Source organism: Lactivibrio alcoholicus, assembly GCF_055390895.1.
Genome location: NZ_AP042471.1, coordinates 3274580 through 3505265, shown reverse-complemented (window position 1 = coordinate 3505265; position 230686 = coordinate 3274580). Strand labels below are relative to the sequence as shown.

Genomic DNA, 230686 nt, shown 5'->3' with positions numbered 1-230686 from the left:
GACCCTTGAGGAAGGCGCACGGCGAATACGGTATGCGATTCTGGGAATTGTCCGAGAGGAAATAAGCGCTTGGGGCATTGCATTCGGTCATAATGCTGATGATCGGATCGAAACGATGTTGTTGAATCTCTTTCGGGGTACTGGACTTTTCGGATTGGCCGGAATTCCGGAAAGGCGCGGAAGAATTGTGCGGCCGCTTCTCGCGTTTTCACGCGAAAAGTTGCGAAGGATCCTTGAAGAACGTGCCGTTCCATGGCGCGAGGATGAGACGAACAACGATGTGACTTTTTCCCGAAACAGAATTCGGCGTGAGCTTCTGCCGTGGATCGAAAATCGCCTGAACCCAAGGGTCAGGGATCGCCTTTTCGATCTGGCCGAAGAGACGTCAGTCCTTCGTTCGAGAGAAGAGGAACGCGCCGGAGAACTTTTGAGGAATATAGAATGTCTCTCGCCGTTATTTCCGTTCCTTATGAGGAAAAGCGCCTTTTCTGCACTTGCGCCGCATGACAAGCCGTTGCTGTTGAGAGCGATTGGCAGGAAGCTGCGCCTTCGCGCTCTTTCGCGCTCTCGTGTCGGCATCCTTTGCAGATTGTGCGAAAGTGGCGGAAGGTGGACTTTTCAATGGCAGGGCGGATGGGAGGTCTGCTGCGGCGGAGATATGGTGGCGTGGATTCCGGTACCTGTTCCGGGCCCCTTTCCGGTCGAATCCGGTTGGATTCCCTTGCCGGGAGATGTCTTTTCCTGGGGAGGATGGACGTTTGGATTCGCGGGCGGAAATCCGGTGCAGTGGTCCAATACCACGTTTTCCGTGATGCCCGCTGCCGCTATGGTCAGATCCGGGAACAAAGACGCCCAGTGCGTTCCCTGGTTTTGTAGGGAGTATTGGCCGGTTCTGCGGATTGGGGTAAAGTTCTTCGTCCCCTTTTGGCGGGATCCCATGGAGTTGTCCGCCGGAGAAGGACTTTCTGTTGCGATTCGATATAATTCCTGCAGAGAGGTCAGAGTGAACGACGATGATACTTTCTGAGATACTTTTCGATTCGGAGAGGATTCAGCATCGCGTTGGGGAACTCGGGAAGGAGATAAGCCGAGATTATTCGGGCAAGGATCTGGTTGTCGTCGGGATCCTGAAGGGTGCCGTCATTTTCCTGTCGGACCTCGTACGGCGTATTGACGGGACGGTCGGGGTCGCTCTCGATTTCATGGCGGTTTCGTCGTATGGCGACTCGACGAATACGAGCGGCATTGTGCGGATTCTGAAGGACCTCGACAGCAGCATCCGAGGGAAACATGTCCTGATTGTGGAGGACATTGTTGACACGGGACTGACTCTATCATATCTTGTCAAGATGATGCACGAGAGAGAACCGGAAAGCGTTCATGTGTGCGCGCTTCTGGATAAGAAAGAACGGAGAAAAATAGAAGTCGCAGTCCGATACACAGGGTTTGTCATTCCAGATTATTTCGTTGTGGGCTATGGATTGGACTATTCTGGGCGATGGCGGAACGTTCCGTCAATCCATGTTGTAGTGCCTGAAAGGGGAGAGAATGCGTAATTGGGGCGTCTGATGAAGAATCTTGGCCTCTATTTGATATTGATTGTTCTCGTGGTCAGCCTCGTCAACGTTTTTCTGGCTCCTCCGCAGGGCACGCAACAATCTATGGAGGTTTCGTACAGCGCATTTCTTCAGGGTGTCGCCGACGGAACGGTGACATCCGTCGTTATCAGGGAAAATTCGATCAAGGGGCGGTATCGTGACGGTCGGGAGTTCATCTCCTACGTGGCGGAGCCGGCGAAACTTGCGAAGGAGATTTCCGAAAAGGGAGTAACGGTTGAGATCGAGCCTCCCCAGAAAACTCCCTGGTGGGCAAATATGTTGTCATCGCTCTTTCCGACGCTTCTTCTCATAGGTGTCTGGGTCTTTTTCCTGTACAACATGCAGGGAGGCGGCGGCAAAGTGATGAATTTCGCCAAGAGCAAGGCGAAATTGTTTCTTGACAATCGCCCGAAGGTGACGTTCAAGGATGTCGCGGGCTGTGAGGAGTCGAAGCAGGAGCTTCGCGAGGTTGTCGAGTACCTCAAAGATCCCGCAAGGTTTACCGCTCTGGGCGCGAAGGTTCCTCGCGGAGTTCTGCTTCTCGGACCTCCGGGGACCGGAAAAACCCTTCTCGCTCGTGCTTCGGCCGGTGAGGCCGATGTCCCCTTTTTCAGCGTCAGCGGTTCGGATTTCGTCGAGATGTTTGTCGGTGTCGGTGCGGCACGGGTTCGTGATCTTTTCGATCAGGCCAGAAAATATCAGCCGTGCATCGTGTTCATTGATGAAATGGATGCCGTCGGGCGACAGAGAGGCGCCGGTCTCGGCGGAGGCCACGACGAGCGGGAGCAGACGCTGAACCAGCTTCTTGTCGAACTCGATGGTTTCGACGAACAGACAGGAATAATCCTGATCGCCGCGACAAACCGTCCGGATATTCTCGACCCTGCGTTGCTGAGGCCTGGACGTTTCGACCGGCATATCGTCGTCGACAGACCCGACGTCAAGGGACGTGAAGCGATCCTCAAGGTTCATTCCGAAGAGAAAAAACTTGCGCCAGATGTCGATCTCAGTGTCATTGCCAGGAGAACGCCCGGGTTCGTAGGGGCGGATCTGGCGAACCTCGTGAATGAGGCCGCGATACTTGCGGCTCGCGTGGGGAGAAAAGATATCGGAATGAGCGAGTTTGAAGAGGGGATCGACAGAGTCATCGCCGGGCCGGAGCGTCGAAGCCGCGTCGTCAGCGAAAGGGAAAAGCGGATTATTGCGTATCACGAAACCGGGCATGCGCTTGTTGCGAAATTCATTCCCTCAAGCGATCCTGTTCACAAGATTTCGATCATACCGAGAGGTCATATGGCGCTTGGCTTTACGTTGCAGCTGCCTACGGAGGACCGGTTCCTGATGTCGCGCTCGGAGATGATTGACAGGATATGCGGCCTTTTGGGTGGACGTGTCGCCGAGGAAATCAAATTCGGAGACGTGACGACCGGAGCTGGAAACGATCTTGAACGGGCGACGCAAATTGCCCGGCAAATGGTCACTGAATTCGGAATGAGCGAGAAGCTCGGACTCGTCAAGCTGGGACACAAGCACCAGGAGGTCTTCCTCGGACGAGACATCGGCGAGGAAAGAAACTACAGTGACGAGATCGCGTATGAGATCGACAAGGAAATCAAGAAAATAATGGACGAATGTTACTACAAGGTCAGAAACATTCTTGTCGATAACATATCCAAAATGGACTTGGTTGCCGAAGCTTTGCTCGAAAGGGAAATTATAGAGGGGAAGGAGCTTGACGATCTCCTGCAACTGAACGGAGGACGGAGGACTGAGTCCGACGCCGGGGATTCCATTGAAAAACGCCGGACGGAAGAAACGAAGGAAGCTTCTTTGACCTGAGGTATGGGCATGTCCAATGTCTTTTTGTATGGAATGATCGATGCCGGGAGTGGGCTCTTGTGCGCACTCCCGGTCTTCTGTCTTGAAAAACCCGTTTCGCCTGACGCATACTGGGGTGAAAAGAAATGAACCACATCCGTTCGCCGTACTGGGATGCACGTTTTGAACTGAATTCTCCGTGGCCTCCTTCCGGGGATCAGCCACAGGCGATTGAATCGCTGACGTCTGGAATTTTGCGCGGAGATGCGTACCAGACTCTTCTCGGAGTCACCGGAAGCGGAAAAACATTTACCGTCGCGAATGTCGTCGCACGGATTCAGCGGCCAACACTGGTGCTCGCGCACAACAAGACGCTTGCGGCTCAGCTTTACAGTGAATTCAGATCGTTCTTTCCGAACAACGCGGTCCGCTACTTTGTAAGTTATTACGATTATTACCAACCTGAAGCGTATATTCCTTCAACGGACACATTCATCGAAAAAGACGCCTCGATCAACGAGAGAATCGAAAAGCTTCGTCTCGAAGCGACGAAATCCCTTATAGAGCGGCGAGATGTTATCGTCGTTGCCAGTGTCTCGTGCATCTATGGTTTGGGGAAGCGAGCCAACTACGAAGACGCGATTCTGCCATTTTCAGTCGGCGAGGAGTGGGATATACGGTCCTTTCTCGAACGCCTGGTAGATAACTACTACGACAGAAACGACATGGCGCTCGAACCCGGAGCGTTCCGTGTTCGGGGCGATATTGTCGAAGTCTTTCCGTCGACGGGAGAGAGCGCGATCAGAGTGCTTTTCGATGAAGACCGCATCGAACGGATCGATGAAATCGATCCCCTTACGGGACGCTCTCAACGGGCATTGCCGTATGCTTCCATTTTCCCTGCGCAACACTACGTCACAAACAGAAATGCCGTTGAAACTGCGCTTCCCCTGATCGAGGAAGAGATGAAACGACAGGAATCGCTGTTTCTCTCGGAAGGAAAGTTTCTTGAAGCCCAGAGGATTTCCATGCGCACCAGGTACGATATGGAAATGCTTTCTGAGGTCGGCTATTGTTCGGGAATCGAAAATTATTCGAGATATCTCGACGGACGGAGCGCGGGAGAACCACCCGGGACACTTGTCGACTTCTTTCCGGAAGATTTCCTGTTGATTGTCGACGAATCCCATATCACATTGCCGCAGGTTCACGGCATGTTCAACGGAGACAGGGCGAGAAAGCAGGTTCTCGTCGATAACGGATTCCGGCTTCCTTCGTGTCTTGACAACCGCCCGCTGAACTGGCAGGAATTCAGGAGTCGCATGAAGCAGGTCCTTTTCGTCTCGGCGACTCCGGGGGACTGGGAACGAGAGGTGTCGGCGCAAATCGTCGAACAGATCATACGGCCCACGGGAGTACTTGATCCCGAAGTGTGTGTCGTGCCGGCCAAAGGACAGATCGACGATCTCGTCGAGCGTCTCCGTGTCATCGAGGAAAAGGGAGAGCGCGCTCTCGTGACGACCCTGACGAAACGCTCGGCGGAGGATGTTGCGGAATACCTCCAGGAACTCCGGATAAAGGTTCGGTACATACATTCCGAGTTCAATGCGTTCGAGCGTGCGGAACTGATCCGGGATCTTCGCGCCGGAACTGTCTCGGTCCTCGTCGGCGTCAACCTCCTGCGGGAGGGGATGGATATGCCCGAAGTGTCGCTGGTCGCGATACTCGATGCCGACAGGGAGGGCTTTCTCAGATCGCATCGTTCGCTCATACAGATGATGGGAAGAGCGGCTCGCAACACGCAGGGAATCGTCGTCTTGTATGCGGATGAAGAAACGGAAAGCATCCGATCCGCAACTGAAGAAACGCTTCGGAGACGGCGAAAACAGCAGGAGTACAACGAAGTTCACGGAATTACGCCGGAAACGGTCCGTAAGGATATCGTTTCGCTTCTTCCCGAGGAATACCATGAAAGGAACCGCGTCGCCCAGAAGGGTGCCGGAGAGAACGAAACAACGATCGGAGAGTTGGAAAGACTGATGTGGCAAGCCGTGGAAAAGCTCGATTTCGAACGGGCTGCCGAATTGCGGGATGCCATACTCTCTCGAAAAGGAGGAACAGAACGGAGTGACGGACTGGATTCGAATTCGAGGAGCCCGGGAACACAATCTCAAAAACGTCGACATCGATATTCCAAGAAATAAGCTCGTTGTCATTACGGGCCCTTCCGGTTCGGGGAAATCGTCGCTGGCGTTCGATACATTGTATGCCGAGGGACAACGCCGTTATGTCGAATCCCTGTCGTCGTACGCGCGACAATTTCTGGGTATTCAGGGAAAGCCCGACGTCGACGATATATCCGGTTTGTCGCCGGCGATCTCCATCGAACAGAAGGGTGCCTCCCACAACCCGCGATCGACGGTCGGGACCGTTACGGAAATATACGATTACCTTCGCCTGGTTTTCGGCCGTATCGGAATACCGTACTGTCCGGAATGCGGGAAACCTGTAATCAGATATTCTCTCGATGAGATAATTAAAGGTATTTTTGATGAATTCGAGGGAAAGAAGATCGAAATCCTCGCACCGCTCGTACGGGGAAAGAAGGGGGAGTTTCGAAACCTTCTGACCCAGACGCGCGAGAAGGGATTTCTTCGTGTCCGGGTCGACGGCAATGTTCTTTGGCTCGAGGAGGATATCCCGCTTGAGAAGAACAAACGGCATACGATCGAGGTGATTGTCGACCGCGTCCTGGCGGTTCGCGACAGAAGAGGACGAATCGCGGAGGCGATCGAGAACGCAATCTCGCTCAGCGGTGGAATCGTCATGATTCTCGGGGAGGACGGAACTGTAAAAACCGTATCCTCGAACTTCGTGTGTCCCGATTGCGGTATCGCGATGCCGGATATCGAGCCACGCCTTTTTTCCTTTAACGCTCCGGATGGCGCGTGCAAAGATTGTAGCGGACTCGGGAGCCACGAATTCTTCTCCGAAGAGCTCTCGATCGATTCGGACCGTTCGATTCCGGACGGGGCGATCTTGCCGTGGAAAAAGAAGCACTACATGCTTTCAAAACTCCAGCATTTCGTCGAGAAATATTCGTGGGATCTATCACTTCCCTTTTCGAAGCTGCCGGAAGATGTCCGGCGTTTTGTGGTTCACGGGTCGGATGAGCGCGTGCCGATGCTTTTCAAGGACGGAAGCGAATCGAAGGTTTACATGGGAAGATACGAAGGGCTGCTGCCGTGGCTCGAAAATCGCTGGAGGGATACGGAGTCCGAAAATGTCAAGGAAGAACTCGAGGGATACCGTGTCGAGGACGCATGCGCCTCGTGCGGAGGATTGCGGCTCTGTCCGGAAGCTCTCAACGTGAAGGTCCACGGGTGCAGTATCGGCGAGCTGGTTCTCATGTCGATCAACGACCTTCTCGTTCTTTTGCGCGATATCGACTGGACCACTCACGAAACCGCGATTGTCGGACAGGCGATTCAGGAAATCCGGAAAAGGCTTTCGTTTATCTGCGATGTCGGTGTCGGGTATCTTTCCCTTCACCGGCGCGCCGATACACTAAGCGGGGGAGAAAGCCAGCGTATTCGTCTGGCGACTCAGATAGGATCCAAACTCAGCGGTGTCATGTATGTGCTCGACGAACCCACCATAGGTCTCCACTCGCGCGATACGTCGCGACTCGTCCGGACGCTTCTTGCCATCAGAGATCTCGGGAACAGCGTCATCGTGGTCGAACATGATCGGGAGACCATGGTGGCCGCCGATTCGATCGTGGAAATGGGGCCGGCCGCCGGAGAACTCGGAGGCCGGGTCATATCCAGCGGATCGTTCGAAGATGTCTCCCGTACGGAGTTCCTCACGGGGCCATATTTGCGCGGTGAACAGACCGGCATCGTGCGACGGAAAAGGACCAGGACTCCATCCGGATGGCTGACCGTGCAGGGAGCTGCGCACAATAATCTGAAAAATATAGATGTCCGGATTCCTCACGGGGTGTTTACCTGTATCAGCGGCGTTTCAGGATCGGGGAAGAGCAGTTTCGTCTACGACGTGCTGTACAAGGGACTCCGGAGAATTCTCGACAGGGATTATCGGGAGCGTGCCGGAACACATCGGGCGATATGCGGCGGGGAACACTTCCGGAATGTCGTTCTCGTCGATCAGAGCCCGATCGGGAGGACGCCGAGGTCGAATCCTGCGACGTATACTGGCGTTTTTTCTCTTATCAGGGATCTCTTTGCCGAACTTCCTGAAGCGAAGGTCCGTGGATACAAACCCGGACGTTTCAGCTTCAATGTCCGCGGAGGACGGTGCGAGGCATGCGGCGGCGCCGGATCAGTGAAGGTCTCGATGCTGTTCCTTCCGGATGTTTACGTTCCGTGTGAGGTGTGCGGAGCAAGCCGCTACAACAGAGAAACGCTCGATGTAACGTACAAGGGACATTCGATAGCCGACGTACTGGCGATGACCGTGGATGACGCAGTCGCCTTTTTTGGGGATCTTCCGGCGATTTCCATGAAACTTTCGGTGATACAGGATGCGGGGTTGGGGTATATACACCTTGGCCAGTCTGCCCTGACACTGAGCGGAGGAGAGGCGCAGCGCGTCAAGCTCGCGAAGGAACTTGGGAAACGCTTTTCCGGGCCGACACTGTACCTTATGGACGAGCCGACGACGGGACTCTACTACACCGATATCAGAAAACTTCTGGAAATCATCAACAGGATCGTCGATAACGGGAATACGGTTGTGATGATCGAACATAATCTCGATGTGCTCTTATCAGCGGATTATCTCATCGACTTGGGGCCCGAGGGAGGAAACGGCGGAGGACGGCTCGTCGACGAGGGATCTCCGGACCGGCTTATCGCGTCCGGTAAAGGGTATACCGCGTCGTATCTTCGGCAGTATGGAAAGGATCGGATGAAGTGAGACGGAACGATGGGGAAATCAGACGAAACGAAGGCGACAGCGCCCCCGATCTCTGCTGGGGAAGACAACCGATCAGAGATCTTCTCGAAAAGACTCCTGAATACGGATTGCGGGTTCTTCTTTCTTCCCGGCTTTCGCCGGCACAAACCTCAGAGTTCCGTATCCTTGCGTCGGCAGCCGGAATCCCTGTCGATACGGTTGATCCTGCGTTCCTCGAACGGGAATGCGGAACGACGGCGACGCAAGGAATTGCGGCTCGCATTTCGCCGATTCCCTGTCGTTCGCTGGAATGGCTGCTAAAGGCCGAGAACGGGAAAGAAGCCTCGTTGTTGGTCCTTCTGGACCATATTCAGGATCCTCATAACCTTGGTGCCGTTGTGAGAACCGCTGAAGCTGCCGGAGCGAGCGCGGTTCTTTTTCCCAGAAGACGATCCGCGCTGCCTGGGGGTATCGCCGTAAAGACCAGTGCGGGGGCGATCCTGAGGGTTCCGATGGTTTCCGTGCAGAATGTGGCTGCATGCATCGGCGAGCTGCAACAGGAAGGGTATTGGGTAAGCGTTCTCGATATGGATGGGGAGCGCGCTCTCTGGGATACGAAACTATCCGGCCGTTGCGTTCTTGTGATCGGGGCGGAGGGAGAAGGTGTTTCCCGGCTTGTATCGCAGCGGGCTGACGAACGACTGCGTATTCCGATATCCGGGGAAACCGGATCGTTGAATGCCGGGGTTGCCGGAGCCCTCGGGATGTTTCACTGGGTACGCGAATGGACGGGAAGGACACGAACGGGAGATGAGTGATATGGGCATAGTCCGGAGAATTGGAATTCTCGGTATTGGAGCCTTGGGAGGGGCGGTGGCGCAGGGACTTCTTCAGAAGGGGATCAGCGTGTCTGTCTTTGATACGGACGAGACGAAGAAGAAGCATTTCGCTTCTCTTGGGGCAGAGATCGGTAAAAACGCCGAAGAGCTGTGTTCGGGATGCGATATCCTTTGTATCGCGATCAAACCGAACATCTTTTTCCAGGTGCTTTCGCCGCTCAGGAATGTCCTCGCCGGGAAGCTCTGTATTTCCCTCGCCGGAGGTGTTTCTCTTGAGGCGCTTGTGAACGCATTGCCGGAAATCCGATGGGGAAGGGCCATGACCAATATATGTGCCGCAGTCAATAGGGCCTTTACCGGATATGTCCTTCCCGATAATGCGACCGGAGAAGAGACCGATTTTCTTGAAACCGCTTTCGGGACGCTTGGCGAGGCCATCTCGTTGCCGGAGCATCTTTTCAACGCGATCACGGCGATCTCGGGTTCCGGCCCAGCATTCTTCTTCTCGTTTCTTGAATCGTTTCTCCTTGGCGGAGTGCGGCTTGGACTCCCTTCAGCCCTTGCGCTGAAAGCCGCGTCATGGACGGCGGCTGGTTCCGCCGAACTCCTGCTGCGAAGCGGCAAACACCCTGCAGTCCTGCGTGACGAAGTGTCAACTCCGGGTGGAACGACGATCGAAGGGATAACCGCCTTACTTGAAGGAGGTGTTCCCGCTTCAATCGTTCGGTGTCTGACGAAGACCGCCGAAAAAAGCGGAGCCATGTCAGGGAAGGGTGCGGGAAAGTCCGTCGACTGAACACGTGAAAAAAGAATTCGGATCAGCGTTGACAAGAAGTGCGCGGGCCTGTAGAATCTCTTTTCGTTGGGTGGTTAGTTCAGAGGAAGAACGCTTCCTTGACGCGGAAGAGGTCAGAGGTTCGAGTCCTCTACCACCCACCATAGTAAACCCGAGGGCGCCGTAAGGCGCCTTTTTTGTTTTGCGGGGGTGAGTACAGTGATACTCGGAATAGGCGCCGATTTGTGCAGTATAACGCGAATGACGCGCGCTCTGCAGTCCGCCCATTTTCGGGATTCGATCTTTCACGAAGAAGAGATCTCCTATGCGGCAAAGCAGGCGCTTCCGGCGCGACATTTCGCGTCTTCTTTCGCGGCGCGGGAAGCCCTTGCGAAAGCGACGGGAATAACGACGTTCGTAATCGTCATGAAAGGTGCCTGGGTTGTCAGGACTGAAAATGGACCGTGTTTTCGCTATAATTCAAACGTATCTTCCCTCCTGCGGGAGAAGGGAATTCGAAAAGCGTGGCTTACGATGAGCCATGAAGGCGATTTTGCGATGGCATGTGTCGTCGTCGAGGGAGATTACAGCGACCGATGAAATATTTCGATCCCGCTCGTGTCAGAGAAGCCGATGCAATCGCGTTCCAACGGTACGGTATGCCGGGTGTGCTGCTTATGGAGAATGCCGGCAGGTCGGTGGCGGATGAAATCGTGTCCGCTTTTCCGCAATGTCGGAGTGTCTGTGTCCTCTGCGGTCCCGGAAACAATGGGGGTGACGGCTTTGTGGTCGCTCGCCATCTCGCCGTGCGGCGGATGGATGTTCGTGTTCTTGTCGCCTGTCCCGTGGAAAAGTACCGGGGCGACTCACGATATCACGGAAACATTCTCTCCGGAATGGGGATCCCTCTGGAAGAAAGCGAACACCTCGGAGACGGCGATGTCGAAACTCTGATATCGCATTCGGATGTTTGCGTCGATTCACTTCTCGGCACGGGGGCCATGGGAGAACCGCGCGGAGAGATCTCGCGTCTTATCACTTTCTCCCTGAACGCCCGACGCGTTGTGTCGGTCGATATCCCTAGCGGGATCGATCCGACGACGGGAAACGTCTTTACTCCATGTGTCCGGGCTGACCTCACAGTGACGTTGCTTGCCGCGAAAAGCGGTCTGGCCGTGCTTCCGGCGCGGAAGGCAGCCGGACGTATCGTTGTCGGCACAATTGGAATCGGTGAAAAACATATTCTGGATACTGAACCGACTATTCTTGACGTGGGAGAAGAAATTTTCAGAAGTCGTTTTCCGGAAACAGGTTTCTCGTGCCACAAATACAAAAAAGGCGTTTTACTCGTTGTAGCCGGCTCCGAAGAATATTCGGGAGCTCCTATCCTCTGCGTGCATGGAGCGTTGCGTTCTGGCGTAGGAGTTGTACACCTCATTTCGACCGAAGGTGCCGTCTCGGCGTGTATATCGCGCTTTCCCGAGGCGATCTGCAGGAGCGTACCGCCGGATGTGGATGAATTCCGGCTCCTCGAAGAGCATGTGGCAAGCAGTACCGCTCTTGTTTGCGGCCCCGGGATCGGCAGAAAGGATAGCGGGAGGGCGTGGACCGAAGCCTCGTGGAGGCAGAGGGGGCTCCCCGTGGTGTTTGACGGGGACGCGCTCTTCTGGCTTTCATCGGGAGGGATGGTTTCCGAGAGGCGTCCGGATGTCCTTCTGACGCCCCACGAGGGAGAGGCGGCGCGTCTCCTGAATACCACCGCGGACAAAATCCGCAGCGATAGAATCGGTGCGGCGAGGAAGATTTCGAAGCTCTACGGACCAGTGTTGCTGAAGGGGTGGACGACAGTTGTGGACGACGGGAAACGAGCCGCGGTAATTTGCGGAGGCTCTCCGGCTCTCTCCGTTGCGGGATCCGGTGATGTTCTTTCAGGGTGTGCGGGGAGCATGCTCGCGTTCGGAATGGCACCATACGAAGCCGGGTGCGCCTCGGCGTGGATTCACGGAAAGAGCGGCGCGAAATGGGAGGAGCGTTTCGGCACGATCGGGATGCTTGCTGGAGAAATTGCAGAGGAATTTCCGGGAGTTATCGCAGGAATAAGAGGAAAAAACGACAATGCGTCGTCGTCGAATCGACTGGGATGAAGAGATACGGAAAACCGAACAGATCCGTCGAAAAGGCTTGAAGAACACTGCTCTCGGCTGCATTATGTCGTTTCTGCTGCTCGTCGGAGTCAGAAGAATGCATCCGAAGTTGCTTCAGGCAGGCGGAATGCTTTCCTTTCTCCTTGTTGCTGTCGCGACGGTGTTGCTCATCGTCATTCTGTTTCGTCGTTCCGGAAGGAAGAGGGATTCGTAAGATGGAAAAGTACTTTCTTAGTATCGTCTCGGATTCTTCGGAGATGACATTATCCTTCGGAAGTTTTTTTTCAGGATATATCGAAAGGGATCTGTGCATCCTCCTGCGGGGCGATCTCGGTTCGGGAAAGACGGTCTTCACGCGGGGACTGGCGCAAGGGTTAGGGTTCTATGCGGTCCGCAGTCCGTCATTCACACTCGTTCACGAATATCCGACGAAACCGCGCCTGATTCATGTAGATCTGTACCGTATTGAAGAGGGACTGGAAAACGATTTGGTGCTCGATGAATTCATCGATAACGGCGACGTTCTTGTCGTCGAATGGCCGGAACGGGCAGACGGCCTTCCTGGAAAGAACAAATGGTTTTTCGATTTTTTTCAGCGGGAACGGCGGAACGAACGGCTGATCCGCTGGGGCATCGAGGGGCGCCGGGCGGAAGAAGTTATACATGCGATTGTCACGGAACTGGAGGATCGACGGTGGGCCTATACCTTGGAATAGACTGCAGCATGAGATGGACCAACATGGGGTTATCGGATGAAAGCGGCGTTCTGGTTGAAATGAATGTGAATGCTGGGAAGAGACAGGCCTCGTTGTTGCCCGGAATGCTTTCTTCCCTGATGAGTTTTGGGAACGTGAGTATATCCGATATCACTGTCCTTGGAGTGACTGTCGGCCCCGGCTTCTTTACCGGAATCAGGATCGGGATGGCGTTTGCCGTCGCGCTTGCGTTTGCATCGGAAAAACAAATCGTTGCGATCGATTCGCTTGAGGTGATGGTGCAGTCGGCGGGGAAAACGGGCGAGATTGTCGCTCCTGTTTTGAAGGCGTCGCGGGGAAATCTTTTTGGAGCGGCGTACAGGATCGAATGCGGGGGAGCGATGCCCTTGTGCGACATTCGCTGTTGTTCTCCGCAGGAATTCTGCCGCGGCCTTGAGAAGATGGGAGCGGCGTACAGGATTCTGGCTCAGGATAAGGAATCGTATGACGGGTTGTTCACCGGGTCGAGTTCCGATATCTGTTATTCATTCGGTCGTCCGGGAGGTGGGGCTGTTTCGGAGCTCTGCCGCAAGAAAAAAAATGAGGCGGTGTGTCCTTCTGAGATTCGTGCAAAGTATCACAGGGCGCCCGATGTCGGGAAGGGATAGTGAGAGGCGGAAGCTTTTTCCCGATTTTTTGTCATAAATTTCCCTAAAATACATCATATCTCATGCGAAAAATAGAGTGACGACCCTTGAACGCGGAATGCTAAGAAGTTATTCTTACACCGAGGCTAATTCGTATTATTCAGGAACTCGGCAATCGGGAAATGGAGGAATACAAAATGTCCGCGAGCCGTTTCGAGGTAATTGTGAACACGAGTTGGTGTAAAGGATGTGAGCTGTGCATCGGGATATGTCCGAAGAAGGTTCTTGTCCTGAACGACCGAATGAAGGCGGATCCGGTCCACATCGACAAATGCATCGGGTGTCACCAGTGCGAGAATACGTGTCCGGATATGGCCATCACGGTGAGGGAGGCTGGGGAAAATGCCTGAGGTTGCCTTCTGGCAGGGGAACGAGGCGCTTGCGTACGGTGCTTTGGCGGCGGGATGCCGGTTTTTTGGAGGCTACCCGATAACGCCTTCTTCGGAAATCGCGGAGATTATGGCGGAGGAACTGCCCAAGCTGAACGGACGATTCATTCAGATGGAAGATGAAATCGCCGGGATCGCCTCGGTCATCGGTGCCTCGATCACCGGCATGAAATCCCTTACGGCGACATCGGGGCCCGGTTTCTCGCTGAAACAGGAAAATCTTGGCCTCGCATATATCGCGGAGGTTCCGATGGTTCTTGTTGATGTCATGCGAGGGGGGCCTTCGACAGGAACACCGACCAAAGGAGGACAACAGGATGTCATGCAGGCCCGCTGGGGAACCCATGGCGATCATGCGAGTATTTGTTACGCTCCGTCCTCCGCGCAGGAATGCTACGAAATCGCGATCCATGCCTTCAACAACGCTGAAAGATTCAGGCAACCTGTTCTCATACTCAGCGACGAAGTCATTGCGCATATGAGAGAAAAAGTTCTCGTTCCGGAAAAGGAAAGTATCGAGATCGTCAACAGAAAGCGTCCCGTGGATGTGCCGGAGAAGTTCGTTCCGTATCGGCCGGACCCGAAAGACGATCTGCCCTGTATGGCGTCCTTCGGTGACGGATATACTTGGCACGTTACGGGGCTGACGCATAACGACTGGGGGTTCCCGACCAACAATCCCGAGGAGATCGAAAAGAACATAAACAGGCTCATGCGCAAGGTCGACCGTTTCCGGGATGAGATTGTCCGATACGAAACGGAGTACACAGATGATGCGGATGTCGTGGTTCTTGCGTACGGAAGTGTTGCCCGGTCCGCGAGGAGAGCGGTCCGGGATGCCCGGAGGCGTGATATAAAAGCTGGATTCTTCCGGCCGATTACGTTGTGGCCGTTTCCCGACAAGGAGCTCGAAAAGCTCGCAAGACGCGTGCGTACGATAATCGTTCCGGAGATGAACTGCGGACAAATGGTTCTGGAAGTCGAACGTGCTACGAAGGGGAAGGCAAAGATTGTTCAGCAATCCCTCGTGAACGGAGAGCTTTTCAAGCCCAAAGATATCCTGAAAGTTATCGAGGAGGTGGCGTAATTATGCCGAGTCCAGAAGTGATGTCCTGGCTTCGCACCCGTTTCTTCCCGCACATCTGGTGCCCCGGGTGTGGTCACGGTATCATTATGCACTCTTTGTTACGGGCGCTCGTTTCTCTCGAGAAAAAAAGGAGTGAGACCGTTATCGCTTCGGGGATCGGCTGTTCGAGCCGTATGGCGGGATATATCGACGCGTGCACGATGCACACCACGCATGGAAGATCCCTTGCCTTCGCCACCGGCATCAAGCTTTCGAATCCGTCATTGACCGTTGTCGATGTGATGGGCGACGGCGACTGCTCGGCGATCGGAGGAAACCACTTCATTCATGCGTGTCGCCGGAACATCGATATAACGGCGATCGTCATGAACAACAATATATATGGAATGACTGGCGGGCAGGCCTCCCCGACGACACCGAGGGGATCGCTTGCGACGACTGCGCCGTATGGCGCCATCGAACCGAATTTCGACATCTGCAGACTGGCCGAGGGGGCCGGCGCTTCCTATGTGGCAAGAGCGACGATAGCGAATCCCAAACAGGCGGAAACGTTTATCAAGAAGGGTATTCAAAAGAAGGGGTTTTCCGTTATCGAGATCGTCAGCAGCTGTCATACGCAGTATGGTCGTCGAAATAAGAGAAGGACTCCTATCGAAAACATCAACTTCTTCAAGGAAAATTCCGTGGCGTTTGAGAAATCGAAAACGATGACTCGGGAAGAGCTTGAGGGAAAAATCATCATTGGAGAGTTTGTAAATAAGGATGTACCTGAGTACACGGATCAGTATCTGGCGTTGATTTCCAGAGTCCAGGGAAGAGGAGAAAGCCGATGAGATACGAAATTCGCTTTGCCGGATCCGGCGGACAGGGAGTGATTCTTGCTGCCCTCATCGCAGGAGAGGCGGCTGCTCTTTTCGAAGACGGGCTGTATGTCGTGCAGTCGCAGTCGTATGGACCGGAAGCCCGTGGAGGAAAATCGAAGGCCGAGGTCGTCATCTCGACCGAACCTGTTGATTACCCGAAGGCGGTCTCGCCGAATCTTCAGGTTATCCTGACCCAGCAGGCCTGTGAGGAATTCTCGCTTGAAACATTGCCCGGCGGGAGGATAATATTCGACGATTTCTTTGTTACGAGTTTCCCGCAGGTTGATGCGTACCTCTACCATCTTCCGATAGTGCGGACTGCGAGAGAAAAGATCGGAAGAGAGCTTGTGACGAATATGGTGGCTCTTGGAACCGTTGCGAGAGTCCTAGAGCTGGAGAAGATCGTCAGTCCCGATTCGATCAGGAAGGCGATTTGCGCGCGCGTCCCGAAGGGAACGGAAGAGTTGAATGCGCGTGCATTTGATGAGGGGTATCTTCTCTTCAAATCGAGCCTGCATCTGTAGGTGGTCCGGAAAAGAATGCAAAGCCGCCGACGAAGTCGGCGGCTTTTTTTGAGAGGTTGTCGACAGTGAAAACAGAAAACCGGGTTGTTGCAATCGAATCGGTCAGCAGCGACGGAAGGGGACTGACCCATCTAAAAAACGGGAAAGTCCTCTTCGTTGAAGGCGCGCTTCCCGATGAAGAAGTCGAAGTGGCCGTTACGCGCGAGACTCGCGACTACGCCGTTGCTCAAGTCGTCCGTTATCTCTCGCAGGAAAGGCGGCGTTGTGTTCCGGCGTGCAGGTGGTACGAAACCTGCGGTGGATGCAATCTCCAGCACGCGACGTATGAACTGCAACTTCAGCTGAAAACGCGTATCGTCAAAGATGCGTTCCAAAGAATCGCTGGAATGGAGCCGATTCATGGGACTGACGAATGTATTGCGAGCCCGAGGGCCTGGAAATACAGAAACAAGGCGTCATTCCCCGTCCGAAAAACCACGAAAGGTGTGAAAACAGGTTTTTTTCGGGAAAAGACGCACGACATTGTCCCTCTTGATGCGTGTTCCGTTATTGACGGCGGACTCGAGTCCCTCTTTCGCAATATCTCCGGGACGCTCCCGCGTTTCCCGATTGCACCGTACGATGAAAAAAGGCATTCCGGATTGTTGAGGCACATTGTATTGCGTTCGGGAACGTTTACCGGGGATATCGTTCTCGGGCTTGTTTGCAGGCAGATGCCTGACGCCGCTGCCATTGATGCTTTGCGTGCTTTCCTCGGCTCCGAAGAGGTTATCCCGCGTGGCGTGTGTATCAATATAAATCCTGATCGTTCGAACGTCATACTTGGAGCCGAAATACGGAAGATATCAGGTGAAATTTCCATCCGGGAGCGCCTCGGCCATTTTCTTTATCGGTACGGTATTGCGGATTTCTTTCAGGTCAACAGTTTTCAGGCGAAGCGACTGTACGAGTATGCTGCGGCGGAAGCCGGCGATGGCGCGAATCTCCTGGAACTTTATTCCGGAATAGGATCTTTGACGATGTATCTTGCACGACACTTCCGGAAGGTTGTGGCTGTCGAGGAATGGCCTTCGGCCGCTGCTGCGATTCTGCAGACATGTGAGATCAACGGAATCCGAAATGTTACGGCGGTGACGGGGTGCGCGGAAGATACGGTCGGCGGCATGACGGATTCCTTCGAAACTGTCCTGGTCGATCCGCCGCGAACCGGGTGCGATCGTGTGGTGCTGGAAGAGCTCGGAAAGAAGCTGAGACCTGCGAAAATCGTTTACGTTTCGTGCAATCCGGCGACCCTTTCCCGGGATATTCGTATTCTGAGCGAAAATGGATACGGATTTCTCAAGGCACGACCGTTCGATATGTTTCCACAAACGACGCATGTCGAATGCGTTGCGACATTGATTCGAAAGAACTCCTCCGCATAGAGGAAGTCGCGCTTTTTATGATCCTTTGAGCAGGAATATGCCTCTATGTCTGCAAAATAGGCGATACTCGATCGGATGACCTTGCAAAGCCTGCGGCGCAAGGCTATAATACCCTCCGTAGCGAGCGGACATAGCTCAGTTGGTAGAGCATCAGCTTCCCAAGCTGAGGGTCAATTCTTTAATGTCTCGTCCGCTACGTAAGGCCTTGCAAACACTGAATTCAAGGGGACTCTGCTTCGGCGGGGTTCCCTTTTTTGATACCCTGCCATGGTGAATTGTATTGTTTGCTCGCACAATTCCTCGTTTTTCGGACTCTCCGAAATGTCAAGGTTCACGAATTTGCGAATGCTGACTATTTGTGAGCTTTTGTCTTTTCTCCGAAGTATGCTACAAACCCTTGCATTGACTGAAAAAGGTCTGAACGTATCCAAAAAAGATACACTATTCAGCTAGACTTCTCTGATGTTTTGTAGTATAACCCCTTACGATATGCCATGTAAACAGAAAGGAGGTGAAGCTGACATGACGTTGAAGGAAAAGATCGAAGCGCATTCAGGGACGGTGTATCGTTTTTCCAAGGAGACGCGGATACACGAAACGGCGTTGTACGGACTTCTTGGGCGAAAGCGAGCCGTGAGCAAGGGGGTTCTCGGAACGCTCAAGAATACCCTCGGGGATGAAGTTGAAGGGTTCTTCGATGAAGACGGCGTGCTTATCAGGAAGTAGCGGGTACAAAAAATCCGCTCCCCGGCAGCGGGAAGCGGCGGAAAGGAGAGCTTTTATTGGAACGAGCAATTATGGAAAAGGATAGCAAATTTGCCGGAAGTGAGCAAGACGTCGACGCACAGATCAAGACGTTCGGCTACTACTGGCCTGAAGTTTGTGGGGAGTATGAGCGACATATCGAAAACGGGATGAGCCCAGTCGCGGCGTGTGACGAGATAGAGCACAATATAAACTCTGATGAGGAAAAATTTCGAACCCATGCAAGACGCTCAGAGACTCCGAGAACGACAGTTGAGGCTATCCGCTTGATGTTCAAGGACAGACTGAGCGAAAAACAAATCGTTAAGGAAGCCAAGCTCGACGATGAATTCAGAAGACGCATTGAAATACCGCCTTCCGAAAAGAGAAGGATACTGCTGGACGCTTGCCGCAAGATCAGGATAATGCAGGTGGTGGAACAACATAAAGATCGTCCTCGCAGTCGTTCCGCATATCGCCGTGAGCCAAGCCGTGTTTCCAGTCGCTCGCGTTGTACTTCACGCACGGCTGTAGCGTCGGCTTCTTCACCGGGTGGCGACGACTCCGGAGGCAGTGAACCTCCTCAATCCGATCCAGACTTACCTTCCTTCCGCTTCGTCCGAAGCGGGATTCTCCGTTCGTATCTGAAAACTGACCGGTTCCTTTCCTCGTGGCGTCCTGGACGTCCCGGGCTCATGGCGCATGTCCGGAGGTGGGCGGCATGACATCCAAAAGGGCGACGCAACGGGCTTCTATCCTTGCCGCACTAAGGGCCGGTCGGGTGCTCGACGTTCCGACGATTCAACGGGAATTCGGATGCTTCCGCCTTGCCGCCCGAATCGCAGAACTGCGCCGGGAAGGGCACATCGTCTTGACGCTCCGAAGCGAGACGGCCGACGGATTTGCTCGGTACCTGCTGATCGGGGGCGACGCGGCATGAACTCCCTACGGATCACTGACCACGGCGTGAGGCTTAACGACAAGTTGGAGATGGGACAGAACGCGGCGGCGGAACGGATAGGGGCGAAGGCGATCATCCCCCCGATCGAGGGGATGGATGCGAACTACTATACGACCCTTCTCGGAGAGAAGGCGGAACCCGGGTGGCTGATCCCGGCGGACGAATTTTGCTCGCAGCCGGCGCCGCTCCGGTGGCTGATCCGGAAATGGGTGCAGAGGGACGCGTTGATTATGGTCCATGGTCCGTCGGGTTCCGGAAAAACATACGTCGTCCTGGACTGGTGCCTTCGGATTGCGGGCGGTCTCGATTCGTGGTGCGGCCAGAAGGTCCGGAACGGAACGGTCGTGTATCTCGCGGGGGAGGGACACTTCGGCCTTCGGGCGCGAATCGCCGCGTGGAAACAGCATCACGGCGTGAAGAATCTCGACATGTTCCTCAGTTCGTCGGGGTGCGATCTGAACACGTCGGCAGGGTATCAGCGCGTCGTCGACCATGTCCGGAGCCTGGAGGTGAAGCCTTCCCTGATCGTCGTCGACACGCTGCACCGGTTCCTGTTGGGCGACGAGAATTCCGCCCAGGACGCGAAGACCATGCTCGATGCATGCGCCGCGCTCATGGAGGAATTCGGGTGCTCCGTCCTGCTGATCCACCACACCGGACTCAGCGACGAGCACCGGGCGCGCGGGTCTTCGGCATGGCGAGGGGCGCTCGACATCGAAATCAATATCATGCCCGGCCGGAAGGGGGAGCCTTTCCAAGTATGCCAAAGAAAAATGAAGGACGACGAAGAGCAGGATCCCATCAACCTCCGGCTGCTTCCCGTCCCGATCGACGGATGGCTCGACGAGGACGGCAATCAGGTATCGAGCTGCGTCGTGGTCCAGAGCGACGAAGCGCCGGAGAAACACGAGAAGGTGGACGCGAAGCTCGCGGAGTTCCGGAAGCTCTTCGAACGCGCGTGGTTCGCGTCCGAATGCAAGACGTTCCGGATGCAGGACGAGACGTTCGAACGGCCGTACGTTTCCAGAATCGCCATGAAGAAGTTCCTGGTGGAGAACGAGGGAACATCGGAGACGGCGGCCGACCAGATGATGAAGGGCACGCTTCCGAACCGGTTTATCGGAAAACTCCAGAACGATTGCGTCATTGAATGCGTCAAGGTGAATTCGGCCGTCGGATGGGTGGTCATTGATAACACGTTTGCAAGCGTATTGTTGACCCGGAGTTAACAAATGAGTGTACATAGTGGGATATTTCACAAAGGGTGTTTGTACACTCTCTTGTACACTCGTTTTTGATGAGTGTACAAACCGGGTGTACACGCTTGTACACTCAAGGAATTCAGTATTTGCAAGGGTTTGTGGTTGAGTGTACAAATGGAGTGTACACACCTGGGGGCAAGGTCAGCCGCGAGTGTACACGCTGTACAGGGGTCTATAAGACCCCTGTACGTGTACACTCCGAGATGCGGCGGAAAACCTGTAAGCATTCCGAGGTTGAGTCGGGAGGGGAAAGATGGACGAACCTTTTTTTACGGAGCTTCAAAAGGCCGGCAGACGTATCAGGGGGATTCAGGGGTTCGGGGAATATACCAAGCGACGCATATTCATCCATCGCTGAAATCCCTTCGTGGAGGCCCAACAAGGCCATGTATTTTTTGGTTTGGTATATCCAGGTGTCCGACGTAAACAATGTGGCTCTACGGGGCTCTATCGACGCCTAGCGCCTCAGTGTCGTTGAGGCGAGGGGGAGAATATGGAGGTGTACCATGCGAATTGAACCCGGCGACTGTTGCGAACGGGTGATCCTCATGTGGCGCGATGCGATACGCGAATGCATGGACAGACTTGTCGAGATCGAGGACATGGGCGTCGGCGGTCGGGGCAGCTCCGGCGATGTCCGTGTTCAAGGCGGCGTCCGTCTCCCCGTGGAGGAACGCCATTTGTTCGCAAAGGACCGACTGACGTACGCGAAAGAAGTGATCCTGATAGCCGGCGCCTTGCGTGACGCTCCCGGAGAGAAGGCGAGGAAGTATGTCACCGCGCTTCTGGACGGATGCACAGGCGCGGCATTGCGCAAGAGAGTACGCCTTCCGGAGCGCGAGCACAGGGGAATGCAGGCGTGGCTCCTGAAGGTCGTTCGTCGTGCGATGGCGTGAGAATTTCCCCTGTGCGCGTCATGGGTGACCGCGGCGGGGGTTCCTTCTCGCGGAAGGTGGTACCTACCGTGGGGAAGGGGAGGGCGTCCTTCCCCACGCCGCTGTGGAGCCGCAAGGAGTGTGAAGAAATCGGACCATGCGGATGACTGTCGCATCCACACCGGACGGATACACGGTTGTCGGCGTCGACGATGGATTCAAGGGAGGCGGACTCCGTGTCGGTCGTCTGAAAGTGGTCGTTCCTGTCCATGTCCTTGACGCCGGTGAGCATCTGGCGTATAAGAATCATAAAAGGAGTTCTCTCTTCCATGACAGCCGAGGCGGATTCATCTGAATTCGCCGGAGTTTGGGGAAGAGGGAACTCCTTGTTTTCTACGTTCACATCATAGTCGTTCCCCTCCGAGTCCTTGACGCCTTCGAGAAACGAATCTAGAATAATCTATAAAGTATCTGGGCGTATGGCCGTTTAAAGGTTGATCTTCCAAACCCTTGCGGTGTAGACGCTCGGATACTTTTTATATTATCCTCTCGGGATGGAGTTGCTTCCGAATCCTTGACACTTTCGAGGAACGAATCTAGAATGATCTCAAAAGTATCCGGGCGTATGGCCGTTTAACGGTTGCTCTTCTGAACCCTTGCGGCGTAGACGCTTGGGTACTTTTTCGTTTCGGCCCGAAGCCGCGTCCCCGTGTTTCCGAAATGGTCACGGGACAAAACCGCCGGCTGGGTACGCATTCTCCGCTTTCCGGCCGTTCCCGTTTTGCAATATCCCTTCTGGCGATCATATCGACCATCTTCCGCGCGGCGTTTTCCTGAAAGTTCCGGAACCTCCGACGGAATGTCGGCTCCACAAGGTTGCAACATCCCATGTCACGGGTATCAACGCGCGATACCCCGTGTTTCAATGTACTCAGTCTTATGGTAAAATAACATGTGAAGAAACGCATTCATAATCGGCATGTCCCCGCCTATTCCTCCACAAAACCGATATCTTTCAAGAAAATAGCAGCGAAAAATATTCAATCCGTATGTCATGACTGCGTGTAATCGCAATCAAGACGGACTGCATTACAAGACTGTCTGCGACGACAAGACGAAATGTCGTTAATGCGTATGGATTCGGGGAAAGCCTTGCGTGTACTGAGCTGACGTAGTTTTCGGAAGAGATGTCGGATTCGAGGGAGTACGAGATGAAGATGAAAAATACCTGACTCTACGGGAAGGGGGAAAGCGACCTGGGGCTCACGACGAAACAGCGGCGGTTCGTGGAAGCGTACGATGGCAACGCGACCAGGGCGGCGATCGCGGCGGGGTACAGCGAACGATGGGCGGCGTCGAACATCGACAAGATACTGAAGAACACTGAAATTCGGGCGGCGATCAACGACAGGGAACAGGCCCGCATCGACGGATTCATTGCGACCCGCGAGGAACGACAGCGGTTCTGGACTCGGATCATGCGGGACGAGAACGCCGATATGAAGGACCGGCTCCGGGCTTCGGAAGTTCTCGGACGCTCCGAAGGCGACTTCATCGAGCGGGTCGAAGTGAAGGGGGATCTGGACATCGGAATCCTGTTCGACCCGGAGAAGCGGCGGCAGGTGCTTGAACGGCTCGAAACCGTTACGAGCTGAAGGATTGTGCAGGGGAGAGGCGATCGGGCAAACTGATCGCCTCTCTTTCTTTTCGGCTTTCCCCTCGCGGCCTCTCATTGGTCAGGGGGAGGTTGTACAAAACCGCTCGGATTTGTACGAGAAGAAAAAAGAATAATGAGCAACACAAATAAGTTGACAAGACGAATGGAGAAGTGTACGCTATCATCATCCCACAGAAAGGGGCGGTGCAAATGGCGCACACGGCGGTTCTCTACATCAGGGTCAGCACTCTGGATCAGGCGGAGCACGGCGTCTCTCTGGACGCACAGGAGCAGCGCCTTACCGCCTATGCCGTCGCGTGCGGGCTTTCCGTCGTCGCCGTCCTTCGGGAAGAGGCGATCTCCGGAACCGTCCCCATGGCCGAACGCCCCGAGGGAAGGAAGCTCGTCGATCTCGTGACTGCTGGAAGGGTTTCAAATGTCGTCGCGCTGAAGCTCGACCGGCTCTTCCGGTCGGCCGTCGATGCGCTTCAGACAACCGCCGAATGGGACAAGCGCGGCGCGTCCCTTCACCTCGTCGACATGGGCGGGCAGTCCCTCAATACGGGCTCCGCGATGGGCCGGATGATGCTCACGATGATGGCGGGCTTCGCGCAGTTCGAGCGGGATCTGACGGCGGAGCGGACAAAGGCGGCGCTCGCTCACAAGAAGAGCACCAACGCGGCGTATTCTCCCACGCCCTTCGGGAAGATCCGCGAGGGAGAAACGCTCCGTGACGACGACGCGGAGCAGGCGATTCTCGTGAGAATCCGGACGATGCGGGACGACGGCTTTTCCCTTCGCGGGATAGCGTCCCGGCTGAACGTCGAAGGCGTGGCGAGCAAACAGGGGCGTACCTGGCACGCTTCGACGGTGGGGTACATCCTGAAACATGCGGCGTAAGGAGGTGAGGCGGTGACGGCGGAAAAACTTTATACGATGGAAGAGGCGGCGGCGGAGTTGAAAATATCTCCCCAGACTCTGGGGAAATGGTTGCGGGCGGGGAAAGTTCGCGGGGTGAAGCTGGGTCGGATCTGGCGTATCCCGGAAAGCGCTCTGGATGAGATCGCGAAGAGCGGGACGCAGAAGGAAGAATAGAAACGGGGGAGCCTCAATCCTTGGCGGGAACCGGCTCCCCCATACTTCCCCCCTCGTGGGGAGAAAGGAAGTGGAATCATGATAGCACAGGGAAAGCGGAACGACGGAGAGGTGCGGAGAATCACGGGAGAAAGAAAGCTGAACGGCGGGGCGTCGTATATCGTCGCCGCCGGCGTGAACTTCGTCGACGTGGTCTTCTCCGGCATGAACGACTACTGTGTGAACCGCGTCCGGAACGAGCTTGCGGAGCTGATCCACATATATTTCGAGGAAACGCAGGCAAGCCCCCGGGGAATCCGGATGTTCCGGAAGGAGCAAGCGGAAGAGCGGGATACGCTCATGCCGACGGTCGAGCGGCGGGAAGGCGCGGTGATCCTGAAGTTCTCGGACCGTTCGGCGCTATGGCTCGATCGCGGCAACGTGTATGTCTCCTTCCCGCTGGACGGAAAGGGCCGGCCGTACAAGGGCTTCATGTACAAGGCGGAGAGGTTCCGTGACGGCCACAACGAGGAAACCCTTCGGGCGGCTCTGGAACGGTGGGGGAAGATGGCTTCATAGATCCGAGCACGCAGGGAGCCGGGGGAAGATGCCCGGCTCCCTTTTTCGTGTCCCTGGGCGGACAATGGCCCCTCGTACGTGACCGTGGCGGGGCGTCGTTTTCTCCGGCGGTATGGATCGTCGTCCCGTGGAAACGTCATGCCGCGGCGTCGAGCTGTGAAGGGCAGGGCCGCGAGGGAAAGGGAATGTCGGCTTCCTTCTCGCGGATCATCGTATCTTCCCCATGCGAATCTTCTTCTCGGGGAAGAGGACGCTTGCGGGAGACGCCTTGTCATGTCCTTGCCGGATGTCGCTCTCGGTGACGTTCAGGTATTGCCGCGTCATGTCGAGCGTCGTGTGTCCCATTTCCCGGGAGAGCGTCATAACGTCGCCGCCGTTCCGGAGAAAGCCGATTGCGTGCTGATGGCGAAGGTCGTACGAAGAGAAGCGCGGCAACCCGGCTTTCTGGGCGTACCTTCGGAGCTGGACGGTCCATGCGTGCGTGTTCCATCCGTTCCCTTCGCAGGTGCAGAAGACCGGCGTCGTATCTCCCCATTCCTCGGGACGAATCCCCACGAGACGGGAAAGCAGCTCGCCGGTTCTGTCGGAGAAGAAGACAATCCTGCTGGTTCGCGTCTTGGATGTCGCGGCGCGAATCCGTATCCTTCTCGCGGGAACGTCCACATCGGAGGGACGGAGCAGAAGCGCTTCGGAAGGGCGTATCCCGCAGTCCATGCACAGGGCGAAGAGCGTTGAGTCACGGAGCCGCGAGAAGGAATCCGTTCCGATGGCGTCGAAGATCTTCCTGATGTGATCCTCGGGGTGGTCCACGATGCGCGGTTCCTGCCGGCGATACTTCAATCCTTCGGCGGGGCTCCGGTCGAACGCTCCTTCATCGACGCAGAACCGGAAGAACGGACTCAAAACCTTCAGCCTGACGTTATGTGTAGCAGGGGAAATGTCGTTCTGCGACAGGTACGCGAGCAGGCAATCGCGACAGTAAGAACTCCATGCCGTGGGGTATCGCCTGAAGAACGTGGTGATGATCTCGACATATCCGGCGATGGTGCGAGGGGCGGCTCCCTGTGCTTTCCGTAGGGCAACAAAGCGATCTTCGGCTTCTTCCCATGTCTCGGGTGCGCGGCGCTGAATGTTCCGTACTCTTGCGGACATACTCCTGCATCCTCCCTTGAATGTTGGGATGCGACATTCGGAGAGGTCCGAAAAGTTGTGTATCAGCCATACTTGAAAAAAGCGTTCCGTACGTAAGTTTCGGACTATTGTGTCATAGCGTTTCGGTCCTTGCGCAAACGTGTTTCGCGAAGCTATAATACCCTCCGTAGCGAGCGGACATAGCTCAGTTGGTAGAGCATCAGCTTCCCAAGCTGAGGGTCGCGGGTTCGAACCCCGTTGTCCGCTCCATTTTTTTCCCCTTCAAAAATGGACTTCATTTCCCGAATTATCCTCGACTTTATGCCAAGTTTGACACAAAATTCTCAGGGTATTAGAATTATTGGGGTTTTGTGACGGGATAGTGCGGTTTACTCTATAATGGTACGTACATTGGAAGGGGGGTGTAGTGTGTATGGCGTTGAACCTCGCGGAAGAGATAAAAGCTGTGGAGATGAGTTCCAAGAAACGAATCGTTGACGCGAAGGCTGAGGCTGTGAAGCTTGTAAACGCGGCGACGAACGATGCCGAGCAAAAGATCAAGGGTGCAAAGCAGAGCGCGTTCAAGGGATACAAGGAATCCGTCTCCAGAGTCGAAGCTGAAGCGGAGGAACGGGCGCGGAAAATTGTGGAGGCAGGAAAGGAACGCATTGCTGCGTTTTCGGGCAGCCACAAGGGGCGAATCACTCAGACGGCTACCTGGATTGCAGAAGAGGTGATTGCTCGATATGGCCGTAGCTGAACTCAAGAAACTCGATCTGTACGTGCACAAGTCGGTTTGTGACGATGTCCTCGGAGTACTGCAGAAAGTCGGCTGTTGCGAAATTATCAGCCGTACGGATGATGCGTCTCGCGAGGCTCCTGTAATGAATGAGCGATTGCAGCAAATCGACGGACAAATCTCCGACATCCGTTTTCTTCTTCGCTTTCTCGAACCTCACTATAAAGACCCCGTTTCTTCTCTTGATAGATCGCTCGGTGAAAGACCAATCTTCTCCATGGAAGAACTCGAAAAACTGTCGGCCGGAACGAATGTCGGTGACATCGCCGCAAGGATGCATTCGCTTGAGTCGCGTCTGATGGCCGTGAGGTCCGAAGTCTCGCAAAATATAGGCCAACTGGACCTTCTGAAAAAATTCCTGGACTTTCCTTACCCGATGGAATTTCTTTCCTGCGGGACAGAACGTGTTCGCGGAATATCCGGGACCTTGCCCGTCGCGTCGCTCCAGGGCTGGAAAAACGCTGTCGAATCTCGATTGGGAAAAGATACGGAGATTTTTGTAGCCCGAGTTGATGAAAAGGATCCGGATGTCTGGGTGACCCTGTTGTATGCGAAAGAACGGGAACCCGAGGCCTTCGAGATCTCTTCGAAGTATTCTCTTTCAAGAGTCGAAATTCCCCGCAATATGACGCAGAACGCTTCGGACGAAATCGCCGTGCTAAAAAAGCGACAGGACGCACTCGCCGCAGAGGATGCTTTTATAGTTCGCAAAGTCGGCGAAGAAGCGGAGAAGATGGTACCTGCGATACGAAGTCTGAGCGATTACTATTCTTCGCTCAGAAAACGTTTCGAGGCTCTTGATGACAGTATTGTCACGGAACAGACGATTGCCCTTCAAGCGTGGGTTCCGGTAAAGGCCGTCGACTTCCTCAAAAGAGAGCTCCTTCCATTCCGCGACAGCATTGAGATGGTTCTTGCCGATCCGGGGGAGGGCGATCTTCCTCCCACTCTTCTTCAGAACGCCAAAGCGGCGCTTCCATATGAAACGCTGACGAAACTCTATGGTGTGCCTCTGTACGGTGAGCTGGATCCTACTCCACTCTTGGCGCCGTTTTTCTTCATATACTTCGGTATGTGTCTTGGCGACGCGGGATATGCGCTTGTCATGATCGCGGGACTCTTGTACTTTCTTCGCAAGTACAAGAGAATGCCATCGTCTGTCAAGCAATTCATGCACTTGATTCTCGGAGCGGCCGTTTCGACGCTTATTTATGGTGCGTTGACCGGAAGCTGGTTCGGCGACCTCGTGGACTCGGTCGGTTTTCTGAGTTTCCTGAAGCCGATCAAGAATTTGTTTTTTGTCATAGATCCCATGCAAAAGCCGATGACTATCCTTGGAATAGCTCTCACCTTCGGGGTCGTCCACTTGGGCTTCGGGCTTTTCATTGCGTTCTACGATTGCCTCCGGAAGAAGGATTACATGGCGGCCTTTTGTGATAAGGGTGCGTGGATTACGATGCTATCAGGTCTTCTCTTTCTCCTTGGAGGGGCCGCCGGAGCACTTCCTTCCGTGTTTTCTCCGATAGGGAAATGGATGGCGATCATTGGAGCCGTGACGGTATTCTTGTATCAGGGACGCGGAAAAACGGGAATCATGTCGAAATTTTTCTCAGGCGTTCTGGCCGTTTACGGTTCCACGTCATATCTGGGCGACGTATTGAGTTATAGTCGCCTGCTTGCATTGGGACTCGCATCTGCCGCAGTTGGTGTCATTATCAACATGCTCGGCAAATTATCGTCCGGGATTCCGTATGTCGGATGGTTTGTTGCGATTCTCGTTGTTCTTGTCGGGCATACGTTTGGTTTGGCCGTCAATGTTCTTGGAGCGTTCGTCCATTCGTTACGACTTCAATATGTCGAGTTCTTCAGCAAGTTCTACTCCGGCGGCGGGAAGTTCTTTTCCCCCTTGACCTACTCATCTCAATATGTCGATGTAACGGAGACTTCTGCTAATAGTTGATGTGCCCCGGCTCTCTTGGGCGGAAGTATAAATCTTGATCAAATTTGAGGGGAGTGTACTTAAGTATGGAGCAGTATCTTGGAATTATGCTGTCGGTATTGGGAGCAGCCCTTGCTGCCGGATGGGCAGGCGCCGGTTCTGCCATAGGAGTCGGTATCGCCGGCGAGTCCGGAGCGGGAGTGATGACTGAAGATCCAGGCAAGTTCGGTCTGGTACTTCTGTTGCAGGCTCTTCCCGGTACACAAGGCATTTATGGACTTATGACAGCGTTTCTTGTTCTTCTTAAGGTGGGTCTCCTCGGAGGAAGTCCTCTTGCCGTTGGAATCTGGCAGGGACTTGGAATTTGCTTCGCATGTCTTCCCGTTGCCATTGCCGAATATTTCTCCGCTATAGCACAGGGAAAAACGTCGGCCGCATGCATCCAGATGATCGCCAAGAGACCTGAAGAAACCGGAAAAGCAGTCATTCTTCCCGCAATGGTGGAAACATACGCGGTGCTTGCGCTTCTTACGAGCATCATCCTTCTCAACTCCATAAAGCTCTAGAACCTTTGAGGTGATGAGCGATGTCATTGGCTGAAATAAAGGCCAAAATCGAGTCCGAAGCGCAGCAAGAATCACGACGGATACTCGATGCGGCGCGTGATGAAACCGTCAGGGTCGGGAAGAAGACGGATGATGAGATCGCGGTAATCGAGTCTCAGTACAGGGAGCGTTTGAAAAAGGAAGAACCCGAGATATTCAGACGTCGCGAAATCGTTGCTAATCTTGACGTGCAGAAGATGGAGCTTGGCGTCAAACAGGAGCTTATTGACGACACGTTGAAGGAAGCGCTTCGGGTTCTGCAGAATTTGCCTGAGGGAAAGTATCTGAATTTCGTAAAAGCGCTTTTGAGGAATTCCTCACCCAAAGGCGATGAGGAGCTTCTTGTCGGAGCAAATGAGAAGTTCATCACAGAACAGTGGCTTTCCACATACAATGAAGAACATAAGACTCGATTGACGCTTGCCAAGAACCGGATTCCCATTTCTGGTGGGTTTGTTTTGAGACAAGGAGATATAGACACGAATTGTTCCTGGGATATGTTGCTTCGTTGGGTTCGTGACGATATCGAAGCGAATATCGTGTCCCGGCTCTTTTCGGCCTAGAGTGCGGAGGTGGATCGATGGCTCCGGCGGAGCGTTATGGATATACAGTAGCCCGCTTGAGGGCAATGGGAAACCGCCTTCTCGACGAGAGTTCCTACCAGAGAATCCTGGATTCGGAAGATCTGGATGCAGCAATGAAAGTCTTGGGGGAAACTGCGTACGCGGCTTGGATTGCTGACTTGAAATCAAATCGGGAATTCGATAAGGCGATTGAATCCGAACTGTTGTATGTCTATTCGGAACTCCAGAAATTCGTACCTGACAAGCGGCTTGTAGAAATCTGCAGAATTCCTTATGACTTTCATAACATAAAAGTACTGGTGAAGAGTCATATTCTTCAAAAAGAGGGACACGAAAGGCGATTCGATCTTCTGACGAAGCTTGGGAATATTCCGACTGACGATCTCGTTATGGCGGTCGAAAGCGAGGATTACAGGCTGTTGCCGTACGGACTTCATGTCGTTCTGCCCAAGAGCGTCGCGCTTTGGGAACAGGCGAAGAATATCCTCGAAGTGGAAAAGGAACTCGACGACCAGCAATATCTCATGATCCGTAAAATGGGCTCGGATTGTGCCATCCCTTCGATTCTTGCATGGACACGAGCGAAGATCGACGCGGAAAACGTCAGAAATGCGGTCCGTTTGCGCCGCATCGGTGTCGATGCCTCGTCTGCGGAGTCATTTTTCCACGATGGGGGATATATATCGAAGGAGAGCCTTGTGGCTCTGCTATCTGAACCGCTCGAAGGATGGACCAAGCTTGTCGGATTTACGGATTGCGGAATTCTCATCGGAGAGCTGAAAGAACTCGGTGACATGAATCATGTTCTTGTGGAGATGGAACGCGTTCTTGACGACTACATCACCAAAGTTCTTTCAAAAGCGAAATATGGAGCATTTTCTGAGGACAATATCATTCAATACCTTTGGGCAAAGGAAATGGAAGCCAAGAATGTGCGTATTTTGCTCGTGTCTGTTGCGAACGGCACAAATCGGGAAATGGTAAGGGGGTTGCTGCGACGTGTCCAGTAAAGAAGAAAGCAGAGCGATGGCAGCAATCGGAGATTATGAAACCGTTCTCCCTTTCCAGGCAGTCGGAGTCACTCCGTTCATCCTGAAGGACATGACCACCGACGAATTTCGCGATATTCTGCTCAAGTGTGTCAGGAATGAATATGCGGTGGTTTTTCTTCAGGAAGAATTCTACGTTGCGAACCAGCAGTTAGTACAGGAAATCAACGAAACGAGTGCCGTCAGTATCGTAACGATTCCCGGTATCCGTGGCGGTGCTGGGGCAGGTTTGAGATCCATACGGAGCAGCGTTGAACGTGCTGTCGGTATGGACATATTCGCCGTGAAATGAACGACAGAAGAATTCTGGTGGAGGCGATACGGAGTGGCCACTGACAAGAAGATACAGGGGACTATAGAAAAGATCTCGGGTCCGCTCGTCGTGGCGAAGGGTATGACCGGAGCGAGCATGTACGACGTCGTACGCATCGGAGCGTTGGGACTCGTCGGAGAGATCATTGAGCTCAAGGGCGATACAGCTTCGATTCAGGCGTACGAAGAAACATCCGGTTTGATGCCTGGAGAGCCGGTAGTGGACACGGGAGAAGCGCTCAGCGTTGAGCTCGGACCCGGAATGATCGAGCAGTTCTACGACGGAGTTCAACGCCCTCTCGAACTGATTGAAGAGGCTGCGAAGAGCCCGTACATTTCAAGAGGAATTTTCGTTCCCGCCATCGACCGAAGCAAGAAATGGGTTTTCGAACCGAGAGTATCGAAGGGAGATACGGTCGTTGCTGGCGATATTCTGGGTGTCGTTCAGGAAACGGTTCTCGTTGAACACAGAATCCTCGTTCCTGTGGGAATTCAAGGAACGATCGAGAGCATTTCCAAGGGAGAGTTCACCGTCGAGGAAGTCATTGCAACTATCAGGGACGGGAAATCCGTTCATCCAGTCGTTATGTTGCAAAAATGGCCGGTTCGGAAGGGACGACCGGTCGCAAAGAGACTTCCTCCCGTGACTCCGATGACGACGGGGCAAAGAGTCGTCGATGCCTTCTTCCCCATAGCGATGGGTGGAACCGCCTGTGTACCGGGCCCCTTCGGCTCCGGGAAGACCGTTATTCAGCACCAGCTCGCCAAATGGGCGGAAGCCGAAATAGTCGTCTATGTCGGCTGCGGAGAACGTGGAAACGAAATGACCGACGTTCTTCTCGAGTTCCCGGAACTTGAAGATCCGCGTTCGGGACAGCCGCTGATGAAGCGGACGATCCTCATCGCGAATACGTCAAACATGCCCGTTGCGGCGCGAGAAGCGAGTATTTACACGGCAATCACAATGGCGGAGTATTACAGGGATATGGGCTATTCTGTCGCGTTGATGGCGGACTCGACGAGCCGCTGGGCAGAGGCGCTCAGAGAGATGTCGGGACGTCTCGAGGAAATGCCCGGAGAAGAAGGTTATCCCGCATATCTCGGAACGCGACTCGCCTCTTTCTACGAGCGTGCGGGGCGGGCGATCGTTCTCGGTTCCGAGGGGCGTGAGGGATCAGTTACGGCTATCGGAGCGGTTTCACCCCCCGGGGGTGACCTTTCCGAACCGGTCAGCCAAAACACCTTGCGCGTGACGAAAGTGTTTTGGGGTCTTGATGCGAATCTCGCGTATCAGCGCCATTTCCCCGCGATCAACTGGCTGCTCAGCTATTCCCTTTATACGGAAAAGCTTGACGAGTACTGGGATGCAAAGTTCGATGACGAATGGAGTTCTCTTCGGGTTGAAGCGATGACCCTCCTTGAGGAAGAGGACAAGCTCAAGGAAATCGTCCGTCTGGTTGGAATTGATGCCCTTTCAAAAGATGAGCGCATGATTCTTGAAACCGCGAAATCCTTGAGGGAAGATTTTCTGCATCAAAATGCATTCCATGAAGTTGACACGTTCGCTTCAATGGAAAAGCAGTTCAAGATGCTCAGCACCATTGTGAAGTTCCACCACCTTGCGATGGATGCGTTGAAGAAGGGAGCGCCCATGCAGTCCGTATTCAACCTGCCGGTGCGCGAGACAATCGCGAGAATGCGATATATCGAGGAAAAACAGATCTCTCAGCTTGATGCGATAGAGGGAGAAATCAAGGAAGAAATCGCACGCCTCATCCCGATCGGAGGGGATACCGATGCTGCCTAGGGAATATTCGACGATATCCGAACTCTCGGGTCCTCTCTTGGTTGTTCAGAAGACGAAGGAAGTCCGGTACGACGAACTTGTTGAGATTGAGCTCGCAAATGGCGACCACAGGCGCGGCAGAGTTTTGGAAATTACGTCGGATAAGGCGCTTGTTCAGGTTTTCGAAGGAACGGACGGGATCGATATCAAGTCCACGAAACTCCGTTTCTTGGGCAAAGTGCTGACGCTCCCCGTAAGTCGCGAAATGCTTGGCAGGGTTTTCAATGGACGCGGTGAACCAATAGATGACGGAGCCCCGATACTTGCGGATACGAAACTCGATATCAACGGAATGCCGATGAATCCCTTTTCCCGTGATTTCCCTTCTGAGTTCATACAGACCGGTATATCGACGATCGACGGCATGAATCCGATGGTCCGGGGACAAAAACTTCCGATATTTTCAGGAAGCGGCTTGCCTCATAACCGTATGGCCGCGCAGATTGCAAGGCAAGCCTCGGTCATTAGCGGCCACGAAGACTTTGCGGTTGTCTTTGCAGCTATGGGAATCACATTCGAAGAGGCGTCCTTCTTTATGGAAGACTTCAGAAAAACGGGCGCTATCAAAAGAACCGTTATGTTTGTCAATCTTGCCGATGACCCGGCTATTGAGAGAATAACAACGCCGCGTCTTGCGTTGACGGCTGCGGAATATCTGGCCTTTGAACAGGATATGCACGTTGTCGTTATCCTGACAGACTTGACAAACTACTGTGAAGCTCTCCGCGAAATCTCGGCTGCGCGTAAAGAAGTTCCGGGCCGAAGAGGCTATCCGGGGTACCTCTACACAGACTTGGCTACAATGTACGAACGGGCGGGACGGCTCAAGGGAAAGAAGGGTTCGATCACCCAGATCCCGATTCTGACGATGCCGGAAGATGACAAAACACATCCTATTCCGGATCTTACAGGGTACATTACCGAGGGGCAGATCATTTTGAGTCGGACCCTTCATCGTAAAGGTATTTATCCGCCTGTGGATGTCATGCCTTCCTTGTCGCGTTTGAAGGATAAGGGAATCGGAAAAGAGAAGACCAGAGAAGATCATGCCGACTTGATGAACCAGCTCTTTGCGGCGTACGCGAGAGGAAAGGAAGCCAAGGAACTCGCGGTTATCCTCGGCGAAGGCGCCTTGACGGAAGAGGACAAGGCCTTTGCGAAGTTTTCGGATGCATTCGAAGACAAGTATGTTCGGCAGGGTGAATACGAGAACAGAACAATTGAGGAAACACTCGAACTTGGCTGGAACCTGTTGACGATGATTCCTGTTAAGGAATTGAAACGAATCCGGGATGCGTACATCGAGAAGTACCTTAAGCCGAGGCTGAAAACGGAGGAGAAAGCCGAAGCAATTGAGAAGTCTGCGTAGGTGAGACATCATGTCTAGAGTCAACGTCAATCCTAACCGGATGGAGCTCTCCAGACTGAAAAAACGTCTGGTCGTTGCTAAACGTGGACATAAACTCCTCAAGGATAAACAGGATGCGCTCATTAAGGCTTTCCTGGAAAGGGCACGACGGGCCAAACGGATTCGCGAAGAACTTGAGGCAGAGCTGGCGGAATGCTTCAGGAGTTTTTTGCTCGCAAGAGCTCAGACACTTCCAGCAATGCTTGAGCAGGCGCTTATGATTTCAGGTTCGAGGTGTAGCTTGGGAGTACGTCATGCAAACGTTATGAGCGTCGTTGTTCCGGAATATATTGTCCAACAGGAAGGAACGGCTCTCAATTACGGTCTGGCCTCTTCTCCTGGAAGCCTTGATCTGGCTTTGGAGCGTTTTGCGAAGCTCATTCCGGCGTTGATTGATCTTGCAGCAAAGGAAAAAGCTATTGCGCTTATGGCGACCGAAATCGAGAAAACACGTCGCAGAGTTAATGCGCTTGAGCACGTCATGATTCCGGCGTTTATTGAGACGATTCGCTATATTACGATGAAACTCGATGAACAGGAACGTTCGACCTTAAGTCGACTCATGAAGATCAAGGAGATTGTGAGATCGCATTAGCAGAGGCGCAAGGAAAATGAAGAGGCCGATAAAAAATCGGCCTCTTCATTTTCCTTGGAATCTATTGTCTACAATGGACGACGATAAAGAAATGGACCGGCCGATTCAAATCCAATCTTTCTGTAATCAAAAATTTGTTCGGTTGAACCGACTAGAAGAAATCCGCCAGGTCTGAGAGCATTTACAAATTTTTTATATAAGTTAGATTTGGTCTCAGATGAAAAATAAATAACAACATTTCTACATAATATCAAATCGAAATCGCTGTCAAAGGTATCTTCTATCAAATTTATGCGCTGAAAATTTACCTTAGATTTAACTTCGTCAATAACAGAAAAATTTTCATGATCAATAGTCGTAAAATATTTTTTAATATACGAATCTGGGACATTGATTAATTGTCTTTTTAGATAATTACCCTTTTGGGCTATAGTAGTTGCTCCCTGATCGATATCAGTCGCAAGAATAAGCGTGGTTGACGACAATTTGGCCTCAAGAGAAAGGATTGCCAATGAATATGGTTCCTCACCTGTTGCTGACCCTGCGCTCCAGAATTTTATTTTTTTCGACATTCTTTCCTTTATTATTTTGGGTAAGATTGTATCTCTTAATTCCCACCATTTATTAGGGTTTCTAAAAAATTCAGAAACATTTATAGTTAAATAATCTAAAAATTCTCTTAGTTTGTTATCATTATTCTTTATAGTAGTAAAATAAATATTGTAATCAGTTACATTCCATCTTTGCATGAGCATATGCACTCGTCTATGTATTTGGTTTTTATAAGAATTTAAATCAAGCCCTGTTAAATCTCTTATTCTGGTTTTAAAAATTTCATATTGTGGGGAGTCGTAATTTGACTTTTCTGTGTCCATTGCCTCTTCACCCTTTCATCAGCTATTGTCGTATTATGCAAAAATGTGAACCCCACATCAAAATCTTTCAAGGCAGGAAACACAAAAGCATGATAGAATTATACACCTGAGGGAGTATTGCTTGTGGCCGCACTTTCGGGTGAGGAAAGTCCGGGCTCCGAAGGGCAGGATGCTGGGTAACCCCCAGTTGACGCGAGTCAAAGGAAAGTGCCACAGAAATATACCGCCTGTAAAATAGGTAAGGGTGAAAAGGTGAGGTAAAAGCTCACCGGGTTCGGGGTAACTCGAATGCCAGGCAAACCCCGTCCGGAGCAAGATCGAATAGGGAAGGATGAAGCTGCCCGCTGACTTCCGGGTACGATCGCTTGAGGGGACTCGCGAGGGTCCTCCCAGATAAATGGTCACACTAGACAGAACCCGGCTTACGAAATGCTCCCTCAGGAATCTTTTCTCCGTTTCCCGAATACGAAACGTCGAGAAGGTCCACAGGTGCATCTGGAAAACTCAGATAATCCTGTGGACCTATTTTTTTCGTAGTATTCATGGTATGGTGTTTCTAGGTGTAGAAATATGGGGCAAAGTGGGAGGCACACCCATGTTTTTGGGAACTTTCGAACATCGCATTGATGGGAAAGGGCGTTTGGTGCTTCCGGTTAGATTTCGCCAGAGTTTGGACTCAATCGTTTATCTGACGATTGGGATTGAAACATGTATTTCTATATATGCTAAAGATCAGTGGGATATTGTTCTTAAGAAGTTAGAATTACTTCCATTTGCAAAAGGTACAACTCGTGGCCTTATGCGCATTTTGCTGTCAAGTGCACATGAGATTCAGATTGATACTGCAGGAAGAATACTCCTCCCTCCCCTATTACGCTCTCATGCAAAACTTGAAACTGATGTCGTCCTTGTAGGTGTGAGTGATCATATTGAAATTTGGGATAAGTCTATGTGGGGAAAATACAGAGAAAGTATCCTTGAAGTTTTGCCATCAATAGCTGAAGGTGTGGATGGTTTTTAAATGAATGAACATGCGCCAGTTCTTATAGAAGAAATAGTCGAGATATTGAGATTTTTTAGTTTTACCGATTGCATTGTTGATGCAACATTAGGTCACGGTGGATATTCTCAAAAAATATTAGAAAGTTTTTGTCATGCAAATGTTATTGGACTAGATCAAGATCAAGATGCAATTGAAGTGGCAAATGAAAGATTAAGTATCTATAAAAATAGGTTTATGTCAATCCATATAAATTTTAAAAAAATTAGGGATATTAGTAGCGTGCTAAATTACAAAAGTATAAGTGCTGTTATATTTGATTTGGGTGTTTCTACTTTGCAAATTACAAAATCTTCTAGAGGGTTTTCCTTTCAAAATGAAGGACCATTAGATATGCGGATGGATCAAAAAGGCAATAATATAACTGCATATGATATTATCAATACTTGGGACAGAGATAAGTTAACGAATTTGTTTTATAAATATGGAGAGGATAGGTTCTCTAGAAAAATTGCATTAGAAATTGAAAGATATAGGAATAAAAATGGAATAATATATACAACTACTGAGCTTGTAAATATAATAAGAAATGTTGTGCCTAAATCTTTACAAAGAAAAATTAAAATTCATCCTGCTCGAAAAATATTCCAAGCATTGAGAGTTTATATAAATGATGAACTCAATGTGTTAGAAGATGGGTTAGAAGGTGCATTGGAGATTTGTAATAAAAATGCTGCTATAGTTGTTGTCAGTTATCAGTCTATGGAAGATAAAATAGTAAAGTTAAAATTTAATGATTTTGAAAATCGCAATTTGGGATATGTTTTATCGAAAAAAATAATAACACCAAGTAGCGAAGAGCTAAGTAATAATTATAAATCTAGAAGCGCCAAAATGAGAATATTTATTAAAACGGAAGAAGCAAACGCTAAAAGGGAGAGGCTAAAATGGAAATCTTATTTAGATCAGAAAAAAAATCTCTCTATTTTGGCCTAATGTTGACTGTCTTGGTTATTATATCATTCTTGGCTTTGTCTGCGCTAAGAATATATACTTTAAGGTTGGATTATAAATTACATAAAATGAATCTTCAGATTCAAAATATAGAAATGGAAGAAAAAGAAAATGCACAGTATTTATCTTATCTAGTTTCTCCGAATAGAATATTAAAAATATCAAAAGAAATTATTGGAATGAATAGCGTAGAGCTATATAAAGTAATACATATAGCAGAGACAAATATGAAATATGTTAATAATTATAATACAAATAAAGAAAATCATGTGAATATATTTTTAACAAAGGCTTACGCAAAATAAAATTATGTTTAAAAATAAAATACTAAATTGGATTTTTATAGTGTTTATGTTTGTCTTAGTTTCGTATAGACTTGTTGAGTTGCATTGTTTTCCTGATAGCAGGGTGATAGCGCAATCTAAGAGGCAATATTGGTTACAAGTGCCATTTTCAGCAAGTCGCGGGAATATTGTAGATAGAAATTCTATAATATTAGCATTGTCTATTCCTACATATAGTTGTTTTGCTGACCCTTCTTTATGGAATGACGAGGATACTATTAAATTAAAAAAATATCTTTCCAGTGAAGGTGAAAAAAAATTAAAAAATAAGAAAAATAAATTTTTATGGCTTTTTAGAAAATTAGATGAAAATAAAGCTGAAGAAATAAAGGCTCAAAATATTTCTGGTTTGCATTGGTGTATTGAAAATGCAAGATTATATCCTAATAACTTTTTACTCAACCAAGTTATTGGGTTTTGTGACAACGAAGGCTTCGGTTTGTCTGGAATTGAATTTATAATGAATGATATTTTATATATTCCTAGTGGATTAAGATTTTACGGCAAGAGTTTCTCTGGCAATAATTTAGAATTTTCTAAAATTAAGAATAAGTCTGAATTAAATAGTGTAAAGTTATCCCTAGATTCAAAAATGCAATATTATGTAGAAAATATTCTTGAACAAGAAGCTATAAGTAATAACGCAAAATGGGGGGCTGTTGTTTGTATAGAAGTAAAAACTGGAGCTATAAGATCGATGGCAAGTTGGCCTTACTATAATTTAAATAATAGATATGAAATTACTAATACTAAATTTTTTATTAATAATGCAATTGGTAGAACATATGAACCAGGTTCGACTTTGAAGCCTATTATATGTGGTATTGCATTAGATAAGGGGATTATAAGAAAAGACACCTCTTTTTTCTGTCCGCAAAAAATGAAAATTGCTGACGGATATATATCAGATCATTCTGCTAATGGAATTCTGGACTTGAAGGGAGTAATAGTAAAGTCTTCGAACGTTGGCATGGCTCAGATTGGGAAGAGCATAAAGCCTTCTGAAATGTATAATAGCCTCTGTGAATGGGGATTCGGAAAGGCTCTTAGCCTTGAGCTCAATGGAGTGGAAGAGGGATTGATTGCTTCTCCTGAGTTGTGGCGCGGCGTAATTCCGGCGAACATTGCCATAGGACAAGGCCTTGCTGTAACACCATTGCAACTTGTGACAGCAATTTCTGCGATTGCGAATGAAGGAGTGTTGTTGCAACCATATCTTGTATATGAGGCCATGGATACGTCAGGGCGGGTTGTCTATCGAGGAGAGAAACGGATTCTCAGAAATGTGCTTTCTAGACAGAATGCTTTGTGGATTTCGAATGCAATGAGAGAAGTGGTAACAAGTGGAACTGGGAAAAGTGCCAATTCGCAACTCGTGGAAGTGGCTGGAAAAACCGGAACAGCTGAAGTAGCTGGACATGGATCATATCTCGAAGGGAAATGGGTCAGTTCATTTGTTGGTTTTTGGCCATGGAAATCTCCAATGTATGCAATGATTGTCATTATAGGAGAACCCTCTAAAGGAAAATACTATGGTGCTGAAGTTGCAGCTCCAGTATTTCGAAGAATTGTGGAAGAAACTTGGGAATTTACTTACGGAAAGGACAAAATATTATGATTTTGTTCTCTGTTTTTTTGAATAAACTAAAAGAAAAAGCTCCTGAACAAATTGTTAGGATCGCGAATGTAAAAGACGATTTTTTTATTTCTGACATATTTACTAATAGTAAATATGTCAGAAATAAATCAGTCTTTGTTTGTATAGAAGGAGAAAATTATGATGGTCATCAATTTATCAGTGAAAGTATAGATAAGGGATGTGTTTTATTAATTTCTAAAAAAGAATTTAGCGATATTCCAAATTTACTCGTTAAAGATCCTAGATCTTTATTAGGTATAGCATCGAGCATTATTTACGAGAATCCCTGTGACAAATTGTTAATGTATGCAGTTACGGGAACAAATGGAAAGAGTACTACGTCCTTTTTTCTAAAATATATTTTAGATAATATTGGAATAAAAACTGGATTGCTTGGAACGATATTGTATGATGATGGTAGATATAAATTTGAAGCTGACAGAACTACGCCAGAAGCGTCAGATATACAGCGTTATTTGTACATTATGAATAAAAATCGTTGTAGAGCATGTGTTATGGAAGTTTCATCCCACGGGTTATGTATGAATAGAATAGAAGGTTCTTCATATGATGCTGGAATATTTACAAATCTTAGTGAAGAACATTTAGATTATCACATTACCATGGAATCTTATTTTAATGCTAAGAAAAAATTATTTGATAAGTATATGAAAAAAGAATGGAAAATTGCAACCAATATAGATAATAACTACGGTAGCAAAATGTATGAAATATTTAATAGTAATGCTATTCCATACGGATTAAATAGAAAAAATGTTAATTGTAATTTTTTTGCAAAAAATGTTATTTTAGAAAATACTGGATCCTTTTTTGATTTAGAAATTAATGGTTTATTTAAAAAATTTTTTTTACCACTACCCGGCAAGTTTAACATTTATAATATTTTAGCTGCCATTTCTATAGTAACCACGCAATGTAATGATATAGATAAAATAATTGATATTGTAAAAAATATTCCAAATGTTCCTGGGAGATTTGAGAATTTTTATACTAACTCCGGAATTCATATTATAATAGATTTTGCTCACACTCCTTTTGCTCTTTTAAATTTATTATCCAATATAAAATATTTTGCAAGCAAAAGAATAATATCTGTATTTGGTCATGGAGGCGGGAGGTTTGCTGAAAATAGGAAATATTTAGGTGAGATTTCGTCAAATTATGCTGACAAGATAATATTAACTAATGATAATCCTAGAAAAGAAGATCCCCTGTCTATTGCATATCAAATATATCTTGGTGCAATTAAAAATAATAAGAAATGTGATATTTCTATTGTATTAAATAGAGAGAAGGCTATAGAGCTCGCTTTAAAATTTGCAAAGCAAGGGGATATTATTGTTATATCAGGAAAAGGGCATGAAAGAAAAATGCAACTTGCGAACGCCACAATTGATTATAACGATTTAGATGTAGTAAAATTGTTTTGTAAAAAAAACGGAGTGTTTTTAAAATGAACAGGCGTTGGAATGTTTCTGATTTTGCAAAATTTTTAAATGTTACTTTTAATGGTTTTGATATTCCAATGCCATCTAAACTTGTAACTGATAGCCGAGATGTTTTAAATGGTGATGGTTTTGTTGCAATTCAGGGGGAGAATTCTGATGGGCACGAGTATATTTCTGATGCTATATCAAGAGGAGCTAAATTCATACTTGCTTCGAAAAAAGAATATATTGATACAGATAAAGTATGTTATATTTTGATAGACGACTTGCGTGAGAATTTATATAAGGCAGCAAAAAAATATTTAGAAAATAATAGCATAATAGAAATAGCTGTTACTGGTAGTATGGGCAAAACAACTACTAGAGAATTTATTTATGAATCGTTAGCAAAATTTTATAATATTCATAAACCATATAGAAGTTATAATACTAAGCTAGGCTGCGCATTGACAATATTAACAATGAAGCCAGATACAGACGTTATTATATTAGAAATGGGTGCAAATCACGTTAATGATATATTTGATATATCTAGTTATTTTATGCCAGATATATCAATAATAACTAATATTGAGTCTTGCCATATTGAAAATTTTAAAAAAATAGAAAATATTATTAGTACAAAATTTGAAATAATATCAAGAAAAACTAAAATTTTAGTTTACAATAAAGATAATATTAACACAAAAACTAAAGCAAAAGAAATTAATATAACTAAATATGATATTGGAAAAAATTCTAAATTTTATAAAATAAAAAATACTGAAATAATAAGTAAAAACTTAAATTTAATTATTAATTTTGATATCAAAAATAAGCTTTATGAAAATGAATATCATGTAGAGGTATGGGGAGATCAAAATGTGTATCCTATAACGTTTGCATCTCTAATTTCTGATTTATTTAAATTAAATAATAAATTTGTTAATAATAATTTAAATAAGATAAAATCCTTGGAAGGAAGAGGGGAAATATTAAAAACTAATAGTTTTTTTGTTATAGATGATTCATATAATGCAAATCCACAATCTATGATCTCCTCGATAAAAACTTTAAATTATTTAAATATTAGTGAATGTTTATTAATTTTAGGAGAAATGAAAGAGCTCGGAGGTGAATATATTGAAAATCATAAACAAATAATAGATTATATTTCAAATAGATATATTTTATTTTTAATAGGTGAAGCTTGGAAAAAAATAAAAATTAATAGAGAAAACCTTTTTATTTTTGACAATGTTTTTGATAGTATGTATTTATTAAATTTTTATATTAAAAAAGTAAAAGTAATATTAGTAAAAGGATCTCATAGCAATAATTTAAAATTTATAATAGATAAAATAAAAGAAGATTATAAGCTATGATACAAAACCTATTGCTATTATTAATTATTGTCGTTATAACTATTTTTTTTATTGATTTATGGATTAAAAAAATTAAGAAAAATAAGTGTATTTTACAACAAAAAAAATATGGTCCAAATATTAACATAGATATTAAAAAGAATACCCCTTCTATTGGCGGGTTTGTTTTTTTAGTAGTTTTTTTGATAATGTATTTTTTTTTGTTTGAAATAAAGATAAAAAAAAATATTTATTTACTTTATTTAATTTTTTCTGTAACTATGATTGGATTGTTTGATGACTATTTGAAATATAAGAATAATTCAAGCGAAGGTTTATCTTCTTTTTCAAAATTTTTTCTACAAATTTTAATTATTGTACCATGGATTATTTATGGAATTAGTTTAAACTATATTTCACTTTTTAATAACATAAAATTTCTATATATAAATGAAATAATAATTTCTTCAATTATTTCTATAGGCATAATAAACGCCGTGAATATTACGGATGGTCTAGATGGTTTAGCTGGTGGTCTATATTTTATTTCTATTAGTTATATTGTATTAAAAAATGATTTACCGATAGATTTATTATTTTGCTCCTTAATAAATATAGGTATTATTTTGGGATTCCTTTGGTATAACTGCAATCCAGCCGAAATTTTTATGGGTGATGCAGGGTCTCATTTTTTAGGAGCTTCTCTGGTGACTATAACTTTTATGAATGGCGATGGCTTTTACGTTATATTTATAGGTTTTTTTTATATCATTGAACTAGCTACGGTTATTATTCAGTTGTTTTTTATATATATCTTTAAAAGAAAAATTTTTTTAATGAGTCCAATTCATCATCATTTTCAATTATTAGGATGGAAAGAAAATAAAATAGTTTATCGATTTATTATAATACATATATTGGGAATGATTTTATCTGACAGTTTAGTGAGATGGTATACTCTATGAGTAAAATTAAAAAGGTGGCAATTATTGGAGCAGGAATAAGCGGATTAGGGCTTTTAAAATTATCAAAAAGGCTTGGTTATGATGTATTTATTAGTGAAAGCAAGAAAGAAATTGATAAAAAAATATTAGATGAAATTAAAAATTATGGCGCAAGCTATGAAATAGGCGAAAATACTGATAAAATTTTTCAGGCAGATGCTTTGCTTCTAAGTTCAGGTGTTTCTCCACAAAGTAATATTATAAGTAGAATTTTGAGAAGTGGTATAGAAATAATAGGTGAATTAGATTTTATATATCCATTTTTAAATAGTAAAATTATAGCAGTGACTGGCAGTAATGGCAAAAGCACTACTGTTAAGCTTATTTCGCATATTTTAAATAAAAACGGTTGCAGTTGTTCAGTTGCAGGAAATATAGGAATATCTTTGGCAGATTTTGTTGGATCGACATTTCAATATTTAGCAGTAGAATTAAGTAGTTTTCAGCTCTATTGGTCAAATGAATTTAAGTCTGACTTATCAGTGATTACTAATATTGAACCTGACCACATTGATTGGCATGGTACTTTAGAAAACTATATAAATTCTAAGTTAAAGATATTAATTAAAAAAGATAATGGTTTATTTTCAATCATGAGAAATGTGGATTTTGAGAAGTATTGTAAAAAAATAGATAATATTATTAAACTTTCTTGGGATAAAAAAAATAAATTTCAAACTATATATATGTCTGAAAAAGAAGCGTTTTTAAATTTTTCTTCTGAATTTAAATTATTTAACTATGAAGACGTGCCTTTATTAGGTAAACATAATATGGAAAATGTAGCTATGGCTATAGTTGCAGCCATGACAATGGCTCCAAAAATAAATAATTTTAACATTAAAGATTTTGTTCCTTTGAGTCATAGATGCGAACTGGTTGATATTATCAATGGTGTTAAGTATGTAGATGATTCCAAGGGGACGAATGTTGCTGCAACAAAGACAGCTCTGGAAGCTATTCAAGGAAGGAAGATTGTAATCCTTGGAGGGAGAGGAAAAGGTGAAGACTATACGTCTTTGGCTTTTTCGGTGATTTCTAATGCCGACTGGGCAATTTTACTGGGGGAGGAGTCTGAGAAAATTGCTTTGGCACTTCGAAGACAAGGATTTGAAAAAATATATAACGCAAATAATATGGAAGATGCAGTTGCCTTTTCATATAAGGTAGCTCGTAAAGAAATGGTAGTACTTCTTTCGCCATCGTGTACAAGTTGGGATATGTATCGTAATTATAAAGAAAGAGGGGAACACTTTAAGAAAATTGTTGGAGATTTGCCGAAATTATACAATTAGCTTATGAATAATAAAAGCGGAAGATCCATTTGGAATTCAATTATATGGCTTGTACCGCTTATTTTGTCATGTATTGGAATTATTATGATAATATCTATTACGTCGCAGTGGTCCATTGACAATACAGGTGCGCCATTTTCCAGAGGCATAAAGCAAATACAGTCAATATTTATTGGTTTTTTTATGATGTTGGTTTTTTTAGTAATTCCATTAAAATATATTGAAAAATATAGTGGTTTTTTTTGGTTGTTTGCAATTTTACTTACGATTTTAACTTTATTTCCAGGAATTGGAGTAAAAGTTGGTGGTGCCAGAAGATGGATTGATATTTATTTTTTTCGTTTTCAACCAATTGAATTTTTAATTTTAGCAGTTATTGTTGAATTAACTAAAGTTTTATCTAAAACTTCTAAAAATAATTTTCAATCGTTTATAGATATTACACTTTTTATTTTAGTTGTTTCATCTATTCCATTGATACTTCAGCCGAATATGAGCGGAGTAGTTTTGGTTTTTTTTATTTGCATGTTAATACATATAGAAATTAAAGGCTGGGCTGCTCCAATTGCTTTTTCTATGATTATTTTACCTATATTTGTTATTTTAATTTCTCAAGAAGCATATCGTTTAAGAAGATATCTTGCTTTTATTGATCCTTGGAAAGATCCGCTATCTATTGGATTCCAAATTATACAAGGATTGGTTGCTTTTTCAAATGGGGGAATATTTGGAGTTGGAATAGGAAATGGATTACAAAAAATGAATTTTCTCCCTGCAGCACATACTGATTATATATTAGCTACAATTGGAGAAGAGTTTGGTTTAATTGGAACATTGTTAGTCGTGTTTCTATTCTTTATTTGGACTTTTAGAATATATTTTTTATATAAAAAAACTTTTAGTGTTTTCAGTAATTCACTGATGTGGGGAATTTGTATTTCTATTTTACTGTCTTTTTTTATTAATATAGGAGGAGTTACAAGAATAATACCACTTACTGGCGTTCCATTACCATTTATGAGCTATGGAGGAAGCGCAATGGTTTTTGCTTGGATAAAGGTAGGATTGCTTATGAGAATTAATAAAGAGGCGGCACGATTAGAAGATGATACATAAAATTTGTCTTGTCGCGGGTGGTACGGGCGGTCACATAGTCCCGGCGATTGCTTTTGGTCAATGGTTAAAGACGAAGCATCCATTGATAGATATAGATTTTATATCCGGGTCTAGAAAGATTGAAAAGGAAATATATTATGCGCATAAAATTTCTGCAACCATATGTCCCATTTCCGGGTCTCCTTATGGAGTTAAGAATTTTTTTGTAAAAATATTAAGATGGAAAGAAATTTTGTTTTCTGTCTTTTATGCTTTATATTATATTAACAAAAAAAATCCCGATGTTATACTGCTTTTTGGTGGTTATGTTTCTTTGCCTTTTTTATTAGCAGGTAAATTTAAAAAGAAAAAAATATTTATGCATGAACAGAACGTCAAGAGAGGGAAGGTATCAAGATTAGCTTCACGTTTGGGAGTTGAAATTCTTGATAGCTGGAATGCAAATGGTTCGTCTCAATGTATTTGTGTGGGGATGCCTCTTCGAAAACTTGAGCATGTACAGCGATCAGTTGCTCTTGAAAAATTGGGTCTCTCTAAAATATCTCCGGGATCTTGTGTATTAGGCGTGTTGGGTGGTTCACTCGGAAGTCCTGAATTGGTAGAATACATAAGTCATATTTCCCAAGATCCTTTCTTCAAGAGTTGGGAGTTTGTAGTCCTTGGAGAGAAAAGTGGATATATTTGTCAGAATGTACATATTGTAGAGTCCTCTTGGAATCCTTCTTTGTTGTATTCGATTTTGGATCTCGCACTGACAAGGGCTGGTGGTTCAACACTGGCAGAGCTTGTTTCTTATCGAATACCTGCGCTTATTCTTCCTTTAAAAAAGTCAAGCGAAGGGCATCAAGTGGAGAATGCAAAATATTTCTCAGAATTAGGCTTGGGGATGGTTTCTGAAGATGATATTGTTGAAGTAAAGGACTCCCTTAAGTTAATTTTTAAAAAAAATAAAAATAAAGAGATTGATTTTGAAAAATGCGTTGATCATACTCTTTCTTGTAAAAAAATATATGATTTAGTAATCAAATAAATTTTTTCGAAGGGAGAGTCTATTTTCTTGGAAAGACTCCATGAAAATTTTAATAATATTAAGTCGATTCATTTATTAGGTGTTGGTGGAGCTGGGATGAGTGGACTTGCAATATTATTAAAAGAACTTGGATTTTTGGTGAGTGGTTGTGATGTTAGTTATACTTCTTATGTAGAAAAAGTGACAAGGGAAGGGGTTTTTTTCGAATTAGGTCATAGGCGAAGTCATATTCATAAATTTAAACCTGACCTTTTAATTTATAGTAGTGCTATACCACTTGAAAATGAAGAGCTTGAAGAAGCAAAAAAAAGTAATATAACAATAGCTAAGCGAGGAGAAGTGCTAAGCTGGATTTTTGATATGAAAATGGGTGTGGGAATAGCTGGTACTCATGGAAAAACAACTACCTCATCCATGATAGGCATGTTGTTTGAGAATGCAGGATTGGATCCGACTTTAGCGATAGGTGGAGAATTATGTGATATCGGAGTTAATGCAAAGTTGGGTTATGGCAAAACCATGGTAGCCGAGCTAGATGAAAGCGATGGATCTTTTGAAAAATTTCATCCTTACATTTCTGTTATTACAAATGCTGATTGGGATCATGTAAACCAGTATCCAAATTTTAGCTGCGTTCTAGATGCATTTTTAAGGTACATCAATAACATTAAAATTGGCGGCAGTGTTATTCTTTGTGGCGAAGATAAGGGATTATGCATGTTACTAGATAAAAATATCAATAATTGCCATGCCGTTACATATGGCTGGGGTGATGCTTGGGATTGGGGAGCAGAGAATGTAGTGCATCTGCAAGGCGGTGGAGTAAGATTTTCGATTGTTCATAACGGAAAATCCGAAGGGGAGATTGAGTTATCCGTATCCGGCGACCATAATATATTGAATGCTCTGGCATCTCGAATTGTTGCATATAAAATGGGAATTCCTTTTGATATTATAAGGAATACTCTTAAAGAATTTAAAGGTGCTAAGCGACGTCTTCAATTGACCGGTAGATTTAAAGATATTTTAGTGTATGATGATTATGGACATCATCCTCGCGAAATATCGGCGACGCTTCGAGCCTTACGGCAAATGTTCCCCACGAGAAAGGTAGTGACTGTCTTTCAGCCACATAGATATACACGTACGGCAGCTCTATATAGAGATTTTGCTGATTCATTATCTTTTTCTGATAGAGTTTTGTTGTTACCAATTTATCCGGCAGATGAAGAACCTCTTGATGGAGTTTCTTCTTCGCTTATTGTTCAAATGCGTCCAGAATGGTCAAAAAAATGGTTTCTTTGTGGATCCAGTGAAATTGCAGTTGAAATTCTTCAAAATATTGTAGATAAAGATGATATTATATTAACAATAGGTGCTGGTGATGTCGTATCGATAGGTGAAAAATATTTAGAGCTAATGAGTTGCTTTGTTAATTAGTTATGAATGTAAATAACTTGCTTCGAAGTATGGAAAAATACATATCGGCCGATATATATAGAAATTTTAATTTAAAGAATAAAAATACGATTGGTATCGATTGTATTGCACAGTTATTTGTGATACCTCACAGTGTTGAGGATATTATAAAATTACGCAACATCCAGAAAGATAATTTTTTTAAAATTTTTGTTTTAGGCGCTGGAAGTAACGTTCTTTTCTCAAATGACTTTTTACCGGCTTGTGTCATGTCCACCGAAAAACTTGTCAAATCGAACTGGAGTTCGAAAAACCGAGAAGCTTCGATTATGATTGAAGCAGGGTATCCATTGCGGGATTTTGTCCGAGGAATGATAAAAAATAATATCTCTGGCGGAGAGTTTATGGCTGGTATTCCAGGTACTGTTGGTGGAGCTCTAGCAGGAAATGCTGGAGCGCAAGGGCTGGGGATTTGTGATATTGTTTCTTGGGTGGAAGTACTTGAATTATCTGGCGAAAGGATTTTGCTTAAGAAAGATGACATCAATTATGCGTATAGATACTCAAATTTAAGTTTAAATAATAGGATTATATTATCGTGTTCGTTTAATTTGTGTTTTTTGAACAAAACTGAGGAAGTAAAAAATAAGTATGTTTACTTTTTAAAACAAAGAAATAATCAACCTAATCTTTTAATAAAAAGTGCTGGATGTATATTTAAAAATCCGCCAAATGATAGTGCTGGACGTCTTCTTGATTTATATAAATGTAAGGGCCTAAGATTTGGTGGTGCAGTAATTTCTGATCAACACGCAAATTTCATAATAAATGATGGGAATGCGACTTTTTCTGACATTCTGAGTCTTATTGAGATATGTAGAAAAAGAGTTTTTGAAGAGTCTGGGGTATTTCTTGAACTAGAGGTGAAAATTATAGGTGGATAGTAGAAAAAAAATATTTTCTGGAAAAATATATTTTATGATTTCCTTTTTCTTTGGTATCATAATTTCTACAGAGTCTAATTATTTATTTTTTTCTTTAAATTTAAATAGGTTAAATTTTATTAATAAATCAGGTGAAAAATTTTTTTGGGAATATTTAAATCCTTTAGCAATTAGGTATTCACCGTTCTTTTTTTTATATTGGAATAATTTAAAAATAAAATTTGAAGAAACTATTCCTACTTGCATACAACTAGAACGCTTAAATTTCTTTAAGTTTATTATTAGCGAAAAACAAAGAAATGTACTAATTACTGTAAAATGGAATAATAATATTTTTTTTGTTAGCGATGATGATGCAATATGGTTTATTGATCACCCCCTAAATAAAGAAATGAATTTTTTTGATAATTTATATGGAGTTTATTGGCATATTTCTGATACGTTTCCTTCGCCAATTCAAGGAGATTCGACAAGGAAAGATAAAGTTTATTCCTCAAATTTGCCAATAACTTTATTCAAGTATTGGAAGAAATGCTTTTCTCTGCATGAATGGTATAAATTTGCTGAAGATTTGCTACTTGAGAGAAGAGCTGGAAAATATATATTTGTTATTGCTTTGGGAGGAGAACTAAAAGGAACGAAACTTATCCTTGACGGAAATGCCGAAGGTATGAATGAGAGAATGGTCGCAGTTGATGACGTCCTTCAGAGTGTGCGAGGGGCGGGGAAAAAAAGTATAATAGACGCGACGTACCAGGATAAAATAGTAGTGAAATCAGTCTCCGATGATTTATAGGTATGCTTGAAGGGAGCGGGGATCTAGTGAATACTGAACCCGAAATGCTAGTGGGTCTTGATCTTGGGACGAGTAAGATTGCAGTTGTCGTTGCCGAGAGAGATCCCCGTTTTCAGGATGCCCAGATTATTGGAATTGGATATTCGCAGTCACAAGGAATTCGAAAAGGCCTTATTGTTAATCTGGAGCAGGCGGTTCGGTCTGTTCGTCTTGCAGTAAAAGACGCAGAGAATATGGTTGGTTTTGAAATCACCGACGCTACGGTGGCTTTTAGTGGCATTGACGCTGCCAGTGTGATGTCCCGTGGCATGGTTTCTTTAGGACGTACTCCGAGACAAGTTGAGATTTCGGATGTTGAAAGAGTTATTGAAGCTGCTCAGAGTGAACTCTCTATTCCCCAAAACAGGGTTACATTGCATACAATTCCTGTAAAATACTCGATTGATGGAAATACCGGGATTGATGATCCCCTTGGCATGACAGGGATTCGACTGGAAATTGAGTTGCAGTCTGTAATCGTTCCGACTACCGTAGTTCAGAATATAATAAATTGCGTCGAAACTGCAGGAGTTTCTGTGAGCGGCTTGGTTATAAAACCACTTGCAAGTTCTTTAGGTGCCCTTACCGAAGAGGAGACACGTGCCGGTGTGATTTCTTTGTGTATTGGAGGAGGTACGACCGGGGTTGCTCTTTTTGCCGACGGTCGCCCTGTAAAATTGGCTATGATACCAATTGGTGGAGATCATATAACGAATGATCTGGCATACGTCATGAAGATTCCTATCAGTAAGGCCGAAGAGATAAAGAAACATATTTCTCTCGATGACGAGGATTCGAACGATGACGATTTGGATATGGAGGTCCGCGGGCGGGTTAAAAGCTTCAGTCTATCTGAAGCGCGTGAAGTTATTGCGTGCCGCTTCGAAGAGCTGCTGACGGAACACGTAACGCACCATATGAGTGAATTCAATGTACATCTTTTCCCGGCGGGAATTGTGCTTTCTGGTGGAGTTGCAAAGACTCAGGGGATTGATCAGCTTGTTTCGGATCTTCTTAGTCTTCCGGTACGTATAGCCGAACCTTTGGATATCTATCAAATGCCGCCTGGGCGGAATGATTCTGAGTATACATCTGCGGCGGGTATTGTTCGATATATAATGTCGAGAGAACGGAATCCATATCGTTTTATCGAGACCCCGGTTAGTCAGCTCAAAGGAGGAAATGTCGGTGCTTTCCGCCAATCGGTCAGGAATACCAAAACGCCGTCTGCTGTTAAGGCTTTCGTTTTCAGAAATCTTTTTGAAAAGATCGTTCAGGCCGCAAAGGAATTGTTTTAGTTTGTAATGTTTTAATTCAAACAGGGAGGACCTTGAATGGAACAGGTATTTCAGATGAGCGACTCATCTAAGCCACGGCGCGAAGAAATAAAAGTGATCGGTATTGGGGGCGGAGGTGGTAATGCTCTCAATCACATCATACGGAGTGGTGTTGACGGAGTCCATTTCATTGCTGCGAATACTGATATTGCGGCGTTAGGTCTCTCTGAAGCGAAAACGAGAATCATTCTTGGAAAAGAAGGCACGCGTGGCCACGGGGCAGGGGCAGACCCCGAGGTGGGTGCAAGTGCCGCGAAGGAATCTTTAGATGAAATTAAGAGCGCTGTGACTGGTGCGGACATGGTTTTCCTTACCGCAGGTATGGGAGGCGGGACGGGAACGGGGGCTACTCCAATAATTGCTGAGGTTTCGAAGTCGATTGGAGCTCTAGTCGTCGCTGTTGTCACAACGCCATTCTTCTTCGAACAGAACCAACGGAATGAACAAGCGAGAAAAGGAATCGCGGTGCTTAAGGAAAAAGTCGATGCCCTTCTCGTTGTTGAGAACGATAAACTTCTTGCTATTGCCGATAAGAATCTTTCATTGATTGATTCGTTCAAGCTTGCTGATGAAGTCCTTCGCCAGGCGGTTCAGGGAGTGACAGATCTCATTCTCAAGCCTGGGCTCATAAATGTTGACTTTGCCGACGTGAAAACGGTAATGATGAAGGCAGGGTCGGCTATTATGGGTATCGGTGAAGGGCAGGGAGAGAAGCGTGCGCAGGAAGCAGCGGAAGCTGCCTTGCGGAGCCCGTTGATGTCAACACCGATGAAAGGTGCGAAGGGTATTTTATTTAACGTCACCGGCGGCGAAGATGTCAAGATACTTGAGATCCAGCAAGCTGCTGAGATCATCCGTAACGTATCGGATGACGACGCTTTGGTAATCTGGGGTCATACGATAGATGCGGCTCTGCAGGACAAAATTCGTATTACAGTCATTGCAACAGGGTTCACGACTGAGAAGGAGAAAAAAAATGCGGGGCTCAGGACGAACCACAGAGGGCGATCCGGAGGGGTTATTCTTGAAGAAGCCGATATACTTACGCCTCAGGACGAAGATCTTTTTACCGTAAGTGGTGTGCCAAAAACGCCGTATGACGTCCCGTCGATTATCCGGAGAAGCCAGAAGGCAGCGAAGTAATCTGTGGTGACGGAGAAGGACGGGGTTATTTATTCAACCCCGTCTTTTTGTTTCTGGCTTCGTCTATAGGAGGCGATTCTTGATGGCGTTGCGCGAGAGCAAACGGCACAGAGATAAACGGCCGTTTATTCCTTTTGGAGATATGATGCTCCCAGTTATCGGGTTCGTAGCGGTAGGACTTCTGGTTGCGGGGATCAAGCTTTTTTTTCTCTCCGGACCAAAACCGCAAAATTATGAATCTGTTGCGATTGCCGAACAAAAGCTCCATACAACAAATGTGCTTTTCCCTACGATGCGGGATGGATCTTTGTCTACAGACAAGCAACCCGTTTTTTCGACAGTCACGCCGCCGATACCGTCGCTTTCCCCCGCCCAGAAAGAGAATACCGCTCTCCCTCTTTCTGCTCTTGCTGTGCCGTATTCCAAATCTGGGAAACAAGAATCTGACAAAGTGCGGATGGATGAAGACGCTTCGATAAAAACGAATACCGTTCAGAGAAAGAGAAATTCAAAGAGTTCTGCGGCACAGACACGGAAAATCGGTGATGTGCCGATAGTTGCGAATAACGCGAAAGAAAAGAAAAATGTCGCACCGGTATCACCATCGAGAACGAAGAACGAAGAAAAACAATCCGCAAAAAGTCAGGTTACGGCACAATGGGGGGTGCAGGTCGGCTCTTTTACCGAAAAGGACGTTGCCCAATCCGTACAGGCAAAGGTCCGCAAAAAAGGTCGGAATACTATTGTTACCTCAGCTGTAGTCCATGAAAAAAAACATTACCGCGTGATTGTAGTTTGCGGAAGTGAGAGGAAAAGTGCGGAAAAACAAGCCCAAGTTCTTATGAGAGAAGGATATCCCATTCTTGTTGTTCCAATAAAATAGCTTTATATTTGATGGGTTTCCTCAGCCCCAAGCAAAAATTGGAGGCGCGATCGTACCGATGCTTATCGATACGTTAGGACGATCTATTGAATATTTGAGAATATCAGTGACTGACCGCTGTAATTACCGATGTCAATACTGTATGTCTGAAAGTGGAATTTCTTTGTTGCCGCATGATAAAATAATAACTTATGAAGAAATAACAAAATTAGCGAGTATTTTTTTAGAGCTTGGAATTAAAAAAATACGCTTTACTGGCGGAGAGCCACTTGTCAGAAAAGGATTTATCGATTTTTTGTCTTTTTTTATATCTAAATTCCCCGGATTGATTGTAAGCATAACAACTAACGGTAGTTTTTTATATAAATATTACTATGCAATTATAAAAAGTGGCTTGAATTCAATTAATATAAGTCTTGATACTTTGTCTTCGTATAAATTCAATGAAATAACGAGAGGAGGAAATTTAAGCGAGGTCCTCTCAGGAATTGATTGTATATGCGGAAGCATTCCTGAAATTAAAATAAATTCTGTTTTGCTAAAAAACACATATAAAAAAAGTTCATACGATCTTATTGAATATGCTAAAGATAAAAATTTACTATTGCGTTTTATTGAGTTCATGCCTGCGAATCGAGGGGTTTGGGACGAAGGAAATTATGTTTCAGCCGAGGAATTCTTGCGGTTGCTGAATAAGTGGGGTGCTTGGATCCCTCAGAAAATGAAACGGTCTGTGTGCCCAGGTCCTGCGAGATATTATCGCAATGAAAGGACCGGTCAGACAATCGGTGTAATATCCGCTGTAAGCGATCATTTTTGCGCTTCCTGTAACAGATTGCGACTTTCATCCACCGGACTTCTCTTTCCATGTCTTTTCAGTTCTCTTGCTTTTGATGTGCTCACTCCATTGAGAAAAGAGGATTATCCGACTGTTTCGGAACGAATTTTTCAAGCTGTTTTTCATAAGCCGGATAAAAAGGGATTCTACGGGGATAGAGGAGTTGCTGTGTCGAGGATTGGAGGATAGATTCCGGTGATTGGAAAGCACATCGATTCTGAGGGACACCCGATCATGGTCGATGTCGGAGGTAAGGCCGAGACATCTCGTATGGCAAAAGCCGAAGGATGGGTGATTCTTCCGAGGTCGATATTGAAAGCCATCATTAGCGGCGATACCCCAAAGGGAGATATCCTGAAAGTTGCAGAGGTTGCCGGAATTATGGCAACGAAGAGAACTTCGGAGTTAATACCCTTATCTCACCCGATCCGGTTGGACTCCGTCAATGTACGATGTTCTCTTTGTCCGGAAAAATGTGCAGTGTATATCGAATGTGTCGTTCGGGCAAGGGAAGTTACTGGGGTGGAGATGGAAGCTCTTCAGGGCGTTGCTGAGGCAGCTTTGTGTGTTTACGATATGTGTAAGGGGATCAGTAAAGGAATGACGATCGAGGGGGTTCGCCTTCTTACGAAGTCGGGCGGAGAAAGTGGATCGTATGACTATAAGGATGACGCCGAATAAATTGAGGGTTCTTGCCATTTATCGTGGTGGAAGAATTCCGGCGTTTGCTGTTGATTTTTCAAAAATGTTTAAAGATGCATTTTCTCATTGCATCGTCTGTCTGTTTCCTCCGACTCCAAAATCACTTTTGCCTGAGGACAGGACTTCTATCATTCTCGAACGTTTTTCGACTGATATTGATGTTGAAAATTCTGAAATAGCATTTGTGGGATCACGGGTGCGTTTTTCGGATTTGAAGAAATTCCAAAGCGATGATGTTCCAGGATATGAAGCATCTGTGCGTGTCCCCGGGGTTCTTGGGATTTCCGCCAGATGCAGCATCGAACGAAGAGTTCCGTGCGGTGTCCTTACAGTCAGTGATAAAGGTAGTTGCGGAGAACGAATGGATTTGTCGGGCCCTGCTCTTATTACAAAGTGTACTGAAGAAGGCTTTTGTGTTGTCCGTTACGATGTCGTTCCCGATGATGCCGATGTGATACGGGAAACTCTTTGCCAATGGGTGAGAGAGGGGATCCTTCTTATACTCTCGACCGGCGGGACAGGACTTTCATCCCGTGATGTAACACCGGACACCATACGAGCTTTTTCGGATTTTGAAATTCCCGGGATCGGGGAGATGATACGCCTTCAATCGATGCGTTTCACGCCGATGGCAATGCTTTCCAGATGCGGTGGTTTTGTTTCCGGAAAAAGCATCCTTCTTTCATTCCCGGGAAGTGAGTGCGGAGCCGTCCAATCGTTCGATGCCGTCCGACCGGCATTAAGGCATGCAGTTGAGATTCGAAACGGGTGGGCCGGAGAGTGCACATCCATACATCATCACGATCATGGAGAGAAGCGGCATGGAAGGTAAGGTCGGTCGGTGTATCATCATTACCGGACTTTCGGGAGCAGGCAAATCGACGGCCCTGAATATTCTCGAGGATCAGGGATATTATGCGATTGACAATATTCCACCTGCCTTGCTTCCGCAATTGCTTGAGCTTCTGAAAAACCATCGCGCAGCGGTTCGCTCGGGAGTTGCCGCGGTTGTTGACACGCGAGGCGAGGAATTGCTTCAGGATCTCCTGCAGGCAGTCTCTGTCCTGCGAGCGCAAGGAAGAGACATCCTGATTCTTTTCCTCGACGCTTCTGATGAAGTTCTCATACGTCGTTTCAACATCACGCGAAGGCTCCATCCAATGGCATTGGACGTATCTGTCGGAGAAGGAATCGCACGAGAGCGATCCCAGCTTGAACCGGTACGTGAAGCGGCGGATGTTGTTCTTGATACCACAGGATTCTCTATCGTTCAGTTTCGGCAGAGTGTTCTCGGTGAAGTCTGTGAGTATCCGGGAACATCGATGGTCGTCATCACTTCTTTCGGCTTCAAATACGGGGTTCCGCAGGATTGCGAACTTCTTTTCGACGTACGCTTCCTGCCGAACCCTCACTACATTCCGAATCTGAGAGAAAAGAACGGAATGGATCCGTGTGTTCAGGAATACCTCTTCTCCTTTGCCGAATCAAGGGATTTCCTGGCCAGAGTGGAGGAGTTTCTCCGTTTCTATATTCCAAGATATCTGCTTACGGCAAAACCCCGCCTCCATATCTGTATCGGCTGCACTGGGGGACATCATAGATCTGTCGCAATTGCCCAACGAATCAATGACTTTGTCACGTTGCTTTCGCCTGTCGTGACGATACGCCATCGTGATCTGGGAGATGACGGAGGGCGGCAAGGTTGAGCTGGCAGATTGCATACCTTCTCGGAATAGCAACAGCCACGCTGATTTTCTTCTTTCTGAAGGGGAAGGAACGTGTGAGCAAACTTGAGCGTGGAAAAAATAACGATAGCCGCAAGGCGATATCGAACGCGATCGAGTATAGGCTGTCAATGGGCCCCTTTATCGTCGCTCTCGGAGGTGGAACGGGACTTTCCACGTTGCTGCGCGGATTAAAGGCGTTCACCAGGAACATAACAGCGATTGTAACGGTAACGGATGAGGGGGGGAGTTCCGGACGTCTGAAGCACGAATGGGGAGTGTTGCCCCCGGGAGATGTCCGGAACTGTATTGTCGCTCTTGCCGAGAATGATAACTCGTTGAAGAACCTGCTTGATTTCCGTTTTGACAGAGGAGAACTCCGAGGGCATAGTCTTGGAAATCTCATGTTGCTGGCTGTTACGGAACTCCATGGCGATTTCAGATCCGGTGTCGAAGAGATGAACCATCTGCTTGCGATCAGAGGAAAGGTTCTTCCCGTGACGACCGAAGTCGTCTCTTTGCTTGGCGAAGATAGTGATGGAAACGTCTTCAAGGGAGAACTCGAAATTTCTGCAAATGGGAATAAGCTTTGCAATATCCACCTTGACCCTCCCGATGTGAGACCGCTTCCCGATGTACTACGAGCCATATCGGATGCGGATCTCATTGTTCTCGGCCCGGGGAGTCTCTTTACAAGCGTCATCCCGAATCTTCTCGTTCCTCATGTCGCAAGAAAGATTCTGGAATCGAACGCTCCGATCGTGTATGTTGCCAATCTGATGACGCAACCGAATGAGACCGAAAATATGTCGCTTCTCGAGCATGTCCGCTGGGTCGCGCGGGCGCTCGGCGCATGGCCCGGCTTTGTCGTCGTCAATGACGGACCGATAGACGATTCGTTGCTTGCGAGATACAGTCTGGATGCGGCCGATCCGCTCTTTCTCTCTCCAGAAGAGGAAGCCCTTATTCGAAGTCAGGGATGTGAGATCATCAGGGGAAATTTCGTTCGCATTCTGGATGGATCTCTTATCCGTCACGACGGGCAGGCTCTCTCGGAAACTCTCATGCGGATTCAAAGAAATTCCAGGGAATGACAATGCAGAAATTTGTCCATTCCTTATGGGACGAATGGGTCGGCCTCTCAGTCGATTCCAAAGATGAGGCATGTGCGGAAGCTTCGGGAATCCTGTCTTTTCTTGAAAAACTACCGACAGGCGAAAGAATTACGAAGAGATTTTTTGTCGTTCGCAGACTTCACAGGCTATGGATGGCTATCAAAGAGGAAGATGAGCATTTCGGACGCTTTCTCGTCATTCCACCGACCCGCAAAGGGAAGGTACGAATCTGTATCCCGAAGGAGGATGACGGAGACCTCTCAACTATCTTTTCCCGCCGGCATCCAAGGACGGCTGAGAAGTGGCTCAAGGGAGTCTTCGGAGCCTGTGGAGCAGTCTATGTCCCGCGTGTCGGGTACTACGTACTCTTTCGATTCAATCAGAACGAGGAGTCCGCTCTCGTCGCGGATCTTCTAAAGGGGTGGAATATTTCTTTCGGAGAAAGAACGCGGGGGAGATCCCGGGAAATACTCTTGAGGAACCAGCAGGATATTGTCTCTTTCCTTTCGCGGATCAATCTCGTGAACGCATCCTTGCATATGGAGAATATGGCGATATTCAGATCCATGCGTGACAAAGCGAACAAGCTGGTGAATTGTGATGCGTCAAATATCAGAAAATCTCTTGAGACAGCTCAGATCCAGCTGCGATATGCGTCTTTCCTGAAAAAAACGGGCATTATCGAGACATTGCCGGAGCAGCTTCGAGAGGTTATCGAACTCCGTATTTCGAATCCCAGCGCGAGTCTCTCCGAACTGGGGACACTCATGAACCCTAAAGTGAGCAAAAGTACGGTGCTATACAGGTGGAAGAAGTTGCGGGAAAAGTATCCCGCCGATATTCTTCCGGATTATGACGGCGCCACCATGTCGAAGGAGGTTTGAACTGCATGCGGTTGAAGATCATAGACCCTGCTTGTTTTTCAGGCAGAAAAGTATTGCTTCGCGTCGACTTCAATGTTCCTATGACCGGAGATCATGTCGGAGACGACACCAGAATCGCCGCTCACGTTCCGACAATACGGGCGTTGAGCGCAACGGGAGCGAAAGTGGCTCTTGTGTCGCATTTCGGCCGTCCCAAGGGGAGTCAGTCTGCGGAATTTTCTCTCCGGAGAGTTCTGCCGGCGGTCGAAAAGACACTGAACGGAAAGATTCCTTTCGTTGATGACTGTATAGGTGATATCGTGGCGGCAACTCTGGATGCCCTGTCTCCAGGCGGAGTCGCTCTTCTCGAAAACGTTCGTTTTCACAAGGAAGAGCAGCAGAATGATGCGGGGTTTGCCGCCACTCTGGCTGCCCCCTTCGATTGTTTTGTGATGGACGCATTCAGCGCAGCTCATCGTGCAGACGCGTCTACGAACGGAATCACAAAATATCTTCCGTCGTATGCAGGGTTCCTTCTTGAAAGAGAAGTTTCGATGCTCTCGAAAGTGAACGATTTCCCTGTTGCGCCGTTTGTGTTGGTTCTCGGGGGTGCCAAGGTTTCCGACAAGATCGGGGTCGTTGAGCATTTGTTGCGAAAGGTCGCGACAATCTGCATCGGTGGAGGGATGGCCTTCACATTTCTCGCCGCCCGTGGATATGGGACAGGGAGATCTCTTCTCGAAGAAGACAAGGTATCATTCGCGCGTGAGATGATGGAGCGGGCGAAATCAAATGGAGTCGAAATTCTCCTCCCTGAAGATATCCTTCTTGCACAGAGCTTCGATTCCGACACATACAGAGTCGCCGGAGCCGCAGAAATCAAAGAGAATGAAATGGGACTCGATATTGGCCCGGCGACGGTTCATCTTTTCGAAAAGCGGGTACGCTCGGCGAAAACCGTCCTCTGGAACGGCCCCATGGGAGTTTTTGAGAGAGCCGCATACGCAGGTGGAACCCGGGGTGTAGGGGAAGCGCTGAAAGAATGCACCATATCGGGAGGAACGACAGTCATCGGCGGTGGAGATACTGCAGCCGCCGCGAAGACGCTCGGGTTCGCCTCGGATGTGTCACATGTTTCCACGGGTGGAGGAGCCAGTCTCGAATTTTTCGAAGGAAAACTTCTTCCCGGCATAGAACCTCTTCTTCTGGATAAATGAGAAGAGATGCACACAAAAAAAGAATGAGAGGAGAGCGTCGATGAAGCGGGAGACCTTTATTTTCGGAAACTGGAAGATGAATATGACGGAGGGGGATACACGCAATTTCCTTGATCGCTTCCTTGCGGCCTATTCGATATTGATGGCAAAGACGCCGTCAACGTGCCGTACCGCGATTTTTCCTCCGTATACGTCCATCGGTGAATGCAGACGATCGTGTCTGCGTTATTACGAGGAGCATGCTGAATCATCGAACAGTCGCATTGAATACGGGGCGCAGAACTGTCATTTTGAACATAACGGTGCCTTCACTGGAGAAATATCGCTGCCAATGTTGCTGGAACTCGAATGCTCATGGGTGCTGGTAGGACACAGCGAGCGCAGGCACGTCTTTCTCGAGACAGACGAGGGAATATCGCGAAAAGTCGTTGCATGTCTCGACGCAGGGATTCGGCCGGTACTCTGTTTTGGCGAGACGTTGAGCGAAAGGGAATCGGGAAAGACGAGAGATGTTGTTCGACGACAGATTGAGTCGGTGATTTCCTCGATTGCAAAGCATGACTGGAGACGGAATCTGGTGCTTGCATATGAACCTGTGTGGGCGATCGGAACCGGACGTGCGGCGACTGCAGATGACGCACAGGAGATATGTGCCTATGCGGCGGAATTGTTACGAATGAGTCGTCTTTTTGAAGAAACCAGGATTCCCATTTTGTACGGCGGGAGCGTTTCTGCCGGAAACGCTCGGGACTTGCTATGCCGCAACGATATTGCAGGATTGCTTGTTGGCGGTGCGTCGCTCAAGCCGGAGTCATTTCTGGATATTCTGAAGGTCGCTGTAAGTTCTTGAAGCGATGTCTCTGATCGGCAAAAACGCAACATAAGAAACATTATATGACATAACCGAACCGATTCCTAAAAAGCGGAGCCAAAAAGAGAAAATGGGCTCCGCTTTTTTTAGAATCACGATAGCTGCTGGTACTCATATTTTCAGTCCTGATATGTATATTTCAGAATCTCTGAATCGCCCCATATCGAGTCGAGCTTGTAGAAGCTTCGTCCCTTCACACTGAATATATGAACAACAACTTCGCCGGCGTCAATCAGACACCATTGTGTGCTGTCGCGTCCTTCGACAGCACAGGAAAATCCATGTTTTTCGAGGGATTCAACGGCCGCATCCCGGAGTGTTCCCATGTGGACATCCGAATTGGCACTGACGAGGACAAAACAGTCAGCTATCGTGGCATTTCCCTTCAGATCCATAGCAACGATATTCAGCCCCCTTTTTGCGGCCAGAGACTCGTAGAGGAATGAAAACGACTGAAGTTTCTCCTTCATATTTTTCGTAACACCACCCTTTCGGTTCAAACAATATGGAATGCACCTTATTGTGCAATCCGGGTCAGCCTTGAGAGAATCCTTTCCAGATCATGCCCCACGATGATCGTAACTGCGTTTGCAGCTTTTTCCGGCGTAATAAGTCGTTTGTCGATGCCGCAGATACGACCGAGTGCCTTTGCCGTTTCCGTGATCGCTGAAGACGCCTTCACGGGATACATGATGCTTGACGTGTGGTAGTCGAAGTGTTTCGCGTTTCCGGTGTACCGCACATCGATGCCAAGCTTTTCGAGCGCTTGCGAGAAACGCTTCCCGACTCCTTTGGAACCGTCTCCGTTGAGTACGGATACAGAACTTTTAATGCTGTGCACGAGTTCTTTCAGCATCGAGTACTCCTCGGGGACATCAATATCGCCGGAGTCGACGGAAAGATCGTTTCTGGTGCCAACGTCGTCCGAAATCGTTCCCGAAAGCATCATCGATGCGTGCGCGAGATCACCTATCCAATAGCTGAGATTTCCGATATACGCAGCTTTTCCGGGCATTGTGAAAAAAAGAATGCGGTCGGATGTGAGATCTTTGAGATAAGACGCCAGCTGGATGGCCTGTGCGACGGGCATATTGGTGTCAACAATTGAGACCAGCTGTTTCGCAACTTCAGGAAGACGTGGCAACATAGACGGCTGCTGGATCTTCTTGAGGACTGCCTTTACGAAATCCTGTTGCCTCTTTACCCGACCTATATCCCCAAGCGCATCGTTGCGAAAACGGACGAATTCGAGTGCCGTCTTGCCGTTCAAATGCTGAGGGCCTTTCGGAATATCGATCCTGAGTTTTTGCGCGTTATCGACGTAGAAAAGTTTCTTTTCAACGACAAGATCGACTCCGCCGATCAGATCGACGATTTGCGGAAAGCTGTCATAGTTGACCAGTACATGGTAGTTTATTGGGATTCCCAGGTAATTGACGATTGTTTGTCGCAAAAGGGCGAGCTTGCCGAATGCGAATGCGTGGTTGATCTTCTGCCATCCGTGCCCGGGAATATCCACTCGCGTGTCTCGCGGGAGGGACATGAAACGAACGATCTTCTTGTCGATATCGATTGCGGCGATTCCAATGGAATCCGCTCGATGCCCTCCCTCAACGTCATCGACGCCGACAGCGAGAATGTAGATGATCCCCGACGCCTCGTCATACGAGATGTTCTGCTTGATCGTTTCCGGTACAGGTTCGACGAAGAACCAGAGTCGGAGGATGACTCCGACTCCACCCGCGAAGAGTGCAAGAAGAATCGCGGCGAAGAACGTTTTCCACTTCATTTCCCGTCTTGCTCCCTGCCGCGTGAAACCGACGGAATCCTGCCGTACAATCCCATCTTCGAGATATAGCGTACAACGGATTCATGCGTCAGGTATCTGATATTCTTCCCCTGCTCCACCCGCCTTCGTATATCAGTGCTCGATATAGACAGGAGGGGGATCTCAAGCGGGATAATGGCGTTACGGATTGCAGACGGCAAACAATCGATTCCCGAAGAGACATAACCGGGTCGACTTACCGCCACGATACGGCACAGCTCGGGAAGGACCGCGTATTCTTTCCAGCTTTCTAAGTCGAGGACTGCGTCGAGACCCGTGATGAAAAAGTAATCCTCGTCCTCCACCGCATGCTTCCGCAATTCGCGGAGCGTGTCGACTGTATGGCTGGAACCTTCTCTGTCGATTTCAACTCGCGAGACTGAGAAGTTCTGATTTTCCAGAACGGCGAGAAGTGTCATCGTGAAACGATGCTCCGGAGAAGTCACATGAGCTCCTCTCTTGTGGGGGGGGATCCCGGTCGGTATGAATACGACCTCATTCAGCCGGAGGGCTGAAAGACTCTCCTCTGCCGCGAGGAGATGACCAAAATGTATCGGATCAAATGTGCCCCCCATAATACCCAGACGTCGTCTTCCGGACACAGAGCAACAACTCCTTCGAGATGTCCTATTCGACCTTATCCGGTTCGAAATCGAATTCCATTCCCCCGATAACGATAGTATCTCCGGCCTGGGCTCCGGCTTCAAGAAGAAGCTCCTCGACGCGATACCGTTTCAGGAGTTTCGCGAATCGGGGAAGGGCATCTTCCTGCTCGAAGTCATACCTTCGTATGGAACGTTCCATGCTCGGTTGGAGAACGAGAAAAGAGCCGTCGGGCTGAGGGACGATCTGAACCTGGTCGTATCTGTCGCGGCGCATCGTTCTTGGCGACGAATCCTGAACCGGGGCGAGTCTCGTCTCGCCAGCCGGACGCGGCGCCGTTCTGCACACGGCGACAATTTCATCGATAAATGCCTGTATTCCCTCTCCTGAAAGGGCGCTGATCGCCAGAAACCGAATCCCCTTTTCCGAAAAAGAAGCGGAGAGAGAGCCCAGATTTTCCCGCGCTTTCGGTAAGTCGAGTTTGTTGCCGACAACTACATACGGACGGCTCAGAAGATCAGGATTGTACATCCCGCATTCTTCACGGATAGCTCTCCAGTGTTCGAGGATGAGATCGGGATCGCCCAGACTCATGTCGAGAACGTGAACGAGCGCGCGCGTCCTTTCGACATGGCGAAGGAAATAATGCCCCAAGCCCTTGTTTTCATGCGCTCCCTCAATGAGACCCGGCACGTCCGCAATGACTATCTTCTCGTCATCGACCGCCAAGATGCCGAGATTCGGGGAAAGCGTCGTGAACGGGTATCCGGCGATTTTGGGGTGAGCATTGGATATGGCTGCGAGAAGACTCGATTTCCCGGCGTTCGGCATACCGATAAGGCCGACGTCGGCTATGAGTTTGAGCTCGAGCAGGATGTAACGTTCCTCTCCGTCGAGTCCCTTTTCGGCAAAGCGGGGAGCCCGGCGAACCGATGAGGAAAAGTGGATATTGCCTCTTCCGCCCTTTCCTCCACGGGCAACGACGAACCGCTCGTCCGGTTCCACAAGGTCGGCGAAAATCTCTTTTGTGTCCGCGTCCCGAACTATCGTTCCGCATGGGACATCGATCACGAGATCTTCACCGTTCCTGCCGTGCATACATTTCCCCTTGCCCGCTTCAGCGCTTCCGGCTTGAAATTTTTTCTCGTACTCGAAGTCTGCGAGCGTATGAATGCCCGAAACCGCACGCAAAACGACGCTCCCGCCGCAACCGCCATCGCCGCCGTCAGGACCTCCCTTTGGGATGTATTTCTCCCTCCGGAAGCTCAGGCATCCGTTTCCTCCTCGTCCTCCACGGACGAGGACGCGAACAAGATCAATAAACTTCATGGGATAAAAAAGAGGGCCTTGCAGATCGAAGGCCCTTCAGAAGTGTCATTCTGTCGCTTTCGACTTCTATTCCGAGATGAGAACGGAAACGAACTTTCTCTCTCCGCTCGCGTGATACCGGACAACTCCATCCTTCAGGGCGAAGAGCGTATCATCCTTGCCGCGGCCGACGTTCGCTCCCGGATGGATCTTGGTTCCGCGCTGCCGTACGAGGATATTCCCCGCCCGCGCCTCTTCCCCCGCATACATCTTGATGCCGAGTCTCTGTGCCGCGCTGTCACGGCCGTTTGTGCTGCTCCCCTGCCCCTTCTTGTGGGCGAAAAACTGCAGATCGAATTTTCCAAGGAGATTCATGACCGCACCTCCACTATGCGTACGTTTTTCGGATATTGTGACTCGAACTCCCGCAACATGTCCACGGCGGCTTCGATGAGCAAAAAAGCGTCTCTGCAGACGGCTGCAGGAAGAAAAACCTTCATGGACGCTGAAGATTCGTCGATCTCGAACAACTCGGGTCTCTCAAGAACCCGTACGACCGCGATCGCGAGCATCCGGAACACTGTCGAAACGCCGGCGCATACAATATCGTTTCCCTTGTCGGCGAACTCTGAATGTCCGTCCGCTGATATCGCTTCGACGACGCCGTTTTTGTAGAAGACCCGGATCTCCGTCATCCGTCAGGAAAGAGAGATCCCCTGTATCTTTATGTCGGTGAAGTTCTGGCGGTGTCCCTGCTTTTTCCTGACATTCTTCTTGCTCTTGAACTTGAAGACGATGATCTTGTCTCCGCGTCCGTGCTGGACGATCTCCGCAGTAACGGCTGCGCCGCGGACATACGGCGTCCCCGTCGATACCGTCGTGTCGTCCGACACCAGAAGAACCCTGTCCAGAGAAACCGCGCTGCCCGGTTCCCCGCAGATGCTCTCGACCCGCACGATATCGCCTGGCTGCACCCGATACTGCTTTCCTCCCGTTTCAACTATCGCGTACATTACTTGTCCTCCCTTCGCCGGAGAAGGCGCCTTTTAGGCTTTCTGGCCTGCTCCATGCGACATACCCGATTATATATCGGGAAACTGCATAATCCGAAATATTTTAGCCATTCTCCGCGTATTCGTCAATTCATGAGATGTTCTCCCCGGAGAATTCGTCGTGCGTGATCCTGAGCTTCCTTCAAATCCGGATCTCCCGACAGCATTCTCGCGATTTCCCTGACACGTTCATCTCCCCTGACTTCGCGAATCAGGCTTTCGGCGCCTTCCCGTTCGACGAGAAAGTGCTGGTCCGCCAAGGAAGCCAGCGTCGCTTCGTGTGTTACGAGGAGAATTCTGCACGATCTGGAGAGTTCACGAAGCCGTAGACCCGTGAGGAGCGCCGCCTGACCGCCGAGTCCCGCTTCGACCTCGTCGAATACGAGTGTTTCCGGGAGGAGCTCTTCGGGCATCGCGACCTGCAACGCGAGGAGGAGACGGCTCAGTTCTCCTCCCGAAGCGACCCGCTGGACCGGGAGAAATCGCTCTCCGTCCGGGGAGAAGAGAAAGGACACAATATCGGCCCCGGTGCTTCGAATACGCTCCTGCGGTTCGATGTCGATCCGAAAAAGCGTTCCGGACATCGCGAGTTCCCGGAGTGTCTCCGTTACCTTCCGCTGCAACCCTGAAGCAATCAATCGACGCGCGTCCCTGAGCGCGAGGGCTGTCCTGCTTGCCTCTTTCTTCAGTTTCAGGATCTCGTTCTGAAGACTCTCCACTTCGGCATGCGATGAGGAAAGCCAGGATAGTTCCGATTGAGCGCGTCGAGAATATTCGATGAGTTCGCCGGATGACGAGAGTCCGGCCTGCCTGAGGGTTTTTCTGTAGAGTCCGAGACGTTTTTCGTGGTCTTCGAGTGCCGTCTCCGCTACGTCAAGTTCCCGCGGGCCGAAGAGATTTTCGAGAGCATGAAGAGATTGGCGGATCCGCGAGACGCCTTCGTCGGCGGCAATCGCGAGCTCGTGAGCGAGATTTTCCGGAAGGACGGACTGAAGGGCCGAAAGCGTTTGTTCCAGTTCGTCGAGAATTCCCGGCTCACTCTTCCCTCCCGTCAGGCGAAGGAAGTGCTCGGATACACGCCGCATCGCATGGACACGTTCCTGCAATTCCAGCCGCAAAGTCTCCCACTCCCGGTCGCATTCCGGAGTGAGACTCAATGAACGAAGCGCCGGAAGAATCTTGTCCGCAGACGAGTAGGTGTTTTCTATTTCCTTGCGTTTTTTCTGGATATCTCGGAGCAATCGCTCTTTGGAAATTGCGTCGGTCCAGTAGGAAAGGAGCGCTCCTTTGAGTTTTGCGAGAGCTTCTCCGCCGGATGCGTCGAGAATAGCCATCTGGTCGTCGGGGTCCAGAAGACGCATTTGAGCGAACTGGCTCTGGATGCGGATATGGGGTTCCATAAGTCGTTCGAGAGAGGAAAGGGTGACGGGGCGATCCTGGACGTACGTCCGGTTTTTCCCCGACGCGCTTATGATCCTCCTGACGAGGATCGGTTCTTTCTCGTGAAATTGCGGAGCCATTCGCGCAGAGTCAAACGAATAAAAAACTTCCGCTTGTTCCGTTCCGGCTCGAAGAATGCTCGCGGATGAACGGACGCCGGTCAGGAGCTCGAGAGCCCTGACGATGCTGCTCTTTCCCGCGCCGCTTTCCCCCGTGACGGCGATGAACCTCCCCTCGAGAGCGATGCGCGCGTCTGTGATCCCGCCGATGTTGGAAAATATCAGTTCGCCGGTCATCGACCCTATTCCTTTTCGTACAGAATCGTGCCGGTCCCCCATCGAAATTTCTCCTGCACGAGGGCGAAGAACCGTCGATGAGGAAGCACGATCATGCGAACGTGCTTCTCTTTCGAAAGGGAGATTTCAATTCTGTCTCCGGGCAGCAATTCGTAGCCGAGCTGACCGTCCTGCGTGAGCATGACGTCTCTCGGACTTCCCTTCGGTATGAGGGAAATGAGATCCTTTTCTCCCGCTATGACGGGACGGGAATACAACGTGTGAGCGCATATCGGTGCGACGACCATGCACGGAACATGGGGCGGGACGATCGGGCCTCCGGCGGAGAGTGCGTAAGCGGTCGATCCGGTCGGGGTGGCGACGATGATTCCGTCGGCGGCGATATGCGATACGAATTCGGAACCGAACCTGATCTCTATCGTCACGAGTCGGGCGAAAGCGCCTTTTGAAACGACGAGGTCGTTCAGAGCGAACATCGTGTGGAGACACAGGTCTTCCCTCCAGACAGTTCCCTCGAGCACGTGGTGGGGTTCTATCTCGAAAAGTCCCGAAACGATCCGTTCGAGGTCCGCCTCGAATTCCTCGGGCTTCCCCGACGCCAGGAATCCCATATTTCCAAGGTTGATTCCGTAGAGGGGAACCCCATGGTCGAGGACATATCTGCCTGCCCGGAGGAAGGTTCCGTCTCCGCCGATGACAATTCCCGCCTCGACATTGGTTCTCCAGATGTCGTCGGATACGCCTTCGACGCCGAGAACGGATGCCTCGTGCGGCGGAAGAAGGAACTGAATGCCCTTGTTTTTTCCCCACGCCATGATATGTCGCGCCTTCTGTATGGCCTGCGGTTTCTGTGTGTTAACGAGAATTCCCAGAGTCTGCACGGGTGTGCGCCTCCTCGTCGACGGAGGATGAAAGAATACGGTGCGCTTCTTCCACAATGGAGCCGAAAGCGGGTTCCCCGGAGGATGGAACCTCCGATCTGACGATGTGGAACAGGAACTCGATATTGCCGCTCGGACCACGGATCGGAGAAAACGTGCATCCCGCGAGCGTCATGGATGTTCGTTCGCGGAGGAAATCCGAGAGAAGATCAAGCACGCGCCGTTGAACGGTCGGATCGCGGACGACGCCTCCCTTTCCGATGGATTCGCGGCCGGCTTCGAATTGCGGTTTGACGAGCGCGATGACCGTTCCATTGTCGGAGAGAAGACATTCGACGACGGGCAAAATGATTCTGAGCGATATGAACGAAACATCGATCGTCACGAAATCAAGAGGCCCTTCGAACGACTCCCTTGTGATTGAGCGTGCATTCGTTCGTTCCATCACAACGACTCTCGGGTCGTTCCTGAGGGACCACGCCAGCTGGCCATATCCGACATCTATGGCGTATACCCTGCGCGCTCCGCGCGCGAGCAGCACTTCGGTAAACCCCCCGGTCGATGCCCCGATATCGGCGCACAGACATCCATCGGGATCTGCGGAGAAGGCATCCAGCGCCTTCAGGAGTTTGTGAGCTCCTCTGCTGACCCAGGTCTTTTGGGGAAGCGAAATCGAAATCATGGCTTCAGGGGCCACGGCTTCACCGGCCTTCGATACGACGGTGCCTTCCACGCGGACGCGTCCCTCGAGGATGAACGCCTGTGCCTGAACGCGCGAGGCAACGAGTCCTCTAGAGACAAGCAATCGGTCGAGGCGTTCTTTTTTTCTGGAGAGAATACGAGGCCACCACACTTTCAGCGGTCATACCGCAGAATACACGCTGTTTCTCGACGTTCCCGTGCGGAATAAAGGCGTCGGGAACGCCCAGCCTGATGACCACGGCCTGTGATCCGATATCCGACGCAAGGCACGAGATAGCCTCTCCCGCTCCCGATATGGTAAAGCCGTCTTCGAGGATGACGATTCTTTCGTGTCTCAGGAGAAACGGTGCGAGAACGGAGATATCCAGAGGCTTGATCTGCCTGAGGTCGACGACCGTCGGAGCCGGGAATCCCTTTGCGATGGCCAGCGCACGGGCGTCGAGAAGAGTGCGGATGGTCGATCCGAATCCGATGAGACACCACTCATCCCCGGCGTAAAGGACTTCCGGCCGGATCTGTTCCGCGTTTGCCGGAGGGCAGATCCTGCACAGGGAAACCGGCGCCGTTCCGCGCGGATAACGGATCATCGTCGGACCGTTTTTCTTCAGGGCATGCCGGAACATGACTTCGAGATCTTCGGTATCTCTCGGCGCCAGAATAGACATATTCGGAATCGGACGTCCCCATGAGATATCGAGAACTCCCTGATGCGTTTCGCCGTCTTCTCCGACGAGTCCGGCGCGATCGACGGCGCAGACGACCGGGAGGTTCTGCATTGCGACGTCGTGGACGAGCTGATCCATGGCACGCTGAAGGAAAGTCGAGTAAATGAAAACAACCGGACGAAGTCCTCCCGCCGCCATCCCGGCCGCCATGGTGAGCATGTGCTCCTCGGCGATCCCGACATCGTAGAAACGATCGGGAAAGCGTTTTTCAAAACCGTCGAGAGATGATCCTTCCTTCATCGCGGCGGTCAGACAGACGATACTCCTGTCTTTCTCGGCGAGCCGCACGAGGGTATCGCCCGCGGCGGCGCTCCAGGAGATCGACGGGGACCGGACATCCGTATTTTGCTTCGGCTCCGGCGACGACGGGGAAAGCCCGTGAAACCGCGTAGGTTGTTCCTCGGCCTTTGCGTACCCCTTGCCTTTCTTCGTGAGGATATGAAGGAGGACGGGCTTGTCGTATCTTTTTGCCATCTCGAGAACCGTCTCGATCTCGAGGATATTGTGTCCGTCGAAGGGTCCCCAGTAGTTGATATCGAGTTCGTCGAAGATGTTCTCAGGTTTGACGATGCTTTTGATCTGGTCCTTCATCCGCGAGACGACATGCTCCAGTGCCTCGCCCCTCGGCATGGAGTGAAACGAATCCTTGATGGTCTTCTTGAGCCACGTATAGGTTGTGCTCGAACTCAAACGCGCGAGCTGCGTCGCGAACCCTCCGATGCGGGGACTGATGGACATCGTGTTGTCGTTGAGAACAAAGATGACCTTAGTGCGCGCTTCCTTGGTATAGTTCAGCGCCTCGAACGCCATCCCGTTCATGAGGGAAGCGTCGCCGATGACAGCGACGACATGATGATCCTGTTCCAGAATGTCTCGGGCTTTCGCGAATCCGAGCGCGGCTGAAAGCGAGGTACTGCTGTGTCCCGCCTCGAAGTGATCGAATTCGCTCTCGCCGCGTTTCGGAAAGCCGCTCAGTCCTCCCCACGTCCGAAGCGTCGGGAAAAGGTCCCGTCGCCCCGTGAGGATCTTGTATGCGTACATCTGGTGCCCGACGTCGAAGATGATTCTGTCTTTCGCGGGGTCGAACTTGCGAAGGAGCGAAATCGTCAGTTCCACGGTTCCGAGAGAGGATGCGAGATGTCCTCCGTTTTTCGTGACGACGGAGATGATGAGCTTCCTGACATCCTCCGCAAGCCTGTCGAGCGATTCTTTCGAGAGGTTTGCGAGATCCTTGTACGAATCGTATTTTCCGAGGAGATCCACCATCTCTCGCCCTCCTTCCGGACGTTTCCCGGATCTCAATGATGTCTGTGAACCAAATATTCTGCGAGGCCCCGGAGGAACCACGCTTCACGTCCGTAGCACGACAATGAAGAAATCGCCGTTTCGCTTTCGGCGACGGCCATTTTCTTTGCGCCGTCAAGACCGTAGGCGGCGACGAACGTCTTCTTTCCCTGGTCGGCATCCTTGCCGGGAGTCTTTCCAAGCTCTTCGGCGCTGGACGTTACGTCAAGTATATCGTCAACGATCTGAAACGCAATGCCGAGGTGCATACCATACTCCCCTATCGCCTTTCGGATCGTTGCGTCTCCATGTGCGAGAATGGCGCCGGTCAGAACCGATGCGCGAATCAGAACCGCCGTTTTTCGTATCGAGATTTCGCGGACGAATCCATCCTCTTCCGTCCAGCTCATCGTGTCAGTGTCGAGCACCTGACCGCCACATATTCCGGAGGGTCCCACCGCGTCTGCGAAGGCACTCAGTGCGTCGATGACGTCTTCTGGTTCGTTTCCGAGGCGGAGGAGCGTTTCGAGAGGATGCGAAAAACCCCATACGAGGAGCGCATCCCCGGCAAGGATCGCGAGGGATTCTCCGAAAAGGACGTGGTTCGTCGGTTTCCCTCTGCGGAGAGTATCGTTGTCCATTGCAGGAAGGTCATCGTGGATCAGCGATGCGGTATGGATCATCTCGAGTGCGAGCGCCATCGGAATGACCCTTTCCGGTTTGACCGAGAGCATTTCCGCGGCTGCGATGCAGAGCGCCGGCCGAAGACGCTTCCCTCCGGCAAGAAGCGAGTAGGTTACGGAGTCCCAGAGGCGTTGGGGAATCGCGGATGGACGTTCGGCGCACAGCGTCTCAAGTTTCTCGTCAACGAGGATTCGAAGCCGGTTCAGATTCTCCGGAACCATCGTCATGAGATCGGTCATCATTGTTTTTCGCCCGATTCACGTGCGTTCGGGGCAAACGGAACAAGATCCCCGCCAGAGGTCAACAGGCTGACTTTCTGGTGCGCCTCTTCAAGGTACCGCTCGCATTCGCGAGCCATCCCCATTCCCTGTTCGAACAGGGAGACTGCGTCATCCAGCGATAGCGTTTCCCGTTCGAGACGTTCGACGACCTCCTCAAGCCGGGACATGTTATCCGAAAAGGACATTCGGCTTCCTCCTTCAGGAATTCCTGCAATTCAGGGCTTACCCGATACGGCGGATTATGATAAAATCCGCTCGTTTGGACATTATACGAAAAAGGGAGGGAAAATGCTCATGGCACGAGTATGCGAATGCTGCGGTCGCGGCCCGGCTACGGGAAACGCGGTCAGTCATTCGAATCGCCATACACGGAGACGATGGCTTGTCAATCTTCGCAGTGTGAAGGTCGATGTCGGAGGCGGAGAGGCCCGTCGGATGCGTATCTGCTCCCGATGCCTTCGTTCCTCAAGTGTAAAGCGGGCGGTGTAATCGCCCGCTTTTTTCTTCTTTTCCGGTTCATTCTCCTGTGGAATCCCGCAGGATTTCCACGGCACGCTCCTCGTCGACCAGAATTTCCCTGGGCTTCGATCCTTCCGGCGGTCCCACAATACCTAACTGTTCAAGTGTATCTATAATTCGTGCGGCTCTGGTGAACCCGATCCGGAGCTGTCGCTGCAGGCGGCTTGCGGAAGCGATTCCGGTTTCGATCACGATCCTGGTCGCTTCCTCGAGAAGCGGATCATCGGTGAAATTCGCTTCATTGCCGCTCCCGTTCCCGTTTTCCTGATCCTCGATATCGACATACTCCGGCTCTCCAAAGACCTCGATCAGGGCGTTTATCAGCGCGAGAGTCTTGTCCTCGTCTATGAAAGGTGACTGCAGCCGGATGGGACGCGGATGTCTCGTGCTCGTGAAGAGCATATCGCCCTTTCCCAGAAGGCGTTCCGCTCCCGATGTATCAATGATGGTTCGGGAGTCCGTCTGAGAGGGAAGGGAAAACGCCACGCGGGCCGGGATATTCGCTTTGATGAGTCCGGTAATGACATTGACGGACGGACGCTGCGTCGCAAGAACAAGGTGTATTCCGGTGGCGCGCGCCATTTGCGCAAGTCTGCACGCGTAGTCCTCGACTTCCTTCGGCGACGTGAACATGAGATCCGCAAGTTCATCCACGACGATGACGATGGACGGAAGCCGATCCTTTGGAAGGACGCGTTCATTGTACGAGTCGAGATTACGGACTCGCGCGGACGCGAACATCTCGTACCGCGACTCCATTTCCCTTACCGCCCATGCAAGCGCCTGGACCGCCTTTTTCGCGGAGACGACCGGCTTTGTCAGCATATGCGGCAGATGTTCGTAGATGCTGAACTCCACTCGCTTCGGATCGACGAGCAGAAAACGAAGTTCGGAAGGGGGTCTGCACGCGCATAGTCCGTTGATGCACGCGTTGACGAAAACGCTCTTTCCGGAGCCCGTCGTTCCGGCCACGAGAAGGTGAGGCAACTCTTCGAGACCGATTACGAGCGGCCGGGAGTCGATCCGGACTCCCATGGGAAGCGGGAGTCGGAATTCCGTGTTCTGAAAGGAAGCGGACTCGAGAATCGTTCGGAGGGAAATTCCCTGCCGTTTGGGATTCGGGATCTCGATTCCGACAAACGGTTTCCCGGGTATGGGAGCCTCGACGCGAAGCGCGGGAACGGCGAGCGTCAGTGCGAGGTCATTTGCGAGACCCGATATTCTGCTGACCTTGATCCCGGGAGCGAGCTGCAACTGAAACTGTATGACCGTCGGACCGACGATCGTCTCCGCGAGCTCGGCCTCGACTCCGAAATCGGCGAGCGTCGAAATGATCCCGTTTCCCTGGGTTACGATGCTTTCAGATTGTTCGGGCGTGACGGGAGAAACCGACGGCCCGAAGAGATCGAGTGACGGCGGAAATCCCGCGGGCGTCGTTCCCGTCTGCGGAGTGTCCGGCACATCGAATTCGGGTTCGGGGTTCTCGTCACTCGATGCGTCTCTTTCTTCCGGCGCCCGAATCCCAGAAATATCGTCGGCAGGCGTCGTGGACTGATACGGTGTTTCTTCGGAGATGTCCGGGACATTCATCGTCGAGGGGGCATCCGGACACCTATTGATGGTTCCGGCAGAAGCGTTCAAAGGGGCGGACGCTTCTTTCCGAAGCGGATTCGGGACCATATTTGCGATCCTGAGAAAGAGACTTCGGACTCCCGCGAGGACCACCCTGGGATCAAGGAGACCGTACAGCATGGAGGAAATTGATATTGCCACGAAGCCGATCAGGATGCTTCCAAAGGCGCCGCAGTTCTTCAGGAAAAACGACGAAAGGAATGAACCGAGTTCTCCCGGGCGAAAGACAGGATGCGTCCAATGGACTCCCGACGCGTGAAGGAGACCGAGGAGAAAAGCGCTCGCGACAAAGAGCAGCAGAGTTGCCATTGTCTGAAGAAAAAAACGTCGGATCGGGCGTTTGAAGAACACCGAAGCGAGAACAAAGAACACGAAAAGAGAAGGAATGACTATCGAACCGCTGAATCTGGAGACGAGCGCCGTCGTGATATTCTTTCCCCAGATTCCCGTCCACGGAGTCAGAAGGGACGCAAGAACGTACACGCTTCCCGAAAGGAGAAGGAATACAATCGCTTCGATGACGAGGGACACAGTGTTTTTTTCCTGTTTCTGGTCGTTGTTTCGCTTTCTGGAAGAAGATGAGGGAACGTCGGTATTCCGGGTCATCGAATTATTCTCCTCCGACAACGATATCAGGTATAAGCAATGCGGGTTGACCGTCGGAAATAGGAACGTCCTGCCCATTCTTTCCGCAATACCCCGGGAAAAGTTCCATGCGGTCTCCGACTGCGGCGATTGACTTGAGAACATCGGGACCGTTTCCGACCAGCAGCGCCCCCCGGACCGGGTTGCGAACCTTTCCGGCCTGCACCTGGAATCCCTCCGTAACCTGGAATACAAAATCGCCCGTCGTGGGATCGACCTCTCCCCCTCCGAGCCGGGTAACATACAGTCCGTTTCCCATGCCGTCCAGGATCGATTCTTCCCTCTCTGGACCGGGGAGGAGAGAGGTGGCGCTCATTCTCGGTATCGGAACGTGGCGAAACGACGCCCGCCTTCCGTTTCCCGTGAGCGGAAGACTCATTTTGGCGGAGGTTTCCCTGTCCGTCAGGTAGCCGTTCAACACCCCCCGGTCTACGAGAACGGTTCTCCGGGACGGAGTCCCTTCATCGTCGCAGCCGTACCCGCCGTAGGCGCACGGCGATGTCGGATCGTCGACGATCGTGACGAAAGGCGATGCGACCGTGTCTCCGAGACGATCCCGAAAGACGGAAAAGTCCTTCATGACGATGTCCGCTTCGAGTCCGTGGCCGCAGGCTTCGTGTATCATCGTTCCTCCGGTCTTTCCGGAAAGCAGGACCGGGAATCTCCCTGCGGGGCATTTCGGCGCGGAAAGAAAGTTCACCGCTCGTTCGACAAGGCTCTTCGCTCTTTCGAAGAGATCGTTGTCCCGAAGGAATGATTCACACCCCGCAACGCCCGCGATGAGGTCGGATGCAGTCTGCATTCCGTCGCAGTCCGACACTGTAATGTGAAGGGAGAGGGATGTCCGGATCGCCGTTTCGTTCCTGACGCAATTCTCTCCCGGGAAGATCAGTTTTTCCTTCACACCCGTATCGAAACGCAGCGTTACCTGTCTGACAGTCGAGGAAGATGACCGGATCATCGAATCGAGCTCGCGGATAATGCCCGGAAGAAGAACCTGCGAACGGGCGTCTCCGCAGAAAAGAGCTTCGCGATCCCCGCTTTCTGCCCGTGCGGCTTTGGCGGAAGTGTCTCCGAAGATATCGTCCATGCAGGCGAGTGCGTTTGAAAATGTGGCTCCCGACCGGAAAGAAAGGAGCGTCCCCGATGGCGAGACGGCTCTCGATGCGACGCCGCTCGAAAACGAAGAGACGCTTTCCGTTATCTTCGAATCCTCGAGAAGCCACGAATGGCACGCAGTCCGCTCCGCGTAGAGATCATTCAGGAGCCAGGACGTTCGCGGTTTTCGGGAAACGATGTCATCAAGAAGAAGTTCGGCATAGTGCGATATCGTCATGACGCCTTCCCCTTCCGGATTTCATTCTCCCGGTTCCATGAGACGACCGGAAAACCTTCCTCCCGGAGCGAAGAGAGGAGGATTTCGATGCGGGCGATATTCCCGGGGAGGCAATAGATGGACACGACGCCTTGGGAAGGGTCTTCGGTCGTGACGTATCCGATGCCGTCGCAGTCGGCCACAATCCAACTCAGCAGCGTGATCGCCGCAGGGGTTTCGAGATGTACGGTAACAGGCGCAAAATCATCCATTGTCTTTTCTCCGTCAGCGTCGAATGACACGTATGTTGCGAAGATGTTCCGAATACTTCTTCGCAAATACGTGCAATCCGTCTTTTTTCAGAACATAGTACAAAAAGTCGTTTTCCTCCGGTTGCAGAGCCGCTTTCCATGAGCCTTCCGACGGAATGCAGATCGGTTCGGGCGGTAATCCCGTAATGCGGTACGTATTCAACGGGGAATCAATCTCGAGATCTTTATGCAAAACCCTGGTGATCGTCCTCCCCCTGCGTTTCCACGCATACACGACGGTTGCGTCGATCTGGAGGGGCATTCCGATCCCGAGACGGTTACGAATGACGCCGGCGATTCTCGGACGTTCGGATTCGCGTGACGTTTCGCGTTCCACAAGCGATGCAATGATCGCCGCTTCGAGGATGTCCCGTGACGTAAGCCCACTCAGCCTGTCGAACAGACGGTTTTGCCAAAGCACCGACGACGTTTTCACGAGGGCGGCAAAGGATTGTTCCGGGACATCATACGTTTCGGGGAGCAGGAATGCAATTCGTTGATCAGCGGAAGCCGGCAACAGCGACAAGAGCTGCGCCGGGAAAAACGAGTCGTCGGCGAGAACTTTTCTCAATATCTGAGGAGAAGCGGATACCGTATCGCCGAGGGAAAAAAGGTCGCTTCCGGGAACGATCGTGAGAGTGATCCGCTCGGGGACCGCACTCCTGAGCTGACGTGCGACCTCCCACGGAGTCCCTTTCCGCACGGAATACGTTCCGGGTCTGAAGGAACGGTCAAGAGCGAATCTGTGGAGCCATCGGGCGAGTTCCGGCGCGGAAGGAACGATGTCCGCCGACCGGAATACATCTGCGATCTCCCGGCCGTTCTTTCCCGGAGCGATGAATACCCGGACCGGAGAGCCCGAACCGAGCGGGAAGAGACGATCCCATTCTTCCGTCGAAATGCCGCAGAACGTGTAAACGAGCGCAAGCGCGCAAATGATGAAGAACAGATCGCAGAGAATCCAGAACCATTTCATGGATGTCGTGTCCCCTTATCCTCCTGAATGAACGGGAGCCGCCTTCCGCATTCAGCGCAGGTTCCGTCTGATCTCAACGCGACGATGGAGACATCGTACCCCTTCCGCGCCACGAGCAGGGCGTCACAGTCGGGACATCGCGAATCCGTCCTGTGGTCGATGTTTCCGGCATACACATATCTGAGGACTTTTTTCGCCCGGCGAACCATTTCTTCGAGAAGAAGTTCGGTTGTAGGAGCTTTCGTCCAGAGGTGACGTGGAAAGTAGCGGGTCACGTGCAGGGGAATGTCCGGAGAGACCGAGGCGAGCCACGCGATCTCGCGGTCGAATATCGCAATATCGTCGCTTATGTTGGGAACGACAAGCGTCGTGATTTCCGTATGAATCCCTGCTGCGTGAAGGAGCTCGACGTTTCTGACAACGGTTTCAAGGTCGCCTCCGAGAAAACGGTAAATGTCGGGATCGAACGATTTGACGTCGATGTTGGCGGCCGAAAGAAACGGGATCATTTTTCGAAGGGGAGATTCGCGAATCATTCCGTTGCTGACGAGAACGACGGCGATCCCGGCGTTCCTGAGCGCAGCGGAGCACTCTTCAACAAATTCGTACCAGACGAGCGGTTCGTTGTACGTGAAAGCGACCGCACGCGCGTCATGCAGGACCGCAAGATGGACGACGTCCCGAACGGTCATCTCCCGCAGGACGATCGTCGGTTCCCATGAAGCGATCTCCCAATTCTGGCAGAAGGGGCATGCCATCGAACATCCCACGGTGCCGAACGAAAGAACACGGGTTCCGGGACGCCAGTGATATAACGGCTTCTTTTCCACGGGATCCATCGATACGGAGGAAACGCGTCCGTAGTTTTCCGCGAACAGCGTTCCACCGATATTCCGTCGGACCCCGCATCGTCCCGTCTTCCCATCCGGAACGCGGCACGCGTGCGGACACAGGTCGCAGCATGTCACATCGCCTTCGTTATGCCACCAGTCGGCGTTTTTCTTCATGGGGCGGTCTCCGTCGCTCACGCTTCCTGCCGTTCCGCGAAGCGCTCGACGGTGAATCTGGAAACCGAAGCCTCTTCGGGGGCACGAATGCCCGCTTTCGCAGCGGCGATGCGAATCTGCTCCCCGACGGTATCGATTCCCTCCAGGTCGGGAAGCAGGACTCCCCTCCTGGAGCCGTGCTCGAGAATGACTCCGAATTTTCTCGGGTTGAGGTCTTCGAGATTCGTGACATCTTCCGGTTCCGAAAGGACATCGACTGAAAATCCGAGCCTCGGGAGCTCTTCGATGTCGACGGGTGGAAAACGCGGATCACGGAGAGCCGCCGATATGGCATTGGAAATAACCTCCGCGACGAGGGAATTCTGTTGCGGAAGAATCGTTCCGATACACCCCCGGAGATTGCCGTCGCATGTCTTCAAACTGACGAAACACGCCTTCGCCGTCGTATAGGAAGGATCGAGGATTGGGGGCGTGGGGGGAATCCGTTTCTTCGAGAGCATCTCTCCGACTGCGTAACGGGCGAGCGCCGGAAGATAGACTGACCGCTCCGGAATCGTGTACGCCACGCAATAACCGACTCCGTACGGGCCTTCATACGAAAGGACGGAAGTCCGTTCCCCTCCCGAGAGTCCCAGAAACGCGGCGACGGATCTGTACCCGCATTCTCCGGCTCTTTCGATCAGGGATTCAGGCAGGGAAAGGAGCTCCGTCCCGCTTCCCTCCTCTATTGCGTGCACGACGACATCGTCGAAGGAATGCGCGATCGGATCATATCCGGCCGGCGCCTCCGGACTCAAACGATGGGAAAGGTCGGAACTCGCGAGGAGCCCCCACCGTCCTCTTCCCTCGAAAGACCGCAGAAGTTCGCCGACACGGTATGCCACTTCCGGTTCCAGCCCGATGGGATTGGCGACGATCAGAGAGACTCTGTTCTCCCATGATTTCGGAAAAAAAGAAAGCGGAACCATGCAACCGTGGTCGAGTCTCGCCTCGCGCGAGTGAAGCACTCTGACGGGAACGGTTTGCGACAGGCTCCGGGCGAGCGCTTCACCCGCTGGGATGTCTCCGTGGAAGCCGAATCTCCGCTCGGGGGCTCCGAATTGTGAAAAATTCCCGCTGTAGCGGTCCGCGAGCGTGAAAGCGAGACCTTCGGAACAGGGGGCGTGCGGAGAAAGCAGAAAAACGACATCCGGAACAAGCGGAGAGAGAATCGATGAGAGCCGGTTCATCGCAGAAATTGTGGCGTGCGCATCGGATTCCCTTCCCTGCCCTACCTCCGGTACGATGATCGGAGGGTGAGGTGCGACGCATTTCCAGACCCACATGGATATCATCCCACCTTTCAGCTGTTACAGGAGCATCATCGCGTCTCCGAAGGAGAAGAAGCGATATCGCATGGAGACGGCTTCCCTGTAGGCATGCATGACGCTTTCATATCCGCCGAAAGCGCAGACGAGCATCAGAAGCGTACTCTTCGGCAGATGAAAATTCGTGATCAGGCCGTCGATGACGCGAAACCGGTATCCTGGGAAGATGAAGAGGGACGTATCTCGCCTTCCGGCGGCGAGGCTGCCGTCGTCGCGTGCAAAGCTCTCGAGTGTGCGTGCGACCGTCGTCCCCGCCGCGATGACTCGTCCGCCGCGTTTCTTGCAGGCGAGAACCTCGGCGACAGCGGCATCCGGAAGAGAACACCATTCGGAATGCATATGGTGATGACGAATATCGGATACTGAAACGGGACGAAAGGTTCCGAGTCCGACGTGGAGAGTGATCCATGCCGTTCGGACTCCCAATGCGCGCAACGAGTCGAGAAGGGACTCCGTGAAATGGAGGCTTGCCGTCGGAGCCGCGCAGGAGCCGAAGTTCTTTGCGAAAACGGTCTGATATGCATCCCGCGAAGCGGAAGATCTTGTGATGTATGGAGGCAGCGGAATATCTCCGATACGATCAAGAAGAGGAAGGACGTCCGTCCGTTCGGGAAAACCGAGAATGCGGATTCCTTCGTCCATTTCGTCGAGAACCGTCAGCGAAGTTCCATCCTGGAGAATGACATGCATCCCTGGATGCATGCGCCGTGCCGGTCGGACGAGAGCTTCCCACTGCAGGAACGCGGGATCCTGCGGCCGAAGCAACAGGATTTCGATGGAAGCCGTACCGGGACTTTTCGTCCCGTGAAGACGGGCCGGCAGAACCCGAGTATCGTTCAGGACGAGAAGATCGGAGGGACGGATGATCTCCGTAAGCTGTCTGAAAAAACAGTGCCGAACCCCTCCCGTATTCCGGCGCATGACAAGCAGACGTGACGAATCCCTGGGATTCGCAGGATTTTGTGCGATGAGTTCCTCGGGGAGCTCGTAATCGTACGACTCCGTTTGAAGCAGGTCGACGGCAGAACGGATGTCTATCTTCGAGTCAACTCCGTTCCCGGAAAATAGTGCTGAAGTATCTTTGTATACGTCCATCCGCTTTCCGCAAGAGACTTCGCTCCCCATTGCGACATCCCGACTCCATGTCCCCATCCTCTTCCGGTGAAGAGAAAGGATTGGCCGCCGGAGGCATTCGCTGGGACGATGGTGGCAATACCCTGTGGTGCGCCATTTTTCGAACGGTTGATTGCCTCGATGAGATATCCCTTGCGGGTTTCAGGACGCTTCAGCATGTCGATCAGTTCTTCCGCAGAAAATACCCCCTTTTCCGTCAGCGCGGTCAGTGCCTCTTCTTCACGAAACGACATTGGGGTCGAGGAGACGGGGATTATCCGTGATTTCTCCTGTGCGGGAGTGGGAGAAATTGCCCTGTTCGTGCTTCCGGCCGTCATCGCTCCTGATTTCCGCGGAACGGAAGAGTCTCCTTCCGGAGTGATCGAGAAGGCAGTGCTCCGGAGAACCGAGGGGCCCGCCGCCATGCGAAAGTCATGCGCCCTGACGGTGACGCGTCCGTTCGATCCCGAAACGAGAAGAGTCACGGCGCGGCCGGCTGCGTCGGAACTTTGAACCGTAACATTCGTCACACGTCCGACGGATTTGTTCATGCGGGAAAGGATGCTTTCGACAGTCGCTGCCGGGAGCCGCGTTTTCCATGATGAATTCGGAGAATCGTATGCGATTGGTTCCTTTGCGCCTGAAAGATAGGGATACGATCCCCCCCAGACATCCCGGATATCGGCCGTGTTCCCGCCGCTGTCAGAATGGAACGGGGTGAAGGCGACCGCACCGGCATAACTGAGAATCAGCCCCGCAGTGCTTCGTATCGCCGCATCACATCGAGGGTCTTCCGCATTGACGCCTCGGTAGACCTGCGATTCGATCGAGTCCGATACATCGTACTCCCTTCCGCCCGACCCCGAAACCCTACGGAGTGCATATGTCCGCGATACGATAGCCTGTGCCTTGAGCGCTTCCGTCGGCCAGGCCGGGTTGGCCTCCATTTTCAGAACGCCGCGAAGGTATGTTTCGCTGTCCACGACGTTGATGACCGAAAGTCCAGCTCTCGCCGGGACGACGCGGATGGCGCCGCGGTATCGGGCCTTTCCGAAGGCAAGTGGGGCGGAGGATGACAGTGTCAGAGGGAGGGTGCGCATCTTTCCGTCGACAAGAACGGAACGGGAAGAGACCGGCGTGCAGTGAACTGAATGCGGATGTGTCGTTCTCTTTCCTGACGCATCCTGAAGCGAAACGGAGCGGGCGGAAGAAATGACGGCGGACGAGACTCCGTTTGCGAGGAGAACGCGGATTGTCGACGCTTCGGATGGCGGTGCGAGAAAAGTGAGAACGACGCAAAAGGATGCGAAGAGTATCGAAAGGTATTTTCTGTACGTCATGGATAACCTCCGGATTCTGTTATTTGAACCATCGGGATACGAGATTCAGAACGATCGTGATGATGATACTCAACAGAACCATGCTCGTCATCGGGGCGAAGACGGTGACATTCTTTCTGGAAAAGACGAAATCGCCGGGAAGACGGCCGAACGGGAACGAGATCTTTCCGAAAAGGAAAATGACTCCGCCCATGAACATAAGAATCAAACCAAGAACGAAAAGACTTTTTCCCAGCGACTGCATGTCATTTCTCCCCACATGATTCTTCGTCCGCTGCGGAAAAGAGTTTCAATTCTTCCGTCCTCCATCCTGGATACGGAACTTTCAGATACTCGTATGCGGATTTTGTGGCGCGCCGTCCCCTCGGGGTTCTTTCGAGAAAACCCTGCTGGATGAGGTACGGTTCGTAGATATCTTCGATCGTCTGCGCCTCTTCGTTGATGGCGGCAGCTATTGTCGAGAGACCGACCGGACCGCCGTCGAAAAGCTCGACGATGACTTTCAGAATACGGCGGTCTCCGTCGTCGAGTCCGACGATATCGAGCCCAAGCATGTCCAGAGCGATGTTCGCTATCTGCCGGTCGACAGGGGAGACGTTTTTGACTTCGGCGACATCGCGAACTCTCCGGAGAAGTCGAAGTGCGACCCGCGGCGTTCCGCGAGATCTGTCGGAGATAGCCTTTGCCGCTTCTTCCGAGAGAGAGACTCCGAGAACGCGTGCGCCTCGCATGACGATGGACGACAATTCGTCTCCCGAGTACGGTGAGAGCTGTTCGACGATTCCGAATCGGGCGCGAAGAGGCGACGTGAGCAGACCGAGACGCGTCGTCGCTCCCACGAGCGTGAATCGCGGCAGGGAAAGACAGATAGAATTTGCGAGAGCGCCTTTTCCCATCACGATGTGAAGCGAATAATCCTCCATCGCCGGGTACAGAATTTCTTCCACGGCTGTCGGAAGGCGGTGGATCTCGTCGATGAAAAGCACGTCGTTGGTCTCGAGATTTGAAAGAAGTGCGGCGAGATCGCCGGAACGCTCGATCGCCGGTCCCGACGTAATCCTCAATTGTCCTTCCATCTCGCGGGCTATAATTCCGGCAAGAGTGGTCTTCCCCAGCCCCGGAGGTCCGAAAAAGAGAGTGTGATCCAGTGATTCGTTTCGCAACCTTGCGGCGGAGATATAAATCCGGAGTTTTTCCTTGAGCCGTTCCTGTCCGATGAATTCGTCGAGCGCTCCCGGGCGGAGACAGCCATCGATCTCTCTTTCGGCAACGGAATCGATTTCCCGATCGAAGAGGCGTTCTTTCGATCCCGTCATGCCCTGCGATCTCCCGTCTTCTTCCGCAGCTCACGGAGCGCCGCGCGCAGAAGGCTTTCCTCGTCGGGCTCCTCGCTTGTGGCTGGTTGCTGAGTGATCCGGGCGAGAACGGCCGCGATATCTCCCTGTGAGAATCCGAGAGACCCAAGCGCCTCGCGGACTTTTCCGAGAACGATACCGGATTTCTGCTGCGGCAGCTCCCCGATCTGGAACGACCAGCCGTTCTTCTCGAGTCTGTCTCGGAGTTCAAAGCACAGACGCTCCGCAGTCCGTTTCCCGACCCCAGGGACCTGCATGAATATCTGCTCCCGGGAGAAGGAGACGGCAGTGAGGATATCCTGCACCGGCAGAATACGGAGAATCGCTATTGCCATCTTTCCTCCGATGCCTTTCGTTGAAAGGAGTTCCTGAAACATGCGGCGTTCCGTTTCGTCTCCGAAACCGAAAAGAGAAGCTCCCGCTTCATTCTGAACGAGGAGACACGGGATCGCCTGTTCCGTGCCGATGACGCTGTTTCGGATCGCGGAAAGGGAACAGGATACTTCGAATCCTATTCCTCCGACGTCGAGGACGACGGTTGTCTCGGTTACTGCTGAGACGATCCCCCTCAAAAAACGGATCACGGAACTCCCCCTTCCGACGCGAAGAGCGACGCAGTTTTCTGGAGCAGAAGTCCGGTCAACGCCGCCGCAAGAGCATCCGCCGCATCGTCCGGCGTTGGAACGACATCAAGTGCCAGAAGGCGCTGCACCATCTTCTGAACCTGTGATTTCCCGGCATTACCGTAACCGCAGACGACGGATTTGATCTGTGACGGTTGCGGCTCGAAAACCGGAATATCATTCCGGGCGGCAAGGAGAAGGACGACTCCCCTTGCCTGCCAGACGTATTCCGCTGTTGTGATATTCTTCCCGAAAAAGAGACGTTCAACGCAGAAGAAATCGGGAGAGTGCAGGAAAATTCGTTCTTCCAGTCTTTCGTAAAGCATCCGGAGCCGCCGTGGAATGTCGATTCGGGGTGGCGTTTCGATGCAACCGAAATCCAATGCCTTCAAAACGCCGCCCTTCCGCTCCACGACTCCGAATCCGAGACGCCCAAGCCCTGGGTCGATTCCGAAACTACGGGAAAGACTCAACGTCAGTTTTCTAGTTCCGCCATCAATTCATCGGAGATATCGAAGTTGGCGTAGACGTTCTGGACGTCATCGTGTTCCTCGAGTATTTCCATGAGATGCAGCATTTTCTGCGCCTTTTCCTTGTTCGGAATTTCTATCGTCGTCTTCGGGATCATCGTCGATTCCGCGCGCTCGATCGAATATCCCGATTTTTCCAAGGCTTCGCGGATCTCGATGACGTTTGCGGGATCGGTCGTTACCTCGAAGCCCGAGTCCGTTTTTTCGATATCCTCCGCACCCGCATCGATTGCCGACATCATGAGGGTTTCTTCATCCAGATTCTCTCCGACGACCTCGATAATGCCCTTTCTTTCGAACATCCATGCGACGCTGCCCGCTTCCCCAAGGGCTCCGCCGTTCCTGGTCAGGAGTGCCCGGATCTCCGATGCCGTGCGATTTTTGTTGTCCGTCAATATCTCCATCAGGATGGCGACACCGTTGGGACCGTAGGCTTCATAGGTATACTCTTCGTATGCAGCGCCTTCGATTTCGCCGGTTCCCCGCTTGATTCCGCGCGTGATGTTGTCGTTGGGGACGCTCGCCTGCTTTGCACGATCAATCGCCGCTTTGAGGCGGACATTCATCGCCGGATCGCCGCCGCCTTCCTTTGCCGCGATGATGACTGCTTTCACGAGTTTCTGGAAGAGATTTCCTCTCTTTGCGTCCTGCGCTGCCTTTCTGTGTTTGATGTTTGCCCACTTGGAATGTCCGGACATTTATTGTTCACCTCTTATTCGGGATCAATCGCGCATACCGCAGGTATGCGCCGCGTCGGTGTTCGGAAAAAAAACGCACATCTCTTCAGGAGACTACGGTGTTTTCGATCCGGAGGATCATCGTGTACCGAATCGAATCCGCCGCTCAGACCAAAAACGGCATTCCTGGCGTTCGCTCTTCTGAGTTCCGATTGTATCCAGGAGACGATCCGTTTCACGAGAAGTTCCGGATCGCGGCCGAACGGCTTCATGATTCGTTCCTCCCTCTTTTCTCACAGCAGAAACATTCTAGCACACCGACGGGATTTCGCCCGATCTGCGTCCATTCTCACCGATTGAGCGGGCAAAGGAACATTTCTGAGTATAATGATCGTACGATACTGCTATAGGTGAGGTGGAAGACTTGGAAAAACTTCTGCGTTTCGGCGTCGCGGTTCCCGAACAGATGCTGGCGTCATTCGACGAAAGAATCGAGCGATCCGGGTTCCCGAATCGCTCGGATGCGCTGCGGCATCTCATACGACAGTATATCAGCGAGGACCAGTGGGAAGAAGGAACAGGGAAGGTCTACGGTTCAGTGACACTCCTCTTCGATCATCACAGACACGATACTTCGGAAGATCTGAACGATCTGCAACACGAATTTCTCGATGTCATTCTCTGTACGACGCACGTTCACATTGACGAGGCGCATTGCCTCGAACTTGTGGCTATCAGAGGAGATCCCGGACGAATCAGAGCGTTTCTGAACAGGTTATCTGCGCTGAAGGGCGTTTTCTCGATAAAACCGGTAATAACGACGGTGCTATGAACAGGGGAGGGAGAATATCATCCCCCTCCCCTATCGGTCACATCAATGACAGCAGGAACATCCGGACGAACAGTTTCCGCTGCACCCCTTTTTACCCATGGGCTCGCCTTCGAGCAGGATGAGCGTCTTTCCGCGGCATTGCGGACATCTCGGCGAGGAATCCTTCGGCATCTGGAGGAACTCGCAGTTGCATTCGGCGCATCTGAATTTTCTCGAACCCTGTTCCAATATATCGCTCCTTCCGCGCGGTTTATGATCCGAGAGTCGCGACCATAACCGCCTTGATTGTATGCATTCGATTTTCCGCTTCGTCGAAGACCTTCGACATCGGTGATTCAAAGACATCCTCCGTTACTTCCTGTCCCTTGACGGCCGGAAGGCAATGAAGGAAGATCGTTTCCGGCTTCCCTGTCGCTTTCATCAGTGTTTCGTTGATCTGGTAGGGATGAAGAAGAGCTTCGCGTTCGGCTTTCTTCGCCTCTTCTCCCATCGAAACCCACACGTCCGTGTACAAAGCGTCGGCGCCTTTTACGGCGTCCTCCGGAGAAACGTGGACCGAAACGCTCCCGCCGCTCCTTGCAGCTTCATCCCTGCATTCCGCGAGAAGTCCCGCATCGGGACGCAGACTGTCCGGCGTTCCGACGGAATAGTGCATTCCGAGTTTTGAACACCCGATCATCAGAGCATTCGACATATTGTTTCTCCCGTCTCCGACGTATGCGAGACGAAGCTCTTTCAGATTTTTTCCGAAATTTTCCCTGAGTGTCATGAAGTCGGCGAGAACCTGTGTCGGATGGTCGATATCCGTCAGACCATTCCATACGGGAACGCCCGAATAGCGGGCGAGCCCCTCGACTACGGACTGCAGGAATCCGCGATACTGAATTCCGTTAAACATGCGTCCGAGTACGCGTGCGGTATCCTTCAAATCTTCCTTGGCTCCGAGGTGGATATCGTTCTTGCCGAGAAACTCCGGATGACCGCCTTCGTCGATACAGGCAACAGTGAAGGCGCACCGCGTTCTCGTCGATGCCTTCTCGAAGATGAGCGCGATATTCTTTCCCCTGAGGCTCGTCCCGGGAATTCCCGCGCGTTTCTTGGCTTTGAGGTCATCGGCGAGATCAAGGAGATACAGGATCTCGTCCTTCGTAAAATCTTTCAGCGTCAGAAAACTCCGTCCCTTGAGGTTGACAGGCATCAACGCATCTCTCCTCTCATGGATTGTCGGCTTCGGGGGATCGTCTCCGCTCTTCGGAGAACGAGGAAAACACGGCCGGAATATACGTCGGAATGTCCGAAAAGGAACACTCCCCTATTCTCTTCCCCAGAGAAAAGACTACCACGCCGCCCGGGGAACCGGCAATCCCGATATCGGCGTGGGCCGCCTCTCTGGGACCGTTGACCTCGCACCCCATGACAGCGACGTTCGTTCCGTCGGGCAGAAGTCGGAAGTAGCGCTCGATTTCGGGAAGGACGGAACGAACGTCGAGACGCTTGCGACCACATGTCGGACATGAGATGAGATTGACGCCGCGTTTCCTCAGTTCAAGCGATCGCAAAATGTGATATCCCGCCCGGACTTCCATCTCGGGAGCCTCCGACAGGCTGACGCGGATCGTGTTGCCGATCCCCTGCGCGAGAAGGAGCCCGATCCCGATAGAACTCTTCACGACCCCACCCATTCCGGGACCGGCTTCGGTGATGCCGATATGCACCGGATAGTCAGGGTAGCGTTGCGCGAGAAGCGAGACGCAGGAGACGGTTTCGCGGACCGAAGACGATTTCGCCGAAACGATGATGTCGTGAAAGCCGAGGGCGACGAGAGACTCCATCTGTTCCCCCACAGCTATCGCGAGAGCGGCCGCACGGTCGCCGGCGGCATTGCGGAGCTGTCGCTCGTTGACGGAGCCGCTGTTCGCTCCAACGCGGATGACGACACGGTGCGCGCGTGCGGCGGCGACGAGATCTCCCAGAGATCGCGACGAGAGATTCCCGGGATTGATGCGTATTGACGGACATCCGATCTCCATTGCCGCAATCGCAAGAAGCGGATCGAAATGAATATCCGCCATGAGCGGGATCGGGGATGCGTCGACAAACCGGGCAAAGGCGTCTCTGAAACGCAGTTCGGGAAACGCGACACGAAGAAGCTCGCACCCTTCTTCGGCAAGGGATCTGCACTGGGAAAGGGATTCTTCTTCGTCCGACAGAGGTATCTTCAGCATACTCTCCACACGGACGGGAGCGTTTCCGCCGATGGCGAGTCCCGCTATGCGAATCTGATTCACGATATCCGACATCCTTTCATCGGGCTATTTCGAAAAAAACAGCTTTGATATATCGTTCCATGTGATCAGGAGAATCAGTCCTATGAGAACGACGAATCCGACGTAGTGAATAAAACCTTCAGTCTTTTCGGGAACGCGCTTCCCCGTCATCATTTCTCCCATGATGAAGACGAGTCTGCCTCCATCGAGTGCCGGGAACGGGAAGAGGTTGAGCAGTCCAAGATTCAGACTGATCAGGGCAAGAAAGGAGACAAACGTCCACCAGCCGCGGCGGGCGGCGTCTCCTGCCATCGTTGCGATGCCTACGGGGCCGGTCACGTCGACATCAATCTTCCGCGTGATCCAGCCGACAATATTCCGGATCATTTCGACACTCATCGAAACGGTATATCCGAATGCCGAAACGAACGCCTCATGAGGCGCGTAGCGCTTCATCGACGGGCGTATTCCGAAGACTGGAACTCCGGATTCCTCATCCCTGGGGATACCGACGGTGATCGTTCGCGTTTCGCCCGAGCGTACGAATCCAAACGTCACGGGCCCCGATACGGCCTGGTTTCTTATGGTTTCGGACATTTCCCTCCAGGAGGTCACGGCAATCCCGTTTATGTTTCGAATCTCGTCTCCCACCAGCATGCCTCCTTTTTCTGCCGGGAAGCCGGGCATGATTTCACCGATTCGCGTGCTCTGCATGTCGAGAGTTCCGTGCCCTGCAAGGAAAAGGGCCGTCAGGAACACGGCCAGCAGCATATTGGCGAGAGGACCGTTGAAGAGGATGAGAAAACGTTTCCACGCGGATTTTTCCATGAATGCCCCCCCCGCCGGAACGGTTTCCTCCCCTTCTTCTTCGAGTCCGGCAAGCCGTACGAATCCTCCGAGCGGCGCCGCGCGAAGAGACCACTTCGTTCCCTTTCGTATCCTCGAAACGAGAACGGGGCCAAAGCCGAATGAAAACTCATGTACGTGAACACCGACCGCACGAGCAGTCAAAAAATGCCCCATTTCATGAACGACAACGCAAATGGCGATGACGATAGCGAAAGAGAGGATGCTGATCACAGAAGAATTCCTCCTTCAGTCATTTCCTGTCAGACGGTTGCTGCGGTACAAAGGCGCCGGCACTGTCTTCGTCCGTAATCGACAAGAGCGATGGCGTCTTCCGGAGAAGAGGGTGACGGGCCGTCGTACATTTCAAGCGTTTGTTCGACAACGCGGGGGATGTCAAGAAACGTCAATTCGTGACGAAGAAAGGCTTCGACGGCGACTTCATCCGCGCCGACAAGCAACGCGGGGTACGCTCCTCCCCTCCTGCCGGCCTCTTTTGCGATTCCAATCGCCGGAAAGCGAACGATGTCAGGTTCTTCGAACGGGATCGTCTTCTCGTGGAGCGTGTTGACCTTCAGTGACGGAAAACGCAGGGGAAGCCGATTCGGGAAGGACATGGCGACGAGGGACGGGAGCCGCATATCAGGAATCGAAGCGGCGATCTTCATTGTTCCGTCGATGAATTCGACGATACCGTGTGCGAAGGATCCCGGTGAAAGGATCGCTTCGACGCGTCCGATCGGCATGGAAAAGAGCAACGATGCCTCGATGATTTCAATTCCTTTGTTCATCAGAGTGGCGCTGTCGATGGATATTTTTGCCCCCATGAGCCACACGGGGTGCCTGAGCGCCTCTTCGGGAGTGACGGTACGCATCCGTTCCATGGAAAAAGAACGGAACGGCCCTCCCGATGCGGTGAGGATCAGACGATTGACGGTGTGAATGTCCTCATTGCGGAGGCATTGCCAGATTGCGTTGTGCTCGCTGTCGAGCGGACGGATCTGGTTGGGTCGCGATACTTTCGGCATGACCCAGGGGGCCGCTACGAGAATGCTCTCCTTGTTCGCCAGGGAAATATCCTTCCCCGAATCGAGCGCCCCGATCAATGCCGGAATCGCGGCGGTCCCCGACGACGCGAAGACGATCTGATCCGCATCCGGCAGACAGGAGAGAGCGAGAAGTCCTTCGCTTCCTTCAAGGCACGGAAAACGATTTCCTGCGAGTGAGCGGAATTCTTGGGCGGCGACGGGATCTGCCAGGTATGCGACTGACGGCGAAAATTCATGTGCCAGGCGAAAGAGGGACTCCACATTCGATCCGGCGGCGAGGCCGACGATCGTAAAAAATTCAGGATACGCCCGGCAGACGTCGAGCACGGAAGATCCGACGCTGCCCGTTGCACCGATGACGACGATGCGTACGGGGCGGTTCATCGGAAGACCACCGCGAAAAGGAAGTACGTCAGGACTCCGTTGATGAGAATGCTGTCGAAACGGTCGAGGAATCCCCCGTGTCCCGGAATCAGGGTTCCGCTGTCCTTTGCGCCGAACTCCCGTTTGATCATCGACTCTGCGAGGTCGCCGAGCTGCCCGACGATTCCGCAGACGAGTCCGACGTACAGAATGGGAAGAGGCGGCAACCCAATTTCATAGGCGAAGAATCCGGCGCTCAGAAGACTCCCCGTAACTCCACCGACGAACCCCTCCCACGTCTTTTTGGGGCTGACTTTGTCGCACAACGGAGTCCGTCCCCAACGACTCCCCATGAGGTATGCGAAAACATCGCAGCTCCAGGTGCAGACGAAAAGCGCGAATACGAGGTATCGTCCGGACGGAAGGTCGCGGAGCATGAAGATGCACATCCAGGGGACGACGATAAAGATAAGCCCGGTAAGAAGTCCTCCGACATTCGAAACCGAAGCGCTCGAACCGGAGAACTGACGGCGAAGTATTTCGATAAGGAACACGGCGAACGTCCCAAGTGAGAGGGTCAGATAGAGCGAAAAGGATCGCGCGCCGTGATATGCGGAAAGCATGACGACACACGCCATGATGTAGCCGATCCCCTTCGAGAGCTTCTGTTGTCTTCCGAGCAGCTTGTAGAACTCTACGAGCGACAGAAAAGAGAGCAGGAAGCACAACACCGCCCAATATACGCCTCCCGCGTGCGCTGAGGAAAGCGTTGCGAGAACAATAGCGGCTCCGCTCGCTCCGCGAACGAGAAGTTCACGATACTGCGCTTTGAACGTTTCCATAGCGTCGTTCCCTTTTTGTGTAAGCGGACAATGCCTTGTCGAGTTCGGATTCATCGAAATCCGGCCACAATTTCTCGGTGAAATACAGTTCGCTGTAACTTCCCTGCCAGAGCCAGAAATTGCTCAGGCGCATTTCTCCACTTGTCCGAACGATAAGGTCCGGATCCGGAACATCGGGGAGGTAGAGATATCGGCGGAAGTTCTCCTCGTCGATTTCTTCCGCTGTTCCTGAACGGCGTATTTTCCGGATCGCATCAAGGATTTCCTGCCTTCCGCCGTAGTTCAGACATGCGATCAGCGTCAGTCTCGGATCTTCCACCGCAGTCTCTCTTTGCGCGTATTCGAGAAGTTCGCGAAGATCCTGTGGAAAATCTTCTATTCTCCCTGCGACGAGCAACCGGACGTTCTCCTGAACGAGTTCGCGGACTTTTCGCCGTGCGTAGGCGCGAAAAAGCGCCATGAGTCCGAGCACTTCGGTTCGCGGGCGTTGCCAGTTCTCGGTCGAAAATGCGTAGATCGAAAGAAAGCGAATTCCCCTTTCCGCCGCTGCGCGGACGACGCGCACGAGAGTCGACGCCCCGGCTCTGTGCCCGAGAATGCGGGGAAGCATTCTCTGCCTGGCCCACCGGCCGTTTCCATCCATGATGATGGCAAGGTGAAGCGGAATGGACGCGGTATTCTGTGTCATTTCGATGCTCCTTCTGTCGAAGCCGCATGTGAACCGGAGATTTCGTCCCATCTCTTCCGAAGCTCCTGTACATCCTGCCACGTAAGATGTTTGGGGCTTCCGGCCTTTCTCGAATCATTCCGGAGGAGATAGCTCGGATGAAACATCGGAAAAAAGTCTATCCCTCTCCATTTCAGCCATTTTCCCCGAAGCGACGTTATCCCCTCGGTCGTTTTCGTGAGCCATTTCAACGGGGTATTCCCCAGGCAGACGATGATTTTCGGGTTGATCAAGGCAATCTGGGATTCAAGGTACTTATTGCAGAACATCATTTCCTGGACAGTGGGAACCCGGTTCTGCGGAGGACGGCACTTCACGACGTTCGTGATATAGGCATCCTTTCTCTGTATCCCCCCGGAAGACAGAATCTGTGTCAAAAGTTGTCCCGCACGTCCGACAAAGGGGCGTCCCTGAATATCTTCGTCGGCTCCCGGAGCTTCGCCGATGAAGAGAACGGGGCTTTCTCTGTAGCCCTCTCCCGGAACGACCTTCGTTCGTCCGTCGGAAAGGGGGCAGTCTGCACATGCCTGCAGCCTCGATTGAAGAAGGTTCCAGGCTGCGTCAGTCCTGAGCGATATGTCTTCGTCTTTCGGGACGAATGGGAAAAGCGCTGCATCCATCCGGATCCACTCCCTGAATGTGGACGTCGACCGATGAAACGTCCATGCCTGCGAAGTATCGGACTGCGAAAATGACCCGCCGCCGCAGAGAACGGCCGGCCGCGAGGAGGTTGAAGCGACCGAGAAAGAAGTCCATGTGAATTTCGATGTGTATCGAATCCCCTGTCGGAAGGATTCTGATCTCGCGTATCTCCTTTGCCTGGACGCTTCGCCGGGAAACGTGATCGACGATATCGGCAACCGCCGTCGGAGCGATACTGAGCGCGCCGTAAAAACTGAAGGGTGGGCACACGATAGTCCGCTCCCCTTCTTCTTTCCCGGGATGTTTGAGAAAATCGCGAATATGGCCCACGAGTTTTCCAGCGAAGTTTCGGCGTACCTGAGCGCGTATGACGGGAATGATGTGCTGGCCCTTTTCGTGCCGCTGCCACAATGCGCTCCGGATTTCTTCCTTTGTGGCAACTTCCGTGATGTCGATGGTTTTTTCCGGAGACGGAAGACCGAGAGCTGTGATGATTTTTTCCGCCATGGAAAGAGACGTCGCGATGATCATAACCTTGCAGGGGCACTCCTTGGAGAGGACGTCAATAACCGATTCCCTATGGTCGTCATACTGGAAAAGAGCACGACGAATAGCCCGGACGAGGTTTTTCTCGGCCTTTGCGCTCCTTCCGGCCAGAATCCGTCCGTCAGCGATCAGGAGTCCATCATCAATGATGAAGTCGACATCGTTCCATCGCGCGACAAGCTGCGCCCTGAGACTCTTTCCCGTTCCCGCCGGTCCGACGAAGGTAACGACGCGAACCGTGGACAACTTCACGTTCACGTGCGGGTGATTGTTCTTCCGTGAGACATCACGCCTGACTGCTGCCGGATGTATCAGAAGAAGCTGAGACTTTTGTTCCACGGGGATCTGCGGGGACGACGTCGACTCGACCTCCGAGAGATCGCAATTTTTTTTCAATGTTTTCATACCCTCTCCAGAGATGTCCCAACTGGTACACTTCGGTCGTATCCTGGGCCGCGAGTCCGGCAAGTATCAATGCGGCTCCCGCACGGAGGTCGGTCGCACAGACGTCGGCTCCGCACAACCCCGGAACTCCCGTAACAACCGCCGAAGTCCCCTGAATCTCGATCTTTGCACCCATCTTGTTCAACTCGCTTGCATGCAAAAAGCGGGACTGGAAGATACTCTCGTGAATGACGCTCGTTCCCTCGGCCAGACACAGAGTGGCCATGATCTGAGGCTGAATATCCGTCGGGAACCCCGGGTATGGGAGAGTCTTCAGGGAGACTGCCTTCAAGCGTGCATTGGGATGAACTCGCGCGCTGTCTTCCGTCAGTTCGACGGACATCCCCGCTTCTTCGAGTTTCGCGACGAGAGAATCGATATGGCCGGGAATGATTCTCTGGACGGTAACATCGCCGCCTGTGATCACTCCTGCGAGAAGATACGTGCATATTTCAATGCGATCGGGAATGATGCTCGTATCAGCATCGTGAAGCGATGGGACCCCCTGGATCCGGATGATTCCCGTTCCCTCTTCGGCGATCTTTGCACCCATCGACGTAAGTGCTTCGACGAGGTTATGAATCTCGGGTTCTCGGGCAGTGTTTTCGAGTACGGTCTCCCCTTTTGCGAAAATTGCAGCCATTATGAGATTCTCCGTTGCGCCGACAGAGGGGAAATCGAGGTAGATTCGCGTCCCGACAAGACCGTCCGTATGAGCGTGAACGGCACCGTGTACGAGTTCTATACTGGCCCCCATTCTGGTGAGCCCTTTGAGATGAAGATCGATAGGCCTGCTTCCGATCGAACACCCTCCGGGAAGGGGCATGACGGCGCGCCCGCAGCGGGCGAGGAGGGGGCCGAGTACGAGCGATGAGGCGCGCATTTTTCTTACGAGATCAGCGGGCGTTTCCCATGAAAGCGTTTCGGGGACGGAAATCTGCATAAGGTTGTTCGTATAGGTGACCGTGACGCCAAGGTGACGCAAGAGATCGGCCATCGTCAGGATATCCTGGAGAACCGGGACGCGTTGTATCCGGAGAGTGTTGCCTTTTAAAAGAAGGGACGCAGCCATAACCGGCAGAGCGGCATTTTTCGACCCTTGCGCCTCGATGATGCCGTTGAGGGGGGTTCCCCCATGGATTCTCATCTTATGGTCCAAACGATATCACTCCCGCAGGGATAATAAAAGAACACCTGAAGCGATCGATAGAAACAAGTATTCTACAATTATATAACAGCAAACGACATCAGGAACGATCATTGAAATATTTCGAAATACCCTCGGAGATTCTCCATGCCGCGCGTCCGTCGCCGAACGGGTTTGACAGAATGGAATGCGGAACGTTCCTCTCGCCGTGAAGAGCCGAAAGGATGCGTTCGGCGTTCTCGACGATGACATCGGCGGACGTTCCGACAAGGACGGCGGTTCCCTCCGTCATTGCTTCGGGGCGTTCGGAGACGTCCCGAAGGACGAGGACAGGTTTGCCGAGCGCGGCGGCTTCCTCCTGAATGCCGCCGCTGTCACTGAGAAGGAAGGCGCAATGGCGCATGGCGGACACGAAACTGGCGTAATCGAGCGGTTCGGAATACACGATACGGGGATGTTCTCCCAGCTCGTGCCGGATCTTGTCCCGGACCGAAGGGTTTTTGTGCAGTGGAATCAATACGAACAGATCGGTATGCAGCTCAAGGAGTCTCCTTACCGCGGTACATATTTCAACGAGAGGTTCCCCCCATGATTCACGCCGGTGTGCGGTAAAGACAATGAACCGGGTGTCTCCGGGGAAGGAAACATCGCTGCGACATACCGAGTCCCCGTATGTGTCGATCGTCCAGGACAGTGCATCGATAACCGTATTTCCCGTCACGGTTATGTTGTCTTCGGGAATTCCTTCCCGGATCAGATTATCGCGGGCGTTTCCGGTCGGAGCGAAGAGAAGACGGGAGATTTTATCTGTCAGAATCCGGTTCGCTTCCTCCGGGAACGGAAGGTCGAGGCGACCGCTCCGAAGTCCTGCTTCGACGTGGCCAATGGGGATGTGTCTGTAAAATGCCGCAAGGGATGCTGCTAGCGTCGTCGTTGTATCACCATGGACAAGGACCATGGAGGGCTCCACGTGGTCGAATACCTTCCCGCTCCCCTCGAGAACTCGGGCCGTAACGTAATCGAGAGACTGTTTCTCCCGCATGATCCGAAGATTGTATTCCGGTTCAATCCGAAAGTGTGCGAGCGCCTGATCCAGCATATCCGAATGCTGTCCGGTAGCCAGCGTGTATATGGAAAACTCCGGAGTGTTTCGCAACGACAGAATGACAGGAGCCATCTTGATGGCCTCGGGACGCGTTCCGACGACACAGACAATAGTCTGCGGCGTTTTCTTCGCAGCGGGTGGAATCACAGGATCTCTCCTTTCAGCAGCAACACACCTGCGGCGATGGAGATCGCCTGAAAGCAGGAAAGAATACAGACCGTCACAGTGGCAGAGGCGCCGGCGTCAAGAATCCGATGGTGGATATGCCCCCTGTCGGGAAGGAACGGCGAGCCGGACACGAGAAGACGGCGAACAATCGCGAAAATCGTGTCGAAAACAGGAATTCCACCGACGAAGCCAAGAAACAGAATGAGAGCAAGAGGATTCATGCTGGAGAAGGCAGTTTCGGAAATGAAGATCACGTGCGACGCGAAAAGAAACCCGATGAATGTCGCCCCCCCATCCCCGAGGAATGTCCGTGCTTGGGGAAAATTCCACGGCAGGACTCCAGCACAAAGCGCGAACAACATGAAAAATTCTGCCGAGCCGTTCAGGAGAAAAAAACAAATGCATGCGACCATGCACAGGGAAAGGCACAACCCATTGGCCCCGTCGATAAGATTGTAGGCGCTCGTCGTGCCTGCCACCCAGACGAGGCATATGATCTTCAACGGGAGCGGAATCCTCATCGTTGTGGATACGATCGTTGCAGCGAGAAGGTGAACGCAGAAACGCAGGAACGGGTTCACCGATACCATATCATCCCAGTACCCTGCAAAAAAGACGAGCGTCCCACCTGCAACTGTATACCGGAGTGCCGGGTATTCGGATACCGCATACAGGGCCCACAGGAGATACCCCAACCAAAGAACGATCCCCGCGCCACGCGGCATGACGGTTGTATGCATTTTTCTTCCGCCAGGCAAATCGACGATGCCGTAGCGTTGTGATAATTGTATAGAAAGAGGAGTGACGAAGAGTCCCCATAGGAAAAGACACATACCGCCGATAATCCGCATGCTCACGTTTTCTGTTCCTACTTCGTTCCGAAAAGTCTGTCTCCGGCGTCACCGAGGCCCGGGATGATGTAGCCGTGGTCGTTGAGGTGCCTGTCAAGGGCAGCGGCATAAATATCGACATCGGGATGCTCGCTGTGGACTTTCGTGATTCCTTCGGGAGCGGCTATTATCGAGACGAGCGAGATGCGTTTTCCTCTCTTTGATTTGACGAGTGAGAGCGCAGCCGCCGCAGATCCGCCCGTTGCGAGCATCGGATCGAGAATGAAGATATCCCTTTCTGCGATATCGCCCGGGAGTTTGCAGTAGTATTCCACCGGCTGAAGAGTGGAAGGATCCCTATAGAGACCGATATGCCCCACAACGGCATTTGGGACGAGTCGCAGGATCCCCTCCACCATGCCGAGTCCTGCACGGAGAATTGGAACAATGGCGAGTTTTTTCCCTTCGAGCGTAAACGCCCTTGTCTTTTCGAGAGGCGTTTCGACTTCGATTTCCGTAAGCGGAAGATCGCGGGTTACTTCGTAAACCATAAGCCCTGCAATCTCCTGCACAAGTTCCCGGAATTCCTTTACTGAGGTGTCCCTGTTGCGGATAATGCTCACTTTATGCTGGACGAGCGGATGGTCGCAAATCGTCACTTTCCCGCAGACGTCTTCCGGAAGTTCCGATCTGTTCTCTCTCCGGCGAATCTTTTGAATCCTTCTTTCATGGCGATCTCCCTCGAAGTCAGTCTCGATCCATGTTTTTACGATCCGGAGCGCCGTTTCGGACGGCGTTATCCTGGCGCCAAGCGTCAGGACGTTTGTATTGTTGTGTCTTCTGCTCAGCGAGGCGGTCCTTTCTTCATAGCACGGTGTTGCGTAAATTCCCGAAACCTTGTTCGCGGCGATTGCCATTCCGATTCCCGTTCCGCAGATGCATATGCCTCTCTGTGCGTTCCCGCTCGCAACGGCGTCTGCAACGAGGAATGCAGCGTCGGGATAATCGTAGGATTCTGCCGATTCGGCGCCGAAGCCCAGCGTTAGGTGGCCGAGTTCGCGGAGATATTTCATGACAGAATCTTTCAGTTCGTAGCCTGCGTGATCGGATCCAATCGCTATGTTCATTGTCGTCACAACCCCCTTATCATTCCATACAATACTATAACACGAGAGAGGCCATCCCTTAAGGGATGGCCTCTCTCGTGTCCGTTTTCAAAAGTCTGTCAGCTGAGGAGTGTGAGCATGACGCCGGCTGCGACGGCGGTGCCGATGACGCCGGCGACGTTGGGTCCCATGGCGTGCATGAGGAGGTAGTTTCCGGGGTTCTCCTGCTGGCAGACGCGCTGGACGACGCGGGCGGCCATCGGGACGGCGGAGACTCCCGCCGAGCCGATCATCGGGTTGATCTTTCCCTTGCTCATCACTTTCATGACCTGCCCGAACAGGACGCCTCCGGCAGTGCTGAAGACGAACGCGACGAGTCCCAGGAGCACGATCTTCAGCGTCGCGGGCGTCAGGAAGTCCTTCGCGCTCATCGTCGCCCCGACCGAGAGTCCCAGGAAGATCGTCGTCGCGTTGAGGATTTCGTTCTGCGCCGCCTGGTTCAGCCGCTCCGTGCAGCCGCATACCCGAAGCAGGTTGCCGAACATGAGCGTCCCGATCAGCGGCACCGCCGCCGGAAGGAGCAGCCCCGATCCGATCGTCGCGACGATCGGGAAGAGGATCCGCTCCATCTTGCTGACCGGCCTGAGCTGTTCCATCCGGATCGCCCGGTCCGCCTTGCTCGTGAAGAGCCTGATGACCGGCGGCTGGATCAGCGGCACGAGCGACATGTAGCTGTACGCCGCGACCGCGACCGCTCCGAGGAGCTGCGGCGCGAGTTTCATCGTCAGATAGATGCTCGTCGGGCCGTCCGCCCCTCCGATGATTCCGATCGACGCCGCTTCCTGGATCGTGAAGCCCAGCGCGACCGCTCCGATCATCGCGATGAAGACGCCGAACTGCGCCGCCGCCCCCAGGAGGAACGTCACCGGGTTCGCCAGCAGCGGCCCGAAGTCGGTGAGCGCTCCGATTCCCATGAAGATGATGACCGGGTAGATTTCGTGCTCCGTCCCGTAGAAGATGTACCGCAGGAAGCCCCCTTCGTCCATGATTCCCGACAGCGGCATGTTGACGAGGAGACAGCCGAACGAGATCGGGACGAGCAGCAGCGGCTCGAATCCCTTTCCGATCGCGAGGTAGAGCATGACGAGGGAGACGACGATCATGACGCTGTTTCCGACCGTCAGTCCGGCGAAGCCCGATGAGCTGAAGATCGCCCCCATCGATGCGATGTAGGTTTCCATCGCCCCTGCGCCTCTTTCCCGGATCAGCCCAGGACGACGAGGACGTCGCCCGTGTTGACCGATTCCCCTTCCCGCGTCCGGATTTCCCGGACCGTTCCGCCGGCGGGGGCGCTGATTTCGTTTTCCATTTTCATCGCCTCGAGGATGAGAAGGACGTCGCCGCCCGATACCTGCGCTCCGACCGCGACTCCGATCCTGAGGATCTTGCCGGGCATCGGCGCGCTGACGACGGTTCCCCCCGCGGGGGCGGGAGCCGGAGTCGCAACCGGCGCAGGAGCGGCGGCAGGAGCGGGCGCCGCCTGCGCGACCGGGATCTGGACCGGGGCCGCGACGGCGACGGGCGCTGCGGGCGCCCCGGTCGCGACGGGTGCGGAAGAGGCCATGTCCTCGACGAGGACGTCGTAGGCGGTTCCGTTGACGGTGACTCTGTATCTGTTCATGTATCGCGTTCCTCCTTCGTTTTGTCGGTGTTCGGCGTTGGGGTGCGTTCCGGCCTTATGCCGGAGCGTTCCATGTTCCTTCGAGTTCTCCGGTGTTTTCGAGCAGAGCGGCCGTCTCCCACGAGTTCCGGCGCGTCTCTCCCGCGACGCGGGCTCTTCCGCCCGCTACGGGAACGATGCTCCGGACACAGAACTCCGCCCCTCCGCGCGCCGCGAGGATCGCTCCCGTTATGGCCGCGACGGTTTCCTGCATTCCGCATACGTCCCGATGCGCCGATGCGGTCTGTACCGGAAGGGCGCCAGGGGATGCGACGGGGAGGGGCGCTTTCTTCGCGGGCGTTCCGCCGTCGGTGCCCCCACGCTCTCCGACTTTCGCCATGTATTTGATTCCGTAGATGATGAGCGCGAGGCCCCCGAGGACGAGGAAGCACGCGCTGAACGCGATGAGTCCGACGACGATCGCTCCACCGAGTCCGGTGAAGTGGCTGTGTACCGGGGTCATTGTCCCTTCCCCCTACTGCGGCATGACGCCGTGTTTCCTCTTCGGTCGACGAACGCTCTTGCCCCGCGCCAGCGTGAGCGCTCCCGCGATTTCTTCCCGCGTCTCTTCCGGCAGTATCACCCGGTCCACGAAGCCCCGCTCCGCCGCGACGTACGGGTTCGCGAACGCCGTCCGGTATTCCTCTATCTTCTGCGTCCTCATGGCCGTCGGGTCCGCCGAGTCGTCGATTTCCTTCCGGAAGACGATGTTCGCCGCGCCTTCCGCTCCCATGACCGCGATTTCCGCCTGCGGCCACGCGAGGACGACGTCCGCTCCGAGCGCCTTGCTGCACATCCCGAGGTACGCCCCTCCGTACGCCTTGCGCAATACGACCGTGACCATCGGGACGGTCGCTTCGCTGTACGCGTAGAGCATTTTCGCTCCGTGACGGATGATGCCCCCCCATTCCTGCGCGATTCCCGGAAGGTAGCCCGGAACGTCGACGAAGGTGACTATCGGGATGTTGAAGGCGTCGCAGTGACGGATGAACCGGCTCGCCTTGTCCGACGCGTCGATGTCCAGACACCCCGCCATCGTTTTCGCCTGGTTCGCTATGATTCCGATGACTTCCCCGCCGATCCGCCCGTAGCCCGTGACGATGTTTTTCGCCCACAGCGGCTGGACTTCCATGAAGTCCCCTCCGTCGACGACTTTCACGATGACGTCGAGAACGTTGTAGCTTTTGTTCGGGTTGGTCGGCACGATGTCCCGCAGCGCCGACTCTTTCCGCTCCACGGGGTCTTCCGCCACACCCTGCGGCGCTCGGTCGAGGTTGTTCGACGGAAGGTACGACAGCAGTTTCCTGACCTGCGCGAAGCATTCGTCTTCGCTCGTCGCGATGAAGTGCGCGTTGCCCGATTTCGCGTTGTGCGTCTTCGCCCCACCGAGCTCTTCGCTGCTGACGTCTTCCCCCGTGACCGCCTTGATGACCGCCGGGCCCGTGATGTGCATGATTCCCGTCTTTTCAACCATGAAGATGTAGTCGGTGAGCGCAGGGCTGTAGACCGCTCCCCCAGCCGTCGGTCCCACGATGACCGAGATCTGCGGCACGACTCCGCTCGAGACGGTGTTCCGGTAGAAGATCTCTCCGTACCCGTTCAGACTGTCGACCGCTTCCTGGATCCGCGCTCCGCCGCTGTCGTTGATCCCGATGACCGGGCTCCCCGTTTCCAGCGCCAGGTCCATCACCTTGCAGATCTTTTTCGCGTGCATCTCACCAAGCGATCCGCCGAGCACCGTGAAGTCCTGACTGTAGACGAAGACTTTCCTCCCGTCTATCGTCCCCCAGCCCGTCACGACTCCGTCTCCCGCGTATTTCTTGTCACCAAGACCGAATGTCTCGCACCGGTGCGTCACGTATTCGTCGATCTCCACGAAGCTCCCCGCGTCGAGCAACCCACCTATTCGCTCCCGCGCCGTCTTCTTCCCCTTCTCACGCTGCTTCCCTACCGCCCTCTCTCCTCCTCCGCTCCTCGCTCCCTCACGCCTCCTCAGTACCTCCTCGCATAACTCCTCTATCTTCCTCTCCGTCATCGCTCGTTTCCCCTCCCCAGCGTTGGGAAATATGTTCGAAAAACGTTTTCAGATACCTCGTACGGATCGATTTCCCTGTTTTCCAGAGATCGCAGGAGTGCGTCCGTCCGCGTTTGCGCCCACGACTTTTCGATAAATCCGGAGACCTTTTTCAGAAGAATGCTTTCAACGTCGTAGACGATTTTTTCGCGCCGCTTCTTCTTCCCAGTATCACTTTCCTTCAGAAACGTTGCATGATTTGCGAATGCTTCCGACAACTCGACCATCCCCACGCCGGTTTCTGCGATCGTTGAAACGATCGGCGGCACCCAGTCCCGAGATCGCGCAAGGTCGAGCGCCATCCGTATTTCCGCGACAACTTTTCCCGCTCCGGACAGATCGGATTTGTTGACGGCAAAAACGTCCGCGATTTCCATTATTCCGGCCTTCATCGCCTGTATGTCGTCCCCCATTCCCGGAACGAGTACAAGGCAGACAGTATCGGCGATACGGATAATATCGATCTCGGACTGCCCGACACCGACGGTCTCGATGAGAATGACATCGCACCCCGACGCGTCGAGAATCATCGCGGCGTCTTTCGTTCCTGTACTCACTCCGCCGAGCGCTCCGCGAGATCCCATACTCCGTATGAAGACCTTCGGATCTTCCGCATGTTGTTGCATCCGGATGCGGTCGGCAAGAATGGCTCCCCCCGAAAAGGGGCTGGAGGGATCCACGGCAATGACGCCAACACGTTTTCCGTTTTTCGAATACGCCGAAATGAGCTTGTCGACGAGAGTGCTTTTCCCGGAACCGGGGCTTCCCGTAACACCGATGACGTGAGCTCGCCCCGTATTGTGGTACAGACGGCGCATCAGCGATTCGGCCTCGTTTCCTCCATTTTCGGCCAACGTTATCGCTCGGGCGACGGATCGTCGGTCACCTGTCAGGACGCGTTCAGAAAGACTTCTCACGAAGGGATACACTCCCCCTGTTCTTCTTCGCGTTTTTTCGCGACTGCACTCAGAAGCCAAGAGACGCAATCTCCCGTCGGCGTCCCGGGACCGAATACGGCGGAAACCCCGAGACTCTGCAGTTTCGGGACATCAGAATCGGGGATGACTCCTCCCCCGAAAACGAGGACATCGTCCGCTTTTTTCTGGCGAAGCAGCTCGATGATGCGCGCAAAGTAGAATTCATGCGCGCCGGAAAGAATGCTGACTCCGATGGCATCCGCATCTTCCTGTATGGCCGTCTCGACGATCTGTTCGGGAGTCTGCCGGAGTCCCGTATAGATGACTTCCATTCCGGCATCGCGAAATGCGCGCGCGATGACTTTTGCGCCCCGGTCATGTCCATCGAGTCCCGGCTTGGCGACGATTACCCGGATCTTTCTCTCTTTCATGGGCGTTGTTCTCTCCTTTTTACAGGATAATATTCTCTTTGTATTCCCCAAAGACTTCTCTGAGTACTCCGCAGATCTCACCCTCTGTAGCGTAGCTGCGAACAGCCTCGATAATGTACGGCATGAGGTTCTCCGTTTCGTCGGACGCAGCCTTCCGTATCTTCGCGAGATTTTCGTTCACGAGGATGTTATCCCTGTGTTCCTTCATTTCCCGAAGTTTCCTGATTTGTCTTTCTCCGACGGACGCATCGACGCGAAGAAGCTGAAGGTCCTTCTTCTCCTCTTCCATTTGGAACTGATTGACTCCGACAACGGTAATCCTGTTTTTCTCTACCGCGAGCTGGTATTCGTACGAAGCGTCCTGAACCTGTTTCTGGACGTATCCCTTTTCGATCGCGGCGAGCATGCCGCCCATCTCGTCGATCGTCCGGATGTATTCGGATGCCTGACGCTCGATTTCATTCGTGAGGGTCTCGATGACGTAACTTCCACCGAACGGGTCGATAGTATCTGTTACGCCGGATTCGTACGCAATGATCTGCTGAGTCTTCAGTGCGATGCCGACACTCTTCTCCGTAGGAAGCGCGAGAGCTTCGTCCATGCTGTTCGTGTGGAGAGATTGAGTTCCTCCGAGTACTGCCGCGAGCGCCTGAAGCGTAACGCGAATAATGTTGTTCTCCGGCTGCTGGGCCGTAAGAGTGCACCCCGCGGTCTGGGTGTGGAATCGCAACATCTGGGCTCGTTCGTCCGTAACACCGAACCGCTCTTTCATAATTTTCGCCCACAGGCGGCGTGCAGCACGGAATTTGGCGACTTCCTCAAGGAAGTTATTGTGCGAATTGAAGAAAAAGGAAAGACGACGTCCGAAGACATTCGGATCGAGTCCGGCCTTACGGGCGGCTTCAACATACGCGATTCCATCGGAAAGAGTAAAGGCAACCTCCTGAACGGCCGTACTGCCGGCTTCCCGAATGTGGTATCCGGAAATGGAAATCGTATTCCACTTTGGCACATGGCGGCTGCAAAATGCGAATATGTCGGTTATGAGACGCATGGAGGGCTTCGGAGGGAAGATATACGTTCCGCGTGCGATGTATTCTTTCAGAATATCGTTCTGTATCGTTCCGGAAAGTTTGTTCGCCGCAATTCCCTGTTTTTCGCCGACGCAGATGTACATCGCGAGGAGAACGCTCGCAGGAGCGTTGATCGTCATCGATGTCGATACCTTGTCGAGGGGGATATCGCCGAACAGAATCTCCATATCCGCAAGGCTGTCGATCGCGACACCGACCTTGCCGCACTCGCCCTGCGCCATCGCATGATCGGAATCGTACCCTATCTGCGTCGGAAGGTCGAAAGCGACGGAAAGGCCGCTCGAACCCTGCGAGAGAAGATACCTGTACCTCCTGTTCGACTCTTCGGCCGTCGAGAAACCGGCGTACATCCGCATCGTCCAGTGTTTCCCGCGATACATTGTCGGCTGGACCCCCCGGGTGAACGGATAGTCTCCGGGAAATCCGAGATTGCGGCAATAGTCGAACTCTCCGATATCGTCCGGGGTATACAGACGATTCATTGGAATGCCGCTCAGAGTCGTGAATGCATCTTTCATCTCATGATTGTTTTCAAGAGTGGACTCCACGGATTTTTCGTAAGCGGTCTTTTTCTCACGAAACTCCTCTCTGCTCTTCTCTTCCATAAAAACTTCCTCCCTTTCTTACCGCGCTGGAATTCTGTTTCCCCATAACGGGAGCCAATCACGCTGGTGATAGATACCGAGATCGAGAAAGACAGACAACATCGAACGCCCGGGGTAGCCTGACGTTGTCATATCCGAGGGAATCGGAATTTTCAAAGCCACTGTCCTCGGTGCGTTCGAGGAACGCGGGAGCGGAGCCTCCGGAAGGTGATACACGACCCCGCCGCCCGTAAGCGTTGCGAGACGAACCATAGATGGATCCGGGATCGACGCGGCATAGATGAAAACTGAAATCGAGTTCATGAGACAGAATCCGGTTAGCCGTTCGCGATCTTCCGGACGGAATGGAATCGTGCTGTCGACGAGAATGGATTCATATCGTTCCCTCTCGGGGTTCCATGCTTTTTCGAGGTATCCGCAAATGCCTTCGCCGCTCCGGACCTTGGTCCCGGCAGAATGTGACGCTCCGGCAGAACGAGTGTCATTGGAGAAGAAAAATGGGAGAGATGCCGGAACTGACGAAGGTAGATCCGAGACTTTCGCCGGAAGTCCCTTGTCTCCCCAGACTACCTGCGCGATCGGAGAGTTTCCCGACATGGCGCGAAACATGGGAAACGTTGTTGTAGCCTTGAGGGAAAGGGCAGGAGAGTCTCCATCCCGCGTAAGGATGGGATCCCAGAGGGAGAGAAAACCGGAGAAAGGAGACATTCCTCCATATTCCATCCGCCAGGACCGGAACATTCGAACATCGAAACAAACGATCGCGTCGTCAATTTCGCAGAGCGACCAACCATCGCTGAAGTCGGAAGCGATGTCTGTTCTGATCATGGCTTTTTCCGAAGGAGAAAACGCGATTTTTGCCATAATCCCGTCGTCGGATATCGCGAACAATTCTCCCCAGGAAGACCAGCAGAGATCACGTACCTTCGGAAAAGGGAGAGAGCAGAAAGGACGGAACCCACGGGATGCGTCGAGAAGTGTGATAACTCCGTTGTTCCGATCTCCTGTTGCAAGCCAGGATCCGAAGAGAGAAAGAGCAACGGGTTCGAATGGTTTCGACAGGTTGTCCGGTTTCCAGGACGACAGGATTTTCATGGTTTCCAGGTCGATTTCTTCTATTCGGCGGTTTTCTACGTTTGCGACGAGCGCTCGCCCGGAATCGAGTGGAACTCCGTCGGAAAGGGTTCCCACGAGCTTCCCGCGGGTTGTCGTTTTCCCCGATCCATCCGATAACAACACATCGACAATCGTCCCGTTCCCGCACAGGATTCGAATGGAATCCTTTTGCATGGGGAGTGACGCTACCGGATGGGGTGCCGGGATACGCGTACGAAGGTCGCCACTTCCGTTGAAAACGAGGACGGTATCTCCCAGGGTGTCGCATACAACGATTTTCTCTCCCAAACACCCGACTTTGCCGAGGCCGACGGCTCCCGGCCTGTCAAGCAAGCCGAATGAAAGGAACGAAGCCGTTGGTCTCTCGGATACCTGCGGAGGAAGCGACTGTGTCGAAAAGGCAAAAAACCGACGGAGAAAATCCCGTTCTTTTTGAATTTGGGAGAAAAAGCGTCTGGATGATTCATCTCCCGGCCGGACTTCGAGATAATACCCGAGAGCCTTTTCCGATTCTTGATATCGGCCTGTCCGGCGAAAGAGCATCGACTTGAGAAGATAGTAATCGACGAGATATGTATTTGCCTGGAGAGCCCTGTCAAGTTCTGCGGACGACAATCCGTACTTTCTGCTTACGAAGAAATCGTATGCCCTGAAGAAAAGTCGTTCCGATTCGATTCTTCTGCTCTGCGGCAATGTCGAGCCGTCGGAAACGTCCTGAGAAAGCGTACCGGAAGCATCTGAGGGGAGCGACAGGAATACGAGGGACGCGAGGATTAAAACAATCGTCGGAGTTCGGACCGTTTTCTTCATAGTCAGGGGCGGGTGAAGACGATTCCGGCAATGGAAGAAAACCCGAGAACGATCGAACCGCCGAAAAGGAATCCGAGCAGAATACGAAGATACAAGACCCACAAAGCGCCTCCGGGCCATTCTCCGGACTGGACACGAACTACAATGCGAGCGACGCAGAGAGCCGCCAGAAACATTCCGAGAGCGAAAAGCGCCTGTACGTTAATCGCGGGCATACGTCCTCTTCCCTTCCCTAAAAGGCGAGAATTGATAAATCGATTCTACATATATAACTTGACTTGTGCAATCGCCGTCTGTCACATAAAACTTTGAGAGGATGCCTATTTTTATAGATAAATATGATAATAAATCGTTCGCATAAAAGCCCCATCAGTCGTCGGGGCTTATGCGAGGCATCTATTTATTACGCTATCCGCTTCTCCGGCGACGTGAATCTGTTTCAGAACAGCAATAGCCACTTCGAGCGCTCTTTTCCCGTCGGTTATTCCGACAAGAGGCTGTTTGCCTTCACGGGCACACGAAACGAAGTGCTGGAGTTCGAGCTTCAGGGGCTCGCTTTTGGGAAATACGGGATGTTCGATGACCTCGACGAGACTGTTGTTTTGCCGGACACATCGATTGATAGCGACATCCTGTGTTTCGTAATTGACCGATACGTACCGTTCGGGCTCCATGATCTCAAGCTGGCGGAGCCTTCTCTCGGAAACCCTGCTTACGAGGACGTGAGCCATCACTCCGTTGGCGAACGAGATTTGGGCGGATGCGATATCCTCATGGTTGGAGCGTACGCATCGGCCGGTCGCGGAGATCGACGTTATGTCCGAGTGAACGAGCGAAAGAATGATATCGATATCATGGATCATCAGATCGAGAACGACTCCGACGTCGCTGATTCTCGAGGAAAAGGGACCGAGCCTCCTCGACTGAAGAAAGAGCGGTTCCCTGACGATCTTCGAGATGTAGTGGACAGCGCTGTTGAAGCGTTCGATATGTCCCACCTGAAGCACCAGCCCCGAGTCCGCAGCCATTTTCAGAAGATCTTCCGCCTCGCTCACAGACGTGGTCACGGGTTTCTCGATCAGGACGTGAATTCCGTTCTCAAGGACTTTTTTCGCGATATCGTAGTGGAGACTGGTTGGAACGACAACGCTCACCGCATCGGGATTGGCTCTTCGGATAAAGTCGTCGACATCCGTATACGCCATGACTCCCAGCGTTTCTCCGACAGCGTTTGCCCGTGTTTCATCCTGATCAACGACACCGACGAGTTGCGCACCAAGGATTTCAGTATAGACCCGTGCATGATGCTGTCCGAGATGCCCGACTCCAATGACGCCGACTCTTTGAATTTCCATACGGGATCACTCTCCCGGAGCGATATTTGATTCCACAAACCATTATCACGTTTTATGAGAATTCTGTGGTGGATGATTCAATCCGGGCCAAAAGAAACATGCGTTCCTTTGTGTCTCCGGCTCTGTAGGAATAATACTCTTCTTTCTCACAACATGTACAGCATTCATGTATGAGAATATTCCTCTCCTGCACTCCGCCTTCGATGAGCTGGAAACGGACGGCGTTACCGAGGTCGAAGGTGACGGAAGAGGTTCCTTGCGTAAATGTTTCGGGCGGCAGCCTCGTCATCGCATGTCGGGTCCGGATATCGTCCGTATTTCTGGAATAGCAGCACGGACCGATCCTTGGTCCGATCCAGGCTCTTGCTTCGCTGACGGACGCAGGTCCGTGTCTGAGCGAAACATGACGTATACCTTCGCCGACGATATTGTGCGTTGTTCCGACAAACCCGGAATGGAGAAGAAGAATCCACGGCGAGGGGTGTACGGACCAGAGAACGACCGGAACGCAGTCCGCAAAGCGAAGTGATCCTTCCGCATTTTCGTCGCAAAGGAAGACCCCATCGCCTTCGGGACGCGACGGGAAAAAAAACGCCTGATGTTCGCGGAGAATCGTCGTTCCATGAACCTGATTGGGTGCGATCATAGGCCTGTCTTCCTTGAAAAGATCCGATACGGCCTTCCGCATCCCTCCGACGCTTCCGGTGTTTCGTCTCATCGCTTCCCCGCGGATAAAAAAGGAGAACCGGATGGGGGAGTTTTTCTCAAGGGAGAAAAACGGCTGATCGCCGTTCATGCATTTTCGTACGATCATTCGCCGAAGACACCTTCGGACCAGCGACGGATATGGGGACGGATAAAGCCGATGAAGTACAGGCTGCCGCAGCAGAGAATGTATTCCGATCCTTTCAGGAGCTCATGGAAAGCGGCAACGGGATCGTCCCATGCCGAAGGGGGAACGTTCCAGTGGAACGAACGCGCTGTGGACAGAAGCATTTCTGCAGGAGCGGCGCGCTCCATTCCCGGAACGGTCGTACATACGAGATTCTGGGTGATATCGCTCAGGAGACGGAAATTTTCACGATAGTCCTTGTCTCTCATGGCGGCGAAGAGGACGGTAATGTTTTCTCCCGGCAGGAGAGTCCGGATCGATTCGACAAGGCGCTTCATTCCGCCGGTATTATGCGCGCCATCGAGCAGAACGACGGGGCTCGTTCCGAATCTTTCGAGGCGTCCCGGCCATCGGGCCTTGCGGAATCCCGAAAGGATCGTCGAAGTGGAGAGCCGGGGAAAACGCGGGGAAAGTTCGATACACGCAGCGGCGGACAACGCCCCGTTCTGAATCTGATATGTTCCGAGAAGAGGAGTGATGATTCTCGCTTCGAAAGATGTTCGTTTCGATTTCAGAACGAAAGACGTTTCGTCGAGTGAGATTGCCGGAGAGGAAATGGAAACGAGATCGCTCAGGAGATATCCGGGGGTTCCGTTTCCGGAGGCGAATGAGCGAAAACGAGAAACCAGCGAGTCCGGATCGCCCGAGAATATGCAGGGAGCGCCCGGGCGCATGACCGAGAATTTCTCGTCCGAGATCTTTTCGAGGGTATCACCGAGGTATTCCATATGATCCATGGAAATCGACGTCACGACGGTGACAAGCACGTTCTTCAAGCAGTTCGTGGCGTCAAGCCTTCCTCCAAGTCCGGCTTCCATGACGGCGATATCAACGTTCCGCTCGGCTGTGAGCAAAAAGGCGGCGGTCGTGACGATCTCAAAAAAGGACGGAGGATCGCTTTTCAGGATCGCGTCGCGCATAAGCGCCGTTTCGATGCGAGTGACGGCATTTTCCCAAGCTGACAGTCCGACGGGGGTACCGTCAATGAGGAGTCGTTCGGAAGGATTTTCGAGATGAGGACTGGTGTACATCGCAACGCTATACCCCGATTCACGGAATATGGCGGAGATAAATTCGGAAACGGAGCCTTTTCCGTTAGTGCCGACGATATGGACCGCGGGGAACGCCTCCTCGGGGTTTCCGAGAAGGTCCAGCAACCTGCGGATTCTCTCGAGTCCCGGGCGAATGCCCGGGCTCGAGAGACGAGTCATTTTTTCTTCAAGTTCAATATATGTTTTCATGATCCGCGCGTCATTCGAGGCTTTCGATATTCTCGCGAATGCGTCGGCGTTTCGCCTCGGACTCCGAAAGTCTGGTCCGCTCCTGGTCGACGACTTCACGGGGCGCCCTACTGACGAACTTTTCGTTATTCAACTTCGATGTCGACGTCGCGATGTCTTTCTCCACGGACTCGAGTTCCGTGCGAAGCCGGGAAATCTCGTTCGGAATGTCGAGAAGATCGCCGACGTAGAGAAACGCCTGTCCTCCCGCGAAGGAAGATGCAAGGCATCCCGTCGGTTTCGCACTCGAAAGGGAAACCTCTTCGGCCTTGACGAGCAGTTCGACGAGATCCCTGTTGGCCGTGACGAGAGAGGCTATCTCCTGCTGAGACGTTTGCAGAAAGACTCTGTGGACCTTCTGCTGCGGAGCGATTCGGGCTTCCGCACGCAAATTCCGGAGGACGCGGACGATTTCCTGGAAAACAGTCATAGACTCTTTGACGTCGTTTTGTTCCGGCGTGTCGACCGGGTCGATCGACCACACGTTTTCTTCAATGAGCGACGTCGTAAAGCCGAAATTGCGCCAGAGTTCCTCCGTCACGAAGGGAATGAACGGATGCAGCGAAAGGAGGACGTGACGGAAAACGTATTCGACGACCGCCATTGATGCCTGTCGGCGAGCTCCTCCTTCCTCGCCCCTGAGCGCCGGTTTTGCGAGTTCGAGATACCAGTCGCAGACTTCTCCCCAGACAAAGTCATACAAACTCCTCGCGGATTCGCCGATGAAATATCCGCCAAGCAGTTTCTCCGTTTCGATGGCGACTTCCGAGGTTCTCTTCAGAATCCAGCAGTCGTGCATACGAAGCGAGGCGATGTGCTCTTTCCAGGAGCGTTCCGTATCGTCGAGGTTCGCGAGCGCGAAACGGCTTGCGTTCCAGAGCTTGTTCATGAAGAGCCGGTATGTCTCGATCTTTGCGGGCGAGAGGAGGATATCCCGTCCCTGCACCGTGAGCGAGGCAAGTGTGAGACGGAGAGCGTCAGCGCCGTAGCGGTCGATCATGTCGAGAGGATCGATGACGTTCCCCTTCGACTTGCTCATCTTCTGTCCGACCTCGTCTCTGATGAGAGCGTGTATGTAGACGTCGCGGAAGGGTTCCCTCCCCATGAATTCGAGGCCCATCATGATCATGCGGGCGACCCAGAAGAAGATGATGTCGAATCCGGTAACCATGAGCGATGTCGGATAAAACGCGGAAAGCTCTTTCGTCGTGTCGGGCCATCCGAGCGTCGAGAACGGCCACAGTGCGCTGCTGAACCAGGTATCGAGAACGTCTTCGTCCTGATGGATATTTGTGCCGCCGCACTTCTCGCAACAGGTGGGATCCATTTCCGAAACCGTGATATGGCCGCACTCCCCGCATGTCCATGCCGGAATCCTGTGTCCCCACCACAATTGGCGGGAGATGCACCAGTCACGGATATTCTCCATCCATTGATAGTACGTTTTTTCCCATTGCTCCGGAACGAACCGGATCTCTCCCCGTCTGACGGCATCGATGCCGGCTTCGGCGAGCGGTTTCGTCCGGACGAACCATTGCTCCGAAAGGTACGGTTCGACTACTGTCCGGCATCGGTAACAGTGCCCGACGGAATGCTCGATCTCCTCCTCGCGAACCAGCGAGCCGCTCTGCCCGAGAAGCTGAGCCGCCTTCTTCCTGGCTTCCGCGACGGGCATGTTTTCCAGCTCCGGGGCATTCGCGTTCATGATTCCCTCTCCGTCGATGACCTGGATCTGCGGGAGACCGTGCCGCTGTCCGACGAGGAAATCGTTCGAATCATGCGCGGGGGTTATTTTGACGCATCCGGTTCCGAATTCCGGATCGACCATATTGTCTTCTATGATCGGTATGACGCGACCTCCAAGCGGGACGCGAACTTGTTTTCCGACAAGATGCCGGTTCTTCTCGTCACGTGGATGCACCGCAATGGCGACATCACCGTAGATCGTCTCGGGACGCGTCGTCGCAATGACGACACTTCCTTCTTCTCCGACGAACGGATATCGTACGTGGTAGAATCTTCCATTCTCGTTCTCGTGCTCGACTTCAATGTCAGAAAGTGCCGTGTGGCAGCGCGAACACCAGTTGATGATGTACTTGCCCTTGTAGATAAGTCCCTTTTTGTACAGGCGGACGAAAACGGTTCTGACGGCGCGGGACAGTCCGTCGTCGAGCGTGAAGCGCTCTCTGTCCCAGTCGCAGGAATTCCCGAGCTTCTTCTGCTGCGAGGAGATCGTCTCTCCATACTGCTGCTTCCATTTCCAGACCCTCTCGACGAAAGCCTCCCGCCCCATTTCGTGGCGCGATGTCCCCTCCTTCGCGAGTTGCCGCTCGACGACATTCTGCGTGGCGATCCCGGCATGGTCCGTTCCGGGAAGCCAGAGAACGTTGTATCCCCGCATCCTCTTGAAACGGCACATGATATCCTGGAACGTGTTGTTGAACGCATGCCCCATGTGGAGAGAACCGGTTACATTCGGAGGCGGTATGACGATGGAAAAGGAAGGTTTCGCCGAATCGGCATCAGCGTGAAACAATCCGCTTGAAAGCCATTTCTGATACCAGGCGTCTTCGATCGGTTTTGGATCATATGTCTTTTCCATATCTCGATTTCTTGCCGGCATGAACAATGTCCTCCTCCAAACGCGAAAAATCAGGCGCTTCGCCCGTAATTTTCTATCAGAATCCTGAGTTCCCCGACTCCGATATCATCTTCCGAAGATGTCACGACGCAATTCTGTTCGGCGAGAGAAAAGAGTCTGAGGTATTTCGCGAGAGTTCCTTTCCGCGCGCTTCGCGATATCTTGTCGGCCTTCGTAAAAACCACCATTTCGGAGATCTGCATCCCAGAGAGCCATTCCGTAAGTTCGATGTCCCGATCGAGAAACCCGTGGCGGAAATCGACGAGGTGCAGAACCAGAGGCACCCTGATACGCGACACGAAATAGGTGCGCACGAGATGCGCCCATTTCGATCGTTCCGATTTCCCCGCGACCGCGTATCCGTATCCGGGGAGATCGACGAGAGAAAAAGGTACCGTCGCGTCGATCGTGAAAAAATTGATACTGCGTGTCTTGCCGGGTGTCGCGCCGACATACGCGACTTTCCTTCCGACGAGTCGGTTGATCAGACTCGACTTGCCGACGTTCGACCGACCGGCGAACACGATCTCCGGAACGGAATGAGGCGGGATTTTCTCGGGTGCGAAAACCGTCTCGATGGAACGAAGTGTCCATTGTGCGTTCTCCATATTACTCCTCGAGAGCCAGATGGAAAACGTCGACCACGGTCGTGACGTAGCGAACATCCATGCTTTTTTTCCCCCAGTCCGGAATCTCCTCGAAATCCGGCCTGTTCGACTCCGGAAGAATGACCGTCGAAATGCCCTGTCTTCGTGCCGCCAGGATCTTCTCGCGTATACCGCCGACAGGGAGCACTCTTCCCTGAAGCGAAATCTCTCCGGTCATGGCGATATGAGGGAGGACGTTGCGTCCCGACATGGCGGAGAGGATCGCTACTGCCATCGTCACGCCCGCGGAAGGCCCGTCCTTTGGGATCGCTCCTTCAGGAACGTGAATGTGAATGTCTACCGATTTCCAGTCTATCTCTGCAAGACCGAGAAGGTCGGCTTTCGACCGGAGAAAGCCGATTGCGGCCTGTGCGGACTCCTGCATGATGGAACCGAGGTTTCCCGTGAGCGTGACGTCGCCCTTCCCCTTCATTTTTACGGCCTCGATGACGAGAACGTCACCGCCGGCCTCCGTCCATGCGAGTCCGACGACCGTCCCCTGCTGCCGGTCCTTCGGGATGGAAACATCGTATCGTCTCGGGGCTCCGAGATATTCACCCAGATCCGCGACTCCGACCTGAACGGGAGTCTCCGTCATTACGCCTATATCATCGTCCTGGACGATCCGTCGGACGATCTTCCTGCAGACGGTCGAGAGCTTTCTGTCGAGCTCCCGGACCCCGGCCTCCCTGGTATAGTCCCTGATGATTCCCTGAACGGCCCTTGGGGAGATGCGGACGGATTTCGCGTCCAGACCATGCTCTCTCTGGATTCGAGGAATGAGGTGCTTTCGGGCGATTTTCATCTTTTCCTCTTCCTCGTAGCCGGGGATCCTGATGACTTCCATACGGTCGAGCAACGGTTTCGGAATCGTGTGCGCAACGTTCGCCGTCGTTATGAACATGACGCCGCTGAGATCGAACGGAACCTCCAGAAAGTGGTCCGTGAACTGGTTGTTCTGCGCGGGATCGAGCACCTCAAGAAGAGCCGCTGCGGGATCTCCCCTGAAGTCGATGCCGAGCTTGTCGATTTCATCCATGAGGAGGACGGGGTTCTGTGTCCCAGCCTGGCGGATCTTCTGGATAACTCTCCCCGGCATGGCGCCGACATATGTCCTCCTGTGCCCGCGGATTTCGGCTTCGTCTCTCATGCCGCCGAGAGACATGTTCACGAAACGACGTCCGAGGGCGCGCGCGATGGAACGTCCGAGCGATGTCTTTCCGACCCCCGGAGGTCCGACGAAGCACAGAACCTGTCCGCGTGCGGAATCGCCGGCGAGTCGTCGTACGGAGAGAAACTCGAGGATACGGTCCTTGACCTTCTCGAGACCGTAATGGTCTTCATCGAGAATCTTCTGTGCTCGCGGAATATCGAGATCGTCTTCGGAATGCTTCGCCCACGGAAGAGAGATGAGCCAGTCGATGTACGTCCGGGCAACCGTCGCTTCGGCGGACATGAGAGGCATTTTCGACATTCGTTCGAGTTCGTGATGGGCCTTGGATGAAACCTCCTCGGGCATACCGGCGGCGCCGATCTTTTCCCGGAGTTCGTCTATTTCGGAGCTGCCCTCCCCCTGTCCGAGTTCGTCCTGTATGATCTTGAGCTGTTCCCGAAGGTAGTACTCCTTGTGTCCGCGTTCGAGTTCCTGCCTGACCTTGTCCTGGATGTCGTGCTCAAGTTGCAGGATGTCGATCTCTTCGAGGAGGATCTTGAGCAGCATGCCGAGAATTTTCTCGGTGTCGGCGGTCTCGAGAAGGCGCTGCTTTCGGGAAACCTTGATCGAGAGATGCGATGCCACGAGGTCCGCGAGTTGCTTCGGGTCGTCGACGTTCAGCACGGAAATGAGAACCTCGTTCGGGATTCTCGGATGCAACGTGACGTATTTCTCGAATTGTTCGAGGACGCTCCGCTTCAACGGTTCGAGCGAAGCCGAAATCCCTTCGGGCGAGGAGAGCGGGACGATATCGGCCTCAAGCGTCTCCTTTCCGCGGTGATACGCCTCCACTCTGCCTCGACTGACTCCCTCGATCAGAACTTTCGTCGTTCCGTCGGGGATACGCACCATCTGCAGAAGGGAACAGATGGTCCCGACGGCGTACAGATCATCTTCTCCCGGGTCGTCGACCTGCATGTCCTTTTGCGCGACGACGAAGATCGTTCTATCCTGAAGCATCGCCATCTCGATGGCTTTCAGCGACCTCGGGCGTCCGACGAAGAGAGGTGCGATAACCCCCGGAAAAACGACGACATCGCGAACGGGAAGAACGAAGCAACGCTGGTTTTCCTTGTTCCGATTCTCACCGTCCATAAGATCAGGCGACCTCCTCGTCGTTCTTCCCGTATATCAACGGGTGTTGCAGTCCGTTGACGACATCCGCGTTGATCACAATCCGCGATACTTCGTCGCTTCTGGACGGCATTTCATACATGAGATCAAGCATTGTCTTTTCGAGAATGGTCCGAAGTCCGCGGGCGCCCGTTCTCTTTTTGAACGCGAGCGATGCCACGGCTCCGATCGCGTCGTCGGTGAGCTCCATTCTGATTCCCTCGAGGGAAAAGATCTTCTGGTACTGACGGACGAGAGAGTTTTTCGGTTCGACGAGGATCCGCATGAGCGCCGATTCGTCGAGATCCTCGAGTGTGACAAGCACAGGCAGTCGTCCGACAAGTTCCGGGATGAAACCGTACTTCATGAGATCCTCAGGCTGGGTGAGACGAAGGACTTCGTGTCTTTGCCGGTCCGTCTTTTTCAGGAGATCGCCTCCGAAACCGATCGCCTTTCGATCCACCCGCCGCGAAACGACGTCTTCAAGGCCGTCGAACGCGCCGCCGCAGATAAACAGGATGTTCTTCGTATCGATCTGGACAAATTCCTGATGTGGATGTTTTCTCCCTCCCTTGGGAGGGACGTTGGACAGCGTTCCCTCGAGTATTTTCAGAAGCGCCTGCTGGACACCTTCACCGGATACGTCGCGCGTAATCGAGGGGGACTCGGATTTTCGGGAAATCTTGTCGATCTCATCAATGTAGACAATTCCCTGCTCAGCCGCCCTGACGTCGTAATCGGCAGCCTGGAGCAGACGAACGAGGATATTTTCGACGTCTTCACCAACGTATCCGGCTTCCGTGAGCGTCGTCGCGTCGGCGATCGCAAAGGGAACGTTCAATCTGCGGGCAAGACTCTGCGCGATCAGCGTCTTTCCGGAGCCCGTCGGACCGATGAGCAGGACGTTACTCTTCTGGAGTTCGACGTCAGACTCTCTTGCAGTGGAAATTCTTCTGTAATGGTTATAAACGGCCACGGAGACCGTTTTTTTCGCTTCTTCCTGTCCTATGACGTACTGGTCCAGGAAGGCCCGGATCTCCCTCGGCTTCGGAGCGTCTTTCGGAAGCTTGAACGCTTCCGGTCTGTGCTCCGGGGCATCGGGCGACTCCTCATTCAGGATAAGGGTACACAGGTGGACGCATTCATCGCAGATATATACCCCCGGGCCCGCGATGATTTTGCGGACCTCGTCCTGTCCCTTGCCGCAGAACGAGCATCGGAGCGTCGTTCCCTTCTGCTTTCCTTTTCCTTTATCATCGAATGTGATCACTGGTTTACCTCCGATCGAACGCATGATTCGCTTATGCCGATACAAAAAAAGGGAGCTCCGCTTCGGGGCTCCCTTCCTCCCAGGAGTGTCTCAAGAGAGGAATCAATCTCTGTTCCGGATCACCCTGTCGATGATTCCGTACTCGACCGCTTCCTCTGCCGACATGAAAAAGTCCCGATCCGTATCGGCCTTTATTTTCTTCTTTTGCTGGCCTGTATGCGTGACAAGTATATCATTGAGCCGATCTCTCAGGTTCAGAATTTCCTTCGTGTGGATCTCCATATCGACCGCCTGCCCCCTCATTCCGCCGAGAGGCTGGTGAATCATGACGCGGGAGTTCGGCAGCGCGACGCGCTTCCCCTTGGCTCCCCCCGCAAGCAAAACGGCCGCCATACTGGCAGCCTGTCCGATGCAGATCGTCGAAACGGGACATTTGACGTACTGCATCGTGTCATAGATAGCCATTCCCGCCGTCACGACGCCTCCGGGACTGTTGATGTACAGGTTGACATCCTTGTCCGGGTCCTCGCTTTCCAGAAAGAGAAGCTGGGCTACGACGGAATTCGAGACCTGTTCGTCAATCTCGTCCCCGAGAAAAACGATCCTGTCTTTCAGCAGTCTACTGTAGATATCGTAGGATCGTTCTCCCCTTCCTGTCTGTTCAATCACAAACGGGATATACATGGAAAGCGCCTTTCGTCAGTCGGATGTCGTCCCGGAAGGATCCCGGTCGGTTGCCTCTTCGGCGGAGGGAACGCTCTCCGAAACCGTGACGTTTTTCATGACAGCTTCAACGGTTTTCCGGTAACGGATTTTCGAAAGCAGATCGGAAAGCCTTTCCCTGTCCTTGAAAAGGGTTCTTTTGATCTGTTCCGCCGGAACGCGGTACATAACGGCAAGATTCGAAATCTCGCCTTCCATTTCCTCTTTTTCGACCTTTATGCCGAATCGTTTCGCCATTTCGTCGAGAACAAGCGTTCGTCTGACGATCTTTTCGGCCTGAGACCTGATATTGGAGTCGTATTCGTCTTTTGAAAGAGAGGACTCCTCAAGGAATTCCGACACGCTCCTGTTGTACTTCTTTTTCAGGGTTTCCTCGTCCTGTTCCTTCATCGAAAGCACCTGTTTTTCGACGAGAGAGGGCGGAACGTCAAAGATCGATCTTTCGGAGAGCGTCTCTACCGCTTCAGCTTCGACTTTCGCCTGTGCGTCCGCTTCGATTTTTCGGGCAAGCCGTTCTCGAATCGCGTTCCTGAAGGAATCCTCGTCCTGAATATCCTCGCCGAGAGCCGCCTTGAAAAAGTCGGCCGACATCTCCGGGAGCTGCTTTTCCTTGATCGCCCTGACGGTCATCTCGTAGCGGACTTTCTTCCCGGCGAGATCCTTGTCGGAATAATCGTCCTCGATGTGGACATCCGCGATGGCGGTCACCCCCGGGCGGACGCCGACGAGTGCCTCGCGTATTTCGCGACGGAGATTCTCCGCCTCGAGATCGACCGATGCGGGGGCCGATTCATGTCGTTTTTCCTCGACATCTTCTTTGGAGAAAACCGTCGTCACGTAATCGATTTCGACGACGTCGCGTTCCGTACCGTTACGTCCGTCGACCGCGACAAGATTCGTATTCTGCCGCCGGATGTCATCTATGGTCTGTCGGAGCATGTCATCCGTGACCGGAGGGATCGTCTTCACGACGGAGATCTCGGAGAGTTCCGGAGTCTGGATTTCCGGGGTGACTTCGAAATTCAAGGCTACCTGAAGGGGTTTTCCTTCTTCCATCGTCTCGACTGACACCTTCGGAGAGTCGATGATATCGAGTTCGTAATCGGAGACGACCTGATCGATCGTGTTCGGAAGCATCGAATCAAGCGCTTCGGAATAAATCGCCTGTCGACCGAAGCGCATCTCGATGATCCTTCTCGGGATCATCCCTTTTCGGAAACCCGGTACCGTCACGCTCTGTGCGATCTTCCGGACGGCTTTCTCAATGTTTTGCGCAAACTCGCCCGCTTCGTATTCTACACGAATCGAGATTTTATTTTTTTCCTGGGAAATTATTTCGGATCGCACTTATGCCAGCCCCTTTCAAAGGTCGATGAAGCATCGCGTAGTATATCACGTTCATACAATCGTAAAATCTAAAAAGCGCAGCGACATTCGGGAGAATGCCGCTGCGCTTCAAAAAAACCGCCCAAGTGGCGGATTGACTACATCTTTTCTACGTTAGACGCCTGATCTCCCTTGGATCCCTGAACGACGTCAAAGGAAACCCTCTGCCCTTCGTCCAGCGTCTTAAACCCTTCACCCTTGATGGCGCTGAAATGAACAAAAACATCCTTGCCATCGTCGCAGGTGATGAACCCATACCCCTTTGTTGCGTTGAACCACTTGACAGTTCCCTGAGAAGCCAAAAATTTTTCCTCCTAATGTGACGATTGCATGTCAGGCCCGACTGCGTAGAGAAGGATATCACGACTGATTTGGAAAGTCAAGCGTTTTCTAAAGCCTGGAGGTGTTTTCTCATGCATTCTAGAGAAAGATACCGTCGGTATTCTCCCGACTTTCTCGGATTGATCTCGCCGGATGCGACATCGATCGCCCTCTGCAGGGTTTCGGCGGTCATCGGGTGATGCCTGATATACGCCTCGGTTCGTTTGAGACGAAAAGGAACCGGAGACATACTGCCCGCAGCGATACGGATGTCGTACCCTCCATCAGGCAAATGTGACGAGAGAAACGCAAGCGACATTCTGGAGAGAGTGAGCGTTGCCCTCGAGCCGCGCTTGTGGAATTCCTGGACTGCACCCTCTGGGGGAAGCGGAAAGGAAATTGCCGTGATCAGTTCGTCCTTCCCAAGTTTCGTCGATCGGTATGATTCGTAAAAATCTTCAAGTTCGAAGATTTTTTCTTGCGACTCGTTTCTTGCATGCACCTTCGCACCCAGGACAAGAAGCGGAACGGGGAGGTCGGCGGCAGCGGATGCATTCGCGAGGTTTCCGCCTATGGTCGCCCTGTTCCGTACGGCAGGCGCTCCTATGGAACGCGCCGCATCGCAGAGAATCTTCACGGTGCGGTTCAGTGCAGGATCTTCCGCGATTCGAGTCACCGGAACGCAAGCGGAAATCAGGACATCGTTTTTTTCAAAATGAATCTTCTTGAGCGACGCGATGGCGGACAGGTCGAGAACTTGAGGACAGGCTACCTTCTCGTTTTTCATGTCGGGAAAGATATCGGTTCCTCCTGCGAACACGAGGGGGCGTTCGTCACGCGACGCGAGAACGGAAAGCGCCTCTTCGAGGGTGTCCGGCAGGAAACACCAGGAACGTTCGCTCCGATCAAGGGAATACGAGGGATCGACCGGGACGAGATGTCTCCGGCAATGTGCCCCGTATCCCTCCCGCGAAGCTTTTTCGACCGCGCGGAATATCTGTTCATACCCCGTACAGCGGCAGAGATTCCCGGAAAGCGCGTCGCGTATCGCATCCCTCGACGGGTGTTCCCCCTTCAGCAAAAGCGCACGTGCGGCGAGAATCATTCCCGGCGTGCAGAAACCGCACTGAACGGCGCCTTCCTCGACGAATGCGCGTTGCAGGGCATCCGGTCCGTCCACTCCTATTCCTTCGATCGAAAGAACACTCTTTCCCCTGAGATGCATCGCCGGCACCATGCACGAATTGACAAGAACGTCTTCGAGAAGGACCGCGCACGCGCCGCACTCCCCTTCTCCGCACCCTTCCTTCGTTCCGGTCAGTCCGAGATCGTCGCGCAGGATATCGAGAAGCCGACGCAGCGGATGCGTATCGATCGTTCGAACGACTCCGTTGATCCGGCACGTAAATCTCATCGGCCACTCCCCGCCCTTTCCCTCAGCAATCCGAAGAGTTTTTCGCCGGTCAACGGGATCTCTACAGGGCGAACCTCCGTTGCGCATTCGACGGCGGACATCAGCGCGGGGGCGCCCGCATCCATGGGGAGCTCGCCGAGTCCCTTCGCCCCGCAGGGGCCGTCGGGACAGGGATTTTTCATGAATTCGACCGCAAAACGGGGGGCATCCTTCGATGTGGGGATAAGGTACGCGTTCAGATGTCCCGTGGCATATTTTCCATGATCGCACGGAAGTTCCTCGAGATACGCCCACCCGAGGGACTGCAGCGTTCCTCCCTCGACTTGTCCTTCGGCGAGAATCGGATGGACCGGCTCTCCGATATCGACGACGCACGTCGTTTCGAGAGGCGTTATTTCGCACGTGCTTTCGTCGACCTCGATCTCGCATACCGTTGTGATCCATGCGTATGCCTTGTACGCCTCTCCCCGGAATTCCGCGTCGTCCCAGGACGCGGCGTGTTCCGGACGGAACGATGACGTCCCGTACAGGTCATCGTGGTTTCTCAGATACTCCGACGCGAGTTCTCCGATCGGAATAGAGAGGGTTCCAGATGTATCGCGGAAGGTGCCGTCTGAAAAGCGTATCGGCGCCTTCCGGCTTCCGGGCCGCGACACGGCGAAATCCGCCAGTTTTTTCACGAGATCCAGACAGGCGTCGACGACCATTCTTCCCACGTACATCGTCGTTCTCGAAGCCACTGTCGGACCGCTGTTCGGGACGCGAGACGTGTCGGGAAGAGGATGACGGATCATCGAGACGGGAATTCCGAGAGCTTCCGAGGCCAGCATCGGAAGAATCGTCGAGGCGCCTTGCCCCATTTCCACGCTGCTGACGAGAATATCCACCGTCGCGTCCTCGTTCCATCGGACTCGTGCCGTGCCGGCGATCTTCTGTTCTCCAGTTCCCGTGAACCCGCTTCCGTGAAGTCCGAGCGCGAGACCGATTCCTTTCCGCTTCGTTGCTTCACGGGAACGTGCGTATTCCGCTCGTTTCTTCCGGTATTCCGTTATTTCGGCAGCCCTTTCGAGAATGTCCCGGACGGGCAGTCCCTGTTTCAGCCTCTGTCCGAAGGGGAAGGAGTCCCCTTCGTTCATCACGTTTCGGAGGCGGAGATCGAGCGGATCGATTCCGAGGGACTGCGCTATCGCGTCCATCTGTCGTTCGATCGCGAACATGCTCTGTGGAACCCCGAAGCCGCGAAACGCTCCGTTCGGAGGCGTATTCGTCGCAATCGCTCGGGCGCGGATGCGAACGTTCGGAATCCTGTAGCCTCCCGTCGCGTGGAGGGCGGCCCGCTGAAGAACGACGATGCTCATCGTGGTGTACGCTCCGCCGTCAAGGAGAATATCGATATCCGCTGCCGCCAGGGATCCATCCGGATGTACGCCGGTTCTGTGACGGATGATGGACGGATGACGCTTCGTGGAACAGAGGATGTCCTCTTTTCTGTCGTGGACGATACGGACCGGATGCCCCGATTTGAGCGCGAGGAGTGACGCGTGGAGCGCGAGTACCGAGGGGTAGTCTTCCTTTCCTCCGAATCCTCCTCCGGTCACGGCCTGTCTGACGATTACCCTGTCCGCCGGGAGAAGCAGTCCGCGGCAGAGAGCGTTGTGTACGTAGTACGGGCACTGCATGGAGCCTGTGACGTCGATGCCTCCGTCAGGGTCTGGAGTCGCGACGATCCCCTGCGTCTCGAGGTAGATGTGTTCCTGATATCCCGTTTTGTATGTTCCCTCGACGATTCTTTCCGAAGAGGCGAATCCGGCCTCGATATCGCCGCTTCCGATTCGGTATTCCATGATGATATTGTCGGGAGGGAAGATGATTTCGTTTCCGGAAGCGGCGTCCTCCACGGAGAAGAGCGCCGGGAGCTCTTCGATTTCGGCCGAAAGATGCCGGATGGCCTCCGCCAGCGTCGATGCGTCAGGCGCGGCAACGATGGCAAGTGGTTGAGTCGCAAAGCGGATTTCATCGTCCGCAAGGATAGGAAGATCGTCCCGGACCATCGAAACGAAATTCGGCCCCGGAAGATCTTTTGCCGTCAGACAGACGACCGATGACCAGTCGAACGATTCGCGTCTGTGAATCGCAAGGAGCTTTCCGCGCGGGACAGGAGAACGAAACGTTCCTCCGATCCACGCATCGGGGGTCGGAATATCTCCGACGTACCGCGCCCGTCCCGTTACCTTGGACCATGCGTCATGTCGCGTAACGTCGGAGCCGACCGTACGGAATCCTTTAGTCTCGCTCATCGGCGTCGCCGGACCTCCCCTGCGCAATGCTGGATGATGCGTGTCTGCTTCATTTCAGATTTCGCAGAAACGCTCCGCGAACTTCCTCCACGGATTCACATCCGTGTTCGTTCAGCCACGCTTCCGCTTCCGCGGCGATCTTTCCATAGATCCCAGGACCGCCGAGAATGGCCGCAGTACAGACCTGCACCAGCGAAGCTCCGGCCATGAAGAAGCGGATTGCGTCTTTCCCGGACGAAACCCCGCCTACGCCGATAACCGGTTTGTTCTGCGCCTGTGCTATTTCGGCGACGATGCGCAGCGCAATAGGATGAATCGCCGGGCCGGAAAGCCATCCGAATGAATTCTTCGATCCGAGAGGGGGACGCGCCGTTTCGATGTCGAAGTCGAGTGCAGGGCCGACGGAGTTGATTGCGACGAAAGCGTCGACGTACGCCGACGCTTTGGAGGCGAGTTCCCCGATATCAGGAGTCGAAGGGGAAATCTTCATCCAGATCGGGACGCTGACACTTTCGCGCAGGGCTCTCGCCACGTCGAGGAGTGGTTCGATGGATTTTCCGATGTAATGCGTCGAGAATTCTATCGCGTCGGGGAACACTTCTTTCTCGAGCATCTTTCCGAGCTTCGAGACGTCTTCCGGCGAATATCCGATCGACACGATCAACGGAACGCCGGTTTTCCTGACTTCCCGGTACGCGTCGAGGAAAGAATCCGCAGTCTGTTCGGACCACGTTTCGCAGTTCAGAAGACCGGAGGCGCACTTGCGGATCGTCGGACGGGGATCTTGCGCCGGGACGACCGAGACTGTTTTCGTGACGATTCCGCCCGCTCCTCCGCGAACCGCGGCGAGCATTCTCTCGGCGGTCGCCACGTTGGGGCCTGCGGCGGACAGGACAGGATTCCTGAAAAACACGTTGGTGATACGGGTCTGAAGAGACGCCAACATACATGCCCCTTTCCCTATCGGTGCAGGAAATGCGAATATCTCTCGTGAAGAGCGGCTGCGACCCGGGTTCCTTCGCGCCGCGCCGCGTTTTCGTCAAAATGAGGAAAACGGCCGTCTTTCCATAGAACGCGGCCGTCGACAACCGTCATGAACGCCCGTCCCTGCTTCGCCCCGAAGACGAGGTGAGCGACGATGTTTTCCGGACGCACGGGAGTCAGAGGAACATAGTCCGGAACCGCGATGTCGGCGGCTGCTCCGGCTTCAAAACCGGAACATGCGGGAAAAAAACGGGAAAGCGCTTCCCGCCGGTGCTTGAAAAACATGTCTCCGGTCCGTTCCGCCGGTTCCCCACCGCCCTTGCCGAGAAGAATGTAGGATCGCAGACTCTGGACCATGTCGCCCGCCATGCCGTCTGTTCCGAGGAGATATCTGGAAACAGCATCCCTGTCCATTTTTCCGATTCCGTTGTTGGCGTTCGATTCGGGATTGGTCACGACGAGCGGATTCACGGAATGAAGGATTTCGAGATCCCGTGCAGAAAGATGAACGGCATGCGCAAGGATCGAAGACGGTTCGAGAAGTCCGTGTGCGGAAAGCCTTTCGACGGCGCCCGAGTAGCCGAGCGATCGGCAGACATCCACGTCGTCCGGAGCTTCGGCGCAGTGGACGTGCACCGGAACTCCATCGGGCCTGTTTCGCGCGACCTCCCGCAGCGTCCCTTCGGAGAGCGTCAGGGACGCGTGGAGTCCGAAGAGACCTCGGATCATCCCATCCTCCATGTAATTTCTGCAGAAGGTCGAATTTTCCTCGATATGGCGGTATGCTTCGGCGGTTCCGAAGCGGTCGGACGTCTCGAAGCAGAGAGAACCTCGGATTCCGGTTTCGGAAAACGCGCGGGCGACGGTCTCGAGGCTTCCGGCGACGTATCCCATCGACGCATGATGGTCGAATACCGTCGTGGTCCCGTTTTTGATCGACTCCGCGAGCCCGAGAAGGGCCGAAAAAAAGACGCTTTCTTCGACGAGAACCCGATCGAGCTTCCACCAGAAGTTCTCGAGAATCTGGGAGAACGTGTCGGTCCTCCCGCACGGTTTCAGTCCGACCGCGAAATACGAATAGAGATGATGGTGAAAATTGACAAACCCAGGAAGAATCAAACGGCCTTCCACGTCGATGAACCGTTCCGTCGTTCGCTTCGCCTCGATCGAAGGGAGGATCCGAAGGATTTTTCCCTTATCGATAACGATGGCGCCGTCGGGAAGAAACACCCGTTCCCCGTCAGAAACGACCCCGCCTCCGATCGCGAATGCCGATATCGTGTCACGTGTCATCGTGCCACCACGTCAGGAAACGCCACGTCGCCCGATCTCCCGGAGGACCTTCTCGGGCGTCATCGGAAGATCGAACATGCGAATTCCGATCGCATCGAATATCGCATTGGCGATAGCGGGGGCCGGTCCGTTGATGCCGATTTCTGCAATCGATTTCGCGCCAAAGGGCCCCGTTGGCTCGAAGGAATCGAGAACGATCGTCTTCATCGGCGGAACGTCGGCTGCGGTGTAGATTTTGTAGTCCCAGAAGGACGGATTCGTGACGCGTCCGCTGGAGTCGAACAGCAGCTCCTCGCAGAGTGCGAAACTGATGCCGTTGACCGTCGCGCCTTCGATCTGTCCCTCGACCATTCGCGGATTCAGGGCGACGCCGCAATCGGCGACCGACACGAACGAGAGGACGCGAACCGTTCCCGTACGGATATCAACTTCGACCTCGGCAAACTGGGCGATGAACGGAGCGGGCGATTCGTCGGCCACAAAGGATGCCGTCGCCTGAATCTGCGCCTGATTCGTCGTATACGTCGCCCGGCACGCGATATCTTCGAAGGAGACGGAACGGTCTGTCCGGATATCGACAACGCTCATGGCGCGAAGGGAAAGGGACGTCGCGTCGCACTCCAGCATGGGTGCCGCGATCGAAAGGATTTGTTCACGGATCTTCTCCGAGCAGAGCTGCACCGCTTTTCCCGAGATGTACGTCGTCGAGGATGCGTACGCGCCGGTATCGAACGGAGTGAGGTCGGTATCGGACGAAAGGACGATGACCTTCTCCATGGGGAGCGTAAGCGTTTCGGCGGCAATCTGGGCCAGAATCGTATCGGAGCCCGTACCTATGTCGGTTGCGCCGACCATGAGATTGACCGACCCGTCGTCGTTCATCTTCATCCACGCCGAGCCCATATCCACGAGAGGGATTCCGGATCCCTGCATCGCAACGGCAAAACCGACTCCCCTCACGAAATCCCCGTTGCGGAGACGTTTGCCACGCTTTTCTTTCCAGCCGATTTCGCGCGCTCCGGTATCGATGCATTCAGATAGGCGGCACGATTTGATAATCTGGCTGACTCCCTCGGTACCTTCGCCGATAGCCTTGAACACTTCGGACGTTTCTCCTTCGCGAATGTGCTGCGCCTTTACGAAATCGGTCACATCGACGCCGAGTCGGCGCGCGAGAATATCGATCTGCTGATTCAGCGCGAAATACCCCTGGGTGGCTCCGTATCCGCGATAGGCTCCTCCTGTCGGGAGATTTGTGTAGACGGTCCGCCCCGTAAAGGAGACGTTGGGGATTTTGTTCAGAAGCGGAAGGACTTTCGAACCGCCGTTCGAGAGAACCGTCAATCCGTGCGCTCCGTAGGCTCCCGCGTTCATGAGGTCGTCCATCTCGAGCGCGGTTATGGTTCCGTCGTTCTTCAGGCCGGTCTTGATCCGGACCCGGAACGGATGTCGCGTTCGCGAATTCATGAACACCTCTTTCCTCGAAAACTCGGCAATGACGTTTCTCCTCGTCCGAAGCGCGAAGAGCGCGACGACGGGTTCGAGTATGACCTCCTGTTTCGATCCGAATCCTCCTCCGACGCGGGGTTTGACGACGCGGATGCGTCCGACCGGAATTCCTGTCAGTTTGCTGACGATCCGTCGCGCATGGAATGGGACCTGGGTCGTCGATATGATGACGAGGCGCCCCGATTCGTCGAAAGAAGCGCTTGCAGCGTGAGGCTCCATGGCGCAGTGTTGCACGTATTGCGTGTGGTACGTGCATTCGTCGACGAAATCGGCCTCGGAGAATCCATTTTCGCAGTCGCCGAAGGAAAAAAGGACTTCTCCGACGAGATTCTCGTCCGGGCGGTACGGGACGGGAAGAGGCGCATAGGATCCGTCGTCGGCATGGAGTTTTGGAGATTCGGGCTCCCCGGCCTGTTCCGGATCGAAAAGGGGGCTCCGCTGTGAATATTCGATTTTAAGTTTTTTGACGGCATTTTCGGCGATTTCCCTGCTTTCTGCAGCGACTGCGGCGACCCTGTCGCCCACGCACAGAACGCGTTTCGGGAAGAGCCTTGTGTCATAGGGAGACGGTTCCGGATACCCCTGTCCCGCCGTCGTATGCAGCCGGTCGGGTGCGTTCCTGTACGAAAGAATGTCGATGACGCCGGGCATTGCGGTGGCGTCTTCCGTGTCGATTGACACGATGTCTGCGTGCGGATACGGAGAATATGCGAATGCGACGAAAAGAGGGTGCCTGAGTTCGAAATCCATCGTGAATCGGCACACGCCACAGGCGAGGGAGAGAGAATCGATCTTCGGGACGGAAGAACCGATCACATGCGCGGATCGTGAATCATTCATGGCGCTCGAGCCTCCCCGCAGCCAGTTTGACGGCTTCCACTATCTTCACGTATCCCGTACACCGGCACTGATTTCCGTCCAGGGCGGTCCGAATCTCGTCGTCGGATGGGTTGGGATTTCCCTCCAGCAACGCGAACGTTGCGAGAATCATTCCCGGAGTACAGAAGCCGCATTGAATCGCGCCGCAATCCACGAATGCCTGCTGGATCGGATGCGGCTTGTCTGGCGTTCCCAGCCCCGAAACGGTCAGTATGCTTTTCCCCGTTGCCGTGGCGGCATACACAAGGCAGGAGTTCACGAGTTTCCCCTCGAGAAGGACTGCGCACGCGCCGCAGCTGCCTTCCCTGCATCCACAGTGGACATCGGTATGTCCGTATCGCCGGAGGACGTCGAGAAGCGTTTCCCCGGGATCGAACGAGAACGTGTGTGTCGCGCCGTTAACGAGAAATCTTCCCTCCATAAGATTATCCCCTCTTCCCCGAAGCAAGCGAAATCAATTCCGAAAGACATCGTTCGAGGCGAACGGACGCGATGTCGCAAAGGAATCCGGAACTCCCGGCGGGCTTGTCCGCGAACGACAGCGGAAGCGACGTGCAAATCTTCCGGACATCGACTTCTTCCGGGGAATGTCCGTCGATGCCACGTTCAACGGTTTCAAGGCGAACGAAAAGGGATTTCACGCCCGTGACGACGATGCGAACTCCGGAAAATACGCCGTTGTCGAGGGCGGCAAGCGCCGTTACCGTGAAAGAAGGGTAATCGGATGCAACCCGTTTTTCCGGATGGAAAGAGGAAAACTCCTGTCGAAGGGGAATGCGCATCGAATGAATGAGAGAACCTTTGAGAAGAAGAGGCTTGTTTTCCCGGAACTCGGAGAGCGGGAACCCCCCGCGACTTCCGCCTTCAAGGAAAATCATGGCGTCGGACGCAACCGCCGGTCCCAGAATGCTCGACCATGGCGGCAGCAACGCGAGGCTTCCGCCGACGGTGATGCGATTCCGCAATGGCGTCGAGGCCGATTGGGAGAGAGCTTTCGTGAGCACGTTATCGGGGAAGGAATTCCGAAGGGCGCGAATGACATCGGAATAGGTCGCCATTGCGCCGATATCGATCCATTCCTTCTCGATCCTGACGAAGTCGAGCCCGAGTTGCGAGATGTCCAGCAACCCACCTCTTGTCGTGCGACCGCTTCGAAGGATATGGGTTCCGCCGCCGTGGACACGCAGCGATTCGTCCTGCAGAAGGGTAAGAGCTTCATCCAGGCTTCGGGGGTGGAACCATATCAGGTCAGTCATTTGCCGATCCTCCCGATGGAAAGAAAATTCAGGAACCCAAGGAATCGCACTTCCTCGGCACCCAGGTTCCGAAGAACTCGAATCGTGGATCGATGAACACGCTCACATCTCCACGATTCCGATGGCGATCTGTGACCCCGAACAGATCGTGATCCATTTGAGTGATCGTTTCGGGTCATTCTATCATGACTGAAATTGAAAGAGGACAAATACGACCGAATGTCAGGAGTGAAGAGAGAGAAATTCCCGAACCTCCATCGACGCCAGCCTTTCAATTTTCCTGAGTGTCTCTGTCGCTTTCGACAATCGTTTCTCCCCCGCGGCAATCGCGATCGGGTCTGAGAATCTCCGGTAGAGATCCTGTCTGCGCCATTCGAGCGAAACGATTCTCTCTCCAAAAACCATCTTGTCCGCAAGCGACAGAATCTCCTCCTCAATCGAATCGTCCGACGGGTCCTGGTGATGTTCGACAAGCGAAGCGAGCTTCGAAAATCCCCAATAGCGAAGGAAGGACGCACCCATACCGGCATGATGCGCGACCCCCTTTCGCATATCGTGAAGGCGGGCGGCACGATCGAGAAGACGAAGATCGACAGGAATTTCACGTTCGACGATTCGTCCAAAAACGCGTACAACATGCGCAACGATATGGCAGTGCCTCCGGACCGCAACCGGAGTTGCGGCCATGTCCCAAATTGCCCTGCATTCGCTTTTCGATGGAAACGCCGCTCTGGAGGTTTCGAGAATTCTGCATCGATCCAGTTCAACCGACGTGTCCGTATCGAAGATAATCCCCGCATCGGGAACCGGAACTGGACGGACAAACTCTGGATGTACTTCGAGAAAACCGCGAAGGCCGTTTTCCCCGCCCCATGAAAAAACAGGTTCGAGTACTTCCCTTCCGATGAGAGGAGGATGGCCGGAACGACCACAGAAGACGGGGACATGGATGAACGAGTCGCACGAAGGAAGAGACCGGAGATGAGAAATCGTTTGTTTCCGGAGAAGCGGTACGTCGACGGGCAGGACGAAAACCGGAGAGGGGTTCTGGAGAATTTCGGCAATTCCGGTACGGACGGACGAAAACATTCCCGAATGAAAATGTGGATTCTCGAGAATCCGGACATTCATCCTTTCCGCATACGTTCGAATCTCGGGACGCGCTCCGATGACAACAAAAACAGGATCCACGCCCGATTCGGAAAGGGCGCGTACAGCCCGTTCCAGAAGCGATTCATCTCCTATCGGAAGAAGTGCCTTGCATTCTTTCATCCGTGAAGAATACCCCGCGGCGAGGACAATGCCCGCGATTCTCCCTCGTCCCATGATACGACGAAACACCTACCTTCGCGTTCTTTCACTATATCACTGCATATGGATAAAACTCGAAGGAAAAGAGGAAGTCACCGTGGTGCGAGAGGGGGGACTTGAACCCCCAAGCCCGAAGGCACCGGATCCTAAGTCCGGAGCGTCTGCCATTTCGCCACTCTCGCCGGAAAACCGGAGGAAAAGGAAGAAAAAATGGTGGACCGTGAGGGACTCGAACCCACAACCCCCTGATTAAGAGTCAGATGCTCTACCGGTTGAGCTAACGGTCCTTATGGAGAGAAATCACTATGCCCTATGACGAAATAAAAATACAATGACGCGGTCGAAAGAATGGTGGACCGTGAGGGACTCGAACCCACAACCCCCTGATTAAGAGTCAGATGCTCTACCGGTTGAGCTAACGGTCCTCATTTTCTATAAATGGCGCGCCCGGCAGGAGTCGAACCCGCGACCTACGGATCCGAAGTCCGTCGTTCTATCCAGCTGAACTACGGGCGCATATTAACTGGGGTGAGCGAGGGGACTTGAACCCCCAACATCTGGAGCCACAGTCCAGTACTCTAACCAATTGAGCTACGCTCACCATATCCTTGGCGCGCCCGGCAGGACTCGAACCCGCGACCCACGGCTTAGAAGGCCGTTGCTCTATCCACCTGAGCTACAGGCGCAAACAAAAACTGGAGCGGGAAACGGGATTCGAACCCGCGACCTACGGCTTGGAAGGCCATCGCTCTAGCCAACTGAGCTATTCCCGCTCGTAATGACACTCATGAAGCCCGTAGCTGCAATTTGGTCGGGGCGAAAGGATTTGAACCTTCGACCCCCTGCTCCCAAAGCAGGTGCGCTAACCAGACTGCGCTACGCCCCGATAAAAACAAAAAATAATGGTGGAGCTGAGGGGATTCGAACCCCTGACCTCTTCCGTGCGAGGGAAGCGCGCTCCCAGCTGCGCTACAGCCCCATCAAATCAACGGCGATATTGTAATGACGACGACACCGCTTGTCAAGCCACGGACAGGTGTCTTACAATGCGAACAATATCAAGGGGGGACATTTCATGAAGTTCGGTCCCGAAATCGTACATCTCTGGAAAATATCTCTCTGTCGCCGTTTTTGCAACCGGCAGATCGCAAGGATCGAGGCCGGATCCGAGTGGCTTGCCCTGCATTTTTCGGGAGAGGAATGGTTCTTTGTCTGTTGGTCTTCGCAAGGATCAGGCTGTTGCTCCGCCGACGATCAGACTTTGAAATCCCTCCTTCGTGAAGGCCATACCTCTTCTCTCAAAGAATCGTGCAGGGCACATCTTTCCGGCGCCCGCCTGCGTGAAGTGGAACAAGTCGGCAAGGACAGAATCCTTCGCCTCCGCTTCGAAAAGACGCTCGGCGCGGGCTTCATTCGCCCTGTTTCGTTATATTTCGAGTCCCTGGATCGATTTGCGAACCTTGTTCTGTGCGACGAGAAAAACGCTGTGATCGATGCCGCGAAGATTATTCCGGCGGGAACGCGAGATCGCACCATTTCTCCTCCGTTCTCCTACGTACCGCCTCCGTCCGTGTCGGGAGACGAATGCCTCGGAGAAAACGCGTCCGTTGACGATGTCGAACACATTGTCGGGTTCAGCAGAAGCGTACGCCGGGCCGTGCAACGGGAATGGGATTCCCATCCTCCTTCTTTCTGGAGCGACTCCTTTCGTAAAGGATATGTGGATGGCGATTCGTTTCTGAGACTACAGGTCCTCGACGGAAACTTAATCGCGTTCCCTGTTGTCTTCCGGGAGGCCGAAGAACTTCAGGAAAGAGATGCCCTCCGCGCTTCGGTAAGTTTTCTTTGCGATCCGGTTGTGCGCAGTGTCGCGAGAAGAGTCACCAAAAGCATTTGTTCGCTGATCGAGAGGGAAAAACACAGAAAACAACGTCTCCTCGACGGAATGCTTCGTCGGGAGATGCTTCTTTTGAAGGCTCCGGAGTATCGAATGGCCGGAGACGCGATTCTCGCAAACATATCGTCTCTTCGTAAGGGGATGGAACAGGCGATGCTCCCATACTGGAATGAAGATGGGAGCACGAGAGAAATTATGGTTTCTCTCGATCCAATGAAATCACCCCAAGACAACGCGTCTTTATATTATTCCCGGTATGCGAAGGCGAAAGGGAATCCGAACAACGTCAAGCAATCGATCGAGGATATCCGGGAGAGCATGGCCGAATTGGATGAACAACTCTCCTTGCTTGAGACAGTCGATTCGTCGTCGTTGCTTGAACTGGCACTTGAGGATCTTCGAAAATGGCTCTCACCGAAGCACAGTCCCCGTAGAGGAAGAAAAGGGAAAAAGTCGAACGAACACGCAGTGAAGCGAATGGAATATGGAAATGCGCGCATTTCCATCGGATTGTCCGCAATCGGCAACAGGATGGTGACACTGGCCGAATCGCTCCCTTCCGATCTCTGGCTTCACGCGCGCGATGTCGCGGGGTCGCATGTCATCGTTCGAGCCGCTTCGGTGACGGTCGGAGATGACGTCGTCAGATTCGCCGCGAGTCTTGCCGCATATTACAGCAGAGCACGATCTTCAGGGGCCGTTCAGGTGATCGTTGCGGAAAAACGTTTCGTCCGCCCGATTCCGGGTACGATCGCGCACGTCCGTTATAGAAATGAAAGGAATGTAACGGTCAGTCCGCTGTATTGGAAAGAAGTCCTCGAAGAGCGGAGATGAAATCGGAAGGAATGGGACTCCTGAAGGACAGTGCTTTCCCGGATACCGGGTGTATGAAGGAAAGCGTCCAGGAGTGCAGAAGAAGTCGTCCGGGATTTTCCTTTCGTAATCCGCCGTAAAGCGCGTCTCCGAGAACGGGATGTTCGATTTCTTTCATGTGGACGCGAATCTGGTGTGTTCGCCCGGAATGAATCGAAACGCACAGGAACGAGACATTTTTCCTCGTCCACAGAACGTGGAATTCCGTTTTTGCCTTCTTGCCGTCTCTGGTGACGGCCATCCGGATTCTGTTCGCCGGATCCCTGCCAATGGGGAGATCGATAGTTCCTTCGCGAGAACTGAATGCTCCACGGACGACGGCCAGATATCTTTTTCCGACGCTTCTTTCTTTGAACTGAGTCTGCAATTCCGTTAACGCGGTCTGTGTCCTCGCGACGACGAGAAGCCCGGATGTCGCTTCGTCGAGCCTGTGTACGATGCCGGGGCGCAATACGTTGCCGATGTTTCCGATATCCGGATATCGATAAAGAAGACCATGGACGAGTGTCCCGGTCCAGTTTCCGGGAGCGGGATGGACTACGATCCCGGCGGGTTTATTGACGACAATGATGTATTGGTCCTCGAAGATGACGTCAAACGGAACATTTTCCGGAACGATATCCGATGAACGCGGGGGCGGAATCCTCACCGTAACTTTTTCTCCCGCGTGAATTCCTGTCGAGGTTTTCCGCTTATCGACTCCGTCTACCTGGACGTTCCCGGCGCGAATAAGTCCCTGAACGAAGTTCCTTGAAAATCCGAGCGAACGCGCGAGGAAGACGTCGAGACGTTCTTCCCGCGATGATTCCGGCACAATCAGTTCTTCCGGAGAACGTTCGTCGTCGTGAGGAAAAAAGAGGAGTGAAGACAAGGGGCCTCCACTCCTCTTCCCGGTATCACACGAAGATCCTCCGCATGAAGTTATTCCGTCAGAACCGTAGAACAACGCGGGCATAATCCCTTCTCGTTCACCGTCTCGCTGTATTTCCAGCACCTGGGACATTTTTCTCCCGAGGCTTTCCCGACGAGGAGGCGAAGGCCTGTTTCTTCGTCGACGACAGCAGGAGAATCCGGCGCGAAGGAGTCCACCCATCGGAATTCCGACGTTATGAGGAAAAGAGCCCAATCGTCGCTGGAGAAACGGTTGGCGGTTTCGGCAAACGCTCCCCTTTCCGCGACGACGGTTGCCTCGAGAGAATGCCCGATCTTCCCATCCGAACGGGCTTTCTCGAGAGCCTTGCTGATCGCGCTCCGAATGACGAGAAGCTGCTCCCACGGCATCGACAAGGAAGCGTTGTCCCATTCCGGATCGGCAACGGGCCAGTCGGTGAGAAACACGCTCTCGCAGAGTCTGGGGTCGACCGTCCGCATCGACTGCCAGATCTCCTCCATGGTGAAGCTGAGAACTGGAGATAGCATAGTCGTCAGTGTTTTGAGAACGTTCCACATAACGGTCTGGCAACTTCTCCTCGTGAGGGAATCAGCCTTTTCCGCATAGAGTCTGTCCTTGCTCGCGTCAAGGTAGAAAGAGCTCAGCTCATTGACGCAGAACTGATGGATCAGGAAAGTCGGAACGTGGAATTCCGCGTTGTCATAGGCCATTCCGACCTTCGTTATGATTTGGGAGAGGCGTGAAAGCAACCAACGGTCCATTTCTGGCATGTCCTTGTATGCGATCGAATTTTCCCACGGATCGAAGTGATGAAGATTTCCCAGAAGAAACCTTGCCGTGTTCCTGATTCGTCGATATGACTCGGCGAGATTCGAGAGAATCGTCTCCGAGATGCGAATATCCCCCCTGTAATCCGTCGAAGCGACCCAAAGCCGCAATATATCGGCGCCGTAACGGTCGATGACCTCTTGAGGCCGGACGACATTTCCGACGGACTTGGACATTTTTCTTCCTTCGCCGTCGACGATGAAGCCATGTGTCAGAACGCTCTTGAAAGGCGGCTTGTTCCGCGTCGCGATGGATGTCAGCAGGGATGTCTGAAACCAGCCTCTATGCTGGTCGCTGCCCTCGAGATAGAGTTCAGCAGGCCAGTGGAGTTCCTTCCTTGTCTCGAGAACGGCCAGATGGCTGACTCCGGAATCGAACCAGACGTCCATGATGTCGGTATTTTTCTGAAGGTGCCGATCGCCGCATTCCGGACAGAATGCCAGGTCCCCGAGCAGGAATTCGGGGGACTCCCTCCACCAGACGGAACTCCCTTCACGCCGGACGTGTTCCATCACCCGACGGATCCTATCCGGCGTCAGAATGGAAGTTCCGCAATGCGTACACGTGAACGAAGGGATCGGCACTCCCCAGACGCGCTGACGACTGATGCACCAATCGGATCGGTCACGAACCATGTTGTAGATTCTGTCTTTTCCCCACTCCGGGACCCAAGCGACATCGTTGTCGATTGCGGAAAGCGCCTCCTCACGGAAATCGGACACTTTGACGAACCATTGTTTCGTCGATCTGAAAATAACTGGTTTTTTGCATCTCCAGCAGTGGGGATACGAGTGGTTTATCGTAGCTATCCCGAGGAGTCTGCCGTTGCCACGCAGTGTTTCAAGAACTTTTTTCGCTCCGTCGTCCAACGAGAGGCCGCCGACGAGCGGAGTTTCGGGGACGAAATAACCGGAATCGTCGACAGGGTTGTATACTTCTATTCCATAACGAATTCCTGTTTCGTAGTCTTCGACGCCGTGTCCTGGAGCCGTATGGACGCATCCTGTCCCCGTGTTGAGTTCGACATATTCGGCGAGAACGACGGGTGTTCTGCGTTCCCCGTAAAACGGATGGGTCGCGAAAAGACCTTCGAGTTCCCTCCCCTTCACCGTGATGATGTCTTCAGAGAAGACGAGGCCGGTCGAGCGGCTCAGAGATTCCTTGAGGCTCTTCGCGAAGAGATACGTTTTCTTCCCTGCCTTCGCGAAGAGATAGTCGTACTCGGGACCGACTGCGACGGCCATACTTGCCGGAAGAGTCCAAGGAGTTGTCGTCCAGACGATGACGTTAACGTCTTCAGTTCCGAGTTGCGGGAAACGTTTTCCGGCTTCGGGAAGGGAGTAGGCGACGAACACGGAAGGAGATTTTTCGTCCCAATATTCAATTTCGGCGGCAGCGAGAGCGGTCTGGCAATCGATGCACCAAAAGACGGGTTTCTCTCCCCGGTACACCAACCCTTTCTCGACCATGTCGGCAAACGCTCCGAGTTGGGCTGCCTCGTATTCCGGAAACAGGGTCATATATGGATTGTCCCAATCTCCGAAAACTCCGAGCCGAATGAATTCCCCACGTTGAATATCACGATATTTCAATGCGTACTCGGTACACTGTTTCCGGAGTTCCACGGGATCAATCGAATCCTTCGAGACGCCTTCCGACTTGAGGACGTGCAATTCAATGGGAAGACCGTGCGTATCCCAACCGGGGACGTACGGCGAATAATACCCTCTCAGTGTCTTGTATTTCGGAAAGAGATCTTTCAGCACCTTGTTGAAGGCGGTTCCGATATGGATATTTCCGTTTGCGTAGGGAGGACCATCGTGAAGGATATACGGGGCATTCCCCTCACGTTGGGAAACCATCTTCTCGTAAATTCGGTTCTCTTTCCAGAACGCCAAGAACTCCGGTTCTCTTTTTGCGAGGTTGGCCTTCATCGGGAACGTCGTCTCGGGAAGATTCAATGTTTTTTTGAAATCGTCCGCCATGTTTCCCCACCTCTCTTTAATAGGAAAAATGCCGTCCCGCTCAGCAGGACGGCCCGTTTTCCGATAATATCCCCGGTTCGGACTTATAGGAACCCATAAAAGACTCCATCCTCAGCAACAAAAGCTGACGCAAAACATCCGAAGAGGGAGACCGATTCGAAAATCCACTCGTACGATAAAACAGAACGTGAACCTAATCGTCCAGCGGACAATGATTCGTTCCACAAAGGCTGTCGGATGGTTTCGCACACAGAGCCCCGAACATCTATCCGCTTTCCCCGGGCAGATTCTTCGCGGAAAATTGGCGAGCCTGGCCAGATTCGAACTGGCGACCTACGGCTTAGGAGGCCGTCGCTCTATCCTCTGAGCTACAGGCCCGCGAAAAGACGATGGATACGTTACACGGCTTTCTTGTGGCTGTCAAGGGATCGCGATATTGCTACACTCGAAAGTGGATATTCAAGGAGAAGGGAATCATTTTTGAGAATGCAATCAGTACGAATTCCTGACGAACGCAAAAAGGTATGTGGTTTCGGAGATCAGAGGTTTATCCACTTCCCCTCGGACGGAGAATGTGTGCTTGGGCGTCGTACGACCAGATCCGTCCCGGGGAATCGGACTCGTGTTTACAGGAAAGGGACAGAAGAAAATTTTCTGCGGTCGAGAAGCCAGGATGCATTTCGTTCAAATTCGATACTGTATCGACGTCTTCGGAAATTCGTTTTTTCAACTCCGCCGGGGTTGCAAAGCGAACAGACTCCCTGAGAAAAACGAGAGGCAGTATACACATATTTTTCTCATAAAAGTCCGATTCGCCATCGAGGATATGAGCCTCGATTCTGCGCTCGGCGACATCGCCGAATGTGGGATTTTCGCCGATGCTCAGCGCGCAACGCATGATCTTCCGCTCTCCGCGAATGACGGCTAATGCTGCATAGACGCCCTCCGGTGGAAGTATTTTCCAAATGGGGACAGCTATATTCGCTGTCGGAAAACCGAGTGCCCTTCCTCTCCCATTACCATGGACGACTCTTCCGGAAAGAAAGTAATGATGACCGAGCCACTCTCTGGCTTCTTCGAGATAGCCGCATTGAATAAGTCGCCTTATTGCGGAGCTGCTGATGACCCGATTCCCGATCTTTATGCGGGGAAGCGAACGAAAGATAAGTCTCGCACGGTCACAGGCTGCCCGAATTGCGTTCGTATCCCCTGTTCGCCCTGCACCGAAACGAAAATTATCTCCCACAACGATACCCGAAAGAGATGGAATCGAAAAAAGAAGTTCCAGAAAAGGAATGTGTCCAACCGTTGCTAATGAGAGGTCAAATAAAATACGAATAACCTTCGGTATCCCAAGATACGATTCCAAAACGTGCTTTTCTTCTTCCGAGAAAATAAGACGGGATGCGGCTGGAAATAAAACCTGTCCTGGATGCGGGGAAAACGTAACCACGCCCCACGTGTCGCTTTTCACAGAAGAGAGCGAGGAAGCCGCCTTAAAGAGACTCTGATGTCCCAGATGAAATCCGTCGAAAGCTCCAAGTGCGACGATCATGTGTTTCCCCTTGCGGAAATCAGGATATTCCTTTGTGGTATCGCGAAGAGAGTCGAACCGAAAAGGCGTGTTTTGCAGAACGCGACATGGTTTTCGTGCACAACGAGTATTCCGCTGTGTGAAGGAATGGCGCCGTATCGTAGAGGGGTAATGCGAGACAGCGCGATCCCCTTCCCGTGAAGAAGGGCTTCCGACTGTTCGGCAGACATGCCGTACCACGTATAGTGGTCGAGCACGACATCGACAGGGAGAAGACGCGCTCGGACATCGTTTTCCGAGAAGGAGAGAAAGTCATCCTGGCCGACGGCGCTCTCGACTCGCAGGGAACCGGTTGACATCCGGCGCAGTCTGTGGACATGACCTCCGCACCCCAAAGCGTTGCCCATATCCCTGACAATGCTTCGGACGTATGTCCCACGGCTGCAGACAATCGTAAAGTCGACGCAAGCATCGTCGTCGAGCTGCGTTCGGCGTGACAAATTCCTCACGAAAACGGGACGGGGTTTGGTTTTCGGGATTTCACCCGAACGGGCGAGTTTATGCGCGGCAATTCCGTTGATCTTCACTGCCGAAATGTCGGGAGGGGTCTGCAGCCTCCAGCCCAAAAAAGACAAACATAACGTATCGATCCGGGATTCGGAAAGAACTGAAGCATCGCCTGAAGATATTTCTTTCCCGCTTGCGTCATCCGTATCGGTGGATGTCCCAAAAAGGGCCGAAACAAAATACGTTTTCGGAAGGTTCATAACCATGTCGGCCCATAACGTCGCTTTGCCGATCAGAAGGATCAGAAGTCCTTCCGCAGAGGAATCGAGTGTTCCCGCGTGTCCTACCTTTGTCCGTTTTCCGAGAACATGTCTGAGATGCTGCACGCAGGATGTGCTTCTCGCATCCCGAGCCTTATCGAGAAGCAGAAAGCCGTCCATTGTCTCCGATTACGGAAAAAAGAAGCCTTTCGGCGGATTCAAGCGTTCCCGGCAGCGTACATCCGGCAGCCTGTGGGTGACCGCCGCCGCCGAAGCGATGCGCTATATCCGCTGCCGAGACGCTTCCTTCAGAACGAATGCTGGCCCGTACCCCGGAGTCTTCTTCGATGAGAAGTATGGCCAGACCGATGCCCCGAAGAAGAAGAAGCTGATTCACGAGATTCTCGGTTTCCGAACGGTCGGCCCCCGATTCGCGAAAATCGCTGCCGACAAGCCATGTCACTGCTGTGGATTCTCTGACGAAAATTCTCGAGAGAGCGATCCCCCAGAGACGAAGGCCGGAAAGAGTCCTGTTGGCACTGAGCGCGCGATGGACATCCGATGGAATGATCCCCTTTTCGAGTATCCGCGATACGGCAACATGCGTCCTTGGCGTGGTGCATGAAAAGGAAAACGATCCGCTGTCCGTCGCGATCCCCGCATATAACGCGAGCGCGGCGTCGCGTGTGATATCGAACCCGCTTTCGGAGCTGAGGAGAAACCAGAGAACTTCCGCTGTGGAAGATGCTGAAGGATCCACGTGGTACACATCGCCGAAACATGGGTTATCGTAGTGATGATCGATATTCAGGAGAAACGGAGCGTTGAGAAGATCATCGACGCTCCTGTCTGCGGTACTCGTATCAAGTGAAACGACAACATCGGTCGAGGAAGGGGAAAACTCTCCGAGAGAATCGATCCGGCGGTACGCGTCGGAATGCGGGATGAAAGAGTAAACGTCAGGAAAGGCATCGCGTCCTCCCCAGACGCATTCTTTCCCCATATTCCGTCCGATGCTGAAGAGTGCGGCAGCGGAACCGATGGTATCACCATCCGGTTTCACGTGAGAAAGAAGTATCCACCGCTTTCCCAGATGAAGGTGGGAAACGGCGTCCCCATTAGTCTTTATCGCCATCAAGATCTTCCCCGTCCTCGTCCGATTCGTCCCCGTTCAAGTCGAGCTCTTCGTCATCTTCGTCGTCGTTTTCGACGTTTTCTGAACCGGAATGAGGAGAAATCACCGTATCAAGAAGGCTATCGATATGGCGTCCGTAGTCCTCCGAAGTATCGGGGAAAAATGAAAGTTCCGGAATCAACCGCAAAGGGAGGCTGTGGGCGAGAAAGCTCCGCAGAAGTCCGGCGATTTCACGCAAAGCCTTATGGACGTCATCCCGGGATTTCGGATCGATGGTCGTGAAGTACACTTTCGCATAGCGTAAATCCCGGGAACAATCGACACCGGTTATAATCGCATTCTTCGCGAAATCGTTACGGACTTTCGTCTCAAGGAACGACGAGAGATCTCTCTGTATCTGCTTATTGATCCTCTGTATGCGAAAAGTGGTCATATCGCTCCACCTCTTGGTTATATTCCAGAATGTCGAACTCACCGGCATTCTGCATCGACTCCACAAAACCGCGGACCGCATCCAGACGTTCGACGGCCATGTACGACGAAGGGGCGACTGAAGAAAAGCCGAGAAAAGCACGATTCAAGATGCCGTCAGGGCCGAGATCGATGGCGGAAACATCCCATCGGGCGCGAACACGATCAAGTATCGACTTTACGACACTTCGTCGGTCTTTGACGCTCCTGCTCCAGGAAATCTCAACAGATAACAGAAGAATCCCTACGAAAACGTCGGGAAAGAAGACCGATCTCCGGTCCATCAGCTGTCGAGATGGCGTTTCTCTTCCACGACCTCGAAAACTTCGATGATGTCCTTCTCCTGGATATCCTGAAAACTGCCCAGATTGATACCACACTCGTACCCTGCAGCAACTTCCCGTGCCTCATCTTTGAAACGACGAAGATTTGCCAGTGTTCCGTTCCAGATGACAACGCCACCCCGGATCAACCTTACAGAAGCGTTTCTTCGAACGATTCCCTCGGTAACGTAACATCCGGCAATCTTTCCGGCCTTTGGAACTTTGAAGATCTCCCGTATCTCAGCCTGCCCGAGAATGTGTTCCCGCTTGATCGGCGTCAGGAGCCCCTCGAGCGCGGCCTTCACGTCATCGATGACGTCATAGATGATGTCGTAAAGACGAATCTGTACTCCTTCGTCGTCCGCGATCTTTTTCGCGTTCGCGTCGGGCCGGACATTGAACCCGATGATGATCGCCTTGGAGGCAGACGCCAGCATAACATCGGATTCGGCTATACGGCCAACGCCCTTATGAAGAATAGTTATTCCGACCTCTTCGTTGCCGATCTTTTCGAGTGCGTCGCACAGCGCCTCGGCGGATCCCTGAACGTCACACTTGACGAGAAGATTCAGATGCGGTTTCTCGTCGCTGGAAAGCTGCGAATAGAGCTCTTCGAGGGTGATCTTTCGCGCGGATGAAACTGCCCCGTCTCTGCGGATCTGTTCCTTTTGGGAGAGAATGTCCCGTGCCTCCCGTTCCGATTCCACCTGACGGAAGATTTCACCGGGCTGAGGGACTCCGGTCAGACCCAGGATCTCTACCGGAGTACTCGGTCCTGCATTGCAGATCGCCTTCCCCTTTGAATCGATCATCGCACGGATCTTTCCCCAGCATGTGTCGAAAATAACAACATCGCCGCGACAGAGCGTTCCCTGTTGAACGATGACTGTTGCAACGGGCCCCTTCCCCTTGTCGAGCTCCGCTTCAATGACGACGCCTTCCGCCGTTACTGTCGGATCAGCCTTCAATTCTTCCATTTCGGCGACAAGGAGAATCATCTCGAGAAGATGAGGAACTCCCTGTCCGGACTTCGCAGAGACTTCAACCGTCACCGTCTGTCCGCCCCACTCCTCCGGCATCAGACCGAGGTCTGAAAGTTGTTGCTTCACGCGGTCCGGCTTTGCGTCCGGTTTGTCTATCTTGTTCACCGCGACGATGATGGGAACTCCGGCAGCCTTCGCGTGGTTGATCGCTTCGCGGGTCTGCGGCATGACGCCGTCGTCCGCGGCGACAACGAGAATGGCGATATCGGTCGCGCGCGCGCCGCGAGCTCTCATAGCGGTAAATGCCTCATGCCCCGGAGTGTCGAGGAAAACGATGTCCCGCCCTTCGTGGACGACTGTCGATGCACCGATATGCTGCGTAATTCCTCCGGCCTCCTGGGCCGTGATATTCGTATTTCTGATGCAGTCCAGCAGCGTCGTTTTTCCATGATCGACGTGCCCCATGACGGTGACGATCGGCGGACGTGGGACCAGATGTTCGCCGCGGTAAACGGTCCTCTTTATCGGAACGCAAACGGGTTCTTCGTCACCCTCGCCATCTGCGGATTCTTCGGAGACGACGATTTCAACGTCATGAGCCTTTTTGAAGACGTCAACTATCGACTGATCGAGTTTCGCGTCGGCCGATACGAGTATGCCCGAATCGAGAAGCGTTTTGACGCCTTCTTCCGGGGTCATTCCCATCAACTCGCACAGATCCCGGACAGTCGCTTTCCCTGGGAGCCTGACGATCGGTTTCTCCTCTCCAGAATCACGAACGCTTTCCAGCAAGGGGGAAGGTATCCGCGTACCAAGCGAATCTTCGATGATCTGGGCCACATCGGTATCGATGGAACTCATATGCGTCTTGACGTCGACTCCCAATTCTACCAGTATTGTCATTAACTCCTTGTTCGTTTTTCCAAGCATCTTCGCCAGTTCATAGACTCGTATCTTGCTCAAATTGAATTCCCCCTTCCGGCAGGAGACGCATCAGGCTCCGTGCGAATCCTCCGTGCATAGGAACAGCGACGACATGCGTGTTCCGAGTTCCGATCGATGTTGACAGAGCGATGCGGTCGATTCCATTCAGCACTCGGAAAACACTCTCTCTGTATTCGGATGAATCAGAGACCAGGGCGCCGGCTTCCATCGCACAGTCTTCTGGAAACAGGACAAGAGCCCGCTTTCCCGAAAGCAGATATGATTTTACACCATCTTTTCCAATCACAAGAACATGTGCCCGTCGAGCAAGGCCCAAAAGGGACAGAACGGCCGAATTCATCTCTCCCTTCCCTCCAGAAAGGATAACAGGTCTGCGTAGAAAGACTCCGGAACATGGACGCGCAACGCCTTGGAAAGCGCATTTGCCTTCTTCGCTTCCAGAATGCAAATCCGGTCCATACATACATACGCTCCGCGTCCGGGGGCCTTCCCCGACGTATCAACCAGGATGTCCCCGTTAGCGGCGCTGCGAACGATCCGAAGCATTTCCCGTTTAGTCTTTTCTTTCCTGCATCCAACGCACGTCCTCGGACGGCGTCTCTTCATGTCTTCCATAAATCACCCGAACTGGCGCAACCGGAATCAGAGGATATCCTGGAAAAGGTCGTGCAATGTCGGCATTCTCTCAGCCTCCAGCGCATTGATGTCGATCTTCCACCCCGTAAGGCGAGCGGCGAGACGGACGTTCTGCCCGGCCTTGCCGATGGCGAGAGAGAGCTGATCCGGCCTTGCATAAACGGTTACGGCCCTTTCGAGATCCAGATTCGGTTCTATCTTGACGATCTTCGCCGGAGAGAGAGCATTTCGAATGAACTGGAGCGGGTCGTTGTTCCATACGATGATGTCGATTTTCTCTCCGTACAATTCCTTGCTGATGGATTTTATCCGGGCGCCGTTATTTCCCACACAGGCTCCTACGGGGTCGACATTCGGGTCGAGGGAGAATACTGCCACCTTTGCCCGAGCCCCGGCTTCACGGACGATTCCCTTGAGTTCGATGATTCCGTCGAGCAGTTCGGGAACTTCAAGTTCGAGCAGTTTTCTGAGCAATCCGGGGTGCGTGCGGGAAACGACAATTCTGGGACCTCTCGTTGTCTGGCGGACATCGAGGAGATAGAACTTCATGCGATCCCCCGGATTGTATGTCTCTCCGACAATGCGTTCCTCGCGCGGAAGAATCGCCTCCGTGCGTTCGTTGAGGCGGATGAGGACCTGATCGTGTTCCGACTTGAAAACGAGTCCGTTGACGAGATCACCGACTCTGTCCGCGAATTCCTCGAAGATGATCTGTCGTTCCGCATCCTTCAATCGCTGGATGATGACCTGACGAGCGGTTTGTGCCGCGATACGCCCGAAGTTTTCCGGGTTCTCCTCTATTCTGATAATGTCACCAGTATCCACATCGAGGAAGCCAAGCTTTCGGGCGTCGGGAAGCGCGATTTGCGTATCAGGGGTGTCCACGACGTCAACGATCTGCTTGATCTCGCATAGCGAAACACTTCCGCTTTCGAGATCGATGTGCACCTCGACATCCTGATTGCCACCCTGGTACTTTCTGTATGCCGATACGAGCGCCGCTTCCAGACTCGAAGCCACGATCTCCGGCGAGAGCCCCCTCTCCGCCGTAATCTGCTTCAATGCGCGCACGAAATCGCGTCCGAGCTGCATCTACTCACTCCTCCTCATAACATGCCCTTTCTCTTCGGGCGTGTTTTTGTACACGATATGTCCGCTCGCGATCAGACTGAAGGGAATCCGAAGTGTCTCACGTGATTCGCTTTCAGCTATCGAGACGAAATCCCCTTCTACCGAAAGGATTGTTCCGGTATGCTGCCTTTTGCCTCCAAAGGGTTCCGAAAGGCGGATTTTCACGGTTTTCCCATGGAAACGGATATAGTCGTCCAGAGAAAAAAGTGGACGCTCAATGCCTGGAGAACTGACTTCAAGAGAGAATTTCTCGAGGAAATCCGGTGCTGCCGCATTCAGCCTGTCGATAATCGCTCGAGATACGATCTCGCAGTCTTTGACGGAAATTCCGCCGACACTGTCTATAAAAACACGAAGGACCGAATTTTTCCGTTCCGTGACGAAACGAGCGAGAACACACTCGTATCCACATTTTTCGACGATTTCTCTTACCATTGCGAGAATATCGCTTTTCTCAGGAATCAACGTTTTCTGCCCCTCTTTCACACGTCCATAAAAAACGAAGAGTGGGACATCCCCACTCTTCGACATAGCGCTTCCCGACGTGCTTCAAGTAGGATAACATAAAAGCGTGTATCGGGCAACTAGAACGTAAAATCGGAGATGAACTCGCTCCACCAATCTTCGAGCGATGTCTCGAAGTCCCATATGTCGGGAGAAAGGATCATCGTGTCGGCCAGAGATTCTTCCTCAAGCAACGGAAGATCGAGTATCCCGTTCCAGTAGAGAACGGAATCCATTTTGTTTGAGGAAAAAACCTTCGCTTCCACGATCCTGCACCTCCTCGAGGTCTATTCGACCCAATAATTCGGAGCTTCCTTTGTTACGACAACGTCGTGGGGGTGATTCTCCTTGACGGACGCTGCGGAAATTCGTACGAACTTCGCTTTAGTCTGGAGCAGAGACACGTTCGCCGCGCCGACATATCCCATCCCCGCCCGCAATCCGCCGGTCAGTTGAAACATGACGCCGCCGAGAGGGCCTTTATACGCGGCCAGTCCTTCGATACCCTCCGGGACCAACTTTTCGGAGGTTGCTCCTTCCTGAAAGTAACGATCTTTGCTGCATCCTTCTTTCATCGCTCCGAGCGAGCCCATTCCCCTATAGCTCTTGTAGGAGCGTCCCCGATAAATGACGACTTCTCCGGGGCTTTCCTCCGTACCTGCAAATAGTGAACCGATCATGACGCAATCCGCACCCGCGGCGATCGCCTTGACGATGTCGCCCGAGTATCGGATTCCGCCGTCCGCGATGATAGTTTTCCCCTTTTCATGCGCGACGCGCGCCGCATTCATGATCGCGGAAAGCTGGGGCACGCCGATTCCTGCGATGATTCTCGTCGTACAGATCGAACCGGGTCCCACTCCAACCTTGACGGCATCCGCGCCTGCGTTGATCATGGCTTCCGTCGCTTCAGCCGTGGCAACGTTCCCGGCGATGATCCTCATATCGGGAAAATCGGCACGGACGCGGCGCACGGTTTCAAGGACTCGCGACGAATGACCGTGAGCCGTATCGACGACGATAACATCAACTCCGGCTTTCACGAGTGCGGCTGCTCGTTCGAGCGCGTCGACTCCGGATCCGATGGCGGCGCCGACGCGGAGGCGGCCGTGGGAATCCTTGGACGCCAAGGGAAATTCCACGACTTTTTGAATATCCTTGATCGTGATGAGTCCCTTGAGAGTCCCTTCGGAATCGACGATCGGAAGCTTTTCGACCTTGTGCAGCATGAGGATTTTCTTGGCGTCTTCCAGCGTTGTTCCTTCGGAAGCGGTAATGAGATTTTCCGCCGTCATGACGTTCCGGATCTTCTGGCCGTAGTTCGTGACGAATCGGAGGTCACGATTCGTAATGATGCCGACGAGCTTCTTTGTTTCGTCGACAATCGGTACTCCCGATATGTGATAGTGAGCCATCAGATCGACCGCGCTCTGCACGGGGTCGTCGGGGTGAAGAAAAAACGGATCGACGATGACGCCGGATTCTGATCTCTTGACTTTGTCGATCTCTCCGGCCTGTTGCGAAATCTGCATGTTCCTGTGGATAATGCCGATCCCGCCCTCGCGCGCGATCGCGATGGCGAGACGGGCTTCGGTAACGGTATCCATCGCTGCGCTACAGATCGGAACCGACATGGAAATATCCGGCGTCAGTCTCGATGCGATCGACACCTTGGCCGGAATAACGTCACTCCATGCAGGCTCGAGGAGAACGTCGTCAAATGTGAATCCTTCGTACGAAACGAATCTGTCAATCATCAACTATCTTCCTTCCCGGAATATATCCTTGCGTCCTCCCGGATCCGTATGGACGTATCGATACTCTTCCACCAGCGTATAAAAAGAGTGGCGAACATTCTACGATACTTTCAGGATATCATCAAGATCATTCCGAGAGGATGCCGGCAAAGCCCGGCATCCTCTCTACTGTCGCCACAGCGGAACATTCCATGCATTTCCCGGTCCCGACGGCTCCGATTCCTTCGCCGGACTTTATCTTGATGTTGACGTTCCGAACGTCAGCATCTTCCGAAAGACACAGGGACAGATTCCCGCGAATCGAATCGAGGTATGGGGCAAGGCGCGGATATTGTGCGGAAAGGACGATATCCACCCATTTGATGATCCATCCCCGATTCCGAATACGAACGACGGCGTCTCTCAGAATCAGCATACTGTCGGCTCCTTTGAATGCCGGATCCGAAGCGGGATACAACAATCCGATGTCGGGCTCACCCGCGGCCCCGAGCAGCGCGTCGGCGACTGTATGCGCGACGATGTCCGCGTCTGAATGTCCATCGAGACCGAGCGGAGAAGGAATGGTTACTCCTCCGAGGATCAGCTTTCTTCCGGGTTTCAGGGGATGGACGTCAAACCCGGTTCCCGTCCTGTATCCGTTTTTCTCGACAAGTTTTCGCGCCAGAACGAGATCCTCGGGAAACGTAATTTTGATATTTCCCCGTTCGCCCGGAACGAGAGAAACGGGATTGCGCCGCGATGTCCAGGCTTCCGCTTCGTCCTTACCGGAAAAACCGTATGATTCTATGGCTTCGGCAAGTCTCTTTCTTCCGAATCCCTGAGGAGTCTGCGCCGCATAAAGACACTCCCTGTCGATTGATTGCAGGGAACTGTCTTCATATCGCTTGAGCGCGTCCGTGACACGGCAAACAGGAATCGCCCCGTTCGTTTCGGAGGCTTTCTCCGCGATTGAGACGAAGAGGTCTTTCGAAGCAAACGGCCGCGCGGCGTCATGAATGAGGACGATATCGGAAGAGCAGGCTGAAATGCCGTTAAGGACCGATTCCGCCCTTTCTTTGCCCCCCGGAACGATATTCAGGGACATGCTGTTTTCGATATCGTTTGCGAATTTGTTCTCCTCTCCGTCAGGGACGACGAGAACACACTCTCGGACGATGCCGGCAAGGTGAAGCAGACTCGCGGTTCGGACGCTCCACTGCCACATCGGAAGTGCTCCGATCCGTTCGAGCTGTTTTTGGATTCCGCCCATACGTTCGCCTCTTCCTGCGGCAACGACTACGAGGGAGCATGATTTCATGCTCGGACTTCCCTTCTGATTCTGCCGAATACCATTCTTCCGGCGGAGGTCTGGAGCATAGACGTCACCACAACTTCGACACGGCGACCGATATGATTTTCTCCGTCTTCGATGACGAGCATCGTTCCGTCATCGAGATATCCGACACCCTGATGGGGTTCTTTTCCTTCGCGGATCACGTCGATGACGATGGATTCACCCGGAAGAAGCATCGGCTTCAGCGCGTTGGCGAGGTCGTTGACGTTGAGGACGCGTATGCCCTGAATCTGCGCGAGTTTGTTCAGGTTGTAGTCGGTTGTCAGGATCTGAGCCTTGAGCTTCTGTGCCATCGCTATCAGTCCGCTGTCCACCGACTCGACGCGAAGATGCTTCAGGGAAAACTCCGCGATCTCGACATGTATCCCGGGGATTTTCTGAAGCTCGTTGACGACATCGAGCCCCCGTCTCCCGCGTGTTCTTCTGGCCGGGTCGGTGGAATCCGCGACAGCCTGCAATTCGAGAAGAACGAAACGTGGGAGCACGAGACTGCCTTCGAGGAACCCTGTCTTTGCCACGTCGAGAATGCGACCGTCGATTATGACGCTCGTGTCGAGAATTTTTGCGTCTTTGCAGGACATCGCCTCTTCATCGGCGATCTCGCCGGAAGTCGTGTCAAGTTCGGATGTCGTTCCCCCTCGTTTCAGAACGCGTTCCTTGAGCCCGATAATGGGGGCAAAAACTCCTTTGATGTCGCTTTGGCGTTTAAGAACGATTCGTGCCCCGACATATGCAAGAATGATATTCAGGAAAACGGCGATATAGCTGCCGAACGGAAGGTTCGAAAACGGCAGAGCGATCAGATTCGCGATCAGAAGTCCGACGATCATTCCAAGCGTTGCGGACGTAATATCCTGCCATTTGAAGCTTCTCAGGTGATTTTCGAATACAACCCCGAGCGAGGCGAGAAAACGCGTAAAAAGAGGAGCGAGCATAAAACCGGTTCCTCCGAAGAGGAGAATGCAACATAATGAAAAAAAGACTTGCTTCGGAACCCATGACGGAATTGAATTCCTCGCCCAGAGAACCCACTCGTAGGGAATCTCGGGAATAACGATCTGGGCGATTTGAAATCCTGCCATGCCTCCGAGAAGTGCGAGAAAGCCGGAAAACAGCATACGAATAACAGGCCCGAAAGCTTCTGACATCGTTTCACCTCTTTTCGTGCTTATTTCCTTTCCGAATCTCGACTCGCGCATCCAAAGCCGCATGAAGCGTAACCCGATCGGCGAACTCGATGCTTCCGCCGATCGGAAGACCGCATGCGAGCTTCGTGATGCGGACATCGAACCCCTCGAGCGCGGATAAAATAGCGTGATATGTCAGTTCACCCTCGATTCGTGGATTTGTGGCGACAATCACCTCCCCGACGTCCAGTTCCTCGAGGTGCCTTTTCAGAAAGCGCAGAGCTTTTTCGGAAAGATCGTCTCCCGTCAAGGGAGAAACACGTTCTCCCAAAACATGGTAGACTCCGTTGAAGACGCCCGTCCCTTCGATGTTGACAAGGTCTTCGACCGTCTCGACGACAAGAATCGACGTGCGGTCACGCAACGGATCCGAACAAATCGCGCACGGATCCATATCCGTTATGGTACCACAGAGAGAACAGGGATGAATATTCCGTTTTGCATCGTTCAAGGCGTCAATAAAAGAGCGGACGAAGGATTCGTTCTGCTGAATGAAAAAAAACGCCATCCTTCGAGCGCTTTTTTCCCCGATTCCGGGAAGTTTTTTCAGAAGAACGACGAGACGATCGAAAGCACCCGGGGTCATCTATTCAGTGAAATCCCTTCTACATTATTCCCAGCGAAGCGAGTCCGCCGGTCGCGCTGTTCATCTTCTCCTGGGCAAGATCGCGGCTCTTGCGGATGGCATCGGTTACCGCCGCGAGAACGAGATCTTCGAGCATTTCAACATCATCGGGATTGACGACCTCTTTCTCTATGGACAGGGAAAGAACGTCGCCCTGGCCGTTCGCCGTTACTGTGACCATCCCTCCGCCAGCCTGCCCGGTCACCATTTCCTTTGAAAGCGCTTCCTGCACCTGTGCCATTCTGGACTGCATCTGCTGAGCCTGTTTCATAATCTTGTCGAGCTTCATAAATATCCTCCTTAATCATAGAAAAGAGTGGGTATAATCGATCAGCTAATGATGATACGCCGTTCCCGCCAGGATTGAAAACGCCCGATAGAGCTGTTCCATGAGGAAAAGAACGCACATATCGTGCGGGAATGTCATTTGCGACAACGCTACGCTTTGCGTCGCCCGGTCGCGGATGCGCTCAGAGACGCCAAAAGGTCCTCCGACGATAAACACAAGCCTGCCCGGGCAGGAAGCGATTTCGCCCTGAAGCCATCCGGCGAATTCGGTACTTTTGAAATGCCTTCCCCGTTCGTCGAGAAGAACGCACCGATCCCGGTCGCGTATGGCCTTCTCCAGCAAAAGACATTCCTTGTCAAGCACGATTTCCTTCCGGGACTCTCCCCGAATTTCCGGGACGTACTCCCACGACGTTTTATGAGCCGGAGTCATTCTGGCGACGTATGACCGTATAGCCCGTTCGAGAAACGGTTCGCGCACCTTTCCCACCGAGAGAACGAGGACTTTCATTATAATACGGCGTGTGCTTTCTTTTTCGAGGAGAGTCGTTTTATCGAAAAGCGTTCCTGCCGTTCCCGTTCGGAGAGAATCGCCCGAATGCGCGTTTCGTCGCGGGCAAGTTCAGGCAGGAGGACGTATTGAAGCGTGTTGATTTTCATGAGTGTTTTGCGGAGCTCTTTCTCAAGAAAGGAAAGCTTCGTGGTGAGATTGACGTACTGCCATACAAGAGCATCGACACTCCCGATCTCCCGCAAGAGATCATCCACATACAGCGATGTCAGAGCGGGATCGTAGGCGCTGCGTGTCTGATGAGGATTCCCATTCGCCGATTCGGGCATGAACTGGACGAAGTGGCACCCCATCAGAGAATGTCGGACGGAAGAGACCGAAATCTCAGGAGCATCCATGCGCAGAAGCTGCATCATGGATGCTCCGTCGTACATCCTTACGAGCGCATACAAAACCGACAGGCGCTTCGTTCTTTCGCGAAACTCTCTCTCGAGATCGCGAAAGCGGCGTCTGTCTTCCTCGATGGATCGCAACAGCGCATCGCGTTTCTTCTCGAGGAGCTGCTTGCCGTATTGCACCGTGCTCCGACGCTTCCGGACGTCAAGGAGTTGTTCTCTTGTCGGAGGACGTTGCGCGGATCCGGTCATAGGAGAGTCCCTTCATTTTTCCGAAATCGTGACACATAGTGTTCCGGCAGGCGGTAGAGTTCTTTCCGGGACAGCACGCGGAAGCACTCGCAAGCGATACGTTCCGACTCGTCGATCGTCCTTCTGGCATCGCCCTGGTTCACGAACTCGCGCTCGAAGTTTTCTCCAAAGCGGAGATAGTCCTTTTCGGTTTCCGTAAGGCCGTCGTCGCCGACGATCAGCCGAAGTCGCTCAAGTTCCTTGGCCTTCGCGTAAGACGCGTAGAGCTGGTCGGCAAGAGCCCGATGACTTTCGAAGGTCTTCTTCTTTCCGATTCCCTTGTTCATGAGGCGGCTCAGGCTCGGGAGCACATTGATTGGAGGATAGCCGACCCGGTCGTATATCCCACGATCCAGTACGATCTGCCCCTCGGTGATGTATCCGGAAAGGTCGACGACGGGATGCGTCATGTCGTCGTCCGGCATCGTGATAATGGGAATTTGCGTGACGCTGCCCGGACTTCCCCTGACGCACCCGGCTCTTTCATATATCTCGGAAAGGTCCGAATACATATAACCAGGATACCCGCGACGTCCCGGAACTTCTTCCCTTGCCGCGCCGATCTCTCGAAGCGATTCGCAATAGTGCAACATATCCGTCAGGATAACAAGAACGTCATACCCTTTCGTGAACGCGAAATATTCGGCGACGGTAAGCGCCATCCTGGGTGTCAGCAGGCGTTCGACCGCCGAATCGCTGGCGAGATTGATGAAGAAGACACCGTTGTTGATCGCTCCGGTCGCGTCGAATGTTTCGGTAAAGAATTGCGCTTCCCTTCGTGTGATTCCCATGGCCGCGAAAACCACCAGGAATGAGGTTTCCCGCCCCGGAATAGTCGCCTGCCTGACGATCTGAGCGGCGATCCGGTTTGCCGGCAGGCCGGCTCCGGAGAAGATGGGAAGTTTTTGCCCGCGCACAAGTGTGTTCATCATGTCTATCGTGGAAATTCCGGTCTCTATATATGCGCTCGGACTCTCACGCATATACGGATTGATCGGCATTCCGCCGATCGGGAGAATATCTTCGACGCAGGAAAGCCGTTCTCCGTTCGTCGCTTCTCCTCTGCCGTTCAGGACACGGCCGATCAAACCGCTTCCCACGGGTATGCGAACGACATCGCGTTCGAGCCAGATCGTGCAGTTTCCAGTGTCGAGTCCCATCGTTCCGTCGAAAACCTGAACGGTTGAGATGTCTCCGTCGATCTGAAGGACCTGCCCCAGCTTACGTCCCTCGGGAGATTCTATCGTCACGAGTTCGCCATAGCCGGCATCCGGGATTCCCGATACAAAAACGAGCGGGCCCGAAATGCCGGTTATCGAACGGAACCCTTCCTTGGCAAGAGTCATCGTGGCATCACCGCCAGTCCGGATACGGTCCCCACAAGATCGTTCAGCCATTGCGACGCTTCGGCGTCGAATGCCTGTTCCGGGATATCGCGGATCCTCAGCAGATCCCTGAGAAACGGCATTTCCGCGACGTTCTCGAAGAGAATTCCCTCGTGAATTCTGCGGCGGACGATATCGTCGGTTTTTTTCAGAAGGTCGATTATGAAGAACTGCTTTCGCGTCGAACAACTGGCGTCGGCATCAGAGAAAGCATTCTGCTGCAAAAAGACGATTCTGATCAGCTCGGCCATGAAGAGAATCCATTTGTCCTCTTCCGAAAGCCCGTCGCGTCCGACGAGTTGTACGAGTTCCAGAAGTCTCCTGTCGTCGTCGAGCATCATACGGAGGTACTGCTTGAGTTCATTTCTCCTGCAACCGATTTCCCTGGCGAAAACGGGGTCGAGTGTTTCGTCGTAAAGGGAAAAACTCTGTGTCCAATTGATTGCTGGGAAATGACGCTGCTGTGCGAGTCGTTTGTCAAGCCCCCAGAATGTTCCGGAGAGACGAAGACTCGCCTGCGTCACGGGTTCGGAGAAGTCTCCGCCTGCAGGAGATACGGCGTTGATCACGGTAACCGAACCGGAACGCTCCGGTTCGCCGAGCGGTGAAACACGTCCCGCGCGCTCGTAGTACTGCGCAAGCCTCGAACCGAGGTATGCGGGATACCCTTCTTCGCCCGGCATCTCTTCGAGACGCCCGCCAATCTCTCTGAGAGCTTCCGCCCACCTCGACGTCGAATCCGCCATGATCGCGACGTCATACCCCATATCCCGGTAGTACTCGGCTATCGTCATTCCGAGATAGATACTCGCTTCGCGCGCCGCAACCGGCATATTCGACGTATTCGCGATCAGGACGAGGCGCTCCATCAACGGAGCGTCATGCCACGGATCCGTCAGTTCGGGAAATTCCTCGAGGACTTCCGTCATTTCGTTTCCACGCTCACCGCATCCTATGTAGACAATGATGTCGGCATTGCACCACTTCGCGAGCGATTGCTGCGTTACGGTCTTCCCCGTTCCGAATCCTCCGGGGAGGACCGCCGCTCCGCCGAGGGCTAGGGGGAACAACGTGTCGAGAATCCTTTGTCCCGTCACAAGGGGACGATCGAGCGGCAATCGCGAGCGGACGGGGCGCGGGACGCGAAGCCGCCATTTATGCGCCATCGAATACGTTTCGCCACATTGAACCCTGCAGACAACCGCGTCGGAGGTGTACATCCCTTCAGACGCAACATATTCGACGATTCCGCCGCGTGAATTCGGAGGAACCATGATTCTGTGTTCAACATGGGATCCCTCCCGGGAAAACCCGATGAAGGATCCCGGGGAAAGGATATCTCCTTCACGAACGCACGGGGCGAAAGGCATCGCTCCGACATGCGAAAGCGTTCCCGTATGAATGCCCTTGCGAATGAAGATGCTTTCTTCGCCGAGTTTTTTCAAAGGTCGGCCGATCCCGTCGAGGACGCTTCCCAGAATGCCGGGGCCAAGATCGACGGCGAGAAGTTCTCCGGAGAACGAACAGCCCTCGCCGCGTCTGACACCGTTCGTATCTTCGTACACCTGAATATCGACGTTTTTCTTGCGGATGCGAATAACCTCGCCCAAGAGATGCGACGTCCCGACATACGCGATTTCGAACATGCGAACCGGGGCATCGGTGGAAACTGTGACGACGGGCCCGGAAATACCGATGATTACGCCTTCTGTCATGCAGATCACCTCACGATGGTTCCGCGAAAAGGTCGGGAAACGAAATCCAAACGGGGTTCTGAGATGCTGTCAGTCGTTTTCTCAGTGATGCGGGGACGCAACGAAACCATCTATCCTCTACGACAACGAACGGACGCTCGTCATCAGTCAGGGTTTTCAGCATAGTTGCGAGGTCGGAAGGAGATTCGCAGACGATCGGTTCGAACCCTTCCATAGCCCAGAGATCGACGAAAAGTTGCCGCCCTACGACGGCGGGCTTCATATTCTTCATGGACGGAAAATCCTCCCCGAGGTGTCGTGTTCCGTGAGTCTGGCGAGAATCTCCGAGCAGTTCATTCCGAAAGCGACTCCGATTGCGATTATATTCAGGTTGTTCCATTCTACGAGAACTTTTGCGGCATACCCGAGAGCGACATGGATTCCGAGAAGATCCCGACGATAGAGGGATATCTGCCACTCGAGAAGAGACGTATGCAGTTTTCGATAGACGATCTCGGGAGAATCGAATTTTCCCCGAAGCATCGTTATCCATGGAGTCCCGGCCAGGAGACGCTTCAACGAAGAGGCGCGACGGAGGCGGGAATGTTCAATGGTCGAATACGGAGTATCGAGGTACGCAGCGGATGTATTCACCTTGAGAATATTGCGTCTGAGCCACACTGCGAGATTCCAGACATCGATCATCATTCCGGCTATTTGCTCGACGGCACCGGTATTATCTGATTTTCTGTCTCCGAGACGACATTCGACCGTGTGGAGGAACGCGAGAAGAAGCACTCTCTCCGCCTGAAGAAGATCGTTCGTTCTCCCGAGTTCCGAGAAAGCCGCGACGAGCATCGAACTTACGGAAGACGACTCGGAACGACAGTATTCGATGCAATCCGATACGGATGAACTGGTTTTCCAGAGATCCGAAAAAAAGGAGGCCGAAACCGAACCATATGTATGCCAATACGGTTCCGGTATGCCGTTTTTACCGGCATGAACGGACCTCAGAACAAGACGTCCGTTTATGAGATCGGCTCGGGAAAGATACGTCGAAATCAGTCGCTCCGCTTCTCCTTCGGCCAATAAACGAAGCTGTATCAGTCGAGATGTCTCCGTTTCGGCGACGACCGTCTCAATGCGTTTCAGTGAAGAATCCTGTGACATAACCAAGCTTTTCTGGAACGACTCGGCAAAGGGAGGAGTTTCCAGAAGAAACCGTTCTACGTCACGCAAATTGCCACACGCAAGCGAAGCGTATTCGTTCTCTTTCAGGAGCGACGAAGCCTTTGTCCGGATTCTCGAGTTAAGATAGTCGTAGTTCGCGGACGAATTCCGGATATTCGGAAACAATTCGTCTGACCTCCCGGGAGAGAGCTTTGATGACTTCAGGATACATTCGTTCCCATCGGGTCTTCAGCGTATTGTCGACAATCCTCGAACCGTCGCACGATTCCAGAATACACCCGCCCCATCGTTCCAGCGACACTTCGCGAACGCGACACGGGAGAACTCGTCCGTCGAGAACGCACGATTCCCCCGTTTCGACCAATGCCACGGCATCGTTTCCGATGAGGGAGATCCCTTCGGCGATCAACGCGGAAAGAACATCGCCATATTCTCCAGGGTCATTTTTCATCCGCAGAATCCGATCGTGATAGAGGCTTCCGACGGAAGCGAAAAGTGCGGCCACCTGTTTTAGAAACGCCTCGCGATACCGGCTGCGAAGACGCATCTTCCCGTTTTTTACAAACGCCGAAAAACGTTCTCCCTGTTCGCTCTCGATTATTTCAAGCTGTCTCTCGACTTCAAAACGTTTTCCGGAAAGCATTTCGGCTATCTGTGCCTCCGTTTTGCGGCGAAGAGCATCCAATCTGAGCGTGTGCTCCTGGACGAGCGCTTCCTTGAACGCCTCGAAATCACGGGCAGTTTCGGCAGGCATGTAGCATCATGCAAATTGCAGTATCAGCATTATTGCGACGACGAATCCCAGAATGACCATTGTTTCGGGGATTGCTTCGAGGATGATCATCGTTCCGGCAGTCTCCGGTTTTTCCGCCACCGTTCCGGCCCCGGCGCTGCCGATCTTTGCCTGTGCGTATGCGGTTGCAAGGGCGGGTAACCCTACTGCAAGTGCTGCTGCGATGGCTATGATTGCTTTTTCCATATGGTCGTTCTCCTCCTTCGAGAAAAAGGAACGTAATCTCTTCCATTTCCTTCGTAGAATTTACCCATGAACTCGACGTAATGCAACCGTGCCGAATGAAGTCCGGATCCCGCAAGCGCGAGAACGAAATTGAGGACATGTATTGACAGGGCGATGAAAATTCCAAATACCGAAACTCCGAGAATATCGACGAATTTCGAGGCGACCATCGCCAGAATCGCGGAGGAGAGACCGATAGCGGCTATTCTGACATAGCTCAGGATATTCCCGACGGACCCGAGCCCCTCGATGACTCCTCCGATTCCCCCGCCTGCAACCAGCAGGACGACACCAAGGAAAAGCATTGCGCCGCCTGCGGGAAAGAGTACTCTCGCAAAGGTCCCCTTCGTACCGGCCAATAAGGCGAAAAGAGCCAGGAGAACGAGGATATTGCCGCATTTTTCGTTACGGAGATGATTGTTCTTCTCTCGGACGCCTCGGATAAAACCGACGAAGAGCCCGAGAAGGACGTGTGCCGCGCCGAGAGAAACGGAGAATACCATTACCGGCAGAACAGCGTGTGATCGCTCGACCCAGAGGGGATGAACATTGAAAAGACGCTGGGCGATATCTCCGAAGAATTCACCAAAGGCGATTCCCCATAGAATACTCCAGAGCGAGACACCGAAAAGAATCTTTCCGACATCCCTTGCCGTCTGAGAATGCCCCTTTCTTTGAATCCAGAGGGAAAGAGCGAGGAAAAGCGAACCATATCCGGCATCTCCGACCATACATCCGGCGAAGAACGGAAAGAAAAGAGCTACCATGGATGTCGGATCGAACGTATTGTAGGACGGCGGCCGGAGAAGCGAGATAAAAAGCTGGTATGGCCGCGTTGTAGGAGGGTTGGAGAGGGCGGTCGGTACTTCATGCCACTCGTCCGTTGACGGGTACCGCCAATACAGGAAAACGGATGCCCCGAAACGTTCCTTGAGAGTTCTCGTCGCGTTTTCGAGAGTGTCAGCAGGTATCCATCCTTCGAGAAGAAAATACTCCTCAGCAGAGTCGGATCGCTGAGCTATGAGTTTTTCCTCAAGCTCCTCGTCGACGAGAATGAACAGCGATGCCAGTTTTGGTCCCCATTCGACGGAGGTTTCCGAGAGTTCCGTATCGATTGATCTGATTTCGGCAGGGAGGGATTCCAACTTCTCTTCGATACATTCAAGAGCGGCTGACATATCTTGATCGCCGCATTCGCGCGGCGGCCGCCACCGTATCGCTCCGTTGTTCTGAAAAATGCCTTCGATGACAGGAAGTTCCTCTTCAGAGACGCTGACGCATATGAGAAGGCGTTCATCCCTGAAAGTATGAGACATATGCGAAAAGCCGGTTTCCCGGGTGCGATCCTCCCTAAGCGCTTCACGAATCTCTCTGACATATTTCGAGACGTCTTTGCGGTCGACCCACCAGAATGAAAGGCCTTTCCCTTCCTTTTCCGCTTCCTTTATGAAGGGAAGGAAATATCGGACGGTATCATGTGCGTTCCTGATTCTTTCTAAAACGTCACGAAGTGATTCTTTCCGTTTTGCGAATCCCGAAAGGCGCTCGCGGAACTGATCGAGATTCCTGTCGATTTCGCCCACAATCTCATCGAGCGGTAATGTCAGCGTAGTTCTTGTCTTCGAGATCGCTTCTTCCGAGAGAGCTTCCCATTCGTCCCATCCGAGAATTTCGAGCATGCCAAGAAGCTTTCCACGGAGCATACGCAATTCGTCCGCTTCAGCAGTGAAATGGCGGGGTACGGAAGCTGGTTGATCGAGGTGGAGAGCCCCAAGATCGTGAAGCGTCTCGATGATCGCTTTCTTGCTGGAAGCCGTTCCCCATACGGCAAGACGCATCATGCTCCGGATCATGGAGACTTTTCCTCCGCTATCTTGCACGAAGCGCAGGTCGTCTCGAAAAGCGAGTTCACCATGGATGTGGAATCGAATTTTCCAATATCGCCGAGGAATCGTTCGAACATGTCGTGAAGGGAAACTTCCATATCAGACAAAATCGTACGTGCCTGTTCTTCTTTCTCCACCCATCCAGATGCGGTTTTTTCAAGTGTTCGGGCGGCCAAGGCATCCATCCGGGCGACAGCCGAAGCTATTTCCTCCTGCGAGGACTCCTCCAGCCGTTTGTACTCGGCCTCGAGATTTCCCCGGAAGATGACGAGTTCCTTTTCGATCGCGCTGACTTCCGCATCCGGCTTTTCGGGTATTTTCCGTTCAACGACACTCATTGTGGACCGCGTCCTCCATGAGATATTCGCAGAACGACTCGCGATCGATGATTCCGACGAGCTTACCGCTATCGACGACGGGGATTCTCTTTATTCCTCTCCGAAGCATAATGTCGGCGACCGACATAAGCCCCGTTCCGAGACCGACGGAAACGGGCTTTCTGTTCATGTATTCCTTTACCGGAGAGTGACCGATTGCGGAAAAACGCCGATAAAGATAACACTCCTCATCGCCATCGAGAAACGTTGTCTGCGCGAGGACCTCAAGATACGTCGGAACGGCGGCTTTCAGAATATCTGACTCGGAGATATAACCGATAAGAGACCACTCCTCATCGACAACCGGGACTCCCGAAATATTGTGGCTGTATAAAATGTGGACGGTATCCTGTATCCGATCGTTCTCGAGCACCGATGTCAGGTCTCGCTGCATAATATCGCGGGCCGTGGTTCTCAAGAGTTATCCATCCTCCCCCGTATGGTTCTGTGTGAGACGCGAGATGAATACATGCAGACAGAAAAGCAGCAGATCGATATCCCGTTTCCATCTCCATGGTTCCTGAATCAAACGATAGAGCCATTCCAGTCCGAGCCTCTGCCACGTTTCGGGAGCCCGGGAAAGCATCCCCGAAGTGACGTCGAACGACCCGCCGACCCCGACTGCGACAACCGGGCCGAGGTCTTCGGAAAACCTGTCGATCCAGATCTCCTGTCGGGGGATTCCCATACCTGCAAAAACGACCCGTGCCCCCGAATTGCGGATCGAGGACACAATCCCCTCGCATTCGGATTCGGTGAAATATCCATTCCGATACCCGGCAACAATGAGATCGGGGTGTCTTTCCTTGAGCTTCCGAACCGCACCGCTCACGACCGCATCGGTACCGCCGAGAAAAAAGACGGGCCATCCTTCAGCCGCGGCGAGTCGTGCGATGCGTGCCATGAAATCGATGCCGGCGACTCTCTCCTGGACGGGAGAGCCGAGAAATCGAAGCGCCCAAACAAGCCCCGTCCCATCGGCAAGCGTCATCGTCGAACGTCGGAGTACGTTCCTGTACTCCGCATCTCTCCGTGCCTGCATGAGCGCAAGCGCGTTCACCGTCGCAACGAGATGAGCCCGGCTTCCGGAGTCGATCATGCTGCGGACTTTCGCCACGGCGTAATCCATCGAGACGTTATCGATGCGGACCCCCCACAACTCCGAGTGTTGCGTTCGTATACCCGTCATCAGGCACATACGAAACAGTGGAATGACCGTTACTCCGGCAAAAAAGAGGATCCCGCTCAACATCAGGATCGTCCCCCTGCTGCCGTCGAGCTGGAAAAGAGCGATGAGCGCGCCGATGATGGCGCAGACGGCAGTGATGCAGCGTACGGCGCTCGGGTGGTCCATTCCTTTCGATATGAGCCTTCGGTAGAAGACCATCGCGCCCTGTGGTCTGGAAAAGAACGCGACGCTCGCGAAATGGAGAGATGTTTCCATGAACGGGATCGCAAACAACCCGAGGGGAAGTATTAAAAGAGCGCTGAAGGTAATGCCCTTGCTTACGCCTATAGAGGAAATTCCGGCGATGAGAACTCCCCAGAATGCGGACAGAGCCTCTCCGAGGCGCCGGTACATGTGACCGTGGCGGCTCCAGAAAACTGCGAGAAGCATCAGACCGGAACAGGACATGAAAAAGGCGTCGTCCATTCTTTGCGGTGAAAGAACCGTGACGATGAGAAGGAGCGACATGCTGACGGCAAGAAGGTGCCCCGTCATACCGGGAATGTTGTCGAGTTGCTGAAAGACAACCGGGAAAATGAAGACCCAGAATGCCGAGAGAATGATGGAAGCCGTATCCGAAAGGTAAATGTATTGTCCATCGGGAAGGCCGATAAAGCTGATTCTTGGTCCGAAAAGCGCGAATACGACTCCGATAAGGGCATAAACCCAATACATCGTGCTTCGCCGGACGAAATGATGCCACATTCCTGCCACAGACGCAACGACGGCCATGAGGAGAACGAACCTCGACGATGAGGATCCGAGCCAGACGGCATTGGTGAGCCATGCCGCAAGGAGTGCGAGATCCCGCATGTAGTTATAGCGGGACGTATCGAGAAATCGCCTGCACACTCTCTGGAAGAGAAAACAGCAGACCATCGTCATGCCGGAAAAGAAAATAACGTTGTAGGTATACGGACCAACGAGCGTTATAAGGATTCCCCACCTTCCGCATGATCTTGTTTATTGTAGCACGAAAGGGCCGCTCCATCACCGGCGGGGAAAGTCAAGTCGAGCGGCTCCCCCACCGGCGCGAAAAACCAATTTACTTTCCGATGACCGACACTCCGTTCATGTAGGGCGCGAGGACTTTCGGAACGGTGAAAGATCCGTCCTCCTTCTGGTAGTTCTCCAGGACGGCGATCAATGTCCTGCCTATGGCAATTCCGGATCCGTTCAACGTGTGAACGAAACGCGGCTTTCCTCCGTCCTTCGGACGATACCGGGTGTTCATCCTTCTGGCCTGAAAATCCTCGCAATTGCTACAAGAACTGATCTCACGATATTTCCCCTGCGAAGGAAGCCAGACCTCAAGATCGTATGTCTTGCTCGAACCGAACCCGATATCTCCGGTGCACAGAGAGATGACTCTGTAAGGAATCTCAAGGAGCTGGAGTACTTCCTCGGCATTTTGCGTAAGTTTCTCAAGTTCGTCGTAACTGGTTTCAGGGGTACAAAGCTTGACCATTTCAACTTTGTCAAACTGGTGCTGGCGAAGGAATCCGCGAATATCGCGTCCGTAGCTTCCCGCTTCCCGTCTGAAGCAGGGTGTATATGCCGTGAAATACAGCGGGAGAACGTCTTCTTCCAGAATATCCCCGGCATGAAGGTTGGTGAGGGGAACTTCGGCGGTCGGAATCAGCCACAGGTCGTCCCCGTCGCATTTGTACAACTCCTCGGCGAATTTCGGAAGCTGCCCTGTTCCCCGCATCGTCGCACTGTTAACCATGAACGGCGGTTCGATCTCCTGATAGCCGTGTCGTTCGGTGTGGAGATCCAGCATGAAATTGAGAAGAGCTCGTTCAAGACGAGCGCCCATTCCTTTTAGCACGGTGAATCGGCTCTGGGCAAGGGCAACGCCGCGCTCGAAATCCATGATACCGAGCGACTCGGCGATTTCCCAATGCGGTTTCGGCTCGAACGGGAATTCCGGAATCTTCCCCCATTTCCGTATTTCGACGTTGTCGTTTTCGTCTTTTCCTACAGGACAGGACTCATGAGGACGATTCGGAACGCGAAGGAGCATGTCGTCGAGCTTCTGGTCTATTTCCGAAATCCGGGAATCGATCGTCTTGACGCGTTCTCCGATAAGTCGCATCTCTTCCATGAGATCCTGGACGTCCGTTTTTGCAGCTTTTGCCTGACTCACTTTCTTCGATCCTTCGTTCCGCTTCGCCTTCAGTTCCTCCGATTCCACGAGAAGAGAACGCTTCTCCGAGTCGAGCGAGAGAATGGCGTCGATATCAGTGTCGTTGTTCCGGTTTGCAAGGAAACGTTTGACCTCATCGACATTGCCGCGTATCCATCGAATATCAAGCATGTTCCTTCTCCTTTCCTTCACGGAATTCCCTGAGCAGATTCGCCATTTCGAGCGCCGCGAGTGCAGCTTCCGCCCCTTTGTTCCCGGCCTTGCTACCCGCCCTGAGGAGTGCCTGCTCAAGCGTATCGCACGTCAGGATGCCGAAGGCCACCGGAACGCGTTGTTCGAGGCCGATATGTGCGATTCCCTTCGAGACCTCGTTCGCCACGTAGTCGAAGTGAGGGGTATCCCCGCGTATTACGGCTCCGAGGGCGATAATGGCGTCGTATTTCCCCGAAAGGGCTGCTTCCTTCACGACGAGCGGAATCTCCCAGGCTCCGGGCGTCCAGGCTATATCCACGGCCGTATGCGAGACGTCGTGTCGCAAAAGAGCATCCTTCGCACCTTCGAGAAGACGCGACGTCAACAGCTCGTTGAAGCGGGAGACAACGACAAAAAAACGCAATCCCCGGCCTACGAGCTTCCCTTCAAAGGTTCTCATTTCCGATCCGCCTCCGTGATCAAAGTTTTTTTGTCATGTCGTGAAGCAAATGACCGAGTTTCTGCTCTTTCGTATCGAGATATCTCTTGTTGAAATCGTTCGCTTCGATAACCAACGGAACTCTCTCAGAGATGACGAGGCCGTATCCTTCAAGCCCGACGATCTTTCTGGGGTTGTTCGTGATCAGCCGAATCTTCGAGATGCCAAGATCGCGAAGGATCTGGGCGCCGATACCGTAATCGCGGAGATCGGCAGGGTACCCGAGCGCGAGATTGGCTTCCACCGTGTCGTATCCATTGTCCTGAAGATGATATGCCTGCAGCTTCCCCGCAAGGCCGATGCCCCTTCCTTCCTGCCGCATATACAGCACGACTCCCTGCCCTTCGGCATCGACCATTCTCATCGCCTGATGGAGCTGGGGCCCGCAATCGCATCGCAGGGACCCGAAAACATCCCCGGTGAGGCATTCGGAATGTACGCGAACGAGGACATTTTCCCTGTTTCTGATATCGCCCTTCACAAGTGCGATATGTGTCGTATCCCCGCCCTCCTCGATGACGCTCCTGTATCCATAGGCCATGAATTCGCCGAACGCCGTCGGAAGCTTGACCTCGACGAATCGTTCGACGAGATTTTCGCGAACGATTCTGTATCGGATGAGATCTTCGATCGAGACGATCCTCAACCCATGCCTCCGGACGAAGGGAAGCAGTTCCGGAAGTCTTGCCATACTGCCGTCTTCGCTCATGATCTCACAGATGACGCCCGCAGGGGTCAGACCTGAGAGGCGGGCGAGATCGATCGCGGCCTCTGTGTGCCCTGCACGCTTGAGAACTCCTCCCTTTTTCCCGATCAGGGGGAAAATATGTCCGGGTCGAAGAAAGTCTTCCGGTTTTGCGTCGGGATTCGCAAGAAGTCGCGCAGTCAGTGCCCTTTCTTCCGCCGAAATGCCGGTAGTGGTTCCTTCCTTCGCATCGACGGAAACGGTGAAAGCCGTTCCGTGGCGTTCGGTGCTATCGGGAACCATGTGCTGAAGCCTGAGACGCTCCGCTTGTTCCGGAGAAATGGGAACACAGACGAGCCCCCTGGCGAACCGGACCATGAAATTGACGTCGTCCGCCGTGACCCGTTCCGCGGCAACGACGATGTCTCCTTCGTTCTCACGCTCTCTGTCGTCGACGACGACGACCATCTTTCCATTCCGTATATCGGCGATCGCGTCTTCTATCGAACTGAAAACGCCGTTTTCCTCGTTCATTCAGCCTCGTTCCTCCATGAGTCCGGATTCTTCAGATTCCGGACGATCAGTATTCGAGACGACGGAGCAGATCCCACGTTACACCGCCCGTCGCAGGAAAATCGCTCTTCCCAAGGAAACGATACACGTATTTCCCAAGAATATCCATTTCGAGATTTACGGGATCCCCTTCTCTCGCCGTCCCGAGAGTGGTGACATTCTTCGTTGCAGGAATCAGTCCGACGGAAAAAAAATCGGTCCCGCACGCAGTTATTGTGAGGCTGATTCCGTCTATTGCGACAGACCCCTTCTCGACGGCGAACCGAAGAAGCGTTTCGTCGGCGGTAACCGTCAGGATCGACGACGACGCATCCGCTGAAAGCGATTTGATGATCCCGACTCCATCGACATGCCCCTGGACGAAATGTCCGTCAATCCGGGAGCCCGGAGTCAGTGGGCGTTCGAGATTGACCTTCGCGCCGGAACGCAGCTTCGGGAAGCGCGTTCTTTCCCACGTTTCCTTCATCACGTCCGCGACGAATGTCGTTCCGTCGGACTCGGTCACGGTAAGGCATGCGCCGGATACCGCGATGGACGCTCCGAAAACGAGACCCGGAGCCAAGCCCCGTTCCTCGATACGGATCCTGTGCGTCTCTCCGTTCGAAACGATGGTGCGAACTACGCCGACGGCTTCAACAAGTCCGGTGAACATTCCGTTCTCGCCTCGATCCACATATCGTTTCCGGCCGCCCTGACGGACAGTTCCCGAAGTAAGACCGCCCTTTCGAGACAGTGTATTTCAAGAGGCCCGGAGAAGCATCGTCCGATTCCGAGAATTTTCGGCGCGACAAAAAGGGAAACAGCATCCACGATTCCGCTTCGGAAGAAGGAAGAGACGACGTGAGGTCCTCCTTCGACAAGGATACTCGAAATTCCCTTTTCGGAAAGAATCTTCGTTGCGATTTCGAGCGAAAGGGTTCCGTCCGAATCGCGCGGTACCGGGAAGATATCGCATCCCGTTTCGCGAAGCGATTCCCGGCGCTCGCCCGATGCATCCTCTCCACAGAGGAGGATGGCTCTTCTTCCGTTGAATAGCTTCGCATCGCGGGGAATCGACAGTCGGGAATCGAGTACGACCGGAACGGGAGAAATACCATCCGTCTCGCGGACATCAAGCGAAGGATCGTCGCTCAGGACCGTTCCTATCCCGACAAGGACCGCATCGTGTTCGGCCCGAAGCAGATGCGACATCCGACGGGCATCCGGACCGGTAATCCACTTGCTCGTTCCGTCGCGACACGCAATGTTTCCATCGAGCGTCATTCCCGCCTTCACCGTAATCCAGGGACGTCCGAGACGATGGCGCCACAGAAATCCGCGGTTCAGAGTCCGGCACTCCGCCTCGAGGACACCGACATCGACCTCGATTCCGGCGTCCCTCATAACGCGAATTCCACCGCCGTCGACTTTCGGGTTCGGGTCGGCCATTCCGACGACCGCACGCGTTATTCCTTCCTTTATGAGACGGGGGGCGCATGGAGGAGTTCGTCCGAAATGACAGCACGGCTCGAGTGTAACGTATGCGGTCGCCCCCACGGCGGTATCGCCTGAAGAACGCAGTTTTTCAAGGGCGGCGACTTCCGCGTGGGCTTCTCCCACGCGGGAATGCCATCCTTCGGAAATGACCCTTTCATCACGTACGAGGACACATCCGACCATCGGATTCGGACGTGTGGCACCAAGCCCTCTCCGGGCAAGGCTCAATGCCCGATGCATGTAATATTCGTCAATCGATCGTTTCGTTGCCATGGGCATTCTCCTTCAGATAAGAAAGAATCTTTCCCGCCGTCCGCATTCCGATCCCGGGAATTTTCTCGACGATGGCTTCCGGTGAAAGATGCGCAATTCTCTGGACGCTGCCAAACACGGAAACGAGCTGTGCCGCCCTGTGTTTGCCGATTCCGGGAATTTCTTCGAGAACGGATCGTCTCAGTCGCGATTCGCGTCTGCCCCGGTGCGTCCCTATGGCAAATCGGTGAGCTTCGTCCCGGATACGCTGCAGAAAGCGGAGCACCGGATCGTCCTCGCGGAGAATGACCGGCTCATCGCGACCGGGGCAAAAAACGTGCTCCTCCTTTTTCGCGAGCGCGATAACGGCAAGATCAGTCATGTCGAGCTTCCGCAGGGCCGATAGAGCGAATTCGAGCTGCTGTTTCCCTCCATCGATTATAGCAAGCTGAGGCGGAGGTTCCTCGCCTTTCCGGACGTGGCTGTAGCGACGGTAGACGACCTCTTCGATCGAGCGAAAATCGTCGATCCCCACCACGGTCCGGATGAGGAATTTACGGAAAAGCGAGGAATTGGGCTGTCCCTGTTCGAAGACGACGACGACGCCGTATGTTTCTTTCCCCGAAAAATGGGAGATATCGAAACAGTCGATTCGCCACGGAAGCGTCCCCAGCGAAAGCTCTTTCTGAAGGGAAACAAGCGTCGTCCATGTTTCCCGGTCGAATTCACCCTGAAGAGGCGTCGATATACGCTGGCGCGACACTCTCCATATCGCACGTATCGCGTCGCGGTGACGCGCGGCCTCTTCAAAAAGGAGACTTTTGGCCACCCTGTCCATTCTCGCCCTGATCCTCTCGACGAGATCGACGCATTTCCCGGTAAGAAGAAGAATGAGATCATCCACGCGTTCGCGATACGCCGATTCGTCGCAAAGAGCGGCGCACGGGGCGAGGCAGCTTCCGAGTTCATAGCGAATGCAGGGGCGCCTTTTCGCGTCGGGACGGATGTTCCCGGAACATGTCCGCAAGGGAAAATATCGTTCCGAGAGCCGTAACAGATCGCGAATCTCGCGGGCACTTACGAACGGACCGAAATAGGTTGCCCCATCCTCCTCGCGTTTCCTCGTAACAATCAGCTTCGGGAAGGGTTCATCCGGAATCTTGATGTACGGATAACGGTCGGTGTTTTTCTGATCGACGTTAAAGAAGGGCGAATACTTGCGGATCAGCTTCGCTTCGAGAACAAGAGCTTCCGCTTCCGTTTCCGTTCGTATGACCGAAATATCTTCTATACTGTCGACGAGGTTCCGCAGTCTCGGCGAATCGAAATTTCTGTGGTAGAAATACGATGAGACCCGTTTTCTGAGAGACTTCGCCTTGCCGACATAGATCACTGTTCCCGTCGCGTCTCTCATGAGATACACGCCGGGCTTCAGAGGCAGAGAACGCACAGTGGAAAGAATCATATCCTTTGACATGGACTCCCTGATCTTGTATAAGATTGATATTACAGTTTAAATCCTATTATGCGCTTTTGCAAACTCCACCCCGATTGACGGGTGAGAAACACCTGCAGGAGGTGTGTCGATTGACACTGGTACTCTTCAACGATCTGACGCGCAGGAAGGAGCCGTTCGTTCCGGTCGTTCCGGGGCGCGTCGGCTTTTACGCGTGTGGTCCGACGGTGTATGACTTCTTTCACATCGGGAACGCCCGTCCCTTCATCGTATTCGATGTTCTTCGAAGATATCTGGATTGGTCGGGGTATTCCGTCACATTTATCCAGAACTTCACGGATATCGACGACAAGATGATCGACAGAGCGAACCGGGAGAAAATTTCAGTCCCCGAGCTTGCCCGGCGATTTATCGACGAGTACTACGCGGACGCCGACGCGCTCGGTATCAAAAGAGCGACGGTGAATCCGAAAGCAACGGAGCATATGCCCGAGATTATCGCGCTTGTGAAAACTCTCATCGAGAAAGGGCACGCATATGAGTCTGACGGGGACGTCTTTTTCGATGTCGGGAGCTTTTCGTCATACGGAAAACTCTCGAGACAAAGTATCGAAGAGCTTCAGGCTGGGGCTCGCATCGATATCAACGAGAGAAAGAGGAATCCCCTTGATTTTGCTCTCTGGAAAGCCGAAAAACCCGGGGAACCGTCATGGGAGAGTCCGTGGGGCCCTGGGCGGCCGGGATGGCATATCGAATGCAGCGCAATGTCGATGAAATACCTCGGAGAGACAATCGACATCCATTCGGGCGGCAGCGATCTCATCTTCCCCCATCACGAAAACGAGATCGCGCAGGCAGAGGCCGCGACCGGGAAGCCGTTCGTACGTTTCTGGCTGCATAACGGGTATCTCCTGATCGATAAAGAGAAAATGTCGAAATCCCTCGGCAATTTCCTCACCGCCCGGGAGGCGAGAAAACGGTTCAATCCGCTTGCGATACGTCTTTTCATGCTGAGCGCCCATTATCGTTCGCCGATCAATTTTTCCGAAGAAGGACTGCAGCAGGCCGTCAGCGCCCTCGACAGACTGCGGAACTGCAGCACGGATTTTGCGTACGCGCAGGAACACCGGGAATTTGCGTCGAATCCCGCTTCAGATGCGATTCTGAATGCTCTCGAAGAAAAAACGTCGGAATTCATCGCGCAACTTGACGACGACTTCAACACTGCCGGCGCTCTCGGAACAGTGTTCGAGGTCGTTCGAATCGTAAACACCTATCTCAAGGAGTCGGCAACGCTCGACAAACGGGTAACTTCTGCGATCGCGAAGTTCTTCGGAATGACTGAAGACATCTTCGGAATCATCAACGATCCGAATTCGGCGCAACCCTGCGACGAAATCGAGCTGTTGATTCAACGACGAAACAAAGCGCGAGCCTCAAAGGATTACGCGAAATCGGACGCCATCAGGAAAGAACTTCTGGAAAAGGGCATCATCCTGGAAGACACACCCGACGGCACGAAATGGAAGCGCCAGCTCTGATCCTTTCGTAAACGGATTTCCGGCTTCGCTTTTTTTTAAAAAATCGGTTGGTGCCGAAAGAAATCGGACGGAGCTGTAAATAGAACAGGTCCGTCCGATTTTTCTGAAAGAAGAGTCTTCAATTTCTCTTCGGGAATCGTTTCAAAAGTAAAAGCGCCAGCGGCACGCCCAGCCCCATACATGAGATAGCTTCTCCAACGCCGACATACAATGCGGTATAGAGGAAAGGCATCTTCGCGATTATGGAAAGATACCCCCCTACGACGAACATGTTAACGATAACCGGAGGAATGCTCGCACGGAATACCGTTTCCATCCTGCTTGAGAGGAATGCCGCAACAAGAGTGGAGAGACTTCCGAAAACGACGTCGAGCAGTCCGAACTCGCCGAAAAAATTAGCGATCGCACACCCGACAAACAATCCGGGAATGGCCTCGGGAAACAAAAACGGCAAAACCGTGAACGCTTCGGAAATGCGCACCTGAATCGGGCCATACGACATCGGCGCGAAGGCTATTGTTACAACCGCATATAACGCGGCGATGACACCGGCTTTTGTGAGGTAGAGAATTCTGCTCGATTGCATCGGATGTGCTCCCTCCATAGCGTCTGAATCTCTATTCGGAAAGCGCCCCGGCGCAAATCCGTACGACTTTGTCGCCGTCGTAAATGAAAACAAGCCCCCGCTGATTTCCGGAAGAATATTTATCCTCGTTGGAAGCGGAACGGGACGGCTCCCCCATGATATGACGAACTTCCTCTTTCGTCATACCGACAGCGAGTCCCCCGGAAAATTCGTACCCGGCATCGCTGCATACGATCGACTCGACGCGGAACCGACCTGCGTCGTCGACATATGAAATCGTAAGTCCGTCATACAGCGAGTCAACGAACTCCGTCACGACGCCGTTTTTCATAACTGACCGCTGCGCTTCCCTCCGCGGTTTTCCAAGTGTCTTTTCGACATGGTCGCGGTACGTTCCAAAAGTTCCGAGAAACGATTCAACGAAATGAACGGGAAGTTCCTCGGATCGTACCGGTTGCGGTTTGTCGGGAATCCTTACCGAAACGGAATCGGAGATCGTTCCGGTGTCAGGAGACATGGGAGAAGCAACAGACGAAACGTATTTTCCGAAGACCCATCCCTGCCGGCCATCTTTCTTGCGAATCAGGTACCATGGCCATCGAGACTCTTCCGATACCGCGCTTTGGGGAACTCGAAGTATATTTCGCGTGTTCTCGGAAGGAATCGAGAACTCTACCGTTCCATTCGCATCGTTTCGCGACATGATCGTAATTCCGAGCCCTTTCCGGAAGACTTTTTTCCCGTCGCCGGGAATTTCTATCTCAACGTCTTTGACAAGAACTGCAGTATTGTTCGCAGCTGCTTCGGTCCATTCATCGAGGATTTCAACCTCTTCGCCGGCAGTGACGCGAGCCTTTGCCTTCGCTCGAAGCGAATGGTCCTCGCGCACGTTTACGTTTGTTCCCGTGACTCTTCCCGGAGATTTCACGAAAGGAGACACATCGGACGAAACCGAATCCGTTTTTGTGGGACCAGGAACGGCAGTTACGAGAGAAGACGTTTTTCCCGGGATGTTGACGCTATTCCTGGGTTCCGGAGAGACAGACGGCCCGGCAGGTGTTGCGAGAGGAGGCTCCGTTTTTGTGGGAATTCTGATGGATTCAGTCCTCGCAGTTGGCTCCTGCGTCGGCCTGAAATGAGACTGCGCTACAGGTTGCCCCGGATTTCTGGAGATATACGCGTCCCGGAAAAACCATATACCGCCACACAAAATGAGAATGAGTGTCACAAATCCTAAAAAATCGGCTGCCCGCGACCTGCGAGGTTCAAAAGAATCCCGTGGCGGTTCCCAGAACGAGGGAGGTCCTTCACGCTTGACGTGTGAGGGAAGTTCTTTACCGCACTTGGGACAGAAAGTGTATTGTTCACGCACTGGAGTGCCGCAATGGGGGCAAAACCCTTCTCCGCTTTTTGCGCCACCGCTCGGAATTCCGGCAAGGGAACGTTCTTCTTGCGATTCCGTGCCGGTGTGCCTTTCGATGTCGGTTTTCCTTTTCGATGCAATGATCGCAATAACCTCAAGAAGAACCGAAATAGCCAAAAGAACGACAATCACCCACGCATCGGGATATAGAACGCGAACAGCACTCCAGAAACCGATTCCCAAAGCACATGCGAGGAAAATGGTTCCCCAGGCAATTGAGAGAAAAGAAGTCAGAACGCCCAACATGCCGGATACTGCGACGCCACTCGAGAAAAACGCACCGATCGTCAAGGCATCAGCAGTTCGCGTTTCTTGGAATGCCATCATCGAAGCGACACCCGGACCGAGTCCCTCATGTATCGAAAGAACTCCGCCCTGAAGCAACGCGAGGAAAATGGCAATCAAAACCAGAACTTTGCCGGCGAAACGCATCGGATTACGCCTCCCCCTCTTCCTAACTTCGAAGACATTGTATCATTCGGATGAAACGCATTGATTCGGGAAGAATACGGGAAAAAGCACCGGCCCTTTTCTCAATACCGTGCACAGTTCCAGAGGGGCAGTAGAACAAGCTGTTGTGGCCTTATCTCCACTTGGCCAATAATTCGGGAACTTATGAATTAAGCCCAGGTTGCATGTCCTCATGTAGATGTAGATATGATATCCGAATGTCATCCTGAAAGTATGCATTCTAACGTTTGGGATTCCAATTTCCTCAGCGGCATTTTCCAGTATCTCCCAAGCCCATATCTCGAAATGGCTTTTCCGCCCTTCTTTGACGTCCTGTTCGGTCTCATCGACAAACCCTTCGCAGCATATCGTTCAGCGGAAAGAACTTGCTTGTAGTCGCGTTGTTGTTCGTAAGGAACTCACTCTACGACACCGCATATAGATGCCCAAGGAATACCTTCGTTTCTTCGGAGGGCATAAACCCTTCGCTCAGACGAAACGACTGAAGGACATCAAGAAACGTCTGCAAGTTGAGGAAGAGCATTTCTCTCGACCGGGCACGGAGAATGGGTCGTCTCGAATGACTGCGAAAGGGGGCCTGAATTTTTGAGTCAAGAGAACCCGAGTCGCATTCGGGGGTGATGGCCATTTCTTCTGTGGATCAGTGCGTTCTTTATGAACACCAGCGAACTCTTCACGTTTGAAGGAGCCTTTTGCAGTGCGGTCAGACATCGGGAAAGTAACAAAATACGAAAAACCCGAAGAAATCTCGCAGACAGGAAACAGAATATGCATTGTTCCAACTGTCATACTGAGAACCCTTCGGGTTCAGCGGGTTCTTTTACTCCGCGGTTGTATCAGTTCTTATCGTTCCGAACTCCTGGTCCCTTAGGTCCGGTCCCGTCACAGGTTCCACTGCCACTGCCACTGCCACTGCCGGGGCCATAACCGGAGCCATCAGCCGGACCAGATCCTCCGTTTCCGGTTCCGTCACCGGGGCCGTTTTCTCCGCCACCGTTCCCGCCCTTAAGCGCCGTTACTCCGAAGCCGTGAGAATCGACAGGTGAAACATGCGCAGCAAACGCTGCTGACGCAACAAATATGCCTATCGCGAGAACGGCAAGGATCATCAGTTTGTGCTTATCCTTCATCACTCTCAACCTCCTTTTTCTGTAAGTCTTTCTCAATGTATCGTGCATTACAATAAGAATTATACCATAGGGGGTATAATTAGTCAAGGACTGGTCAACGACAATGACCCTTCCCCGTAACGGGGAAGGGTCATTGTCGTTGACCAGTCGTCCGCTCTTGCTTGCAGGACGCTCGCTTGCATGGTATTCGACGTTATTCCTTGCTCAGTGAGCGCGAGCTTGACGGCTTCAACTGTCGATCTCGGCGCTTCAAGTGTTCTGATGTCGTACTCTTCCTGATATGCGCCGTCATTCCGGCGTTTGATTTCCTCATGGAGCGATATCGACGCCTTGATAAGTTCCCGGCAAAACTTCCGAAAAGATATGTCGTCCTTTTGCAGGGTGATTCCATTGTCGACAAGGATTTCTTCGGCGAGTCCGGCAAATTTCCCGTAGTCGTCTGTCGCAAGACGTTCCAAGGCGTCAGACTGTGCTTCCGTCAGGATTTCTGATTCTACTTCCACGTCGTCAATCGTCCTTGGGCGTAGTCGAGTAAGCCGTCGCCGTTCGTCGTCTTCAAGAGCTTCGTTCATCCATTGCGTCACAAGGCGTCTGATTTCTTTATCGTCCATAGCCCGATATACCCCTTTCCTGATATCGTCGAAGAGTCCGGAACAGACCCAAGCAAGACGTTGCGCCCGTCTTCCGGCCTCTCTCGGGTTACTCGTTCTGAGGGAACAGGTTATCACAGACACGCGAAGGGTTGCCCGTATCGAGTCCGGAACTCTCATGCGGAAATGAAGGATATTGCCTCTCCGGTGGAAATAAAGCGGCATTTGTGTTCGTGAAGAACTCACTTGTGTTCTCTTCGCGGGTCTGTCGGAAGGACAAAAAAAAGAACTGACACCCATTCGAGATATCCGTCACCTCTTTTCTGTTCGCTTTGTCTCTTCAGCGCCTCACAAGACTGCGTGATACAGTCTGTGTAGCAGTGTGTGTAACAAAGCGCCATTTTGGGTACGGATAAGGGTTGTCAGTTCTGTGGAGTCAGTGTTTGCAAGGGTCCACAACGATTTGGCGGAGGCGTGTGGGACACGCCAGTGAGCCGGTACATTTCCTGTATTTGCAAGGCCTCATTGAGCGACAGTGTACTCGTCGGTGGACCCGAAAGCAAGATGGCATCTCCGCCGATTTTTTTTACCCCCGCATTCCTCTTGCGCCCCCGTGGATAGTCGTGGTGTTTTGGACTTTTTGAGGTTAAAATATGGAAGGTCATTTTATGCTTGCAGGTTCATCGCTCATGGGCACTCAAACCAATTCGTAATCGGTATTTTTTACACGCCACGTTATTTTTTAATTAGCATTAAGTTATATACATTATTTTATTATTTAAGGAGTGATAATTATGAAAAACAAAAAAATAATAGAAATTAAAATAACTGAAAGCCGAGCAAAAACATTTGTAATATGCAGTAAGAATGCAAAAAGAAACCCTGATATTGTTCGGGAATTTTCTAGTGCAAAACGACAAGGGAAAATTATTACCGCTTGATCAATACGAATATTTTTATGACCACATCGAATATTTTCTATAAAGATAGTGATTTTAATCGTCTTCTTTCCGAGTCGTCGGAGAAAAAAGACGATCATAGGCATCCAGTGCGTGTAGATTATTGTAGAGTAATTCACGCTCCTTCCTTTAGACGTCTTCAAGGAAAGACACAACTTTTTCCTGGCACAGAATCTGATTTTTTTCGAAATCGTTTGACACATTCAATTGAAGTAGCCCAAATAGCAAAAGACATAGCACTTCGCATAAATTATAAATATAAATTAATGGATAAATATTCCGGAGAAATCAATGCTGATATTTGTGAAATTGCCGGATTAGTTCACGATATAGGGCACCCTCCATTTGGCCATAACGGTGAAAAGGCTTTAGATGATTGCATGAAAGAATATGGTGGTTTTGAGGGAAATGCCCAAACACTGCAAATATTAATGAAAACAGAAAAAAAGATTAAAGATGAAAATGGTAGAAGGTATGGTTTAAATTTAACTTCAAGAGTATTAGCTTCTACCTTAAAATATGATAATATTATTTCGTTGCAAAGAAGCAAAGGCGAAGGCTTAATAAAAGGTTACTATGAACACTTTTCAGAAGATATTAATAAAATAAAGGATAATATTTTAGAATTTGATAAAAACATAAAAATATTTAAAACTATTGAATGCCAGATTATGGATATTGCGGACGACATTGCTTATTCTACTTACGATATAGAAGATGCTTTGAAAGCTAGGTTTTTGACCCCACAGAGTATATTGTCTATGGACGATAACAAAATAGAAAAAATCGTTAAAATAATAAATCAAAATAAAAAAGTGCAACTATATAAAGAAAAGGTAAGAGATATTTGTTATGGTTTTTTTCTGGTGTATTTGAGGTTATTTCTGAAGATGTGTCAAAAATAGCAAAAAAAATTGATTGTTACGATGAAAACAAAGATGAAATAGACATGCTAATTATGCAATGTATAATTAAATCAGATATTGAGGGAGATACTCTATCTGATAATGCCTATGATAGGACAAAATTTACTTCTACGTTGGTAGATACATTTATAAAAGGTGTAGAGTTTGAGTTTTGTGAGAAATTTCCTTCATTGTCTTCTGTAAAACTTAATCAAGAAATAGAAGAATATGTTCTTGTATTAAAGGCAATAGCTTATCATACTCAAATAGACTCTTCTAAGTTAAAAATAGTCGAGCATAGAGGGTATGATATTGTAAAGTCTCTTTTTACAACTATATCCAACCACAACAAACGCGGATATTTATTAATGCCGGAAGATTTTAAAGAGAATTATCTAAATTTCAAAGACAAACAAAATAGAATGAGAGTAGTTTGTGATTTTATTTCTAGCATGACAGATCGATACGCACTCGAATATTATTGCAGGCTTTTCTCTGAAGATCCTCAGAGCATTTTCAAACCATTATAAGATTTAAAGATTTAAATTTAAATATGCATTATCTATCTCTGCCTGATCAATACCAATATATTTAATTGTATCTACACTTGATCGATGATTCAAAAGTTTTTGCACCAAGCCCAAGTTGTTCGTTCTCATGTAGACGTGATACCCGAATGTCTTCCTTAGCGTGTGCGTTCCGACGTTTGAGATTCCAACTTCCTCAGCGGCTCTCTTCAGTATTTCCCAAGCCTGTATCCTCGAAATGGCCTTGCCGCCTTTCCTCGACGGGAACAACGCCGCCTCCCTGTCCGGCCTAGCCTCTTCAACGTATTCGGCAATAACCTTCTTCGCCGCATCGTTTATCGGAAAGAGCTTGTTCTTCCCGGTCTTCTGCTCGCTGAGGCTGACGGCTTCCTTCACCTTTCCGTTCTCGTCCAGAACGTCCGACACCGCGAGGGAAAGCAAATCAGATATCCTGAGCGCCGAATTGATCCCCAAGACGAAAAGCATTTCGTTCCTCTTCCCTCCGGCTCTAAGGATCTTCTTCATTGAATCGATCTTCCGAGTTTCGCGTATCGGTTGAACAACTTTCATTCCTTCCCGTTTCTTCTCTTCCGACATTGCCAAGCCCTCCCCTTGATGAATCTAACACATTACTCGTATTTATACATATTTGTTTGATACAAGTCAAGGCACTGCGTGTCGTTTTCGTCCCGGAGGACTTCAAGTTATTGCGGCGCAAGGATCTTCACGATTTATCGAATCTAACACAACATGCTTCTGTTAGATTCAGAGTGAACGGAGGGCCCAAATTTGGACCTTCTTTGATTCGGTTGATGGTATCCGCCCTTGGTGTTAGTAGAACTCACTCGTGTCGTTGCTACTCATTGACATTCGTATGCGAGTGCCTTGCGAGCAAAGGCAAGAGCAAATGTGTGCACATCTTGGCTTACCAAGAGAACGCCCTCACGCTTCCCATACACGTCACGATAGACGCCCAAGGAACACCCCTTTGTGTTCGTAGAACTCACTCGTTTCTCCGGAAGGTATGGAACTTCATCGTGTCCAGAGTTGCGCTGCCTCTCTCCGGCCCTGTATCGCACTGCTATGCAAGGATGTCTGACCGGCCACGGGGGGTAAAGCTTGCGCGGATGGGTACGGAATGGGTCACGAATTTTTGTGCCGAAATACTCCGGGAACGCCGTTGAATGAACTTTAGCGCAGAGTATGAACTATACCGTGGTATAGTATCATAAAAATATAGCCAAACCTGTCTTTGTAAAGAGAAACGGTGTATAGTCGTTTTGAATACGAACGTGAGTTCTACTGACATCAGCGAGTTCTTACGAACACCCACGCAAAGCAGTGTGTCTATAAATTTTCATGCTAATGGACCTACAGCGTTAATTCAGTATTCTTGTCTGTCTATACTAAAAATTATGGGGAGCGGAGCGAGTGTGCGCCTTGCGAGCGAGTGCGGGCGTTTTCCTACAGCGGAAAATCCGGTGTCCTCTCCGCCCGGCATTTGCCCCCTAAGCCCTCCGGAATGCCCTAGGTTGAACGCGAGCAAGTCAGAAGGTATGAATACTAGTCCGGAGAGAACGATGGGCCTCTACGGGCTTCTATGAAAGTCTGTGTGTATTTTTACACCTATATACAACTTTTACAAATTGTACTCAAAATAAACCCCGAAGGGGTTCCCGATAGACAGGAAGCAAAATACTACAATGCTTTGCCTCAACCGTCATCGAGAACACACCCCTTCGGGGTCTTTGTTTTTCTTGCAAACACCAGTGAGTTCTTACGAACACCAGCGTGAGTTCTTACGAACACCAGTGAGCGCCTCGCGAGCGAGTGCTTTGCGAGCAAAAGCAAGAGCGTTAGCGAACACCGGTGTAAGCACGTTCCCTTACAGCTTAGTTCTTATCGTTCCGCGCTCCCGGTCCTTTGGGTCCGGTTCCGTCACAGACACCGCTTCCACCGCCGGGACCATAGCCGGATCCGTCACCCGGTCCAGTGCCGCCGTTCCCTGTCCCGTCACCGGGTCCGTTTCCTCCACCGCCGTTACCACCATTTCCACCGCCGCCGCCATTCCCGCCTTTGAGCGCCGTTATTCCGAAGCCGCGAGAATCGACAGGTGAAAGATGCGCAGCAAGTGCTACTGAGGCAACAAACAAGCTCAAAGCAAGAACGGCAAGGATCATCAGACTACGCTTGTTCTTCATCACTCTCAAACCCCTTTCTTTGCAAGATTTTCATGTCGTGCACGATGAAAGGGAAGATACCATCCGGGGTATAATTCGTCAAGAACGAATATAGACAATTCCCTCAGATTCAGCGTTTCCCGCAATGAAGCGTAGTGAGTTCTACGAACACCAGCGAGCGTTAGCGAGTGACAACGCCAAGGATGAACTTGTCCGGGTATAGTTGTCCACATAGTTCCAAGTTTCAGTTTATTTGAAAAGCGCCCCCCTTACCCCCCAAGACACCCCTATTCTGGGTTTCCGAGAATTTGGATTTCCCCTTTGGTACACCTGATGTAGCCTGATGTAACCTGTGGTAAGCATAAGGTGCGCTTCATGTGAGTCAGGTTCTTTGACCTTCAACTTTTTCCCCTATATCCTTTGTTCCTTTTACCCTGAGTGGATACTTGTCGTCCTATACTACGTCTTTGATTCCCCTCATATATGTCTATAAGCATGTTATGTATCCATAACCATGTTATACAGATATGAGACAGTCAAAGAGATATATAGACATTCAAGTAGTAAGCTCAGATATGATTGCTTTTAAGGATATTTTGGAAGGTTATCTAAAGATCTTTGCTTGTAGTTCGCATGAGGTTATCATCATGTAACAAGGAACTTAGTAGCATGATGCTGTCTCATGTGTATCCTTGGTATCTTTATTACCATCATCCTTATTTCCCTACCCTATCTTTTAAAAGCAAGGTGTATTACTGACTGTCTATAGACACTCTTAGGTATTCTATATCTACATAAGCATGTCTAAATACTTTAGTACCACTTATGAGTGTATAGACTGTCTAAAAATACTATAGGTCTATCAGTAGATATCTTACTAAGAATAAGATAAAGGATATTATTGAAGATATTGAAGATCATATTCCTAGATTATGATATAGTACACTATAAGTATCATATAGTTATCCTATACTGTCTTCTTTCTGTCTTCCCTCCGTCCTTCCCTTCCCCTAAAAGTGTCACCTAATTACAAACGCCTTTGTCTACATGCGTTTACGTCAACTTGAAAATTCGCCTAGACATCGCACTTTACGGATGTCGTTATCTTCAGTGTTTCCAACGGTTTTTCCCCACTCTGTGCTCTGTCCGACCGCCCACGCTCTTGCCTTTGCTCGCAAGGCGCTCACTCCCTTTCGTTCTTCATTCTCGTGTCGTCACTCCCGGCCCAAGGGGGTTCGGAATGGCGTCTCTCCGAACTCCGGCATTTGTCCTCTACCCCCTCCAGAATGCCCCAGGTTGAACGAAGTTGGTCCGGGATGATACTTCTATCGTCCGGAGAAAACGGATGGCCTCTACGGTCAAAAATCGCGGGAGACGTTGCAATCACCGGGGTTATCAATGACGTCCCATAGGGATTTATGCGGAATACGCTGTGTTCTTTGTGCGTTTTGCGGCTCTGCGCAGGTGTTCGTAGAACTCACTTTCAAGCGTCGTTCTTGCTTTTGCTCGCAAGGCGCTCGCTCGTCCTCCGGCTTCCGTTCCGATCAACCGGGATTCCATCCGAAGCCTGTACATAAGACCTTAATTTTTTCCAGTGCATTACCCTCGATTTATATTAACTATTTGTTATTTATCCAAGGAGTGTGCGCCCTAAAAGTCGCGTTCTGGGAGGGTTGTCATTCCCTGCTCTGTGTCGGTGACATCGGGAAACGCGAGGTCATCTTTTGCCTTGCAATGACGGGATATTGCATCCCACGGATTGCTATTCCCAAGCACTTCCGCAACGTCCTTCGCCTCAAGCCGGTGAGTTCTACGAACACGACGGTTCTCGTCCTCCCGGATAACACTTCGGTCTTCGTAGTCACTCCAGTGTTTGCAGAGTTTCACACGCTGTTCCTTTGGTGACCAAGGGCAATGATATTCTTCAATTTCCCCCATCCATTGACTCGGATCCCGCGACAGAGACGCCGTTATGATTCCGAAGCACCTCAAGAAGTACGTCTGTCCCTTCGGCGTCACCAAGGGCTGCAACCGTGGACTGCCATCAGCCGCAAAGGTGTTGTGACAGGTAAGTATCCCCATGACCTGAGAGACGTAAGACGGGCGGTTCCGATCAGAGCCACGCGAACAGAGAAACTTGTTGTGACGCATCCACGTGAACAGACGGTCACGGCCAATCTCCACGCCGTTCTTCTTCAGCAAGGCGGCCATGTCCGCAACGGTGATAAGTTCTTCGCTCGCGGTTACGGCGTCGTGGTACTGGACCTTCGGCGCATCCTGCTTGACCTTGGCCGTAAGCATTGCGTTCTTTTCCCGTTCGGTCTTGATTTCCTCAAGCATACGAATCATCACGTCCGGGTTGTTCAGCCACATCTCAACTGTCGTCGGAGTCAGGTACGCGCCGCGCTTGCGGATGGAAGGAAGAACGTCATGCGTCACCCACCGCTTGAAGGTCTTGGCTTCCGGTTTACGCGAACGCAGGATCAGCGAGTACAGCCCGGACTCTGTAACTACAGTCATAGACTGATTTCCCGAGGGGGTGTAGATAGTATCTATACCCCTCTCATCATCATCCAGTAACTTGTTCACTGTGTCGCTTGCGTTCTGAATCTCCAACACCCTGCACACGTCAGCCGCCACGAACAACGGTTCTCCGTCCTCCCGGATAACACAGCGAACCGTGTTTTCTCCATTGTCACCAAGGTACTTGAACACCTGCATCTCCGGTTTCCGAACCTTGCTGTCCGTATCCGGTTCCAGCCTTTCAACCATTTCCGCTACTGCATTTGCATTCGTCATTTGTGTTCGACTCCCTTATTTAAGCGGCAAACCGCTTCAACATGATAAGTTTTCCTTCGTTGTACAACTTCGTGATAAGCTGCATTCCCTTGTTGGTAACGAATATCTGATATTGATCGTACATATCGCTGTGCTTTTCGACGAACATATTGTCGATTCCACGAAATTGCGCATACGGTCTGTATCTTCCCGAATCAGACTGATAGAAATATCCGTTGTTCTTCAGGCTCTTCTTGATGCTCATGCTATTCACGCCGTCAAGCGTCCGGGCAAAGTCCGTGATTGACGTGTACTTTCCATCCGGGTAATGAGCGTCGAACGTCGCAAGTTTCGGGGCGTCGTGTTCAACCTTCGCGGCCAGTGCTGCGCGTTCCGCTTCGAGCTTACTGGCAAGCGCAAGAGCATCAGGAAGTGTGTAAGGGATATAGAAGCGTTCGTACATTTTCTTTTTTGCGGCAGGGGTCATGTACACGCCACGCTTGCGGATGGAAGGAAGAACGTCGTGCGTAACCCACCGCTTGAACGTCTTGGCTTCCTGTTTGCGCGAACGCATGATCAGCGAGTACAGCCCATATTCTGTAACGACAAGCATTTCCTGCTGACGCCCCATTGAATCCGTGACCTTACTTGTAGTAACCTCATCTGAATCAAGTCCACTGACAGCCCGAGTTACCTGTTCGAGTTCCAGCGCCTTGCACACGTCAGCCGCCACAAAGCGCGGTTCCCCATCGTCACCAAGTACACACCTGACACAATGTTCCATATTGTCACCAAGGTACTTGAACACCTGTACTTCATTCGTCGTTACGTTCGTCATTTTGTTTCCCTCTCCTTTGTGTGTTTTGAATTTGGACTGGATACAGCAAGAGAGAGCGCCCGATTACGAACGCCCTCTCTCGCGGTGTCTATCCAGTATTGGCAGGTATTTGACAAACCCGGTCGTAGCAACGGGTCAGCTCAGTTCAGCTCAGTGCGTTGCTGCTAGTGCGTTTCCTTCCAGTTCGCGCCAACCTTGTATTCCCCATCGAGCGGACAACGAAACTTGAAGTATTCCCCTGCTTTACGGATTGCGTTGACGGCAATTTTCCCTACCTGTTCCTCAATCCCTTTGCGGACGTAAAGCTGATACTCGTCATGGATATGGAGCACTTGCACCACGTCTGAGCCGTACTTGAAGCCAGCCGCCGCAAGGTCTTCCCACAGGATGCAAGTTGCCTTTTTCATCACGACTGCCCCGGCAGATTGCAGAAGCAAGTTCAGTGCGGAATGGATGGAACGGGAATTGAGGATTCGCCCGTCGAGCGAGCGCTTTGCGAGCAAAGATGTCCGCGAAGGTGGCCGTTCTCCTTGACGGCGAATTGAACGTCACGAATCAGGGAAGCAAGTGCGGGGGTCTGTTTCAAGAATTTCTTCTTGACCGTTGCACCGTGCTTTTGCTGTTCGGATTCGGGTAACGGCGAAGGATGTATTGGGGGTGACACGTGCGGAACCTTGTCGGGAACTGTGCTTCCGTGCGGCAAAAATGCGGAGAAAAACTATGGCTGGAATCGAGTTTTGGAGTCTCCGAGTCAATTGAAGCAAGAGCGCGAAAGCACTGAATGGAATGGGGCGTGAGGATTCGCCCAGAATTTCTCACTTGCCCTCTAACCCCTCTAGAATGCCCCAGGTTGAACGTAGACACGTCAATAGGTAAGTTAGCCATCCGAAAAAAGTTATGGGCCTTTACGGTCAAATTTCTTCTGACGCCTTGCAGCCCAACGGGTCATAAATCAATGTATGTCACCTTGAACCGCATTGTGCGGTCCCCCGTGTAAGGTCCATGCAGAGAAGGGTGAAGCGCCGTCTCGCGTCATAAGTACTTCCAGCATTTCCCGGTTCTGTTCGCTGATGTACGAGGACTGGGAAAAATTTCCCTGTGCGAACACCTCACTACAACTAAGTTAGCGAACGTCCTGCAATACTCTCCTGTGCTCCTTCTCGAACACCTGTGCCACCATCCGACTATTTGCAAATTTCTTTCTTTATACTCAACATGAGCGTTCAATGTTCTATATGAATACAACATCTTCACCATTGTGTTCATGCTCATTGCTCCATCTATGCAAATGTTTCTAGCAGTATATTATCAACAACATATTGAATAATAAATAACGAATGCGGATAAACTTTATTAAGAGGTATTGTACTACAAAGCTGTCTACGGCTACACAAGGTATTGTTGTTAATGTCCAAAATTTCGAGAAAAACACGCAAGAGCCTTGTACCCACTGTCTAAACTCCACTTCAGCAAGAGGTACCCGATTTTACAGCGCCGTTTGATGAACATGAAAAAGCCCCTCCGTCTCTGGATCAACGGAAGGGCTTGTAGTGTCTTCTTCAATTTTCAGCGGGTACTTGCTTCCGCTCTTCAGTCCTCCAAGAGCTTTGCGCCCAAGACGTCTGCAAGGACAACGCCCACGGCAAGGAAGAGAAGCGTATCCTCGCCCTTTCCTGCCGCCTTGAGGAAGTTCATGGATCCGAACCAGAACACGAATACAAGAAGACTGTTCACTACTCGACCGGCGGAACGTCCGAAGATCTTCGTCGATACGAAGCCGGTGAAAGCGAGAAAGAGTAACAACAAACTCCCGCCGTTGCCTGCAACGTGTTCTTCCATGTCAAACCACCGGGAGAGCGTGTGCCTTGCGAGCGAGTGCCGCCGCATTTTCCCTTTCGATAGATTCCCAAACAAGTTGCACCAAGAACATAAAGCTTCCCGTCTGTTCATACAGTCTGTCCACCGCTCTCCTGTATCGTCTCGTTCCCGGCCTCAGTGTACGAAGGTATTCAAGCGTTATAGGTGAATTCATCATCATAGATAAACCCCTCTCAGGTATGTTGTGGTGTTCGTAAGAACGCTCACTGGTGTTCGTAAGAACGCTCACTGGTGTTCGTAAGAACGCTCACTGGTGTTCGTAAGAACGCTCACTGGTGTTCGTAAGAACTCACTGATTGTTGGCGTCACCATATCGGATTGTCGTTCAAGGCGTCCTTCAGCGGCTTCAAGTCCACTCTCGGAACCGCCTTTACCATGACTTCCTTGTACAGTACGGCGACGTCTCCGACTTTTCCGTATTGATCGCTTGTGATATCGAACTTTCCCGCATGTCCTACCACGTGCTTGATGTCTCTCTCGGAAACGCGAAGGTCGTAGCACAGGGTTACGAAGGTGTGTCTGAAGCTGTGGAAGGTCTTCTTCCCCAACTTCGGATCATCTTGAATCCCGACCTTATCGAGATATCGACCAAACCACTTGCTGACAGTCGCACTATACTTCCCGCTTGATACGTTCTTTTCCAATTCCGGAAAGAGACGTGTCTGCTTGTCTCTCCTGAGCTTTTCGATGTACTCCAAGAACCCAAGGTCGTTCAAGATCGGCGACACGGGAATACATCTTTCAGACGCATCCGTTTTCACGTGCTTCTCTCCCTCTTCGTTCACGTCGAAGCAAAGCACTTCCTGAAGCTCAGGGAAGACACGCGAAGGGACTGTATGGATATCGTCAAGCTCAAGCTGACATATTTCCTCAATCCGCATTCCCGAACACAGCCCGATCAACGGAACCCAGAATCGCGCCGATTGTCCCTTGGCCTCTTTCAAGTACATCTCCGGGTTGAATATCTTGGTCAAGTCGTCCGGCGTGAAGATGGATTTATGTTCTGAAGCTCTTCGTCGTTCTTTCTTGAACGCCATAACCTTTTCCAGACCGTCAGCAACTGGGTATCCCCTGTCTCTCGCCCATTTGAGGAACCCGGCTATTTTGACGGCCCTGTTATGGAGCGTCTGCTTGCTCAGTCTTGCGGCTTCCGGGATTTCCATTTCCGACAACTCCCGTAACGTCATTCCGTCATACTTGCGCGTCTGCTTCCTGTTCTTCGGTATCCGAAGGAACCTTTCCCTTGCATCCCGCAAGTGTTCGGCGGCGAGCAACCCTATCGGCTTGTCTTCGACCATTTCAACGAATTCCCGAATCATCGGCTCATTGTCGCGTCTGGTGTGTTCGGTCCATTCGCCCAGTTGGAGCTTATCTTTCACCCAAGCATCAACGACAACGGAAAGAAGTTCGCTTTCGTTCTTGCCCTTCGTGTCGTCCGGTTGTACTGAATGTAGCGAAGACGCTACTGACGTTATGCCTTGCTCAGCGAGCGCGAGCTTGACGGCTTCAACGGTCGATCTCGGCGCTTCAAGCGCGTTCGTTGCGTACTCGTGCTGATATGCGCCGTCATTCCGGCGTTTGATTTCCTCATGGAGCGATATCGACGCCTTGATAAGTTCCCGGCAAAATTTCCGGAAAGATATGTCGTCCTTTTGCATGGTGATTCCATTGTCGACAAGGATTTCTTCGGCGAGTCCGGCAAATTTCCCGTAGTCGTCCGTCGCAAGGCGTTCCAAGGCGTCAGACTGCGCTTCCGTCAGGATTTCCGATTCTGCTTCCACGTCGTCAATCGTCCTCGGTCGTGGTCTTGTAAGCCGTCGTCGTTCGTCGTCTTCAAGCGCTTCGTTCATCCATTGCGTCACAAGGCGTCTGATTTCCTTATCGTCCATACCCTTGTACGTCCCTTTCTCGATATCGTCAAAGAGTCTCCCTATCACCAAAGCAAGCCGCTGTGCTCTTCTCCCCGCTTCCCTTTGATTGTTGGTCCTGAGCGAGCGTATAATTTCCGAGACACCAAGAACTTTACGCAAGCGTTCGGGAACCTTTAACCGGAAGTGGAGCATTCCACCCTTACGTCTGACGTAAAAGGACAAAAAAGAAGAGCCAACAACCACTGTATCCCCCTCTCTCTTGAGCTGCGTTTTCCCCCTTCGGTGGACCAGCCGGTGGACCCGTTGGTGGACCTGTTGAGGAAAAACGAGCTTTTGAGGCAGAAATACAGGTTATTGGCTCTTAAAAAACCCAGTGATTGCAACGGTTTGCAGGCTATTACTGGCGGAGGCGTGTGGGAATCGAACCCACCGAGGACGGTACGAACCGCCCCCCACCGGATTTGAAGTCCGGGGGCGACACCAGCCACCATTCGCCTCCACGCTAAGAAAGCATAGTATCATGCGATACGGCAGTCTGTCCAGATTGTCCAAACCTTCATCGCGTCTCGATATCTTTGGAAATGGCTCTTGCGGGCTCCGGCGATTCCATGAGCAAATCCCCCGAGACGATGTAGACACGCTCGTTGAAACGAATCGATGCCGCTCTGAAATGTGTGATTCCGGTCACCAGAGATGAAACATCGTGGAGCGTGTCGCGAAGAAGTTTATACTGTCCGACAAGAGGGACCCCGTAGTCGATGATTTTCTTCCCGTATCCCTTAATAGTGGACTCTTCGGGGATGGTCCTCAGATCTTCCCTTTCCCCGCGAAATACAAGGGTCGTAGAATAAATCGGGTGTGTGATCCTGACCTCGGCTTCATCAGTCGGTGGAAGCTCTTTTTCGAGATACATGATAAAGCTGCCGCTTTTGGTATCGTAGAAAACGCTGCCGCTTTTTCTTGCTTTCCGTTGTTTTCCTGTTAACTGAACGTCATTTCCAGAAACAGTCCAGACAGGTTTCCCCGAAAATACGACCGAGATGTCGAAGTCCATATCACGCGGCGTGAAATCATTCTGTCTTTCATGTCCCACGGTCCCTATGAGCCACTTTTGCGGGATCTGGATCGCAAGGACATCGTTTCTTCCCTTTCTATAATATGCATCGAAACGAATCGAAACGAAATCTTTCAGGACCTTGGCAAGCAAGGCAACGTCTTTCTGTCGTCCGAAACGCTCGAGGAGATCCTGATTCTTCAGGGTGTCGATACCGACGGCCTTGTCGAGCGCTTCCTCCAGAGCATCCGAAGCTTTCTTCGAAAGAACTGCGCCTGTTTTCACATTATCGAGAATCTGTCCGTTCAATTCTGTTTCGAGCCCGTTATCGATGTTTCGCTGCAAACACTCTATCGCGTTTTTTTTGTCGCCGATTCGAGCGTACGCAATGCCTGCGAAAAGGAAATTCTGCCACTCTGACGTACGGGAATTCTTCAGAACGATTTCGAGCAGCCTCCGAATTTCTTTCGCGTCATCCCAACCGATTATTCGGACAATGTTCATTGCCACGGACGCGGAAAAGGGGTCTTTCCGGAAGATCGGTCGCCGGTGTTCCTCGAAAGCACGAAAGGCACGAAGAGCATCGTCGCGTTTCCCGCAGCGGATTGAGGTATTTCCTAGAAAGTACCAGAAAGGAGGATATTCGACAAACTTGTCTGAAAGACGCGCCAGTCGCCTGTAGCGTTTCTCCATTTCTCCGTCCTTGACCGCTTCGATGAACTCCTCGATGTCCTCATTCGTAAGGCGATATCGGTCCGGAAGGGAGTACTTCTGCACGAGCTTCCACGACGATGCAAAGAGTTTTTTCTGAAGATCGTTCAACTTCTGGATGCGATCTTTGTCGAGTTCATATAGCTTGTCATCGTATTCTTTTTTGTATTCTTCCAGAGTGTTCTTATGGTCGAAATATGCGGATGTGGCGTTCAGGACGCCGTCGAGAAGCGCGATGCTCCCGTCCAGGCCGCCTGCGGCCGTTTTCGTCAGCGATTGCAGAATCGTTCGTTCGGTTCTTTTTGTATAGAATCGGATCGCCTTCGCTTTGGCGTCTTCGCGCAAAAGGCTTTCGGTTATAGCATCCATCAGTCCCTGGAAGAGAGAGATGAGCTCTTCATCCGCCCTGATTGCCGAGAAGTCGAGGTTGTTGATTATATCCTTGTACTCACGCTCGAGGAGCAGTCGATCGTTATAGGATACGATTTCCGCGACGGCAACGATGCAGGAATTCAAAGCCGCGAGCGTATGTTCGGGCGCAGCCGAAGCGGTATCGGATGCGGCAGACTCTCCTGCGAAAAGAAGGAACGCAAGAACGGCTGAAGAAAAAAGGCGACGCATCGTCATGGGCTTCACTCCTGCCTGTAACCGCAATTGCCGTTACTTCCGAGCGGAACGAAGGAATCCCGGATTATCTCGCCGCGTTCATCAACAAAAATCGTTGCGAAAAACGTCGTATCCCCGAAGATAAAGGGAGCGACCTTTACAAAGAAGGGGTTTATTCCAGGAATCTTTGATGACTCGTCGATCGAAACCCATACCAGGCTTCCTTCATTGCTCGGGTGTAGCTCACCATGAAATCCGTGCGCGTCACAATAAACCGCAACCACTTCTTTTCCGTTTTCTCCCTGAACAATATGCGCGATTCCGCGAGTCCTCACTCCATCAAGAAACAAACCGGTTTCTTCACGTACTTCCCGGGAACATGCCTCGATGAAAGATTCTCCGCGTTCTTTCTTTCCACCCGGGACCGTGAGTGTCCCCTTGTAGGGGTCATTTCCCCTGCGAATCAACAATACGTTGCCATCTTTGATGACAAAGCAGAAAACGATACCTGAGAGGTACGAATGCGACGTGTTCGTGTGAATCGGCTTCCTTCCTTTTCGTCAATTGGTGAGAGAAAGCATCTTCGTTTTTCCGAGAAAATCCCTCGGGGTAGCCGAAAAAAGCGCTTCGGCATCGACATAGTGCCCCAGAAGCGAGAGCCCGAAGTGAAGGTGAGGTCCCGTTGCGCGACCGCTCATTCCTGATTTCCCAATGACCGCTCCTTTTTCGACCTTCTGTCCCTCACGCACGAATATTTCCGAGAGATGGTAATAATACGTCACCACTCCCTGCCCGGAATCAATGCAAACGGATGTTCCGGAAAAATACAGATTTCCGGTCAGGACGACGCGTCCTGAGAGCGCTGCCAGAACGGGTGTTCCAGCCGGCGCACGAAAATCGATTCCCGCGTGTGGACTTTTCGGTATCCCGTTGAGAATGCGTCGTCGTCCGTATGTACTGCTGGTGCTTCCGGAGACGGGGCGCGTCATGGGAAGATCCCAGAAACCATACGGGGACACGGTTTCACGGACCCGCTGCACCATTCGCTGCTCTTTCAGGATACGTTTCAGGACGGTTTTCGGAGGAGAGACCATCGCGTCCGGAAGCGTCAGTCGATCCTCTTCGTATTGTCTGTGAATGATCGATATGAGCACTTGTTTCGTGTCGATCCGATCATTGGTCGCCAGAGAGATTTCGAGCGGATATTTCCCGGGCCGAACCGTTTTCACGTACGTCCCGAGGAGCAGACGTGCGTAAAAACCGTCACCGGAAGGTATGAAATGAAATGGAACCGACGTGCCGAACCATGTCGCCGTCGCGCCCTTCGGCTCTTCGGTCGCCGTGATCTCAACAAGAAAAGGTTGCCCGACTTCCACCGTTTCGGGAAAGAAAAAATAGGGCCGCCCCGTGGCAAAGGCTGTTCCTGAAAAGACGACGGAAAGAAAAAACAAGGCGCCGAATGCACCTCTGCGGAAAAACGGATTCATGAGTCGGACGGGAAACGCTCGAGGACTACGGGAAGGGGTTTTCCTCTCTCGTCGATACGAACGCAGTGTTCGAGGTATCGAAGGGTTTCGTCGCGTCGAGTTGTGTCGGAGTAATGAACTTCAAGAAGCGGTTCTCCCGCTGAGACTTCGTCACCGCATTTTTTCAAAAGCAGAACACCGACCGAGAGGTCTATCGAATCTTCCAGACTCATTCGTCCCCCTCCGAGTCGCCTGACCGATTCTCCGATCGCGCGCGTATCGAACCCGGAAACGACGCCGCTTCTCGCAGCCCGGACGATATTGATGTCGGGGGCTATCCGTACTCCGGACGCACCATTTTCGCAGATGCGCGGATCTCCGCTCTGAGCCTCGACCATTCTCAGAAAAACGACCAGGGCATCTCCCGATTCCAGTGCACGGCGCGCCTTTCTTATCCCTTCCTCCGAAGATGGAACAACCCCGGAGGCGAACGCCATTTCACCTGCGGCGGTAACGCAGAGTTCCGTCACATCTGAAGGGCCGTTATTCTCGAGTGTTCTGACCGCTTCCACAACCTCCATCGCGTTTCCGACGGCAAATCCGAGAGGCTGGTCCATGCCCGTAATCAGTGCAACTGCCCTTTTGCCATTCGCCCGCGAAATTTCGACGAGGGTTTCCGCAAGACGTCGCGCCGATTCTCGCGTCTCCATCAGGGCTCCGTTCCCTGTCTTCACGTCATAGACAAACCCCTTCGCGCCGCCTGCAAGTTTCTTGCTGACGATGCTGCTCGCGATCAACGGCAGCGAGGGGACGGTACCGGTGACGTCGCGAAGCGAGTAGAGCACTTTCTCTGCGGGCGCGAGTTCCGCAGTGTGGCCCGTAATCGCGCATCCGATCGATTCGATCTGTTTCAGAAAACGTTCGACGGAAAGATGTGTCCGAAATCCTGGTATCGCCTCGAGTTTGTCGATCGTTCCTCCCGTAAACCCCAGACCGCGTCCGGCCATTTTCGAGACGCGAACCCCAAGGGCTGCGGCCAGGGGGACCGCTACGAGCGTTGTCTTGTCGCCTACCCCACCCGTGCTGTGTTTGTCCGCCGTCGGCCATTCATCGGGAAATCGGAGAGTTTCTCCGGAGTTCGCGAGGGCCAGCGTCAGCAAAGAGAGTTCGGAAGGCGCGAATCCGCGTATGAACGCGGCCATGAGCCACGCGGCGACCTGATAGTCGGGAATGCCTCCTCCCGCGAGTCCTTCTGCGAACGACCGGAGGGAGTCGGCATCGTGGGATCCTCCGTCACGTTTCGCCTCGATAAAATCCAGAATGTCGAAGGACATGTCTCAGAGCACTCCGACAGCGCGGGAAAGAATCGCCTCAAGTCTCGAGGCGACGTGTTTCATCGAATCGAGGACTTCTTCTTCGGTCAACGTCTCTCCGGTTATTCCCGCGGCATAATTCGAAACGCACGAAAGCGCACAGACGCGAATTCCGACGGCATTGGCGACGATTGCCTCCGGGACTGTCGACATCCCGACGAGATCAGCACCCATGACACGCGCCATTCGGATCTCCGCCGGGGTCTCGTACGAAGGTCCGGCAAAGGCCATATACACGCCATCCTTCATCCTGATTCCTTCCGACTCCGCGCAACGTTTAACGATTTCACCGAGCCCCGCGTCATATACGTGGGTCATATCCGGAAAACGCTTCGCGCCGTTGACGGTATCCTGTCCCGTGAGCGGGTTGCTCCCGGTGAAATTGATGTGATCCGAGACGCATACGATCTCACCCGGTTCGAGAGACAGATTGACGCTTCCGGAAGCGTTCGTCAGAAAGAGGATGCTTACGCCGATGGCTTTCATGACCTGGACGGGAAACGTGACTTCCTTTTGGGAATACCCCTCGTATCCATGAACCCGTCCCTGCATGCAGACAACACATTTCCCCCGAATCGTCCCGGTGACGAGCCTTCCGGAATGTCCCGGAGCCGTCGAACGCGGCCAGTTGGGAATCTCGGCATAGGGGATGGCCAGAGAAGGATCGATAGAATCCGCAACCGCGCCGAGACCGGAACCGAGAACAATTCCGATGTCGGGACGCACTCCGATTTTCGACTCCAGCCATGATGAGGCGTTTTCAACCTTCTCCCTGTAGCTTTCCATGTACGGTCACCTCGTCTCCTCAAGCTCTCGGATGAGTTGTATCATAAATATCCCGAAGTTCAACGTCAAAATGCACATACTTTTCCGTGGTAGCTATCGACGCGTGACCGAGCATTTCCTGAAGAGTCCGCAGATCCATTCCGCGCCTGAGAAGATGCGTCGCGAGCGAATGACGGAGAATGTGAGGATAGAGCCTGGATGACGAGATCCCCGCTTTTTTTCCCCGGCGCCGGATGATTCTCCAAACGTCTTCCCGTCGCAGCTGGTTTCCTGAACGGGAAAGAAAGAATTCCTTTCTTTTTTTCACATCAAGAAAAGGACGGGATCGCTCCAGATAATCGTTCATCCTTCGGAAAATCTCTTCCGTGAAGGGGACGGAACGCTCCTTGTCTCCCTTGCCGAGAATTCGCAACACCCGACTCTCTCCGTCTATATCGATGAGCCGAAGTGAACAGAGCTCGCCGGCGCGAAGTCCGCACCCGTATGCCGTTTCGAGAAGAGCCCGGTCTCTGAGGTCGAGAAAAGGCGAAGCGGACCCCGAGCAGGCTTCCATGATTCTGACGACCTCGCCCTCACCGAGAATATGAGGCAAATGCCGACCGATGGACGGAAGCGCGGGAAGACGGACTCCGCCATCGATGATCCCCTCGAGCGTGAGAAAATTCATCCACGTCCGTATCGACGCGATTGCCCGTTGCTGGCTCGACGCGGCTTTGCCTTTTTCGGAAAGTGATCGCTGGAAACGGAGAAGAAGATTTTCGTCCGGCGGTATCGGTTCGCGGTGCATGGTTTCACAGAACCGGAACCATGCAGTTATATCGGAACAATAGGCTTTCGCCGTGTTCTCGCTCAATCCCCGTTCGAAAAGAAGAAAAGCCCTGAAAGGCGACATTCTTTCATCCATGGCGCAATGAAGAAAGGAGGGGGCGAATTGCCCCCTCCTACAAAGTATTCAGGAGCCAGCAAAGGGCGGAAAATGTTTTTCCGTCGAGGATTTCGCCGTGGCGGAGCATTTCCGGAATACGCGAAACCGGGACTCGGACGGTTTCGATGAACTCGTCGTCGTCCGCCTCAAGCCGCGAAGGCGTAAGGTTTCTCGCAACGAACAGCACGAGAAGTTCCGTGCTGAAACCCGGAGAGGAGTACAGACGCGCAACTTCCGACAACTCGCCCTTGAAGCCGACCTCCTCCTGAAGTTCTCTCTGGGCAGCCTCGAGAAAGTCCTCGTTCTCCTCGACGATTCCGGCGGGAACCTCGAGCAGGAATTCTCCCGCAGCGTACCGGTACTGACGGATCAGAAGCACCTCTCCATCGTTGACGAGCGGAACGACGCATACCGCCGGCCGATGCTCGACAACTTCACGGATCGTACGCTTTCCCGAAGGAAGCCGCACGGAATCGACTCGGAGGTTGAGTATTTTTCCGCGGTATACGGTGGTATTGGAAAGAGGTGTTTCTTCTCCTGTCATCGTCATTATCCCTTTTTTTGTCCCTGAACGATGCTCTTTCCCTGGGAAAACGCTTCGAGATTCATCGGGAGGAACTTGGGCTTTTTCGTCCCGAGTTTATCCTTTATGGTCTCGATGCAGGCATCTTCCTTGACGAGATCGGATGCTCCCACGACAGCCCCGAGACCTACGATGTTGGCCACCTTGTCGCTGCCGAGCTTCTCAGCGGTCGAATTCATCGGAACGGCGAGAACGGTGACATCGGTCCTCGGGCGATCGTATTTCACGAGATCGCTGTTGTAGATCAGGATGCCGCCGGGCTTCGCGGAGTGCTCGAACTTCGTGAGGGACGGCTGGTTCATGATCACGACGACATCGGCTTCGGAAACAACGGGCGAAGCGATCTCGTCTTCACTCAGAATGACCCCGCAATTCGCGGTGCCGCCGCGCATCTCCGGACCATACGAGGGAATCCACGTGACGTGAAGCCCCTGGGTAATTCCCGTATAGGCAACGAGTTGTCCGAGAACCATTACTCCCTGTCCGCCGAATCCCGCCGCAAGTAGTGTTCTGTAAAAGGGAGCCATCGTTCCAGCCTCCTACTCGAAGTCCTTGTAGACGCCCAGCGGATAATAGGGCATCATGGACGAAATCGTCCAGTCGAATGCTTCGACCGGGCGGAGCCCCCAGTTTGTCGGACACGACGAAAGAACTTCGACAAGCGAAAACCCCTTGCCGTCGACCTGGTTCCGGAAGGCCTTCTTAATCGCCTGCTTCGCCTTGATGATGTACTTCGGCTGAGCTACACTGACACGCTCGATGTATCCGGGAGACGCCAGGGAGCTCAGAAGTTCACATATGCGAATCGGATACCCGTTCACCTTCGCGTCGCGCCCGAGCGGGCATGTCGTCGCCTTCTGGCCGATAAGGGTCGTCGGAGCCATCTGACCTCCGGTCATTCCGTAGATCGCGTTGTTGATGAAGACCACGGTGATGTTTTCGTTTCTGTTTGCAGCGTGGATGATTTCGGCCATTCCGATCGACGCGAGATCGCCGTCGCCCTGATACGTGAACACAACCCTGTCGGGACGGACGCGTTTCAGTCCGGTCGCGGTCGCAGGCGCACGCCCATGAGCCGCCTCGCAGAAATCTACGTCAATATAGTTGTACATCAGCGCCGCGCATCCGACTGGCGCAACTCCGATCGTCCTGTCCTGAATCCCGAGCTCATCGATGACTTCACAGACGAGTCGATGTGCGATCCCGTGTCCGCAGCCGGGACAATAATGCGAGAAGACGTTCGGCATCCAGGATTTCGGCCGTTCGTAAACCTTGACTTCCTTCATCACAGACACCCCTTCCGCTAACCCAGGATCTTCAGGCATGCGTCCTCGATTTCCTTCACAGAGGGAGACATGCCGCCGGAACGCCCGTAGAAAGAAACGGGATACGCGCACTTGGTCGCGATCTTGACGTCGTCGATCATCTGGCCGCAGTTCATCTCGACGACGAGAATCCCCTTCGCTGATTTCGGAATGGCCTCGTATGCGCTGTAGGGGAACGGCCAGAGTGAAATCGGGCGAACCATTCCGACCCTGTATCCCTTGCTCCTCAGGTTCGTCAGAGCGGAGCGGGCGATACGCGCAGTGGTCCCATACGCCGAGATGACGAGATCGGCATCATCGACCATCACATTCTCCGAACGTCGCTCGCTATCCACGATGACGGCGTATTTCTTCTGGAGATTCCTGTTGTGCTCCTCGAGTTCCTCGGGAGCCAGATAGAGACTCTTCAGATGGCTTCTCTTGCCGCCCCGTTCAGGCATGTAGCCGAGCGCCCACGTGGTGTTGTCCGGAAGGCCTTCGGTATGATGCGGTTTTATCTCGACCGCTTCCATCATCTGCCCCATAAACCCGTCCGCGAGGACCATCGTCAGAATACGATACTTCTGAGAAAGATCGAACGCGAGCTGCGTGAGGTCGACAGCCTCCTGCAACGTACTCGGCGCAAGGACGATGACATTGTAGTCACCGTTACCGCCGCCTTTCGTCGCCTGAAGATAGTCGGCCTGTGAGGGGAGGATGCTTCCGAGTCCGGGGCCGCCGCGCATAACGTTGACCACGACTGCGGGAATCTCCGACCCGGCGATGTACGTGATTCCTTCGGACATCAGGGAAATTCCGGGACTCGAGGACGTCGTCATAACGCGGTATCCGGTCGCTCCGCCGCCGAGGACCATGTTGATCGCGGCGACTTCGCTCTCCGCCTGGACGAATTGTCCGCCGATCTCGGGCAAATGCGCGGACATGTACTCCGGAATTTCGTTCTGCGGGGTTATCGGGTATCCGAAGAAAAATCTGCACCCGGCCTGGATAGCAGCTTCAGCAATCGCTTCTGTTCCCTTCATGAGTACGCGGGCCATAAATGTCACCTCCGAATGCTAGTCTTCGATCCTGTAAACCTCGATAGCCGCATCCGGGCAGCTCATCGCACACATGCCGCACCCGATGCACCCTTCCTTGTACTGTTCACAAGGTCTGTGACCGCGGTCGTTGATACGTTCAGAAATCCGCAGCACCTTCACGGGACACGCCGCTACGCACAACCCACAGCTTTTGCAATACTCTTCGAGAACGGTGATTCTTCCCTTCGCCATGACACGCACCACCCCTTCCAGCATTTATGAAACACGTGAGACTCGAAAATAACTCACTGTCGACGATCACCCTGCGACCAGATGCATCCGTCCTCCCACGGGAGAAGCATATATCGGGAAACGGGCCATACCGGAATCGCTTCATGGGGTTTCTGAAGCGTTCGGACTTCGTCAAGCAGCGCCGGCGCGACCCCTGCGTATAGAACCGGAAGACCGAGGGTGCGACCGGCTTCCCGGACTACGGACAATCCTTCGAGACAATGCGCGGCGGTCGTTTCCTGCATAAGGTGAGAATTGCTGATAAGGGCTCCGACACGAAGTCCTCCGATGGATTCCATCTTTCTGAGCATCTGCTCTATTCGCGCCGTTGAGGACGTTACCGGACGGAAGGCGTTGACAACGAGGACGAGAAGATAGCCGGACTTCCTGATTTCGGGCTCGAACTGCTTCAGCGCCAACGCGCCCTCGGCGTCTCCCCCGATATCGAGGAGAAGGCTCCCGTTTTCCGAGGAAAGAGCCCACCCGACTTTTGCGTTGATGACGGACATGTCGCTCCACTTGGCGTGTTCCGGCGGAGTGATGATGGAAAAACCCTTGCCTTTCAGCGTTTCGGAAACCTGTCTGACACAGAAATAGGGATTGATGATATCGACGTCTGCGATAGTGACGTTGTGTCCCGATGCCTTGAGCCCGAGAGCGAGGTTGAGAACCCATTCGGTTTTTCCGGATCCGAGCGCCCCGGTCACGGCGATCGTCTTCGGCCATTCATAGAGCTTGATGAGATCGGCAAAAACGGTAATGTCATCCGGAATCACTCCAGAACCGCCCCCTTGTTCAAACGAATGCCCCGTATCCAGTCAGAAGCCGTCATGGTGCGCTTCCCCTCGGGCTGAACGGAAATCAGGGTCACTCCTCCGCGCCCCGCCGCAACGACCGGGAATCCCTCCCTGTCGATGTCGAGAAGCGTTCCCGGACTTCCCATCCCTTCCGACTTTCTCGTTCGCCAGACTTTTACCCTCTTTCCCTGAAGGAAAAAAAACGCCCCGGGTTCCGGGTTGAATGCGCGAACTCGATTGTGTATCGTGTCCGACGGTTCCGACCACACGACACGAGATTCATCTTTGTGAATTTTTGCCGCATACGAAACGGATTCAGAATTTTGCTCTCTAAACTCACAAGTTCCATCAATAATAGATTTTACACCATTGAGGAAAAGCTCGCTACCTTTATTCGCACAAATCGAAGCGAATTCCCCTGCGCAGGTGTCCCCGGGAATCGGTATCGTCTCCTGAGCGACGATGGGGCCCGCGTCCATCGACTCGACGAGCCTGAAGAGCGTTACGCCCGACTCGCTGTCGCCCGCGAGAATCGATCGCTGTACCGGTGCGGCGCCCCGATAGCGCGGAAGGAGTGACGGATGTATGTTGTAACACCCGAAACGGGGAAGGTTGAGGAAGGGAGGAAGGACTTTCTGTCCGAAGTCGACAACCAGAAGAAGATCCGGGGTATCCTCTTCAAGGAGGTTCTTCAGGATGGCATCGTTCCGAAGGCATTCTGTGCGGTGAATATCGATACCAGCGTCGTGACACCATACGTCGACTTCGGTCGGTCGCGACTTGAGTCCTCGTCCGGCGACCGAGGGAGTTCCGGTGACGACGAGCCCGAAACGGATCCCCCGGGAAAGGCGGGAGAGACACTCCGCTGCAAACGAACCGGATCCGACGAACCAGAACTTCGTCACATGTCCTCTTCCCTTTCAAGACGCCGCATCTTCTTTCGAACGAGATTCCGCTTCAGCGGGGACATCGTGTCGATGAGAAGACGCCCGTTCAGATGGTCAATTTCATGAAGGAACGCCCGAGCGACGAACCCTTCCGCAGACAGAACGCGCTCGTTGCCGTATTCGTCGAAAGCTCTGACCGTGACCTTATTCGCGCGACGCACCTTCGTGAAGATTCCGGGAAAGCTCAGACACCCCTCCTCGCCTTCCTGCTCTCCTTCTGCTGATTCGACGACAGGGTTGATGAGGGTCTGCGTCTTCTCTCCGTCGAAAACGACGGCAATCCGCGCGGACCAACCGACTTGCGGTCCCGCGAGGCCGACTCCATCCCTCTCATGCATTATTTTCACCATGGCGGAGATTCTTTCGCGCATCGCGTCATCGAATTCCGTAATGCGACTCGTCGATCCCCTTAAAACCGGATCAGGATACACCCGTAAACGCATTTCTTCCACAGCTCAATCACCTCAAACAAAAGGCAGGGTCGCGTTCGTGCGACCCTGCCCTCGCGGTTTTCCAAAATTTACTGTCTGAAGGAGTCTTTCAGGAAATCTCCGATCGTGACCTGCTGCTCGTCGACGGGGTAGGAAGAGGGCTTTTCCTTTTCCCGCTCGACCTTTGGAGCTGACGCACGGCGTTTTTTCTCTTCCTCGTGTCGCTTCCGTCCCTCGTCTTCCTCGAGAGCGCTCAGGCTGAGGCGCATCCTTCGTTCCGACGGGTTGATCTCGATCACGCGCGCAATGACTTCCTGTCCTTCGGAAAGGACATCCTGCGGCTTGTCGACGCGCTTCGTACTCAGCTGCGAGATGTGAATGAGAGCTTCCACGCCCTCTTCGACCTCGACGAAGGCTCCGAAATCCGCAAGGCGGACGACCTTGACGGTGATGTCCTGGCCGACATTGAAGCGCGAGTCGATGTTTGCCCACGGATCATGAAGCTGCTTGTAACCGAGACTGATGCGCTTCTTTTCGCCGTCGACGTCCAGAACGACGACCTCGACTTCCTGTCCCTTCTTGAGAACTTCCTTGGGGTGCTTGATCCTCGCCCAGCAGAGATCTCCGATGTGGATGAGTCCCTCAACTCCGGGTTCTATCTCAACGAAGGCTCCGAAGTCCGTGACGTTCGTGACGACTCCCGTCGTTCGAGTTCCGCTCTTCCACCGTTCTGTTGCGGTAAGCCACGGATCGGGCTGTGTCTGCTTGATGCTGAGGGAAATACGGCTGTTCTCCCTGTCGATTCCGATGACCTTGACAGTAACGGTATCGCCCTTCTTGACGAGATCCTTGGGCTTGTTGTTGCGCTTCCACGACAGCTCGCTCATATGGACGAGACCGTCGATCGGACCGAGATTGACAAAAACTCCGAACGCGGTAATGCTGCTGACGGTGCCTTCGAGAACCGCGCCTTCGACGACGTTTCCGTAGAAGGAATCCCTCTGGGTAGACAGTTCCTGTTCAAGCAAGAGTCGACGGGAAAGGACGAGCCGGCGTTTTCTTCGATCCTTCTCAAGCAGCTTGACTTCGAATTCCTCTCCGACGTATTTGCCGGGATTGACTCCGCGTCCTTCGGCGGCGAGATGGGAAATGGGGACAAATCCCTCCAGGGAGCAGCAGTCAACCATGAGACCGCCCTTGACCTTGCGAAGCCCGCGTACGGTAACCACGTCGTTCTGGGAGAGCTTTTCCTCAAGGGTGTTCCATCTTTTGTCGAACTCACAGCGCCATCGGCTAACATGAAGCTGTGCTTCTTCGCCATGGCGGACGTTGATGACCTCTACCGTGACCGGATCGTTGATCTCGGGCTTCTCCGCATCGTTGACGAGCATTTTGTGGGACCACTCACGGGCCGGAAGAAAACCTTCGCACTTGTATCCGACATCCACGAGCCATCCGTCGTCGCCCTGGCCAACGATATTCCCCGAAATGATCTTTCCTCGGTGGAGATCCTCCATGTCGCCATACTTTCTGAGGATACTCTCCATACTTTCCTCGACGGGTGCCTCCACGTGCTCCATTTCCTCTTCAGTCGTGCTTTCCCGGGTATTCAGATTGTCCTTCATTTCCTCTTGTGTCATAGTCTTCCATCCCCCTTGACTCCCTGCGAAGTCGCTAATGCTGTTTTCAACTGGTCGATCAACCAGTCCGGGGTACTCGCCCCCGCTGCAATTCCTATACTGCGCTTTCCGGCAAGCCACCTCCCGTCAAGTTCTTCCGCATGTTCTATCCACAGGACATCCGTATTCTTCGATCGGACGATATCGACGAGCTTTCCCGTATTCGCGCTGTTCCTGCCTCCGATGACGATGACACCATCGACATTTCGCGCCAGTTCGCGTATTCCCTGCTGACGTTCGACCGTCGCCTTGCATATTGTATTGAAAACACGAAGTTCGTCGACGAACGCCACCAATGACGTGGCGACGCCGGCGAGACATTCTTCTTTTTGTGTCGTCTGAGATATTACTCCAATACGACTGAATTTGCCAATACTCCGCGCCTCCTCCGCGCCGCTCACGACGGAAACGTTCCCGGGACTGACACATCCGCGGATTGCCCTGACTTCGGGGTGGTCGTTGTCCCCGACGATGACGATGTGGTACCCTTCTTCCGAAAGGAAACGCGCGAGATCCTGCGCCTTCTTCACGAAGGGGCAGGTCCCGTCGATAATGTCACATTCCTTCGACTCCAGTTCCGCGTACACATCGGGCGAAATGCCGTGTGCGCGGATGAAGACCTTGGCACCACGGGGTATATCGGCTGGAACCTCCACGACAAACGCACCGATCTTCGAAAGACGCTCGACTTCCTGAGGGTTGTGAATCGGCATTCCGAGAGCGTACACTGTTCCTTCCGTCCGCAAGGCATTCTCGAGGCGATCAATGGCCCTTCGGACGCCGAAGCAGAGCCCGGTCGGTTTCGCTACGACTACGTGTCTCAAGGGAGTGTTCCTTCCTCAAAAAAACGTTCACATATCCCGACGACATTTTCGACGATGCCCTCCGCGCCACCGGGATGACTTGATGTATCATACCACACGACGGGGGAAAACTTTCTGAACCACGTCATCTGTTTTCGAGCGAAAAACTTCGTCGAGGCGATATCTGACACGGCCGCGTCCTCGAACGACATCTTTCCTTTGAAAGCACACGCAATTTCCCTGTAGCCGAATCCCTGCATCGAAGGGAAACGCTCGTCGAATCCGTTCGCGAGAAGCCATTCGACCTCTTCGATGAAGCCGGATGCAAACTGTGCGCGAACGCGCCGTTCGATTCCCTCGTACAAAAGCTCGCGCGGACGGGTCAGCCCGATATACAGAACGTCGAATGGCGGAACGGACTTTTCTCCGTACTCGTACCACCACGCCGCCGGCTTCCCGGTTACATCGTATATCTCGAGACTCCTCGAGACGCGGCGGACATCCTTCGGGTGAAGGCGCGTCGCTGAGACGGGGTCGACTTGTTTCAGACGGTCGTACAGCGCATCGGAACCGAATTCTTCGTGGTATGCGGCGATCCGCTCGCGGGCTTTTTCATCGCTCGGCAATGCCTTCGTCAGGGTTCTGTCGAGGAGCGCACTGAAATAAAAGGGAGTCCCTCCGACGAACAGGGCCCTCCTCCCGCGCGCTGCGATGCGTTCGGCAATTCCTGCTGAAAGTCCGACGAAATCCGCGACTGAGAAAATCTCATCGGGCATCGCCACGTCGAGAAGATGATGGATGACTCGCCGTCGGACGTCGTGCGGGATCTTATCGGTTCCGACGTCCATATACCTGTATACCTGGCGGGAATCGACGGAGACGATCTCCGCCCGCAGCCGCCCGGCGATCTCGAGACTCAATGCCGTCTTTCCGACGGCCGTGGGGCCGATAACTCCCACAATGCGGTGTCGTTCCATCTATTTTTCTCTCCCGAAGTGTTCGGACAGTTGTCTGCCGGAGATGCGAAGCGTCGTCGGCCGACCGTGAGGGCATGTCGAGGGTGAGTCGCACCGGGCCAGATCGAACCACAGGGCGCAGGCCTCCGCTTCGGTAAAACGATTTCCGAGCGGCAACGAGTCGTGACAGGCGATCGTTGCCACAGAACGCCAGAAGATATCGCCGATATCGTCTCGCTCTTTCCCCGTACGGCATTCGATCGCTTCGAGCGCCGCGCGAAGCGTCGATTCCGGCGAACCGCCGACGCCTGCAGGTGTTCTCTTCAGGCGGACTTCCCCGTCTTTCCGCTCGAAATCGAAACCGAGAAACGTGAGCGCGTCAATATTTTCCTCGATCTCGAGGGAAAGCGACGGAGGGAGTGGAAGGCTGACGAGGATTCCCTGCGCTCCCGAAGACGCACGTCGGGCATTCCTGTATTTCTCGTAGAGCACCCGCTCCTGCGCGGCGTGCGGATCCATCAGGACAAGATCGTTCCCGTCCTCGAACACGAGGTATCCGCCGAGGTTCTGTGCGAGAAAACGTACGCTTTTCCGACGAGGTTCTTCGACAATGGAAGCTCCCTGTTTCCATGGAGTCGATACGCGCGAAAAGAACGACGAGGGCTCCCGTCTGGAGAGAAAATCTCCGGAATGGAGGGATCGCTCCGGCGCGGAAACGCGTTCGGAGTTCCCTGGAGAAAACGGGACACTCTTCAGGGATGCAGCCGGTACTGAAGGAATGGGAAAAGAGTGTTCCTCTCTTACGAGAAGCGCGGTGACGGAACGGATCGCTTCAAAGACGTCTCCCGGCACGAGGAAGCGTACTTCGGTCTTTGCCGGATGGATGTTGACATCGACGAGTTCCGGGGAAATTCCGATGAAAAAGGCCCATTGCCCCGACGGATCGTGGCAGACGCGGGCAATCGCCGCCCGGACCATTGGATCGGCGAAGACACGTCCGTTGACGTACGACAGGATCTGGGTACGGCTCTTTTCGGGCTCGGGACGGCGCCATGCCTCGACAGCGACGCTTCCGTATTCGAACGTCGCAGTTCGTATATCCCCTCTTCCCCAGACGCACTCGAATACGGAGCGCCTCTCTCCGGCGGCTTTCGAGAAAAAGACGTTTTTCCCTTCGTTCGTCATGAGAAACTCGACGTCCGGGTAGGCGACGGCGTAGGTCGCAAGAACGGAATGGCATTTTCTGAATTCGGAGAGAACGCTTTTGAGAAACTTCCTGCGCGCCGGAAGGTTGTAGAAGAGACGGTCGACCTGAACACGGGTCCCGAAGTCGCACGGCACGGTGTCGATCGTCGAAGACGCGTTTCCGGAGACGCGTATCAGACTCCCGTGCCGAGCGTCCCTTCTCCTGCTCCGTATCTCGAGTTCGCTCACGGCCGCGAGGCTGGCGAGCGCTTCTCCTCTGAATCCAAGCGTGTGAATGTTCTCAAGATCCTCGAGCGTCGCGATCTTGCTCGTTGCGTGACGCTGGATCGCGACGGAAAGATCCGCCGGAGAGATGCCGCCCCCATCATCCTCGACGACGAGTCGTTTCTTCCCGCCTTCCGTGCATGCGACGGAAATACGCTTCGCTCCCGCATCGAGCGAGTTCTCGACGAGTTCCTTCAGAGCGGACGCCGGACGTTCGATCACCTCGCCCGCCGCGATTCTGGACGCAAGTTCTTCCGGGAGCACCCGAATGGTCATGTCGACTCCAGGACCGATTTCGCTTTTCCATTCAGATCGTACAGAATTTCCAGCGCGCGGAACGGTGTCAGCGAATCGGGATCGATCTGCGCGATTTCTTCAAGGACTCCACGTACGCCGGAATCGAACAGCGAAAGCTGGCTTCCCTGTTCTCCTTTCTTTTTCCAGGATTCTTCCATGCCCGGAATCGTCCGTTCCTTCTCGAGCGCGACGAGAAGTTCGTACGCTCTTTTCAGTATCCATTTCGGGAGCCCGGCCCGCCGTGCCACTTCGATGCCGTAGGAGCGGTCCGCGGCTCCCGGGATGACGCGATGGAGGAATTCAATCCCGTCGCCGTTTTCCCGGATCTCCATGCACGAGTTGGTCATATTCGGGAAACGTTCCGTCAATGTCGTGAGTTCGTGATAGTGCGTCGCGAAAAGAACCTTCGGCGAACAGGCGGTGACGTCGTGAACATATTCGAGAACGGCCCAGGCGATGCTCATGCCGTCGTAGGTCGACGTTCCGCGGCCTATTTCGTCGAGGATGACGAGGCTGCGATCCGAGAGCGTATTCAGGATTCCCGCGGTTTCCATCATTTCAACCATAAAGGTGCTGTTGCCTCGCGACAATTCATCCCTCGCCCCGATACGGGTGAAGATTCGATCGAGAACGCCGATCTCGGCGGACGCCGCGGGAATGAACGAGCCGACCTGCGCGAGAAGGCACAGGAGCGCGGTCATACGAAGATAGGTCGACTTTCCCGCCATATTGGGCCCCGTCAGAATGACGATCCTCTTCCGGTCCGTTTCAAGGATGACGTCATTCGGGACGAAGACGCGGTCCGGAAACGCGGCTTCCACGACGGGGTGACGTCCCCCGAGGATCCTGATATCTCTTCCCTCGTTCAGTATCGGAGAGACATACCGTCGTTCACGGGCGACCTGCGCGAAGGAACACAGGACGTCGATCGAGGCGAGGAAACGTCCGAACGACTGAATTGCGGATATCTGCTCGAGGACGTCGCGAACGAGTTCCTTCGAGAGGGATTCCTCGAGTTCGAGGATTTTCTGTTCTCCGAGAAGGCGTTTTTCTTCAAACTCCTTGAGCTCGGCGGTGACGTACCGTTCCGAGTTGACGAGAGTCTGCCTGCGTTCGTAGTAATCCGGGAGCGTTGCCGACTGCGATTTCCCGAGTTCGAGATAATATCCGTAGACGCGGTTGTATCCGGCCTTGAGCTTCGGCTGACCTGACGCCCGTCTTTCCCTGTCGATATAGTCCGAAAGCCATTCGTCGGCATGATCCCTGATCGCACGCAACGAATCGAGTTCGGCGTCGAAGCCTTCGCGTATGATCCCCCCCTGGGCGAAATTTCTCGGCGGATCGTCGCCCAGCGCAGCATCGAGCTTTTCCCCGAGGGAAATGAGGGCCGAGGTTTCGGGACACCAGGGTGAAACGCCGGGACACCGGCAGAGTTCAGTTATCTCCGACGCGACGAGGAGCGTGTCGCGAAGCGCATCAAGGTCGCGCGGGCCTCCGGAGTTGAAGGAGAGACGAACCACGGATCGTTCGATATCCCTGCATCCCGAAAGGAAATTCTGAATCGCATCGAGTCGCGACGCGTCGGACACGAGTGCGGAAACCGCATCTCTCCGCCGTTGCAGTTTTTCGAGGTCCGTCAGCGGACGGACAAGCCACTCCCGCAGGAGCCGACGTCCCATAGGGGAACGGCAGCGGTTCATCACCGAATATAGCGACTGAATCTCTCCGGACTCTCCGCCGCGTCGTTCGCATGGAAGCAATTCCAGATTTCCGAGCGTCGCCGCGTCCATGAAGAGAATCGACGAATCCCGGAGAGGCGTCAGCGACGACACGTGACGAACGGCGCCGAACTGCGTTTCCTCGAGATATCTGAGGACGGCGCACGCGCATCCCGCTTCCCGCGCTCCGTCCTGCACGCCGAAAACGGAGAGCGACGGGACCGAAAAAAACGTCTTCAGCCAGCTTGTAGCGTATTTCGGAAAAAAATGTTCCGGGTCGCGCGGAACGAACAAGCGACCTCGAAGCGACGAAGAAAGTGCGGTCTCTTCGGATCGCGAATCGTGGAGAATTTCTCCGGGATTGAACGCCTCGATTTCGGAGAGCGCGATAGCGCGTGGGAACGAACCGACCTCGAGTCGTCCGGAATTGATGTGCAGAAACGCGACCGCGACGGAAGGGCCGTGACTGGAAAGAGCGGCAAGGCGAGGATCGGCATCCGTTCCCTCCGCGATGAGCGTTCCGGGAGTGACGATCCGGATGACCTTCCGTTCGACGAGCGTCCGTCCGTCAGGTTCCGACATTTGCTCGCAAATCGCGACTTTCTTCCCGGCCCGGACGAGTTTCTCGAGGTATGGAGCGACGGAATGATACGGGACGCCCGCCATCGGAACGGCTCGCTCCGGATCCCGACTCGTGAGCGCAATATCAAGTATCTTCGACGCTTCCTCTGCATCGTCGAAGAACATTTCATAGAAATCCCCCATCCGGAAGAACAGGAGGCAATCGGGGTATTCGTTCTTCCAATGGAAATACTGCTCCAGCATCGGGGTTGACTTTACTCCTTCAGGAAGATCCACGCGAGTCATCCCCCCCGGCGGTTGTCGAGGTATCCCTGAAGAATGATCGCAGCTGCGACTTTATCGCGCGAATGTCGCCGCTTCTCTCGCGAAAGGTTCCCTTCGATCATGGCTCGCTCGGCGATCGTCGTCGTGAATCGTTCGTCCCACGTTTCGATCTTCAATCCGGGAAAGAACGCCCGGAGGAGTTCGGCGAGCGCGAGAATCCGCTTCGCTTCGGAACCCATTTCTCCGCTCGTGCGTACGGGAAGGCCGAGAAGAATGGTCGTCACCTTGTGGCGTCCGACGAGGCTGTCGAGCTCGTCGAGCCATTCATCGGTCGCGGAAAGAACGCCGATCCCCTGGGCGAAAAGGCCCAAGGGATCGCTGAGAGCGACGCCAATCCGGACGTGACCGATGTCGAGCGCAAGGATTCTTTCGGAGGATGCCATGTCACCTTCCGAGAATTTCCGCAAGGACCGGAGCCGCCGCCTCGAGAACGTCGTCGATCCTCGCGGGATCCTTTCCACCGGCCTGAGCCATACTCGGCTTGCCGCCGCCCTTGCCTCCGATTTTCGCAGAGAGGTGCTTCACCAGATCGCCTGCGTGCGCGCCGGAATCGACCGCAGCCTGATCGGCCATCGCGACGAGAATGACGTCGTCCCCGTGAGCGCTCGCAAGAAGAACGACGGATCCGGCGGTTTTCTGTTTGAGAGAATCTCCGATTTCGCGGAGAAGATCCGCGTCCGTCTCGTCGAAACGACCGGTCCAGAGCGTCAGCGATTCGACGGAGCGGGAACGGGCCTTGCTTGCGACGGATGACGTCGCGGCCTTGAGACGGGCTTCTTCGAGACGCCTCTCCAGCTCCCGCGCATGCTCGACGAGTCCCTCGACGGCGCCGACGAGTCCCTCTTCGGAAGCAGTGAGAAGTCCCGCGATCTTCGCGGTCGTCCGAGACTGGCGCTGAAAGAGGAAAAACGCCTCCATTCCGGTAACGGCGGTAATCCGTCGCGTTCCGGATCCCACGCTTTCCTCCCTGACGATCTTGAAGAGTCCGATGTCGCCGGTCGCGTCGACGTGAAGGCCGCCGCACAATTCGGAAGAAAAACCGGGAATCTGGACGATCCGGACGATGTCGCCGTATTTTTCCTCAAAGAGCGCCTTTGCCCCGAGTTCCCTGGCGTGTTCCATATCGCTCTCGGAAACCTCGAGCGAGGTATTATCCTGAATGCGCTCGTTGACGATCTTTTCGACCTCGGCGATCTGCTGCTGCGTCATCGCGTCGTAATGCGTGAAATCGAAGCGCAGGGATTTTTCGCTCACGAGCGAACCGGCCTGGCGGACATGTCCGCCGAGAACTCTTCCGAGCGCCTCGTGGAGGAGATGCGTCGCCGTGTGGTTCTTGCGGATCGAATCGCGCCGTTCGACGTTTACGGATCCGACGACAGTCTCTCCTTCGCGGATTTCCCCGTCGAGAACCTTCACCTTGTGGATGGACAGCGATCCGTGCTGAACGACGGTGTCGACGACCTCGAGAACGGAATGCGGTCCCCTGATGAAGCCGGTATCGCCGATCTGTCCTCCTTTTTCCGCGTAGAATGCGGTTTTGCGGAGCACGATCTCGCCTGACGTGCCCTTCTCCAGAGACGACACTCGTTCGCCCTTCTTCACGATCGCGAGGACGGGAGTCTCGATCTCCGAACGGTCGTAACCGACGAAATCGGTGTTGCCCGAGGAATTCAGGATTTCCGAATAGACGTCTCCCGTGAATTCACTCCGGACATGCTTGCTCGAGGCTCGAGCGCGGACGCGTTGTTCTTCCATCGATGCGTCGAACCCCGTTTTGTCGACCGTCATGGCTTGTTCCTGCGCGATTTCAAGCGTCAGTTCGTACGGGAATCCGTACGTATCGTACAGGACAAAGGCGACGTCTCCGGGGATTTCCGTTTCTCCCCGGCCGCGGAGCGTCGAGATCTCTCCGTCCAGAAGTTCCGTTCCCTGCTGGAGAGTCCGAAGGAATCGCCGTTCCTCGACATCGATGATCTGTTCGATTGTCAGGCGATTGTCGACGAGTTCGATGTACGGATCCTGCATGGCCGAAAGAACGTCCGGGAGGAAATCGAGAAGGAACGGACGGTCAAATCCCAAGAGCTTCCCGTAGCGCGCGGCGCGGCGAAGGAGTCTGCGAAGGACGTATCCTCGTCCGTCGTTGGCCGGAAGAATGCCGTCGGCGATCATGAACGCGACGGAACGAAGATGGTCAGAAATCACGCGCGCCGCGAGATCGGATTTCGATGAGGCGCCATATGTGATGCCCGCCGAGGAACAGACGTGATCGATGATCGGACGGAAGAGATCCGTCTCGAAATCCGTCCGTACGCCCTGAACGATCGACGTCAGCCGTTCGAGCCCCATCCCGGTGTCGATATTGTTCTTCGGCAACGGCTGAAGGGAACCGTCTTTCTGGAGATCGAACTGCGTGAAGACGAGGTTCCAGATCTCGAGGTACCTGTCGCAATTACAGCCGACCGCGCATCCGGGCTTGCCGCAGGAGAACGAAGGCCCCTGATCGTACAGGATTTCGGAGCATGGACCGCAGGGACCCTGATTTCCCATGAACCAGAAGTTCTCGCTCTTGTCGAACCTGTAAATCCGTTCGTCGGGAAGGCCGACCGTATGCCGCCAGACCGAGTACGCCTCTTCGTCATCCTTGTAGATCGTTGCATACATTCGGGAACCGTCGAGGCCGATGACCTCCGTGAGGAACTCCCACGCCCACGAGATCGCCTCGTATTTGAAGTAATCGCCCCAGCTGAAGTTTCCGAGCATCTCGAAAAAGGTATGATGGCGCGCCGTCCGTCCGACGTTATCGATATCGTTCGTCCGGACGCACTTCTGCGAAGTGACGGCGCGCGTGACTTCGGGCTTCATGATGCCGAGATAGTAGGGCTTGAACGGAACCATACCCGCTATCGTGAAAAGAAGCGTCGGGTCGTCCGGAATCAGGGAAAAGCTGGGATAGTGCCGGCTTCCCTTGGAAACCCAGAAATCGATGAATGCCTTGCGAATTTCCTTTCCAGTTCTCCACTGCATGTTCCCACGCTCCCTCATTCAGTCGCCCGTCGGATCAGCGAGCGGCGTGTTTCCTTCGCGCGTTCGAGCGCGTTCCCGACGTCCACGGAGAAGACTCCGTTCCTGTACGGCCATTTTCCGTCGACCATCGTTCCCGTCACATCCCTGCTCGATCCCGAATAGACGAGGAACTCCGCGAGGTTCGATTCGTCGACGCCCACGTATCGCGGAGAATCGATGTCGAACATCGCGAAATCGGCGGTCCACCCCTCTCGGATAAGACCGGTTTTCTCGAACCCGAGCGCCCTGTATCCCGCAAGCGTCGCGGCCCGAAGAACGTCCCACGCGCGAGCCTCCGTCGGATCGAGCGTCCGGCCCTTGTGCACCAGCGATGCGAAACGGGCTTCGTCGAGCATATCGAGCCTGTTGTTGCTCGCCGCTCCGTCGGTTCCGAGCGCAACCTGCACGCCGCGCACGCGAAAATCCCTCCAGGGAAAGAGCCCGCTCCCGAGTTTGAGATTGCTCTTAGGGTTGTGGACGATCGTCACGGAACGGGGGAGCTTTTCGGCAATCTCGGGAGGAAGCCAGACGCAATGGGCGAGAATCGCCCCCGGGACGTCGAGAATTCCGGATTCCTCGAGATATTCCATCGGCGACATACCGAGATCGTTTGCGATGTACTCAAGCTCCCATTTCGTCTCGAGGAAGTGCATCTGGACATGGATGCCGCGTTCCCGGGCTATTGCGGTGATCTCCTTCAGATATTCGAACGGAACGGTATACGGCGCGTGAGGACCGAGCTGGACCGTGACGCGTCCGTTCCTGCCGTGCCACCGGTCGTACAGGGAAAGGTTCTCGTCGAGCCTCTTCCGATCGTCGGTGACGATTCCTCGGCAGAGGCCGCACCGCATTCCGACTTCCTGCGAAGCCCGCGCGACCTCCGACATCTCGAAATACATGTCCGCAAAGCAGCCGACGCCGCAGGAAACCATCTCAATCATGGCGGACATCGTTCCCCAGTAGATATCATCCGGCGTCAGATGGGCCTCGAGGGGCCAGATGCGTTCCTTGAGCCAGTCCATGAGCGGCTTCTCCTCCCCGAGACCGCGGAGAAGCGTCATCGCCGCGTGTGTATGGCAATTGACGAATGCCGGAAGGAGAGCGACGCGGCCATTTCCGTCGATCGTTTCGTCTGCTGCGGGAAGTGTTCGCGGTCCTGAGAGGCTTCTGATCCGGTCTCCCTCGACAAGAATGTCCCCGCGGGCTGTTTTTTCCGCCTCGACGTCGAGATAGAAGACATCCCGGAACAGTGTCGTCATATCACTCCTGCCATCCCTTCATATACGCTTCCTGTTCGGGAAGAAGCGTTTCGAGACGGATGCCGCCCGATTCGAGTTTCGTTCTCATGATCCGCAGGTCGAGTTCTTCGGGGACGTCGTACACTCCGGGCCGAAGCGAATTCCGGGAGATGTACAGTGCGGACTCGAGCTGCATTCCGAAGCTCAGATCCATGATCTCTATGGGATGACCGTCGCCGCAGGCGAGGTTGACGAGGCGCCCTTCTCCGAGAAGGAACAGGTTTCTTCCGTCGCGCATCCTGAAGACTTCGACGTTGTCTCGAATGGTTTCGACAGAGAGAGAGAGTTCCGTGAGGTCGGGTTTCCAGACCTCGACATCGAAATGCCCGGCATTCGCGAGTACGGCCCCGTTCTTCATCTTTTCGAAATGCTCGCGACGGATCACCTTGCGGTTCCCTGTCAGCGTCAGGAACATATCTCCGAGAGGAGCGGCCTGTTCCATCGTCATGACGTCGCATCCGTCCATAACGGCCTCGAACGCACGATGCGGATCGATCTCGGTGATGATGACCCGCGCTCCGAGCGCCTTCGCGCGGAGCGCAACGCCGCGGCCGCACCAGCCGTATCCGGCGACGACGACGGTCTTTCCGGCGACGAGCATGTTCGTCGTCCTCATGATTCCGTCCCAGACCGACTGTCCCGTTCCATACCTGTTGTCGAAAAGGAACTTGCTTTTGGCGTCGTTCACCGAGATCATCGGAAACGCGAGGACGCCGTCCGCGTGCATGGCCTTCAGACGCTTCACGCCTGTCGTCGTCTCTTCGGAGCCTCCGAGAATCCGTGAAAGTTTCTCTTTGTAGTCGGTATGCATCGTCGCGACGAGATCGGCTCCGTCGTCGATGATGATGTCGAGATCGTGCCGCAGCACCGCGTGAAGGTTCTCGAAGTACTCCTCCGTCGACATTCTGTGACGGCTGTATACAGCCATGCCTTCGCTGCGCAGCGCCTCGCAGACGTCGTCCTGCGTCGAAAGCGGATTGCTCCCGGCGGCGTAGACATTGGCGCCGAGCTTTCGCAGCGTTTCGAGAAGGCACGCCGTCTTCGCCTCGAGATGGAGGCACGCCCCGATATTGTGTCCGCTGAATGGCCTTTCGTTTCCGTAGCGCTTCAGGAGGTTCTGGAGAACGGGCATGAACTGCCAGGCCCATTCAATCTTGTGGCGCCCGCGCTGTGCCCGTTCCGTATCGATCGTCGTCATCTGCGTCATTCGCTCATCAATCCTTCCGTTCGTTTTCTGACAAACACGTCACATCGCAAAGCGCGGCAAGCGACTCCGAAAAGGGAGGGAACGCCACGCCGCGTTCCGTGATAATTGCGGTGATACACGTCGCGGGCGTAATGTCGAAAGACGGATTCCACACCTTGAACCCAGAGGGCATAATCCGCTTCCCGAAACACTCGCGGATCTCGTCGGGATTCCGTTCCTCGAGCGGGATCTCGTTTCCCGTCGGACACTTCATATCCACTGTGCTCCACGGAGCGGCGACATAGACCGGAACTCCGAAATGTGCGGCCGCGAGCGCAAGGGTATACGTCCCTATCTTGTTGGCCGTGTCGCCGTTCGACGCCACGCGGTCGGCTCCGACGAGCACCGCGTCGATTTTATACCGCGAAAACGCCGCCGCCGCCATCCCCTCGCACACGACTGTCACATCGATATTATCTTCGGAGAGTTCCCAGGCAGTCAATCGCGCCCCCTGAAGCATCGGACGAGTTTCGTCGGCGAGAACGCGGACTGACTTTCCTTTCAGGACCGCCGCGCGGATGACGCCGAGCGCGGTTCCGAATCCTCCCGTGGCGAGCGCCCCCGCGTTGCAGTGCGTATACACTGTTGCGTCCGAGGGAAGAAGATCCTGTCCGAAGTCTCCTATCCGTTCGTTCGCGGCGATATCCTCCGAATGAATCCGTAGCGCTTCCCTTTCCAGCTCGTCGCGGAGAGAAGAGGAAGAGCTTCGTTCGATACAGGAATGCATCCTTTCGAGGGCATGGAAGAGATTGACGGCCGTAGGTCGGGTACGCGACAATCTCGAGACGGCCGCAATCGCGTCACGAACGGAACGTGCGTCCAGAACGACGCCGTACGCGGCCGCGATTCCGATGGCCGGGGCGCCCCGGACCGCGAGAGTCTCTATCGCGCAGGCAACGTCGTCCGCAGTCCGACAATCGATAAACGAAACCTCGAGAGGAAGCTTCCTCTGGTCCAGAAGCGACAGAGAATCTCTTCGCCATTCGATGGCCTCGGAACGTTCCATCATGGCGATCGCCTTTGGGCGGTCACGCAAACGTCACCATCGGAGAATCGGACGACGAAAACATCTTCTTCTGGAATCTCGGAGACGGAACGCAGACGCAGGCCGTTTTTCGTCTCGCACACGCAATATCCCCTCCTGAGGACGTCCGTCGGCGAAAGGGAATGAAGGCGCGCTTCGAAAATGGAAAACCGGGACGATTGAGCGTTGAGAATCGCGCGTATACCCGCCTCGAGTTTCGACATCCGGGATTCCAGCGCGAACCCGTGTCTGCGGATACACGCGTCGCAGGCATCCGCAAGTCGTTGCGAGATTCGCGAGACCGCGAACCGATGCTCGCTGAAAACGCGAAGGATGTGGCTCCTTGCGAGGCGTGCGGAGCGACGTATCGATACGGCGAGTTCGGCGGAATCCGGAAAGAGATACTCGGCCGCAGCCGAGGGCGTGGGAGCCGAAACGTCCGCGGCAAGGTCCGAGAGGGAAAGATCGATATCGTGCCCCAGTCCCGTAATCAGGGGAAGACGGGACATCCGGACGGCGCGGACCACGCTCTCATCGTCGAACGGATTGAGGTCGTCCCTGCTCCCTCCGCCGCGAACGAGAAGGACGGCTTCCGCGCGGTCGACGAGGTTCGCCCGCGAAAGTCCGTCGACGATGGACTGCGCCGCTTCGTATCCCTGGACCGTTACGGGGATCACGACTATCTCACATGCGCGGAAGCGGTTTCCCGCGACGCGGATGACATCGTGGACCGCTGCGCCGGAGGCGGACGTTACGACGGCGACACGCTCCGGAAAGGGAGGAAGAGGGCGCTTCAACTCCGGGGAAAACACTCCCTCTTCGAGAAGACGGTTCCTGAGTTCTTCCCTGGCGCGCGCAACCGCTCCTGCACCTACGGGGGCGAGACGTCTCGCATAAATCTGGTACGTCCCGCGCTGCGCGTAGACGGCAACTCGTCCTTCGACGATAACCTCGTCGCCAGCACGAGGCCACAGAGGTATCCGAAGGGCATCAGATTTGAATAGAACGCACGAAATGCGACTTTCCTTCCCGCCGAGCGCAAAAAAAACATTTCCGCTCCCGTGACGCACAAGCTCCAGAATTTCCCCGCGAACGGCCAGATTCTGAAAAAAGGGATCACCCAGAAAAACCGCTCCGATACGGCCGGTAATTTCATCAACCGTCAGAATCAGATACGTCACCCGCTTCGTGCGCTTCCGGACTTCCGGCCGATGGCAAGGCGCGAACGATCTTTCCGAGAACTCCGTTTACGAATCTTCCCGATTCCTCGGTGCCAAAAGCCTTGACCAATTCGACAGCCTCCGAAATCGCAACGGGAATCGGAGTCAGACGGCCGATCACGCCCTCGAACAGCGCCAGTCGAACGGCAACACGATCAACAGCGACCATCCGCTCCGGGCGCCATCCAGTAAGGTGCTCGCGGATCAGGCCGTCTATCTCCATCCGTTTCTCGAAAGTTCCACGTACGAGCCGAACTGCATACATAAAAACATCTTCATCCTCGTTTTCGGACGGAAAGCATTCTACCGCCGAAGCGACATCATCGGACCTTCGTATATCGAGAGAATACAACATCTGCAATGCGATCTCGCGGGATCGCCTGCGCTTCTGCGGAAGAAATGCCTTCGGCACTGTGTTACCTCCCGATCCACTTGTGAATCTTCCGGATAAGCTCCCTGCCCCTTTCGGAAAGAAGGGCACGAGACACCCCGAAACAAAGCGCGCCCATAATTCCGGCCAACAGGAACCATTTCAGCCCCATGATGAAAAGTGCCGCAATGGCGAATCCGACTACTCCCCAGAGAATCGGACGATTGACGAGAACGCCCGAAATCAGAGAACGAACCGAAACGTTCTCCTGTTCGATCCACGTAATTCTCGTCGAGAGACCGAGTTGCCTTATCGCCTCAACGACTCTTTCCTGAACAACCCTGTGATCGAGAGGGCTCGAATCCTCCGGGCATCCTATCCCGAGAAACAGTGTACTATCGGCCGGTGAGAGCGTCACATGGTGGCATGTGAACGGTTCCCTGAGAAACGCGCTGATATAGCGGACGAGACCGTCACGTGAGAGCGAAATTTTTCCCAATTCCGTCTTGCGCCAGAAATAGTACATTCTATTCACCCCAGACTGAAAAGGCCGGCTCGAACACGAACCGGCCTCGTTTCGTAGGAATCTCCAGCCCTCGATCAATACTGATCGATCTCGGGTGAAACCGGGCCGCTCGACGGTTCCTGTTCTTCGACGATTTCCTTTTCAAGAGGCTTCTGGGGTGGTATCTCGGGTTTCTTCCCTTCGAAAAAGACACCCTGGACGTTGATATTGACGGCCTTGACGGAATACCCGGTATACTGCTCGAGATTACTCTTGACGGATTCCTGAACATCCCACGCGACATCGGGAATCCTGAGGCCGTACTTCACTAAAACGTACACATCCACCGTAATGACAGGGGGTTTCCCTTCTTCGACCGCAACGCGGATCCCATCGCTTGCTTTCCTGCCGATCCCGAGCTTCGAGGCGATGCCGGGATTTGCGGGCTGAACTCCGGGGACGGTCTGAAGAGTCTTCTTGGCAAGTTCGACGATGACATCTTCAGCAATGTGAACCGTACCCTGAATGGATCCGCCGGATACCGGCGTCGATTCCATTTCCGACTCGGTCTCGATCACGTTCGCCTGTTCGGCTTCTTCTTTGACCACACCCTGTTCTTCGCGGCTTTCATTGTACTCGTCCATTGTTGAGCCTCCCTTCAGCTATTTATCCTTGGGCTGTTCGAATTCACCACCGCAACCGGGACATTGAAGTGTTTCGTCTTTCGTGTATTCGTCGGGCTGGTAATAGAAGACATGTCCGCACGAGGGGCACGTAACGGAAACGTACGTTTCGTCGAATTCGTCTTCATCGCTGTCGTCCTCATCGTCGTCAGAGCAGGTGCATTCCCCGGTTTCGTCGCAAAGGGCGTCGCGAAGCTCCGAAACGTCTTCGTCGAGCGCGTCGAGATCGTCGGAAAGGCCGTCGATCATATCCTGCTGTTCCTCCAGGGTTTCGGCATGCTCGTCGAGTTCGAGCGCGGCCTCATTCAGCGCGTCGGCAACCGCGAGGAAAACACGCTTCGTCGCGTCGTCCTTGAGATCGACGCCGTCGAGAAGTCCTTTCAGATAGGCAACCTTTTCTTTCGTGCTCATTATTATAATCCCCAGCCCTTCAGTTATTTCTTCGCCCGTTCGATATATGCGCCGGTGCGGGTATCGACGATGATCGCATCGCCAACGTTCACGAAAATGGGAACGGTGACGCTCAAACCGGTATTGCACGTCGCAGGCTTCCCGCCGCCCGAAACCGTGTCTCCCTTGTATCCGGGAGGCGTATCGGTGACGACGAGCTCGACGCTTTTGGGAAGCTCAATCCCCATGATTTTCCCTTCGTAGACTTCGACCTGGACTTCGAGGTTCTCGGAAAGATAATACACGATATCTCCGAGAACGTCTTCCGGTATTTCCATCTGATCGTACGACGCAAGATCCATGAAAATGAATCTATCGCCTTCCCTGTAGAGATACTGAGCGGGCTTTTCGTCGAACATGACCCGCTCGAAACGCTCCCCCGAGCGAAACGTATTCTCGACAATCGATCCGTTCTCAAGATGCTTGAGCTTGGTGCGAATGACGGCCCCGCCCCGCCCCATCTTGTGGTGCTGATAATCCACGATCTCCCAGATGCCGTCCTGCCACTTGACCTTCAAACCGATGTAGAAATCCGTCGTATCAACTACCTGCCCCATACCCGAAGCCTCCTGACTCTTGAAACGCAACGTTCACGATATCCGGATAAGGATATATCAAAACCGGCGCGGACGCAAAGCAAAAGCGGGGGAATTCCGAAATTCCCCCCGCTTCGTCCGCATTCATTCGCGCTATTTGATGACTGTCTTCTCAACCGTTACGTCAGGTGTATGCAGAATATACGGCACCACGATCATCGCGAGTTCCGACTTGACATTCTTCGATGTCTTCGCCGTAAAGAACTGGCCCAGAAGCGGGATATCGCTCAGGACGGGGACTTTCGACACTTCTTTCGTCTTCTGATCCTTGAAGAGCCCTCCGACGACGAACGGCTCTCCATCACGGACCCGGACCATCGTATCGACTTCCCTGTTTGTCGTCTGGGGGAATTCTTCCTTGTTCGCTCCGACATATGTTCCGATGATTTCACCAGTAGATATCTTGAGTTTCACGGTCACGATGCCGTCGCGTCCGATCGTCGGCTGGAACTCGAGCTTCGGACCGACCTCCTTTTCGCTCCAGGTCGGGTTGCCCGCCTGGTCGCGCTGGGATACGTACGGATAGTTCTCGGTCAGCTTGATCGTCGCCTTCTGGCCGTCGAGCGTGATCACGGAGGGATCGGCGATCACCTTCCCCTTGTTGTCGTTGATGAGGGCGACGATTCCGGCGTCCAGCATCTTGAGCGTTCCCGACGCGACATTCTTCATATCCGTGATGATCGTTCCGGGACGTTTTTCGTCCTTCACGTACGAATCCTTGTCGCTGATGTAGCTGCTGCCGATATTGATCCCGCTCTTGCTGTAGCTCAGCCACCAGTGATTGTAGACGGCGTCGAGCATCGTTTCGAAATCCTTTTTGGCGGTATCGTTGATCTCGACGATCCGGGCCTGGAGCATCACTTGGCGCCCCGGGTGGTCGAGACGCTGCAGAAGGGAATCGATTTCATCGAGCTGGTCGATTCGTCCGGTCACGTAGAGCGTTTTGAGACGGTCGTCGGCAATGACCTTCGTGACGCCCGTCAATCCCTGGATGATGCCGCCGAGCTGTTTCAGATCGGCGTACGCGATATGGTACGATCGCGTCCCCTGCTTCCCGACAACCTTCGAAATGCTGTCGGCAGTCCCGACGATAATCGTTTTTCCCATAATGGCGTACGTGACGTCGTACATCTTCATAATGTAGGAAAAAGCCTGATTCAAGGGGACCTGATTCAGCGACATCGTCACGAGAACGTTCGGAACGGACGGATCGGAAATGACGTTCATGCCGATGTACTTCCCGAACATCCGAAAGACGTCCCGAAGTTCGACGTCCCGGAGGTCGAGCGTGATCGGAATCGTTTTCGTAAACGGGTCGCCCGTATCGACCTTCGGGACGGGTCGCACCGTCAGCTGTTCCTGTCCCGCAAGGCGCGCCGCCTGATCCGCGGTGACGAGCATGATGACGTACTGGTTCGCGGGCGCCGTTCCCCGAATTTCCCGAATCTTCATGTCCTGCATCACGTCGACGGTCATCACGATGGCGCCCTTGTCCTGGCTCAGCGTCAGCATCTTCGCGAGAGGATAGTCGAGATCCTTCTTCCAGAAAAGAGAAGGCACCCGCGCCCCGGAGATACGGAACACCATCGACGATGGCGTCGACGACTGCAACTCCGGGGCACTCAGCGAATCTCCCTTCAGTTCGAGCACGAGCGTGGTATCACCGATCTGCTTGCACTGGACTCCCGAGACCTTCCTGAGCGCGAGCATCTCCTTTTCGGTGAACGCGGGGACTGCCTGTACCTCCGAAACAACCGTGAACAACGCGAAGCCGGCGGTCACGAGAAAAACGCACAGAAACGGAAACCAACGAATTCGCATCAGCCTTCCTCCTACTTTCCGGGTTTGAGTTCGAGTCGTTTTCCCGACCACACGATCTTCACGCCGTTCGCGGACACCGAGACAACGCGTCCCTTCGCCCCTCCGAAGCGGTGGCCCGCGCGAACCACGATGCCTGTCCCTTCCCCTTCGATGTCCATTATCGCAGTGGACTCGCCATTTACCGTCATCAGGGCCTTCACGAACATGATCGGCGGAATCACTTCGGGAGGCGGCATCTTTGCCTGATCCTTGAGGAGAACGTTGACCGAGTCAGTTTTTTTCCGCGCCTGCATGAACGGTTCGTTCGTCTCGTCGAGAATCCGTCCCGAAATGAGCGTGCTCGTCTTCCGCGCCTCGACGGACGCCCTGAACTGCGCGATCATGGCGTCAAGGCGGCTTTGGTCCTGCGCCGGCGCGTTCCCCGACGGCGGGATCGGAAGGTTTCTCGGGCGGGACATTTCGACGAGCTGCTTGAAGACGTAACCCGACCAGACGGCTCCTGCGAAAAAGAGCGTGGTGACGACGAGCCTGAGCCAGCGGAATCCCCCTTCTCCGTTCGCGAGATTCTTCCAGAACTCACGGATTACGACGCCCCATCCGGCTTTCTCATCCATACGCGACCATTCCTCACTTTCCGAGGACAGATTCCAAAATGACGTTCCCCTTGATTGCGAGGTCCTCTCCGCCCTGCATCGTCACCGAGGAAACGCGAACGGCGACCTTCAGACTCCGCCAGTCCGAGAGCGTCGGAACGAAGGAGAGGTATGGTCCCTCATAACTGATCTCGACGGCGCTGCGTCCGTTTGCGGCCTTCACCGGACGGATGATGTTGCTCTTCAAGCCGTTCTTCTCCATTTCTTTCTGTACGAGCGAATAAAAGTCGACTTCATTCGCGGGGATACCCAGCTGATACGTTTCAAGTTCGGCAAGGGCTTTTTTGAAAACCGAAATCTGCTGCGTCTGTTCCATTGCCGTCCGCTCGAGAACGGTCCGCTGAACCGTCAGACTCTCGATCGAACGGCGCAACTCCATGATCGTCTTTCCGAAACTGTACTCGCCGTAAACGAGCGCGCCTCCAAGAAGAAACAACAGGAGCAAGAGAAACGAGGATTTCGACTTCGACGTCATTTTTTCTCTCCGGTCTTACCGATAGTGTCGATCGTGCCGACACCGCAGGAAAGGGAAAAATCGACGACCGCGGCGCCATTCAGCGTCGTTCGCCTCGTCACGGGGAAATCGACGTTCGGAACGATGCCGGTATCGATCAGGCCACGCGCGAAAACGACGATATCGTTTTCGTTGTACGCGAACCCCTTCATCTCGGCCTTTCCTTCTCTCTGAGTCACCGACGACAACCAGACGCCCTTCGGGAGGGCCTTCTCGACGGCTTCGAGGAACTCGAGGGTCGGCAGCTCCTCCCGCAAGAGCGCAAGGGCGTTTCCGTACATCTTCTCCTGCTCGGAAAGACGCTGGATCTCGTTCGAAAGACGACGATTCTGCGCGGTCAGAATCGCGATGTCGTCGTTCAGGCGCGTCACCTGCGTCTGCAGGGAACGGCTCGTCATATATCCGTATACGAACGTCGTTCCGGAGACGACGATGAACGACAGGAATACAACCGTCACGATGATAAGGCCGATGTTGACGCCGTTTTTTTTCTGTTCGACAAGTTCGCGCGGCCGGAGATCGATTCTTACCTTCATTGGACATCCCTCAGCGCAAGTCCGAGCGCTCCGCCCCAGACCGGGGCGTTTTCAGGCTTCCCAGAGATCCCCCAGGCCTCCCAGGGATCGACGGCGACCGCGGGAATTCCCGCCGCGGAGGACAGCGCCGATCGCAGGATCTCGAAGTCGTGCGTCCATCCCGAGACCGCGATCGTGCCGCACGCGGTCTCGCGATACTGGTTCCGTGCGAACATGACGGTATTCGTCACTTCGCGGACCAACGGCAGAAGCGCCTCTTCGGGGTTCTCCTGAAGAGACTCTGGGATGTCGACCTGGGCGGTTCTGTAAAGTATCCCGTTGTCCTTGAACCCGAGAACGATGTTCGTCACTTCCCTGTCGGGGAAAACAGAGACGAAATTCCCCTGCATCGCCGGGACGGGCCCGGCGAGCGCCCGAAACAGTGCGACATTGACGGGCTCGATCGCGGCCACTTCGATCCCGACTTCCTGACAGATCCGAAGAAGCGTTTCTATCGGCTTCATTTTGCAGGTCACGACGAGAATGGACATCTGTCCGGACTGTTGCGCCGCCGCCGGGGGCAGATCGACGGAAGAAACGTCGACGGCCGCATCTGCGTACGGGAACGGAAAATACTTCTCGAAGTCCCATCTGAGGGCCTCCCGCGCATCGTTCATCGGCATTTCAGGCAAGTCGACGAGACGGATCATCACATCTCTCGACGGAACGCCGAGGACGACGGGACCTCCCGCCGAACCTCCCGCGTTGTACAGCAGCGACTTGAGACCGTCCTGCAACGCCTTGAGGTCCGCGAGCGAGTCTCGCCTGATGGCGCCGGTCGCGGAAAACGACGCGCTCTTCTTCACCTTGAGGGAAGAAGACGTCCCCTCGAGTTCGACAAAGCGCAACGCATCGGTCTGGAGAGCAAGCCCGGCATAGTTCTTCTTCTTCCGGAACAAACCTCGCGCCATCACATCACCAGCTTCCCGGAGGCTAAAGAGTTACGGCGAAAACCCGTATGGCTATACCCGAGACGTCGAATGCCATTCCGATTTCTTTTCCGCCGAACTTCACGGAGAAAGTATTGGGAGAAACCGAATTGCCATTCACATCTTTAAACTGTGTTTTCTCGCTGTTCCAGAGCTTTGTGATCCGTTCGGCTTCTCTTTGCACCGTAAGGGATGGAGGATTGATCGTAAGCGTTATCAATTTTCCGTATAAAACATTCTCAGGCATGGCAACTGCGCTGCATGCAGTTGCCATACAGTTGAGAATAACGCATGTGAGATAAAAAGAAAAGATTTTCCTGGTTTTCATCGGAAGATCTCCCTCCAGTATTGGACCTTTTGCTTGTCAGGAAGAACGCTTCCCGTCGAGCCGCCGGATCCGATCCCTTCGGGAAGGTCGAAAACAAGAACCCCTCCCCGTTTAAGTGAATTCTTCAGAATTCCTCCTTCGACAGTGGACGGGTCGAAACCGGGATTGAGCTCCTTGATCCCGAGGAAAAGCTTTCCTCGGGAAGACGTCAACCCGGATATCTTGATGCCGGACAATTCAACATATCTCTTGACCGTCGTCTTGTCCCAGAGCCCCTTGGATGTCGCGGCATCGACAACATACAACCGGGACGTTCCTCCAACCTGGCACTGGTCATCCACATCCTCGATCGTCGGTATGAACGTCGCGATCAGAAGCGCGCCGTTGATGAGCAACGGCGGTGTCGAGGCGTATTCCGCCTCCTTCTTGCTCGCCGCGTTTCTCTGTTGCAGGGGCATATACCACCCGGCCCGTTTTCCCTGCGAGACGGAGGTCGCATCTCCCAGAAACGAGGAATCGCTCGTCGGAGCGACAGCGTAAAGATCTTCCTTTGTCAGCGACACGTCGTCACTTATTTTCGAGTTAAAGCCGAAGATATACTGTCGATCATTGGAGATAACCTTGAAGTCCGGCCCCCTGACGTCGGCCGTGCCGCCGAAGACCCACATGTCTCCGCCAAAGAACCCCAGTTCGAGCGCATGAGGAATCACGATCGGTTTCGTAAAGGAAAGGACGGCCGTATCGGATTTCAGGGTGAAAATGTTCCGCATGGTCCACGTCGAAGCGGAACCGGTCGCGAGATTGATCCGGAAGATATGCCCCCTGTGGTCGGAGGTATACGCCTCTTCCAGCGGCCCTCCGGGAGTCGCGACATATGCGGAAATCGGCGCGAGAGCCATGCCGAGCTTATCGGGGTCACCCGTCAGCGATCCGACGACATTGTTCGCCACAAATTCCCGAACGATAGCCGCGTTCTCTATCGAAGACACATATATGGCCTTCCCAACGTCGGCGACGTCGCGCGACGCAAGGTTCTGGTTCATTCCGGCGCCGACGATCAGAACCCATGAGTCCGACGGACTATTCCGGACATATCCGACTGCGGGAACGCTCATCGTCATCCCGAGGCGACGGTAATCAAAGCCGGAAAGCGGCGAGGCGTGGGGGGTGACATAAACGTCGGCGGCCACCGCGTCCGTCGTGCTTTTCGGCACCCATCGATATACCAGTTTCTCGCCATACGACATCTGATTCTCGATGCCCCACATAAACTGCGGGAGCGAAGGTTTCGTCACGTTCATCGCATAGATGCCGCAACCGCCATATCCCAGCGAACCGACAAGAACCGTCCCGTATCCCGGGTTCCCCGGATTGTGGGGGTCGTTCAGAAGCGAAACGTCTTCGGCGACGAGAGATCCGTCGAGGAGATACACGGGAAACGTCGTCGCGCTCATGGAAAGCTTCGGCGTAAGGTTCGACGGAGAAACGCCGTCATCGAACGGAAAACGGAGTCGCGCCAGACGGTTGAAATGAACGACATTCGGAGGAAGGAATCCCCATTTCTCAACGCCGCTCGAAAAATCGAACGCGTGAAGGATTCCGCCGTTTGACTGGATATAGACGACAGGATCGCGCCCGGAATTGTCGGTTTTGAACTTTTGGTATTCCTGTGCGGAATACTGCGCCGCGGGGTCCTTTACGACCGTGACGCCCGAGTGCTCCATGTCAAGCAACGGGTTCGTTCGCTGGACGTACGTCTTCGTCGATACATTATAGTCTTCACCCCTGAGCCATCGGATGAAAAGATCCGCCTGGCTGTTGTCGCAATCGCTCCAGATCTCGTTCGAAAGAGGCGGTTTCGGGTTTCCTGTCTCGGTCGAGACGTTCAGAACACAACAATTGCAGTTCAAGGCGAACTTCGGGGCGGCCTTCGTTCCCGCGGGGTCCCAGTCGACGGTCAGGAGGTTCCGTTTTGAAGCCGATGGCATCTTTTTCCCGGCTTCCCAAACATCTGTATAGATATTCGTCTCGATGTTGAGCGTCGCCTTCGAAAAGGTTCCGCTCCAGTTCCCATTCTTGTCGATCGTAAATGTCGAGTTGAAGACGATCCCGTCGGTCTCGGGGGTTTTCGGGGGAAGAACCACCGGAGCGGCGCCCGCATAGTTCGAAGCGCCGATCGACGTGAAGACGCTCTTCAGCGCACTCACGAGCCCCGGAACATCGTTCGCGAAATACGGCCTGACGTTCGGATTCCGGTCTCCGTTCGCGAGCGGCTGCCCTTCCTGAGCCATATTCGTGAGCGTCGTCCTGAGCTTGACGACTTGCGGATCCGTGCTGTCCGGATCGACGAACCCGACGACCATCGTACGGACTCCGTCGTCCATCGAGAGAATTTTCCCGTTCACATCGAGAAGGGTCTTCGTACTCCGGTAGAGGTTCCTGACGCTGTCTTCGGCCTTTGCGCCGCCCGTGCTGTCGTCGCCCGCGGTGAAAACGACAAGCCAGTTCTTCTGGCACGATCCCTTGACGACTCTGTCGTAAAAGAAATTCCGGACGCACCCGACCGCCTGTTTTGCGCCGAGGAGGATACGCTGGGAAAACGTCACCGAAACGTTTATCGCTCCTTTTTGGTAGCGCGTCGTCCCGCCGCCCGTCGACAACGCGTCCTCCGATGGCGGAAAGTAGATCGAATCGGCGAGCGGGGTCTTTCCGTCGGCGATGAGTTCGTCGTTGATAATCTTGCTGTAGGTCGCGGACCCTGACTCGGTTTGTTCGACTCCATCCATATATTTCAAGAGAGACGCTATGTGATCCGTAGAATGCTCCGAAATCGGAACTCTGAGGAAAGCTCGTCCGATTCGCCTCTTGATCAGTGCCGACGTGTCTTTATACAGATCGAGATAGACTCCCCATCGAACATTCTGGGCATCCCTGTAACAATAATACGTTCCTCCGGAACAGCATGTCGCCCAATCCGGTCCCCTGTGATCGTCGAAAAAATCCTTCCTGTAGAAATCGGCCCAGATTCCGGCCATATTATCCGTATGCTCCTGATATCCCGTCGCAAGGCCGATATTCATGCCCTTGACAAGGTCGATTTCATTCAGAATCCGCCACAGGACGAGCTTCGACATGTACAGCCGGCTGTCGTTGGGAACGAGGTCATTCGTAGTCGGGTTTATTTTCGGCGTCTGCCAGTACCGCGAGTCCTTGAACACGAGCTTGTATCTGTAGCTCGGGTCGGGGTAGTAATAGCAATCAGCGCTTTCCGGATCGTTGTTCGACGCGTCGAGATCCCGGCCGTAGCGATATTGGGTCGTTCCGAACGGAACTGTCCACGGCAGAGCCCCGGATCCCCATGTGCATTGCGCCATTTTCGCGTAAATCGAGGACATGTCCGCGCTGTCGGTATCGCAGTTCGGTATTTTCCCCCTCGGGGTCCAGAGCATCGGAGATCCCGTATCGACGAGCAAAAGCACGTTCGGCGGATACCCTTTCGCGATCGTATCGTCGGGCGTAAAAAGTTTTTTGATGAATGGACGGAACGGTTTCTCGCCGTTGAACATTGCGGCGTCGGCATTTCCGTTCCCGATCGCCAGAAGAAGAGATGCTGCCGCAATGCTCACCAGCACCGATCTGATCGAGAAATGTCTCATACATCTCCCCTCCATTCCAGAGAAATAAACAATTACGGCAACGTGTTCTGAAGATCCGGGTCGATAATGACCGCCTCATCCAGAATACGCTGCCTTCCGGCGCCGCTGTCATAGACGCTTCGGACGAGATACAATCCATATCCGGTGGTCACTCCCGACGATTCGGATGTTCCCTTTCCGTATTGTTGTCCGTAATAGCTTCCCTGATATACGGCGCTGTTGCCTCCCGCAGTCACGGAAGCGCCGGACAGAACGAGTCTCGGGGGAAAGCCGTTCAGCGCCGTTCCGGATACCGTGACTTTGCTTGCATCATAGTTCAGATCGTAGACGTAAACGGTAAGCGATCCGGCCGGAATTTTCGTCAGCTGAATCTTGTCGGCGGAGTCGATATCGCCGCTGATCGTTCCGATGGACGGAAGCGATCCGTTCGTCTTGAGATGATTGTAAATCCACGCCTTTCCGATTTCGGTACCTCTTACGGTTTCGTTATATTCGACGCTCCGCGTCACGAACATCTGCGTCGTCGAATGGAGGTTCTCCGCCATATATAACGACATCCCCACAAGGACCGTGCCCACGAGCATGACCAGAAGAACGACCGCGAGCGTCATTCCCCTGCGGGGGATCATTCGCACTTTATGAGAAGGTGACGAAAAAACGGTTCCATGAGTCAGCATCCCGCACCCACCTATGGTTTCGCCGTATTTCGAAGCCGCCAGGCCGCCGAGGCGATCGCGAGGCGGTAATGCCTGTCGTCACTCGAAATCGCGTCCGCGCTCGACGGCCATCCGTCGAGAGACTGGACTACTTCTGAGGCATAGCGTTTATTCCCCTGCGCGAGAACGAACACCACCAGCACGCCGGTAAACGGATCAAAAGAAAAGTGAAGCTTCCGGATGCCTTCGATGCGCTTTTGCGTTCCGGATCCCGAAGTGACATCCTCCGTAGCAAAATAGGAACCGCCAGAGTCGGTCACAACGCAAGCCCGCAACGCCCGGACATACAGCAGTTCGTCATACGCTGCAATAAAACCGGCCGTGGTATTCGTCGATGGGCGCCTGACCTTCGGCACCGCTGGCGTTCCTCCGGAAACGTACAGCGGATAGCCGAGGGTCGGGAATGTGATCCACGAGTCAAGACGTATGATGGACGGCGCAGCCGTCTCAAACAGCGTGTCCACATCAGGTGAAAGATCAAGACTGAAGACCGACGAATCACTGACCGAAAGCTGTTCCGTCTGGACGACCCCGGACGGCATCGCGTACACGATCCGGATCTCAGGGCCTTCGAGCGCGTTGTCCGGAGAGATGAATACGGGGTGTCTCCAATCCTTGACGACCGGGCCTCCCGTCGAATCGGTGAACGCCTTCTGATAGACCGAGTCTGCCTTTGTCGCGTAATCGGCAAACGTCACGACATTGTCGGGACTCTCCGGGATGCCGAGGCTCGCGTGAAGGATCGGACGTTCGAGAATGGCGAGGACGCCCTCCGCGCGCTGTCGGGCGGTTACGTAGTCGCTCGTCTGCTCGAAACTGCCGATGTACGTATAAAGAAGCGACGCGGCCGCTCCTCCGATGATTCCCACAATGACGACCGATATGAGAATCTCGACGAGCGTGAAGCCGTTTTCGCGGGAAGAATGACCCTGCCCTGCATTACCGCGCCCTGGGAGCCGCAAACGTGCTCACCTCCCGCGTGAAGACCCGCTGCTTCTGCCCGACGACGCCCGGCCACGTCACGGTCATCGTAATCGTCTGTTTTTGGGCGATGCGCGCCGAAACATCCCAACTCAGGACCATTCCTTCGATCGTCGAATTCCCGGACGTGATGTTCGTCGAAAGGTCGGAGCTGGAGGTGTGCGCCTCCAGCTCCTCGAACTTCCGCGTCGCGACGAGGCTGGCCCGCTCGTGTTCCGCGCTCGACACAATGAGTTTCGTCGTCGCCACCGGAACGAGCGCGATGGCGAGCAGCGCGATTCCCAGAATGAGCATCGAAAGCACGGTTTCGACGAGCGAGAAGCCTCTGTCCATTCAGGTCGTCCTAACGGGCGCGCATCCAGACCCAATCTGTTTGTGTCGTTTTGTAGCTTGTAGTTTTCGCAATATTATCATCTGCTCCCGAGTAAAGTCCATCTGAGTCGGCCATATCAGCAAGTTTTATCTTTGCTCCAGCCAAATCATTGCTGACGAATGCGCCAACATACCAAATCCTCTCATCACCAGAAGCAACGCCTCGTAAGTTACGATTTGTGTCGGATACACTTCTATCCATATATTTTTGTAATTTTAATACATCGTTTGCACCTGCGGAAAGAGCCGTATTCGGATTATCCGCATAGTACATCAGCGCCGCTGCTTTCAAAGAGCGAAGGTCGGACACGATCTTCGTCGCTTCTGCCTTGTCGGTTCCGCTGCCCGCCACCAGAAGCATCGCACCCGCCAGGATGCCGATGATGATGATGACGATCAGAAGTTCCACAAGCGTGAAGCCGCGCGCCTTGCGCATCGTTGCGATTTTCTTCATGAGAGTTCTCCTCCTTGTGAGTTGTATGTCATGGCGCTCCGATCGCGCCATTCCGAAAATCGTTCGTCGTTCCCGTCCGTTTGTCTGTGATTCTTCCCTTCCCCCCTTCGACCGAAGATGGATTTCTATCTACATGAGCGTCTGTATCGCCGTCACGATGGGCGTGAAGATCGCGAGCGCCACGAATGCGACCATTCCGCCGACGATCATGATCAGCACCGGCTCCAATACCGCCGTCAGCCGCTTGATTTTTTCGTCGAGTTCGAGTTCGAACCAGTCGGCCACCTTGTTGAGCATCTCCTCGAGCTGCCCCGTCTCCTCGCCGATCCGCATCATATGCGCAATCATCGCCGGGAAGATCTTCAGTTCCTTCGCTGTATCGCCAAGCCCCTTTCCTCTCTTGGCCGCGTCGCGGAGCGTGACGTAGCCCTGGGCGATGACGTAGTTGTCCGATACTTCCGCGGTCATGTCGAGCGACTTCAGGATCGGCACCCCCGACTGCACGAGGGACGCCAGCGTCCGGTTCGATCGGGCCATGACCGTCCGGTAGAGGATATCGCCCGTTATCGGGACCTTGAGCTTGAACGCGTCGAACGCCGGGCGCGTCGAAGGGGACTTCTGCAAAAGGATCGTCACCAGGACGATCAGGAGAACCGCCAGGAGCGGCAGATACCAGTAATTCGCGATAAACATGCCGAAGTCGAACATGAATACGGTGAGTTTGGGCAATGGGACGTTGAGTCCTTTGAAAACCTTTGCGAATTTCGGAATGACGACGGTTACGAGGATATAGAGAATGAAGAACGAAAAAAGGATCACGACGGACGGGTACGAAACGGCCGAAACGATCTTCCGGCGCAGCGCGTCCTGCCTCTCGAGGAACGAGGCGAGCCGGTCGAGGCTGTCGTCGAGAACGCCGCCCTCTTCTCCCGCCTGGACTATGGCGACCATGAGCGTGCTGAATTCCTTGCGGCTCCGCATCGCCGCGCTCATCGAAAAGCCCGAATCGATGGACGCCTTCACCTTTCTGATCGCGTCGGCGAGACGCGCGTTCTTCGTCTGTTCGACGAGGATCTCGAGAGCGTTGCCGAGCGTGATGCCCGCCTTGACCATCGTCGCGAGCTGCCGGAAGAACACGACCTTGTCGCGCAGGGAGATGCTCGATATCTTCCTGAGGTCGTCGAGAAATCCGCCGGAGGAAGACGAGGACTCCGTTTTCCTCGTCTCGACGGAGATCGGGAACATGCCGCGACCGCGCAGAACGCCGACGATCTGCGTCTGGCTCTCTCCGCTCAGGAATCCCTCAACGATTTTGCCGTCCGAAGCACGCGCACGATAGCGAAAGTCCATTTTCTACACTCCCCGAGACCGTCAAACATTTTTGACACTTGCCCGTTTGAAAAATTATACCAAATGTCGTGTCAACGTAAAGCCTTGATATCATCTTTATCGGTGCTCGAAGAGAATTCTTTGCAGGTCTTTCGAATCATACGCATACGACATCGCGACATCCATCGACAATACCCCGCGGTTCACGAGCGAAGCGAGGCACTGCTCCATCGTCTGCATCCCGATTTCGCCGCCCGTCTGGATCAGCGTTTTGATCTGGTTCGTCTTTCCCTCCTTGACGCAGTTGCGGACCGCGGGGTTCGCGAGCAGGAGTTCCGTGGCGACCACCCGGCCTCCTCCCGATCTCGGGATCAGCTGCTGCGAGCATATTCCGACAAGGATGGTCGCGAGCTGAATGCGGATCTGCCCCTGCTGGTGGGGAGGGAATACGTCGACGATCCGGTCGATGGATTGCGCGGCGTCCTGCGTATGCAGCGTCGCGAGGACGAGATGTCCCGTTTCGGCCGCAGTGATCGCCGCGGAGACGGTTTCGAGATCTCTCATTTCGCCGATCATGATGACGTCAGGATCTTCGCGAAGCACCCGTTTGAGCGCTTCGGCGAATGAGTGCGTGTCGCTCCCGACCTCGCGCTGGTGGACGACGCACTTTTCCGACGAGAAGAGGTATTCGACGGGGTCTTCGATCGTGACGATGTGATCGTGCCGGGTGGCGTTGATTTCGCGGACGACCGCGGCGAGAGTGGAGCTCTTGCCGTGTCCGGTCGGTCCCGTGACGAGAAAGAGTCCGCGTTTCCTTTTCGCGATGTCGCGCAGAATAGGCGGCAATTCGAGCTGATCGATGGTCCGGACGGCAGTCGGAATCAATCGCAGCGCGAGCGCGACGTTTCCGGACTCATGGAAGAAATTGCCCCTGAATCGGGCCGTTTCGCCGCCCGTTCCGCGGTATGTGAAGCTGAAGTCGTATTCCTTTTTCTGGCGGAACGCTTCGCGTTGTTCGGCGTTCAGCAGTTTCTGAAGAATTTCCTCCATGTCGGATGCCGTCAGGAGCTCGTGCTTTTGCGCATAGCGAAGTTCTCCGTCCACGCGAAAGGCCGGGGGAATTCCGACGCTCATGTGCAGATCGCTGGCGTTCCGGTGAACGACATCGCCCAAAAGAGCCTGTATGTCTGCCATGATACCCTCCTCCTTCGGTGCTACATGGAGACTTCGAAGACTTCCTCGACACTCGTCATTCCGGATAGGATTTTGTTGATCCCGGAACGGCGGAGCGTTTTCATCCCGAGCTTGATGGCCTCTTCCCGGAGGTCGGTCGTGGAGGCGCCCCCGACGATCATTCGCCGGATCGTGTCGTTGACGATGAGGATCTCGAAGATCCCGGCCCGTCCCTTGAACCCGGTCCCGCGGCATTCGTCGCATCCGACGGGTTCCCACGCGTGTGTTCCGCTTTTTACGCCGAGGCTGTGGCACATGTTTTCCGTCATGGTGTATTCCCGTTTGCAGTGCGGGCACAGGATGCGGACGAGAC

At 53.0% G+C, this 230686-nt stretch carries 220 protein-coding genes, 14 tRNA genes, 1 other RNA gene and 2 pseudogenes (2 of these 237 cut by a window edge); 69 read left to right on the top strand and 168 right to left on the bottom strand.

Annotated features, from left to right (window positions below; all coding sequences use genetic code 11):
- The 27 genes from tilS to ACZ5IU_RS16165 form a co-directional block, all read left to right on the top strand.
- On the top strand, positions 1 to 1027 hold the 3' portion of the coding sequence (gene tilS, locus ACZ5IU_RS16295) for a tRNA lysidine(34) synthetase TilS (protein WP_464419201.1). 314 nt of this gene lie to the left of the window's left edge; 1027 of the gene's 1341 nt are visible here — the last part of the coding sequence; the start codon falls outside the window, past its left edge; it ends in the stop codon at positions 1025 to 1027.
- Positions 1014 to 1556, top strand: a complete 543-nt coding sequence (hpt, locus tag ACZ5IU_RS16290) for a hypoxanthine phosphoribosyltransferase (protein WP_464419199.1) — start codon at positions 1014 to 1016, stop codon at positions 1554 to 1556. Before tilS ends, hpt begins: the two co-directional genes overlap by 14 nt.
- Positions 1557 to 3437, top strand: coding sequence for an ATP-dependent zinc metalloprotease FtsH (gene ftsH / locus ACZ5IU_RS16285; RefSeq protein ID WP_464419197.1), 1881 nt, complete (start codon positions 1557 to 1559; stop codon positions 3435 to 3437).
- 125 nt (positions 3438 to 3562) lie between these two features.
- Complete coding sequence (gene uvrB, locus ACZ5IU_RS16280) at positions 3563 to 5620, top strand: excinuclease ABC subunit UvrB (RefSeq protein ID WP_464419195.1); 2058 nt, start codon at positions 3563 to 3565, stop codon at positions 5618 to 5620.
- Complete coding sequence (uvrA, locus tag ACZ5IU_RS16275) at positions 5544 to 8357, top strand: excinuclease ABC subunit UvrA (RefSeq protein ID WP_464419193.1); 2814 nt, start codon at positions 5544 to 5546, stop codon at positions 8355 to 8357. Before uvrB ends, uvrA begins: the two co-directional genes overlap by 77 nt.
- The gene (gene rlmB, locus ACZ5IU_RS16270) at positions 8354 to 9154 is read left to right on the top strand and encodes a 23S rRNA (guanosine(2251)-2'-O)-methyltransferase RlmB (protein WP_464419191.1); all 801 of its coding nucleotides are present in this window, start codon (positions 8354 to 8356) and stop codon (positions 9152 to 9154) included. Before uvrA ends, rlmB begins: the two co-directional genes overlap by 4 nt.
- A gap of 1 nt (position 9155) precedes the next feature.
- Complete coding sequence (proC, locus tag ACZ5IU_RS16265; protein WP_464419189.1) at positions 9156 to 9971, top strand: pyrroline-5-carboxylate reductase; 816 nt, start codon at positions 9156 to 9158, stop codon at positions 9969 to 9971.
- A 68-nt stretch (positions 9972 to 10039) separates the two neighbouring features.
- A tRNA-Val gene (locus tag ACZ5IU_RS16260) sits at positions 10040 to 10114 on the top strand.
- Positions 10115 to 10211: 97 nt separating this feature from the next.
- Positions 10212 to 10550, top strand: a complete 339-nt coding sequence (locus tag ACZ5IU_RS16255; protein ID WP_464421976.1) for a holo-ACP synthase — start codon at positions 10212 to 10214, stop codon at positions 10548 to 10550.
- A complete protein-coding gene (locus tag ACZ5IU_RS16250; protein WP_464419187.1) occupies positions 10514 to 12094 on the top strand; it encodes an NAD(P)H-hydrate dehydratase in 1581 nt (526 codons plus the stop codon). The genes ACZ5IU_RS16255 and ACZ5IU_RS16250 overlap by 37 nt, the downstream gene beginning before the upstream one ends.
- A 257-nt stretch (positions 12095 to 12351) precedes the next feature.
- Complete coding sequence (tsaE, locus tag ACZ5IU_RS16245; RefSeq protein WP_464419185.1) at positions 12352 to 12810, top strand: tRNA (adenosine(37)-N6)-threonylcarbamoyltransferase complex ATPase subunit type 1 TsaE; 459 nt, start codon at positions 12352 to 12354, stop codon at positions 12808 to 12810.
- Between the two features lie 8 nt (positions 12811 to 12818).
- Complete coding sequence (tsaB, locus tag ACZ5IU_RS16240) at positions 12819 to 13457, top strand: tRNA (adenosine(37)-N6)-threonylcarbamoyltransferase complex dimerization subunit type 1 TsaB (RefSeq protein WP_464421973.1); 639 nt, start codon at positions 12819 to 12821, stop codon at positions 13455 to 13457.
- 161 nt (positions 13458 to 13618) lie between these two features.
- Positions 13619 to 13846: a 4Fe-4S dicluster domain-containing protein gene (locus tag ACZ5IU_RS16235; RefSeq protein ID WP_464419183.1), complete on the top strand. Its 228-nt coding sequence runs from the start codon at positions 13619 to 13621 to the stop codon at positions 13844 to 13846.
- Complete coding sequence (locus tag ACZ5IU_RS16230; protein WP_464419181.1) at positions 13839 to 14972, top strand: 2-oxoacid:acceptor oxidoreductase subunit alpha; 1134 nt, start codon at positions 13839 to 13841, stop codon at positions 14970 to 14972. Before ACZ5IU_RS16235 ends, ACZ5IU_RS16230 begins: the two co-directional genes overlap by 8 nt.
- Before the next feature lie 2 nt (positions 14973 to 14974).
- Positions 14975 to 15805, top strand: coding sequence for a 2-oxoacid:ferredoxin oxidoreductase subunit beta (locus ACZ5IU_RS16225; RefSeq protein ID WP_464419179.1), 831 nt, complete (start codon positions 14975 to 14977; stop codon positions 15803 to 15805).
- Positions 15802 to 16359, top strand: a complete 558-nt coding sequence (locus tag ACZ5IU_RS16220) for a 2-oxoacid:acceptor oxidoreductase family protein (protein ID WP_464419177.1) — start codon at positions 15802 to 15804, stop codon at positions 16357 to 16359. Before ACZ5IU_RS16225 ends, ACZ5IU_RS16220 begins: the two co-directional genes overlap by 4 nt.
- Before the next feature lie 65 nt (positions 16360 to 16424).
- The gene (gene rlmD, locus ACZ5IU_RS16215) at positions 16425 to 17783 is read left to right on the top strand and encodes a 23S rRNA (uracil(1939)-C(5))-methyltransferase RlmD (RefSeq protein WP_464419175.1); all 1359 of its coding nucleotides are present in this window, start codon (positions 16425 to 16427) and stop codon (positions 17781 to 17783) included.
- A gap of 124 nt (positions 17784 to 17907) precedes the next feature.
- Positions 17908 to 17978 (top strand) — tRNA-Gly (locus ACZ5IU_RS16210).
- Positions 17979 to 18305: 327 nt separating this feature from the next.
- Positions 18306 to 18509: a hypothetical protein gene (locus tag ACZ5IU_RS16205; RefSeq protein WP_464419173.1), complete on the top strand. Its 204-nt coding sequence runs from the start codon at positions 18306 to 18308 to the stop codon at positions 18507 to 18509.
- A gap of 56 nt (positions 18510 to 18565) precedes the next feature.
- The gene (locus ACZ5IU_RS16200) at positions 18566 to 19252 is read left to right on the top strand and encodes a hypothetical protein (RefSeq protein WP_464419171.1); all 687 of its coding nucleotides are present in this window, start codon (positions 18566 to 18568) and stop codon (positions 19250 to 19252) included.
- Positions 19249 to 19467: a helix-turn-helix domain-containing protein gene (locus tag ACZ5IU_RS16195; protein ID WP_464419169.1), complete on the top strand. Its 219-nt coding sequence runs from the start codon at positions 19249 to 19251 to the stop codon at positions 19465 to 19467. Before ACZ5IU_RS16200 ends, ACZ5IU_RS16195 begins: the two co-directional genes overlap by 4 nt.
- Complete coding sequence (locus tag ACZ5IU_RS16190; RefSeq protein WP_464419167.1) at positions 19464 to 20717, top strand: AAA family ATPase; 1254 nt, start codon at positions 19464 to 19466, stop codon at positions 20715 to 20717. The genes ACZ5IU_RS16195 and ACZ5IU_RS16190 overlap by 4 nt, the downstream gene beginning before the upstream one ends.
- Positions 20718 to 21256: 539 nt before the next feature.
- Positions 21257 to 21646, top strand: a complete 390-nt coding sequence (locus ACZ5IU_RS16185) for a hypothetical protein (protein WP_464419165.1) — start codon at positions 21257 to 21259, stop codon at positions 21644 to 21646.
- Positions 21647 to 22911: 1265 nt separating this feature from the next.
- The gene (locus ACZ5IU_RS16180) at positions 22912 to 23280 is read left to right on the top strand and encodes a terminase small subunit (RefSeq protein ID WP_464419163.1); all 369 of its coding nucleotides are present in this window, start codon (positions 22912 to 22914) and stop codon (positions 23278 to 23280) included.
- A 212-nt stretch (positions 23281 to 23492) separates the two neighbouring features.
- On the top strand, positions 23493 to 24182 hold the full coding sequence (locus tag ACZ5IU_RS16175; protein ID WP_464419161.1) for a recombinase family protein: 690 nt from the start codon (positions 23493 to 23495) through the stop codon (positions 24180 to 24182).
- Positions 24183 to 24194: 12 nt separating this feature from the next.
- Positions 24195 to 24377: a helix-turn-helix domain-containing protein gene (locus ACZ5IU_RS16170; protein ID WP_464419159.1), complete on the top strand. Its 183-nt coding sequence runs from the start codon at positions 24195 to 24197 to the stop codon at positions 24375 to 24377.
- A 78-nt stretch (positions 24378 to 24455) separates the two neighbouring features.
- Entirely contained in the window at positions 24456 to 24935 is a 480-nt protein-coding gene (locus tag ACZ5IU_RS16165; RefSeq protein ID WP_464419157.1) for a hypothetical protein, read from the top strand.
- A 207-nt stretch (positions 24936 to 25142) separates the two neighbouring features.
- Here the strand turns inward: ACZ5IU_RS16165 and ACZ5IU_RS16160 are convergent, their stop codons facing one another.
- Positions 25143 to 26087 carry a tyrosine-type recombinase/integrase gene (locus ACZ5IU_RS16160; protein ID WP_464419155.1) on the bottom strand — a complete coding sequence of 315 codons (945 nt, stop codon included), beginning with the start codon at positions 26085 to 26087 and terminating at the stop codon, positions 25143 to 25145.
- A gap of 173 nt (positions 26088 to 26260) precedes the next feature.
- Here ACZ5IU_RS16160 and ACZ5IU_RS16155 point away from each other — a divergent pair.
- The 10 genes from ACZ5IU_RS16155 (at position 26261) to ACZ5IU_RS16110 (ending at position 35203) form a co-directional block, all read left to right on the top strand.
- Positions 26261 to 26336 (top strand) — tRNA-Gly (locus ACZ5IU_RS16155).
- A 163-nt stretch (positions 26337 to 26499) separates the two neighbouring features.
- On the top strand, positions 26500 to 26826 hold the full coding sequence (locus ACZ5IU_RS16150; RefSeq protein ID WP_464419153.1) for a cell envelope biogenesis protein TolA: 327 nt from the start codon (positions 26500 to 26502) through the stop codon (positions 26824 to 26826).
- A complete protein-coding gene (locus ACZ5IU_RS16145) occupies positions 26813 to 28825 on the top strand; it encodes a V-type ATP synthase subunit I (RefSeq protein ID WP_464419151.1) in 2013 nt (670 codons plus the stop codon). Before ACZ5IU_RS16150 ends, ACZ5IU_RS16145 begins: the two co-directional genes overlap by 14 nt.
- Before the next feature lie 65 nt (positions 28826 to 28890).
- Positions 28891 to 29370 (top strand): V-type ATP synthase subunit K, encoded by a 480-nt coding sequence (locus tag ACZ5IU_RS16140; RefSeq protein ID WP_464419149.1) that lies wholly within the window; start codon positions 28891 to 28893, stop codon positions 29368 to 29370.
- A gap of 20 nt (positions 29371 to 29390) precedes the next feature.
- On the top strand, positions 29391 to 29972 hold the full coding sequence (locus ACZ5IU_RS16135) for a V-type ATP synthase subunit E (RefSeq protein WP_464419147.1): 582 nt from the start codon (positions 29391 to 29393) through the stop codon (positions 29970 to 29972).
- 17 nt (positions 29973 to 29989) lie between these two features.
- A complete protein-coding gene (locus ACZ5IU_RS16130; protein ID WP_464419145.1) occupies positions 29990 to 31003 on the top strand; it encodes a V-type ATPase subunit in 1014 nt (337 codons plus the stop codon).
- Positions 30993 to 31334 (top strand): V-type ATP synthase subunit F, encoded by a 342-nt coding sequence (locus ACZ5IU_RS16125; RefSeq protein ID WP_464419143.1) that lies wholly within the window; start codon positions 30993 to 30995, stop codon positions 31332 to 31334. Before ACZ5IU_RS16130 ends, ACZ5IU_RS16125 begins: the two co-directional genes overlap by 11 nt.
- A 33-nt stretch (positions 31335 to 31367) precedes the next feature.
- Positions 31368 to 33161 (top strand): V-type ATP synthase subunit A, encoded by a 1794-nt coding sequence (locus tag ACZ5IU_RS16120; protein ID WP_464419141.1) that lies wholly within the window; start codon positions 31368 to 31370, stop codon positions 33159 to 33161.
- Entirely contained in the window at positions 33151 to 34569 is a 1419-nt protein-coding gene (locus ACZ5IU_RS16115) for a V-type ATP synthase subunit B (protein WP_464419139.1), read from the top strand. The genes ACZ5IU_RS16120 and ACZ5IU_RS16115 overlap by 11 nt, the downstream gene beginning before the upstream one ends.
- A 10-nt stretch (positions 34570 to 34579) precedes the next feature.
- Positions 34580 to 35203, top strand: a complete 624-nt coding sequence (locus ACZ5IU_RS16110; RefSeq protein ID WP_464419137.1) for a V-type ATP synthase subunit D — start codon at positions 34580 to 34582, stop codon at positions 35201 to 35203.
- Positions 35204 to 35271: 68 nt separating this feature from the next.
- Here the strand turns inward: ACZ5IU_RS16110 and ACZ5IU_RS16105 are convergent, their stop codons facing one another.
- Positions 35272 to 36078 (bottom strand): CheR family methyltransferase, encoded by an 807-nt coding sequence (locus ACZ5IU_RS16105; protein WP_464419135.1) that lies wholly within the window; start codon positions 36076 to 36078, stop codon positions 35272 to 35274.
- A gap of 111 nt (positions 36079 to 36189) precedes the next feature.
- Here ACZ5IU_RS16105 and rnpB point away from each other — a divergent pair.
- From rnpB to tpiA, 25 genes are all read left to right on the top strand, one after another.
- Positions 36190 to 36518, top strand: an RNA gene (rnpB, locus tag ACZ5IU_RS16100) — RNase P RNA component class A.
- Positions 36519 to 36673: 155 nt separating this feature from the next.
- The gene (gene mraZ / locus ACZ5IU_RS16095; protein ID WP_464419133.1) at positions 36674 to 37099 is read left to right on the top strand and encodes a division/cell wall cluster transcriptional repressor MraZ; all 426 of its coding nucleotides are present in this window, start codon (positions 36674 to 36676) and stop codon (positions 37097 to 37099) included.
- A complete protein-coding gene (gene rsmH / locus ACZ5IU_RS16090) occupies positions 37100 to 38074 on the top strand; it encodes a 16S rRNA (cytosine(1402)-N(4))-methyltransferase RsmH (RefSeq protein ID WP_464419131.1) in 975 nt (324 codons plus the stop codon). It begins immediately after the preceding gene.
- On the top strand, positions 38026 to 38397 hold the full coding sequence (locus ACZ5IU_RS16085) for a hypothetical protein (protein ID WP_464419129.1): 372 nt from the start codon (positions 38026 to 38028) through the stop codon (positions 38395 to 38397). Before rsmH ends, ACZ5IU_RS16085 begins: the two co-directional genes overlap by 49 nt.
- Before the next feature lie 4 nt (positions 38398 to 38401).
- Positions 38402 to 40054 carry a peptidoglycan D,D-transpeptidase FtsI family protein gene (locus ACZ5IU_RS16080; RefSeq protein ID WP_464419127.1) on the top strand — a complete coding sequence of 551 codons (1653 nt, stop codon included), beginning with the start codon at positions 38402 to 38404 and terminating at the stop codon, positions 40052 to 40054.
- Positions 40051 to 41553, top strand: a complete 1503-nt coding sequence (locus ACZ5IU_RS16075) for a UDP-N-acetylmuramoyl-L-alanyl-D-glutamate--2,6-diaminopimelate ligase (RefSeq protein WP_464419125.1) — start codon at positions 40051 to 40053, stop codon at positions 41551 to 41553. Before ACZ5IU_RS16080 ends, ACZ5IU_RS16075 begins: the two co-directional genes overlap by 4 nt.
- Positions 41550 to 42908, top strand: a complete 1359-nt coding sequence (locus ACZ5IU_RS16070) for a UDP-N-acetylmuramoyl-tripeptide--D-alanyl-D-alanine ligase (protein WP_464419123.1) — start codon at positions 41550 to 41552, stop codon at positions 42906 to 42908. The genes ACZ5IU_RS16075 and ACZ5IU_RS16070 overlap by 4 nt, the downstream gene beginning before the upstream one ends.
- Positions 42905 to 43852 (top strand): MraY family glycosyltransferase, encoded by a 948-nt coding sequence (locus ACZ5IU_RS16065; RefSeq protein ID WP_464419121.1) that lies wholly within the window; start codon positions 42905 to 42907, stop codon positions 43850 to 43852. Before ACZ5IU_RS16070 ends, ACZ5IU_RS16065 begins: the two co-directional genes overlap by 4 nt.
- On the top strand, positions 43849 to 45186 hold the full coding sequence (gene murD / locus ACZ5IU_RS16060) for a UDP-N-acetylmuramoyl-L-alanine--D-glutamate ligase (protein ID WP_464419119.1): 1338 nt from the start codon (positions 43849 to 43851) through the stop codon (positions 45184 to 45186). Before ACZ5IU_RS16065 ends, murD begins: the two co-directional genes overlap by 4 nt.
- Before the next feature lie 3 nt (positions 45187 to 45189).
- On the top strand, positions 45190 to 46302 hold the full coding sequence (locus tag ACZ5IU_RS16055) for an FtsW/RodA/SpoVE family cell cycle protein (protein ID WP_464419117.1): 1113 nt from the start codon (positions 45190 to 45192) through the stop codon (positions 46300 to 46302).
- On the top strand, positions 46292 to 47332 hold the full coding sequence (locus ACZ5IU_RS16050; RefSeq protein WP_464419115.1) for a UDP-N-acetylglucosamine--N-acetylmuramyl-(pentapeptide) pyrophosphoryl-undecaprenol N-acetylglucosamine transferase: 1041 nt from the start codon (positions 46292 to 46294) through the stop codon (positions 47330 to 47332). Before ACZ5IU_RS16055 ends, ACZ5IU_RS16050 begins: the two co-directional genes overlap by 11 nt.
- A gap of 27 nt (positions 47333 to 47359) precedes the next feature.
- Entirely contained in the window at positions 47360 to 48772 is a 1413-nt protein-coding gene (gene murC, locus ACZ5IU_RS16045; protein ID WP_464419113.1) for a UDP-N-acetylmuramate--L-alanine ligase, read from the top strand.
- 29 nt (positions 48773 to 48801) lie between these two features.
- A complete protein-coding gene (gene murB, locus ACZ5IU_RS16040; protein ID WP_464419111.1) occupies positions 48802 to 49695 on the top strand; it encodes a UDP-N-acetylmuramate dehydrogenase in 894 nt (297 codons plus the stop codon).
- Complete coding sequence (locus ACZ5IU_RS16035) at positions 49688 to 50491, top strand: hypothetical protein (RefSeq protein ID WP_464419109.1); 804 nt, start codon at positions 49688 to 49690, stop codon at positions 50489 to 50491. Before murB ends, ACZ5IU_RS16035 begins: the two co-directional genes overlap by 8 nt.
- 26 nt (positions 50492 to 50517) lie before the next feature.
- Positions 50518 to 51828: a cell division protein FtsA gene (gene ftsA, locus ACZ5IU_RS16030; protein ID WP_464419107.1), complete on the top strand. Its 1311-nt coding sequence runs from the start codon at positions 50518 to 50520 to the stop codon at positions 51826 to 51828.
- Positions 51829 to 51864: 36 nt separating this feature from the next.
- Complete coding sequence (gene ftsZ / locus ACZ5IU_RS16025) at positions 51865 to 53010, top strand: cell division protein FtsZ (RefSeq protein WP_464419105.1); 1146 nt, start codon at positions 51865 to 51867, stop codon at positions 53008 to 53010.
- Between the two features lie 82 nt (positions 53011 to 53092).
- A complete protein-coding gene (locus tag ACZ5IU_RS16020; protein ID WP_464419103.1) occupies positions 53093 to 53893 on the top strand; it encodes an SPOR domain-containing protein in 801 nt (266 codons plus the stop codon).
- 58 nt (positions 53894 to 53951) lie between these two features.
- The gene (moaA, locus tag ACZ5IU_RS16015) at positions 53952 to 54920 is read left to right on the top strand and encodes a GTP 3',8-cyclase MoaA (RefSeq protein WP_464419101.1); all 969 of its coding nucleotides are present in this window, start codon (positions 53952 to 53954) and stop codon (positions 54918 to 54920) included.
- A 6-nt stretch (positions 54921 to 54926) separates the two neighbouring features.
- On the top strand, positions 54927 to 55412 hold the full coding sequence (gene moaC / locus ACZ5IU_RS16010) for a cyclic pyranopterin monophosphate synthase MoaC (RefSeq protein WP_464419099.1): 486 nt from the start codon (positions 54927 to 54929) through the stop codon (positions 55410 to 55412).
- The gene (locus tag ACZ5IU_RS16005; RefSeq protein WP_464419097.1) at positions 55387 to 56265 is read left to right on the top strand and encodes a MogA/MoaB family molybdenum cofactor biosynthesis protein; all 879 of its coding nucleotides are present in this window, start codon (positions 55387 to 55389) and stop codon (positions 56263 to 56265) included. Before moaC ends, ACZ5IU_RS16005 begins: the two co-directional genes overlap by 26 nt.
- Entirely contained in the window at positions 56255 to 57139 is an 885-nt protein-coding gene (rapZ, locus tag ACZ5IU_RS16000) for an RNase adapter RapZ (RefSeq protein WP_464419095.1), read from the top strand. The genes ACZ5IU_RS16005 and rapZ overlap by 11 nt, the downstream gene beginning before the upstream one ends.
- Positions 57136 to 58251: a gluconeogenesis factor YvcK family protein gene (locus tag ACZ5IU_RS15995; RefSeq protein WP_464419093.1), complete on the top strand. Its 1116-nt coding sequence runs from the start codon at positions 57136 to 57138 to the stop codon at positions 58249 to 58251. Before rapZ ends, ACZ5IU_RS15995 begins: the two co-directional genes overlap by 4 nt.
- The gene (whiA, locus tag ACZ5IU_RS15990; protein WP_464419091.1) at positions 58248 to 59156 is read left to right on the top strand and encodes a DNA-binding protein WhiA; all 909 of its coding nucleotides are present in this window, start codon (positions 58248 to 58250) and stop codon (positions 59154 to 59156) included. Before ACZ5IU_RS15995 ends, whiA begins: the two co-directional genes overlap by 4 nt.
- A gap of 5 nt (positions 59157 to 59161) precedes the next feature.
- Positions 59162 to 60352, top strand: coding sequence for a phosphoglycerate kinase (locus ACZ5IU_RS15985; RefSeq protein ID WP_464419089.1), 1191 nt, complete (start codon positions 59162 to 59164; stop codon positions 60350 to 60352).
- Between the two features lie 40 nt (positions 60353 to 60392).
- On the top strand, positions 60393 to 61202 hold the full coding sequence (gene tpiA / locus ACZ5IU_RS15980) for a triose-phosphate isomerase (RefSeq protein ID WP_464419087.1): 810 nt from the start codon (positions 60393 to 60395) through the stop codon (positions 61200 to 61202).
- A gap of 140 nt (positions 61203 to 61342) precedes the next feature.
- On the opposite strand, the gene rsfS is transcribed toward tpiA, so the two are convergent.
- The 13 genes from rsfS to xseB form a co-directional block, all read right to left on the bottom strand.
- Entirely contained in the window at positions 61343 to 61693 is a 351-nt protein-coding gene (rsfS, locus tag ACZ5IU_RS15975) for a ribosome silencing factor (protein ID WP_464419086.1), read from the bottom strand.
- Positions 61694 to 61740: 47 nt separating this feature from the next.
- Positions 61741 to 62766: an LCP family protein gene (locus tag ACZ5IU_RS15970; RefSeq protein WP_464419084.1), complete on the bottom strand. Its 1026-nt coding sequence runs from the start codon at positions 62764 to 62766 to the stop codon at positions 61741 to 61743.
- 242 nt (positions 62767 to 63008) lie between these two features.
- Complete coding sequence (gene nadD, locus ACZ5IU_RS15965) at positions 63009 to 63653, bottom strand: nicotinate-nucleotide adenylyltransferase (protein ID WP_464419082.1); 645 nt, start codon at positions 63651 to 63653, stop codon at positions 63009 to 63011.
- A 25-nt stretch (positions 63654 to 63678) separates the two neighbouring features.
- The gene (gene obgE, locus ACZ5IU_RS15960; RefSeq protein WP_464419080.1) at positions 63679 to 64983 is read right to left on the bottom strand and encodes a GTPase ObgE; all 1305 of its coding nucleotides are present in this window, start codon (positions 64981 to 64983) and stop codon (positions 63679 to 63681) included.
- A gap of 66 nt (positions 64984 to 65049) precedes the next feature.
- Positions 65050 to 65337, bottom strand: a complete 288-nt coding sequence (rpmA, locus tag ACZ5IU_RS15955; protein WP_464419078.1) for a 50S ribosomal protein L27 — start codon at positions 65335 to 65337, stop codon at positions 65050 to 65052.
- On the bottom strand, positions 65334 to 65657 hold the full coding sequence (locus ACZ5IU_RS15950; protein ID WP_464419076.1) for a ribosomal-processing cysteine protease Prp: 324 nt from the start codon (positions 65655 to 65657) through the stop codon (positions 65334 to 65336). The genes rpmA and ACZ5IU_RS15950 overlap by 4 nt, the downstream gene beginning before the upstream one ends.
- 3 nt (positions 65658 to 65660) lie before the next feature.
- Entirely contained in the window at positions 65661 to 65975 is a 315-nt protein-coding gene (rplU, locus tag ACZ5IU_RS15945; RefSeq protein WP_464419074.1) for a 50S ribosomal protein L21, read from the bottom strand.
- Positions 65976 to 66100: 125 nt separating this feature from the next.
- Positions 66101 to 67750, bottom strand: coding sequence for an AAA family ATPase (locus tag ACZ5IU_RS15940; protein WP_464419072.1), 1650 nt, complete (start codon positions 67748 to 67750; stop codon positions 66101 to 66103).
- A gap of 5 nt (positions 67751 to 67755) precedes the next feature.
- On the bottom strand, positions 67756 to 68631 hold the full coding sequence (locus ACZ5IU_RS15935; protein ID WP_464419070.1) for an NAD(+)/NADH kinase: 876 nt from the start codon (positions 68629 to 68631) through the stop codon (positions 67756 to 67758).
- Entirely contained in the window at positions 68606 to 69436 is an 831-nt protein-coding gene (locus tag ACZ5IU_RS15930; protein ID WP_464419068.1) for a TlyA family RNA methyltransferase, read from the bottom strand. Before ACZ5IU_RS15930 ends, ACZ5IU_RS15935 begins: the two co-directional genes overlap by 26 nt.
- Positions 69423 to 71324: a 1-deoxy-D-xylulose-5-phosphate synthase gene (gene dxs / locus ACZ5IU_RS15925; RefSeq protein ID WP_464419066.1), complete on the bottom strand. Its 1902-nt coding sequence runs from the start codon at positions 71322 to 71324 to the stop codon at positions 69423 to 69425. Before dxs ends, ACZ5IU_RS15930 begins: the two co-directional genes overlap by 14 nt.
- Positions 71325 to 71356: 32 nt before the next feature.
- On the bottom strand, positions 71357 to 72268 hold the full coding sequence (locus ACZ5IU_RS15920; protein WP_464419064.1) for a polyprenyl synthetase family protein: 912 nt from the start codon (positions 72266 to 72268) through the stop codon (positions 71357 to 71359).
- Complete coding sequence (gene xseB, locus ACZ5IU_RS15915; protein WP_464419062.1) at positions 72265 to 72492, bottom strand: exodeoxyribonuclease VII small subunit; 228 nt, start codon at positions 72490 to 72492, stop codon at positions 72265 to 72267. Before xseB ends, ACZ5IU_RS15920 begins: the two co-directional genes overlap by 4 nt.
- 109 nt (positions 72493 to 72601) lie before the next feature.
- On the opposite strand from xseB, the gene rpmB reads away from it, so the two are divergent.
- Complete coding sequence (gene rpmB, locus ACZ5IU_RS15910) at positions 72602 to 72796, top strand: 50S ribosomal protein L28 (protein ID WP_464419060.1); 195 nt, start codon at positions 72602 to 72604, stop codon at positions 72794 to 72796.
- Positions 72797 to 72823: 27 nt separating this feature from the next.
- Here rpmB and ACZ5IU_RS15905 read toward each other — a convergent pair whose 3' ends face one another.
- The 13 genes from ACZ5IU_RS15905 to ACZ5IU_RS15845 all read right to left on the bottom strand — a co-directional run bounded on the left by ACZ5IU_RS15905 (position 72824) and on the right by ACZ5IU_RS15845 (position 85738).
- Positions 72824 to 75064, bottom strand: a complete 2241-nt coding sequence (locus tag ACZ5IU_RS15905; RefSeq protein WP_464419058.1) for a DNA translocase FtsK — start codon at positions 75062 to 75064, stop codon at positions 72824 to 72826.
- 4 nt (positions 75065 to 75068) lie between these two features.
- Complete coding sequence (locus tag ACZ5IU_RS15900; RefSeq protein WP_464419056.1) at positions 75069 to 76439, bottom strand: TldD/PmbA family protein; 1371 nt, start codon at positions 76437 to 76439, stop codon at positions 75069 to 75071.
- Complete coding sequence (locus ACZ5IU_RS15895; protein WP_464419054.1) at positions 76436 to 76690, bottom strand: hypothetical protein; 255 nt, start codon at positions 76688 to 76690, stop codon at positions 76436 to 76438. Before ACZ5IU_RS15895 ends, ACZ5IU_RS15900 begins: the two co-directional genes overlap by 4 nt.
- Before the next feature lie 13 nt (positions 76691 to 76703).
- Positions 76704 to 77705: an endolytic transglycosylase MltG gene (mltG, locus tag ACZ5IU_RS15890; RefSeq protein WP_464419052.1), complete on the bottom strand. Its 1002-nt coding sequence runs from the start codon at positions 77703 to 77705 to the stop codon at positions 76704 to 76706.
- Positions 77702 to 78712: an AmmeMemoRadiSam system radical SAM enzyme gene (gene amrS / locus ACZ5IU_RS15885; RefSeq protein WP_464419050.1), complete on the bottom strand. Its 1011-nt coding sequence runs from the start codon at positions 78710 to 78712 to the stop codon at positions 77702 to 77704. The genes mltG and amrS overlap by 4 nt, the downstream gene beginning before the upstream one ends.
- 17 nt (positions 78713 to 78729) lie before the next feature.
- Positions 78730 to 80037 (bottom strand): AmmeMemoRadiSam system protein A, encoded by a 1308-nt coding sequence (gene amrA / locus ACZ5IU_RS15880; protein ID WP_464419048.1) that lies wholly within the window; start codon positions 80035 to 80037, stop codon positions 78730 to 78732.
- Positions 80038 to 80061: 24 nt separating this feature from the next.
- Positions 80062 to 81174, bottom strand: a complete 1113-nt coding sequence (queA, locus tag ACZ5IU_RS15875) for a tRNA preQ1(34) S-adenosylmethionine ribosyltransferase-isomerase QueA (protein ID WP_464419046.1) — start codon at positions 81172 to 81174, stop codon at positions 80062 to 80064.
- Positions 81114 to 82532: a SpoIID/LytB domain-containing protein gene (locus tag ACZ5IU_RS15870; RefSeq protein WP_464419044.1), complete on the bottom strand. Its 1419-nt coding sequence runs from the start codon at positions 82530 to 82532 to the stop codon at positions 81114 to 81116. Before ACZ5IU_RS15870 ends, queA begins: the two co-directional genes overlap by 61 nt.
- 19 nt (positions 82533 to 82551) lie before the next feature.
- Positions 82552 to 82776 carry a DUF2905 domain-containing protein gene (locus tag ACZ5IU_RS15865; RefSeq protein WP_464419042.1) on the bottom strand — a complete coding sequence of 75 codons (225 nt, stop codon included), beginning with the start codon at positions 82774 to 82776 and terminating at the stop codon, positions 82552 to 82554.
- Position 82777: 1 nt separating this feature from the next.
- Positions 82778 to 83848, bottom strand: a complete 1071-nt coding sequence (gene ruvB, locus ACZ5IU_RS15860) for a Holliday junction branch migration DNA helicase RuvB (RefSeq protein WP_464419040.1) — start codon at positions 83846 to 83848, stop codon at positions 82778 to 82780.
- Complete coding sequence (gene ruvA / locus ACZ5IU_RS15855) at positions 83845 to 84471, bottom strand: Holliday junction branch migration protein RuvA (protein ID WP_464419038.1); 627 nt, start codon at positions 84469 to 84471, stop codon at positions 83845 to 83847. The genes ruvB and ruvA overlap by 4 nt, the downstream gene beginning before the upstream one ends.
- On the bottom strand, positions 84468 to 84923 hold the full coding sequence (locus tag ACZ5IU_RS15850; protein WP_464421969.1) for a crossover junction endodeoxyribonuclease RuvC: 456 nt from the start codon (positions 84921 to 84923) through the stop codon (positions 84468 to 84470). The genes ruvA and ACZ5IU_RS15850 overlap by 4 nt, the downstream gene beginning before the upstream one ends.
- Positions 84924 to 84985: 62 nt before the next feature.
- Positions 84986 to 85738: a YebC/PmpR family DNA-binding transcriptional regulator gene (locus tag ACZ5IU_RS15845; RefSeq protein ID WP_464419036.1), complete on the bottom strand. Its 753-nt coding sequence runs from the start codon at positions 85736 to 85738 to the stop codon at positions 84986 to 84988.
- Between the two features lie 403 nt (positions 85739 to 86141).
- On the opposite strand from ACZ5IU_RS15845, the gene nikR reads away from it, so the two are divergent.
- Positions 86142 to 86549 carry a nickel-responsive transcriptional regulator NikR gene (gene nikR / locus ACZ5IU_RS15840; RefSeq protein WP_464419034.1) on the top strand — a complete coding sequence of 136 codons (408 nt, stop codon included), beginning with the start codon at positions 86142 to 86144 and terminating at the stop codon, positions 86547 to 86549.
- A 250-nt stretch (positions 86550 to 86799) separates the two neighbouring features.
- On the opposite strand, the gene argF is transcribed toward nikR, so the two are convergent.
- The 48 genes from argF to ACZ5IU_RS15600 all read right to left on the bottom strand — a co-directional run bounded on the left by argF (position 86800) and on the right by ACZ5IU_RS15600 (position 132161).
- The gene (gene argF / locus ACZ5IU_RS15835) at positions 86800 to 87747 is read right to left on the bottom strand and encodes an ornithine carbamoyltransferase (RefSeq protein WP_464419032.1); all 948 of its coding nucleotides are present in this window, start codon (positions 87745 to 87747) and stop codon (positions 86800 to 86802) included.
- A 16-nt stretch (positions 87748 to 87763) separates the two neighbouring features.
- Positions 87764 to 88837, bottom strand: coding sequence for a (E)-4-hydroxy-3-methylbut-2-enyl-diphosphate synthase (gene ispG, locus ACZ5IU_RS15830; protein WP_464419030.1), 1074 nt, complete (start codon positions 88835 to 88837; stop codon positions 87764 to 87766).
- A gap of 24 nt (positions 88838 to 88861) precedes the next feature.
- The gene (gene rseP, locus ACZ5IU_RS15825; protein WP_464419028.1) at positions 88862 to 89896 is read right to left on the bottom strand and encodes an RIP metalloprotease RseP; all 1035 of its coding nucleotides are present in this window, start codon (positions 89894 to 89896) and stop codon (positions 88862 to 88864) included.
- 29 nt (positions 89897 to 89925) lie between these two features.
- Positions 89926 to 91095 (bottom strand): 1-deoxy-D-xylulose-5-phosphate reductoisomerase, encoded by a 1170-nt coding sequence (dxr, locus tag ACZ5IU_RS15820; protein WP_464419026.1) that lies wholly within the window; start codon positions 91093 to 91095, stop codon positions 89926 to 89928.
- On the bottom strand, positions 91092 to 91916 hold the full coding sequence (locus tag ACZ5IU_RS15815; protein WP_464419024.1) for a phosphatidate cytidylyltransferase: 825 nt from the start codon (positions 91914 to 91916) through the stop codon (positions 91092 to 91094). The genes dxr and ACZ5IU_RS15815 overlap by 4 nt, the downstream gene beginning before the upstream one ends.
- Complete coding sequence (gene uppS, locus ACZ5IU_RS15810; protein ID WP_464419022.1) at positions 91888 to 92604, bottom strand: polyprenyl diphosphate synthase; 717 nt, start codon at positions 92602 to 92604, stop codon at positions 91888 to 91890. The genes ACZ5IU_RS15815 and uppS overlap by 29 nt, the downstream gene beginning before the upstream one ends.
- Positions 92601 to 93263 carry a uracil-DNA glycosylase gene (locus ACZ5IU_RS15805; RefSeq protein WP_464419020.1) on the bottom strand — a complete coding sequence of 221 codons (663 nt, stop codon included), beginning with the start codon at positions 93261 to 93263 and terminating at the stop codon, positions 92601 to 92603. The genes uppS and ACZ5IU_RS15805 overlap by 4 nt, the downstream gene beginning before the upstream one ends.
- On the bottom strand, positions 93205 to 94089 hold the full coding sequence (locus tag ACZ5IU_RS15800; RefSeq protein WP_464419018.1) for a hypothetical protein: 885 nt from the start codon (positions 94087 to 94089) through the stop codon (positions 93205 to 93207). Before ACZ5IU_RS15800 ends, ACZ5IU_RS15805 begins: the two co-directional genes overlap by 59 nt.
- Positions 94090 to 94117: 28 nt before the next feature.
- Complete coding sequence (gene murA / locus ACZ5IU_RS15795; RefSeq protein ID WP_464419016.1) at positions 94118 to 95434, bottom strand: UDP-N-acetylglucosamine 1-carboxyvinyltransferase; 1317 nt, start codon at positions 95432 to 95434, stop codon at positions 94118 to 94120.
- Between the two features lie 88 nt (positions 95435 to 95522).
- Positions 95523 to 96674, bottom strand: coding sequence for a non-hydrolyzing UDP-N-acetylglucosamine 2-epimerase (gene wecB, locus ACZ5IU_RS15790; protein ID WP_464419014.1), 1152 nt, complete (start codon positions 96672 to 96674; stop codon positions 95523 to 95525).
- Positions 96671 to 97546, bottom strand: coding sequence for a glycosyltransferase family 4 protein (locus ACZ5IU_RS15785; protein WP_464421966.1), 876 nt, complete (start codon positions 97544 to 97546; stop codon positions 96671 to 96673). The genes wecB and ACZ5IU_RS15785 overlap by 4 nt, the downstream gene beginning before the upstream one ends.
- Before the next feature lie 17 nt (positions 97547 to 97563).
- Positions 97564 to 98652, bottom strand: coding sequence for a uracil phosphoribosyltransferase (gene upp, locus ACZ5IU_RS15780; protein ID WP_464419012.1), 1089 nt, complete (start codon positions 98650 to 98652; stop codon positions 97564 to 97566).
- Positions 98653 to 98750: 98 nt separating this feature from the next.
- Positions 98751 to 99872 (bottom strand): sodium ion-translocating decarboxylase subunit beta, encoded by a 1122-nt coding sequence (locus ACZ5IU_RS15775; RefSeq protein WP_464419010.1) that lies wholly within the window; start codon positions 99870 to 99872, stop codon positions 98751 to 98753.
- A gap of 23 nt (positions 99873 to 99895) precedes the next feature.
- Positions 99896 to 100312 (bottom strand): biotin/lipoyl-containing protein, encoded by a 417-nt coding sequence (locus tag ACZ5IU_RS15770; RefSeq protein WP_464419008.1) that lies wholly within the window; start codon positions 100310 to 100312, stop codon positions 99896 to 99898.
- A 55-nt stretch (positions 100313 to 100367) separates the two neighbouring features.
- Positions 100368 to 100814 (bottom strand): OadG family protein, encoded by a 447-nt coding sequence (locus ACZ5IU_RS15765; RefSeq protein WP_464419006.1) that lies wholly within the window; start codon positions 100812 to 100814, stop codon positions 100368 to 100370.
- A gap of 12 nt (positions 100815 to 100826) precedes the next feature.
- A complete protein-coding gene (locus ACZ5IU_RS15760; protein ID WP_464419004.1) occupies positions 100827 to 102386 on the bottom strand; it encodes an acyl-CoA carboxylase subunit beta in 1560 nt (519 codons plus the stop codon).
- Positions 102383 to 103342: a methylmalonyl Co-A mutase-associated GTPase MeaB gene (gene meaB, locus ACZ5IU_RS15755; RefSeq protein ID WP_464419002.1), complete on the bottom strand. Its 960-nt coding sequence runs from the start codon at positions 103340 to 103342 to the stop codon at positions 102383 to 102385. Before meaB ends, ACZ5IU_RS15760 begins: the two co-directional genes overlap by 4 nt.
- Positions 103339 to 103773, bottom strand: a complete 435-nt coding sequence (locus tag ACZ5IU_RS15750; protein WP_464419000.1) for a cobalamin B12-binding domain-containing protein — start codon at positions 103771 to 103773, stop codon at positions 103339 to 103341. The genes meaB and ACZ5IU_RS15750 overlap by 4 nt, the downstream gene beginning before the upstream one ends.
- Positions 103774 to 103792: 19 nt before the next feature.
- Positions 103793 to 105472, bottom strand: coding sequence for an acyl-CoA mutase large subunit family protein (locus tag ACZ5IU_RS15745; protein ID WP_464418998.1), 1680 nt, complete (start codon positions 105470 to 105472; stop codon positions 103793 to 103795).
- Positions 105473 to 105490: 18 nt separating this feature from the next.
- Positions 105491 to 107398 carry a YncE family protein gene (locus ACZ5IU_RS15740; protein WP_464418996.1) on the bottom strand — a complete coding sequence of 636 codons (1908 nt, stop codon included), beginning with the start codon at positions 107396 to 107398 and terminating at the stop codon, positions 105491 to 105493.
- Between the two features lie 2 nt (positions 107399 to 107400).
- On the bottom strand, positions 107401 to 107613 hold the full coding sequence (locus ACZ5IU_RS15735; RefSeq protein WP_464418994.1) for a flagellar biosynthesis protein FliR: 213 nt from the start codon (positions 107611 to 107613) through the stop codon (positions 107401 to 107403).
- 168 nt (positions 107614 to 107781) lie between these two features.
- On the bottom strand, positions 107782 to 108753 hold the full coding sequence (locus ACZ5IU_RS15730; protein WP_464418992.1) for a Gfo/Idh/MocA family oxidoreductase: 972 nt from the start codon (positions 108751 to 108753) through the stop codon (positions 107782 to 107784).
- A gap of 52 nt (positions 108754 to 108805) precedes the next feature.
- On the bottom strand, positions 108806 to 109399 hold the full coding sequence (locus tag ACZ5IU_RS15725; RefSeq protein WP_464418990.1) for a purine nucleoside phosphorylase YfiH/LACC1 family protein: 594 nt from the start codon (positions 109397 to 109399) through the stop codon (positions 108806 to 108808).
- Positions 109400 to 109563: 164 nt separating this feature from the next.
- Entirely contained in the window at positions 109564 to 110886 is a 1323-nt protein-coding gene (locus ACZ5IU_RS15720; RefSeq protein WP_464418988.1) for a bifunctional folylpolyglutamate synthase/dihydrofolate synthase, read from the bottom strand.
- Positions 110887 to 110896: 10 nt separating this feature from the next.
- Positions 110897 to 113548 (bottom strand): valine--tRNA ligase, encoded by a 2652-nt coding sequence (locus ACZ5IU_RS15715; protein WP_464418986.1) that lies wholly within the window; start codon positions 113546 to 113548, stop codon positions 110897 to 110899.
- Between the two features lie 29 nt (positions 113549 to 113577).
- The gene (gene yihA, locus ACZ5IU_RS15710; RefSeq protein WP_464418984.1) at positions 113578 to 114174 is read right to left on the bottom strand and encodes a ribosome biogenesis GTP-binding protein YihA/YsxC; all 597 of its coding nucleotides are present in this window, start codon (positions 114172 to 114174) and stop codon (positions 113578 to 113580) included.
- A gap of 1 nt (position 114175) precedes the next feature.
- A complete protein-coding gene (lon, locus tag ACZ5IU_RS15705) occupies positions 114176 to 116521 on the bottom strand; it encodes an endopeptidase La (RefSeq protein ID WP_464418982.1) in 2346 nt (781 codons plus the stop codon).
- Positions 116522 to 116525: 4 nt separating this feature from the next.
- Entirely contained in the window at positions 116526 to 117809 is a 1284-nt protein-coding gene (clpX, locus tag ACZ5IU_RS15700) for an ATP-dependent Clp protease ATP-binding subunit ClpX (protein ID WP_464418980.1), read from the bottom strand.
- 102 nt (positions 117810 to 117911) lie between these two features.
- Positions 117912 to 118493 (bottom strand): ATP-dependent Clp endopeptidase proteolytic subunit ClpP, encoded by a 582-nt coding sequence (gene clpP / locus ACZ5IU_RS15695; RefSeq protein WP_464418978.1) that lies wholly within the window; start codon positions 118491 to 118493, stop codon positions 117912 to 117914.
- Positions 118494 to 118508: 15 nt separating this feature from the next.
- Positions 118509 to 119879 carry a trigger factor gene (gene tig, locus ACZ5IU_RS15690; protein WP_464418976.1) on the bottom strand — a complete coding sequence of 457 codons (1371 nt, stop codon included), beginning with the start codon at positions 119877 to 119879 and terminating at the stop codon, positions 118509 to 118511.
- A 137-nt stretch (positions 119880 to 120016) separates the two neighbouring features.
- Positions 120017 to 120220 (bottom strand): cold-shock protein, encoded by a 204-nt coding sequence (locus ACZ5IU_RS15685; RefSeq protein ID WP_464418974.1) that lies wholly within the window; start codon positions 120218 to 120220, stop codon positions 120017 to 120019.
- A 77-nt stretch (positions 120221 to 120297) separates the two neighbouring features.
- Positions 120298 to 121653, bottom strand: coding sequence for an FAD binding domain-containing protein (locus ACZ5IU_RS15680; RefSeq protein WP_464418972.1), 1356 nt, complete (start codon positions 121651 to 121653; stop codon positions 120298 to 120300).
- Positions 121650 to 123950 (bottom strand): xanthine dehydrogenase family protein molybdopterin-binding subunit, encoded by a 2301-nt coding sequence (locus ACZ5IU_RS15675; protein WP_464418970.1) that lies wholly within the window; start codon positions 123948 to 123950, stop codon positions 121650 to 121652. The genes ACZ5IU_RS15680 and ACZ5IU_RS15675 overlap by 4 nt, the downstream gene beginning before the upstream one ends.
- 49 nt (positions 123951 to 123999) lie before the next feature.
- A complete protein-coding gene (locus tag ACZ5IU_RS15670) occupies positions 124000 to 124896 on the bottom strand; it encodes a dihydroorotate dehydrogenase (protein ID WP_464418968.1) in 897 nt (298 codons plus the stop codon).
- A gap of 14 nt (positions 124897 to 124910) precedes the next feature.
- Entirely contained in the window at positions 124911 to 126227 is a 1317-nt protein-coding gene (locus ACZ5IU_RS15665) for an amidohydrolase family protein (RefSeq protein ID WP_464418966.1), read from the bottom strand.
- A gap of 12 nt (positions 126228 to 126239) precedes the next feature.
- A complete protein-coding gene (locus ACZ5IU_RS15660; RefSeq protein ID WP_464418964.1) occupies positions 126240 to 128576 on the bottom strand; it encodes a xanthine dehydrogenase family protein molybdopterin-binding subunit in 2337 nt (778 codons plus the stop codon).
- Positions 128569 to 129036: a (2Fe-2S)-binding protein gene (locus tag ACZ5IU_RS15655; protein ID WP_464418962.1), complete on the bottom strand. Its 468-nt coding sequence runs from the start codon at positions 129034 to 129036 to the stop codon at positions 128569 to 128571. The genes ACZ5IU_RS15660 and ACZ5IU_RS15655 overlap by 8 nt, the downstream gene beginning before the upstream one ends.
- A gap of 4 nt (positions 129037 to 129040) precedes the next feature.
- Positions 129041 to 129871 (bottom strand): FAD binding domain-containing protein, encoded by an 831-nt coding sequence (locus tag ACZ5IU_RS15650; RefSeq protein ID WP_464418960.1) that lies wholly within the window; start codon positions 129869 to 129871, stop codon positions 129041 to 129043.
- A 222-nt stretch (positions 129872 to 130093) separates the two neighbouring features.
- Entirely contained in the window at positions 130094 to 131197 is a 1104-nt protein-coding gene (locus ACZ5IU_RS15645) for a DVU_1551 family NTP transferase (RefSeq protein WP_464418958.1), read from the bottom strand.
- 83 nt (positions 131198 to 131280) lie between these two features.
- A tRNA-Leu gene (locus tag ACZ5IU_RS15640) sits at positions 131281 to 131364 on the bottom strand.
- Positions 131365 to 131393: 29 nt separating this feature from the next.
- A tRNA-Lys gene (locus tag ACZ5IU_RS15635) sits at positions 131394 to 131469 on the bottom strand.
- Positions 131470 to 131531: 62 nt separating this feature from the next.
- A tRNA-Lys gene (locus tag ACZ5IU_RS15630) sits at positions 131532 to 131607 on the bottom strand.
- Positions 131608 to 131621: 14 nt separating this feature from the next.
- A tRNA-Arg gene (locus tag ACZ5IU_RS15625) sits at positions 131622 to 131698 on the bottom strand.
- 8 nt (positions 131699 to 131706) lie between these two features.
- A tRNA-His gene (locus ACZ5IU_RS15620) sits at positions 131707 to 131783 on the bottom strand.
- A gap of 8 nt (positions 131784 to 131791) precedes the next feature.
- A tRNA-Arg gene (locus ACZ5IU_RS15615) sits at positions 131792 to 131868 on the bottom strand.
- Positions 131869 to 131878: 10 nt separating this feature from the next.
- Positions 131879 to 131955: transfer RNA gene (locus tag ACZ5IU_RS15610), tRNA-Gly, on the bottom strand.
- Positions 131956 to 131990: 35 nt separating this feature from the next.
- A tRNA-Pro gene (locus ACZ5IU_RS15605) sits at positions 131991 to 132068 on the bottom strand.
- A 17-nt stretch (positions 132069 to 132085) separates the two neighbouring features.
- A tRNA-Ala gene (locus tag ACZ5IU_RS15600) sits at positions 132086 to 132161 on the bottom strand.
- Between the two features lie 96 nt (positions 132162 to 132257).
- Here ACZ5IU_RS15600 and ACZ5IU_RS15595 point away from each other — a divergent pair.
- Positions 132258 to 133913, top strand: a complete 1656-nt coding sequence (locus ACZ5IU_RS15595) for an NFACT family protein (RefSeq protein ID WP_464418956.1) — start codon at positions 132258 to 132260, stop codon at positions 133911 to 133913.
- On the opposite strand, the gene ACZ5IU_RS15590 is transcribed toward ACZ5IU_RS15595, so the two are convergent.
- The 35 genes from ACZ5IU_RS15590 to ACZ5IU_RS15420 form a co-directional block, all read right to left on the bottom strand.
- A complete protein-coding gene (locus tag ACZ5IU_RS15590) occupies positions 133870 to 134766 on the bottom strand; it encodes an RluA family pseudouridine synthase (RefSeq protein WP_464418954.1) in 897 nt (298 codons plus the stop codon). The two genes, ACZ5IU_RS15595 and ACZ5IU_RS15590, sit on opposite strands and share 44 nt — an antisense overlap.
- A gap of 107 nt (positions 134767 to 134873) precedes the next feature.
- The gene (gene ileS, locus ACZ5IU_RS15585) at positions 134874 to 137657 is read right to left on the bottom strand and encodes an isoleucine--tRNA ligase (RefSeq protein WP_464418952.1); all 2784 of its coding nucleotides are present in this window, start codon (positions 137655 to 137657) and stop codon (positions 134874 to 134876) included.
- A 302-nt stretch (positions 137658 to 137959) separates the two neighbouring features.
- Positions 137960 to 138035 (bottom strand) — tRNA-Arg (locus tag ACZ5IU_RS15580).
- Positions 138036 to 138204: 169 nt separating this feature from the next.
- Positions 138205 to 139212 (bottom strand): riboflavin kinase, encoded by a 1008-nt coding sequence (locus ACZ5IU_RS15575; protein ID WP_464418950.1) that lies wholly within the window; start codon positions 139210 to 139212, stop codon positions 138205 to 138207.
- Positions 139209 to 140138, bottom strand: a complete 930-nt coding sequence (gene truB / locus ACZ5IU_RS15570; protein WP_464418948.1) for a tRNA pseudouridine(55) synthase TruB — start codon at positions 140136 to 140138, stop codon at positions 139209 to 139211. Before truB ends, ACZ5IU_RS15575 begins: the two co-directional genes overlap by 4 nt.
- Entirely contained in the window at positions 140113 to 141021 is a 909-nt protein-coding gene (locus ACZ5IU_RS15565) for a DHH family phosphoesterase (RefSeq protein ID WP_464418946.1), read from the bottom strand. Before ACZ5IU_RS15565 ends, truB begins: the two co-directional genes overlap by 26 nt.
- Positions 141022 to 141076: 55 nt before the next feature.
- The gene (gene rbfA / locus ACZ5IU_RS15560) at positions 141077 to 141574 is read right to left on the bottom strand and encodes a 30S ribosome-binding factor RbfA (protein WP_464418944.1); all 498 of its coding nucleotides are present in this window, start codon (positions 141572 to 141574) and stop codon (positions 141077 to 141079) included.
- The gene (locus ACZ5IU_RS15555) at positions 141495 to 141848 is read right to left on the bottom strand and encodes a DUF503 domain-containing protein (RefSeq protein ID WP_464418942.1); all 354 of its coding nucleotides are present in this window, start codon (positions 141846 to 141848) and stop codon (positions 141495 to 141497) included. The genes rbfA and ACZ5IU_RS15555 overlap by 80 nt, the downstream gene beginning before the upstream one ends.
- Positions 141848 to 143833 (bottom strand): translation initiation factor IF-2, encoded by a 1986-nt coding sequence (gene infB / locus ACZ5IU_RS15550; protein WP_464418940.1) that lies wholly within the window; start codon positions 143831 to 143833, stop codon positions 141848 to 141850. Before infB ends, ACZ5IU_RS15555 begins: the two co-directional genes overlap by 1 nt.
- Before the next feature lie 318 nt (positions 143834 to 144151).
- Positions 144152 to 144361 carry a YlxR family protein gene (locus ACZ5IU_RS15545; RefSeq protein ID WP_464421963.1) on the bottom strand — a complete coding sequence of 70 codons (210 nt, stop codon included), beginning with the start codon at positions 144359 to 144361 and terminating at the stop codon, positions 144152 to 144154.
- Positions 144362 to 144457: 96 nt separating this feature from the next.
- Positions 144458 to 145543, bottom strand: coding sequence for a transcription termination factor NusA (nusA, locus tag ACZ5IU_RS15540; protein ID WP_464418938.1), 1086 nt, complete (start codon positions 145541 to 145543; stop codon positions 144458 to 144460).
- Positions 145544 to 146113 (bottom strand): hypothetical protein, encoded by a 570-nt coding sequence (locus ACZ5IU_RS15535; protein ID WP_464418936.1) that lies wholly within the window; start codon positions 146111 to 146113, stop codon positions 145544 to 145546. It lies immediately after the preceding gene.
- 53 nt (positions 146114 to 146166) lie between these two features.
- On the bottom strand, positions 146167 to 146352 hold the full coding sequence (locus tag ACZ5IU_RS15530) for a hypothetical protein (protein ID WP_464418934.1): 186 nt from the start codon (positions 146350 to 146352) through the stop codon (positions 146167 to 146169).
- Positions 146353 to 146373: 21 nt separating this feature from the next.
- Positions 146374 to 147843 carry an IMP dehydrogenase gene (gene guaB / locus ACZ5IU_RS15525; RefSeq protein WP_464418932.1) on the bottom strand — a complete coding sequence of 490 codons (1470 nt, stop codon included), beginning with the start codon at positions 147841 to 147843 and terminating at the stop codon, positions 146374 to 146376.
- Between the two features lie 127 nt (positions 147844 to 147970).
- Positions 147971 to 149092: a 2-C-methyl-D-erythritol 2,4-cyclodiphosphate synthase gene (gene ispF / locus ACZ5IU_RS15520; protein WP_464418930.1), complete on the bottom strand. Its 1122-nt coding sequence runs from the start codon at positions 149090 to 149092 to the stop codon at positions 147971 to 147973.
- 44 nt (positions 149093 to 149136) lie between these two features.
- Entirely contained in the window at positions 149137 to 150111 is a 975-nt protein-coding gene (locus ACZ5IU_RS15515) for a PIN/TRAM domain-containing protein (RefSeq protein WP_464418928.1), read from the bottom strand.
- 217 nt (positions 150112 to 150328) lie between these two features.
- Entirely contained in the window at positions 150329 to 150949 is a 621-nt protein-coding gene (gene recR / locus ACZ5IU_RS15510) for a recombination mediator RecR (protein ID WP_464418926.1), read from the bottom strand.
- 19 nt (positions 150950 to 150968) lie between these two features.
- Entirely contained in the window at positions 150969 to 151277 is a 309-nt protein-coding gene (locus ACZ5IU_RS15505; protein WP_464418924.1) for a YbaB/EbfC family nucleoid-associated protein, read from the bottom strand.
- Positions 151278 to 151322: 45 nt separating this feature from the next.
- Positions 151323 to 151787, bottom strand: coding sequence for a 23S rRNA (pseudouridine(1915)-N(3))-methyltransferase RlmH (locus tag ACZ5IU_RS15500; RefSeq protein ID WP_464418922.1), 465 nt, complete (start codon positions 151785 to 151787; stop codon positions 151323 to 151325).
- Positions 151787 to 152434: a V-type ATP synthase subunit D gene (locus ACZ5IU_RS15495; protein ID WP_464418920.1), complete on the bottom strand. Its 648-nt coding sequence runs from the start codon at positions 152432 to 152434 to the stop codon at positions 151787 to 151789. The genes ACZ5IU_RS15500 and ACZ5IU_RS15495 overlap by 1 nt, the downstream gene beginning before the upstream one ends.
- A complete protein-coding gene (locus ACZ5IU_RS15490; RefSeq protein ID WP_464418918.1) occupies positions 152431 to 153819 on the bottom strand; it encodes a V-type ATP synthase subunit B in 1389 nt (462 codons plus the stop codon). Before ACZ5IU_RS15490 ends, ACZ5IU_RS15495 begins: the two co-directional genes overlap by 4 nt.
- Positions 153816 to 155573 carry a V-type ATP synthase subunit A gene (locus ACZ5IU_RS15485; protein WP_464418916.1) on the bottom strand — a complete coding sequence of 586 codons (1758 nt, stop codon included), beginning with the start codon at positions 155571 to 155573 and terminating at the stop codon, positions 153816 to 153818. The genes ACZ5IU_RS15490 and ACZ5IU_RS15485 overlap by 4 nt, the downstream gene beginning before the upstream one ends.
- A gap of 267 nt (positions 155574 to 155840) precedes the next feature.
- Positions 155841 to 156911 (bottom strand): V-type ATPase subunit, encoded by a 1071-nt coding sequence (locus tag ACZ5IU_RS15480; RefSeq protein WP_464418914.1) that lies wholly within the window; start codon positions 156909 to 156911, stop codon positions 155841 to 155843.
- Positions 156865 to 157500: a hypothetical protein gene (locus ACZ5IU_RS15475; RefSeq protein WP_464418912.1), complete on the bottom strand. Its 636-nt coding sequence runs from the start codon at positions 157498 to 157500 to the stop codon at positions 156865 to 156867. The genes ACZ5IU_RS15480 and ACZ5IU_RS15475 overlap by 47 nt, the downstream gene beginning before the upstream one ends.
- A 6-nt stretch (positions 157501 to 157506) precedes the next feature.
- Positions 157507 to 157725: an ATPase gene (locus tag ACZ5IU_RS15470; RefSeq protein ID WP_464418910.1), complete on the bottom strand. Its 219-nt coding sequence runs from the start codon at positions 157723 to 157725 to the stop codon at positions 157507 to 157509.
- Positions 157707 to 159617, bottom strand: coding sequence for a V-type ATP synthase subunit I (locus ACZ5IU_RS15465; RefSeq protein ID WP_464418908.1), 1911 nt, complete (start codon positions 159615 to 159617; stop codon positions 157707 to 157709). The genes ACZ5IU_RS15470 and ACZ5IU_RS15465 overlap by 19 nt, the downstream gene beginning before the upstream one ends.
- Complete coding sequence (locus tag ACZ5IU_RS15460; RefSeq protein WP_464418906.1) at positions 159614 to 159988, bottom strand: hypothetical protein; 375 nt, start codon at positions 159986 to 159988, stop codon at positions 159614 to 159616. The genes ACZ5IU_RS15465 and ACZ5IU_RS15460 overlap by 4 nt, the downstream gene beginning before the upstream one ends.
- Positions 159975 to 160445, bottom strand: coding sequence for a CBS domain-containing protein (locus ACZ5IU_RS15455; RefSeq protein ID WP_464418904.1), 471 nt, complete (start codon positions 160443 to 160445; stop codon positions 159975 to 159977). The genes ACZ5IU_RS15460 and ACZ5IU_RS15455 overlap by 14 nt, the downstream gene beginning before the upstream one ends.
- Before the next feature lie 3 nt (positions 160446 to 160448).
- Entirely contained in the window at positions 160449 to 162140 is a 1692-nt protein-coding gene (locus ACZ5IU_RS15450; RefSeq protein WP_464418902.1) for a WecB/TagA/CpsF family glycosyltransferase, read from the bottom strand.
- Positions 162141 to 162300: 160 nt separating this feature from the next.
- Complete coding sequence (gene serS, locus ACZ5IU_RS15445) at positions 162301 to 163575, bottom strand: serine--tRNA ligase (protein ID WP_464418900.1); 1275 nt, start codon at positions 163573 to 163575, stop codon at positions 162301 to 162303.
- Complete coding sequence (gene ribH / locus ACZ5IU_RS15440; RefSeq protein WP_464418898.1) at positions 163568 to 164056, bottom strand: 6,7-dimethyl-8-ribityllumazine synthase; 489 nt, start codon at positions 164054 to 164056, stop codon at positions 163568 to 163570. Before ribH ends, serS begins: the two co-directional genes overlap by 8 nt.
- Before the next feature lie 19 nt (positions 164057 to 164075).
- Complete coding sequence (locus ACZ5IU_RS15435; RefSeq protein ID WP_464418896.1) at positions 164076 to 165314, bottom strand: bifunctional 3,4-dihydroxy-2-butanone-4-phosphate synthase/GTP cyclohydrolase II; 1239 nt, start codon at positions 165312 to 165314, stop codon at positions 164076 to 164078.
- 46 nt (positions 165315 to 165360) lie between these two features.
- A complete protein-coding gene (locus ACZ5IU_RS15430; protein ID WP_464418894.1) occupies positions 165361 to 166005 on the bottom strand; it encodes a riboflavin synthase in 645 nt (214 codons plus the stop codon).
- Positions 165972 to 167102, bottom strand: coding sequence for a bifunctional diaminohydroxyphosphoribosylaminopyrimidine deaminase/5-amino-6-(5-phosphoribosylamino)uracil reductase RibD (gene ribD / locus ACZ5IU_RS15425; protein WP_464418892.1), 1131 nt, complete (start codon positions 167100 to 167102; stop codon positions 165972 to 165974). Before ribD ends, ACZ5IU_RS15430 begins: the two co-directional genes overlap by 34 nt.
- On the bottom strand, positions 167080 to 168546 hold the full coding sequence (locus ACZ5IU_RS15420; protein ID WP_464418890.1) for an excinuclease ABC subunit UvrC: 1467 nt from the start codon (positions 168544 to 168546) through the stop codon (positions 167080 to 167082). Before ACZ5IU_RS15420 ends, ribD begins: the two co-directional genes overlap by 23 nt.
- Positions 168547 to 168668: 122 nt before the next feature.
- Between ACZ5IU_RS15420 and cysS the strand changes: the two genes are divergently transcribed.
- Positions 168669 to 170078, top strand: coding sequence for a cysteine--tRNA ligase (cysS, locus tag ACZ5IU_RS15415; RefSeq protein ID WP_464418888.1), 1410 nt, complete (start codon positions 168669 to 168671; stop codon positions 170076 to 170078).
- Positions 170079 to 170196: 118 nt separating this feature from the next.
- Here cysS and ACZ5IU_RS15410 read toward each other — a convergent pair whose 3' ends face one another.
- The 5 genes and pseudogenes from ACZ5IU_RS15410 to ACZ5IU_RS15390 form a co-directional block, all read right to left on the bottom strand.
- On the bottom strand, positions 170197 to 170664 hold the full coding sequence (locus ACZ5IU_RS15410) for a QueT transporter family protein (RefSeq protein WP_464418886.1): 468 nt from the start codon (positions 170662 to 170664) through the stop codon (positions 170197 to 170199).
- Between the two features lie 31 nt (positions 170665 to 170695).
- Positions 170696 to 172519, bottom strand: a complete 1824-nt coding sequence (locus ACZ5IU_RS15405; RefSeq protein WP_464418884.1) for a zinc-ribbon domain-containing protein — start codon at positions 172517 to 172519, stop codon at positions 170696 to 170698.
- Positions 172520 to 173394: 875 nt separating this feature from the next.
- Positions 173395 to 173688: a hypothetical protein gene (locus ACZ5IU_RS15400; RefSeq protein ID WP_464418882.1), complete on the bottom strand. Its 294-nt coding sequence runs from the start codon at positions 173686 to 173688 to the stop codon at positions 173395 to 173397.
- Between the two features lie 83 nt (positions 173689 to 173771).
- Entirely contained in the window at positions 173772 to 174299 is a 528-nt protein-coding gene (locus tag ACZ5IU_RS15395) for a hypothetical protein (RefSeq protein WP_464421994.1), read from the bottom strand.
- Positions 174300 to 174377: 78 nt separating this feature from the next.
- Positions 174378 to 174458: pseudogene (locus ACZ5IU_RS15390) on the bottom strand (hypothetical protein); the annotation flags it as partial.
- Positions 174459 to 175072: 614 nt separating this feature from the next.
- Between ACZ5IU_RS15390 and ACZ5IU_RS15385 the strand changes: the two are divergent.
- From ACZ5IU_RS15385 to ACZ5IU_RS15375, 3 genes are read left to right on the top strand one after another with little or no spacing between them, the layout of a single operon-like run.
- Entirely contained in the window at positions 175073 to 175219 is a 147-nt protein-coding gene (locus ACZ5IU_RS15385; RefSeq protein ID WP_464418880.1) for a hypothetical protein, read from the top strand.
- A gap of 17 nt (positions 175220 to 175236) precedes the next feature.
- Positions 175237 to 176142: a deoxyguanosinetriphosphate triphosphohydrolase family protein gene (locus ACZ5IU_RS15380; protein WP_464418878.1), complete on the top strand. Its 906-nt coding sequence runs from the start codon at positions 175237 to 175239 to the stop codon at positions 176140 to 176142.
- Positions 176130 to 176672 carry a hypothetical protein gene (locus ACZ5IU_RS15375; RefSeq protein ID WP_464418876.1) on the top strand — a complete coding sequence of 181 codons (543 nt, stop codon included), beginning with the start codon at positions 176130 to 176132 and terminating at the stop codon, positions 176670 to 176672. The genes ACZ5IU_RS15380 and ACZ5IU_RS15375 overlap by 13 nt, the downstream gene beginning before the upstream one ends.
- A gap of 3 nt (positions 176673 to 176675) precedes the next feature.
- Here ACZ5IU_RS15375 and ACZ5IU_RS15370 read toward each other — a convergent pair whose 3' ends face one another.
- The 52 genes and pseudogenes from ACZ5IU_RS15370 to ACZ5IU_RS15115 form a co-directional block, all read right to left on the bottom strand.
- On the bottom strand, positions 176676 to 177266 hold the full coding sequence (locus ACZ5IU_RS15370; protein WP_464418874.1) for a site-specific integrase: 591 nt from the start codon (positions 177264 to 177266) through the stop codon (positions 176676 to 176678).
- Positions 177267 to 178554: 1288 nt separating this feature from the next.
- On the bottom strand, positions 178555 to 178737 hold the full coding sequence (locus ACZ5IU_RS15365) for a hypothetical protein (RefSeq protein ID WP_464418872.1): 183 nt from the start codon (positions 178735 to 178737) through the stop codon (positions 178555 to 178557).
- 1762 nt (positions 178738 to 180499) lie between these two features.
- Positions 180500 to 181648, bottom strand: coding sequence for a BRO family protein (locus tag ACZ5IU_RS15360; RefSeq protein ID WP_464418870.1), 1149 nt, complete (start codon positions 181646 to 181648; stop codon positions 180500 to 180502).
- A 19-nt stretch (positions 181649 to 181667) separates the two neighbouring features.
- Positions 181668 to 182465 carry a BRO-N domain-containing protein gene (locus ACZ5IU_RS15355; RefSeq protein WP_464418868.1) on the bottom strand — a complete coding sequence of 266 codons (798 nt, stop codon included), beginning with the start codon at positions 182463 to 182465 and terminating at the stop codon, positions 181668 to 181670.
- 164 nt (positions 182466 to 182629) lie between these two features.
- Entirely contained in the window at positions 182630 to 182872 is a 243-nt protein-coding gene (locus ACZ5IU_RS15350) for a hypothetical protein (RefSeq protein WP_464418866.1), read from the bottom strand.
- A gap of 1183 nt (positions 182873 to 184055) precedes the next feature.
- Positions 184056 to 184304: a hypothetical protein gene (locus tag ACZ5IU_RS15345; RefSeq protein ID WP_464418864.1), complete on the bottom strand. Its 249-nt coding sequence runs from the start codon at positions 184302 to 184304 to the stop codon at positions 184056 to 184058.
- A 344-nt stretch (positions 184305 to 184648) separates the two neighbouring features.
- The gene (locus ACZ5IU_RS15340) at positions 184649 to 186457 is read right to left on the bottom strand and encodes a DUF6538 domain-containing protein (protein ID WP_464418862.1); all 1809 of its coding nucleotides are present in this window, start codon (positions 186455 to 186457) and stop codon (positions 184649 to 184651) included.
- A gap of 158 nt (positions 186458 to 186615) precedes the next feature.
- A tRNA-Sec gene (locus ACZ5IU_RS15335) sits at positions 186616 to 186713 on the bottom strand.
- Positions 186714 to 186770: 57 nt separating this feature from the next.
- The gene (locus ACZ5IU_RS15330) at positions 186771 to 188090 is read right to left on the bottom strand and encodes a tetratricopeptide repeat protein (protein ID WP_464418860.1); all 1320 of its coding nucleotides are present in this window, start codon (positions 188088 to 188090) and stop codon (positions 186771 to 186773) included.
- Between the two features lie 521 nt (positions 188091 to 188611).
- A complete protein-coding gene (locus ACZ5IU_RS15325; RefSeq protein ID WP_464418858.1) occupies positions 188612 to 189055 on the bottom strand; it encodes an NUDIX domain-containing protein in 444 nt (147 codons plus the stop codon).
- 90 nt (positions 189056 to 189145) lie between these two features.
- Positions 189146 to 190036 (bottom strand): M23 family metallopeptidase, encoded by an 891-nt coding sequence (locus tag ACZ5IU_RS15320; RefSeq protein WP_464418856.1) that lies wholly within the window; start codon positions 190034 to 190036, stop codon positions 189146 to 189148.
- Positions 190037 to 190146: 110 nt separating this feature from the next.
- Positions 190147 to 191385, bottom strand: a pseudogene (locus tag ACZ5IU_RS15315) (thymidine phosphorylase); the annotation flags it as partial.
- Positions 191386 to 191388: 3 nt separating this feature from the next.
- Positions 191389 to 192210 carry a purine-nucleoside phosphorylase gene (locus ACZ5IU_RS15310; RefSeq protein WP_464418854.1) on the bottom strand — a complete coding sequence of 274 codons (822 nt, stop codon included), beginning with the start codon at positions 192208 to 192210 and terminating at the stop codon, positions 191389 to 191391.
- A 19-nt stretch (positions 192211 to 192229) separates the two neighbouring features.
- The gene (locus ACZ5IU_RS15305; protein WP_464418852.1) at positions 192230 to 193102 is read right to left on the bottom strand and encodes a tyrosine-type recombinase/integrase; all 873 of its coding nucleotides are present in this window, start codon (positions 193100 to 193102) and stop codon (positions 192230 to 192232) included.
- A gap of 49 nt (positions 193103 to 193151) precedes the next feature.
- Positions 193152 to 193604 (bottom strand): NUDIX hydrolase, encoded by a 453-nt coding sequence (locus ACZ5IU_RS15300; protein ID WP_464418850.1) that lies wholly within the window; start codon positions 193602 to 193604, stop codon positions 193152 to 193154.
- A gap of 80 nt (positions 193605 to 193684) precedes the next feature.
- Positions 193685 to 194245, bottom strand: coding sequence for a 2-oxoacid:acceptor oxidoreductase family protein (locus ACZ5IU_RS15295; protein WP_464418848.1), 561 nt, complete (start codon positions 194243 to 194245; stop codon positions 193685 to 193687).
- A 12-nt stretch (positions 194246 to 194257) separates the two neighbouring features.
- A complete protein-coding gene (locus ACZ5IU_RS15290) occupies positions 194258 to 195004 on the bottom strand; it encodes a thiamine pyrophosphate-dependent enzyme (RefSeq protein WP_464418846.1) in 747 nt (248 codons plus the stop codon).
- Between the two features lie 17 nt (positions 195005 to 195021).
- Positions 195022 to 196080 carry a 3-methyl-2-oxobutanoate dehydrogenase subunit VorB gene (gene vorB / locus ACZ5IU_RS15285; protein WP_464418844.1) on the bottom strand — a complete coding sequence of 353 codons (1059 nt, stop codon included), beginning with the start codon at positions 196078 to 196080 and terminating at the stop codon, positions 195022 to 195024.
- Positions 196081 to 196098: 18 nt separating this feature from the next.
- A complete protein-coding gene (locus ACZ5IU_RS15280) occupies positions 196099 to 196314 on the bottom strand; it encodes a 4Fe-4S dicluster domain-containing protein (RefSeq protein ID WP_464418842.1) in 216 nt (71 codons plus the stop codon).
- A 53-nt stretch (positions 196315 to 196367) separates the two neighbouring features.
- Complete coding sequence (locus tag ACZ5IU_RS15275) at positions 196368 to 197129, bottom strand: hypothetical protein (protein WP_464418840.1); 762 nt, start codon at positions 197127 to 197129, stop codon at positions 196368 to 196370.
- A complete protein-coding gene (fmt, locus tag ACZ5IU_RS15270; protein WP_464418838.1) occupies positions 197126 to 198055 on the bottom strand; it encodes a methionyl-tRNA formyltransferase in 930 nt (309 codons plus the stop codon). Before fmt ends, ACZ5IU_RS15275 begins: the two co-directional genes overlap by 4 nt.
- Positions 198052 to 198540, bottom strand: coding sequence for a peptide deformylase (gene def / locus ACZ5IU_RS15265; protein ID WP_464421959.1), 489 nt, complete (start codon positions 198538 to 198540; stop codon positions 198052 to 198054). The genes fmt and def overlap by 4 nt, the downstream gene beginning before the upstream one ends.
- Before the next feature lie 77 nt (positions 198541 to 198617).
- Positions 198618 to 200168 carry a S1 RNA-binding domain-containing protein gene (locus tag ACZ5IU_RS15260; protein WP_464418836.1) on the bottom strand — a complete coding sequence of 517 codons (1551 nt, stop codon included), beginning with the start codon at positions 200166 to 200168 and terminating at the stop codon, positions 198618 to 198620.
- Entirely contained in the window at positions 200165 to 201031 is an 867-nt protein-coding gene (gene ispH, locus ACZ5IU_RS15255) for a 4-hydroxy-3-methylbut-2-enyl diphosphate reductase (protein WP_464418834.1), read from the bottom strand. Before ispH ends, ACZ5IU_RS15260 begins: the two co-directional genes overlap by 4 nt.
- The gene (gene miaA, locus ACZ5IU_RS15250; protein WP_464418832.1) at positions 201028 to 201987 is read right to left on the bottom strand and encodes a tRNA (adenosine(37)-N6)-dimethylallyltransferase MiaA; all 960 of its coding nucleotides are present in this window, start codon (positions 201985 to 201987) and stop codon (positions 201028 to 201030) included. Before miaA ends, ispH begins: the two co-directional genes overlap by 4 nt.
- Complete coding sequence (gene mutL / locus ACZ5IU_RS15245; RefSeq protein ID WP_464418830.1) at positions 201988 to 203712, bottom strand: DNA mismatch repair endonuclease MutL; 1725 nt, start codon at positions 203710 to 203712, stop codon at positions 201988 to 201990.
- The gene (gene mutS, locus ACZ5IU_RS15240; RefSeq protein ID WP_464418828.1) at positions 203709 to 206276 is read right to left on the bottom strand and encodes a DNA mismatch repair protein MutS; all 2568 of its coding nucleotides are present in this window, start codon (positions 206274 to 206276) and stop codon (positions 203709 to 203711) included. Before mutS ends, mutL begins: the two co-directional genes overlap by 4 nt.
- A 38-nt stretch (positions 206277 to 206314) precedes the next feature.
- Positions 206315 to 206740 (bottom strand): Holliday junction resolvase RuvX, encoded by a 426-nt coding sequence (ruvX, locus tag ACZ5IU_RS15235; RefSeq protein ID WP_464418826.1) that lies wholly within the window; start codon positions 206738 to 206740, stop codon positions 206315 to 206317.
- Position 206741: 1 nt separating this feature from the next.
- A complete protein-coding gene (gene alaS, locus ACZ5IU_RS15230; protein ID WP_464418824.1) occupies positions 206742 to 209381 on the bottom strand; it encodes an alanine--tRNA ligase in 2640 nt (879 codons plus the stop codon).
- 14 nt (positions 209382 to 209395) lie between these two features.
- Complete coding sequence (locus ACZ5IU_RS15225; RefSeq protein ID WP_464418822.1) at positions 209396 to 210679, bottom strand: amidohydrolase; 1284 nt, start codon at positions 210677 to 210679, stop codon at positions 209396 to 209398.
- Position 210680: 1 nt separating this feature from the next.
- A complete protein-coding gene (locus ACZ5IU_RS15220; protein ID WP_464418820.1) occupies positions 210681 to 211925 on the bottom strand; it encodes an adenosylhomocysteinase in 1245 nt (414 codons plus the stop codon).
- A gap of 7 nt (positions 211926 to 211932) precedes the next feature.
- A complete protein-coding gene (mtnA, locus tag ACZ5IU_RS15215; protein ID WP_464418818.1) occupies positions 211933 to 212973 on the bottom strand; it encodes an S-methyl-5-thioribose-1-phosphate isomerase in 1041 nt (346 codons plus the stop codon).
- The gene (xseA, locus tag ACZ5IU_RS15210) at positions 212970 to 214169 is read right to left on the bottom strand and encodes an exodeoxyribonuclease VII large subunit (protein WP_464418816.1); all 1200 of its coding nucleotides are present in this window, start codon (positions 214167 to 214169) and stop codon (positions 212970 to 212972) included. The genes mtnA and xseA overlap by 4 nt, the downstream gene beginning before the upstream one ends.
- The gene (nusB, locus tag ACZ5IU_RS15205) at positions 214144 to 214620 is read right to left on the bottom strand and encodes a transcription antitermination factor NusB (RefSeq protein ID WP_464418815.1); all 477 of its coding nucleotides are present in this window, start codon (positions 214618 to 214620) and stop codon (positions 214144 to 214146) included. Before nusB ends, xseA begins: the two co-directional genes overlap by 26 nt.
- 4 nt (positions 214621 to 214624) lie before the next feature.
- Positions 214625 to 215104 carry a hypothetical protein gene (locus ACZ5IU_RS15200; protein WP_464418813.1) on the bottom strand — a complete coding sequence of 160 codons (480 nt, stop codon included), beginning with the start codon at positions 215102 to 215104 and terminating at the stop codon, positions 214625 to 214627.
- 74 nt (positions 215105 to 215178) lie between these two features.
- On the bottom strand, positions 215179 to 215727 hold the full coding sequence (locus tag ACZ5IU_RS15195; RefSeq protein ID WP_464418811.1) for an Asp23/Gls24 family envelope stress response protein: 549 nt from the start codon (positions 215725 to 215727) through the stop codon (positions 215179 to 215181).
- A gap of 18 nt (positions 215728 to 215745) precedes the next feature.
- Positions 215746 to 216177: a CD1247 N-terminal domain-containing protein gene (locus ACZ5IU_RS15190; protein WP_464418809.1), complete on the bottom strand. Its 432-nt coding sequence runs from the start codon at positions 216175 to 216177 to the stop codon at positions 215746 to 215748.
- Positions 216178 to 216200: 23 nt separating this feature from the next.
- Positions 216201 to 216773, bottom strand: coding sequence for an elongation factor P (gene efp / locus ACZ5IU_RS15185; RefSeq protein WP_464418807.1), 573 nt, complete (start codon positions 216771 to 216773; stop codon positions 216201 to 216203).
- Between the two features lie 132 nt (positions 216774 to 216905).
- Positions 216906 to 218633: a secretin N-terminal domain-containing protein gene (locus ACZ5IU_RS15180; protein ID WP_464418805.1), complete on the bottom strand. Its 1728-nt coding sequence runs from the start codon at positions 218631 to 218633 to the stop codon at positions 216906 to 216908.
- Positions 218634 to 218644: 11 nt separating this feature from the next.
- Positions 218645 to 219247 (bottom strand): hypothetical protein, encoded by a 603-nt coding sequence (locus ACZ5IU_RS15175; RefSeq protein WP_464418803.1) that lies wholly within the window; start codon positions 219245 to 219247, stop codon positions 218645 to 218647.
- A gap of 13 nt (positions 219248 to 219260) precedes the next feature.
- On the bottom strand, positions 219261 to 219761 hold the full coding sequence (locus ACZ5IU_RS15170) for a hypothetical protein (protein WP_464418801.1): 501 nt from the start codon (positions 219759 to 219761) through the stop codon (positions 219261 to 219263).
- Positions 219758 to 220336 carry a PilN domain-containing protein gene (locus tag ACZ5IU_RS15165; protein ID WP_464418799.1) on the bottom strand — a complete coding sequence of 193 codons (579 nt, stop codon included), beginning with the start codon at positions 220334 to 220336 and terminating at the stop codon, positions 219758 to 219760. The genes ACZ5IU_RS15170 and ACZ5IU_RS15165 overlap by 4 nt, the downstream gene beginning before the upstream one ends.
- Positions 220333 to 221286, bottom strand: coding sequence for a type IV pilus biogenesis protein PilM (gene pilM, locus ACZ5IU_RS15160; RefSeq protein ID WP_464418797.1), 954 nt, complete (start codon positions 221284 to 221286; stop codon positions 220333 to 220335). Before pilM ends, ACZ5IU_RS15165 begins: the two co-directional genes overlap by 4 nt.
- 22 nt (positions 221287 to 221308) lie before the next feature.
- Positions 221309 to 221632: a hypothetical protein gene (locus ACZ5IU_RS15155; RefSeq protein ID WP_464418795.1), complete on the bottom strand. Its 324-nt coding sequence runs from the start codon at positions 221630 to 221632 to the stop codon at positions 221309 to 221311.
- Entirely contained in the window at positions 221629 to 225288 is a 3660-nt protein-coding gene (locus ACZ5IU_RS15150) for a pilus assembly protein (RefSeq protein ID WP_464418793.1), read from the bottom strand. The genes ACZ5IU_RS15155 and ACZ5IU_RS15150 overlap by 4 nt, the downstream gene beginning before the upstream one ends.
- A 32-nt stretch (positions 225289 to 225320) precedes the next feature.
- Positions 225321 to 225965 carry a hypothetical protein gene (locus ACZ5IU_RS15145; RefSeq protein WP_464418791.1) on the bottom strand — a complete coding sequence of 215 codons (645 nt, stop codon included), beginning with the start codon at positions 225963 to 225965 and terminating at the stop codon, positions 225321 to 225323.
- 11 nt (positions 225966 to 225976) lie between these two features.
- Positions 225977 to 226966, bottom strand: a complete 990-nt coding sequence (locus ACZ5IU_RS15140; protein ID WP_464418789.1) for a PulJ/GspJ family protein — start codon at positions 226964 to 226966, stop codon at positions 225977 to 225979.
- Positions 226944 to 227318, bottom strand: coding sequence for a type IV pilus modification PilV family protein (locus ACZ5IU_RS15135; RefSeq protein WP_464418787.1), 375 nt, complete (start codon positions 227316 to 227318; stop codon positions 226944 to 226946). Before ACZ5IU_RS15135 ends, ACZ5IU_RS15140 begins: the two co-directional genes overlap by 23 nt.
- A 10-nt stretch (positions 227319 to 227328) precedes the next feature.
- Positions 227329 to 227811 (bottom strand): prepilin-type N-terminal cleavage/methylation domain-containing protein, encoded by a 483-nt coding sequence (locus ACZ5IU_RS15130; protein WP_464418785.1) that lies wholly within the window; start codon positions 227809 to 227811, stop codon positions 227329 to 227331.
- 129 nt (positions 227812 to 227940) lie between these two features.
- Positions 227941 to 229161, bottom strand: a complete 1221-nt coding sequence (locus ACZ5IU_RS15125; RefSeq protein ID WP_464418783.1) for a type II secretion system F family protein — start codon at positions 229159 to 229161, stop codon at positions 227941 to 227943.
- A 96-nt stretch (positions 229162 to 229257) separates the two neighbouring features.
- Positions 229258 to 230334 (bottom strand): type IV pilus twitching motility protein PilT, encoded by a 1077-nt coding sequence (locus ACZ5IU_RS15120; RefSeq protein ID WP_464418781.1) that lies wholly within the window; start codon positions 230332 to 230334, stop codon positions 229258 to 229260.
- 20 nt (positions 230335 to 230354) lie between these two features.
- Positions 230355 to 230686, bottom strand: partial view of a GspE/PulE family protein gene (locus tag ACZ5IU_RS15115; protein ID WP_464418779.1) — the 3' end only. The gene runs 1345 nt beyond the window's last position; 332 of the gene's 1677 nt are visible here — the last part of the coding sequence; its start codon lies off the right edge, out of view; the stop codon is at positions 230355 to 230357.

Coding starts and splice junctions, on each gene's coding strand:
- ACZ5IU_RS15180 (WP_464418805.1), bottom strand. CDS start 218,633: ATGCGAATTCGTTGGTTTCCGTTTCTGTGCGTTTTTCTCGTGACCGCC.
- rbfA (WP_464418944.1), bottom strand. CDS start 141,574: ATGCCGGTGAGTTCGACATTCTGGAATATAACCAAGAGGTGGAGCGAT.
- ACZ5IU_RS16055 (WP_464419117.1), top strand. CDS start 45,190: ATGAATAATAAAAGCGGAAGATCCATTTGGAATTCAATTATATGGCTT.
- rsmH (WP_464419131.1), top strand. CDS start 37,100: ATGAATGAACATGCGCCAGTTCTTATAGAAGAAATAGTCGAGATATTG.
- ACZ5IU_RS15460 (WP_464418906.1), bottom strand. CDS start 159,988: ATGAGTGTCGTTGAACGGAAAATACCCGAAAAGCCGGATGCGGAAGTC.
- alaS (WP_464418824.1), bottom strand. CDS start 209,381: ATGCAGTGGAGAACTGGAAAGGAAATTCGCAAGGCATTCATCGATTTC.
- ACZ5IU_RS15175 (WP_464418803.1), bottom strand. CDS start 219,247: ATGGATGAGAAAGCCGGATGGGGCGTCGTAATCCGTGAGTTCTGGAAG.
- ACZ5IU_RS15720 (WP_464418988.1), bottom strand. CDS start 110,886: ATGAAAACATATATTGAACTTGAAGAAAAAATGACTCGTCTCTCGAGC.
- yihA (WP_464418984.1), bottom strand. CDS start 114,174: ATGGAGAACGCACAATGGACACTTCGTTCCATCGAGACGGTTTTCGCA.
- tpiA (WP_464419087.1), top strand. CDS start 60,393: ATGAAGCGGGAGACCTTTATTTTCGGAAACTGGAAGATGAATATGACG.
- ACZ5IU_RS16225 (WP_464419179.1), top strand. CDS start 14,975: ATGCCGAGTCCAGAAGTGATGTCCTGGCTTCGCACCCGTTTCTTCCCG.
- ACZ5IU_RS15515 (WP_464418928.1), bottom strand. CDS start 150,111: ATGCTCGCTCCTCTTTTTACGCGTTTTCTCGCCTCGCTCGGGGTTGTA.
- ACZ5IU_RS15870 (WP_464419044.1), bottom strand. CDS start 82,532: ATGACGTACAGAAAATACCTTTCGATACTCTTCGCATCCTTTTGCGTC.
- ACZ5IU_RS15905 (WP_464419058.1), bottom strand. CDS start 75,064: ATGACCCGGAATACCGACGTTCCCTCATCTTCTTCCAGAAAGCGAAAC.
- def (WP_464421959.1), bottom strand. CDS start 198,540: ATGCGTTTACGGGTGTATCCTGATCCGGTTTTAAGGGGATCGACGAGT.
- ACZ5IU_RS15650 (WP_464418960.1), bottom strand. CDS start 129,871: ATGACTGACCTGATATGGTTCCACCCCCGAAGCCTGGATGAAGCTCTT.
- rsfS (WP_464419086.1), bottom strand. CDS start 61,693: ATGAAGGAGAAACTTCAGTCGTTTTCATTCCTCTACGAGTCTCTGGCC.
- ACZ5IU_RS15190 (WP_464418809.1), bottom strand. CDS start 216,177: ATGAGCACGAAAGAAAAGGTTGCCTATCTGAAAGGACTTCTCGACGGC.
- ACZ5IU_RS15150 (WP_464418793.1), bottom strand. CDS start 225,288: ATGAGACATTTCTCGATCAGATCGGTGCTGGTGAGCATTGCGGCAGCA.
- vorB (WP_464418844.1), bottom strand. CDS start 196,080: ATGGCCCGCGTACTCATGAAGGGAACAGAAGCGATTGCTGAAGCTGCT.
- ACZ5IU_RS15485 (WP_464418916.1), bottom strand. CDS start 155,573: ATGACAGAAGGCGTAATCATCGGTATTTCCGGGCCCGTCGTCACAGTT.
- ACZ5IU_RS15645 (WP_464418958.1), bottom strand. CDS start 131,197: ATGGGACGAGGGAGAATCGCGGGCATTGTCCTCGCCGCGGGGTATTCT.
- ACZ5IU_RS15290 (WP_464418846.1), bottom strand. CDS start 195,004: ATGAAGGAAGTCAAGGTTTACGAACGGCCGAAATCCTGGATGCCGAAC.
- ACZ5IU_RS15805 (WP_464419020.1), bottom strand. CDS start 93,263: ATGGATGCAGCGCTTTTCCCATTCGTCCCGAAAGACGAAGACATATCG.
- ACZ5IU_RS15740 (WP_464418996.1), bottom strand. CDS start 107,398: ATGAAGAAAACGGTCCGAACTCCGACGATTGTTTTAATCCTCGCGTCC.
- ACZ5IU_RS15345 (WP_464418864.1), bottom strand. CDS start 184,304: ATGGAAGAACACGTTGCAGGCAACGGCGGGAGTTTGTTGTTACTCTTT.
- ACZ5IU_RS15655 (WP_464418962.1), bottom strand. CDS start 129,036: ATGGAGGGAAGATTTCTCGTTAACGGCGCGACACACACGTTCTCGTTC.
- ACZ5IU_RS16020 (WP_464419103.1), top strand. CDS start 53,093: ATGGCGTTGCGCGAGAGCAAACGGCACAGAGATAAACGGCCGTTTATT.
- ACZ5IU_RS15535 (WP_464418936.1), bottom strand. CDS start 146,113: ATGTCGAAGAGTGGGGATGTCCCACTCTTCGTTTTTTATGGACGTGTG.
- ACZ5IU_RS15920 (WP_464419064.1), bottom strand. CDS start 72,268: ATGATGACCGATCTCATGACGATGGTTCCGGAGAATCTGAACCGGCTT.
- ACZ5IU_RS15775 (WP_464419010.1), bottom strand. CDS start 99,872: ATGGAAACCTACATCGCATCGATGGGGGCGATCTTCAGCTCATCGGGC.
- ACZ5IU_RS15680 (WP_464418972.1), bottom strand. CDS start 121,653: ATGAGATTTACGTGCCGGATCAACGGAGTCGTTCGAACGATCGATACG.
- ribD (WP_464418892.1), bottom strand. CDS start 167,102: ATGGCAACGAAACGATCGATTGACGAATATTACATGCATCGGGCATTG.
- ACZ5IU_RS16110 (WP_464419137.1), top strand. CDS start 34,580: ATGTCTAGAGTCAACGTCAATCCTAACCGGATGGAGCTCTCCAGACTG.
- ACZ5IU_RS16165 (WP_464419157.1), top strand. CDS start 24,456: ATGATAGCACAGGGAAAGCGGAACGACGGAGAGGTGCGGAGAATCACG.
- ruvB (WP_464419040.1), bottom strand. CDS start 83,848: ATGACGGGATCGAAAGAACGCCTCTTCGATCGGGAAATCGATTCCGTT.
- ACZ5IU_RS15395 (WP_464421994.1), bottom strand. CDS start 174,299: ATGGACGATAAAGAAATCAGACGCCTTGTGACGCAATGGATGAACGAA.
- ispF (WP_464418930.1), bottom strand. CDS start 149,092: ATGGGCGGAATCCAAAAACAGCTCGAACGGATCGGAGCACTTCCGATG.
- ACZ5IU_RS16185 (WP_464419165.1), top strand. CDS start 21,257: ATGCGAATTGAACCCGGCGACTGTTGCGAACGGGTGATCCTCATGTGG.
- efp (WP_464418807.1), bottom strand. CDS start 216,773: ATGGGGCAGGTAGTTGATACGACGGATTTCTACATCGGTTTGAAGGTC.
- ACZ5IU_RS15450 (WP_464418902.1), bottom strand. CDS start 162,140: ATGACGATGGTCTGCTGTTTTCTCTTCCAGAGAGTGTGCAGGCGATTT.
- amrS (WP_464419050.1), bottom strand. CDS start 78,712: ATGAAGAAAAACGCCGACTGGTGGCATAACGAAGGCGATGTGACATGC.
- argF (WP_464419032.1), bottom strand. CDS start 87,747: ATGCCTGTCAACCTCAAGGGACGGAGTTTTCTGACGCTGAAAGATTTT.
- ACZ5IU_RS16140 (WP_464419149.1), top strand. CDS start 28,891: ATGGAGCAGTATCTTGGAATTATGCTGTCGGTATTGGGAGCAGCCCTT.
- ACZ5IU_RS15470 (WP_464418910.1), bottom strand. CDS start 157,725: ATGGAAAAAGCAATCATAGCCATCGCAGCAGCACTTGCAGTAGGGTTA.
- ACZ5IU_RS15165 (WP_464418799.1), bottom strand. CDS start 220,336: ATGAAGGTAAGAATCGATCTCCGGCCGCGCGAACTTGTCGAACAGAAA.
- ACZ5IU_RS15940 (WP_464419072.1), bottom strand. CDS start 67,750: ATGACCGGCGAACTGATATTTTCCAACATCGGCGGGATCACAGACGCG.
- ACZ5IU_RS16065 (WP_464419121.1), top strand. CDS start 42,905: ATGATACAAAACCTATTGCTATTATTAATTATTGTCGTTATAACTATT.
- serS (WP_464418900.1), bottom strand. CDS start 163,575: ATGCTTGATATTCGATGGATACGCGGCAATGTCGATGAGGTCAAACGT.
- tsaB (WP_464421973.1), top strand. CDS start 12,819: ATGAGATGGACCAACATGGGGTTATCGGATGAAAGCGGCGTTCTGGTT.
- ACZ5IU_RS15670 (WP_464418968.1), bottom strand. CDS start 124,896: ATGTTGGCGTCTCTTCAGACCCGTATCACCAACGTGTTTTTCAGGAAT.
- moaA (WP_464419101.1), top strand. CDS start 53,952: ATGCTTATCGATACGTTAGGACGATCTATTGAATATTTGAGAATATCA.
- queA (WP_464419046.1), bottom strand. CDS start 81,174: ATGGACGTATACAAAGATACTTCAGCACTATTTTCCGGGAACGGAGTT.
- ACZ5IU_RS15430 (WP_464418894.1), bottom strand. CDS start 166,005: ATGTTCACCGGACTTGTTGAAGCCGTCGGCGTAGTTCGCACCATCGTT.
- ACZ5IU_RS16050 (WP_464419115.1), top strand. CDS start 46,292: ATGATACATAAAATTTGTCTTGTCGCGGGTGGTACGGGCGGTCACATA.
- ACZ5IU_RS15145 (WP_464418791.1), bottom strand. CDS start 225,965: ATGCTGACTCATGGAACCGTTTTTTCGTCACCTTCTCATAAAGTGCGA.
- rplU (WP_464419074.1), bottom strand. CDS start 65,975: ATGTACGCGATAGTTGAAACGGGAGGAAAGCAGTATCGGGTGCAGCCA.
- ACZ5IU_RS15505 (WP_464418924.1), bottom strand. CDS start 151,277: ATGAAGCTCGACAAGATTATGAAACAGGCTCAGCAGATGCAGTCCAGA.
- ACZ5IU_RS16080 (WP_464419127.1), top strand. CDS start 38,402: ATGTTTAAAAATAAAATACTAAATTGGATTTTTATAGTGTTTATGTTT.
- ACZ5IU_RS16190 (WP_464419167.1), top strand. CDS start 19,464: ATGAACTCCCTACGGATCACTGACCACGGCGTGAGGCTTAACGACAAG.
- guaB (WP_464418932.1), bottom strand. CDS start 147,843: ATGATTGACAGATTCGTTTCGTACGAAGGATTCACATTTGACGACGTT.
- ACZ5IU_RS15545 (WP_464421963.1), bottom strand. CDS start 144,361: ATGCTTCGGATCGTTCGCAGCGCCGCTAACGGGGACATCCTGGTTGAT.
- ACZ5IU_RS15750 (WP_464419000.1), bottom strand. CDS start 103,773: ATGAAAGAGAGAAAGATCCGGGTAATCGTCGCCAAGCCGGGACTCGAT.
- miaA (WP_464418832.1), bottom strand. CDS start 201,987: ATGGAACGACACCGCATTGTGGGAGTTATCGGCCCCACGGCCGTCGGA.
- ACZ5IU_RS15195 (WP_464418811.1), bottom strand. CDS start 215,727: ATGGACGAGTACAATGAAAGCCGCGAAGAACAGGGTGTGGTCAAAGAA.
- ACZ5IU_RS15355 (WP_464418868.1), bottom strand. CDS start 182,465: ATGACGAACGTAACGACGAATGAAGTACAGGTGTTCAAGTACCTTGGT.
- murD (WP_464419119.1), top strand. CDS start 43,849: ATGAGTAAAATTAAAAAGGTGGCAATTATTGGAGCAGGAATAAGCGGA.
- upp (WP_464419012.1), bottom strand. CDS start 98,652: ATGAACATAGCGATTGGATCCGATCACGCAGGCTACGAACTGAAAGAT.
- ACZ5IU_RS15785 (WP_464421966.1), bottom strand. CDS start 97,546: ATGCGGATTATCGGCGGTATGTGTCTTTTCCTATGGGGACTCTTCGTC.
- murB (WP_464419111.1), top strand. CDS start 48,802: ATGGAAAAATACATATCGGCCGATATATATAGAAATTTTAATTTAAAG.
- ACZ5IU_RS16130 (WP_464419145.1), top strand. CDS start 29,990: ATGGCTCCGGCGGAGCGTTATGGATATACAGTAGCCCGCTTGAGGGCA.
- ACZ5IU_RS15130 (WP_464418785.1), bottom strand. CDS start 227,811: ATGAAGAAAATCGCAACGATGCGCAAGGCGCGCGGCTTCACGCTTGTG.
- ACZ5IU_RS15985 (WP_464419089.1), top strand. CDS start 59,162: ATGCGGTTGAAGATCATAGACCCTGCTTGTTTTTCAGGCAGAAAAGTA.
- ACZ5IU_RS15260 (WP_464418836.1), bottom strand. CDS start 200,168: ATGACACAAGAGGAAATGAAGGACAATCTGAATACCCGGGAAAGCACG.
- mutS (WP_464418828.1), bottom strand. CDS start 206,276: ATGCTGGAGCAGTATTTCCATTGGAAGAACGAATACCCCGATTGCCTC.
- ACZ5IU_RS15725 (WP_464418990.1), bottom strand. CDS start 109,399: ATGATCGCACCCAATCAGGTTCATGGAACGACGATTCTCCGCGAACAT.
- ACZ5IU_RS15730 (WP_464418992.1), bottom strand. CDS start 108,753: ATGGAAATTCAAAGAGTCGGCGTCATTGGAGTCGGGCATCTCGGACAG.
- ftsZ (WP_464419105.1), top strand. CDS start 51,865: ATGGAACAGGTATTTCAGATGAGCGACTCATCTAAGCCACGGCGCGAA.
- ACZ5IU_RS15865 (WP_464419042.1), bottom strand. CDS start 82,776: ATGCAGTCGCTGGGAAAAAGTCTTTTCGTTCTTGGTTTGATTCTTATG.
- dxs (WP_464419066.1), bottom strand. CDS start 71,324: ATGGTGGATCTCCTCGGAAAATACGATTCGTACAAGGATCTCGCAAAC.
- mutL (WP_464418830.1), bottom strand. CDS start 203,712: ATGACCATTCGGGTGCTCCCGGAAGAACTTGCGTCCAGAATCGCGGCG.
- proC (WP_464419189.1), top strand. CDS start 9,156: ATGGGCATAGTCCGGAGAATTGGAATTCTCGGTATTGGAGCCTTGGGA.
- pilM (WP_464418797.1), bottom strand. CDS start 221,286: ATGGCGCGAGGTTTGTTCCGGAAGAAGAAGAACTATGCCGGGCTTGCT.
- ACZ5IU_RS16005 (WP_464419097.1), top strand. CDS start 55,387: ATGACTATAAGGATGACGCCGAATAAATTGAGGGTTCTTGCCATTTAT.
- ACZ5IU_RS15120 (WP_464418781.1), bottom strand. CDS start 230,334: ATGGCAGACATACAGGCTCTTTTGGGCGATGTCGTTCACCGGAACGCC.
- ACZ5IU_RS15380 (WP_464418878.1), top strand. CDS start 175,237: ATGACCACATCGAATATTTTCTATAAAGATAGTGATTTTAATCGTCTT.
- ACZ5IU_RS15405 (WP_464418884.1), bottom strand. CDS start 172,519: ATGCGTTTCGCCGGCAAAGTTCTGGTTTTGATTGCCATTTTCCTCGCG.
- ACZ5IU_RS16230 (WP_464419181.1), top strand. CDS start 13,839: ATGCCTGAGGTTGCCTTCTGGCAGGGGAACGAGGCGCTTGCGTACGGT.
- ACZ5IU_RS15420 (WP_464418890.1), bottom strand. CDS start 168,546: ATGATTCTTTCCACTGTGCGTTCTCTGCCTCTGAAGCCCGGCGTGTAT.
- ACZ5IU_RS15305 (WP_464418852.1), bottom strand. CDS start 193,102: ATGTCGCCTTTCAGGGCTTTTCTTCTTTTCGAACGGGGATTGAGCGAG.
- ACZ5IU_RS15465 (WP_464418908.1), bottom strand. CDS start 159,617: ATGATCCGGAGCATGATGCGTCTTGCCGTATGGGGAACGGCTTCCAGC.
- ACZ5IU_RS16075 (WP_464419125.1), top strand. CDS start 40,051: ATGATTTTGTTCTCTGTTTTTTTGAATAAACTAAAAGAAAAAGCTCCT.
- ACZ5IU_RS15490 (WP_464418918.1), bottom strand. CDS start 153,819: ATGACTCTTGCCAAGGAAGGGTTCCGTTCGATAACCGGCATTTCGGGC.
- ACZ5IU_RS15225 (WP_464418822.1), bottom strand. CDS start 210,679: ATGACGACACTGTTCCGGGATGTCTTCTATCTCGACGTCGAGGCGGAA.
- mltG (WP_464419052.1), bottom strand. CDS start 77,705: ATGAAATGGTTCTGGATTCTCTGCGATCTGTTCTTCATCATTTGCGCG.
- ACZ5IU_RS15135 (WP_464418787.1), bottom strand. CDS start 227,318: ATGGACAGAGGCTTCTCGCTCGTCGAAACCGTGCTTTCGATGCTCATT.
- ACZ5IU_RS16070 (WP_464419123.1), top strand. CDS start 41,550: ATGAACAGGCGTTGGAATGTTTCTGATTTTGCAAAATTTTTAAATGTT.
- rpmB (WP_464419060.1), top strand. CDS start 72,602: ATGGCACGAGTATGCGAATGCTGCGGTCGCGGCCCGGCTACGGGAAAC.
- ACZ5IU_RS15970 (WP_464419084.1), bottom strand. CDS start 62,766: ATGTCCCTCCCGCGAGACACGCGAGTGGATATTCCCGGGCACGGATGG.
- tsaE (WP_464419185.1), top strand. CDS start 12,352: ATGACATTATCCTTCGGAAGTTTTTTTTCAGGATATATCGAAAGGGAT.
- ACZ5IU_RS15770 (WP_464419008.1), bottom strand. CDS start 100,312: ATGAACAGATACAGAGTCACCGTCAACGGAACCGCCTACGACGTCCTC.
- rapZ (WP_464419095.1), top strand. CDS start 56,255: ATGGAAGGTAAGGTCGGTCGGTGTATCATCATTACCGGACTTTCGGGA.
- ACZ5IU_RS16235 (WP_464419183.1), top strand. CDS start 13,619: ATGGAGGAATACAAAATGTCCGCGAGCCGTTTCGAGGTAATTGTGAAC.
- ribH (WP_464418898.1), bottom strand. CDS start 164,056: ATGAGAACCTTTGAAGGGAAGCTCGTAGGCCGGGGATTGCGTTTTTTT.
- ACZ5IU_RS15845 (WP_464419036.1), bottom strand. CDS start 85,738: ATGTCCGGACATTCCAAGTGGGCAAACATCAAACACAGAAAGGCAGCG.
- ACZ5IU_RS15715 (WP_464418986.1), bottom strand. CDS start 113,548: ATGCCGGCAAGAAATCGAGATATGGAAAAGACATATGATCCAAAACCG.
- mtnA (WP_464418818.1), bottom strand. CDS start 212,973: ATGATGGAACGTTCCGAGGCCATCGAATGGCGAAGAGATTCTCTGTCG.
- obgE (WP_464419080.1), bottom strand. CDS start 64,983: ATGAAGTTTATTGATCTTGTTCGCGTCCTCGTCCGTGGAGGACGAGGA.
- xseB (WP_464419062.1), bottom strand. CDS start 72,492: ATGTCCTTTTCGGATAACATGTCCCGGCTTGAGGAGGTCGTCGAACGT.
- ACZ5IU_RS15350 (WP_464418866.1), bottom strand. CDS start 182,872: ATGAAAAAGGCAACTTGCATCCTGTGGGAAGACCTTGCGGCGGCTGGC.
- lon (WP_464418982.1), bottom strand. CDS start 116,521: ATGGACGGTGAGAATCGGAACAAGGAAAACCAGCGTTGCTTCGTTCTT.
- ACZ5IU_RS15220 (WP_464418820.1), bottom strand. CDS start 211,925: ATGACGCAGATGACGACGATCGATACGGAACGGGCACAGCGCGGGCGC.
- ACZ5IU_RS15200 (WP_464418813.1), bottom strand. CDS start 215,104: ATGTACTATTTCTGGCGCAAGACGGAATTGGGAAAAATTTCGCTCTCA.
- ACZ5IU_RS15745 (WP_464418998.1), bottom strand. CDS start 105,472: ATGGAAGAGAAGAGCAGAGAGGAGTTTCGTGAGAAAAAGACCGCTTAC.
- ACZ5IU_RS16255 (WP_464421976.1), top strand. CDS start 10,212: ATGACGCGCGCTCTGCAGTCCGCCCATTTTCGGGATTCGATCTTTCAC.
- uvrB (WP_464419195.1), top strand. CDS start 3,563: ATGAACCACATCCGTTCGCCGTACTGGGATGCACGTTTTGAACTGAAT.
- ACZ5IU_RS15435 (WP_464418896.1), bottom strand. CDS start 165,314: ATGAACGAGGAAAACGGCGTTTTCAGTTCGATAGAAGACGCGATCGCC.
- ACZ5IU_RS15555 (WP_464418942.1), bottom strand. CDS start 141,848: ATGGACCGGAGATCGGTCTTCTTTCCCGACGTTTTCGTAGGGATTCTT.
- uppS (WP_464419022.1), bottom strand. CDS start 92,604: ATGACACAGAATACCGCGTCCATTCCGCTTCACCTTGCCATCATCATG.
- ileS (WP_464418952.1), bottom strand. CDS start 137,657: ATGGCGGACGATTTCAAAAAAACATTGAATCTTCCCGAGACGACGTTC.
- ACZ5IU_RS15895 (WP_464419054.1), bottom strand. CDS start 76,690: ATGGATGATTTTGCGCCTGTTACCGTACATCTCGAAACCCCTGCGGCG.
- ACZ5IU_RS15370 (WP_464418874.1), bottom strand. CDS start 177,266: ATGTCGGAAGAGAAGAAACGGGAAGGAATGAAAGTTGTTCAACCGATA.
- amrA (WP_464419048.1), bottom strand. CDS start 80,037: ATGTGGGTCTGGAAATGCGTCGCACCTCACCCTCCGATCATCGTACCG.
- ACZ5IU_RS15500 (WP_464418922.1), bottom strand. CDS start 151,787: ATGAAAGTCCTCGTTCTCTCGGTGGGAAAGGTGCGCGAACCGTTTCTC.
- dxr (WP_464419026.1), bottom strand. CDS start 91,095: ATGAACCGCCCCGTACGCATCGTCGTCATCGGTGCAACGGGCAGCGTC.
- truB (WP_464418948.1), bottom strand. CDS start 140,138: ATGGACGGCTTTCTGCTTCTCGATAAGGCTCGGGATGCGAGAAGCACA.
- ACZ5IU_RS15385 (WP_464418880.1), top strand. CDS start 175,073: ATGAAAAACAAAAAAATAATAGAAATTAAAATAACTGAAAGCCGAGCA.
- ACZ5IU_RS15410 (WP_464418886.1), bottom strand. CDS start 170,664: ATGCAATCGAGCAGAATTCTCTACCTCACAAAAGCCGGTGTCATCGCC.
- ACZ5IU_RS16150 (WP_464419153.1), top strand. CDS start 26,500: ATGGCGTTGAACCTCGCGGAAGAGATAAAAGCTGTGGAGATGAGTTCC.
- ACZ5IU_RS15760 (WP_464419004.1), bottom strand. CDS start 102,386: ATGACGGAGAGGAAGATAGAGGAGTTATGCGAGGAGGTACTGAGGAGG.
- mraZ (WP_464419133.1), top strand. CDS start 36,674: ATGTTTTTGGGAACTTTCGAACATCGCATTGATGGGAAAGGGCGTTTG.
- ACZ5IU_RS15950 (WP_464419076.1), bottom strand. CDS start 65,657: ATGACGGAGATCCGGGTCTTCTACAAAAACGGCGTCGTCGAAGCGATA.
- ACZ5IU_RS15280 (WP_464418842.1), bottom strand. CDS start 196,314: ATGGCGAAGGGAAGAATCACCGTTCTCGAAGAGTATTGCAAAAGCTGT.
- ACZ5IU_RS16195 (WP_464419169.1), top strand. CDS start 19,249: ATGACATCCAAAAGGGCGACGCAACGGGCTTCTATCCTTGCCGCACTA.
- ACZ5IU_RS15295 (WP_464418848.1), bottom strand. CDS start 194,245: ATGGCTCCCTTTTACAGAACACTACTTGCGGCGGGATTCGGCGGACAG.
- ACZ5IU_RS15665 (WP_464418966.1), bottom strand. CDS start 126,227: ATGACACGTGACACGATATCGGCATTCGCGATCGGAGGCGGGGTCGTT.
- whiA (WP_464419091.1), top strand. CDS start 58,248: ATGACAATGCAGAAATTTGTCCATTCCTTATGGGACGAATGGGTCGGC.
- ACZ5IU_RS15900 (WP_464419056.1), bottom strand. CDS start 76,439: ATGACGATATCGCACTATGCCGAACTTCTTCTTGATGACATCGTTTCC.
- ACZ5IU_RS15815 (WP_464419024.1), bottom strand. CDS start 91,916: ATGGAAACGTTCAAAGCGCAGTATCGTGAACTTCTCGTTCGCGGAGCG.
- recR (WP_464418926.1), bottom strand. CDS start 150,949: ATGACCCCGGGTGCTTTCGATCGTCTCGTCGTTCTTCTGAAAAAACTT.
- ACZ5IU_RS15595 (WP_464418956.1), top strand. CDS start 132,258: ATGAAGTTCGGTCCCGAAATCGTACATCTCTGGAAAATATCTCTCTGT.
- ACZ5IU_RS15170 (WP_464418801.1), bottom strand. CDS start 219,761: ATGACGTCGAAGTCGAAATCCTCGTTTCTCTTGCTCCTGTTGTTTCTT.
- ACZ5IU_RS16145 (WP_464419151.1), top strand. CDS start 26,813: ATGGCCGTAGCTGAACTCAAGAAACTCGATCTGTACGTGCACAAGTCG.
- ACZ5IU_RS15765 (WP_464419006.1), bottom strand. CDS start 100,814: ATGACCCCGGTACACAGCCACTTCACCGGACTCGGTGGAGCGATCGTC.
- ruvX (WP_464418826.1), bottom strand. CDS start 206,740: ATGGCATCCTCCGAAAGAATCCTTGCGCTCGACATCGGTCACGTCCGG.
- ACZ5IU_RS15155 (WP_464418795.1), bottom strand. CDS start 221,632: ATGAAAACCAGGAAAATCTTTTCTTTTTATCTCACATGCGTTATTCTC.
- ACZ5IU_RS16160 (WP_464419155.1), bottom strand. CDS start 26,087: ATGTCCGCAAGAGTACGGAACATTCAGCGCCGCGCACCCGAGACATGG.
- rpmA (WP_464419078.1), bottom strand. CDS start 65,337: ATGAATCTCCTTGGAAAATTCGATCTGCAGTTTTTCGCCCACAAGAAG.
- ACZ5IU_RS15400 (WP_464418882.1), bottom strand. CDS start 173,688: ATGAAGGATAAGCACAAACTGATGATCCTTGCCGTTCTCGCGATAGGC.
- ACZ5IU_RS16105 (WP_464419135.1), bottom strand. CDS start 36,078: ATGGACACAGAAAAGTCAAATTACGACTCCCCACAATATGAAATTTTT.
- nusA (WP_464418938.1), bottom strand. CDS start 145,543: ATGCAGCTCGGACGCGATTTCGTGCGCGCATTGAAGCAGATTACGGCG.
- ACZ5IU_RS15660 (WP_464418964.1), bottom strand. CDS start 128,576: ATGAATGATTCACGATCCGCGCATGTGATCGGTTCTTCCGTCCCGAAG.
- clpP (WP_464418978.1), bottom strand. CDS start 118,493: ATGTATATCCCGTTTGTGATTGAACAGACAGGAAGGGGAGAACGATCC.
- ACZ5IU_RS16250 (WP_464419187.1), top strand. CDS start 10,514: ATGTGTCGTCGTCGAGGGAGATTACAGCGACCGATGAAATATTTCGAT.
- ACZ5IU_RS16175 (WP_464419161.1), top strand. CDS start 23,493: ATGGCGCACACGGCGGTTCTCTACATCAGGGTCAGCACTCTGGATCAG.
- hpt (WP_464419199.1), top strand. CDS start 1,014: ATGATACTTTCTGAGATACTTTTCGATTCGGAGAGGATTCAGCATCGC.
- ACZ5IU_RS15735 (WP_464418994.1), bottom strand. CDS start 107,613: ATGCCCGCGATTAACGTACAGGCGCTTTTCGCTCTCGGAATGTTTCTG.
- ACZ5IU_RS16115 (WP_464419139.1), top strand. CDS start 33,151: ATGCTGCCTAGGGAATATTCGACGATATCCGAACTCTCGGGTCCTCTC.
- ACZ5IU_RS16135 (WP_464419147.1), top strand. CDS start 29,391: ATGTCATTGGCTGAAATAAAGGCCAAAATCGAGTCCGAAGCGCAGCAA.
- ACZ5IU_RS16220 (WP_464419177.1), top strand. CDS start 15,802: ATGAGATACGAAATTCGCTTTGCCGGATCCGGCGGACAGGGAGTGATT.
- ACZ5IU_RS15310 (WP_464418854.1), bottom strand. CDS start 192,210: ATGGAAAGCTACAGGGAGAAGGTTGAAAACGCCTCATCATGGCTGGAG.
- ACZ5IU_RS15575 (WP_464418950.1), bottom strand. CDS start 139,212: ATGATCGTCGCACTTGGAGCTTTCGACGGATTTCATCTGGGACATCAG.
- ACZ5IU_RS16205 (WP_464419173.1), top strand. CDS start 18,306: ATGACGTTGAAGGAAAAGATCGAAGCGCATTCAGGGACGGTGTATCGT.
- ACZ5IU_RS15365 (WP_464418872.1), bottom strand. CDS start 178,737: ATGGCGGCGGCGGTGGAAATGGTGGTAACGGCGGTGGAGGAAACGGAC.
- ACZ5IU_RS15475 (WP_464418912.1), bottom strand. CDS start 157,500: ATGCCTGCCGAAACTGCCCGTGATTTCGAGGCGTTCAAGGAAGCGCTC.
- ACZ5IU_RS15495 (WP_464418920.1), bottom strand. CDS start 152,434: ATGACCGGATCCGCGCAACGTCCTCCGACAAGAGAACAACTCCTTGAC.
- ACZ5IU_RS16085 (WP_464419129.1), top strand. CDS start 38,026: ATGGAAATCTTATTTAGATCAGAAAAAAAATCTCTCTATTTTGGCCTA.
- ACZ5IU_RS15675 (WP_464418970.1), bottom strand. CDS start 123,950: ATGAGCGAGACTAAAGGATTCCGTACGGTCGGCTCCGACGTTACGCGA.
- ACZ5IU_RS15360 (WP_464418870.1), bottom strand. CDS start 181,648: ATGACGAATGCAAATGCAGTAGCGGAAATGGTTGAAAGGCTGGAACCG.
- ACZ5IU_RS15125 (WP_464418783.1), bottom strand. CDS start 229,161: ATGGACTTTCGCTATCGTGCGCGTGCTTCGGACGGCAAAATCGTTGAG.